This is a genomic window from Halopelagius inordinatus (assembly GCF_900113245.1).
Lineage (GTDB): Archaea > Halobacteriota > Halobacteria > Halobacteriales > Haloferacaceae > Halopelagius > Halopelagius inordinatus.
The window spans coordinates 1,111,138-1,331,822 of the sequence record NZ_FOOQ01000001.1; the positions used below are offsets into that span (position 1 = coordinate 1,111,138).

Sequence of the window (220,685 nt, forward strand, 5' to 3'; positions counted from 1 at the left end):
TCGTCGAATCGTTCACCGCCCCGAATCTGTTCTCTACGTCCCCGACGGAGGGAGTTCCGAGGACTCCGACGGCGACGCCGCCGCCCGCGACGACGCCGAGTGCGAGTACCACGACACCGACGGTTCGGAGTTTGCTCCCGACCAAAAGCGCTGCGATGTGCCCGGACATACTCCCGTCGAGACGCTTCTATCGTATATGACGTTTGGTGAATGGAGACTGTATCTCTACCTGATTTATTTCGGTGTTCTCCGTCGTGACGGCCTCTCCGGCCGTGTGAACCCGTGTCGAATGAACTAAGTGGGCAGACTCGAAGCCAGAGATATGGAAACCGGTGTCAGTTCTGACAAGGGAATCGGGTTCGCCGTCCTCTTTTCGGTGGTAACGCTTTTCGCCGTCGCCGTGATGCTCGCCGTCGACGACCAACTCACGACGGCCATCGGGTTCGCCGCCGCGATGGTCGCCGCCTGTCTCGCCGTCGCCGGAACGCACATCTACGGGTGACGGTCGCGCACCGACCCGGTCGCGCATCTCGCGCGGCCGCCGCCGTCGAACGTCGGCCGTCGGACGAGAAACCGTTAAGACGCGAAATCCCCTAGGAGGGGTGAAGATGTCCGAGTACACCGAGGAAGAACAGCGGATCGTCGCCTACCTCCGCGAGAGTGTCTCCCGCGGGGAGCGATACTTCCGGGCGAAGAACATCGCCGAAGCGATCGGTCTCTCCTCGAAACAGGTCGGCTCTCGCCTCCCGCGTCTCGCAGAGAAGTCAGACGACGTCGATATCGAAAAGTGGGGACGCGCGCGGTCGACGACGTGGCGCGTCACTCCCAGTTAGTCGGGTGTCTTTTTTACTCCCGCCCCGTACAGCGATACCATGACGGTCCGCGTTCGCCGGGCGTTCGAGTTCGATGCACCGCCGGAGCGAATCTGGAATTTCATCTCCGACCCGGGAAAGCGGGCCGACGCCATAAGCGTCGTCGAGAGTTACGAGGTCGCGGAGGGGTCGAACCGGGCGACGTGGGAGGTCAGCCTCCCGATTCCGTTCTTGAACTCCACCGCGTCGGTCGAAACCGAAGACGTCGAGTTTGACCCGCCGCGGCACGTCAAGTTCGTCGGCAAATCGAAGGTGATGCGGGTCACCGGCGAACACACCGTAGAGGAGATAGACGGCGGCACGAGACTACTGAACGAGTTCGTCGTCGACGGCCGGGTTCCCGGCGTCGAGCGATTCTTCAAGCGCAACCTCGACCAAGAACTCGACAACCTCGAAGCCGCACTCCGCCGAGAGACCGAACGCCCGGCGTAAATCGGACGGTTTCGGCGGGCTTAGTGATACGTTATGTCCGTGGTCTGTCGCGAAACGCCCGGAGGGTTTATTGGTACCCGTCGTTTAAGCTGAATTGCCGACGCCCGACGCTTTTCTCGTCGAGAGTCGGCACAACCCGCCGCACCACGCCGTAGTGCACGGGGTCCACTACGGCACGCGACGACGCCACGGCGTCACCCGCCGTCTCCGACCCGGCGGAGGCGGTTTCCACCTCCCTTCGCCTCTCGCCCGGCAGGGCTACGCCAGCCTACTGCCGACTCGCGCGCCGCCCCCATCCGGTGGCGGCGCGCGACCCTTTCACACGTCCTTCCTTCGAGCGACGACCGCCAACGTCGGCTTAGTCACTCGATTCTCGTACCGCGCCCCCTTCCTCGATTGACGCGGTAACACGAGAGTATTCGGCCGCGAAAAACGAGCGGCGAGCAGTTAGAACGGGCTATCGCTGGCCGAAATTTCGTAGTGGTCAACCTCGCTTGCATCGCCGGGATACATCGCGTCGAACTTCCACTTCCCGCCGCCTTTCAGGTCTTGGGTATTGTCGAGACCGTCTTCGAGTTTCACGTCGTCGGCGTCGTAGAACGCTACCTCGACTGCGACGTAGCTAATCGTCTCGTCCGTCGTGTTTTCGACGATTCCGGTTACGCCAGCGCTGAAATCCTCCTCGTAGAATTCGTCCTCGTTGATTTTCAGTGCAGACTCGGGTTCAGGCGTCGCCGTCTCCGTCGGGGTCGGTTCCGTCGTCGGTTCGGATGTCGATCCCTCGGTAGGTTCGGGCGTCGATTCGTCGGCGTCGCCCGAACTCGAATCGTCCGGTTCGCTCGAACCGGAACAGCCAGCAAGACCTGTTACCGACGCAGCACCTACGCATGCAATGAATTTCCGTCTATCCACACAGCGACTGTGTACTCATTGATATATACTCTCTGAGGTAATTTCAGTCGTTGCGGAGTCGTGAGGGAATCTGCGTCGAATAAGGAGACGTAGAGAGAAAATAAGGACGCCAACTCGCGGCGTCTTCGGAGGTGTTAGTTCGTTTCTGCTCTCCGTCCGAACGGCACGGCGGCGACCGGTTCAGTCGTCCTGCGTCTTGATGTCCGCAGAGAGACCCTGCGCCATCTGGATGTCCTTCGAGTTGTTGAGCGTCCACGCGGTTCGCTCTGTGACCGCTTCGATGACCTCGCGGGCCGAGGGGTAGCCGTTTCCGGACTTCTTGACGCCGCCGAACGGGAGGTGGACCTCCGCGCCGATGCACGGGAGGTTCCCGTAGGCGAGTCCGACCTCCGCGTGGTCGCGGAAGTAGTTTATCTGCCGGTAGTCCTCGGAGATGATGGCTCCGGCGAGTCCGTAGTCGGTGTCGTTGTGAATCTCGACTGCGTCCTCGATGTCGCCGGAGTACTTCAAGAGGGCGACGTGCGGACCGAACACTTCCTCGTGGGTGCACCGCAGGTCCTCGTGGGGGTCGGCCTCGTAGACGAACGGACCGACCCAGTGGCCGTCTTCGTGCCCCGCCGGAATCTCGTCGTCGTCGAGTTCCGTCCGGTCGACGAGGACGTTCACGTCCTCGCGTTCGGCGAGTTCGTTGTACTCCGTGACCTTCTCTTTGTGGCCGTCCTCGATGAGGGGCCCCATGAACGTATCAGAGTCGAGAGGGTCGCCGACGGAGACGTTCCGCGCCGTCTCGACGAACCGCTGTTTGAACTCGTCGTAGACGTCCTCGTGGACGACGAGTCGTTCCGAGGAGACGCAGCGTTGTCCGGTGGTCTTGAACGACGACATGACGGCCGAGTGGACGGCGACGTCTAAGTCCGCCTTCTCGGTGACGACGATGTTGTTCTTCCCGCCCATCTCGCAGGCGGCGAGTTTGCCCGGTTCGCCGCCGACTTTCGAGGCGATTTCGTGGCCGACTTCCGCCGACCCGGTGAAAAGAACCGTGTCGACGCGGGAGTCCTCGACGACGGCGGACCCGGCGTCGCCGAAGCCCTGCACCATGTTGAACACGCCGTCGGGAATGCCCGACTCCTCGAACATCTCCGCGATGATCTGACCGCACCACGGCGTCTGTTCTGCGGGTTTCCAGACGACGACGTTCCCCTCGACGAGGGCGACGGCCATGTGCCAAAACGGGATGGCGACGGGGAAGTTCCACGGGGTGATGCAGCCGACGACGCCGCGCGGTTTCCGGCGCATGTACGCGTCCTTCGCCGGGATTTCGGAGGGGACCACGTCGCCTTTCGGGTGGCGGGCGTCGCCCGCGGCCCACTCGACCATGTGCCACGCCTCGGTGACGTCGGCTTTGCCTTCGCTTATCTCCTTGCCGCACTCTTTGGTGACGACTTCGCCGAGTTCCTCGTGGCGTTCTTTCAGTTCGTGGTAGATATCCCAGAGATACTCCGCGCGGTCGATGTGCGAGAGGTCGCGCCACTCCTCGAAGGCGTCTTCCGCGGCCGCGAGAGCCTCGTCCACGTCGGATTCTGTGCCGCGGCGGAACTCGCCGAGCGATTCGCCCGTCGCGGGGTTCTCGCTCTCGAACGTCTCGTCTCCGGACCCGTCCGTCCACTCGCCGTCTATGTAGTGGTTGTAGACTTCGTCACTCACCATGATGACTGTGTCTAGGAGACGCCGTAATAACCCACATCCCGTCCATGGACGGGAGGGCCGGTCCGACGTCTTGCTGATAGTCAACCATATACGTGATAGAGGTCTACGGAAGGGTAATGAGTGCCCGAACGGCCACCGCGACAGGGACTCGGCTGACGCTCGATCTGTGGCATCCGAACTGCTGGGCTATCGAGGCGACGGACCGCCTCCCGGGCGGCATCCTCGCGCACGCCATCTACACCGCGCCGGAGACGCTCGGAGAGGGCGAGACGGTGAACGGACTGTTCACGGCCTACGGGGAGTCTGCCGAGGAAGTCGAACGGCTGTTAGACGCCATCGAGGAATCCGACCGCGCCGGCGAGGTCCGAGAACTGCAAGAGCGGTTCGGTCGAAGCGCCGCCCGCGTCGCTCCCGGCCGAGTCGCCCGCGAGTTCTTCTTGGAGTACGACCCCGGCGACATGATCTGTCCGGTGTTGCTCAGACACGGATTCGTCCACAGTGCGCCCTCGCGCATCGAGGGGGGACGAGAGTACTGGAAGGTGTGTTTCGCCGGCGAACGCGGCGAGATAGAGGCCAACCTCGAGGCGGTCCGAGACGAGAGCGGCGCGGAGATATCCGTCGCGCGCATCGCCTCCTCGGAGACGGTCGAACCCGAACGCGAACGGCGACTCGGGACGCTGACGTCGACGCAGAAAGAGGTGTTCGAACTCGCCCGCGACCGAGGCTACTACCAGTGGCCCCGCGGCATCTCCACGCGCGACTTGGCCGAGGAGTTCGACATCTCGAAGACGACGCTTTTGGAACATCTCCGAAAGGCGGAGGCGAAACTGCTCGACCCCGAGTCGAACTGAGCGCGGTCGTCAGGAGAGCACCGCACGGAGCGCGAACAGCGCGTTCTCCTTCCGTTCGCGAACCCGCCGGGAGAAGTACGACATCCACTTGTCGCCGTACGGGATGTACTGGTAGACCGGTATCTTCCCGACGAGTTCGTCTTGGACGTCCTCGCGGACGCCCATCAGCATCTGCACCTCGAACGGGGTCCGATGCTCGCGGTAGAGGTCCGCGGCGTGGTTCACCATCGCCAGGTCGTGACTTCCGACGGCGACGCCGTCGTCGAACTCGCGGAACATGAACGCCAGATGCTCGCGGTACTTCTCGTCTACGACCGACTTGTCTTTGTAGGCGATGGATTTCGGTTCGTCGTACGCGCCCTTGACGAGTCTGACCTTCCCCGGGACGTCGGCGAGGCGTTCCAAATCGTCGCCCGTCCGCTTGAGGTTCGCCTGCACGCAGAGGCCGACGTTGCCGTCGGACCGGCGGGCGTTCTCCTCGAACGCGTCGAGTGTCGCGTCGGTGGTGTCCGCGTCCTCCATGTCGACCCAGACGAACACGTCTCGGTCCGTCGCGTGGTCGACGATGCGCTCTAAGTTCTCCTCGAACGCGCGTTCGCCGACGCCGAGTCCGATCTGAGACGGCTTCACCGAGACGGTACAGTCGAGGTTTCGGTCGTCGATTCGGTCGACGAGTTCGACGTACTGTCGGGCGTCCTCGTCTGCGGGTTCTCGCGCGTCGTAGTGCTCGCCGAGGAGGTTCACTATCCCCCGAATCCCGCGTTCGTTCGTCTCCGAGACGTACGAGAGCGCGGTCTCGGCGTCCTCGCCCGCCACAAAGTTGTTCGCCACCGGTGGTATCATCTTTCGCCACTGTCCGCCCTATCGGCTTAGTGTGAGACCCTACCATACAATTCTTGGTGATTCGAGACGAAATTAACTTAATATCGGACGGTTGAAGTCGTTCTACCCCCGGATTCGACTCCCGAACCCGACCATGGTCGGATGTACCCTTATTCATCAATACCTGTGAGACTACCCTGTCATGGAATCTAATGGCACGGACGGGAAACTCGACCGTCGTACGCTGTTGAAGCTCTCTGGGGCCGGTTTGGTGGGGGCCACGGCCGGATGTCTCGAAGACTCCGAAGGGTCCGGAACCGAAGGTGAAGGGACCGACTCCGGCGGGGAGAACACCGACGAGAACACCGACTCCAGCGGCGGCGGCCAAGAGTCGTACACCATCGGGATGGTGGACGCGCTCACGGGTTCGCTCGCGCCGTACGGCAAGCGGAACCAACGGGGCAAGGACCTCGCACTCGCGGCGATAAACGACGTGGGAATCGGCTCCGACGGGGCTTCGCTCGAAATCGCCGTCGAGGACTCCGAGTCGTCGAACCAGTCCGGCGTCTCCGCCGCGCAGAAACTCGTCGAACAGAACGGCGTCCCGCTTTTCATCGGCGCCGTCGGCTCCGGCGTCTCCATCGCCATGTACGACTCCGTCACGAAGGGTGCCGGCGTCGTCCAGATTTCACAGAACTCCACCAGCCCCGAACTCACCAACGTTCCGGGACTGCTCCGAACGAGTCCCTCCGGGTCGGCCAAAGGTGAGGCTCTCGCGAAGTTCATCGCCGAGGACCACGACAAAGTCGCCGTCACGTGGGTCAACAACGACTACGGGACCGGCCTGTCGAACGTCTTCGCGGATACGTTCGAGGGGGACGTCGTCTACAACGAACCGCACGACCAAGGGCAGTCGTCGTACAGCGGAACGCTCACCGAGATGGCAAACACCGACGCGTCGGCGTGGTTGTTCCTCACCTACGCCAACGAGATGACCGTGATGGCCAACGAGTCGTTCGACCAAGGCTACAACACGCAGGTCGACTACTACGGCGCGGAATCGACCGTCGCCGACGAGATTCTGGAGAACACGCCGGAGGGGAGCTTAGACGGCATGCAGGGCATCACGGAGTCCGCCCCCGGCGACCAGGAGAACTTCAAGAACTTCGCTTCGACGTTCAAGTCCGAGTACGACGCCGAACCGACCGTCTGGGCGGCGTTCACCTACGACGCGGTCCACATCGCGGCGCTGGCCATCGAGGCGGCCGACGAGTTCACGGGCGAGGCCCTGAACGAAGTCGTCCGCGACGTGACCCGCCCGGAGGGCCAAGAGGCGTTCACCTTCGAGGAGGCGGCCGGGATGCTCCGCGACGGCGGGTCGCCGAGCGACGTGGACTATCAGGGCGTCAGCGGCCTCGTCGACTTAGACGAGAACGGCGACCCGCCGGGCACCTATCAGGTGTACAGCGTCCAAGAGCACGCCTACGAGTACGGCGAGTACATCACGAGCTAAGATGAACGAGTCGGGTGGACAGACGGGGTCCGGACCCCCGGGGAGAGTCGGATGATTCTCCTCCAGGGTCTGAACCCGTTTCAGTTCGTCGTCAACGGAATCGTGTTCAGCAGCATCATCGTGCTCGCGTCTATCGGCCTGTCTCTGGTCTACAGCATCGCCGACTTCGCGAACTTCGCCCACGGGGACACCCTGACGGTCGGCGCGTTCGGCGCGTTAGCGGTCGTTCCAGTCGTCGCGCCCGCGATGGAGGGCATCCTCCTCTTCGGACTGCCCGTCTGGCTGTTCGTCGTGCTTCTCGTCGGGATGGCGGTGGCCGCCGTCGTCGTCGTCCTGACGGAGTTCGTAGTCTACAGACCGCTCGATGCGGGCTCTATCGAACTGCTCATCACGAGCATCGGGGTGGCGCTCTCGTACCGGGCCGTCGTCTTCCTCGCGTTCGGAACGAGTCCGCAACGGTACGGCGTCCCGCGGGCGGGGCCCATCCCCGAGATTCGCGAGACGTTCAACCTCGCGGTGACGCCCCGACAGGTCGCCGTCGTCCTCTCTGCGGTGGTTCTCGTGGGCATCCTCCACTTCGTCCTCCAGTACACCACGCTGGGGCGGAAGATGCGCGCCACCGCCGACGACCCGAACCTCGCGCGGGTCAGCGGGATTCGCACCCGCGAGGTCATCGTCGCCATGTGGGTCATCGGCGGCGTCCTGGCGGCGGCGGGCGGCGTCTTCCTCGGACTGGAGACGCTCGTCCGCCCGCGGATGGGGTTCGACATCCTGCTCATCGTCTTCGCCGCGGTCATCTTGGGCGGTATCGGCTCCGTCTACGGCGCGATGCTCGGCGGACTCGTCATCGGGATGCTGTACGAACTGACGCCGATGTTCTCTATGGTCGGCATCCCCATCGGCTCGGAGTACGCCGAGGCAGTCGCGTTCGTCATCATGGTCGCGATACTGCTCGTTCGACCGAGCGGAATCATGGGTGAGACGACGTGAGCGACGCAGGCGGTCTCTCGGGAATCGCAAACTCCGTCGCCCGGACCGACGGCGAGCGAACCGTGCTCGTCGGCGTGGCGGGGATAGTTCTGGCCCTGCTGGTGGCGACGGCGCTCGGGGTCGTGAAGCTCCCGTTCCTCCTGTCGCTGCTCTCTTTGGCCGGGATGTACGTCCTCTTGACGTTGGGACTGAACGTCCAGTGGGGCTACACCGGCCTCATCAACTTCTCCGTCGCGGCGTTCTGGGGCATCGGGGCCTACTGCGCGGCGCTTTTGAGCGCGCCGAGTTCGCCGTTGGAACTCGGGTTGAGCCCGATTGTCGGGTTCCTCGCGGCCGTCGTCGTCAGCGCCGTCGTCGCCGTCTTCATCGCCATTCCGACGCTCCGCCTGCGCGAGGACTACCTCGCCATCGCGTCGCTCGGACTGGCCGAGGTCATCCGCCGACTCATCCTCAACGAGGAGCAGTGGACGGCCGGATCCAGCGGTATCTCCGGCATCCCGCGACTACTGCCGGACCTGCCGCTGACGCAGAACGCGACGAACTTCGCCGTCGTGGTGGTTCTCATCGCCCTCGTCTACGGCTTCCTGTGGCGGGTTCACCGCTCGCCGTGGGGCCGCGTCCTCCGGACGATTCGCTCCGACGAGGACTTAGCGAAGGCGCTGGGGAAGAACACCTACGCGTTCAAGATGCAGTCGTTCGTTCTCGGGTCGGTCATCATGGCCATCGCGGGGGCGTTCTACGTCCACGTGAACCTCTACATCGACCCGACGGACCTCATCCCGCTGACGACGTTTTACATCTGGATCGCGGTCATCCTCGGCGGGACGGGGAGCAACCGCGGCGCGGTTCTCGGGGCGGCGACGATAATCGCCATCCGCGAGGGGACGCGCTTTCTCAACGACGTCGCGGCGTTCACCAGTCTCGGCATCGACCTCGCGCCGATTCGACTGCTGTTGGTCGGACTGCTCATCATCCTCGTCGTGCGGGTTCGCCCGGAGGGACTGCTCCCGCCGCGCGACGAACTCGTCTGGCCCGCCTCGCGCGGGCGGGAGGAGGACGCATGAGCCGACAGAACGGGACTGAGATGACCTACGAGGGAGCCAACCTCGACAAGCCGAACCAGATTCTCCGGACGGACGACCTCCGGAAGGCGTTCGGCGGACTCGTCGCGACCGACGGCGCGTCCATCGCCGTCGAGGAAGGCACCATCACCGGAATGATAGGGCCGAACGGCGCGGGCAAGTCCACGCTGTTCAACCTCATCTCGGGGTTCTACGACCCCGACGACGGCCGGGTCTGGGTCAACGACACCGACGTGACCGACAAGAAGCCGCACGAGACGGCGCGGGCCGGACTCGTGCGCACCTTCCAGACGCCGCGGCGACTGGAGGACATGACCGTCCGCGAGGCGATGCTCGTCGGCGCGCGCCCCCAGACGGGCGAGTCGATACTGCCGCTTTGGCTGAGTCCCTCGACCGTGACCAGAGAAGAGAGAGCCAACATCGAACGCGCCGAGGAACTCCTCGAACGCTTCGAGATAGCGCACCTCATCGACGAACCGTCGGCGGAACTCTCCGGCGGGCAGTTGAAACTCGTCGAACTCGCGCGCGCCATCACGACGAGTCCGGACATCCTCCTCTTGGACGAACCGGTGGCGGGCGTCAACCCGACGCTCGCGAACGACATAAAGCGGTTCGTGCGCGAACTCAACGACGAGGGCCAGACGTTCCTGATCATCGAACACGACATGCCCTTCATCATGGACCTCGCGGACCCGGTCATCGTCTTAGACCAGGGGAAGGTGCTGATGGAGGGGACGCCGGAGGAAGTCCGGTCGGACCGACGCGTCATCGACGCCTACCTCGGAGGTGCCTGAGATGAGTACCGACACACCACGACAGACGGAGAGCGCCGACGACGTCGCACTCGCAGTCGAGGGGGTGGACTCGGGGTACGGCGAGGCGCAGGTCCTCGACGACCTGAGTCTCCACCTCGACAGAGACGAAATCGTCTGCATCATCGGTCCGAACGGCGCGGGCAAATCCACCGTACTGAAGACGGTGTTCGGCCTGTTGAAGCCGTGGAACGGGACCGTCAGACTCGGCGGCGAGGATATCACGGGGACCGAACCCGAAGATTTGGTCCGCAAAGGCGTCGGCTACGTCCCGCAGGTGGACAACGTCTTTTCGTCTCTGACCATCGAGGAGAACCTCCGGATGGGCGGCGTCGCCCGCAAATCCGGACTCGACGAGGTAATCGGGCGGTTGTACGACCGCTTCCCCCTCTTAGACGAGAAAAGAGAGGCGAAAGCGCGGACGCTGTCGGGCGGGCAACGGCAGGTGCTGGCGTTCTCCAGAGCGCTGGTGATGGAGCCCGACGTGTTGCTCATCGACGAACCGTCGGCCGGACTCGCGCCGAGCATCGTCGAAGACGTGTTCGCGAACGTCCGGACGGTCAACGAACTGGGGACGGCCATCCTGATGGTCGAACAGAACGCCCGCGAGGGACTCGCCATCTCGGACCGCGGGTACGTCCTCGACCAGGGAACCGTCGCCTACGAGGACGACGCGGACGGACTCCTCGACAACCCCGAGGTATCGCAGTTGTACCTCGGCGGCGCGGACTACGAGTGAGTCCGTCCCGCGTCTAACTGGCGCATTTCTCTATCTCGCCTTTCAGTCCCGTGGCGTCGAAGTCGTGGTCGGGGCGGATGTTGACGAAGTCGAGGAATTCGAGCGCCGAGAGCAGTTCGTCGGTGTCGTACGAGGTTCTCGCGGCGGCGACCGTCTCTTTCGCGCCGATGAGCGGTTCGAAGGCCGCCAACGCGCACGCGAGGTCGTACGACCGGGCGTCGTCCGCCGCGCCTTCGCTGACGCTCGTCGCGTCGATGAAGAACACCTCGCCGTCGACGATGAGGACGTTCTCCGCGCGGAGGTCACCGTGGGCGAGTCCGTCGTCGTGCATCCGTCGGAGAGACTCGAAGACGTCGGGCGCGATATCGACCTCTCGCCTCCGGTCCAACTCGTCGAGGGGGCGGAAGTTCGGAAGATACTCCAACACGAGGACGCCGAGTTCGCCCACTTCGAACGCCTCGACGGGTTCGGGTGCGTTGACGCCTATCTCGCGCATCCGACGGGTCGCCTCCAGTTCGTGTTCGGCCATCTGGTAGGGCGTGCCGAAATGCTCGAAAAAGCCCTCGCGCCCCGAGGAGAACGCGCCGAGGTTGCGAGTCGTCGTGAAGACGGCGTGGACGAGCGAGTTCTGCCGGGAGACGACCTTCACGAACCACTCGTCGTCGACGACCATCGGCGTCGAGAGCCAGTTGTCCGCCTCCAGAAAGCGGATGTGTAGTTCCTCCCGGTCGTAGCGCGTCTGTAACTCGCGAGCGACTGCTTCGAGTCGCGGCCAGTCCACGCGCCCCCGAACGAGGCGGCGGAGTTCCATACGGGGTGTAAGGATGGGGGTGCGTATAACTCTCCGGGCGGGGCCGTCCCGCGTCTCGATTCAGTCGTCGCCTCGAACCGCCAACACGGGAGTGTCGCCGCGTCTGAGGACTCGTTCGGTGACGCTTCCGAGGAGATATCGTTCGACGCTGGTCCGGCCGTGCGTCCCCATCACGACGAGGTCACAGTCCTCCTCGTCGGCGTACGACCGTATCTCGTCGGACGGCGAACCGTTTCTGACGGCGGTGACCACGTCCACGTCCTCGACCGCCGCACGGTCGCGCACTCGGGCCGTCGCCGTCTCCGATCGCTCTTCGATCGCTGCTTGTACCTCCTCGGGGGTGACCGCGGGGGCTCCGACCCCGACGTGTCGGGCGTCCACGACGGAGAGCGCGTGCAGTTCCGCGCCGTGTTGCCGCGCCAGGTCGATAGCGTGGTCGACGGCGTTATTGGCGGGGTCGCTTCCGTCCGTCGGAACGAGTATCCTGTCGTACATAGATGCAGATTCGCGCCCCGGAAAGAAGGAACCGCGTGAAGAATCCCACTTTTTTGGAAACCCCCTCCCGCCGCGAGTTCGTTCGGGACGGTGGAGTTCCGAGCGCGGACCGGGACGGCCGCGGCACCTCTCCGAGCGACCCACGCCGACCGTTCAGTGCTCGGCTCTCACGGTCATGACGCTGATGGAACACTCGCGGAGGCACCGTCCGACGACGCCCCCGACGCGGTACGATTCGTCGCAGAACCCCCCGCGGTCCGGGAGCAACACCAAGTCCTCGGACTCGTCGGCGTACTCCCGTATCGTCTCGACCGGCGGCCCGCACCGGACGGCGCTGACGACGTTCACGCCGCCCGCGACCGCGCGCTCCCCGACTCGGTTCGATATCTCGGGACGTTTCTCGCGGGCGTCTCGCGCGCCGTCCGGGTCCGTCTCGGGCGTCTCTACGCTCGCCCGTTCGGGGTCCGAGACGCGGAGGACGTGGAGTTCGGCGTCGTACCGTTGCGCCACGTCGAGGGCGCAGTTGATCGTCCGTTCGGCGTCGTCGCCGACGCCGGTGGGGACGAGAACCCGGTCGTACATCGACGTCCAGTAGCCGCGCCGAACGCAAATGCCTATTGTCCGTCGGAGCCGACAGTTGCGGCGGAACCGGAGGTCTGTCACGGACGTTCGATTGGTTTAATGCGTTCACGTCGGAACGTCACGTCATGGACTTCGAGTTACCCTCCGAACACCGGATGATGCGAGACACCGTCCGAGAGTTCTGCGAGGCGGAGATTTCACCCATCGCACAGGAGATAGAGACGGACCACCGCTTCCCCGAGGAGGTGTTCGACCAACTCGCCGACCTCGACATGCTCGGCGTCCCCGTCTCCGAGGAGTACGGCGGACTCGGCGGCGACCAACTGATGTACGCCCTCGTGACGGAGGAACTCGGCCGCGTCTCCGGCGGCGTCGGACTCTCTTACGCCGCCCACGTCAGCCTCGCCTCGAAACCCATCGAGATGTTCGGCACCGACGAGCAGAAAGAACGGTGGCTCCGCCCCCTCGCGGAGGGCGAGTATCTCGGCGGATGGGCCCTCACCGAACCCGGGTCGGGGTCCGACGCCAGCGACATGGACACCACCGCCGAGAGAGACGGCGACGGGTACGTCCTCGACGGGACGAAGCAGTTCATCACGAACGCAAACGTCGCCGGGTCGATAGTCGTGAAAGCCGTCACCGACCCCGGTGCGGGCTACGACGGCATCTCGACGTTCATCGTGGACCCGCGGAACGACGACGGGTTCGAGGTGACGACGGTGTGGGACAAGATGGGGTTAAACTCCTCGCCGACCTGCGAGATTCGGTTCGACGACCTGTACCTCCCCGAGGACCGCCTGCTGGGCGAAGAAGGCGAGGGGTGGACGCAGACCAAAAAGACGCTGGACGGCGGCCGCATCTCCATCGCAGCGCTCTCTACGGGCCTCGCGCAGGGCGCGTTCGAGGCTGCGAAGTCCTACGCTCTCGAACGCGAACAGTTCGGCAAGTCCATCTCGGAGTTCGACGCCATCCGCGACAAACTCGTCGATATGCACCGCAAGACCGAACGGGCGCGCCTCCTCACCCACCGCGCGGCGACGACGTACGACGCGGGCGACCCGGTGACCAGAGAGTCCGCACTCGCGAAACTCGACGCCAGCGAGGCGGCCCGCGAAGTCGCCGAAGACGCGGTGCAGGTTCTCGGCGGGTACGGTTACACCGAGGACTTCGCGCCGCAGCGATTCTACCGCGACGCCAAACTGATGGAGATAGGCGAGGGGACGAGCGAGATACAACACCTCGTCATCGGTCGCGAACTCGGTCTGTGACGGCGAACTCGGTGTCCGAGAGGAGCACGTTCACCACTTTCTGCGGACGTTCCGAGGGCGCGACGCGGCGCGCGTACCACCTGAGGGCGTCGGCGAACACCGCCCCGATATCGTCGCCCGCGACCACCGTCTCGTCTTCGGCCACGTCGGTCCGAGCGCCGAGTTCGAGGTAGTAGCGGTCCGAATCGGACGATTCGTCGTCGGTCGACGCCCTCTCTTCGACCGCCCGTCGCCCGGGTTCGGCCGCCGCCTCGGGACGGCCGCCGTCTCCGTCGACTGCGACGACGTACCGGTCGTCTCCCAACTCGCGGACGCTGTCGTCTTCGGTGAAATCCAGTTCGTCGGGCGTGACGTACGTCCGGTCGGTCATACCAGACGAGAGACGGCAGTCGGACTTGGTTATGGGTTCGGTGACGGCCCGTTCGGCGGACTAAACCGCCGAGTAATCCGCGTTCGCTCCGTCCGTAGGCGTTTCCTACCGACGCGAGCGACGGCCGAATCGGCCAGTAGAACTATCATCTTTGATACCAGGAACAAACTGTTTAAGTAACAGGTTACCTTTCGTGTGGGTAACACGGACCGACGCGACATCGGGTTCGGGACAGAGAGGTTGAGACGGTGACCGAGATGATATGAGGCACCCAACCAGATGGTACTGACGACGCGGCTCGCGGTACTTCCACTCTTAGCGGGCACGTTGTGCGGCATCGTTACGGTCGTCGTTCTCGTTCAGTTTCGGCTCTACTCTCGGCGCGTCCGTATCCCGTTCTCGCTTCTGATGCTCGCCGCGGGTATCTGGGCGACCGGCTACGGGCTTCAACTCGCCTCGGGGTCGCTGGCGGCGAAAGCGGTGTGGAACCAGATCGGCTGGGTCGGCGCCATCTCCGTCCCCACGTTGTGGTTCGCATTCTCGCTCGCGTACGCCGGTGAGAACCGCGTTTTGACTCGCCGAGGCGTCGCCGCACTCGCGGTCGAACCCGCGCTCGTGGCGGTTCTTCTCTTCGCGGGAAGCGGCGGTCCCTTGGTCAGTGACTACACGCTCTTGTCGATTCCGACGGGCGCGGTCCTCGGTTCGTCGTACGGGCCGTTGTTCGACGCCCACATACTCTACTCGGCGGCTCTCTGTCTCGTCGGCGCGTTCGTGTTCGGTCGGCTCTTGGTCCGCGACGACGGCGCGTACAGTCACGGAGTGCTCGTCATGCTCCTCGGCGCGAGCGCCCCCTTCCTCTCGTTCAGTGTCCGCCTTCTCGGCCTCTGGCCGCACTGGTTCGAGTGGACGCCGACGTCGTTCGGCGTCTCCGCCGCCGTGGCTCTCGTCGCCCTCCGAAGCGACGAACTGTTCGACGTGACGCCCGTCGCCCGGAACGCCGTCTTCTCGCGGATGCGAGACGGTATCGTCGTCCTCGACGACAGGAACCGCGTCGTCGAGGCGAACCCCGCGGCCGGAGCGGTGCTGAGCGTCGAACGGAGCGAGGCCATCGGGTCGTTCGTCGCGGACGTCTGTTACAACCCGCTCGGGATGCAGGCGCTTCTCGCCGACGAACGGAACGTGCTCGAACTGACCGTCGACACGACCGACGGCAGACGGCACTACGAGGCGACGGCGACCAGACTCGGCGGCGACAACGGTCACGAACGCGGGCGGACGCTTCTCTTTCGCGACGTGACCGACTACCGACAGACCGAAGAGCAGTTCCGCGCGCTCATCGAGAACTCCCGCGACCTCATCGCTATCGTCGACTGCGACGGGACGCTCGAGTACGTCAGCCCGTCCGCGTCGCACGTCATCGGCGTCGAGGCCGACGAACTACGCCGCGGAAACGCCTTCGACAGACTCCATCCCGACGACGAGACCGAGGCGCGACGGGTCTTAGAGGAGGTCATCGACACGGAGGAAGTGATACGGACGCAGTTGCGGACGCGCCACGCGGACGGCACGTGGCGGACTCTCGACATCGTCTGCATGAATCTGATCGAAGACCCGGCCGTCGGCGGTATCGTCGTCAACGCGCGCGACGTCACAGACCGCACGAACTACCAACAGCGTCTCCGCGTCCTCAATCGCGTGCTCAGACACGACCTGCGCAACGACATGAACGTCATCCTCGGGCACGCCGACCTGCTCTTAGACGAGTCCGGCGAGGAGTCGTCTCGCCGCCACGCCCGGACGATTCGCCGAAAGGGAGAGTCGCTCGTCGAACTCGGCGAACGCGCCCGCCAGATAGACCAGACGATAGACGTCACGACGCAGGAGCGAACCCCCGTCGAACTGATAGACCCCATCGAAGCCGAGTTGGACGCTCTCGCCGAGAACCACCCCGGCGTCGTCGTCGACCGCTACCTCCCCGAGGAGGCGTGGGTGATGGCGACGACGGACGTGACGATGGCCCTCTCGAACGTCGTCGAGAACGCCGTCGAACACAACGACCGGGCGCTTCCCCGCGTCGGCGTCGCCGTCTCTCGGCCGCGGGCGGACGTCGTCGAGGTTCGCGTCGTGGACAACGGCCCGGGCATCCCGGAGTCAGAACTCGACGCCTTAGAATCCGGTCGGGAGACGCAACTTCGGCACGTCAGCGGACTCGGACTGTGGCTGGTCAAGTGGGTTCTCTCGGGGGCGGACGCGGACATCTCGTTCGAGAACCACGACCCCCGCGGAACCGCCGCAGTGATGCGGTTCGTCGCCGCGGACCCGCCGCAGAGCGAACCGGACCTGACGAACGCCGCCGGTTCCGTGCGAACCGAGAGCGCCACCACGGAACGCGGGTCGGCGAACGGGCGACCCGCGCCCGAAGACGCTGTCGCGGCCGAGGACGACGACTGAGTCAGGGGCGCACCAAAACGAGCGGAAGCCGACCGTCGTCGGGAACCGAGTCGGGGCCGAGCGTCGCCGCCAGTTGGTTCTCGTGGAGCGCTCTGAGAGCGTCGAAGTCCGTCTCCGACAGCGAGAGCGCGTCGCCGTACTCGCCCCAGATGGTCGCGTCGACGGCGAGATAGTAGGCCTCGGTTCGGCGTTCGAGGAGCGGGTTCTTCGGGAGCGCTCGCCGCCACTCGTAGACGATGTCATCGACGCCGGGGAGTTCTCGAACCATCTGTTGGTGACTCTGTGCGACGTCTCTGAGGCGCTCCGCATCGACGCTCGTCTGGTCGACGGTCCGTGAAACGACGTCCTCGTCGAAAGCGACCAACTGGTCTCGCCCGTCGTGCGACATCATAGCACGGCAAATGCGCTCCGGCGGCTTGAACGCAGGGGGTTCCGGACGGCGGGCGCGTCGCCCGCGTCACAACCACGCCTTTCACGCCCGCGGACGAACGCTCCCCATGGTCGGAGACGCGCGAACGGGGTTCGTCACGCAACTCGGAATGGACCGTCGGGAAGCCGTCTCGTTCGGGGGCGAGGCGGGCTTCGACTTCGTGGAACTGATGATGGACGGAGAGAGCCACAGAGACCGACTCCGCGGACGGGCCTCGGACCTGCGGGCGGCGGCCGACGACGCCGGTCTCTCGCTTCTCGTCCATCTCCCGTTCGGCGGCATCGACATCGGTAGCCCGCACGAACACGTCCGAGAGGGTGCGCGCAGGGAGATGGCCGCCGCCCTCGACGCCGCGGCGGAGTTCGGCGCGGAGAAGGCCGTCCTCCACGCGAGTACGGACGCGTGGGGGCCCGCGTGGGACGAGGCGACGCTTCACGGGCATCTGTTGGAGTCGGTCCGCGAACTCGACGACCGCGCCCGAGAGCGAGGCGTCGAACTCTGCGTCGAGAACATCCCCCGCGGCGCGTTCGACACGAACGACTTCCCGACGCTGTTCGATGAGACGGAGGCGTCGATGACGCTCGATACGGGCCACGCGCGCATGGACGGACGCGACGACGGGGGTATCGCGGCGCTCTGTCGCGACTACGGTCACCGCATCTCGCACGTCCACCTCAACGACACGCGCGTCGCGAGCGACGAACACCTCCCGTTCGGCGCGGGGACGATCGGTTTCGAGACGATGTTCGACGCTCTCGGCGACGAGTGGGCGGGGACGCTCTCGCTCGAAGTGTTCACCGACGACTACCGCTACCTGCGGACGAGCAAGGACCGACTCGACGAGTTACTGTGACCCGGCCGTCCGGTGACCTCCCGACTCGGGGGGTCACGTGGTTTCAACTACTCCGTATCCGTACGGAGTTTCATGACCGACGAACCCCGGACCGAACCGGACGGCGGGTCCCCGCGCGTCGTCGTCGCGGGCGAGACGCTCATCGACTTCCTCCCGGACCGAGAGGGACCGCTCTCGGGCGTCGAATCGTTCTCTCGCCGCGCGGGCGGCGCGCCCGCCAACGTCGCCGTCGCCCTCGCGCATCTCGACGAGACGCCGCGCTTTTGGACCCGAGTCGGCGACGACCCGTTCGGCGACTTCCTCGAAGACACCCTTCGAAAGCGAGGGGTGCCGACGGAGTACGTGGAGAGAGACCCGGTGGCCAAGACGTCTCTGGCCTTCGTCGCCCACGGCGAAAAAGCCGAACGGGGGTTCTCCTTCTACCGCGACGAAACCGCGGACACGCGGATGGAACCCGGCGGCCTCCCCGACTCCGCACTCGAGGGAGTAGAGTGGGTCCACGTCGGCGGCGTCGCACTCGCGGACGAACCGTCGCGCGAGGCGACGTTCGACCTGATGCGCCGCGCGCGCGAGGCGGGCGCGACGGTGTCGTTCGACCCGAACGCGCGACCGGAACTGTGGGAGGCGTTCGACTACGTCGGGTCGATGCGCGAGGCGTTCGGACTCGCCGACGTGGTGAAGGCGACGCCCGAAGACATGGCCGCCTTCGACGTGCGCGGTGACCCCTCCGAACTCGCGCACGCGATTCTCGACGAGGGGCCGCACACGGCGCTTCTCACACTCGGCGGCGAGGGGTCGGTGGCGGTCACCTCCGACGGGTCGCCGTGGACGGCAGACCTCTCGGTCGTCGCCCACGACGGGTACGAGGTGACACCCGTCGATACGACGGGTGCGGGCGACGCCTTCACCGCGGGCGTCATCGCCGCACTCGTCGGGAACGAACCGCTCTCTGAGGTACTCGCCTTTGCGAACGCCGTCGCCGCGGTGACGACCACCGGGGCCGGCGCGATGACGACGCTTCCGGACCGCGAGGCGGTCCGCGCGTTCAGAGACGAACGGGCCTGATTACTCGGTCAGCCGTTCGGCGATTCGCCGCGCGCCCTCGGCGGGCGCGATGTCGGGCTGGTCGGCGGCGACGCACTCCACGTCGCGGTTGAGTTCTTCGCTCAGTCGCTCTTCGAACTCCGCTACGATGCCCGGGATACAGGCCATCCCGCCCGTCAGGACGATGGGCTTGCTCAAGGCGAGTTGGTACGGTTTCATGTGGTCGTTCGCCAGTTGCGAGAGGAAGTTGTTCGCCACCTCGTCGACGGCGTCGTCGAGGTAGTCGTCGAGTGGTTCCATCACCGACCGTTCGATGGTGAACTCGTGGGACCCGCCGCCGGGTTGCTGGATGACGTCCGTGAACGGTTCGAAGCCGTCGAAGTCGGCGTGCGTCTCCTTGTACTCTCGGGCCGTCGTCAGGTCGATGTTGACGCGCCCCTGCGTCTCCTCCTCGACTGCGTTTGCGATGCGGCGGTCCACCTCGTTGCCGGTGACGGCCCCCGAGACGAACGGCGACAGTTGCTCGCCGTGGCGGTACGCCGAGGCTTCGAGGTTGGTCGACCCCATGTTGACCGCGGCGAAGACGCTCTCTATCGCTTCGAGTTCGTCGCCCAGCGCCGGAATCGACCCGGTGAGCGACTCGGGGAAACTGCGGACGAGTGCGCCGCCGACGGGGCTGTCCTCTATCACCTCGTTGAGACTCGCCAACCCGGGTTCGTTGTCTATCGTCGGAATCGCGTATACGATGGCGCTGTCGTCGTCGAGTCCGTGCGCCGAGACGAGTTCCGCGAAGAACTTCTTGGCCAGTTCCGTCCCCTCGCCGCCCTCGGGGAGTCCCGACCGGAGCATGTACTCCACTCTGTCGGGGTACTCCTGTGCGGCCTGTTCGCCGAAGAGGACCCGTTCCTCGCCGGTCAACGGGTCGTCGTACGTCGCGAGGCAAGTCAGCGTTCGGACCGTCTCTACCTCCCCCTCCCCGTCGCGGAACTGCAGTACGGTGCGCGTACTCCCCAGTTTCACTCCGACTGCGGTCGGTCCCGCGGTGCGTTCGTCGTTCGTCGATTCGTCTTCGCTGCGTCCATCCTCCGCCATACTCGGACCGATACGTAACTAGTAGAAAATCCTGTTGGTAATAGATTTTACATAAATCCGTCAGAGAGTCCGCATCTATAACACCGTCTGAAGCGGCTCTATTGCGCGTTTTCGAGGTGAGGGGCCGCCGAGAACGAAGTTCTGCGACCGTTTACGTCATCGAGGTGAGGCGAGCGACGTAGAGGAGACTGAGGTGGTGGTCGTCGACGTCGAACTCCGTCGTGTCGGCGACGTTGCCGGAGAATCCGATGAGGTAGTCGTGCAGTTCCGTCTCGACGTCCTCTGTGATCCAATCGACGGTGAGGTAGTAGCGGAGTGCGTCCATCGTCCGCTTGAACCCGCCTTTCAGCACGAGGAACTCCAGCCAATCGAAGACGACGCGTTCGGCGGCGTACTCGTTCGGCAGGGTCCGGAGATAGGGTTTTTCGAGCGAGTCGCCCGCGGCGGCGGTTTCGTGAACCAGTAGCTGTTCGAGTTGGTTCTGTCGGAGAGTCTCTCCCGCCCGGCCGCGGGGGCGTTCGTGGACCTCCTTGTCGAACCGGAATCGCCCCACGTCCTCCGGGTGGTCGTCGCTCCGCCGGTCGTACCCGGCGTCGCGTCCGGACCTCCCGTCGCCCCCCCGGCCCTCGTCGTACGCCGAGTAGCCGAGTTCGTCGTAGTCGTCGTACCCGGAGTCGTCGTGTCGCCGTCCGTCGCGGGCGTCAGCCTCTCGGCGGTTTTCGGACCGGTCTCGGCCGTTCTTGCTCCGACTTCGGCCGTTCTCGGACCGGACGCGTCCATCGCGTCCGCCGCGCGCACCGTCGCCGAACGGGCGGCCGAGTCCGAGTTCGCTCGCGAGTCGGTCCGCTCTCACGACTTCGTCTTGGGCCTCGCCGTGGTCGGAGTACCCCTCGCGGGGACGACTGAGTCTCTCGGACCGTCCGTCTCGGCGACGGGCCTCGTCGCGGTTCCGGCGTCGGTCGTCGTCCCCCCCGGGGCCGTCTCGACGGCCGTTGCCCTGCCGGTGTCGGTCCCGGCCGTCGCGGGTCCGGCGGGCGTCGTTCCGACCGCTTCGGTTCGGCGGGCCTTCGCGGCGCGGGCGACGCCCGCCGCTCTCGCGTTCGGCCTCTTCGGACGTCTCGTCGGACTCGGACGGTCGTCCGCGTCGGTCTGCCCGTCGTTCGTCGGCGATACGGCGGAGTTCTCGGAGGTCGTAGTTTTCGGGATCTATCTTCATCGGCCTCACCTCGCTCACGACGGTTCGGCGGTCGAACGCGTCGCGGCCCGGGCGCCGCCCGTCGAGTCGGGAGACGCCGTCGTGTTGTGAGTTCCAACCCGCGGGACCGGGATAAACCTGCCCCCGTGAATATCAGAAAAGATAACGAGTCTGCGGACCGAGTCGGAGGCCAGTCAGTCGTCGCCGGTCGGACGGCCGCCGTCCGCCGTCGGGCGCGGCGTCTCTCGGCCGCCCTCGGAGTCGATGTCGTCGGGTGCGGGGCCGTCGGACGCCGGTTCGGGTTCCGCCTCCGCGTTCGCTCTGTCGGCGTCCGAATCGGTCGTCGCGTCCCGCTCTCCCGTCTTCTCGTCTTCCACCTCGAAGCGGTCGAGCATCGTCACGAGGCGGTCGGTGTCCGCAGAGAGCGACTGCATCCGCTCGTTGACGTCGTCCACCGTCTCCGTCTGGGCCTCCGCTGCCTCGGAGACGGCACCGGCCTCGGCGGTCATCTCCGCTGCGATACTCGCGATGTCGTCGGCCATCGACAGCACCTCTTGGGACGAGGAGGCCTGTCCGCCCGTCGCGTCGGTTATCTCCAGTACGCTGTCGTTGGTCTCTTCGACCCGAACGACGATGTCGTCGAGCGAATCTAACGCGCCTTCGACGTCTTCGGCCCCCGTCTGGACGCCCTCGCGCATCCGTTCGACGCGGTCGACGACGCGCCGTCGCTGGTCTTCGATATCCTCGACGAGGGTGGATATCTCCGCGGCCGACTCCTGTGTCTCCTCTGCGAGGGATTTCACCTCGTGAGAGACGACGGCGAACCCCTCGCCCGCCTCGCCCGCCCGCGCCGCCTCTATCTCGGCGTTCAACGCGAGGATGTTCGTCTGCTCTGCGATGTCGGAGATGACCTCGACGATGGCCTCTATCTCGCCGAGGCGGCCGTCGAGTTCCTCTATCTCTTCGACCGTCCGTTCGGTCTCCGTCCGGATGTCGTCCATCCCGTCGAGGGCGTCCGCGGCGGCGTCGGCCCCGCCGTGTGCGCGTTCGGCCGTCTCTTCGGAGAGCGTCGCCAGTTCGTCCGCGGCGGAGGCTATCTGCTGGATGGACGCCGAGAGGTCGTCCATCTCTTCGGATACCTGTTCGATGCCCGAGGACTGCTCTGCGGCCCCCGCGGATATCTGCTCTATGGACTCGCTCACCTCGCGACTGCGCTCGCTGACCTCGTCCGTGCTCGTCGCGACTTCCTGCCCGAGTTTCGCGACGTCTTCGCCGAACTGCGAGACCCTGCGCACCGTCTCGGACAGTTCGTCCATCATGCCGTTGAACGCCTCCGCGATGGTCGCCATCTCCCGGGAGCGACTCTCTTCGTCCATCCGCGCGGTCAGGTCGCCGTCGGCGGTACGCTCCATCACCGCGCGGTACGATTCCGCGTCCGCCCGTTGGTCCCGCAGGTCGTCGCGCATCTGTGCGACCCCCGCGAACACGTCGCCGAACTCGTCTTCGCGGTCCGACGCCACGTCCGCGTCGAGTTCTCCCGCGCGCAGTCGGTCGACCGTCGAGTCGAGTCGCTTCAGCGGTAGCGCCGTATTCCGACGGAGGACGGCCCCGACGCCGGCCAGAGAGACGACGGCGAGTCCCACGATGAGAAAGACGTGCGTGCCGACGGTGTGTTGGAGGCCGTACGCCGCCCGCGTCGGCGCGTACACGAGGACGACCGACCCCTCGCCCGACGGCGCGTACGCCAAGAGGTGTTTCTCGCCCATCGACTCGTCTCCGGACCGTTCGACCACGCCGCTCTGTCCGCTCTCGGCGCGGTCGAAGAGTTCGCCCTCGGAGACGGCGGCGGCCGAGTCCGAACCGCTTCCGTCGAACATCAGGTCGCCGTCCGTCGAGACGACGCGGACGAACGAGCCTTCGACGGAGGTGTCGAGTCTGTTCTCTAACGCCGATACGTCGGCGGTGACTACGACGGCGCGGGCTGGTTGCGTCTGGATGCGGGAGGCGAACGCGATGACGCGGTCGCCCGACCGAGCGGTGTACGGCGCCGACCGAACGACGTTGTCTGCGAACGACGACCCCGTAGCGGAGACGAGGTCCGAGCCCTCCCACGGCTTCGTTCCGACGGCCGACTCGGCGGAGCTGGCGACGACCACCCCGGAGTTCGTGTCCACGTAGTGGATGCCCCGATAGCCGAGCGGAAGCTTCCCGATTTCGCGGCTCAGCCGTTCGCTGACGAGCGACTCGTGTTGGTCGTAGATGCCGTACGCAGAGAGCATCCGGGTCGTCTCGCGTCTCTGTCCCATCCACTCTCCGAGTTGCGTCGCCTGCAGTTCGGCGGTCTGTTCGAGTTCTTCTTGCTCGTTCGTTTGGACTTCCTGGGCGACGGCTTGGTACTCGATAGCCGCAAAGCCGGCGAACAAGACGACGACGACGAGAAATATCGCAGCCAACTTCCGAGCGTAGCTCTGCCGGACCCGTTCGGGCGCGAGAGACCCGACTCGGTCGGCGACCTCTCCGAGTCGGCGGCCGACGCCGCCGACTGCCACACGCAGATTGTTCATGAGAGAGGTGTCTCGTTAGTCGGGGTATAAATCCGCTGACGGGGATATCAGATTCGATAATTCGCGGCGGCGGCGGCCGATTTCGCGTTCTCAGAGGACGCTTTCGCCGGCGTTCGCGCTTCGGATTCGGAGCTCGAACGTACGGACGGAGAACCGAAGCGAGCGTCCGTGGTCACCGCCGACGTCCTCTGCGACGAGCGGTATGTCGAGCGTGTCGAGCACTTCGCGCACCGCGAGGACGTTCCTGTCGCCGATACTCCCGTCGGCGGAGGTGAACTCGAACATCGTCGCGCCGCCCGCGAGTTTCGCTCGGAGGTTGTCCGAGTCGGCACCCGCCCGTTTCATCTCTTCGACGAGTTCCGGGACGACGGTGTCGACGTACTTCGCCTCGTCGTCGTCGCCGTCCGCGTACGGTAACATCGCGTGTGCGAGTCCGCCGACGGACCGCTCGGAGTCGAACACCGCGATGCCGACGCAGGAGCCGAGTCCACTCGTCACGAGCGTCGTCTCGTCGGCTCCGACGGCGAAGTCCGCGATGCCGACTTTGATTCGCTCCTGCGGTTGGTGCGTGGGTTCCCGCTCGCTCGTGTAGACTTTCATGGTGGTCTGTCGAACGTCACGGCTCGATTTCCCGACGGTGAGCCGGTGGTCCGCCCCTGTCGCGCATTACGCTTCGGCCGCGAGGCGATTGAGCGCCTCGCGGAGTTCCGCTTCGTTCGGGAGCGCGTAGATGTCGCAGGTGAACTCGTCGTCGTCGGTGACGATGGTCGAGTCGATGAGGAACGCGTGTTCCTGCGACTGCGCCAACTCGGTCGCGAGCGGATCGATTATCGCCGACCCGAGGTCTTCGACGTACGTCGGCGGCGATATCTCGATGGTCGTCTCGAGCGCGTTCGCCCACCCGTCGATGAACCCCGACGTGGTGATGTTGCCTATCTCTTGAATCGCGCTCTGTCGCATCGCCGCGTCCGCCTCCATCCCCGGCATGAGTACATCGGCGAGGTTGTCCGCCGACGCTTCGTCGAACAGAATCGCGATGTAGCCCGAGGGGAGCCCTTCGAACTCCAAGACGACGCCGAGACGCGTGGCTTCGGTGAGTTCCATCGGGACGGCTTCGATGGGGACGAAACTGAGGCGACTGACTTCGACCTCCGTCTCGGTTCCGGTCATCGCCGTCAGGTCCTCGGACGCCTGCTCTGCGCCGTCGGTTATCATCTCCGAAAAGGAGGTGAACGACTCGACGGGAACCGTCTCCCCGTCGGAGCCCGCGACCGTGGATATCGTCTCGATGGAATCGTGGGTCGGAAGCATGTAGATGTAGAAGTTGACCTCCTCGTCGGTCGTCTTCAACTGGTTCCGGAAGGCGAGCACGTGGTCCTCGCCGGTGTCCATCTCGAACCCCGAGTCGCCGGTGATGTCGTCGAGCGCGCCCCGGTGCTCCACGTCGACGAACGTCGGGGTGGTGATCTCTATCGACGTGTCGAGGAAGTCCGCCCAGCCGTCGATGAAGCCGCCGAGCATGATGTTGCCGAGTTCTTTCAGTCCGCTCGTCGCCATCTCGCCGCCGGGTTGGTCCGCCGCGCCCGGAACGAGAACGTCGACGAGTTCGACGGCCTTGTCGCGGTCGAACGCGAGGACGGTCCGTCCGTCGATGCCGCCGTTGAACCCGATGTGGACGCTCACGAGGTCCTGTTCGACGAACTCTCGCTCCACGTCCCCGCGCGTGCTGACTTCGACTTTGGTGACGTCGACTGTCGTCTCGACGCCGGTCAGTTGCGTGAGAGACCCCGCCGCCCGCTCTGCACCCGAGTGAGCGAGTCGGCTGAACGTCCGCAACGACTGGACGTCGAGATTCATGCCTCGACGCTCACCACGTCGTCGATGGCTTGGAGGACGTTGGGCTTTTGGAACGGTTTCGTGATGTACCCGTCCGCGCCCGCTTCGACCGCCTCGCGCATCTTCTCTTCTTGCCCGACCGACGTGCACATGATGACCGACGCCGAGTCGTCCATCGATTTGATTTCGGTCGTCGCTTCGATTCCGTTTCTGATGGGCATCACGACGTCCATCGTCACGACGTCGGGCCCGAGTTCTCGGTAGAGTTCGACGGCTTCGACGCCGTTTTCGGCCTCACCAACTACCTCGTGCTCTCCGTCGAGCAACTGCTTCAGCAGATTCCGCATGAACGCCGAGTCGTCCACGACCAGTACGGTGCTTGCCATGCAGAGACTGTTCCGAGAAACGGTCTATAAACCCTTCCTCCCTATTATCATCGCTGATACGGCCCGGGCTGTGGTCGCCGACTCGGATACTGCTGTCGACCGAAGTCTCAGCGTCCCTCGGGCGGAATACGAAGTCCGTCTCCGCTCAGCGCCTCGACCAAGTCGCCGATGGAGTCGTCCGTCGTGAGACCGTGAGCGCGCAAAACCGGGCCGAGAACCTTCGTCGGAAACGCGACGTCGGTGTCGGACGCCAAAAGCAGGATTCCCAACACCTCCTCGGGGGGTGCGTCCGCGTCGACTTGGTCTGCGTACCACTGAACCACGTCGCCGAACGACGTCGCGATGTCGTCCGAAAACCGGTCGCGTTGGGCGACGCGTCCGTCGAACGAGGCGGTGACGGCGATGCCGTGTTTTGCGCCCTTGTCCGAGAGATACCGTGCCATCTGCTGTTTCGCGAAGTTCCCGCGCTCTTCGAGCGAGCGTTCCTCTTCTGCCTCTCTGTCGGGCGGGCTATCTCCGTCGACCTGCGGCTTTCCGTCCTCGTCCGTGGCGACGACGTACCGTCCGTCCCGAATCTGGGCGACGCGTTCGTCGTCCGAGTAGTCGAGTTCGTTCGGACCGACGATGCCCTCCTCCCCCCGTCGGCGGCGGCTTCTGTCCTCGGGCGGACTTCCGGGAGCCATGAGACATCCTCCCAGCGGGGGAATATTAATACCACCGACGACTGACTCGGCGACGGCGTCCGAGTGTGGTCTCCAACGCGGTAGATATCTTCGGTGACGGGTCGTCTCCGTGTCATATCGGTAACCAACACATTCACATGGACTCAAGACAGACGTACCCTCATCGATGGAGTCTGACAGGACCCTTGCAGCGTTGGGCAACGAATACAACCCGGATATCTTACGCGCCGCGGACGAACCGCACTCGGCGCAGGAGTTCAGCGAGATGCTCGACATCCCCATCGCGACGTGTTATCGTCGCATCGAAGAACTCACCGCGGCGGGTCTTCTCGAACTTCACGACAGGGTCCTGTCGGACGAACACCGTCGGACGAACGTCTACCGCCGCGAGGTGGATAAAGTGGTGATCCAGTTCGACGAGAACGACTACAACGTCGCCGTGACCGAACGCCCCGAAGTGAAGAACAAACTGGACGACGTCTGGCGACAGATCGCACACGACTGATTCTCTCCGAGGACTCGACTCCGCTTTGCGCCTGCCGAGACTCTTCGCCCGCATGCCACGCTGTGGCAGTCGTTCTCAGGGTATTTGATTCGCGCCGCACGCGCGTAGCGTCTACGGACGAACCGGCCGTACCGGAGGCCCATTATCAGCTTCGAAAAACGGGGCAGTACCGTTATGTAGGAAACCGTGATTGTCAAGGACGAAGGTCTTCGCCTCCGGCGAGGGGGTGGGGGACCGATTTGGAGATAACTAACCAATGTTCGAAGAAAACAACACCGACCGCGGTCAGGTCGGTATCGGTACTCTCATCGTGTTCATCGCGATGGTCCTCGTCGCGGCGATCGCGGCGGGCGTCCTCGTGAACACGGCCGGCTTCCTCCAGGCGACTGCGCAGGACGCTGGACAGGAAAGTGTGAATAAGGTAACTAACCGCGTCGACGTCGTGAGCCAACACGGGATCGTGAACGAGACGAGTAGCGGTGATCTGGCTGTCGACAGTCTCAATCTGACTGTCCGTCTGGCCGCCGGGTCCGGGAGTGTCTCACTCGAGGACACGACGATAAAGTACGTGAGCAGTTCGAAGGCCGAGAACCTCGTGTTCAACAACACGACGGTCGACGGGAAGACGATCACCAACGACAACGTTTCGAGGCTCGGCAGCGGCGGTAACCTCTCCGACAACGAGTTCACCGCGTACGCCCTCGACGACGACGACGACGCGTCGTACCCCGTCTTGAACAGCCAAGCCGACCGGTACGAGATGATCATCAACACGTCCCTCATCGAGGACAATGACGGCGTCTTGACGGGCGACTCCGTCAAGCTCGAAATCACGAGCCGCTCCGGTGGCTCCACGCAGGTCATCCTGACGATGCCCCAGCAGCTGGCCGGTCAGAACGACAACGATCCGGTCCCCCTCTAAGGAGTAAACGACATGAAAAACATATTCAACGAAGAAGACCGCGGTCAGGTCGGTATCGGTACGCTCATCGTGTTCATCGCGATGGTCCTCGTCGCGGCGATCGCGGCGGGCGTCCTCGTGAACACGGCCGGATTCCTCCAGGCGACTGCCGAGGACGCAGGCGAAGAGAGCGTCAACAAGGTCACGAACCGCGTCGAGGTTCTGAACACGCACGGAATGGTCGGTGGACAATCCGACATCGACAACGTCACCATGACCGTCCGCCTCGCGGCCGGATCCAGCAGCGTCGACATGGACCAGACGTCGATCAAATACCTGAGCAGCGGAAACGTCACCACGCTGACGAACGACTCCGACGCTGGTACGGACTACGGCTCGGGCGTCCAAGGTGACGAGTCGCAGTTCGCACTCAGCGAGGTGACCGACGACGACTCGTCGTTCGGCGTCCTCAACAGCGCGAACGACCGCTACGAAGTCACGATCAACACGTCCGCTATCGAAGGTGACGCAAGCTCCCTCACTGGCGGTCTCAACACGGGCGAGCAGGTCCGTCTCGAAATCACCAGCCGAACGGGCGGGACGACGCAGGTCATCCTGACGATGCCCCAGCAGCTCGCGGGCAAGCAACAGGGCGAACCGGTCGAACTCTAAGTTCGGACCACCCTTCGGTATCGCTGACGACTATCGGCTCTTTCATTTTCGCGAACTCGACCGCAGAGCGGACGCTCTCGCGGTGGCGGCGAGAGACGACCCGACCCGCCCGATGGCCTCGGTTGTATCGGGCACCGTTATGGGACCGACGCGAAAAACAGAACGCGACCGTTCCTACTCGAGTCCGTCTTCCTCGCCGAACCACGGCGGGGACTCGCCGACCATCGAGAACCCGGCGGCCTGTTCGTAGATCTGGATGCCGCCTTGGTTGATTTCGAGCGGGAACATGGAGTTTTTGATCGACTGTTTGCGCATCTTCGCGACCCAGACGTACCGGTTGCTCGTCGCGCCCGCCGGACTCTGGATGAGGTAGATGTTTCCGTCCGTCAGGAAGTTCTCCAGTCCGATCTCCGTCTCGGGGAAGATGGCCGACTGCTCTGTCGTCAGAAGCGAGGTGAGACCGCTGTCTTTCAGTATATCGATGAACTTCAGGAGATACTGTCGCTGTTCTTTCTCGTCTTCGAAGAACAGTTGGAACATCGTCAGCGAGTCGAGGACGAGTCTGTCGTAGTCCGTGTCCTGTAAGTCGCCGATGATCCGGTCGAGTGTCGCCGAGAAGTCTCCGTCGCGCAAGAGTGTCCGCTTGTCGTACACCTTGATTCGGCCGCTCTCGACGTACTCGCCCCACTCCTCGAAGCCGATAGACTCCGCCGCCTGCTTGATGTCTTCTTCGGACTCCTCGAAGGTGAGATATATTCCGCCCTGGTCGTACTTGTCGACGCCGTTGTAGAGGTACTGCAGTCCGAGGATACTCTTACCAGTACCCGGGTTCCCGCTGATGAGTACCGCGGCGTTCTTGACGATGCCGCCGTTGAGGATGGAGTCGAGTCCTTCGACCCCTGTCTTGACGAACTCTGGCATGATTGGGTGACTTCCGTGGAAGGTTATCGGTACGAGGGTCGGTTCCCCACCCGGTTAATTCTTCTTACACCCGTCCGTCGGCCGATTCGACGGCGCCGTTCGGCCACCCGGTCTCTCGAAACCGCGATATCAGCGTCGATAATTTGGAGCGAACATTCTTGTATTGCTGTAAGTACAGTAGGACTAATGCTACCTGCACCCCCGAGTCCGGAGGCCCGGTCCGGTCGGGAGTCGGCGCGTCACCGCCGCGGTGGTTCGGTGGCGTCACCGGAACGTTTCGCGGTCCGGTTACCCACCGAGCGAGTCTCGGCGACGCCGTCGAGGAGGACCCACCGCGGTTCGACCGGCCGTCGCCCGGTTCCCATCGGCCGCCACCGCAGACGGAGGCGAGGCCGATGGGGATGATGGACTGGATGGACGGATACGACGAAGAGGAGTCCCCGGACGGTACCACGAACACCGTCGCGACCGACGGACTCGGATTCGACGAGGACTTAGACGACCTCTCCGACGACTTCGACGATTTCGGCGACGGTGACGACTTCGGAGACGGCGGCGACTTCGGCGACGGCGACGACTTCGGAGACGGCGACGACTTCGGCGGCGGGGGCGGCGGTGGCTCCGTCGACGAGAGCGTGGTCGCCGAACTCGAAGACCGAATCTCCGACCTCGAAAACGAGCTCAGCGCCGTCTCGTCGGGGATGAACACCGTCCGAGAGGAAAACAAACAGATCGGTGAGACCGTCGAAGAACTCGACGACACCATCAGAAAGCTGCTCGACATCTACGAGATGGTCACTCGCGGTATCAACCCGTTCGTCGACGACGCACGGGAGATGGGCGGACTCGAGGGCGGCGGTTCGTTCGGCATCTTCGAGGGCGAAGAAGAGGAAGACGAGAATCTCGACCCGGACGTCGCAAACGCGGAGGCCGAGAGCTTCTTCGACGAAGACTTCGGCGAACTCGATGCCGAGGCGGGCGAAGCGGAGGCCGAGTTGGCCGCGGAGGACGAACTCAGCGGGGAGGAACGCGAGAGCCCCGCCGACGCGCTCGACGACGAGTCAAAAGAGGAGTCTTCGGGCGGCGGGTCCGGCGGGTCGAGCTTCGACGACCTGAAATCCGAGTACGAGGAGAAAGACGGGTGGGACGACGAACTCGACGGAGACGACGAGGACGGAGACGACGAGGACGCGGAGGCCGAAGAGTCCGACGCCGTCGACGACTCGCCCCTCGACGAGGCGGACGTCGCCACCGACGACGGCGACGTTCCGACGACGGAGGAGTTGGTCGGAGACGCGCCCTCGAACGAGGAGACGGAGACGGACGAGGGGTCCGAGACGTTCTTCGAGGACGACGCGGAGTCGGACTCCGACCCCGACACCGGGGCGGACGACCAGTCGGACGCGTTCGAGTTCGACCACGACGCCGCGACGGAGACCCCAGAGCAGAGCGACCCCGACCGGTCGCAGTCCCAGCCCCGCCCGCAGTCCGAACCGCAGACCGGACGCGGCCCGGACGCAGACGCGAGCGACGGACCGGAGTATCTCACCACGCTGCCCGCGAGTTACATCGCGGAGTCGGTGGCGCTCGAGTGGACCCGGTTTCTCGTCTCCGTCGGCGGTGCAATCGGCGCCGCGCGCGCACTCCGGCAGTACCGAGAGCAAGAGTGGATATCGAGGCACGTCGAGCGGAAGATGAACGCACACGTCCGCAACGCCGCGTCGGCGACTGCGACGGAGGAACCGCGCGACCTGCGGGTCGAACACCACAAAGAGAGCCTCACGTACATCAGCAGGCTCGCGGGCGACGTCGCGGAGTCCCGTCTGCTGGACGAGCTCTCGGCGCACGGAAGAAGAGGGGGTCGCCGTGGGCTTCGGCGTTAGTGGCTCGACTGCCATCATCTTCCTCGGCGTGCTCGTCTGCACGGGCACGCTCTACACCGCGGCGGCGGGAAGCGCAGAGCGCCTCACGGACGCCGAAGGCGAGAACCACGAGCGTCTCCTCGACAGGCGGAACACGGAGATAGCCATCGCTAACGCGACGTACGACACGAGCGACACGGGAGGACTCGTGATTCGCGCGAACAACACCGGCACGACGACGCTCTCGGTTCGGGACACGACCCTGCTTCTCGACAACGGCTACAAGAGCGTCCCTCAGAGCAACTCCTTCGTCGAGAACGACGAGACGACGGACCTCTGGATACCGGGCGAGACGCTCAGAATCGAGTTGTCGACGAACGCCTCCCGCGTGAAACTCGTCACCGAGACGGGCGTCTCCGACAGCGAACCCGTGACGGTGGTGAACTGAGATGGCGGACGTCTCCGCACCCAGCCTCATCCTCTTTATCGCCAGTCTCGTCATCGCGGCGGGCGTCGCGGGCGTCCTCATCGACACGGTCAGCGGAATCAGCAACGCGCTCGACGAACGCGGCGGCGACGTGGCAGACAACATCGAAACCGACATCGAGATCATAAGCGACGGCGAGGCTGGCGTCTACGACAACGGCAGCAACACGTTGACGCTGTTAGTGAAAAACACCGGGCTCAGGACGCTCCCGGCGACGGGCGGGACGTTCGACGTCATCGTCGACTCGGAGTACCAGACGAACGTGAGCGTCACCGTCGTCGACGGGAACGCCGACTGGCAGCCGCACGGAGTCGTCGAAGTCGAGATATCGAACGTCTCGCTCGACGGCGGGGACCACCGCGCGAAGGTGGTCATAAGCGGCGACGAAGAGATACTCAGATTTAGGACCAACCAATGAACGCGAATCACTTTCCTCTCGGACTGGCACAGCACGACCGCTTAGAGAAGGAACTCGGCGGCGGACTCCCCAGAGGAGCCATCGTCCTCATCGAAGGGGACTACGGGGCCGGAAAGAGCGTCCTCTCACAGCGGTTTACCTACGGATTCTGCCAAGAGGACGTCGTTACGACGCTCATCTCCACCGAGTTGGGCGTCCGCGGCTTCCTCGACCAGATGCACTCTCTGACCTACGACGTGGTCAAGCCCCTCCTGAACGAGGAGATACTGTTCCTCCAGGCGGAGATAGACGCCTCGGGAGCGCTGACCGGCGGGAGCGCGGAGAAAGAGAGAAAGCAACTGCTCCGACGACTGATGGACGCGGACACCGTCTGGGACGCCGATGTCATCATCATCGACACGTTCGACGCCATCCTGCGGAACGACCCGCAGTTCGAGGCGCTCGTCCGCCAAAACGAGGAGCGACAGGCGGCCCTCGAAATCATCTCGTTCTTCCGCGATCTGACGACGAAGGGCAAGACCATCGTGCTCACCGTCGACCCCTCCACCGTCGACGACGAGGCCATCGGTCCGTTCCGCTCTATCGCCGACGTGTTCCTCGAACTGGAGATGGTCGAAGTCGGAAACGACGTCCGCCGGAACATCTTCGTAAAGCGGTTCGCGGGGATGGGCGAACAGGTCGGTGACCGAGTCGGGTTCTCCGTTCGGTCCGGAATCGGAATCGTCATCGAAAGCAGGAGTGTCGCATAATGCCGACGGACCACGGCTCGTCCCAGATTTCGGACGAACTGAAACAGCACGCGATGCGGTGGTCCCATCTGCGCGAACATCTCAAGCGGTTCAAGCAGATCACCGGCGAGTTTCCGATGCTCATCGACGAACCGACCGGCGACCACGAGACGCGTCGACCGAACGTCGTCTATCACCTCGGCGGACCGATATACGCGCAGGTGTACGGGAACTTCGGCGAGACGACGAAGTACTACACCATCGAACCCGAACTCGACGAGGGCGAACACGACATCTTCGACCAGGTGAAGGACAAACTCCTCGAACGCTCCGTCTCGAAACCGGCGCCCGAGGAGGACGTCGAGTACGAAGAGCGGATCCAGGAACTCCTCGAAGAGATAGTCAGCATCGAGGGGAGCCAGGACGGCCGCCTCCAGGAGTTGGTTCAGCGACTCGACCTCGGTCCCCTCCAGGTGACAGAAGAGACGTACGAGAAGATTCAGTACCGGTTGGTGCGCGACATCGTCGGTCTCGGACCGCTCGAACCGATCATGCGCGACCCGGCCAACGAGGACATTCACGTCATCGGGCCGAGTCAGGTCGACGTCGACCACGGCGTCTACGGACTGCTCGAGACGACGGTCGAGTTCGACTCGACCGACCAGTTCGACAACTGGCTCAGAAACATGGGCGAGCGAATCGGAGACCCCGTCTCCGACGCCCACCCCATCGTCGACTCGACGCTTCCGGACGGGTCGCGTATCAACATCATCTACTCCGACGACGTGTCGCTGAAGGGGTCGAGCCTCACCATCCGTCAGGGCGACGACGTTCCGCTGTCGGCGTTCCAGATATCGAAGTGGGGGACGCTGTCGCCGGAACTCTGTGCGTATCTCTGGATAGCGTTGGAGAACGAGCGGACGGTGTTCGTGGTCGGCGAGACGGCGTCCGGGAAGACGACGACGCTGAACGCCATCACGTCGTTCATCCCGCAGGACTCGAAGATATACACCGCAGAGGACACCGCCGAGGTGCTTCCGCCGCACGACACGTGGCAGCAACTTCTCACCCGCGAGGGTCGTGGCGGCGGGTCCGAGGTTGACATGTTCGACCTCGTGGCCGCCGCTCTGCGTTCTCGCCCCGACTACATCATCGTCGGGGAGGTTCGTGGCGAGGAGGGTCGGATGGCGTTCCAGGCGGCCCAGACCGGTCACCCGGTGATGCTCACGTTCCACGCGTCCGACATCGTCTCTATGATCCAGCGGTTCACGGGTGACCCGATCAACGTCCCCGAGACGTTCATGTCGAACTGCGACATCGCGCTGTTCCAAAACCGCGTCAAGCGCGGTAACGACATCCTCAGACGGGTGACGAGCGTCCAAGAGATCGAGGGGTACTCGAAGGAGATGGGCGGCGTCGTCACCCGCGAGGCGTTCTACTGGGACCCCGTCGAAGACGAGATCGTGTTCCAGGGCCGGAACAACTCCTTCATCATGGAAGAGAAGATCGCGACCCTGCTCGGTTACTCCGACACGCGGCAGATATACGAGGACATCGAGTTCCGCGCCGAAATCGTCCGCCGCGCCCAACAGGAGAACATCGTCGGCTACCACGAGACGAACGAACTCATCGAAGACTACCAACGGGACGGCGTCGAGGGACTGCCGTTCGACATGGCGAGGGTGTGATCATGTCGGGAGCAGGTGCCGCGGGCGACGGGGGGATGACGACGCAGGCCCAACAGGCCCGAGACTTCCTCGATTCGGTGCTCGACTCGTACGAGCGGATGCCGATGGAGACGACGAAGTACGGACTCGTGGTGCTCCTCCCGGCCGTCGTCACGTTCCTCGCGTCCATCCTCGGGACGCTACTGCTTCCGCTACCGGTACTGGTCCGTCTCCCCATCTTCCTTTTGGGTGCGCTCGTGCTGTTCGCGGCGCTTCTGTACCCGCGTCTCCTCGTCGAACAACAGCGCCGAGGACTGGAGAACCAACTCCACCTCGTCATCACGCACATGACCGTGCTCTCTACGACCAACATCGACCGGGTGCAGGTGTTCCGCGTGCTCGGGCGCGAAGAGGAGTACGGCGAACTCGCGGTCGAGATGCGCCGAATCACGCAGTTGGTGGACACGTGGAACCAGTCGCTCGACGACGCGTGCCGCCGTCGGGCCAGACAGGTCCCCTCGAAACCGCTGGCGGACTTCCTCGACCGCCTCGCGTACGCGCTCAACGCCGGTCAGAGCATCGACGACTTCCTCCTCGGGGAGCAGAGCGCGATGGTCCAAAAGTACATCACCGTCTACGAGAGCGCACTCGGCAACCTCGAAGTGATGAAGGACCTCTATCTGTCGATGATTCTGTCGATGACGTTCGCCATCATCAACGCCATCGTCCTTCCGATACTGACGGGGACGGACGCGACGATGACCATCGCGGCGGTCATCGTGCTTTTCGTCTTCGTCCAACTCGGGTTCTACTACGTCATCCGGACGATGTCGCCGCACGACCCGCTTTGGTATCACCAAAGCGAGTTCCGAACGAAAGCCGACCGCCAGATAGACATCACCCTCTACGGGGCCGTCGCGCTCTCGTTCGTGTTCATCGTGGCCCTCGCTGTCGGAACGGCGGGCGTGACGCCAATCGGGAAGACGATACAGGGAGTCATGCTCGATACGCCCGTTCCGTTGCTTTTGGCGACGCCGCTTACTCCGCTCGCCGTCCCGGGCATCATCGCTCGCCGACACGAGAATCGAATCAAGGAACGCGACGAGGAGTATCCGGGGTTCATCCGCGCACTCGGCGCGTCCGAGAGCGCGAAACAGAGCACGACCACGGACGTGCTGAAGACGCTGCGGAACAAGGACTTCGGCGTCCTCACGCGCGAGATAAACCGGCTTTTCACTCGGTTGAAGATGCGAATCGGCCCGACTCGGTCGTGGTTCTTCTTCACGGCGGAGTCGAGTTCGTACCTCATTCAGAAGTTCAGCGAGATGTACAACGTCGGCCGACAGATGGGGGGGACCCCGAAACAGCTCGGCGAACTCATCAGCAACAACATGAACGAGGTCCTCAAACTCCGTCGTCAGCGCGAACAGTCGACCATCACGCTCATCGGCGTGCTGTACGGCATCACCGCCTCTGCGTCCTTTGCGTTCTTCATCGGGCTGGAAGTCGTCGAGATTCTGGCGACCTTCTCCACGCAGTTGAACCTCGCGCAACTGGAGTTCGGCCAACTCATCTACGCGGGCGTCTACGACATCCCGTTCATCGAGTACCTCCTGACGCTCATCATCCTGTTTAACGCCCTGCTGTCGTCGCTCATGATCCGGATGGTCGACGGCGGGCACAAAGCCAACGCGTACCTCCACTTCGTGATTCTCGTCTGGATCGGCTGTGCGAGCGCAGTCGCGACGTCGTCGCTCGCAGGAGCGCTGATCAGCGTATGACGGAGCAAACAGAGGCTGGCGGCGAGGACCTGCTCGAAGCCTACCGGCAGAAGAAAGAGGAACCGGAATCGACCGAAGCCGAGCGCGAACGCTCCGAGCGTCGGAAGAAACGGACCGAAAGCGGCGAATCCATCGTCGTGGACTTCGTCGCGAACTTCGTCGCGGGGGGGAACGCTTCGTTCGACCCGGTGAAGGGGCGAGTCCTGATGAGCAGTCGGCGACTCATACTCGCCACCTCCCGGTCGAAGACGGTCATCCCCATCACGTCGGTGTTCGACATCGCCGTCGGACAGGTGCCGCCGGAGGTGGACGAATTCTTCGATTTCACGGTGATGGTGGGATACATCGTCGACAACCGGCGGCAAACGACGGTCATCGGCGGGGACAGAGACACCATCGAGAAGTTCTCGCTGCTCCTGTTTCGCGCCGCACTCAACGGGTCCGAGACGGTGGTGAAACACCCCGCGAAGGTCGGCGGCCGCGTCATGGACTCGCGAAAGCGAACCACCGGACTCCACCTCGACTACGAGTCCGTCACGTTCCCCGGGAACGCCGAACTCGGCGAGGCGGACGAACCGTTCACCATAGACCTCGCTTCGGTCATCTTCTTCGAGGTCATAGAGCGGACCGTAGAGGGAGAGAAACGGCTCGTGCTCTCGGTCCAACACGTCGAGAACGGACAGACGGTCACGACCGAGATATCGCTGCCGTCGCGACGGAAGATGAACGTCCTCGGTCGATATCTGCGGCTCATCTACCACTGGATAAAGAGCGACGTGCGCGACGTCGAGGTGACAGAGGAGGGTCTCGAGGTGCTCGTCGGACTGTACTCGACCGGTCCCGGCATCGACCTCGCGTCGCTCTTGGAACTCGACGAGAACGAACTGGAGGCGAAACTCGAAGACCTGTTCGAAGACGACCTCATCACCGACGACACGGCGCCGTGCGAACTCACGCCGCAGGGTCGATTCGTCGTCAACGAGGAGATAGAGGACGTCAACGTCTGAACCCAGCTTTTACGCTGCGCTCGCTTTGCTCGCTCGGTAAAAGCTGGACCAAAAGCGCTCCTCCCTCGCTTTGGGCGGCTTCGCCGCCCACCGCTCGGTCGTCGGCCCGCTCGCTCACTTCGTTCGCTCGCGGTGAATGGCTCTTCTGTACATACCGGTCGACGGATTCGCTCTCTGTCTCAGGGGAAGTACGGATAGACCAACTGGGATGCACCACGTTTCTCGAAGGTGTAGCCGTCGAGAGACACCGGCTCGCACTGCGAGGCTCGGGCTCCGCCCTCGCTCGCGGAAACTTTTTGGTCCAGCTTTTTGCAACGAGCGGTGCGCCTTCGGCGCACCCGAGTCAGCAAAAAGCTGGGTTTACATCGAGCCTTGGTCGTCTATCGCGTCCGAGGCGATGCTTCGGCCGCGCGCGTTGAGTTCGACTTCGTGGCGGACGCGCACCTCGTCTAAGACGTCGTGGTCGATGAGTCGGACGAACAACTCCTCGACTTCGTCGACGTCGATGCCGAGAAACGCCGGGATGTCGAACGGTGAGACGCCCGAGTAAAGCGCCATCAAGACCTGTTTGTCGGTCTTGCTCAGGTCCAGCGCCGTCTCGCTTTGCTCTTCGCCGATTCGGAGAAGCGACTTGAGGATGCCGACGGGTTGTTCCGGACCGGAGACGTACGTCTGAACGCTCGTCCCGTCGTCGTAGGAGTGTTCGACTTCGATGACTTCCCGGGACTCCTCGCGGACGGTCCGGCGGCCCATGTCTATGTCGCCGATGTCGTCCAATCGGACTTCGACGAACGACCCGGTGACGGTGGCGATGCTGACCGCTTCCTCTTCGACTTTCATGCGCGCGCCGACCCACTCCGTGTTCTGGACGACGCCGCCCTCGACGGCCGGATGCCGGACGAGGAACTTCGTCGAGTTCAGCAACGCGCCGTAGAGGTCGAGTTCGAACTCGTCGAAGTCTTTGGGCGCGACGAGGACGACTTCTTCGCCGTCGTCGTAGTGAAGCGCGAGGTAGTCGGAGACGGTTGCGACTCGCTGGTTGACGTCGAACCGGCCGCCGACGTGCTCTATCGAGGAGAGCGGGAAGGTGCGCTTCCCGCCCGTCCCCGCGAGGACGAGTCGCTGGTTCGAAAGCAGGATGCGGCCGTTCGCCCAGTTCGCGTCGTTCAGTTCGCGGCCGTTTCGTATCGCCTGTAGGAACCGGCCGTTCGTGTCGCTAACTTTCTGTTCTCCGGGTCTCATCCACTGACCTCACGAGTTCGATTCGCCGACGTCGTTTCGATAGATTCGGAGCCGTTTTTCGACCGGTTCGAACCGCTCGCGGCAGGAGGGCGGTATCGTCTCGGTCATGCCGATGGTGAGGAAGCCGTCGGGGACGAGGGCGGAGCCGAGCGTCTCGAAGATGGCTCGTTTGGCGTCCGAGTTGATGTAGATGAACAGGTTCCGACAGAGGACCAGGTCGAACGTCTGCGGCGGCGTCTCTTGGACCAAGTCGTGGTTCCGAAACGAGACCAACTCGCGAACCTCGTCTGTCACTTGGACCTTCTTGCCGTCCCGTTCGATGTATCGCTCGTAGTCGTCGAGCGGGGACAACTGCTCCGTCAGGTCGTTCGTCTCCGAGGACCGGTACTCGCCGTGTCGGGCCGCGCGGAGTATCTTCGGTTTGATGTCCGTTCCGAGGATTTCGACGTTCGCGGGGTCGATTCGGTCGTCGTCGTGGGCGAGCATCGCAAGCGAATACGCCTCGCGGCCGTCGGAACACGCCGCACTCCACACGCGGGTGTGGCCGGACGCGGTCAACTCCGCGAGAACGTCTCGGAGCGACTCCCACACCTTCGGGTTGCGGAAGAAGCTCGTGACGTTCACGCTCAGCGAGTCCAAAAGCGCGTTCTGTTCGTCCGTGTCGTCGCGCAACAGCGCCTCGTAGCTCTCGTAGTCGTCGATGCGACACCGCCGCATCCGAGCCGAGATGCGCCTGTCGAGGTAGGCGTTGTTGTACGAACTCGTGGCGAACGACAGCGACTCCTCGATGAGTTCCAGAAGGTCCGTGAACCCCTCGTTCGACGAGAGTTCTGAGTGCCCCATCAGTCGGCCGCCTCCTCGGCGTCGGTCGGAGCGTCGTTTTCGGTGGACGGCGGCGTCCACTCTCGCATCGCCTGCTTGCCGTCCTCGGGGAGTTCGAGCGTGCTCACGTCGAGGATGGGGATGACGTTCCCGTCGCCGATGACCGCGGTTCCGGAGAGCCCCTCGGTCCCGCTGAGCGGTCCCTGAAGCGGTGTCACGACGACTTCCTCCTGTCGAGTGACGCGGTCACAGTGGAGCGCGACCTGTCTGTCCTCGGGACGGATGCGCACTATCATGCCGCGTTCGGACTCGTCGATGTCGACGTCGAGCGCGTTCCGCAGGCGGATGAGCGGGAATATCCGGTCTTCGTGGACGACGACTTCGGCCGCGTTTATCGTCTCGACGCGCTGGCGGCGCGATATCTCGTCGATGTACTTGATGGGGACGCCGAACTCCCGGTCGCCGACGCTGACGAAGAGGACCTTGATGATGGCGACGGAGACGGGGAGCCGAATCGTGAACTTCGACCCCTCGCCTTCGGTGCTCGTGACGTCGACGGACCCGTCGAGCGATTCGACGGTCGTCTTGACGACGTCCATCCCGACGCCGCGTCCGCTCACGTCGGTAATCTCGTCGTTCGTCGAGAACCCGGGGTGGAAGACGTAGTCGTATATCTCCTCGTCGGGGAGTTCGTTCAGTTCGTCGCGCGTCGCGAGTCCCTTCGAGACGGCCTTGTCGCGCACCGCGTCGGCGTCGATGCCGCCGCCGTCGTCTTCGACGGTGACGATGACGGTGTCGTGTTGCCTGCGGGCGCTGAGTTCGATGGTCCCCGTGCGGGATTTGCCCGCCGACTCGCGTTCGTCCGGCATCTCGATGCCGTGGTCGACGGCGTTCCGGAGGACGTGCATCAGCGGGTCGGATATCTCGTCTAAGATGGTCCGGTCGAGTTCGATGTCCTCGCCTTCCACCTTGAACCGGACGCGTTTGTCCTGTTCGCGCGCGATGTCTCGGACCATGCGCGGGAACTTGTCGAACACCTTTTTCAGCGGGATGAGCCGCATGTCCATGACGGTGTTTTGGAGGTTCGTCGATATCTTGTCTAACTCGTCTAAGGTGTCGATTCCGGCGTCGCCGCCGGTTCCCTCTCCCTCCATCGCCTGCCGGAGTTTGATTCGGCTGGTGACGAGTTGCTCGACGAGTTCGTGGAGTTGGTCGAGTTGGTCGACGTCCACGCGGACCGACTTCACCGCCGAGATGGAACGACCCTTCTCCTCTTCGTCGTCCGCGTCTCCGTCGTCCGCCCCTCCATCGGATTCGTCGTCGGACCCTCCGTCGTCGCCTCCCGTCCCGTCGTCGGCGTCCGCGGACGACGACTCGGAGTCGGGGGACGCCGGGGCGTCCGCGGAGGCGTCGGCCGCCGCGTTCGCCGGTTCGTCGGCGTCAGCGGCGGGTTCGGTGTCGGCGTCGGCGCTTTCGTCCGCCTCGGAGGAGGCGACGTCGGCCGACTCGTCCGCGGCGGACCCGTCGCCCGAGTACGCGGCGGCGACGGCTTCGACCGCCGCCTCCGCTTCAGAGGGGTCCACGTCCGCCTGCGGGTCCGCGACGACGCTCTCTCCGTCGTCGTCCGCCGCAGATTTCTCGATGTCGGGCGTCGGTTCGGCGGACTCTCCGCTCGCGTCCTCGTCCGCGTCCGTCTCGGTGGCGTCGGACGCCGAGTCGGCCGCGTCGTCCGAGTTCGGGCCATCGAAGGCGTCCGACACGTCGGTACAGTCGACGGACTCGACCTTCCAGAGGTCGGACAGCGTCGCGTCGAGTTCCTCGCCCGGCACGTCTGCGACGAAAAGCGAGAACGTCTCGTCGAACTCGCCGCGTTCGATGCTGTCGACGTTCGGGTCCGCGCCGACGATATCGACAGTCTCGGGGACGTTCCCCAAGAACAGACCGGCGTCGACGCCTTTCATATCGCCGGTGTCGAGTTCCACGTCGACGTGGAACAGATGCTCGGCGTCGGCGGCGATAGAGTCGTCGAGAACCTCGCGAGTCACCGCCGCGACGTCGGGGCCGTCGTCGGCGGCGGCCGACCTGTCACCGGCCGCCGCGTCCGAGTTTCCCGCCGTCGCCTCCGCGTCGTCGCCCTCGGCGGCGGCGCGAATCTCCTCGACCAGTTCCGTGGGGTCGGTCCGAGATTCGCCGTGCTCCTCTATCTCGTGGAGGATTTCGAGAATCTCGTCCATCCCATCGAAGACGAGGTCCATCCGTCCCGGCGTGACTTCGAGGCGGCCGTGCCGCACCTCGTCTAACAGGTCCTCGACGGCGTGGGCGACGGTGGCCGCGTTGTCGAATCCCATCGCGCCGAAGTTCCCCTTCAGGGTGTGAGCCTGCCGGAAAATCTCGTCGATGGCGTCGTCGTCGTCGGGGTTCGCCTCCAGTTCGAGCAGCGAGTTGTTCAGTTGGGTGATGCTCTCTTCGCTCTCGGTGATGAATGCTTGGTAGAGTTCCTCGTCCATCGTTAGTCCTCCTGTAGCCCGCGTAAGACGCCGTCCGCGACGGCCTCAGCGGGTGCGATTTCTTCGACGCAGCCGGTTTCTATGGCTCGCTTCGGCATGCCGAAGATGGCCGACGTCTCTTCGTCCTGTGCGACCGTGTGCCCGCCCGCCTCGTGGATGCGCCCCATCCCGTCGACGCCGTCGCGCCCCATCCCGGTCAGGAGGACGCCCGTCAACGGTCCGTCGACGGATTCGACGACGGACGCCATCGTCAGGTCGATTGCGGGTTTGACTCCGTGAACCGGTTGCGTGTCCGTGAGGTCGAGGGTGAGTCGCCCGCCTCGGTCCCGGGTGACGAGGAGGTGCGACCCGCCGGGGGCGATGCGCGCCTCGCCGACGCCTATCTGTTCTCCGTCCGTCGCCTCGCTGACCTCGTACTCGGACCGGCCGTCGAGTCGGTCCGCGAAGCGTTCGGTGAACCCCTCGGGCATGTGTTGGACCACGAGAACCCGGAGGTTCGCCTCCGCCGGCAGGTCCGCGAGGACTCGTTCGACGACGTTGGGACCGCCCGTCGATGCTCCGATAACGAGCGTCGAGACGTCGGGGTACGACCCGCCTTCCGTCGATTTCGAGGGAGACGACGGTTCGCCGGAGCGCCGCCCGTCGGACGGGCGCTTCGTCTCGGTTCGGTCGTCGGTCAGTTCGTCGGACTCCCGGGTCGTCTCGATGCGCGTCTTGCGCGCGGCCGAGAGGTCCACCGCCGCGGCGGACCTGACCTTCTCGACTAACTCTCGTTTGACCCGCGGCATCGAGGAGGTGACTTCGCCGCCGGGTTTCGTGACGAAGTCGACTGCGCCCTTGTCGAGGGCCTCGAACGTCACGTCGGCCCCGTCGTCGGCGTGCGCGGACAACATCAATACCGGCGTGGGACACTCGGACATGATGGTCTCGACCGCTTCGAGGCCGTTCATCTCCGGCATCTCGATATCCATGGTGACGACGTCCGGTTCGCAGTCGGCGACGACGTCGACGGCGGCCGCGCCGTCCGCCGCCTCCGCCACGACGTCGATGCCACCGTCCTCCAACAGCGTGCGGATCAGTGTCCGCATGAAGCGCGAGTCGTCGACGACGACGGCGCGAGTCGGTGCGTCACCGTCGTCGGGTTCGGTGACTGCGCTCATGGACGCGGCCCCACTGCGTTCGCGAGAACGCCGCGGCGTGCGCGGTCCGCGCTGCCGGCCGGAACCGTTCGTACTCTGTTCTGTCCGCTCATCTATGAACGACATTCCGAATTGGGAACCTTAAACGCTCCCCGGCAAGAATCACGTCTGATAATCGAGTACGTACATTTATTGGCGACTTCACGCCAGATACGAGCAAGCCCGGCGTCGCCTCGGCGACGTCGGAGGAACACAACATGTCGCAGAACACACAGGCCGCGAGTGCCGGAGCGACCACCGGGGCGGCGGCAGACGACACAGAAGAGGAGTCCGCCCGAGAGGTACAGGTACTCGAGTTCAAACTCGGGTCGGAGACGTACTGCGTCGATATCGACTACGTCTCGGAGATCGTCGACAAAGGCTCGCTCACCGCGGTTCCGAACGCTCCCCACTACGTCGAGGGCGTGATGGACCTCCGCGGCCGGACCACCTCGATAGTCAACCCCAAGTCGCTTCTCAACGTGGATGCGAGCGAAGACGAGTCGAAGCGAATCGTCATCTTCGACCCCGGGAAGTTCGAAGACGAGGCGGCCATCGGATGGTTGGTCGACGAGGTGTACCAAGTCGTCCGCGTCGGCATGGACGACGTGGAGGAACCGCCCTTAGAGAAAGACGACGCCATAGAGGGTGTCATAAAGCGCGACGGCGAACTCGTCATCTGGATATCGCCCGTCGACGCCGTCGCGTCGAACTGAACCGGCCGTCCCGTCTCTTCTCGGTTCTCCGTCTCCGCTCAGTCCGACGCGAGAGCGTCCGTCGGTACCCCCTCGGAGGAACCGGCGACGACGAGTCCGACGGCGGCGGTGACGCAGACTGCCGCGGCGCCGAACGCCGCGCCGTAGCCGAGTCCGTCGGCCACCGCCCCGCCGAGGATGCTCCCGACGCCGCCGCCGAGACTTCCGAGTGCGGTGTACGCACCTAGCGCCTCGCCGCGGACCGAGTCCGGTGCCAGCGACGTGACCAATCCCGTCGCCGTGATGCTGATAACGGCCCACGTCACGCCGATGGCGAAAAAGAGGACGCCCGCGGCGACGACTCCCGTCGGGGGTGCGAGGACGCCGACGAACGCGACGAGAGGGAACGCGACGACGCGCGAGAGGAGCGCACCGGTCTGGAGTCGCCACGGGTCGAGTCGCGCGGCGAGACTGCCGACGCGGGTGTACGACACCGCCGAGGCGGCCGAGGACGCGACGAACAGGCCGAACACCTGGTCCGTCGAGTAACCCGCCTCGGTGAGATACGCCGGAAGCGGGCCGAAGAACACGGCGAAGCCGGTGAAAAACACCGTCGCGGCGAGGAGATACCGCGTCAGTGGCCGGGGGAACCGACTGCGAAGTTTCCCCCTGCCGCCGCGGATGTCCCGAAGCGCCCAGTAGACGCGTTGGGGCCCGAACGGGACGGCCCGAACCGACCGACCGAGCATCCCGTTGCCCGTGAACTGCTCTGCGAGTCGAACGAATCGGCGCTCGGAGATTGTCGGCTTCTCGGGGTACCACAGGTAGACGACGAACAGGCCGGCGAGTGCGGCGACGCCGCCCGCGACGAAGAAGAGCCGCTTCGCGCGGAGCGGTTCGAATCCGACCGGACCGGCGACGGCGGACCACACCGCGCCGACGACGAGTCCGCCGAGCCAGCCGTACCCCTGGTAGTGGTTGAGAAGTCCGAACCGTTCGCTCCACGCCGACGTCTCGTACCCTTCGACGACGATGATGTTGAGCACCGGCGCGGCGGCGGCGACGACGAACCAGAGGGCGGCGTTGGCGACGAGGACGGTCCACGGCGACTCGTAGAACGGCATCGTCACGAGGACGGCGGCGGTCAACGCGAGAGCGACGAGGACGAACGGGCGGCGGCGCTTCGTCGTCGCGACGAGTCGCCCCCAGAGTATCGCGCCGGGGACGCCCGCGAACGCCGCCGTCGCGGCGACGAGACTGACCAAGAGCGCTCCCGCGCCCAGGTCGATGGCGTACAACGGGACCAAAAGCGAGGCCGCGCCGACGGACGCGTAGCCGAGACCCCACCCCAAAAGCCAGGCGTCGTCGCCGCGCGCCGCCGGTTCTGTACCGAGCATATCGGGTTGACGGACCGTGCGTTCAAATCAGTTGCTTCGCTTACCAGTCTGTGTCCACCGCCGTCGGTCGCGTCGAGGTTCGACCGCGTCCGCCGGCCCAGAGCGTCGGATATATGTGGGTCGATACGAACCCGAACGACAGACATGGACGGGGATGACAGATGAGTCGCGGGGACGACTCGTCGTTCGTCGAATTCGGTATCGAAGACAAACCACCGCTCGGAACCTCGCTCTTTCTCGGCGTCCAACACTACCTCACGATGGTCGGCGCGAACATCGCCGTCCCCCTCATCCTCGCGGGCGCACTCGGTATGCCCGCGGATATCGTCCCGCGGTTCGTCGGGACGTTCTTCGTCGTCTCCGGCGTGGCGACGCTGGCACAGACGACGTTCGGGAACCGCTACCCCATCGTGCAGGGCGCGCCGTTCTCGATGCTCGCGCCCGCACTCGCCGTCGTCGGCGTCGTGACGGCGACGGACCCCGCCGGTCCGGCGTGGCAGACGGCGCTGCTCCAACTGCAGGGAGCCATCATCGCGGCCGCAGTCGTCGAGATTGCCGTGGGCTACTTCGGACTGCTCGGGAAACTCCGGTCGTATCTCTCGCCCGTCGTCATCGCGCCGACGATCGCGCTCATCGGTCTCTCGCTTTTCGACACGCCGCAGGTGACGTCCGCCGGAGGCAACGTCTGGCTCCTCGCGTTCACCCTGCTTCTCATCGTCCTGTTCTCGCAGTACTTCGACACCTCCCACCGCGTGTTCCAACTGTTTCCGGTGCTTCTCGGCATCGTCGCCGCGTACGTCCTCGCGGCCGTCCTCTCGGCCACCGGGGTCTACGCGCCCGGAACGGCGGGGTACGTGGACTTCGAGATGGTGCTTTCGGCACCGGCGTTCGTCCCCATCTACCCGTTCCAGTGGGGCTTCGCCGGGGGACCGAACACGATGACCGTGGGGCTTCCGGTCGTCGGGTCCGTCGCGTTCGGCGTCCCGCAGTTCACCGCCTCCTTTTTCGTCGGAATGCTCGCGGGCGTCGCCGCCTCCATGATAGAGTCGCTCGGCGACTACCACGCCGTCGCGCGCCTCTCGGGCGTCGGCGCGCCATCCGAGAAGCGCATCAACCACGGCATCGGCATGGAGGGACTGATGAACGTGTTCTCCGGCGTCATGGGCGGGAGCGGTTCCACGTCCTACTCCGAGAACATCGGCGCGATAGGGCTGACCGGCGTCGCCTCGCGCTACGTCGTCCAAATCGGCGCGGCGGTGATGCTCGTCGTCGGGTTCGTCGGCTACTTCGGCCAACTCGTCGCCACCATCCCGGACCCCATCGTCGGCGGCCTCTACATCGCCATGTTCGGACAGATAGTCGCCGTCGGCCTCTCGAATCTGAAGTACGTCGATCTGGACTCCTCGCGGAACGTCTTCATCGTCGGCGTCGCCCTGTTCGTCGGACTCGCCGTCCCCTCGTATATGGGCAACGTCGGGTCCGCACAGGCGTTCCAAGAGGGAATGCGCGGCGTCTGGCTGTTCGGCCCGGTCATCGGGAGTCAGGTCGTCTCTCACACCGTCTTCGTCATCGGTTCGACCGGGATGGCCGTCGGCGGCCTGTTCGCGTTCGTCCTCGACAACACCGTCGAGGGCACCCGCGAGGAACGCGGCTTAGAGGAGTGGGAGGAGTCCGCAGAGGCCGACGAGGACTTCGCTTCGGCGTACGACCGCTTCGTCCGGAGCGCGGAGGACCCGCGGAACGCGGACTGACGACCCGGCGATACTTCGGGTCAGCCCGACCCTGCTACCGCGTCCCCCGCGAGGCCGCCGGGATGGAGGGGACGGTAGTAGCGGAGTGACGCGCCCGCCGTCTCGACTCTCCCCCAGTTCTTTGACCTGCCGCGCCGTCCCGTACGACGTGACAGCCTTCGATTTACCCGACATCGGATTCGGTACCTCCGGCAACGACGACCTAGAGGAGTGCACAGAGAGCGTCGCGGCGGCGCTGAACCGCGGTTACCGCCACGTCGACACCGCCCAGATGTACGACAACGAGGCGGCCGTCGGCGAGGGCGTCCGGCGGAGCGACGTCGACCGTTCCGAGGTGGTCATCGCGACGAAAATCCACCCGGACAACCTCGCGCCCGAAGACGTCCGGCGGACGGCAGAGGAGAGTCTCGACCGTCTCGGCGTCGACTCCGTCGAGATGCTCTACGTCCACTGGCCGACCTCGGCGTACGACGCGGAGACGACGCTCCCGGCGTTCGACGAACTCGCAGACAGGGGCCTCGTCGACCACGTCTGCGTGAGCAACTTCACGCCGGAACTCCTCGCGGAGGCGCGGGAGGTTCTCGACTCGCCCGTCGCCGCACACCAAGTCGAGTGCCATCCCCTCCTCAGGCAGGACGAACTCCGCGCGGACGCCAGAGACCACGGCTACTCGCTCGTCTCGTACGCCCCCCTCGGCCGGGGGGAGTTCTTCGACGACCCGACGCTGGTCGATATCGCGGAGAAACACGACGCGACGCCCGCGCAGGTGTGTCTCGCGTGGGCGATGGCCCAAGAGTCGGTCGTCCCGATTCCGAAGGCGACGGGCGACCACATCGCGGAGAACTTCGCGGCGCGCGACGTGGAACTCGACGAGGAGGATATCGACCGCATCGCGGACATCGACCGCGAGAAACGCATCATCGACCCCGACGACGCGCCGTGGAACCGGTAGAGGCGGAGACGGGCGGCGTCTCCGACTCGCCCGGTTCGGTCGCTGCCGTCCGCCGAGAGCTATCCGAGCGGGTCGTCGGTGACGACGAGGTCACCCCTGTCCTCCGCCGCGTCGATTCCGCCGGGCGAGAGGTCGAACTCGAAGGCCCCTTTCGGAATCGCGAGCGTCGAACACGCGTTGGGGACGTCGACCACGCCGCTTTGCCGCCCCTCGATGGGGACGGTCCCGAGGATGTGAAGCGCCTGCTGGCCGGTGTAGCCGAACTTCTTCAGGTAGTCGATGGCCTGCAGACACGCCCGGCGGTACGCGACGTGCGAGTCGATGTAGTGTTGCTCGCCGTCTTCGGTGACGGAGTACCCACAGAAGGTGACGTAGTCCTCGAAGTTGGGGCCGCGGTTCCCCGGTTCGAAGATGGGGTGGCTGACGCCCAACTCGTCCATCCCGCCTTTCACGAGGTCGAACGAGAGGTCGATGTACGCGGCCATCTCGATGGCCCCGCAGAACGTCACCTCGCCGTCGCCTTGGGAGGCGTGGAAGTCGCCGACGCCGAACTTCCCGCCCTCTACGTACACCGGGAAGTACACCGTCGACCCGATAGAGAGGTCCTTGATGTCGTGGTTGCCGCCGTGTTCTCGCGGGGGGACGGTCCGAGCCGCCTCCTCGGCCGCGTTCTCCGCCTCCTCGGGGTCCATCTCGCCCATCAACGCCCCCTCGGTCGTCGGCGGGTTCGCGACGGGAGGTTCCACTTCGCCGGTCGGGTGGTTGTGAATCGATTCGGGGTCCGCTTCGTGTTTGTCGATGAGTTCCTGTTCTCTCTCGTTCCACTCTTCGAGGAGTTCTTGGCTCGGGGCGCATCCGGCGAGGCCGGGATGGATCTTCCCCTGGTAGCGAACGTCGGGAACGTGGCGGGACGACACCTCGTAGCCGTCTAAGTCCCAGATGGACTTGGCCGCGTCCGAGAAGTGGTCCGTGAGGAAGCCGCCGCCGTTCTGCTGGGAGAACGTGCCGGTGAATCCGAACTCCGAGCGTCCGTTGAGCGGTCCCATGTCGTGGAAATCGACCTTTAACAGGTCTCCGGGTTCCGCGCCGTTGACGTGGACCGGACCCGCGAGATAGTGCACCTGACTGAGGTCCACGTCGCGAACCTCGTTCGGGTTGTCGTTGTCCTGAATCTGCCCCCCCGTCCAGTCGAGCGCTTCGAGTCGAACCGTCTCGCCGGGGTCTACCTCGACGACCGCCGGAATGTCGGGGTGCCACCTGTTGAACGGATTCGGCCCGGGTTGCTCGTCCGGAGGGCTGTCTACGTCGACTTCGAATTTTACTTCGGGCATTGGTAACGTGGGGCGTGAGTCCCAGTATAGATACAGCTCTACCTGATTTAAAATTTATTTAAGAATAAACGAATGTATGTTACGGCCACGGCCAGAATCCGGCGGCCATCAGATACCCCGCGACGGCCGTCAGAACGCCGACGGCGGCGGTAAACCACCCGACTGGCCCGGTGTACTCGGCGCGTTCCAGTCCGAGGAGGACGAAGAAGGCGGCCCAAAGCACCGCCCACACCCACCAGAGGATAGCGAGTCCCAGGTCACCGGTGAGCAAGACGAGATACCCCGTCGGAATCGCGGTCAACGCGACGAACGCGCAGTACCACCCGAAGGAGCGTTGGTCTTCGACGCCGCGATACGCGTTCGCCCCTATCCAGAGGTAGGTGAACGAAAACAGCATCGTCCCCGCGGCGTTGAACGGCGTCCCCTCCGAGGCGTCCCCGCCGAACCCCCACCAAAGCACGATGAGGAAGGTGATAAGCCCGGTGAGGAAGTTGAAGACGGCCACGTCTTCGTCCGCCCCGTTTCCGAGCAACCAGAGTCCGTTGACGAACAGGACGCCGCCGACGAACAGCAGTCCCATCCCGAGTACGCTGTACAGTGGCACGTTGTCTCACCCCCGCACCTTCGAACGCCGATACGGAGTCGTGTTATACTCAATTCGGTGACATATATATCTTTTTCAGGACAAACGATACGACCGTTGTCGAAGGAATCGAGGCCGAAATCCCGCAGTCTACGGGCGGACGAAGCAGGCGAGAGTTTTTACGCCGGCCGAGCCACACCGAGTGGTATGACATCACGCATCGAACCGGTGTCCGAGGAGACGGCGACGGAAGAGTGGGTGGTGGACCTACTGGAGGAGGCGCGGGAGGGGTGGTACGGCGATTCGGCGTTCTTCGGCGCCATGGCACACCAGCCGGAACTGTGTCGGGGACTCGTCGACGTTCTGGGTCAGTTCCCGCAGAGCGAGTCGCTCTCGCCCGAACTGTTGGAACTCGTCCGTCTGAAGGTCGCAGACGCCCACCGGTGTGCGTACTGCGCGACGGTTCGGACGCGGGCTGTCGAAGACGACGTCGCGCCGAAAGAGGAGGCCGTCTTCGGCGACGTGGACACGGAACGACTCGACGAACGCGAACGGCAAGCGGTCGAACTGGCCGAACTGCTCTCTGGGGACCCCCACCGGCTCACCGACGACCGGTTCGACTCCCTGCGGGAGACGTTCGGCGAGTCCGCAGTCGTCGAACTGCTGTTGTTCGTGAGTCTCGAAGTCGCCCTGGACCGGTTCTGTATCGCGCTCACGCTCGATACGACCGACGAGAGCCCCTACCCGACGGGGCTCAGCTACCCGTTCGAGGGGGCGGAGTAACGGGCGTCGAGTCGTCGGGAGAGCGGTCGCGACTGAGAAACGGTCAAAACGGAGCGACGAGACGGTACGTGCATGAGTCAGACGGCATCGACGCGGCTTCGGACGGCGGAGATCGTTCTCCTCATCGCCATCGGCGGGTTCGCGGGTGCGAATCTCAGACAGTTTCTCGCAGTCTCCCTGCCGGGACTGGCCGGGACGTTCGCGGCGAACGTTCTCGGCTGTCTCGCCCTCGGCTTCTTCGCGTACGAAGCCGAACTCGTCGGCGTCATCGCAGAGGAGACGGGGTACGTCGCCTCGACGGGCTTTCTCTCTTCGTTTACCACGTACAGCACGTTCGCGTTGGAGACCGTACAGGCGACGCCGCTCTTGGGCGTCCTCAACGTCGTCGCGAACTACGGCGTCGGGTTCGTCGCCGTCCTCGTCGGGCGAGAAATCGCCCGCAAGGTAGCGGCGACGGGGAGCGAATCGTGACGAACCCCGCCTACCTCGTCGGCGCGGGCGCGGCCGTCGGGGCCCTCCTGCGGTACGGAACGAACCAGTACGTCGGCGACGCCGTCGGCGACCGGCAGTTTCCGTACGGGACGTTCGCGGTGAACGTCGTCGGGAGTTTCGTCCTCGGGTTCGTGACGTTTCTCGGCGCGGGAGACGCCGTCCTCTACGCCGTCGGGACCGGAGCGTGCGGGTCGTACACGACGTTCTCGTCGTTCTCCGTCGAGACGGTCGGGCTGTGGGAGAGCGGTGACCGCCTCCTCGCGGGGTGGTACGCGACTGCGAACCTTCTCGGGGCCCTCGCGGCCATCGCGTTGGCTCTCGGACTCGCGCGCCTCCTCGGGTGATTCGGCCCCGTCCGCGCGTCACGTCACGGACGGGCTACTCCCCGCCCGACTCGTCCGGCAGGTAGTCGAGATAGAGCCGAAAGACGAGTTCGTCGTCGTCCGTCGCCCCGGTCACCACGTTCGACCCGGCTTTCTCCCACTCGCGGTGCTTCTCGGTCAACCGGTCTCCGACTCGTTGGGCGGCGTCGGCGTTCGTCCCGGGCGTGGCGACGACGACGCCCCGGTGGTCGCTCCCCTCGGCGGCGGACGCCACTCGCCGAACGCCCGAGGTGACCGCCTCGTCGGCGCCGAGTTCGACCACCGCGTACGACTCGTCGTCCCGCGAGAGCGTCGGGTCGCCGTCTCCGTCGGTCGAATCCCCTCCGAGCGAGGAGCGAACGAGTCGTCGAACGGCCTCCGTCCGAAGCGACGCCGACTCCGGCATCTCCGCCGCGACGTCGTCGGGTCGGACCGCGACCCGAAATCCGTCGGGTCGGGTTTCGAGCAATCCGAACTCGACCAGTCGAGAGAGAACCGCCCGCAGGTCGGCGTCCGCCGCGACGCGCCGGTGGCCGTCGCGTTCGAGGAGCGTTCGACCCAGTTCCTCGCGACCGAACGTCCGGGTCCGAAACAGGTCCCAGACGGTCGTGTAGAGGTCGATGCACGTCCGAACGTCCGTCTCCTCGGATTCGTTCATGTCTCTCGACAACAAACGACTCGGTCGGGCTTAAAACCGAGCCGCCCTCCTCGCCGAGAGCGGACACGCCGCAGCGAGTAAATGTCAATTGAGATAGTAGATCACTACCTATATGTCATTCCGTGATGTTTGTTATCACGGACTATGCCAGAGACCGTCTTCGAGGTGGACACGGACGCCCCGGTGGAAGAACAGCCAGATCCGATAGTCAATCGGTGGCATCCGGACACGCCGCCGGCGTCGAGCGTCGAACCGGGCGAGAAGTTCCGCGTCGAGTGTCTCGACTGGACAGGCGGGCAGGTCGAAAACGACGACAGCGCAAACGACATCCGCGACATGGACCTGACCCCGAACCACCATCTGAGCGGACCCATCGAAGTCGAGGGCGCCGAACCCGGCGACATCCTCGTGGTCGATATCTTGGACATCGGCGCGTTCCCGGACCACGAGTGGGGATTCACCGGCATCTTCGACTTGGACAACGGCGGCGGCTTTCTCACGGATCACTTCTCGGACGCCCGCAAGGCGATTTGGGAACTCGACGGCGTCTACACGCACTCGCGTCACATCCCGGGCGTCGACTTCGCGGGGATGACACACCCCGGCATCCTCGGCACCGCACCGTCGCACGAACTCCTCGAAACGTGGAACGAGAGAGAACAGGCGCTCATCGACAGGGGCCCCGAGGCGGACACGGCGGTCAACCACGAGACGCACGAGGAGGAACCGCCTCTGGCACTCCCGCCGGAACCGGAGAACGTCCTGCTCGGGGACATGGACGACGAGGACGTAGAGGAGGCAAAAAAGGAGGCCGCCCGCACCATCCCGCCGCGCGAGAACGCGGGCAACTGCGACATCAAGAACCTCAGTCGCGGGTCGAGAGTCTACCTCCCGGTGTTCGTCGAGGGTGCGAACTTCATCACCGGCGACCTCCACTTCTCGCAGGGCGACGGCGAGATAACGTTCTGCGGGGCCATCGAGATGGCCGGGTGGATAGATTTCAAAGTCGACGTGATAAAGAACGGGATGGAACAGTTCGGCGTCGACCATCCCATCTTCAAACCCGGGAACGTCGAACCGAACTTCACCGACTACCTCACGTTCGAGGGCTACTCCGTCGCCGAAGACGGCACTCAGCACTACAAGAACGCGAACATCGGCATGCGCCGGGCGTGTCTCGACGCGATAGACTACCTGACCAACTTCGGGTACACGTCCGAACAGGCGTACCTCTCTCTCAGCACGATTCCCGTCGAGAGCAGAATCGCGGGCATCGTCGACCTTCCGAACACCTGCGTGACGGTGTCGGTTCCGCAGGAGGCGTTCGATTTCGATATCGACCCGGACAACCTCGGCGACGTCGAGAGCAAGTCCCGTGGGACGGCCGCGACGCCCGACTGACCGGCGACCCCGTTTCGACCCCCTTTTTCAATGCCCGATCGCCCACGGGTAGCCGTGCGGGTCGCTTCGGAGTCCGCCGCCCGCGTGACTGTGGTCGTGGTCGTGACCCTCCTCGGAACCGTGGCTGCTGGGCGATTTGTTCGTCTGGATGATCTCGTCGATACGGAGGAGGAACCCGGCGGCGTCCGTCGCGTTGGCGACGACGCGGTCTTTCAGTCGGAGCGGTTCGGACACCCCCCGCGCGGTTACGTCGTCGATGGTACCGTCATCGGCGGCGACGCCGACGCCGCCGTCGCCGCCGTCGTGCCGACGCCGGAGTTCCAACAGCGCGTCGATAGGGTCCATACCGGCGTTCTGAGCCAGCGTGAACGGTATCCGTTCGAGGGCGTCGGCGAACGCCTCGACGGCGAACTGCTCTCGCCCGGCGACCGTCGGCGCGTACGACCGCAGGTCGCGCGCGAGTGCTATCTCCGTCGCCCCGCCGCCGGGAACGAGTCGCGGACGGTCCTCGAACGTCGCGAGAAGCGAGACGGCGTCGACGACGATTCGCTCCGTCTCGTCGACGACGTGGTCGGTGCCGCCGCGGAGCAAGAGAGACACCTGCGAGGACGACGCCTCTCGGACCGTCACGAACTCCGTCCCGGCGAGTTCCGTTCGCACGACGGCGTCGGCCCTCCCGACCGACTCCGCAGAGAGGTCCTCGAGGCGCATGACCGCCGAGGCACCCGTCGCGCGTTCGAGTTTGCGAACCTCGTCCTGTCGGGTCCGCTCGAAGACGAGAATACCCTCTCTGGCGAGTCGCGCACGCAGTCGTTCGTCGACCGACTTCTGACAGAACAGGACGTCGACGCCGCGCGTGGTGAGTGCCCGTTCGTACCGCCGGTACTCGTCCGTCTCGAACTCCTGTGCCCGTCGGAGGTCCTCGGCGTCCTCGAACGTGTACCCCGACGTGGCGTCCGGTTCCCGGACGGTGAGTTGGTCGTCGACGATTGCGACGCGGGCATCCGTCACCCGACGGGGCGCGGGTTCCGGCACGTCGGACAGGGACGTCGACGACCGGTCGGTATCGACGACCAGACCGTCGAGGAGTTCCGAATCGGTCGTCGCCGCACCCGGGACGCCGTGGACGGTGACGTTGCCGAGGCGCGGACCGTCGTCGCCTCGAACCGCGAGGTACGCCCGCGCCGAGAGGTCGGCGAGGAACGTCGAACGCTCCTCATCCCAGCGTCCGGTTATCGTCGCCGCCGCCACGTCCCGGAGCACCGACCGGTCCTCGGGGTCCGCCACCGACGCCACGTCGGCGAGCGTATCGCGCGCGCGTCTCGACGCCGTCCGGTAGCCGGTGACGACCGTAGTCGGGTGGAACCCCTCTTCGAGGAGGCTCTCTGCCTCCTTCAGCAACGCCCCCGCGAGGACGATTGCGGACGTCGACCCGTCGCCGACTTCGCCGCCCTGCGACCGAGCGACGCCCGCGACGACGTTCGCCGCCGGCGATTCGACGTCTATCCGATCGACGATGCTCGCGCCGTCGTTGGTCAGAACGACCGTCCCGTCCCCGACGAGCATCTTGTCTCGTCCCTTCGGTCCGAGCGTCGTCCGCAACACCTCCGAGAGAGCGACCCCCGCGGCGATGTTTCGACTCACCGCGTCGTCGGTCTGGCGCGTGATGTCCGCGATAGAGTCCGGCCCGTGCATGATAATGACTCGTACATCCGAACAGCGGGTTCGAACATAAACGTTCGGTTCAAATACTATTCTACGTTCACACGTTCCGACGGATCTTCGGGGGTCGCGGCCCCGTTCTCGCGTCGGGAGATGCGACGTCTGACACGTCCGCGTCGAGGCGGCGGCAGGACGCCGAGACGGGGCGTTAGGCGTCCTCGGAGCGGTCGCTGTCGTCTTCGTCGGTCGTCGGGTCGCTGGCGGCGGCACCGGGTTCGTCCACCAGGCGCTCTGCGTTCTCCCCCGAGGCGTCGTCTTCGACGCCCGCGCGCCCGATAGTCAGCAAAAACAGGTAGCCGACGACTCCCGCCGCGAACAACGCGACCGGGACGACGAACGGGCCGAACGTGTTGATGACGGCGTCTATCGCTTCTGCGACGCCCGACTGCATCGGCGCGACCATACGACCGTTCGGGCCTCAGCGACGTTACCGTTTGTGGAGTCCCTCGCCGGCGGAGTCACCGTCCGCGACGACGTTCGTCTCGACGCCGTCGCCGTTCGCGGCGGAGGCGGGGACGCCGTCGCCGATATCTTCCCGCCGGACCGTCACGTCGCGCTTGGGATACGGAATCTCGATATCCGCATCGAGGAGTGCCTCGTAGAGCGCTCGGTTGAGTTCGTGTTGGGCGCGGCGGCGGCGCGTCGGGCCGTTGACCCAACAGAGCAGTTCGTACTCCAACGCGGAGTCGCCGAACCGGCGGAATCGCATGCGCGGTTTCGGCGAGTCGAGGACGACGTCCGCCGCGAGGGCGACGGAGATGCCGAGTTCCTCGAAGGCGTCCACGTTCGTCCCGTAGGCCACGCCTATCGGGACGCGAATCCGGCGCCGACGCTTCGGGGCGGACTCGTTCGTTATCTTCGCGGCGTTGAGGACGGAGTTCGGCACCGTCACCAGCAGTTCGTCGCGCGTGAGAAGCGTCGTCGAGCGGATTCCCACCTTGACGACGGTTCCGGCGGTGCCGTCGTCGAGGACGATGTAGTCGCCTATCTTGTACGTGTCGTCGAAGTAGAGCGCTATCCCCCCGAAGAAGTTCGCGACGGTGTCCTTGGCGGCGAACCCGACGGCGATACCGGCGACGCCCGCCGCGCCGAGAAGCGGCGTAATCTCGACGTTCCAAAGCCAAAGGAGCGTCGCGGCGGCACCGCCGACGACGAGAAGCGTCCAGACGTTCGAGAACACCGGCGCGAAGTCGTACCGGCCGCCCGCCTTCGAGACGGAGTCGACGATTCGATTGACGATTCGGTTCGCGGCGACTGCCCAGACGACGACGATGAGAGAAAGCGAGGGGAGGCCGAAGAAACGCTCTACGAGGGCGGGGTCGACCACCACGGCGGTTCGGACCGACGGCACCTGCGTCAGGACGAACACGCCGGCGAGTGCCGCCGTGAGGACGACCGGAACCCGGAGTTCCGCGAGGACGATGTTGTCGTACTCGGTGTCCGTGTGCGTCACGTATCGACGGGCGGCGCGGATGACGACGAACTCCAGTGCGAGGGCCGCACCGAACGAGACACAGAGGACGAGAGCGGTGGTCTCCCACGCGCCGAGGCCGTCGAGAGACCGGACCAAGGGGTCGAACATAGCCGACTCAGACGCCCGCGAGAGATAACCGTTTCCAGTACGGTCTCCGCGTCAGACCGGTCGCTTTTTCCGGCCGCCTCGCAGACGGGGGGTATGTACCAACTGGGACACTACGGCGTCTCTCTCGTGGTGTTCTCGCCCTTCGGGTTCGCCTTCCTCCGCCTCGGACGACCGGAGTTGGCGTTCGTCACGGGCGCGGCGATGCTCGGGTTGTCGATGCTACCGGACGTCGACCACCGGGTGCCGTTCGTCTCCCACCGCGGCCCGACGCACTCGCTTCTGTTCGCCGCCGCCGTCGGCGGCGCGTTCGCCGGCGCGGGTCACCTCCTCGCCGATGCGGGGTCCGACCTCGGCGTCTCCGTCGCTCCCGGGGTCTTCGGTCTCAGTCTCCCGGCGTTCGGGTTTTCGGTCGGCGCTCTCACCGTCGTCGCGCACCTCCTCGGGGACGTCATCACACCCATGGGCGTGAACTTCCTGTGGCCGTTCACGAGGTCGCGCTACTCGCTGTCGCTTTGGCCCGCGAAGAGTCGCGCGGCGAACTACGGCCTCTTCGCGTCGGGTATCTTCGTCGCGTCGAGCGCGCTGTTTCTCGCGGTCAAACTGTAACCGCGTCCGGCGAACGGAGGCTACTCGTCCGACCCGGAGACGAACCGGAGCGTGTACGTGACGTAGCTATCGTCGTACGCGAGGAATCGCCGTTCGAGGCCCGATTCGACGCCAGCGTCCTTCTCGACGTCGCCGTCGAGGTAGGCCCAGTGGCCGAGTTTCTTCAGCACCGACTCGAAGGCGGCCGAGTAGGGGTGCGACTCCCGATACCCCTCCCGTCGCCTCGCTTCGATGAGAACGTCCCGTTCCTCCGACGACAGGTCGTCGCGGGCGAGGCGGGCGTCGAGGAGTTCCGCTCGCAGTATCGTCTCCATCTCCGAGTCGGACGTCGCGACCGCATCCACGTCCGGCCGGTAGACCGTTTCGTGAAACGTCTCCCGCGCGACGTCGACTTCGTAGACGGTCCGGCGGTGTTCGACGTACGAGGGACCGGACGGAGAGAGGAGTTCGCTCTCCGACGCCGCCGCCTCGTCTCGGTAGACGTACCCGTCGCGTTCGACGAGTCCGCGCGGGACGCCCCCGGCGTTCCCCCGCGCCCGCGCCGCGAAGTGCGCGATTTGGACCGCCCGTTCGTCGACTCGCGGGAGCGACCCGAGCGAGACGGGTTCGGGGGCGTCCTCGTCTCGTTCCGCCGACTCGACTTCGTACAATCGGAGGACGGGGTGAGCGACCGTCTCCTCGCCGACGACGAGCGAATCGAGGTGGTAGTAGGTCCCGTTCCGGCGGGCGTACGTCGGGTCGTCGTCTCCCCGCGCGAGAAACGGCGTGTGATGGCGGGTGGTAAACTCCTCTCCGTCGAGTGCCGCGTCGAACGCCGCCTCGTCCCACGCCGGTTCCGTCTCGGTCAGGTCCGCGACGTAGCGTTCGCGGAGAGAGCCGTCGAGTCGAGACAGCGACAGAGCGAGTTGCCGGGAAGTGCCGCCGTCGTCGCCGTCCGTTCGGCGATTCAGCGAACACCCGGCCAGAGAGGCGACTAATCCGAGTCCGCCGGCGGCCACCACCCGCCGACGAGTGGGGTTACTGGAGGGCATACCGGCATCTGCGTGCGCGCTCTCATAGTCGTTCTCCTTCGTTGACCAGTTCGGCGGCCCCGAAACAGTAATCCTGTGACAGACCGACGGTTCGAATATGGGCGACAGCGACCCGGACCAGAACAACCCGCTCTCGCCGTACTTCCCCTCCGAGACGCCGACCGTCCCGGGAAACGGCCGCCGGTGGGTCGCGATTCTCTTGGCCGCGACGATTCTCGGCGGGGCACTCTACGGGTTCCTCTCGGCGCTTCTCCCGTTGTGACCCGGCGGGCGAATCCTTAAGGGTCGACCCGGAAGAACACGCGTATGGTCGAGTTCGAATCCGACGCGATGCGACGCTTTCCGGTCCCCGAGTACGACGAACTCCCCTCGGACCTCCGCGAACGAATCGACGAGGAGACCGAGCGTGCGGGCTTTACGCCGAACGTCTTTGCGGGGTTCGCCTACAAACCGAGTCACTTCCGGGCGTTCTTCGACTACCACGACGCCCTCGTGGAGGACACCGCCTTAGACAGAGAGGAGGTGGAGATGATTATCGTCGCCGTCTCGGGCGTCAACCACTGCTATTACTGTAACGTCGCCCACGGCGCACTCGCCCGCATCTACGCCGAGGACCCGACGCTGGCGGACCAACTCGTCGCGAACTACCGGACGGCGGACGTCTCCGACGAACGCCTCGTGATGTTGGACGTGGCGGTGAAACTCACGGAACGGCCGACCGAGGTGAGTGAAGCGGACTTCGAACACCTCCGCGAGGCGGGATACTCGGAGGAGGCCATCTGGGACATCGGCGCGGTGACGGCCTTTTTCAACCTCTCGAACCGGATGGCGATGTTCGCCGACATGCGTCCGAACGACGAGTTCCACACGCTGGGCCGAGAACCGCGCGAGTGAGCGTCAGAAGACGCCGAAGACGAACCCCAACCCCATTCCGATGAGCACGAGAGCCGAAATCGTCGGAAAGTACGGAGCGACGGCCGCCACGCGTTCTTCGTACCGGTAGTACCCCGCCACGAGGAGTAAGGTGAGGCCGACGATGCCGACGACGACGGTGAGAGCGTAGGCGGTCATCAGTTCGAGGCAGTAGTTCGACCCCGAACAGAGGAGGATGATCTCGAACTCCTCTTCGTGGGCGAACCCGAGGACGAACGCGAAGGAGGCGAGACTGGCGAGCGTCGTCTCCGAGGGGTCGTCCGGTTCCGAGTGGTCGTGGCCGTGGCCGCCGGACGGGAGGAACGCGCGGAGGCGGGTGAACAAGCCGTCGTCGTGAGTGTGGTCGTCGGAGTGGTCGTCGTGTGTGTGACCGTCGGAGTGGTCGTGCGACGCGTCGCCGTGGACGTGGCCGTGACTGTCCTCGTGGTCGTGGCCGCGTCCGCCGCCGCGGAGTTCGTTCAGACCGAGGAGAATCAAGAGGACGCCCGCTACCGTCGGAAGCCACGACGCCTCACCGAGGTCGAAGTACGACTTCGCGGCGAAGAACGCGACGACCATCGCGAGACTGCTGACGAGGTGGCCGACGCCGAGGACGATACCCGCGAGAGCGCCGTGGACCCACTTTCTCCGCTTTTCCATCGCGTACGCCGCCGCGACGGGCCATCCGTGTCCGGGTTCGACGCCGTGGACGACGCCGAGACTCACCGCACCGACGAACAGCCCCGTCAGTTCACTCGCCATGAGGAGATATCCGAGCAGGTGGCGTAAAACGGCTGTTAAGACGGGTTCGGAGGTTTCGTAATAACGCCGTTCCCGCACGTCGGCGGTGGAAGATACGTAGCGACGGAAACAGGTAAGATTCGCTTACATCGACGTTTTATCCCCCCACCGATTGATAAGAGTAATGGCCACCGACGCGGAAGTCGACCCTATCGAAATTCTGCTCGTCGAGCCGAGCCCGGGAGATACGCGACTGTTCACAGAGCAGTTCAAGGACGCGAAGATTCTGAACAGCCTGAACGCGGTGACCGACGGCGAGTCAGCCCTCGATTACGTCCACCGACGCGGCGACTACGCGGACGCGCCGCGTCCTGACCTCATCCTGTTGGAACTGCAACTGCCCGGAAAGAGCGGCGTCAAGGTCCTCTCCGAACTGGAAGACGACCCCGAGGTGAGCGACATCCCCGTCGTCGTCCTGACGAGTTCCGACCTCGGCGAGGAGATGGTCCGGTCGCACGGGCTGGAGGCGGACACGTACATCCAGAAACCGGTCGAACCCGACGAGTTCGTGGAGTTCGTCCAGTCGGTCGAGGACTTCTGGCTCGCCATCGTCCAACGGAATCCGGCCGCGGACTAGCGCCGACAGAGAGCGAGCCGTCCGCACCACTCTCTTTCTTGGTCCTCCGCCGCCGACCGTCGGTCATGCGAACCAGTCTGAACGTGCCCGACGACGTGCTCTCTTCGTTCGACGCCGTCTGGCAGGCGGAGGGCATCGACTCTCGGTCGCGCGCAATCCGCGAGGCGATGTTAGAGTACGTCGAGTCGCACAGTCGCCTCGAAGACGCCGACGGAGACATCGCCGCCGTCGTCGTCTTCGACTACGAACACGAGGCGGTCATCGGCGAGTTGCACGTCGTCCAACACGAGTTCGAGTCGGTCATCGACGCGACGAGTCACACCCACCACGGCGAGTGGTGTCTCGAAGTGGCGTTCTGCGAGGGACCGGCAGAGCGGGTCCGAAACCTCGTCTACCGCCTCCGCGACTTCGATGCCGTCCGCCGCGTCTCGGTGCTCTCTTTGACGACCGACTCCGCGGACGGGCGAGTGTCTGACTGACGAAGCCCGCGCCGGAATCCTTATCACTCTCCTCCGCGATATACCGTGCGTAATGGCGAAAGGTACGGTTGCGTTCTTTAACGACACGGGCGGTTACGGTTTCATCGAAAGCGACGATGCGGACGAAGACGTGTTCTTCCACATGGAAGACGTCGGCGGCCCCGACCTCGAAGAGGGTCAGGAAGTCGAATTCGAGATCGAGCAGGCCGACAAAGGCCCGCGAGCGAAGAACCTCGAACGCCTGTAAGACGCGACACGACAGCGGTACTGCGGTCGGCGATTCACGTCGACTCTCACCACGTTCTGCCGTTTTTCACGCCGTCGAGTTCCGACTCCGCCCGGCGCGGTTCGCCCCGGGTGCGACGTCGTTTCACACCACACTATTGGTCGTGCCCGCCCGACGTACCGACGATGTATCTCGGAGACGAAACGTGGCCTGACCTCGGCGAGTACTTCGAGGACGAATCGCTCGCGTTGGTTCCGACCGGGTCCACCGAACAGCACGGCCCGCATCTCCCGGAGGCGACGGACCACCTCATCGCCGAAGCGTTCGCCAGAGAGGCGGCCGACCGGACGGGCTATCTCTGCACGCCGACCGTGAACGTCGGCGTCAGCGGTCACCACCGGCAGTTCCACGGGACGATGTGGGTCGAACCGCAGGTGTTCCGAGAGTACATGGAGTCTCTGACGCGGAACCTCACGGAACACGGCATCGACCGGGTCGTCTACGTGAACGCCCACGGCGGGAACGTCCCCCACCTCCGGGAGGTCGGTGCCCGCCTCCGGGAGGACGAGACGGCGTTCGCGGTCGAGTGGATGTGGAACGAGAGCATCCCAGACCTGGTGGACGACCTCTTCGAACAGAACGGGCCGCACGGCGGGCCGAAGGAGACGGCGATGATCCAGTATCTCCGCTCCGAGTTGGTCCGCGAGGACCGCCTCGAAGAGGCGAGAGACGGCGGCGTTCCGAGCGTCGACGCCGCGGAGACGGTGAAACACGGGTCGCGGACGTTCTACGACGCGGCCGACAACACGGAAAACGGCGTCCTCGGCGACCAGACCGACGCCACGGCCGAGAAAGGCGAAAGACTGTTCGAGGCGGCCACGGAGCAACTCGTAGAACTCTGCGAGTGGATGGCCGCACGGGAGTACGAGGACCTGATGCCGAGAGACCACGTCTGAGGACGGGACTCGAACGGACGGGGGTCCGGACTGCGGCTTACCGTCCGAACGTCTCTTCTTCCTGCTTTCGGAGTTCGATGCGGCGTATCTTTCCGCTCGACGTCTTCGGGAGTTCCTCGACGAACTCCACCCGGCGGGGGTATTTGTAGGGGGCCGTCTCCGCTTTCATGAACTCCTGAAGTTCGGTCACCAGTTCGTCCGACGCCTCGCGTTCCTCCGTGAGGACGACGTACGCTTTCACCACGTCGCCGCGTTCCTCGTGCGGCGAGGCGACGGCGGCCGCCTCCGCGACGGCGGGGTGCGAAACGAGGGCGTCTTCCACCTCGAACGGGCCGATGCGGTAGCCCGCGGAGATTATGATGTCGTCCGCCCGTCCCTCGAAGAAGAAGTAGCCGTCCTCGTCGCGAGAGGCGAGGTCACCCGTGCGGTAGTAGTCGCCCGCGAACGTCTCGCGGTCCAGGCCCTCGCGTTCGAAGTAGCCGTCGAAGATACCCGGACAGTCGACGGGGACGGCGATTTCTCCGATGTCGCCCGCGCCGACTTCCGCCTCGTCGTCGTCGATTATCGTCGTCCCGAGGCCGGGCGTCGGTTTGCCCATGCTTCCGGGCTTTACGTCGATTCCGGGGTAGTTCGAGACCAGAGCGACCGTCTCGGTCTGTCCGTACCCGTCGCGGGGCGTGACGCCGAACGCGGATTCGAGAGCCTCTATCGGCTCTCGGTTCAGCGGTTCGCCCGCGGAGAGGGCCGCTCTGAGGGAGATATCGTACGCCGAAAGGTCCGCCTGCGCGAACATGCGGTACTGCGTCGGGACGGCACAGAGGCGGGTCACCTCCTCCGTTTCCATCACCGAGAGGAACGTCTCGGGGTCGAACTCGCCCTCGTAGAGCAACTGCGTCGCGCCCGTGGTGAGTCCGACGCCAACGGGACTCCAGAACCACTTTGCCCACCCGGTTCCGGTCGTCGCCCACAGCAGTTCGTCTTCGAGGTTCGGCACCTCGGACTCCTCGAACCCCGGCGCGACGACGCCGTCCGCGGTGACGCCCCACCAGTAGGGCGCGTTCACGAGTTCGAAACACCGCATCCACCGGTGGCGGTGCATCACCGGTTTCGGTTGCCCAGTCGTCCCCGAGGTGTAGTTTATCGACATCGGGTCCTCGGCGCGGAGTTCGGGTCCGTCGTGCGTCTCCGCGCGTCCGTCGGTCACCTCGCGGAACGACTCCCACCCCTCTCGGTCGCCGTCTAAACAGACGAACGTAGAGAGGGGCGTCTCCTCGCGGACGGCGTCTACCATCCCGACGAGAGACTCGTGAGCGACGACGGCCGCCGCGTCGCAGTCCGACGCCCGATAGGCGATGTCTTTCGGCTTGAGCATCGACGAACAGGGGACGAGAACCGCGCCGCGTTTCAGCGCGCCGAGTTGAATCGCGAACACGTCCGGATGTCGCGGGAGGAGATGTAACACCCGGTCGCCCGCCTCGACGCCTTCCGCCTCCAACCCGTTGGCAAAGCGGTTCATCTCCCGGCGCAGGTCGGCGTACGTCCTCTCCTCGCGGACGCCCTCGGAGTCCCGGAAACGGAGGGCGACTCGGTCGCCGAACGAATCGGCGTGAGATTCGATGACCGCGGGGAGGTTGTACTGCTCGGGAACGTCCCACTCGAACGAGTTCACCGCGGCTTCGTAATCCATTGTCATGGTATCACATCCGCCAGTATCCTAATAATTGTTCGTGTATGTGGACGTTCCGCGTCGGAAAAACGAGCGGGGTCAGACCGGCTGGGACCCCTCGGTCGGGGGTTCCTCTCGTACGGTCGCGTCTCCTCCCTCGTCGTCGTCCGGCATCCGGTCGCGGAGTGCCAGCGCGAACGCCCCGAGACCCACGACGAGGGCGGCGAACTGGACGACGCCGCCGAACGGGAGTAGTCCCGCGAGAGAGACCAGGAAGACGCCCACGAAGAGGGCGACCCACCGCTGGTCGTAGTCCGCGAGCGACAGGAGCCAGGTCCCGAGGACGAGAGCCCCGTAGACGGCCGCGGCCCACAGGACCAGCCCGAAGGCGGCGAACCCGGCCACGGAGAGGGGGATGCCCACGACGGTCACCACGAGCAAGACGAGGACGACGGGCACACCGACGAGTGCTAGCAGTCCGACGCCCGCGCTCTTTGCCGCCTCGGTCGTCGCGACGTCGGTGACGCGGCGCGCGAACCCGGGAGCGACGGCGAGCAGGAGTGCGCCGAGGACGAGGTTCGCGAAGAACCCGTAGAGGGCTACGAGAGCCGTAGAGACTGCGCTCGTGGCACCGCTCCGTCCGTCGAAGACGGGCGCGGTCTGGCCGAGCGTGTCGTCTCGGGTGACGGTGCCGCCGACGGTGGCCTCCTCGGAGACGGTGACGGTTCCGGCGTCGTACACTACGTCGCCGCCGATATCGGCTCCGGGGCCGACGACGAACGTGTCCGCTCCGACCGTCACGTCGCCCGCGACGGTCCCGTCGATTCGGGCGTCTGCGGCTCCCGCTTCGAGCGAACCGCCGACGACGGCGGCGTCGCCGACGACGAGCGAGGCGGTTCCGACGGAGACGTCGCCGTCGACTGCGCCGTCGATAGTGACCGAGCCCGCGGCCGCAGCGACGTCTCCGGTGACGCGGCCGGTGTCGGTCACGACGACGCGTCCGGCGGCGACTTGGAGACTCCCGTCTACCGTTCCGGCGACGACGACGGACCCGCCGGCGACTCGGAGGTCACCCTCGTGTGTTTCGCCCGCTTCGACGGTGATAGCGCCGCCGAACGGGGTGTCTGTCTGAGCGCTCACGACGCCCGTGGTGCCGACGAGGAGGACGAACACCGCGAGTATCGCGAGGAGTTTTCGCGTGAGGGCAGTAGTGGTCATGGCTGTGCTCCGAACGGACCGAGTGTCGGTTCGTTCTCACCGGAGAGTACGCTCCGTCGGTCGATAAAGCGGACGTACGGCTCTCACCCCCCGAGAACCGTCCGAAACGGCGGATTCACCGGCCGTCCGGGCCGCCTCCCGTGGCTTCTTTGTCGCGGCGCGGGATGGTACCTTCGCGCATGGAGTATACGACGCTCGGAGACACCGGCATGGAGGTATCGCGAATCTGCCTCGGATGTATGAGTTTCGGCACCAGCGACTGGCGCGAGTGGGTGTTAGACGAAGAGGAGGGGAAGGAACTCGTCGACAGGGCCATCGAACTCGGAATCAACTTCTTCGACACCGCGAACATGTACTCGGAGGGCGAGTCAGAACGCGTCCTCGGAGAGGCGTTGGAGGGCCGCCGCGACGAAGCCGTCGTCGCGACGAAAGTGTACTTCCCGATGGACGAGGAGAACCCGAACTCCGGCGGTCTGTCGCGGAAAGCCATCGAACAGGAACTGGACAACTCCCTCGACAGACTCGGGATGGACGCGGTGGACCTCCTGCAGATTCACCGATACGACCACGACACGCCCATCGAGACGACGCTTCGCGCGTTGGACGACGCCGTCCGCCGCGGGAAGGCGCGGTACGTCGGCGCGTCGTCGATGTGGGCACACCAGTTCGCCGACGCCCTCCACACCGCGGACAGCCTCGGACTCGAACGGTTCGCGACGATGCAGAACCACTACAACCTCCTCTACCGCGAGGAGGAACGCGAGATGCTACCGCTCTGTGAGAAAGAGAACGTCGGCGTCATCCCGTGGTCGCCGCTGGCGCGCGGGTGGGTCGCACGCCCCCACGAGGAGGCAAAGTCCACTACGCGCGGCGAGACTGACGAACTCGCGCACGGCCACCCGTACCTCGAAGGCGGCGGCCGCGAGGTGAACGAACGCGTCGAGGAACTCGCCGCGGAGAAGGGCGTGAAGATGGCCCAGATAGGGCTGGCGTGGCTATTCCACAAAGAGTGGGTGGACGCGCCCATCGTCGGTACGACGAGCATCGAACACCTCGAAGACGCCGTCGAAGCTCTCGATATCGACCTCTCCGATTCAGATATGGAGTATCTCGAAGAGCCCTACGAACCCGTCCGCGTCTCCGGACACGACTGAGGCGGAGTGCGGGCCGTGAGGGGGCAGACAGCGCGTGAGACGCGCGGGGTCGCCGTTCAGCCGAGTTCGGCCAGCGCCGAATCGACGAGAGCGGCGTCGTAGGTCCAGACGCCGTAGAACGTCCCCTCCGTCCGTTGTTCGGCGACGAGCGCGTTCTTTCTGTCGTCGTCGCCCCCGCCGTCGAAGACGAGAAACCAGTATCGCCCCACGCCGTCCCGGGAGACTGGGTGAAGCGTCACCTCGCAGTCCGAAAACTCGTCAGTCGCGCCGTCGAAGTCGCAGTAGACGTGGATGTCGAGGTCGGTCTCCGCGGCCATCTGACGGTAGAGCGGCGCCTGCGCGCGGAACGCCGAGAGCGACTGGAAGCCGACGTGGAACGCTCCGCGGCCCGTGCGCCAGGCGCGGTCCTCGAACTCCCGAGAGGTGGCGAGAAGTTGCCGCCGCGTCAGCGAAGCGAACACCGTGTCGTCCAGCAACTCGAAAAGAGCCCGGTACTCCGGGGAGAGTTCCGTCACGTCGTACGGGTGGGTAATCGGCGGCCAGAGAAACGTCTCGAGGTTTTCGAGGGTTATCGCGCCGCGAAACTGCCCGTCTTCGAGAATCGTCAGAAACGGCTCGGGGCCCCCGTTCGGAATCTTCCTGAACTCGACGTCGACGTTCCGCACGTCGAACTGCTCTCTGAAGTCACCCGGCTCTGGAGCGTGGTAGACCACCGTCTTCCGGCGGTTCTCGGCTTCTTCGAGTATCGATGCGAGAGTCATGGTTCGTGCCAGCGCTGAACCGTCGTCGCCGAAACGCCGTCGCTACGGGGCCCCCGTCACCTGTTCGTATCGGTAGCCGAGTCGAATCAGGTCGCGGACCGGTTCGGAGAGCGCAGACAGTCGTATCTCGCCGTCGTCGGAGTCGAACCGAACGAGGCCGCTGTCTTCGAGTATCGGCAGGTGGACGTGAAACAGCGCCGTCGCGACTCGCTCTCGGTCCTCGGGGGCGACGACGGCGTTCTCTGTGGCCCACCACCCGACCAGCGTGTCCGCCAACTCCGATACCGTCGTCCGGGGGTCGTCCAAGAGCAACCACAGCGTCCGTCGTCTCGTAGTGTTTGCGAGCACTTTGAACAACTGGTCGGTCGGCGGCGCGTCGTCAGTGACGGTGTCTCCCCACCGTTCGACGTTCACGGGTGCTCCGTCTGAGTCGTTCGTCCCTGTCATAGATTCCTCCGCGGTCGGGGCGATTACCCCAGTACTGTATCGAACGTCACCGTATTGATGTTTCGGGTGGGCGGGAGAGACGTGTACGAACGGATATTTTGACATCCCCCATCCGAACAAACCGCCCGTTCGGCCACAGCTATGGCGAACGAAGCGGTCAGTCGTCCGCCGAGAGCGACTGCCCGCCGGTCCGCGAGGGTGCGAGTCGACTGACCGCCCGCGCGGCGACGAGGGCGATGGCGACTTCGGAGAGCCCGACGGCGAGAAACGCCGCGAGGTAGCCCGCCGTGCTGGTGGCGACGCCCCCGACGACGAACCCGGCGAGAAAGCCGAGACTGCCGAAGACGTTGAAGCCGCCGAGCGCCGCCCCGCGTTCCTCGGGGGCGGCCACGTCGGTGACGAGCGCCATCGTCGCCGGGGCGACGAGTGCGCCGAACCCGCCGACGACGACCATCGCGGCCACGGCGAGTCCGAGCGTCGGCGCGAGTCCGACGGCGACGATGGAGAGCCCGAAACAGACGGAGCCGACGACGACGGGCGTGAACCGACCGATGCGGTCCGAGAGGATACCGGACGGATACTGTAGGAGTGCGAAGGGTAGGAAGAACGCCGCGAGTGCGAGGCCCGCCCCGAACGCGTCGAGTCCGAACGTCTCGCGGAAGTAGTAGACGCCGACGAGCGCGAAGAATCCGGCCGTCATGCGGTCGATGAACCCGAACGCGTAGGGGACAGCGAGCACTGGCTTCTCGCTCAGTCGGGACAGCGCGGGACCGAGCCGAATCCGGACGCCGTCGGGCGTCCGGTCGGGGGCCGTCGCGACCACCACCGCGGTGGCAAAGAGGAGAAACGTCGCGCCGTACAGCGGATAAAACGGGTCTACGTCGGCGAGTAGCCCACCGACGACGGACCCGAGCGCCGCCCCGAGACCGATGGCGATGCCCGCCGCGCCCATGTTGCGGCCGTTGCCGCCCGAGAGGTCCGCGAGCGCGGTCATAGACAGCGAGAACGCGCCGATAGTCATCGCTCCGCCGAGGGCGCGAATCAGGAGTATCGCGGAAAACGGGAGTCCGAGAGCGGAGGCGGCGACGAGGAGGAGATAGCCGCCCGCCCCGCCGAGTGCGCCGAGGACGACGAGCGGTTTACGCCGTCCGAGAGCGTCGCTCGCGGCCCCCCAGACGCCGGCGAAGACGACGAACGCCGCGAACTCCGCCACGAGAAACCACATCCCCGCGTTCACGTCACCCGACCCGCCGAGGGCGACGACGAGGTCAGAGACGCCGGGGTAGACGAGCACCTGCGAGACCAACACCGCCCACACGGCGAGGGCAAGACGCACGCGTTCGCTCCGTCGTCCGTCCATACGGACACGTCGGCGTCACCGACCAAAAACCGGTCGTTCGCGGGTCGCACCAGAACCCCTTTTTCTCGCAGTTCCCTACGCTGGGTATGTTCGACGGAGGCGGGACGTCCAGACGCGAGTTCGTGAAGGCAGCCGTCGCCGTCGGCGGCGCGACGGCGCTGTCGGCCTGTACGAGCCGCCTCGACGACCGAGAGCCGATTCCGCGAGGGACGACCGACTCCGACTCGCTCCCGAGCAGACAGCACGCGTGGAACGACGTCGTCCGCCGAGACGACGACGGCAACGTGGAACTGCCGCGCCATCAGGTGTTTCTGTATCTGACGCTCCCGGGCGACGGGCCGCCGAGCGACGAGGACCGACGCACCGTCGAGTCCGCCTTCCGAACGCTCGACGAGGCGTACGAACGGAGCAACGAAGGCGTCGTCTACTCCGTCGCTTACTCGCCGCGGTACTTCTCGCGGTTCGACGCTCCCCTTCCGGAGGGCATCGACCTGCCCGAACCGCGGTCGCTATCGTCGTTCGAGACGCCCGAGTTCGACCGACAGGACGCCCTCGTCCACCTCGCCTCGGACCGCGCGGACGCCGTCCTCGAAGCCGAGCAAGCCCTCCGCGGGGAGTCCGAGACGGCCAACGGAATCGAGGTCGAATCGACGTTGACCGACGTGTTCGACGTCGATTCGCGCCGGACGGGGTTCGTCGGGCCGGGGATGCCCGCCGAGAGACAGGACGGGCTGAAGGGGATTCCGGACACCAACCCGGTGCCCGAGGAGTCGCCGCTGTTCATGGGGTTCAAAGCCGGGTTCGCGAAGACGCAGGCGACAGAAGACTACGTCACGATAGGCGAGGGGCCGTTCGCCGGCGGGACGACGAAGCACGTCTCGAACGTCCGCCAACGCCTGCAGGACTGGTACGTCGAACAGGACTTCGACGACCGGGTGTCCGAGATGTTCTCGCCCGTCCACGCGTCGGAGGGACTCGTCGAGGGCGTCGGCGAGAACCTCGGTGACGACAGCGGAGTGACCGACGAGATGGTGGACGACATCCGAGACCACGCGATGGAGTTCGGACGCGTCGGCCACGCGCAGAAGGCCGCGCGAGCGAACCGCGACGAGGAGGGGAACGTCCGCATCCTGCGCCGCCACGTCGAGTCCACGGACGACGACACGGCGAGTCTTCACTTCCCGACGCTCCAACGGCGTATCTCCGACTTCGAGGAGGTCCGAGCGGCGATGAACGGCGACGACCTGACGGACGTGCCCACCATCCGCCAGCGAGTGAACAACGGTATCTTGGAGTATATCTTCGTGAAACACCGCGGGAACTTCCTCGTCCCGCCGCGAGAACTCAGGGCGCTTCCGACGCCGACGGGCGACGTTCCGGGACTGGACGGCTGAACCGCGACCCGCGAGAGCAGCCGGTGGTCTCGAAACCGTCCTCGGAGCGACTCAGCGTCGAGTGAGCGAATCGACTGCCGTCCGCGACGCTACCGGGCGTCTGTTTCGGCCGGCGGCCGAGTGTACCAGAGCGCCCACAGAATCAACACGCCCTGGAGCGGAAGCCGTCCCCACCGAACGAGGCCGGATGGGTCGCCGCCGCCCGGCATTCCCTCTACGACGACTCCGTGGGTCGCCATGTAGACGTTCGCCGGGAAGACTGCGACGAGCAACGCGACCGTTCCCCACGCCGCGTACCGTCGGGTCCGGGGAATCAACAGCCCGATTCCGACGGCTATCTCCGCGAGGCCGGACAGATACACGAGTGCGAGTGCGGCCGGAAAGACCGGCGGGACTATCTGGACGTACAACTCCGGGACGACGAAATGCAGTACGCCCGCGACGACGTACGCCGGAGCCATCAGGTAGAGCAACGGCCGCTTGAGACGGCGTAGAATATCGCCGAGTTCCATCGAAATCTCCCCCGCTTACAGCTTGCGTTCGATGGCCGACGAGATGGCGTCGTAGCTGTAGGCGTCCAACGCCTCGCCGCCGACGACGACGGTGGGCGTCGAACTGTAGCCGTTCTCGGTGGCGCGGGTTCGACCCGCCTCGACGACCGGTCGGTACGTGTCCTGTTCGACGGCGGCCATGACCTGACAGCCGTCCACGTCGTGGTCCTCCGCGGCGTCGTGGACGAGTTGGTGGCCCGAACTCGTGAGTTGGTCCTGCTCTTCGAACAGCGACTCGGCGTACTCGAAGAACGTCTCCGAGTCGGTCCGGTCTTGGACGGCCCGCGCGGCGACGGCACCGCCCCACGACCACTGCTCGTTCACTGGAAGCGGGAAGTCGAAAAAGCGGTACTGGACGTCGCCCGAGGCGACGTAGTCTTCGCGTATCTGCGGGAAGATGTCGGTGCTGTACGTCGCGCAGTGCGGGCACGCGAAGTCCTCGTAGGCGTCCACCGTCACGGGCGCGTCGTCGGGTCCGAGCGTCGGGTGCGGGAGTTCCTGCACCGTCTCTTGCTCTCCGACGTCGCAGGAGGGCTTTGCGCCGCCCGACGAACCGGGGAGGCTTCCGAGGCAACCGGCCGTGGCAGCGAGTGCGCCACCCGTCGCGGCGAGGAGGGCGCGTCGACTCGTTCGCATACCCGACAGGAAGGAGTCCCGCTATTTAGGCCCACCGAGGCGTCGCGAGACACGCCTTTACGCCCGGCGCGCGTACTCGAATATATGCCAGTCATTGACTATCGAGGTACGGAGATAGAGTGCGAGCGGGGAGAGGTCCTCCGGGATGCCCTGTTAGCGGCCGGTGAGACGCCGCACAACGGGGGGTCGAAGCTGCTCAACTGCCGCGGCCACGCGACGTGCGGGACGTGCGCCGTCTCGGTCGAAGGCGAGGTGTCGGACCCCGACTCCCGCGAACGGAGGCGTCTGTCCGCGCCGCCGCACGACGCCGACTCGGGGGTGCGACTCGCCTGTCAGACGCGCGTTCTCGGCGACGTGACGGTCACGAAGCACCCCGGCTTCTGGGGTCAACACGTGGACGACGCGGAGACGGCGGCGGGCGGAGACCAAAGCCCGGAGTGAGTCGGAGTCGCGTCACGTCCGCGCGCGTTCGCGCCACGCGAGGATGTCGTCTCGGTCGCGGGTGCCGTCGGGCAGGTCGGAGAGAGGGAACCACTCGGCCGCCGAAATCTCGCCGTCGGGGTCGCGAACCGACAGGTCGAGTTGGGTCGCCGCGGCCTCGAAGACGGGAAGGACGCCCCACGTCGAGTGGTCCTCGCAGGCGATGTCGATTCGGTTCGCCATAGCGAGTCCGCGGTAGTCCGCCGAGACGCCCGCCTCCTCTTCGAGTTCGCGTTCCGCCGCCTCGCGGTAGGTCTCTCCCCGCCGCAGTTCGCCGCCAGGTAACACCCACATGCCGGCGCCCTCGTGTCTGACGAGGAGTACCTCCCCGGTGTCGCGGTGGACGATGGTCTGTGCGCCGTAGGGTGTCCCGGTGGATTTCACTCGCCGCGCGAGCGTTCGAAACCGACGCCTGCCGACGCGGCGGGTGTGCGTCCGCCGGAGAAAGTCCGAATGCCGCTGTCTGAGTCTGTGGTACGCCTGTTCCGCGCTCTGTGTCGCCTCGTCGGCGAGAAACCAGAGGCCGTCGACCGTCATCTATCGGCGGCGAACCGAACGCGGTTCGCCGGCGGGACTGCGTCTCGCTCCGTCGGAGGGACGACTCTGTCGAACGTCCGTGGTCTGCATGGGCGCGATTCGACCCGGTCGATAAAGGAGGCTTCGTTCGGGACGCCCGGCGGGTCGGCGGCAGTCTCGGCGACGCAGTCGTCGTCCACGTCGGGAAGCCAACGGCGGGCAGTCGTCGAATCAGTCCATTTTTGACCGTTCGGAGCGACCGTTTGGCCATGTCCTTCGAAAAAGAAGACACCGTCGTCCTGCACGACAAACACAGCGAGTTCGACGGCGAAGTCGGAACCATCACGCAGGTCGTAGAGACGATGTTCGGCGACCCGACGTACACCGTGAGCTTCGACGACGGACAGGAAGTCGGCATCTCCGAGGACCAACTCGACGCGGCCGACGAAGACGAAGAATAAGCGGGCTTTTCCGCGCGCGGTGCGAACCCACAACGAAGAATGCCGCGCGTCCCGTTCCACTACGTAGACCTTCGCACGTTCTGCTACGCGACCGAAGACGAGAAGCGCGTCGAAGACGCGCTTCGAGCCTTTCTCCCCGAGGAGTTCGAGGTCGAACGCACCGTCAGCACCGGCCACCACGGTGACCGAATCGTGGTCCTCTCGGCGCGCGTCGAGAACGCCACCGACGTTCGCCACGTCCTCGCGCGACTCTCGGACCTGCCCGACTTCGAGGGGCTTCTCGACGAACTCGACGACCGAGTCACCGAGAACTGCGAACTGTTCATGCGGTTGGACAAACAGGCCGCGTTCAAAGGCGACGTCCGCCGCGGCGGCGGACTCACGCTCCGCGCGAAAGTCGAAGCCTACCCGGCGAAAAAAGAGACTGCCGTCGAGAGCGCCCGCGAGGCCCTCGAACAGGCTTCGGAGTTGGACTCGGACGACTGATCACTCGTCGCGCCACTTGATCGAACAGCCCTGCGAGGGCGTCTCCTCTACGGGTATCTCCTCGTCTCTCAGCACCGCTTCGACGGCGGTTCGCATCTCGTACTCCGTCGGTTCCTCGTCGGGGGACATCGCGTCGTCGATGCGCGAGTGAAAGACGAGTTCGAAGCCCTCGTCGGTGCGTTCGAAGAGGAACGGGTCGGGCGTACAGACCGCACCGTACTCTCGGGCGACGGTTTGGGACTCGTCGCGGAGGTAGGCGGTGAATCGAACCTCGCCCTCCTCGACGCGTTCGCGCATCGCCTCGTAGGAGTCGTCCGGGTACTCCTCGGCGTCGTTCGGGTTGATGCCGACGACGGCGAGTCCGTCGTAGGAGTCCGCGAGGTGGTTCAACTCCTCGCGTTTCGCCTCCGCGTACGGGCAGTGGTTGCAGGTGAACACGACGAGCAACGCCTCCGCGTCGGCGAAGGAGTCGAGCGAGTACGTCCGCCCGTCCGCGCCCGGAAGCGAGAAGAACGGCGCGTCGTCGCCGCGGGACAGTTCGGAGTCTGACCGTTTCAAGACCATACCCGCGGGTTGGCGCGCCGGACAAAAAGTCGTTGCCGCTACTCGACGCTGACGAGGTAGACGGCGACGAGAGCGAGACCGATTCCGAGCATCTTGCGGGCGGTGAGCGACTCGTTCAGGAAGACGATTCCGATGACGGAACTGAGAACGAGGAACATCCCGAAGACGGGCGAGACGATACTCACGGGCCCCATCGAGAGGGCGCGGTAGTACGCGAGTATGCCGACGGTGAGGCAGATGCCCGCAAAGAGGACGTACTTCGCTTTCGGATGTGAGAGATACGAGACGGCGTCGCTGTCGTTGTAGACGACGACGCCGACGGTGGCGGCGACGAGAACGGTGTTCGCCATCAACGCGGCGACGTTGCTCGGTATCTTCGGCGACCCCGTCGTAGCGATGCTCATCAGGGGCGCGACGAGTGAGTAGGCGACGAGAGCGAGAACCGCCCACAGCATATAGTTCATCGACCGGGTCGTTCGGACCCTCGGGGGTTGACCGTTTCGAACCGCTCTGCGGACCAGACGCGGACGTACGTATATATACATGCAGATATTCTACGAGAATCTAACGGATTATGCCGAATAGTGGCCTACACTTATACCAAAAGAACGCGTATATGTGTGTATGTCCGAGTCAGAAACTCCCTCGGTGGTGGCGTACAGTTGGGACGACCCGAGCGTCTGTCCGTTCTGTCGGACCGAGTTGGACGACCCCGGAGAGGGGTTCGTGACTCACATCGGAGAGAGCCCCGTCTGCCGGGAGGGGTTCGACCAGTGGCGAAGTTCCGTCTCGAACGACATCGGCGGCGAGTGGTCCGGATAGCGCGTTTCTGGCGGTCCGCCGGACTCCCGAACCGCGCGCTCCGACGAGCCCTCACGGGTCAGGTCCCTCGCCGGTTCGAGTCACGTCGCCCTCAGTCGTCGCCCGCGGGCGCGGCGGCGGTGACGGTCGCGGGCGCGGTTCGGAGCGTCAAGCGGACGACGACGATGGAGACGAGCGCGATACCGGAGACGACGCCGAACGCGGCGGCGACTCCCGAGAGGTCGATGAGATAGCCGAACGCGGGGGGCGCGACGGTGCCGCCGAGCGAGATGCCGATGGTGACGAGCGCGAAGTTCTTCCCCAAATCGCTCCGCGCGGAGAAGCGGTCCGCGAGCGTCGAGCGCGCGGGGCGAGAGAGGCTGATGGTGCCGCTGAACGGCAGTACCAGCGCGAGCGCAGCGAGCGGAAGTGAGAGCGTCGCGAGCGTCGCCGCGATGACCGCGAGCGCCGCGTACCCCCCGTAGACCACCGTCGGCGGCCCCACCCGGTCGGTGAGCGACCCGCCGAAGATGATGAGTCCCGCGCCGACGACGAGCATCGCGGAGACGAGGAGGTTCGCCGTCCCGCCGTCGACGCCGTACCCCGCCGTCAGCAGTTCCGGCGTGTACGTCCGGATGCACCACGCCGCCGCCGAGGTGAGAAAGGCGAGAACGGTCAGTCCGAGGATGCCCCGCGAACTGACGAGCGCGCGACAGACGCCCGCGACGCGCCCCGGAACCGACCGGAGCGTGGGTCGCTCCGTCTCTCTGTCCTCCGGCGCGGGGCGCGTTATCTCGTCGCCGACGCCGCGAAAGAGCGCGAGCGAGACGACGGTGTAGAGCGCTCCGACGGCGGCGACGACGCCGACGGCGACGCGCCACGACAGCGAGAGCGCGGAGGTGGCCGCGACGACGGCGTACGGCGCAGCGAAGCCGACGGACCCGCCGAACGCGTGCGCGCTGTACGCTCTCCCCCGCGTGGCGTCCGAGGAGGCGACGGCCAAGAGCGGGTAGTGCGCGGGGTGGTGTCCCGCGATGCCGACGCCGAGAAGCACCTGCGCCGCGAGGAGCCACTCGTAGGAGGGCGCCAGCGCCGTCGCCGCGACGCCGGCCGTCCCGACGACGAGCGAGATAGCGAGGACGAGCGTCCGACTGCGCGTGTCCGAGACGTAGCCGAACGGAAGCTGAAGCGAGAGGACCACCGCGTTCTGGACGCCGATGGCGAGACCGATCGCGCCGATGCCCACGCCGAACTCCGACGCGAGAACGCCCACGAGCGGAGCCAACACCACGAGGTACGCGTGGTTGACGAAGTGCGACCCCGAGACGAGAGCGACGACGCGGCGGCCCTGGTCGTGTGACACGCTCCACCGTCGCACGCCGAGACCCAAATAGTCGCGGGATGCGGTCAGCTCCGTCCGGAACTCATCTCACCGCCGCCTCGGCGAACGCGCGCAACTCCGCGGCGGTTCCGGTGCCGCCCGTCGCGACGCGGTAGGTGGCGCAGAGATTTCCGAGCGCGAGGGCCTCCGCCGTCGGCCACCCCGCCGCCAGCGCGCGTCCCAGTCCCGCGGAGAACCGGTCGCCCGCGCCCGTCGTCGTCACGACGCGGTCCGCCTCCGCGTTCGGAACCGCCGTCACCGTCTCGGCGCTTTCGCCGTTCGTCTCGTCTCCGCCGCTCACAGCGACGGCCCGAGACGGGTCGTGCAGGACGGCGAGACGGAGGGCGGCGGCGCGACTGACGGCGGCGAGTCCGGCGGTGTCGTCGTCCGCTTCCTCGTCGAGGTGGTCCACGAGGGCGGAGAGTTCCCGTCCGTTGAGGCTCAAAACGACCTCGTTCGCCGACGAGAGCGACCGAAGCGCCGAAAGCAGGCCCTCGACGCGTTCGCCGGACAGATCGGAGACGGGGCCGGGGTCGACGACGACGAGCGTCTCCGTCACCTCCTCGGCCAACGCGTCGAACGCCGCTTCGAGTCCCGGAACCGACGCCCAGTTGCCGACGCAGACGGCGTCGGCGTCGCGAAGTGCCGCGAGCGGTCGGTCCTCTCGGAGGGCCGACCCGGACCACGACTCCAGTTCGCTCGACTCCGCGACGAGCATCAGGTCGCTCTCCTCGAAGCGAAGCACGTCCACCGCGGAGGGCGCACCGAACGACAGCGTCTCTATCGACGGGTCGAGACGCTCGAACGCGTCGTGGTCGAGGTGGCCGAAGAGAGTCACCTCGTCGCCGAGTGCGGCGGCCTGTCGGGCGGCGTTGACCGCCTGTCCGCCCGGTTCTCGGGCGACGCGTCGCCGGGGGAGAGACCCCCTCCCGTTCGCGACGGCCCGGGCGAACGCCCGCCGCGAGGCGACTCGCCCCCCGTCGGGGCCCAGTTCGTAGTGGTCGTCTACGCTCCCGTCGGGGAGACAGCAGACGGAGACGGGGTCGAGGTCCGCGAGGTTCGCCGCGACGCTCTCGTACGGTCGTCTCACGCCGGAGACGTCGGCCGCGGCGGACAAAAGCGCGCGGGCGGCCGACGGGTCACCCGACCCACACCGACGTGAACGCCTCGAAGTAGTCCTCGCCCGTATCGAGCAGTGCGTAGTCCGCCCGAAGGTCTCTGGCTCGTTCGGCCACGTCGTCGGTGTGTCTCTCCAACCGGCTTCGGTACTGTCGCGCCAGCGACCCCCCGAAGTACGACCGGCGCGTGTCGTGCGATTCGGGGTCTTCGAAGATGGTGTCGCCCGTCACGCCGGGGTCGAGTTCGTCCGGCGCGAGGACGTGGACGAGGAGGACATCGTTGTCGCCGAGGGCGGCCACCGCCTCCGCCACCTCCTCTGGGTCCACGAGGAAGTCGCTGACGAGGACGACGAGCGACCGAGAGCGGATGGTCTCTTCGTACTCCTCCACCGCGGCGGCGAGTTCCGCCTCGCCGTCCAGCGTCGTCTCGTTCAACCGGTCTATCACCGAGAGGAGTTCGCCGCGGTTCGACCGGCCGGTGTCGAGGCGGTACGGTCTGTCGCGGACGGTCGAAAACCGGAAGTCGTTGTTCTCCTCGGCGGTGAGGTACGCGAATCCGAGCCCTATCTTCGCGCCGAACTCGAACTTGTGAGCGTCGCCCTCGCCGTAGTCCATCGACGCCGACGAGTCCACGAGGACGTGGACGGTGAGGTTTCGTTCGGCCTCGAACTGTTTGACGAAGTACTCCTCGGTCCGCGCGTAGACGCGCCAGTCGATGAGACGGGTGTCGTCACCGGGGGCGTACCGTCGGTAGTCGCTGAACGTCAACCCCTCGCCGACGCTGTCCGAGTCCTGTTGGCCCTGCAACGGGGAGTCGGACTGCCGTTTCAGCGACGCGTCGAGATGGGCGAGTTCGTCGAGGAAGTTGGGGTCGATAGTCATCGTCAGACGTCCGCGAGCAGCGTTTCGACCGCTTCGTCGGGGGTGACGCCCTCTCGTTCGGCGCGGAAGTCGAGGATGATTCGGTGCCGGATGACGGGCGGGGCCATCTCTCGGACGTCCTCCCAACTCACGTGTGACCGACCGGCGAGGAACGCCCGCGCCTTCGCCGTCGAGACGAGAGCCATGCTCGCTCTGGGACTCGCGCCGTACTCGATGGTGTCGGCCGTCCGCGTCGCGCGGACGAGTTCGACGGCTCTGTCGCGGATATCGTCGGCGATGGGCATCTGTCGCGTCAGGGCCTGCGCCCGCGTGAGTTCGCCGCGACTCAGGATGCGTTCGACGTCCGGCGTCGCCGCGCCCATCGCGTAGCGGTTGACTATCTCGCGTTCCTCGTCGAACGAGGGGTAGTCGACGACTATCTTCATCAGAAAGCGGTCCGTCTGCGCCTCCGGGAGGGGGTACGTCCCGCCTTGGTCGATGGGGTTCTGCGTCGCGAGGATGAAGAAGGGCCGTGGCAGGTCGTACGTCTCGCCCGCGGCGGTCACCTGCTTTTCCTGCATCGCTTCGAGTAGGGCCGCTTGCGTCTTCGGCGTCGCGCGGTTTATCTCGTCCGCGAGGACGATGTTTGCGAACACCGGTCCCTTCTCGAAGACGAACTCCCGTCCCGCCTCGGACTCGCGGATTATCTCGGTGCCCGTGATGTCAGACGGCATCAGGTCCGGGGTGTTCTGGATGCGCGAAAACGAGAGGTCTGTCACCTCGGCGACGGTGCGCACGAGCGTCGTCTTCCCGAGGCCGGGGTTCGACTCCAAGAGGGCGTTGCCGTCCGCGAGGACGCAGACGAGGAGGCGTTCGACCACGTCGGATTGGCCGACCATGCGCTTGCCGATTTCGCCGCGGACGCGGGAGAGTTTCGCCTGCAGTCTGTCGATGTCGTCAGGATTCATTGTCTTCGTCGTCTCTGTCGTCTCGTATCTGTAGGTTGTACTCGCGAATCAGGTCGGCGTCTTCGAGTTGCTCGTCGGGCGCAAAGCCCGCCTGTTGGCTCTCGACCGCATCGCCGGAGAACCCGCCGCTATCGTAGGAGGCTGGCGACCCCGAACCGCCGCCGGACCCGACTCCGCCGCCGGTGCCTTCGAGCGTCGCGTTCATCACCTCGTCGCCCGCCGAAACGTCCTCCGCGTCGCCGAGAATCTGGGCGCCGTCCTGCAGGTCGGACGGGTCGTCCGCCTCGCGCGGGTCGTCGGTCCGCGGGTCGTCCTCGACGTCGCCGCCGCCGAGGCTTCCGACGGCGTCCGTGAGGTCCAAATCGACGACGGCGACGTGGATGCTCGCGACGCTGACGAGGACGACGAGGAGCGTCGTCGTCACGACGCGCCGCGTCCGCAGGAGTTCGACGCTCGACGTCTCGCGGAGGCGGTCCAACACGTCGTCGTACAGGCAGCGGGCCATCTCCGTGTTCGCCCCGTCGTCTGCGGCGTCGCCGGACCGCGTCCGACTGCTCGTCACGCGTCGTTCGACGGTGTCTCTCGCGGTCCGAAGCGCCTCCGTCACCGCGGGGTTCGCCGCCTCGAACTGCTCGACGAGGGGCCGTCGCGTCCGGAGGGCGTACTCGGCGCAGAACGCGACGATACCGAGGACGGCGCCCGCAAGCGAGGGGAACGCGAGCGACCCGGGGACGACGCCGCCCGCGCCCGCGACGGCGGACGGAAGCGCCACCGCCTCCGGGAGTGCGGCGGGGCGGTAGACGCGAAAGAGGAGGTTCGTCAACAGGGCGAGAAGCGCCGCGTCGACTGCGGCGTAGACGACGGCCGCCTTCCGCGCCTCGCCGCGAACCTCCGCGAGGGCGGCGCGCATCTTCGCGGCGGCGTCGTCGCTCCCGTCGTCGGTCGTCCCGAACCCGGAGTCAGCGTCGAACTCGCGGTTCGCGCCCGAATCCTCTGTCATCCGGGGCACTCCTCGGGTTTGGGTCCCTGCTCTGCCTCGTCCCACTGGTTGCAGACGCGGCGGAGGTCAGACTGTAGCTCGCTGTTCTCGTCTTCGAGCGTCGTCACCTGCGTCTCTAACTCGCCCACCGTCTCGTCCAGTTCGCGGTTGTCGCGTTGCAGGTCGTCCACCTCGTCTTCGAGTTCGGCGTTCTCAGATTCGAGCGTCTCTACCTCCTCTTCCAGTTCGGAGATTCGCTCGCGGGCGTCCGCGAGGTTCGTCTGCGCCTCGTCGAGTTGCTCCTCTGTCGTCTGCAGTTCCGATTCGGTGTTCGCGAGTTCGGTCTCAGTCGCGTTGAGGAGTTCTTCGGTCCGTTCGAGGCTGTTCGACACCTGCCCGACGTCGCCGCGCGTCTGCGAGAGGCTCCGGTTCAACTCTCTGACCCGCGTTCGGAGGGCGCTGACGTTCTCTCTGGCCGCCGATAGGTCGGTTCGCAACTCCTCGTTCCGTTCGCGCAACTGTTCGTTCTGCCGTTCGAGACCCCCCGCCGACGACTGGTAGAACATCGTCGCTCCGACCGTCCCCGTCAGAAGCAAGCAGACGACGGCGACGAGAGCGACGTTCAGCGGGCGACCGATGAAACTCATGTCAGTCCTCCTTCAGCAGTCGTACCGCTGCGACGGACTTTAACCCGCCGGTAGACGACTTCGGCGGTGAAGACGAGGGCGGCCAAGAGGAGTGCGAGCCACGTCCACTCGTCTCTGACCGGACGGACGCGAGTGGACTGCTCGCGGGCGAACTCGGCTATCTGCCCGCCCTCCGAGGGGCGGAACACCCGCCCGCCGGTTCCGGTGGCCAGCGACTCCAACTCGGGGTCCGGGCCGAATCCGGCGTACTCGGCGCGGTAGTTGGCGGCGTAGGACGCCGAGAGAACGTCGTGATAGCCCGCTTCGTCGGGCGTGACGCTCGCTTCGTATCGCCCCTCGCCGACCTGTCTGAACTGCGCGCCCTCGGCGGTCGGTCGCTCCTCGCCGCGGACCGTCACCGTCGTCGGCGACCCGACGCGGGTATCGGAGACGGCGGTGACGCCCGTCGCCTTTCGCTCCGGGTCGCCGATGACGTAGTTCGTCGATTTCGTCAAGAGCAGCGAGTCCGGGCGGGTCAACAGACCGTCGAGCGTTCCGTCCGACCCGTAGGCGGTGATAGTCCCGACGCGTCCGAGACCGTACCGCCACGTCGCGACGGCGGGCGTCCCGTCGTCGGCGGCGACGAGAAAGTCCGCGCCGCGGCGCATCGACACGTCGTTCACCTCGCCGGGGTTCGACGTGAGTTCGACGCCCGAGGTGACAAAGGAGTCGGAGTCCACGACGGTGAGTCCGGAGCCCTCGTACCGCTTTCCCCCGCCGAACAGGAGGCCGAGGCGGTTCGTCTCCGTCGCGCGGAAGTAGCTTCCGCCGCCGGAGCGAGCGATGGTCCGGAGTTTCCCCTCGTTCGGGTTCTTCCCCGCGCCGACGGTGATGACTTGGACGCCGCGGGCGCGGAGTCGTTGGGCGACGGCCGAGGGCGGCCCGACCGTGTCGTGGCCGTCGCTGACGAGGACGACCGTTCCGGGGTCGTCGCCGAGCATCTCGCCCGCGCCGCGCAGACCGCCCGCGATGTCCGTCGCGCCGCCGCTTTCGAGTCGCCGCACCCTGTCTTCGAGCGACCCCCTGTTTTTCCCGAGCGACTGGATGGGTGCCACCGCGTACGCGTTGTGGTTGAAGCCGACGAGTCCGACGCGGTTCTCGTCGCCGAGTTGGTCGAGAGCCGAGAGCGTGACCGCCTTCTGGACGCGCATCCCGTCTTGGGAACTCCCGGAGACGTCGATGGCGAAGACGAGGTTCGTGCTCCGACTCGTCCCCTCGCCCATCGAGACGGGCAGCATCGACGCGAGCGACGACCCTTCGTACCCGCCGCGTTCGAAGGAGTTGCGCCCGCCGACGACGAGGAGGCCGTTCCCGTCGATGACGAACTCTTGGAGGGCGTCCGTGTCGCCGACGCTCCCCGCGGCCACGTCCTGCAGGACGACGGCGTGATACGGCGAGAGGTCCGCGGGCACCGACGACGCGGTGTCTACGTCGTACACCTCGCCGAGGTACTCGCGGAACGGGTAGTCGCCGGGCGAGACGTAGAGTATCGTCGGCTTCTCCACCACCCGAACCGTCTTGTAGAACACGTCGTTCCGCGAGTAGACGTCGTCCGCGCCCTCGATTCGCGCGGTGACGCGGTGCGTGCCGGTGTCCTCGAACGTGTGAGAGAACTCGAACGCGCCGGTTCCGTCCCGTATGGTCCGCTCCGTCACCCGTTCGCCGTCCACGGAGACCGTTACCGTCGTCGCCGCGTCGCCGACGCGAACGCCGTCTATGCTCGCGAGGAATCGGTTGTCGACGCCGACGCTCGTCTTCGAGGGGCCGTTCAGCGAGACGTACTGCTCTCTGTCGGTCGGCGACGGCGAGACGACGGAGACGCTGGCGTTCAGCGAACGCGCCAGTTCCGCCACCTCGGCGAGACTGCGGCCCTCGGTCACCCGGCCGTCGCTGACGAGGACGACGCTCCCGTTCTCGCGGAGGTTGGCCGCGACGGCGTCGCCGACGGGCGAGGAGTCGCCGCTTCCGATGGTCGTCGTCGTCACCGGGACGCCCGCGCCCTCGATGCCGTTCGTCAGTCGGTCCGTCACTCGCGACGAGACGGCGGTGCTGTCGGACCGGTCCGCGAGCAGCGTCACCCGCGGGTCGCCGGCCGTCTCCCGCGAGGCGACGGTGTACGGCCCCGCGGCGGCGAGAACGACGAGAGCGACGACGAGGAGGCGCGCCGCGAAGAACCACCGCCTGCTTCGCTCGGAGGCGGTTCCGGTCGCGCCGCGCCAGACGAGTCCCCAAAGCAGGAGGACGCCCACCGGGAGTGCGAGGAGGGCGAGCGGTCGTTCCAGTCCCGCAGAGAGCCCCGTCGGAAGGTCGAACGAGACCTGCAGGGCGGTCGAAAGCGAGGCGAAGACCGCTGGTGCGGCCCCGAACGCGGGAGGCATCAGAGGTCACCCCGCCTGCGGAGGTAGGCGACTTCTCCGAGCACCCCGACGAGTGCGGCCAGCGCCGCCCAGTGCGTCAGCGGTTTCGGGACGGTTCGGGACTCCTCGCGGGCGACGACGCCGCCCTCCTCGGAGGACTCGATGTCGTCGGCGACGACGGCGGATTCGGATTCGCTGAGAAGCGACGCGCTGTATCGGGTCCCGTCGGCGCGGTAGAACCCGGCGTCGTCCAGGCGAACCGACGACGCCGTCACCGCGCCGTCGGGCGTCTCCACCGTCGTCTCGCCGCCGAACTGGAGTCTCCCGCCGGTTTCGGCGTTCAGTTGGCTCAACGGGGGCCGACCCGCGAGGTGGTAGACGGCGCGCTTCCAAAACACCGGGTACTGGTAGTCGTACTTGAACGCCGAGCGCTGTTCGATGTAGCCGTAGTAGAGCAATCGCCCCTCGCCGCGGCGGGCCGTCGCGAGGATGGGCGTCCCCTCGGTGGTCGAAACCAGCGCTCTGCCGTCGCGGAGCGTTCCGTTGACGTACGCCTCCGGCGGCGGGAACCCGATGCCGCGCGTGAGCGTGTCGTCCGCGGGTCGGTCGAGCGTCGGGTTCGACCGGACGCCGTCGGGGTTCACGAGGAGCAGGTCGCCGTAGGTGCCGGGCATCGACTCTTGGGCCTGAATCGCGACGCCGCCGCCGTCCGCGAGGAGTGCGCGCCCCGCCTCGATGTTTCCGGCCAGCAGTCTGTCGCCCTCGACGTTGCTGTAGACGATGACGTCGTAGTCGCCCTCGACGGTCGTCGGCGGGTTGTCCACCGTGAGTTTGACGGCGTCGACGACCGAGAGCGCGGTCGTGAGATACGTGTTCTCGTCGTTCGTCAGCACCAACACGTCGACGCTGGCGTCGTCCGGCGCGGCGACGTACGAGGTATCGTCCGCGGGAAAGGAGTCGCCCGGCGAGAGTTCGAGTTCGCCGCCGCCCGCGGGGACGGGGAGCGTGACCGAGCGAACGTCTCCGCCCGAGAGCGTGACCGACCGCCGTTCGCCGCCGAGAGAGACGGTCCGCGTCGCTTCGCTGTCGCCGTAGTTCTTCACCGAGACGGTCACCTCGGCGCCGGAGAACGACCGGCCGACGACCCCGACGTTGTCGTCGCCGCCCGCGGCGAACTGCCGGAGGTCGACCGTCAATCCGCGACTCCGGGCGACGCGGACGGCGTCGCGCCACGGGCCGTCGTCGGCGAAGTCGCTCGCGACGACGATTCGCGCGTCCGACCCGGCGACTGCGGTGGCCGTCGAGATGGCCGACCGGAGGTCGCCGGGCGACTCCGTGACAGACAGGTCCGTCACGGTCGTTCGCGCCTCGCCTGGGTCGCCCCGACGGAGGGCGACGGTGCTCTGGCCGTCGGCGACGACGACGGACGTGGTGCCGGTCACCTCCTCGCGGGCGGCGTCGACGGCGCGAGCGAAGCGAGTGGTCCCGTCGGACTGGACGCCCATGCTGGCGCTCGCGTCCACGACGAGGACCGTCTCCTCGACGGTCGAACTCTCGGAGACGGGGACGTACGGCGTCGCGAGCGCCGTCGCAAAGAGGAGGACCGCGAGCAGTTGCAGGAGCAACAGGACGCTCCGTTGGAGTCGCTCGAAGAGGGGGTTCGATGCGTCTTCGCGCCGGTCCTCCGCGAGAAAGCGAAACGTCGGGAGTTTCACCTTGCGGGGGTCCGGGCGGACGAGGTACAGGACGACGATTGGGACCGCGAGAAGGAGGGCCGCGAGTCCAAGCGGGGTGAGAAAGACGTCGGAGAGGGCCATCGACCGTGTACGCGTCGCCCCACCTAATGGGTCTTTTCCAACCTCGCGTCTCGCAGATAGTGGCACCGAAGCGGTCGGACGTTCGGGAACCGCGAGGACGGGTCCGGGACCGCGGGCGAGAGCGAGAATCGGACCTGCGGCCGAAAACTAGTTCTCCCGCCGGACCGTACACTAGTTGACCGCGCTATCGCCGGTGAGGTGCGACGAACCGCGTCCGGTAATCCCCTCCTAACGCACATTATGGACTCAAGGACTATACACCACACAATGGTAATAAAGCACCAATGAACTATCGGAGTGTCTCGCAACTCAACGAGGACATCCGACAGCTAGCACAGGAACTGCCCTCGGACATAGACGTGGTCGCCGCGATTCCGAGAAGCGGACTGTTGGCGGCGGAACTGCTCTGCCTCCGCCTTGACGTTCCGATGACGGACATCAACGGTCTCTGCGAAGGGACGGTCTACGAGACGGGCAATCGACACGACGGATCGCTGGCACTCGACGACGCCGACACGGTCCTCGTCATCGACGACTCGGTCAACTCGGGGACACAGATGAGAGAAACGCAACAGCGTCTCGACGAGGCCGACCTGCCGTTCGATATCCGGTACGCGGCGGCGTACATCTCCGCTCACGGGCACGAATACGTCGATTACTGGAGCGAGGTGATCGAACCGCCGCGAGTGTTCGAGTGGAACCTGATGCACCATCCGATTCTCGAAAACGCCTGCGTCGACATCGACGGCATCCTCTGTCGCGACCCGACGCGAGAGGAGAACGACGACGGAGAGCGGTACCAGGAGTTCCTCTCGCGGGTAGAACCGAGGACGATTCCGAACCAGAAGGTCGGATGGCTCGTCACCTGCCGGTTAGAGAAGTATCGCGAAGAGACGGAAGCGTGGTTAGCGAAACACGGCGTCGAGTACGACCGACTCGTGATGATGGACCTCCCGGACAAAGAGACGCGACAGGAACTGGGCAACCACGCCGCGTACAAAACCAAGGTGTACGAATCGACCGGTGCCGAACTGTTCATCGAGAGCTCAGAACGGCAGGCCGCGAAGATATGCGACGAGACGAGCAAGGCGGTGTTCTGCTACGACACGAACGAGATGATGCAACCGGGCCGACTCAACTACACGTACCGCAAGGGTAGCGACTACCTCTCGCGACTCGCGGAGAACCCGGCCGGGTTCACGGCCAGGGCGGGAAAGTACGTTCTGACGCGCGGATACCACGGACTCAAGCGGTAACGCGCAGTCGCCTGACGCCCCCTCGGCGTCGGGCGAGTCGTCCGGGCAGAGACGGCGACGCGGGTCGGCGGAGGCGGTCCGAACCGCGCTTCGCCGACGAGAACGCTATCCTCGCGGGCGACGTACGGCACTCGTGAGAGACGAATCGACGCCCCGGAGTTCAACCCGCGACAGACCGGAGACAGAGGCGGGGTACGGCATCCCGACGACGGGTGAGGGGTTGCTCCCGCGGTCGTCCGTCGAACGGCGACTGACCGACGACCGGACGTTCTGGGTGGTGACGACGCGCCCCGACGGCGCGCCGCGCGCCCGGCCCGTCTGGGGCGTCTTCGTGGACGGAACGTTCCACTGCGGGGGCGGCGAGCGAACCCGGTGGGTCCGGAACCTCGGCGACGACCCGCGCGTGACGGTCCACGGCGAAAGCGGCGAGGACGCCGCCGACAGACTGGACCGCGTCGACGACGCCTAGGAGGAGAAGTACGGCGTGAGACACGGGACGCCGGTGTTCGCCGTCCGTCAGAGTCGGGTGTTGGCGTGGTCCGACTATCCGACCGACGCGACTCGGTGGACGTTCGAGACGCCGACCGAGGCGTAGAGATATGCCCCCGCGGGCCTATGGGAGAGGCAGTGGTGCAGATTTCGATACACGGGTTCTCGGTCGAACTCGACGAGTCGTACGTGGGGGCGTCCCGCGCCAGCGTCGAGTCGCAGGTGCGCGAGTACGAACGCGGCGAGAGGACGCGGTTCGACGTCGCCGTCGCCTACCCCGAGTCGTTCGACGGGCGGGTCATGCGCGCGATGGCGGCCATCCCGTACGGAGAGACGCGCACGTACGGTGACCTCGCGTCGGAACTGGACACGAGTCCCGTCGCCGTCGGTGGGGCCTGCGGCCGCAACCCGATTCCTCTCGTGGTCCCCTGTCACCGCGTCGTCGGCGCGGACTCACTCGGCGGGTTCTCCGCCGACGGCGGCGTCGGACTGAAACGGCGACTGCTGGCCGCGGAAGGAGCGACCGCGGGCGGCCGACAGACCGACCTCGCGGCGTTCGACTGAGAGCGGTCCGCGACCGCTACCGGAACTGTCGGACGCCGCGCCGGACGCCGCCGACGACGCGCCGACGGTGAGAGACGAGTTCCGCGACGGCCCAGGGCAGTCCGACGACGAGAGCCACGGAGACGAACACGAGCGTCCACGGAGCCATCCACACCGGCTTGACCCACTGCGAGAGGCTCTTCCACGTGTCCGCGAGGTCGGTCGCGGGTCCTCCGACCGGCGTCTCGCCGAACGTCGCGGTCAGCCACTCGGGGAACGTCCGTTCGTCGCCCGTGCCGGGCGTCTCGCCCGCACTTCCGGAGAGTTCGTACGACCCCGAGACGTTCTGCTCTTGCATCGTCGGGCCGCCCGGTTCGTTGCCGTATTCGCCGCGTTCGGCGTCGAACGGCGCCCACGGCGTGTACGCTTCCCAGACGATTTCGCCCTCCGGCGTCACCTCGATGACGCGGTGATTCATCGAGTCGACGATGAGCGTGTTGCCGTTCGGGAGTCTGTCGGCGTCGCGCGGCCAGTTGAGTTGGTCCTCGCCGACGGTCCACACTCGCTCCCAGTCGCACTCCCCGCCAGACCGGTCGGTGCAGGCGTACTCGACGACTCTGTCGTTCTCGCTGTCGGCGACGAGTATCGTCGGCGTCCCGTTCTCGGACTCCAGATACTGCGGGTTGTGCTGTTCGTTCATCACGTCGTAGTCGTCGTCTTCGCCGAGTCGCATCGTGATGTTGCCCGTCGACCGGTTGACGACGGCGACTTGGTCGAAGTTCCGCGGCGAGATGAGGTACTCGCCGTCGCCTATCTTGTCCACGTCGTTGACGTGCGACCAGTCATCTGAGCTAATTCCGTTGTCGGTGTCGTTCGGGTAGTGGTCCTTGAAGTGCCACTCCCAGACTATCTCGTCCTCGCCGAGGTCGTAGACGAAGATGCGGTCGTTGCTCGTCCCGTTCTCGGTGTTTCGCATGTTCGCGACGAGCAGTTGGTCGTCGTTTATCAGGTCCACGTCGTGGGTGTCTTCGATGCTGAAGTTCTGCTGCCAGACGCGTTCTCTCGTGTCGGGGTCGAGTTCGTACACCATCGTCTCGCCGGGCGCGGTGTTGACAACGAGGAGGTTCCCGTTCTCCAACGGGTCGACGCTGTAGAACCAACTCGCGCCGTACTTCGACCCGTTGTATATCCACTCGGGTTGGGCGTTGGGGCCGGCCGCGACGAGGCGCGCCGGTTTCTTCCCCGCGTCCTCGCCTTGGAAGTGGAACCCTTGGACGGCGACGTACGTCGTCCCGTTGGCCTGCTTTTCGACCGTTCCGGACTGTATCTCCGGCGGTTCGTACGCGGCGGTGAGTGCGGCACCGGCCACCAGCGAACCGACGACGACGAGTGCGAGAACCGCGCGCAGAATCCACCGTGGTGTAAGAGAGAGCCGAGGCATGTGAGAGAGGAGTTGGCCGCGCGTGTAAAGTGTATTCTGTTCGCCGACGCCGAGTGTTCGCTCGCGCGAAACTCTCGCGGACGCGTTCGACTCTCGGCGACGCGTCCGAACCGCGTCACTCCGTTTTCGGCGCGCCTAATAATCGAAACGGTTTTGTGTATTTAGGTGAGCCTAAATCTCATGGAACGCGGTTCCCCGGAAGACGAGACACCGACGCGGCGCGAGTACGTGAGGTACGCCGGCGCAGTCGCCGGAGGCGGGTTACTCGCGGGCTGTACCGGCGGTAGCGGCTCCGAGTCGACGCCGAACGCGACCGAGACAGAGGCCGACGACGCGACGGGGACCGAGGCGGGCGACCCCACCGAAACCGCGCCGGACGCGTCGCACTCGGTTGCGATGGAACCCGTCGGAACCGTCGAGTTCGACGGCGTCCCCGAAACGTGGGTCCCCTACACGGGAGATTACGCGGACATGGGCGTCGCACTCGGACGGGCCGACGGCCTCGCGGCTATCGGCGTCCGGGCCCGGTTCGGGTCGCACCTGTACGAGGAACTGCCCGGCGTCGCAGTCGAGAAAGACGACCTCACGCAGTTGTGGCAGGACGGCACCGGCAAAGAGGTGTACTACGAACTCGACGCCGACGTCCACGTCACCGACCCGAACTTCGTGGAGAACCGCCTCGGTTGGAGTCGAGCGGACGTCGAGGAAGTCGGAGCGAACGTCGGGCCGTTCTTCGGAAACACGGTGTTCTCGCGGGCCTACGACTGGCACGACTACCGCTACTACACGCTGTACGAGGCGTTCGAGAAGGTCGCAGAGATGTTTCAGGAACGGGAGCGTTACGAGGCGTTTTCGGACCTTCACGACGAAGTTCTCGACGACGTCGAGTCGCGTCTCCCGAGCGAGACGCCCGATATCGCGGTTCTCTACCCCGCCGACGTTCCGCCTGAGTCGTTCTATCCGTATCTCGTCGACGAGGGGACCCAGTCCAAACACTGGAACGACCTGAACGTCGGCGACGCTCTCGCCCGAAACGGCGTCACGGACGCGCAGGCGGGCGGCGGCACCATCGACTACGAGACCCTCTTGGAGATAGACCCCGACGCCGTCGCGATACGGCTCCAAGGCGAGATTACGCCGGAGTACTTCGAGGAGAACATCGTCTCGCACCTCAGAGACCACGACGTCGCGAGCGAACTCACGGCGGTACAGAACGGCCGCGTCGTCTACGGCGGCCTGACGTACCAAGGGCCGATACTCCATCTCTTCCAACTCGAACGAGCGGCACAGGGCCTCTATCCCGAGGAGTTCGGCGACGAGCGGTTGTTCGACAGAGAGCGCGTCGCGGGCATCGTAAACGGGGAGTTCTGACCGTGAGTTCCGAACCCACCTCCCGAGGAGAGGGCGCGTTCGACTACGACGTCGCCGTCGTCGGCGGCGGTCCCGCGGGATGCTCCGCGGCCGTCTTCACCGCCCGCTACGGGCTGGAGACGGCCGTGTTCGACCGCGGCCGGTCGTCGCTTCGGCGGTGCGCGTATCTGGAGAACTACCTCGGATTCCCGGCGGGCATCGACGTCGAGACGCTGTACGGGTTGTTGCACGACCACGCCGAGGAAGCGGGCTGTGAGGTGGTCTCCGACCTCGTCGAGTCCGTCGAGGTGACGGACGACCCGGAGGGGTTCGCCGTCGAAACCCAAGAGAGCGGCCGCGTCACCGCCCGACGCGTCGTCGCCGCCACGCGCTACGACGGCGAGTACATGCGCGGACTCGACGACGACGCGGAGATGTTCGTGACCCACGACCACGGCGGCGAGGAACACGAACACTTCGACAGGGAGTACTCCGAACGCGACGGAACCACGCCGGTCGACGGTCTCTACGTCGCGTCGCCCGCAGAGGAGGCGGACCACCAAGCGATACTGGCCGCGGGCCGCGGCGCGCGAGTCGGTCTAACGGTCGTCGCAGACGCTCGCCGGGGCGACGGCTACCCCGACGCGGTTGCGAGACACTACGACTGGGTGCGCCGGGAGGCCGAACTCGACGACGAGTGGCGTTCCCGGGACCGGTGGCGCGAGTGGTTCGACGACCGCCTCCCCGACGAAATCGACCGCGGAGCCGAGCGACTGGACGAACTCCGCGAACGGGAGATAGACCGCAGACTCGACGCGTACCTCTCGGAGGAGGAGCGAAACCGACGCACCGAACGCGGCCAGCGCCGACTGCTCGAACATCTCGACGACGAACTCGTCCTCGAAGCGGCGCGCGAAATCGAATCCGAGCGAGGGTCGACCGACTGAACGAGGAGGAGACGCGCATACGTTTTAGGGTCGCCTAAAAATCGGTGCAGTTATATCGTTTTAGGCTAGCCTAAAACCATGCCGAGAGAGAACGCGGTTCGCGAGTCTCAGTCGCGACGCGACTACGTCAAGTACGCTGGTGTGGTAGTCGGCGGCGGACTACTGGCGGGGTGTACCGGGGGCGCAGACGACAGTGGGAACCAGTCGCCGACCCGAACGACCGAATCGACGACCGGAGCAGAGTCGTACACCGTCTCGATGGAACCGGTCGGCGAGGTGACGTTCGACTCCGCGCCCGAACGGTGGGTGCCGTACGACGGCGGGTACGCCGACATGGGCGTCGCACTCGGACGGGCCGACGGATTGGCGGGTATCGGCGGCGCGGACCGCTACTACACCGACGTGTACGACGAACTACCGGGCGTGACCGTCGACCACGACCGAATCGAGGAGAACCCGGAGGTTCGAACGAAAGAACACTTCTACGAACTCGACGCCGACGTCCATCTGTACGACCCGAAGATGCTCGAACACTGGTTCGACTGGGGACAGTCCGACGTAGACGAGATAGCCGACAACGTCGCGCCGTTCGTCGGCAACCTCATCTTCCGGCGGTCCGACGAGTGGCACGACTACCGCTACTACACGCTGTACGAGGCGTTCGAGAAGATGGCCGAGGTGTTCGACGAACGGGACCGCTACGAGGCGTTCGCGGACCTTCACGACGAGTTCGTCGCGGACATCCAGCGTCGACTGCCGCCGGAGGACCAGCGACCGAACGTGTTTCTCACCTTCGAGGGGACGGACGAACCGGAGACGTTCTCGCCGTACCGCCTCCACGACGAGGGGACGAGCAAGAAACAGTGGCGCGACTTGGGCGTTCACGACGCCCTCTCTGGGACCGACATCGAGAACCTCAGCACCGCGAACCGCGGCGAACTCGACTACGAGACGCTCCTCGAAGTCGACCCCGAGGTGATTCTCGTCCGCGGACACGAGCGAAAGTCCGCCGCCGAGTTCCGCGAGACGGTTCTCGGCTACATGCGTGACCACCCCGTCGGCAGCGAACTCGCCGCCGTACGGAACGGGCGCGTCTACCGCGGCGGCTATCTCCACCAGGGACCCATCCACAACCTGTTTTTGACCGAACGCGCGGCACAGCAGATGTTCCCCGATATCTTCGGAGACGTGACCGGCGACGAACGACTGTTCGACCGACAGCGAGTCGCCGACATCGTCGCCGGAGAGTTCTGATTCGGTGACCGGCGAGGGGTCGCCGCACCGGCGGTAACATCCCCGAAAAGGGTCTTTGCGTCGGTCCGAGAATTTAGTTCAGACATAGATACATTCGGTATCGTCGCATGCGATTTACCCGCGGGTGAGTATCCGTCGCGCGGTTGGGTAAACCCTATCACCGGGGACCGCAACCAGTGGCGTATGGACGAGAAGCGGGAACTACTCGACCTGTTGCTTCGCAACGCTCGCGAGAGCGTCGACGACCTCGCGCGACAGACCGGTCTCGAAGCGGCGGAGGTCGAAGCACTCGTCGAGGAGTTAGAAGACGAGGGCGTCATCCGGGGCTATCAGGCCATCGTCGATTGGGACCGAGTCGACGAGGAGTACGTGCAAGCTGAGGTGGAACTGAACGTCGAACTCGACCGAGAGACGGGGTACGAGGAGATCGCCCGTCGAATCGGCAAGTTCCCCGAAGTGGCGTCGCTCCGTCTGGTCTCCGGCAACTACGACTTTGCGGTCGACGTGGTCGGCGACTCGATGCAGGACGTCTCTAACTTCGTCTCCGAGCAGATTGCGCCCGTCCCGGAGGTCACCCAGACGGTGACGCACTTCGTCATGGAGACGTACAAAGAACGGGGCGTCGAACTCGGCGACGGCGACGAAGACGACCGATTGACGTTCTCGCCATGACGGACCGCATCGCCGCGCGGGTTCGGGAGACGCCACCGTCGGGTATCCGCCGCTTTTTCGAGTTGGCCGAGGAGATGGACGACGTCATCTCGTTGGGCGTCGGCGAACCGGACTTTTCGGCCCCGTGGGCCGCCCGAACCGCCGCCATCGACTCGCTGGAACGCGGTCGGACCTCGTACACCGCCAACCGAGGGATGCGCGAACTCCGCGAGGCCATCGCCGACCGTGTGACGAGGTACGACCTCGAATACGACCCGGACGAGGAGATACTCGTCACCGCGGGCGCGAGCGAAGCCGTGGACTTGGCGATGCGCGCGTTGGTGGACCCCGGCGACACCGTCGCCGTCCCCCAACCGTCGTACATCTCGTACGTCCCGACGGTCACGTTCGCCGGCGGCGACGCTCTCCCCGTTCAGACCTCGGTGGAGAACGACTTCGCTCTCACGCCCGCGGACTTGGAACGGGCGGGGGCGGAAGACGCCGACGTGTTGGTCCTCTGTTACCCGAACAACCCGACCGGTGCGGTGATGAACGAACGGCAACTCCGAGACGTCGCGGCGTTCGCTCGCGAACACGACCTGTTCGTGCTCTCAGACGAGATTTACGCCGCCCTCCGCTACGAGGACGACCACGTCTCCATCGCGACGTTTCCGGAGATGAGAGAGCGAACCGTGGTGTTCAACGGGTTCTCGAAGGCGTACGCCATGACCGGCCTGCGTCTGGGGTACGCACTCGGACCGGCGGACGTCGTCGGCGCGATGAACCGCATCCACCAGTACACGATGCTCTCGGCGCCGACGACGGCGCAGTACGCCGCCCTCGAAGCCCTCGACTCCTGTGAGGACGACGTAGAGGAGATGCGCCGCGCCTACGACAGACGGAGACGGTACGTCATCTCGCGGTTCAACGACATCGGGATGGACTGCTTCGAGGCGAAAGGCGCGTTCTACGTCTTCCCCGAGTGTCCGCCCGGGTGGGAGGACGACGAGGTGTTCGCCGAGGAACTCCTCCACGCTCAGAACGTCGCTCTCGTCCCCGGAAGCGCGTTCGGTGACGGCGGGAGCGGACATCTCCGCGTCTCCTACGCCACCGGGATGTCGGAACTGAAAGAAGCACTCTCGCGAATCGAGACGTTCGTCGAGAACGCCGGCGAGCGGTAAACCGCCGTTTGCGATATCGATTCGGCCGCCGTTCGAACGTCACTCGTTTTCGCCCGCCTTCGAGAACGGGTCGAGAAACGACCGACGAGTAGCGACCGACTCTTCGACCTGCGTCCAGACGAGAACCGCACCGACCACCGCGAGGGCGGACCCGAAGGCGAAGGGGACGGCGAAGCCGAACGCGACGAGAAAGCCCGAGGCCAACGGACCGAGAGCGACGCCGAAGCCGAAGGCCATCGTCAACACAGACAGCGTGCTCCCCGACTGCCCCGCGGGCGCGAGGTCACCCGCGAGAGCGAGTGCCGGCGCGAACACCATCGCCCCGGCGATACCCTGTGCGAACCGGGCTCCGAACATCAGCCACGAGTCGAGGACGAACCCCTGGACGAACGTCGTCGGGACGAGAAGCACCATCCCGAGGACGATGAACGGCTTGCGACCGAAGAAGTCCGTCGCCCGCCCGATGGGCGCTTGCAGGAAAATCTGCGCGAGGACGAACGCCGCAAACTGGAGGCCGAACATCGTCGCGTCCTGGGCGAGACGTTCGTTGACTATCTCGCCGAGAGTCGCGAACAGCGCGATACCGACGGCCATGAAGAAACTCGCGAGTCCGAGCGTGAACACGGGGTCGAGGACGTGCCCGGACGACCGGTCGCGAACCGAGAGGCTCCCGAGAAGCGCGTCGCCCGCGTCGGCTTCGGGAACCTCGGGGTCACGGACGAACGCCGAGACGAGGCCGAAACTGAGGGTGGCGGTCAACGTCGCGATGTAGAAGGCGGCGTCGAAGCCGTTGATACGCAGCGCGACCGTCCCGACGTCGAACGCGAAGGGACCGCTGGCGACGACGGCGCCCGCGGCGATGGGGCCGACGCCGAACCCGAGGAGCCGAAAGGTGTTGTACGTCCCCATGTTCCCCCCGCGATTCGACTCGGAAGCCAGGTCGTTGACGAGGGCGACGGTGGTCGGGATGATCAACGCGCCCGCGATACCCTGAACGACGCGAAGTCCGAGCAGGTGCCAGTACGTAGAGGCGAACGAGTACGAGAAACTGGCGACGCCGATGAGGACCAGTCCGACGAGGACGAACACCTTCCGACGGCGGGCGCGGTCGGAGAGTCGGCCGGTGAACGGCTGTAACGGGCTGTTGACCAAGCCGAAAAGCGAGAGGATGATGCCCGTCACCGCCACCTCCGTCAACCCGAACGTCGCTCCGGTGATGTACTGGCTTCCGATGAAAAGCGGGAGGACGACGACGAGAAACGAGTTGCCGACGGACTCGGTCATCCGCGCCACCGCGAGTGCGAGCACCTGCGGGTCGACGCCGAAGCGGTCCGCCATCAGCCGTAACTCACCCGTGAGAGGACCATTAATCACGCGACGGACGCGCCGTCCAATACAGTTGCGAAACCCCGCGTCCGTTGCGGACTCTCGGCGGAGAGACCCGAGCGTGGGCGTCCCCGGAGACCACCCGCGTCCCGGTTCCGAACGGGGTGAGGTCCGCCTCCGACGGTGAACTCATCAGATACACAAAGTATTATTTAACGCGGTGTCGTGTCTCAAACAGAATGGTTCAGGGAGGCGAAACGGGCCCCGCGGGCTCCGACGGCGCGACGGATTTCGCGCGCGCACTCAACGAACTCAAGGGACGCGGGAGCACGTTGCTCGTCGTCGGGTCCGTGCCCGAGGAGATGTACGCGAGGATATCCGCGAAGATGCTCGGAGACGGCGACGCGTCGAACCGCCGCCGTCTCGTCGTGACTCCAGCGGGCGCCTCCCGCAGAGACACGAGATTGGAGGGCGTCTCCCGTCGGACGCCCGAGTGGGCGCGCATCGTCGAATACGAGACGCGCGCTCGAAGTCCCGCGGCGGCCGTAGAAAGCGGAACGTCCGCCGTCTCGTCGCCCGCCTCCCCGACGAACGGCGACGGAACCGCGGACGCGGGCGTTCGCGACCCCCTCGCGAACGTCGTCGACGGGGAGATAACCGAACTCGGCGTGGAGATAGCAAAGACGATAGCGCAGTTCGACGGTATCGCCTCGGGTCTCGCCCCGGCGGAACTCCGCGTGGCGTTCGACTGTCTCCCCTCGTTGCTCTCGGAGTACGACCGCCGGACGGTGTTTCGGTTCCTCCACGTCCTCGGAAACAACGTTCGGTCGGTCGGCGGGATGGGCCACTTTTGGCTCCCGCAAGACCGAGAGACGGAGGTAGTGCGACTCTTCGAACCGCTGTTCGACGCCACGGTCGAACTCCGACTCGACGGCCACGAACTCGCACAACGGTGGCATTTCCGCGACGCGGAGATATCCTCTGAGTGGCTCTCGGTCGGGTGAGCGTCGTCCCGGCGGGCGTTCACCCATACGCTTTTAGTCGAGAACGAAGACTGGTGAGATAATGGACCAGTTCGGCGGTCGGACCGAGACGGGGGCGTCGAACGAGCACCTCCAACTCTCGTTTCGGACGACCGACGAGGGGACTGGACTCCTCGCGGCGGACCCGATAGAGCGACACCAGTTTCGGCTCTCGACGCCGAATCCCGTCTCGCCGACCGCTTCCGACCCCTCGGAGTTTTCGTTTCCCGCCGACGCCGCCGTCCGTATCCGAACCGATAGAATCGACCTGCAGACGGTCGTTTCCGTCTGCGTCAGAGACGACGCCGGAGAGATGCTGGCCCGGACCGAACACTTCGCCGAGGAGTCGTTCGGCCCGGGGACGTACAGCGTCGAACTGTTCGCGCCGATAAAGCTGTATCTGCGGGTCACCGGGCCGTTCTCCGTCTCCTCTGACGCCGACCGGACGACCATCGACTTCGGCGAGGAGACGGCGGTTCTCGTCGGCGGCCGGTCGAACCACGAGCGACCGGCGGCGACGATTACGACGCCCGACGACCCGCGGGCGGTGATGGACGCGATGTCGTATCTCGGCTCCGCGCTCAAAACGACCACCGTAGAGCGGTCGTACCCCACGCTCCGGGGACACCCGCCGCTTATCGAACGCGGCGACCGTTTCGAGGTTCCGGACGGACTGGAAGCGCCCGACACCGGCGTGACCGTGGAACTCCCCGCCGAGTACAGCTATCTCTACGTCGCAGCGCCGTTGGTGTACTATCTCGGTGCGACGGTGAAGGAGGGCCAGACGCCGCGAATCGTCACGGACGAGGGGTTCGTCTACGACCTCGACACCCCCGCGGGATTCGAAGTCGAGGTCGAACGAGTGCTGAAACGGGCGTTCTTCCTCGACTGCCTGACGCGGACGGAGGGGTACTACGAGGTGGACCTCCACGAACGCCGGGCCGTCGAGGACGAACTCGACGTGGAGTTCGCCGAGTTGTACGACCGGTCGCTCCCCGCGCAGTTGGAGACGTATCTCGGCGTCTCCCACGGCGTCGTCGCGGACCACGTCCCCGAGTGGAAGTTGACGGCTCACATCGCCCCGACCGCCGAAAACGTCGAAGTCGTCCCGTTCGCGGCCAACGACCTCGCGGTAGTCCGGACGCCGCGTTCGACCCCGACGACGAGTCCGGCGGCGCAGGCGTCGGCGGTCGACGAGTTCCTGCGCACTGCCGGACCCACCGGCGGACGAGCGAGTCCGGTCGGCGACTTCACTCGGAGCGCGACTCCCCCCGGTGCCGCGCCCGACAGAGAGTACGTCCGGCCCGAACGGACCGACTCCATAGAGCAGGCGTGGATAGGCGAGGGGACGCCCGTCGGGGCGAGCAAGGCGTCGCTGCAGGCGTACCGAAACCGCCTCGACCGCGAACCGAACGAGGGCGACATCGGCATCACCGTCGTCTGCAACGACCCGAAGATGGCCGAGGAACGCGACGTCGTCGAAGGCGTCTACGGCTCTCGCGAGGAACTCCCGTTCGACGTGCGGATGCACTACGACCTGTCGGTGGCGGAACTCCGCGACGTACTCGCGGCCGACACGGAGTTTCTCCACTACATCGGCCACATCGACGACGGCGGGTTCCAGTGTGCCGACGGCGCGTTAGACGTCTCCGCGGTGGACGACGTCGGCACCGACGCGTTCCTCCTCAACGCCTGTCAGTCGTACGAACAGGGTACCCACCTCGTCGACGCGGGCGCGATAGCGGGCATCGTGACGCTCAACGACGTGGTGAACGGCGGAGCGGTGAAGATCGGACAGAACCTCTGTCGACTGCTCAACTCCGGCTTTCCGGTCCGGAGCGCGCTCGAAATCGCGCGAGACGATAGCGTGATCGGAAACGACTACATCGTCGTCGGCGACGGCAGTTTTTCCGTGACGCAAGTTCAGGCCGCGTTCCCCAACTCCTGTACGATCACGCGGCGCGCAGAGAACAGAGTCGCCGTTGACTATCGAATATATCCCGGTTCGGCCAACGGGATGGGAGCACTCGTCAAACCGTTTCTGCCGGGGAACGAACAGCACTACATCGCGTCCGGGAGCGTCGACGTGTTCGAGTTGACGGAGTCGGAACTGGCCGAGTTCCTCTCTTTAGAGAACGTGCCGATTATCTCTGACGGAGGTCTGCGGTGGAGTTCGACCACCTCGGTCGAGGATATCTGATCAGGGGCCGTAGATACCGGTGTGGTTCCCCGCCGCCACCGCGCCCGCCTGCGACAGCAAGACGAGAGCGGAGAACAGGACGCCCATCATGCGCGGGTGTTCGGAGAGGTACTGTGCGACCGCATTGTTGTCGTCTTCGGACATCACAAATATAACAACACTCGCCGATGAAATAAATATTTCCGAGTATATCTGATACGTAGACAGATCAATTAATTCGCCCTACAGGTTAACAAAACTATAAATTCTACCGACAGGTATCCTACGGAGACGTAACGCCGCGAGAGACGGTGTGCGAACGTATCCGTCGATAGCGCGTGTGACGAGTCGGTGAGAACGGAGAGACGCCGCGACCTACGTTTCGTCGAACTCTTCGAACTCCACGTCGGCCCCGAGATCGCGATAGACGGCCTCGATGTCGTCGTCGTCGTCGAGATTCTGGAGCGTCTCGTCGAGTTCGGCTCTGAGTTCTTCGAGGCGTCCGTCGAGTTCGGTGTACTCCTCGCTGCTTTCGAGCGACGTCGCGTCTTTCTCCGATTCGAGAAGCGCCTTCTTCGAGGCGAGCGAGAACAGTTCCTTCACGCCGTCGTCGTAGGAGTTGCGCAAGAGGAGATTCGATACCGTCTCTTCCAGTGAATCCTTCGAGACGGGCTTTACGAGGTAGTCGTCGAAGCCCATGGCGACGATGTCGAAGTCCGGTTCGACTGCGGTCACCATCGCCACGCGGCACTCGAAGCCGCGATTCCGAATCTCGGTCAACGCTTCGTCGCCCGAGAGATCGGGCATCCGACGGTCCAAGAGCACCACATCTACGGCTTCGTCGAGTGCCTCGAGCGCCTCGCGGCCGCCGTAGGCGACGCGGACTCGATACTCGTCCTTGAGCCATGTTGCGTACAGGTCGGCGAGGTCCGGCTCATCTTCGACGATGAGCACGAGCGGCTGGTCAGCACTCATATGTATGTTTGTGGTGTTCCGAGAACACTCACGTCACGGAATGTTTCGCGGGGGCATATGAATATACCCCTTAGTCCGGGGCTGGTGAGCGGTTCGGAGGGCGGGCGGTTTCTCACCACTATCTGTCAAAGAGCGCCGCCAGTTGGTATAGGTTCCGGCATCGGACGGCGACGGAGAACCGACGCGTTCGTCACCGAGCGTAGTCGAGGACGGTGATTCGGGTCGCTTCGACGTCTTCGAGGATCGCTCCCCAACCGCCGACGGTGTACCGCTCTCGGGCGCCGTCCGTCTCGACGGTCAGACAGACCTGTCCGGCGAGTTGCGATAGCGGCGGCGAACCGTCCGTCTCGCCCGCCCCGGCGTAGTTCACGTCGACGATTTCTCCGACCAGTTCGGCGGTGTCGCCCGTCTGCGTGTCGAACCCCTCGATGCGAGCGCGGACTCCGACGCCCTCCGCGAGACACGGTTCGACGTCTCGGACGCACCGCCTGAGGTCCGCGTAGACGAACGGCGGGTCCGTCGGGCGGACGCTGTACACCTCGTCCCACACCTCCCACAGGCAGGTCTGGAAGTACCAGTGAAACACGTACGTGAGAGAGTAGTCGTCGGCGAGAACGCCGTACTGGTTGAGCGAGTGCGAGTGCGGCGCGAAACAGGTTCCGGTGCGGTCGACGAGGGCGAGGAACGGCGTCGGCAGCGTTCGGTGTCGTGCCTCCGTGACGACGCCGTCGAACTCCACGTCGTCTACGGCCGCGTCCGGGTCGGTGTGGAGCGTCGCCTTCACGACCGCGCCGTTCGAGAGCGCTTCGCTGAGCGCCGGTTTCAGCGTCTCGTACTGCTCCGGGGTCGCGGCGAGTTGGACCTCGGTTTCGGCGTCGCGGACGAGCGACGCGGCGCGTTGCAGCACCGTCTCGAAGCGCTTGACGATGCTCAGTTTGTGCTGGTCGACCTCCGGTTCGTTCCACCGATGTTCTATCTCGTCTGCGGCGTCTTCGAGCATCGACGCTCGCCCCCTGAGGTCGTCGAGGACGACGGCGGGGTCGCACGCGCGGGCTTTGAGACTCTCCTGTTCGTACGTCTCGATGTAGCCTTTCGTCTCCAAGTCTCGGAGCACGTCGTAGATGCGCGCCGACGGCACGGCACACGAGTCGGCCAGTTCGGTCGCACTCGCCGTCCCGAGTCGGAGGAGCGTGTTGTACGCCTCCGCTTGGTACTGCGAGAGACCGGCGTCTTCGAGTGCGTCGCGCAACTCCGTGGAATCCATCGTACGACCCGATATCCAGCCCAATTAATCAATAACCTTTGGGACCGGACGGCTCTCGGAGCGGTCTCTCGGCTCCGACGCGTCGAAGAAGGAAGGAAAGCGGGTCGTTACTCGCTTTGGGGGCTGTAGTTCGGCGCTTCGTCGGTGATCATCACGTCGTGGGGGTGACCCTCGGTCTGTCCCGCACTGGAGACGCGGACGAACCGCGCCTCGCGCTTGAACTCCGGAAGCGTCTCCGACCCGACGTAGCCCATGCCGGAGCGCATCCCGCCGACGAGTTGGTGCAGTTCGGAGGCGAGCGTTCCCTTGAACGGCGTCGCCGCCTCGACGCCCTCGGGGACGAACTCCTCTTCTTGGTCCTCGTCTACGTCCTTCAGATAGCGGTCGCCGCCGCCGGATTTCATCGCGCCGACCGACCCCATGCCGCGGTACTGCTTGTACTTCTTGCCGTTCATCGTGATGACGCGGCCGGGCGCTTCCTCCGTGCCCGCGAAGTACGACCCGAGCATGACGGCGTCCGCGCCCGCGGCGATGGCCTTGATGGCGTCGCCGGAGTAGCGGATGCCGCCGTCTGCGATGACGGGGACGCCCTGTTCTGCGGCGACGTCAGCGACTTGTGCGACGGCCGTGATCTGAGGCATGCCCGCGCCGGTGACGACGCGCGTGGTGCAGATGGAACCGGGGCCGATGCCGACTTTCAGTCCGTCCGCGAAGTCGACGCAGGCCTCCGCCGCCTCGCGCGTCCCGATGTTGCCGACGACGACGTCCGCGTCGACGGACTCCTTTATCTCGCGGGCGCTTTCGAGGACGTTGAGGTTGTGCGCGTGAGCGCAGTCGATAAAGAGCACGTCGGCACCGGCTTCGTCCGCGGCGGTGGCGCGGTCCATCTCGAACGGGCCGACGGCGACGCCGGCGCGGAGGCGTCCATCCTCGTCGCGCGCGGCGTTCTCGTGTTCGCGGCGTTGGAGGATACCCTGCATCGTCACGAGTCCGACGAGACGCTTGTCGTCGTCGACGATGGGGACGCGCTCTATCTTGTGGTCGTACATGAGTTCGAGGGCGTCGCGCGCGGTGACGTCGCGCGGGGCGGTGATGACTTCGTCGGTCATCGCCTCGCGGACTTCGTCGGACTCGCCGACTTCGAGGTACGGGCGGATGTCCGTCCCGGAGATGATGCCGAGGACGGTGTCGTCTTCGTCGACGACGGGCGCGCCGGAGACGCCGCGGCGTTCCATCATCTCGTCTACGTCGTTTATCGTCTGGCCGGGGCGCGCGGTTACGACGTTGTCGCGCCGGATGACGAGTTCGTCGGCTCGCTTCACGCGCTCTATCTCGGTGACCATCCGCTCTACGTCCATGTTGCGGTGGAGGACGCCGAGTCCCCCCTCGCGGGCCATCCCGATGGCCATGCCGCTCTCCGTGACGGTGTCCATCGCCGCCGAGAGAACCGGGACGTTGAGTTCGACGTTCTTCGAGACGCGCGTAGACACGTCCGCGTCGTCGGGTTCGACGCGGCTCTCGGCCGGTCTGAGCAGCACGTCGTCGAACGTCAGCGCTTCTGGCACCTGCAGTTTCTCCGAGAAAGACTCTCGCTCGGGAACGTCGTTCGCCATGTAAATCGTCCATAGTCCTTCGACAAAAGGGTTCCGAGATGGCACGCCTGTGCAGAACGTTGCCACGTAGTCGCGCCGATATATACACAATTATGTGTATCGTTGGCGAGTTACTCTCTCGAACGGACGTATTCGGCGGTGACGGTCCGACAGCGACACTCCGCAAACGCTATTCGGGCGAAGGCGCTACTGACTGGCATGCGCGTTCCCGATATCCCCGACCGCCTCGTCGTCGTACTCATCGGGGTCTCAGTCCTCTTCTTACCGCTGGTGTTACTCGGACTCACGCTCGGGTTCCTCGCGTTCGTCGGGGAGCTAGTTCCCGGTCGTCTGAGTCTCGTCGAACTGCTGGAACTGTACGTCATCGAGTTACTCGTGCTTACGGTGTTCTCGTACGGTCTGTACCGCCTGGTTCGGATACTGGTCGTCCACAAACTTCCGGAGTCGCTCGACTCTCTGGACGAGGACGACTCGACGGAGAGATAGCGGGCGCGAACCGTTCGACCGTTACTCCTCGTCGTGGTGCTGTATCGGCACGTACGACCGACCGGCGCGTTCGCCGAGCAACCACTCTCTGTCCGTCAGTTTCCGATCGGAGCCGTCCTTGCGCGCGATGTCGAGGCGTTCCTCCGTCGTCTGGAAGTAGTTGACGACGGTCACGAGGAGGACGCCTCCGAGCGTGTTACCGAGGAGGACGGGCAACACGAACCCGTACAGTCCCTGCAGGAGGACCCCGTGTCCGGTGAAAACGAGATACATCAACTCCGTGAACGAGACGACGGAGTGAAACAGGTTCCCGAACGGAATCGCGAGAAACGCGAGATAGACCACGAGCAATCGAGTGAGGCTGTCGGTGACGGCGTAGACGAGCCAGACGACGCCCGCGACGATGAGGCCCGCGAAGGCCGCCTTGTAGAAGAGACTCCAGAACGGGGTTTCGATGCCTTTCGTGGCGAGATACGTCGCGGCTTCGGCTTCCGCCGGAGAGAGCATCCCGGAGCGAGCGAGTACGAACGCCCCGAACCCGCCGCCGGTGAAGTTACCGAGGATGACCACAGACCAGATGACGAGCAGACGGGGGAGACTCATCAACCGCTCTAACAGTAAGACCACGGGCGGGAGCGTGTTCTCGGTGTACAGTTGGTAGCCGCCGAGGATGATGAAGATGAATCCGAGCGGGTAGAGTATCGCGCTGAGTATCGGGTCGCTATCGGTGGCCGCGGTCATCGTCGCGTACAGCAGATACGTGACCGTGATGGCGAATCCGGCGGCGAGAGAGCTGAAGAACAGTTCCCGCGTCCCAAGCGTCGCCTCCTCGTCGGCGGCGGCGACGATGCGCTGGAACACCTCGTGGGTCTCGAACTGGTCGCGGACGACGGACCCAACGGCGGGTGCGCCGCGTTGTGACCGCTCTATCGCCTCGCGAACCGTCTCGTCGTCGGGCGTCTGGTCCATCACCACCGTATAGATATTCGGGAGACAAAATGCCTCTCGTTCGCGAGTCCGTCGGCCACCCGGTCACAGACGAGCGCACGGCCCGACAGCACCGAGTGGACGACCGTGCAATATTCGCCCGATACGCTACTCCTGATCGACGATTCGTCGATTTATCTCCCGTTCACCGAAGACATGTAGCCACTTTTTAAGTAGTGACGGTGAAGATACTCTGTACCGTGTTGTCCTTTCCCACACAACGTTTAATAGTTTCGTGGGTTTGATTTCAGGTATGGACTCCGAGTGTCCCGCCGCATCGCGCATCGCCGGTCAGGAAATCGTCGACTCCGGCAGCCTCTTTATTACAGCGATGTGGCGAACATTTAAATTCGGGACCAAACTCCTCCCGAATCTCGACCTCCTCGGAGTGCGCGAACTCACCGGATGCGACGACGCCTCGTCCGGCTTGCGTTCGTATCGCCAGTTGGCCGATGGTGACGGCCGCTAGATCCGAATGAGTGTCTCTCGACATCCGGTCGCCCTCCGGTTAGAACAGCATGTGGGCGGAGCCACGCGCCTGTTGGCGACGGTGATGGCTCTGCCCCTCGTAGACGGTATCTTCCCCGCACTCATCATCGCGGGGGCGTTGAGCAGTCCCGCCAGCATCCTGGAGACGGGGCTTCTCATCTTCGGGGGGTCCGCCACGGTGGCGGTCATCCTCGCCGAGATGGAGGGCACTCGCCGCGAACAGATCACCTCCGTGCTCCTCATCGGAGCGTTCATCATCCCCATCGCCGGCATCGAAGCGGTGTTCGCGGAGACGTTGCAGACGCTGTTGGCGTTCGAGGTGTTCCACCGCTTCGCCGGGTTGGTCATCCTCGCCGTCGCCGCGAAGACGGCGTCCTCGAAGGTGGGCGAGTATCTCCCCTCCCCGAGCATCATCGTCGGACTCGGCCTCGTGGCGAGTTTCGACCCGTCGGGTGCCCGCCTCATCGTCGACCCCAACGTGACGACGATACTGCACGCCGCCGCGGCGGCCGGGACGGGCGTCGGATTCGCCCTCCTGGTCGCTCTCTTCGCGCCGCGTCTCCGCGGCGCGGTGGACATAGACCGCTTCCGCTTCGGGAGTTCGGTCGCCCTCGGCATGCTCGCGATAGACGTGTTGGGTCTTCTCCCGACGGACCGACCCATCGCCCTCGGCGTCTTGGCCGTCACGGCCCTGTTCGCCTTCGACCCGAACGCCGGCGACGCGGACGCCGAAACCGCCGTCGGAGAACCGGACGCGTCCAGTGCGGCACTCGCGGACGGCGGCGACTCCGACTCCGTGTCGGAGCCGGCGAACGCCGCCGACGCCGACGCCGACTCGGACGCCGGGTACGGCTACCCCGGCGAGGACGAGTCGCGCGCGCCGTGGCTCTGACCCCCGCGGACGCCGTCTCGACTGCTCACCGCTGACGCACTCTTTTGCCGGTTCCCCTCGTTCGTTCGACCATGGGAGACGCCCGATTCCGCGTCGAGACGGACGCTCGCCTCGACGTCGTCGACGTGACGGACCGAGTCGAAGACGCGCTTGCCGACGGCGCCGGACCCGACGACGACGCCGTCTGTACGGTGTTCGTCCGGCACACGACGGCGGGACTCGTCTGCAACGAGAACGAACGCCGACTGCTCTCGGACGTCGAGGAACTGCTCTCGTCTGCAGTCCCGGACGAGGGGTGGGCGCACGACGAACTGGACGGAAACGCCGACTCGCACCTCCGAGCGATGCTTCTCGGCAACGGCGTCACCGTCCCACTCGCGGACGGGGAGTTGGACCTCGGGACGTGGCAGTCGCTTCTCCTCGTCGAGTGCGACGGCCCGCGGACGCGAACCGTCTCGGTGGTGACGCACTGACGCGGTGGCGGCCCGTCGGACGACGACGGAGGACTTACGCCGCTTCGTATCCACGACCGACCATGAGCAATCGCGTCGTGCAAGGTCGGATGGTGACGCCCGAAACGCTCGCGGAACTCGTCGAGGGGGAACGCCCGATGGAGGCCGAAGATATAGAGGACGCGGACAGAGACTGTCCCGACTGCGGGGGCGACGTCCTCTCTGTCGGATACATGCCGAGCGTCACCGAGTTCGTGACGGCCTACAAATGCCAAGACTGCGATTGGGGCGAGACGGACCGCTGACCGACCGCCGTCAATCGAAATTCCTTTAAGTTGTATCGACTAACGCCTGAGTGCACACACAGGGGCCGTGGCCAAGCCCGGCATGGCGACTGACTCCAGAGGCTTGGCGCCCGGTGACGACACTCCAGACTGATATACCGAGCGACCGACTGATCATCGGTCGTGTTGACGACCCTCTGGAGTACCGAGGCGCGTACCGGAGATATCAGTCGATCGGGGGTTCAAATCCCTCCGGCCCCACTTTCTCTCAGAACTCACCACCGAGCGAGCGCTCCGTCGCTCGCGAACAGCGTGAGTTCCGCGCGTAGTGAACGCTGGAGGGATTTGAATCGGGGAGCGAACGGAGTGAGCGACCGAGGTTCGAATCCCTCCGCCCCACTTTCTCTCAGAACTACCGCTCAGAGCAGACGCTCCGTCGCTCGCGGGCGGACGTCCTCTTTCCGACGCGTTCCGAGGGCGTGCAGTACACCGATTAGAACCCGTCGGCGCCACCCATCGGGCACCACGTTTAGCCCCTCCGCCTGCGTACCATTCGTCGAATGACATCCTCCCCACCACGACGATGGGAGTATCGGACGCTGAAACCGCCGCGCGAGGCCACCCAAAAGGAGGCGCGGGACCCGACCGAAGAGTTGAACGAACTCGGTCGGGAGGGGTGGGAACTGGTCGATACCATCGACTTCACCGGCGGCGGGACGAAACTGCTCGTCCTGAAGCGACCCCGAGACGAGGGGGACGGAGATGAGTAACGAAGGAACCGACAACATCGGGACGGCGAACACGATGCGGAGACGGGCGGGCGACAGTCGGGTGAAGCTCTGGTTCCTCTTGGACGCGAACCGTTTTGCCGTCGTCGCCGCCCTGGCACTCGGCGTCTTCACGTCTCTCATCGTGGCCAGCATGGTGCTGCATCCGTCGCTCCAAGCGAGGATACAGAGGACGGACACCATCGAGACTATCTTCTCGGCTATGATCGGCGTCGTCGTCACCGGGACGACGCTCGTCGTCACCATCAACCAACTCGTGCTCTCCCAAGAGACGGGTCCGCTGGGCGACCAACGCAAGCGGATGAGCGACGCGATGGACTTTCGGACGTACGCGGCGGAACTGTTCACAGACACCCCGCCCGCGTACCCCTCGCTTTTCCTCCAGCAGATAGTCGAGACGAGCGAGCAACGGGCGAATGCCCTCGACAGAATCGTCGCCGACAACGACGACGATGAACTCCGCAGACAGGTCGAGGAGTTCGTCGATAGTCTCCGCGGGAACGCGGACGAAGTCACCGACGAACTCGAGAACGCGACGTTCGGGGAGTTCGACGTGATGAGCGCCGCGTTGGACTTCAACTACTCGTGGAAGGTGTATCAGATAGAGCGGATGACCGAGACGTTCGGAGGGAGTCTGAGCGACGACGAACGGGAGGCGTTCGATAGACTGCAGAAGGCGCTTTCGATGTTCGGCCCGGCGCGCGAACACATCAAGACGCTCTACTTCCAGTGGGCGTTGGTCGACCTCTCGCAGTACATCCTCTACATGGCGGTTCCGGCCATCGTCGTCTCGGGAATCATGCTCACCTTCGTGGGGGCGGGGACGTTCCCGGGGTCGACGTTCACCATCGACAACATCGTCTGGGTCACCGCCGGGGCGTTCACCGTCACGGTTCTGCCGTTCCTCCTGTTTACCTCCTACATCCTCCGCGTCGCGACGGCGGCGAAGCGAACGCTCGCCGTCGGTCCCCTCATCCTTCGGGAACCCAAGGAGTGAGGAACGGACGACTCCGACCCGCGCCCGTAACGCCATCTCGCGGGCGGACGTACGCACCGGGCGAGCAGCATGGACCCACCGACGGAGGGCGACGCGTACGAGTTCGAGCGAACGTTCACCGTCGCGGAGGTGCGGCAGTTCGCGTCGCTTTCGGCGACGCTGACACAGAGCGGTCACGCGGCGTCGGACGGGTCGTCGGCGTTCGCCGCTCTCAGAGACGAGGAGCGACGACCCTCAGACGAGCGTCGCGAGGAAATCTCGGACGCGCGCGGCCGTCTCGTCCCACGTCGGATGTGAGCGGTGCGTCTCCCGCGCGGCGACGCCCATCGCGGCCAGTCGCGTGCGGTTCCGCGCGAGAACCGAGATGGCGTCGGTCACGTCGCTCGGTTCCGCGGGGTCCACGAGAAAGCCGTCTCGTCCGTCTGTGACGAGTTCCGACGCGCCCCCGGCCTGGGAGGCGACGACGGGGAGGCCGAACCCCATCGCCTCCGCGTAGACGATACCGAACCCCTCGTACGTGGAGGGAAGCGCGAACACGTGACTTCGCTCGAAAACCGACGCGAGTTCGGCGTCGGCGAGTCGTCCGGCGAACCGGACGCGGTCGGACGTGCCCGTCTCGGCGACGAGGCGTCGGAGGCGAGCGACGTGTCCGGGAGCGACAGAGAGGTCACCGACGACTGTCAGTTCCCACGGCGACGAGACGCGCGAGAGGCCGCGGACGAGCGTTTCGACGTTCTTCCGCGGCGTCACGGAGCCGACGGCGACGACCCGAAGCGGGTCGGCGGACGCTCGCGCCCGGACGCGCCCGGGAGTCACGTCCGCGTCGAACCGGTCACCCGCGGGGTACGCGACGACGGACGGGTTCGGGTCCGTGAGTTCCGAGATGGTTCGGCGAGTCGCCTCGCTACTGCAGACGAACGCGTCGACGCCCCGCAGATACCGCGCCTCTACGGTTCGGTAGAGATTCGTCCGCAACCCGTGGTGCGGTTCCGCAGAGCGGAGGTGGTGGACGAGGGAGACGACGGGGTAGTCGAAGTCGACGCGGCGGTTCGTCCACAGGAGCGAGGGGTGACAGAGTTCGTCCTGTACGAGGACGTCGAAGTCGGCGGCGGCGAGACGGCGGCGAAGCGTCCGCGAGGCGTTGTCCGCGAAACGCCGGGCGTACGAGCGTTCGGGGAGCGACACCACCTCGACGGCGTCGCCGTCCGCCCGAAGGCGCGTTGCGAGTTCCAAGTCGTAGCGGTAGCCCCCCGACCGGCCGTCGAGCGGTCCGTATATCAGGAGGCCGACGCGCATCAGTTCAGAGCGCAGATTCGTAGGACGCCCACGCCTCGTCGTCCTCCCAGAGAGTGAGTTCGACCCGTTCTGCGGTGCCGGTGTCGCACTCGTCTACGAACGCTCGACAGAAGGCGCGCGCGAACCGTTCGACGCTCGGATTCTGTCCTTCGAACTCCGGGAGGTCGTTGAGCGTCGCGTCGCGGAAGTAGTCGAGGCAGGCGTCGATACCGGATTTCACCTCGTCGATATCGACGAGGTAGCCGTACTCGCCGAGTTCGGAGCCCGAGAGCGAGACTTCCAACTCGAAGGCGTGAGAGTGTAGTTCCCCCTCCGGGCCGGGGTCGGGAACCGTCAGGTAGTGTTGCGCGACGAACGACCGCGTGACGGCGACGGAGTACATGACACCACGTTGCGCACGTCGCGACAATAGCGTTCCGCCGCCCTCAGTACTCGAAGAGCACCTGCACGACGCCGTCGGACCGGTCAGACAGCAGTTCGTACGCGTCGGGCGCGTCCGAGATATCGACGCGGTGCGTGAGAAACTGCGCCGTGTCGACCGACGAAAGCAGGTCCCACGCCGTATCGAGACGACGCTGTTTGTCCCACCGCCCGCGGAGCGACGGGTCGACGGTACTGACCTGACTGCTCTGCAGTTCGATTCGGCTCCGGTGATAGCGCCCGCCGAGTTCCAAGGGGGCGCGTTTCGTTCCGTACCACGACCCGACGACGACTCGCGAGTCGTACCCCGCGACGCCGACGGCGTCGTCTAAGGCCTCCGGGTCGCCCGACACCTCGACCGAGAGGTCGACTCCCTCGCCCGTCGCCGTGGCCGGTCCCGTCGGAGCGAGTTCGGCGCGCGCGTCCGCCGGCGCGTACGCCTCGTCGGCCCCGAGTTCGAGGGCGCGTTCGCGGCGCTTCCGGTCGGGTTCGACCGCCGCGAGCGACGCGAGGGGAAACCGCGACAGCACCGCCGTCGTCGCGAGTCCGACCGGTCCCTGCCCGAAGACGGCGACGCGTTCGCCGAGACGGGGTCGGCCGTCCATGACGAGATTCGCCGCCGTCTCGACGGTCGGAAGCAGCGTCGCTTGGGCGGGCGAACAGCCGTCGGGGACGACGTGCAACTCCTCGGGACGGGCGAGGAACCGACTCTCGTGGGGGTGAAACACGAACACCGTCCGCCCGACCCAGTCGTCGTCGACGTCGGCGCCCGTCTCAGTCACCTCGCCGACGCAGGCGTAGCCGTACGTCATCGGGTAGGAAAACGAGCCGTCGAGCGCGGGAATCGTCTCGTCTACCGCCATCTCCTCGGGCACCTCGTCCCGGTAGACGAGGAGTTCGGTGCCCGGACTGACCGCAGAGAACAGCGTGTCGACCAGAACTTCGTCGGCGTCGGGCCCCGGAACCGGTCGCTCGCGGAGTTCGACCCGTTCGGGTCCCACGAAGAAAAGCGAGCGAGCAGCCATCGTACTCAGTCCTCTGCGAGTTCGACGTCCGGACGCGGCGTCTCTATCTCGACGACCGTCCCGCGGTGGCGGCATTCTTCGAGGGCGTGTTTCGCGACCATTCCGGCCTCTTGGACGTCGTCTGCCACGCCGACGCCGACTTTGAGTTCGACGCCGACGTCGCCCTCGACGTGGTCGATAGCCGACCGGTAGGCTTCCTCTCGCATCTCCGGGCAGACCGAGATGATGTTGTCGCCGCCGACGAAAAACGAGAGCGCGCCGTGTTCCTCGCGGAGGTGGCGCATCAGCGAGGCGTACCCCTGCTCTATGTGGATGAACGAGTCGAACTCGTTGAGTTGGTCCGTGTACTTACCAGTCGCGTCGTTGACGTCGAAGTGGGCTATCTGGAGGTCCGTCGGCGTGCGTTCCCGTTCTGCGAGCGTCGTTCCGGCGAGCACTTCTCTCCTGTCGCCGTCTTGGGCGCTTCCGGCGCGTTGCAGACCCGTCGTTGCCGTCTCCAGTGCGTCGACGGGCGACGGATCGACGCCGATACCGAGACTGATGCTCACGGGGTATCGGTTGCCGATGGACTCTTGCATGAGTTCGTGGTCGCTCTCGTCTAACCCGTTCGTGACGGCGACCATGTTGTCGAACCGCGTAAAGAAGACGTACCCATCCCGACTTCCGACGAACTGCGCGAGGTCCGCGAACAGCCGCGATTGGAGCGTCTGCAGGTCCATCTCCCGTCGCGGTTCCGGGGTGACCGTCCACGGACCGTAGTTGTCTATCTGGATGAGCGAAAGCTGCGTGTTCGTCACACCCGCTCAAAAGGGAGACTCGCATATCGTTCTTTGGTTCTTGTACGTCGCGGGGGATGCGGGAGCGTCGGCTAAGCGGCCGCCTGCTGATTGAGCCAGATGAGCGCCGCGTCGAACACCAACCAGAGGACGACCCACGTCACGATGCCGACGAACGCGATAGCCGTCGTAGAGAGGAGGGGAACGAGGCTCGCGACGGCCACCAACACGGAGTACGCGAGAAACATCGCCAACAGGGCGGCACCCAACCCCAACACGCCGCAGGCGTAGTGACCCCTCCCGAGAGTCGCGTCCCGCATCGCCGTATCCGGCGTTCTCCCTCTCGGCCCCGCACCGCCGGAGTGGATGAGGAACAGCATATATGGACATATGGTACCGTGTGACATAATTCTTCGCCTCGGCGGCATCGGATTCAACACCGCACCGTCCGAACGAGTCACCGATGAACTACCGCGGAGCCATCTTGGACGTAGACGGGACGGTGGTGCGGGGCGACGAACCGATAGCCGGTGCGGGCGACGGACTCAGCGCCATCGAGTCGGCGGGACTCGGGCGCGTCTTCGTCTCGAACAACCCGACTAAACGGCCGACGGCGTACGAAGAACGGTTCGCGCGTGCGGGCTTCGAGGTGGACGAGACGGAAGTCGTCACCGCCGGAACCGTGACGGCGCGGTACTTCGCCGAGGAACGCCCCGACGCGGCGGTGTACGTCGTCGGCGAGGGCGGACTCGTAGAGATACTCGACGAGGCGGGCGTCTCCGTCGTCGAGGACGCCGACGACGCCGACGTCTATCTCGTCTCCATCGACCGGTCGTTCGACTACGACACCCTCTGTGACGCCCTCGACATCCTCGCGGACGACGGCGTCGCGTTCGTCGGTACCGACCCCGACATGGTCATCCCGGGGGCGGAACGCGACGTGCCGGGGTCCGGAGCGGTCATCAACGCCGTCGCGGGCGTCTCCGAGAGGGAACCCGACGCCGTGTTGGGAAAGCCCTCCGAGACGGCGCGGACGATGGCTCTCGAACGATTGGGAACCGACCCCGAGGAGACAGTCGTCGTCGGGGACAGACTCGACACCGACATCGCCCTCGGCGAACGCTTCGGGATGACCACCGTCCTCGTCAGAACCGGAATCACGGACGAGGAGACGCTCTCTCGGTCGTCTATCGAACCCGACTACGTCCTCGACTCGTTGGGCGATATCGGCCGCGTCCTCGACGGGTCGGCGAACTGACAGCACGCAATCGTTATCCGCTCTCGCCGAGACCGGACGGTGGGTGATACCGATGAGCAAGCGAATCCTGATGATAGTCGGCGACTTCGGCGAAGACTACGAGATAATGGTGCCGTACCAGGCGCTGACGATGGTCGGACACGAGGTAGACACCGTCTGCCCGGAGAAGGAGGCGGGTGAAACGGTGAAGACGGCGATTCACGACTTCCGCGGGGACCAGACGTACGTGGAGTCCCGCGGGCACGACTTCGAGTTGAACGCGACGCTCGACGACGTCGACCCGTCCGAGTACGACGCACTCGTCGTTCCCGGCGGGCGCGCGCCCGAGTACCTCCGGACGCACGAGGAGGTTCTCGACGCCGTCCGGCATTTCTTCGACGAGGAGAAACCGGTGGCGTCGCTCTGTCACGGCCCGCAGATTCTCGCCGCCGCGGGCGTCTTAGACGGGTACGAGATGACCGCCTACCCCGCCGTGCGCGCCGAGGTGGAGGCTGCGGGCTGTTCGTGGGTGGACGAGGTGACGGTGGACCGCAACCTCGTCACCGGACAGGCGTGGCCCGACCACCCCGAGTGGTTGGCGGCGTTCTTGGACCTCCTCGGCACCGACGTCTCCGAGACGGAACCCGCCGCCGCGGACGACTGACTCGCCGACAGTACGTTTCTTTCGAACCGAGCGTGCGTGGGACTGTCTGACAAAGATTTATATCGTGGAGTGTGCTACCAGTGGGTATGCAAGGACAGCCGAACAGCCCGTACGTCTTCGACGAAGACGTGCAAGAACTCCACGGTCCGCGCCTGTCGAACGACGAGATAGAAGAATTCACCCTCCACGACCCCGAGGAACGGGAGGTCGTCATCGTAGACGGAGAGGCGATGAGTTACCGGGCGTACCATCGCCGCTGAGGCGGACCACCGTCGGTCGCCTCGTCCGCGCGGGGCGTTCGACTCTCCGTACCGGAGACTCTCCGAAAGCGGACGCGGCCGAACTCGTCTCCGAAAAAATCGGGGTGTACGACTCGTCGTCCTCAGAACGCGCCGCCGTGCACTTCGATGTCGGCGTGGAGACCCTCGCGGAGGGCCGCGTGGACGTGGCAGATGCCCTCTGCGCGTTCGACGATCTCGTCGAACTCGTCGTCCTCTAAGTCGGCCTCCACGTGGATGGCGAAGCTAATGCGTTCGAGGTCGTCGTCGTCGTCGATGTCGGCGTCGGCGTCGATCTGAACCTTACCGAGGTCGTCGTGGCCCGTCTGTTGGCCGCCGACGCGGAACGCGGGCAGGAAACAAGACGCGTAATCCGCGACGAGTACCTCGTTCGGGTTCGGACCCTCCTCGTTCGTGGCGTCGATTGTGAGTTCGAAGTCGCCGACTTGACTCGTGGACGCGAAACCTTCTTCGCTGACGGTGGACGTTTGGATGTCGCTCATTGCGTTCGTACACTGGGGTCCCGCCGTCCTAAAGGTTGCTCAAACTCGCGGTCGAAAGTCACCTCCGTCGCTCGATTCGGAGTTCGACGCGCCGAAGAAATACTGCCAGAGGAGATTGTCTAGCGACGCGGCTCGTGTCGCCGCCGGTCGGGCGGCGCGTTACTCCAGCGTGAACGTCTCGTCGCCGTCGAGGACGTGTACGTCGGCGTCCGACCCCGTCGCCTTCACCTCGTTGACGAAGTCTTCGACGTCGATTTCGACGGGCGGGAACGTGTCGTAATGCATCGGGAACACGTGGTCGACGCCCAACCAGTCGGCGGCGACGGCGGCCTGCCACGGACCCATCGTGAAGTGGTCGCCGCACGGCAACGCGGCGGCGTCGGGTTCGAGGAACGGTGCGATGACGTCTATCATCTCCGACATGAGCGCCGTGTCCCCGGCGTGGTAGAACGCCGTCGCGTCCTGGTCCGAGGCCTGCGTCGGTTTCTGGTCGCTGATGACGAACCCGGCGGGCATCCCGATGTCGTGTTCGTACCCCGTGTTGAGGCCGTTCGTGTGGTCCGCGCGGTGCATCGTCACGAACGCGTCGCCGCATTCGACGGTGCCGCCGAGGTTCATGCCGATGGCGTCGTCGAAGCCGTGTTCGTCCTGCATGAACGCCGTCATCTCGGGGACGGCGACGAGTGTCGCGTCCGTGAACGCGCCGGCGTCGGCGATGTGGTCGGCGTGGCCGTGCGTCAACAGCAGGTAGTCGGGCGTCTCCACGTCGTCGGGTTCGAGGTCGGTGAAGGGGTTGTCGAAGAACGGGTCGATGAGGAACGTCGTTCCGTCGACGTCGACGTGCCACGTGGAGTGGCCGTGCCAAGTGAGTTCCATCGTCATGAGTCGGGGAGAACTACTCACGACAGCGCCATAAAAGATGCCGACCGACGGCGTCCTCGCGGACGACAGACATATGCTCCGAACGTCCGTTCCGGGGGATATGTCGCCCTCCCTCCCGTTCGGTGGCGGAATCAGTCGCTACCGCGCAGTCGTCGCGGCCGTCTTCACCGCCTTGGTCGTACTCTGGGTCGCGTTCGTCCCGCTTTCGCCGGTCGCCGTCGCGTTGGCGGCCGTTTCGGTGGTGTACTTCGTCGCGAACGCGTTCGATAGCGTCCGTTCGCACCCGTTGTACGACCTCGCGTCGGCGGCGTTCGTCGCTCTGTTGTTCGCGCTCTGGTATTCGATTTCCGACGCCGACAGCGCGTTCCTCGCGGCGTTGACGGTTCTCGCCGCCCTCGGCGTCGTCGTCGAGGCGTACAACTACCGACACGGCACGTCGCATCTCCGATTCGACTTCTGAGCCGCCGCGGAGACGGAGTCGTTCTCGTCTGCGCGACGTTCCCTCCGAGGCGTAGTGACACTCTTTCTCCGACGCGCCGACGGGTGGATATGGAGTACGACATCACTCACCGTCCGTCCGACTCGCTTCTGACCGTCTCTCTCGACGCGGGCGAGGAGATACGGGCCGAGGGCGGCGCGATGGTCTCTCACGACGCCAGCGTCGAGATGGAGACGAACGCCACGGGCGGCTTTCTGAAGTCGATTCGTCGGTCGTTCGGCGGCGAGAGCTTCTATCAGAACACGTTTCGCGCGACGGAGGCGGGCGGCGTCTCCTTCGCGCCGCCCCTCCCCGGCGACGTGACGCACGTCGAACTGACAGACGAGACGGTGTACGTCCAGTCGGGGTCGTACCTCGCGGGCGACACCGCCCTCGACGTGGACACGAAGTTCGGCGGGTCCCGTTCGTTCTTCGGCGGGGAGGGACTGTTCCTCTTGAAAATCGCGGGCACGGGACCAACGTTCCTGTCGAGTTACGGAGCGATAGAGGAGGTGGACGTGGGCGCGGCGGACCCGTTCGTCGTCGATACGGGCCACATCGTCGCGTTCGAGGAGTCCGTCGATTTCACCGTGCGGCGCGTCGGCGGCCTGAAATCGACGGTTCTCAGCGGTGAGGGACTCGTCTGCGAGTTCCGCGGCGACGGGAAGGTGTGGCTGCAGACGCGGAGCGCCGACGCGTTCCTCTCGTGGCTGATACCCAAGCTACCGGCGCGGCCGCCGTCGTCGGGACCGTAGCGGGATTTCCGCGAGGGAAAGAACGAAGCCGAGGGACCGAGACGGACCGGTCATGCATCAGGTACGGTTTCGGGACCCTGCGGGGTCCGTCCGGCGCGGCGAGTGGCACGACGACGTTGACGAGACGCATCGCATCTCGTTCGGCGGCGAGACGTACGCGGTAGACGAGGTGGACGTGCTTCCGCCGGCCGAACCGACGAAGATAGTCTGCGTCGGGCGCAACTACGCGAAACACGCAGCAGAGCGAAACGAGGACGTGCCGGACCGACCGCTCCTGTTTCTCAAACCGCCGAACGCGCTGGCCGCCCACGGTGATACCGTGACGCTCCCCGCCGGTAAAGAACGGGTCGAGTGGGAGGCGGAACTGGCCGTCGTCGTCGGCGAGCAGTGCCGAAACGTCACGGAGGACGAGGCGATGGACTACGTCGCCGGCGTCACCTGCATGAACGACATCTCGAACCGAGACGACCAAGCAAGAGAGCAAAACTGGGTCCGCGGGAAGGCGTTCGACAACAGCGCTCCCCTCGGCCCGGTTCTCGCGACGCCCGACGAGGTACCCGACGACGCGAGCGTCGAACTGCGCGTGAACGGCGAGACGAAGCAGTCCTCCTCCATCGACGCGTTCATCTTCTCGATTCCGGAGTTGATAGCGGAGATTACGGAGTACGTGACGCTCGAACCCGGCGACGTCATCTCGACGGGGACGCCCGAGGGCGTCGGCCCTCTCTCGGACGGCGACAGGGTCGAAGTCGAAGTCGAAGGCGTCGGCGTCCTCGAACACGACGTGCGCGTTCCGTAACGCGAGACAGTACCGTCACAGAACTCATCTGTCCGCGCGGCGTACGCCGACTATGACCCCCCGCCAGTACGACGCCCTCAGCGTCGCCGTCCTCGCCGCCAGCGCGGTTCTCGGCGTCGTCCTCCTCTCTTCGCTTCCGGACCGGTTCGCCATCCACTTCGGCACCTCCGGCGCGCCCGACAGTTTCACCTCGCCTCTCGTCGGCGTCTTCCTCCTCCCTGTCGTCGGAGCCGGAACGCTCGTGTTCGTCCGCGGCGTCTCCTCCGTCGCGGGAACCGAAGACGTTCCGCCGGCGTTCGGCCTCCTCCTCTCGTCGTTTCTCGCCTACGTCCAAGTCGTCGTCCTCGCGTGGAACCTCGGCTATCCCGTGGACGTCGGCGTCGCCGTCCTCCCGGGCGTCCTCGTCCTTCTCGTGGCGGGTCTGGCGATAGACCGACTGTACTGACCGCCCGTCCGGACGTAACCGACGTCGGTTACTACACTCCCGTATCGAAACCAAATACACTTGTCCTCTCCGTCGCACCTCGTCGTATGCGACGACGCCGGTATCTCGAAACGCTCGGAGCGTCCGGAGTCGTCTCGGCGGCGGGATGTCTCGGTGACGACGGCGGAAGCCGGTCGAACGACCTCTCGGGCGGGTCGAAGACGGACGAGAGCGCGGAGGCGCGCACGCTGACGCTGACGCTGGCGACGGCGACGACGGCGTACGATACGGGCCTCTTGGACGCCCTCCACCCGACGCTCCGAGAGCGGTTCGGTCTCCGGGTGAAAGTGCTCTCTCTCGGGACGGGGGCCGCCCTTCGGCGGGGGCGCGACGGCGACGCGGACGTGGTTCTGGCCCACGCCAGAGGGGCCGAAGACGACTTTCTCCGGGCGGGCCACGGCGTCAACCGCCGGTCTCTGATGCACAACGACTTTCTCGTCGTCGGTCCCGCGGCGGACCCCGCCGGTCTCTCCGGAGTCGAGGGCCCCGTCGCCGCGTTCGAGCGAATCGCCCGCACGGAGTCGCTGTTTCTCTCTCGGGGCGACGAGTCGGGAACCCACCGGCGAGAGAGGAGCATCTGGGACCGGAGCGACGCCGCGCCGGGCGGACAGTGGCACCAAGCGACGGGCGACGGGATGGGCGACACCCTCAGGCAGGCCGGACGGCGCGGCGCGTACACGCTGACCGACCGGGGGACGTACCGCGTCTTTCGGGAGGACACCGGCCTCGACGCGTTCGTGGAGGGGCCACTCGGCGGCGGGGCGGAACTCCTCAGAAACGAGTACGGCGTCGTCCCGGTCAACCCCGCGGAACACGACGCTCGGTACGAACTCGCCATGCTGTACGTCGGCTTTCTCACCGGCCCGACCGGACAGCGACTGATCGGCGAGTTCCGACCCGGCGGCGACCCGCTTTTCGTTCCCGACTCCCTCTCGTCTGCCCCGCAGTTCGGCCAGTACGTCCCCGCGTCGTACCGCGAGGAGTAGCACCGCGCGTCCGGTGTAAGCATCCTTAAGAACCGCCGGAAGTATCGTTCGACCATATGATGCCGAGGGACCTCTCCGCGCACGAGGCGTACGTCCCCGGGCGCGGGGCCGAGGAGGTGGCCCGCGAACTCGGGATGGACGCGGCGGAGTTGACGAAACTATCGTCGAACGAGAACCCGCGGGGGCCGTCGCCCGCCGCGGTGGCCGCAGTCGAGGACGCCGCCCCCGCCGTGAACGTCTACCCGAAGACGTCGCACACCGACCTCACGGACCGACTGGCGGCGACGTGGGACGTCACGCCGGAACAGGTGTGGGTGAGTCCGGGCGCGGACGGCGCACTCGACTACCTATCGCGGGCGTTTCTCGAACCGAACGACCGCGTCCTGACGCCGACGCCCGGGTTCGCGTACTACGCGATGTCGGCGCGGTACCACCACGGCGACGTCGCCGAGTACACAGTCTCGAAGGCCGACGACTTCGCTCAGACAGCCGCCGCCGTTCTCGACGCCTACGACGGCGAACGAATCGTCTACGTGACGACGCCGCACAACCCGACGGGGTCCGTACTGCCCCGCGAGGAACTGGTCGAACTGCTCGACTCCGTCGCGGACCACACCCTCGTCGTCGCGGACGAGGCGTACGGCGAGTACGCCGAAGAACCGTCGTCGATAGACCTCCTCTCGGAGTTCGACAACCTCGCGGTCACGCGCACGTTCTCGAAGGCGTACGGCCTCGCGGGACTGCGAATCGGCTACGCCGTCGTCCCGGAGGCGTGGGCCGACGCCTACGCGCGGGTGAACACCCCCTTCGCGGCGAACGAACTGGCCTGCCGCGCCGCCCTCGCGGCCCTCGACGACGACGAACACGTCGAGAAGACGGTCGAGACGGCGGCGTGGGCGCGGGAGTACTACCGCGAGGAACTCGACGCGCCGACGTGGCCCTCCGGCGGGAACTTCGTCCTCGCGGACGTCGGCGACGGGACGGCCGTCGCGGAGGCGGCGAAACGCCGCGGCGTCATCGTCCGCGACACCACCAGTTTCGGACTCCCCGACTGCGTCCGCGTCTCCTGCGGCACGCGCGAGGAGACGAGGCGGGCCGTCGACGTGCTGAACGACGTAATCGAGGACGTTACCGCGGGGGAGACGCGGGCGTGACCCGCGTCGCACTCACCGGCACGCCCGGAACCGGGAAGACGACGGTCGGCGAGATAGTCGCCGAACGGACCGGGGTCGACGTGATTCACCTCAACGACGCCATCCGCGAGGAGGAACTGTACACCGAACGCGACGCGGAACGGGATTCGCTCGTCACCGACCTAGACGCCGTCGAAGAGTGGTTGGGCGAGTGGGACGGCGTCCTCGAATCGCACCTCGCACACCATTTCGACGCCGATATCGCAGTCGTCCTGCGCTGTCATCCGGAGGAACTCGAACGCCGACTCCGAGAACGCGGCGAGAGCGAGGCGAAAGCCCGAGAAAATGCGGAGAGCGAAGCGCTCGACGTTGTCCTCGCGGAGACGGTCGAACGGTTCGGCGGGGACACGATCTACGAGATAGACACGACCGACAGAGACCCCGAGGACGTCGCGACGGACGTCGTCGCCGCAATCGAGGGCGAGTCCGAACCGCGCGTCGGCGTCGTCGACTTCATCGAGTACCTATGACGCTCGACCAGTACCGCTCGGTCGCGGACCGACTGCTCGACCCGTTCGTCACCGCCGCGGACCGACTCGGTCTCTCGCCGGACGGCGTGAGCGTCGTCGCGTTCGGGTTCGCCGTCGCCGCGGGGGGCGCGTTCGCCGTCGCGGAACCGCTTTGGTACGCCCTCGGCGGCGTGTTCGTCTTTCTCAACGGCTGGCTTGACCTCGTGGACGGCGCACTCGCGCGAGCACAGGGCGTCGATAGCAAAGGCGGTGACCTCTTGGACCACGTCCTCGACCGATACGCCGACATCGCCATGCTCGTCGGCCTCGCCGCCGGTATCGGAACGTGGGCCCTCGGACTCGCCGCCGTCACGGGCGTCCTGATGACCTCCTATCTCGGGACGCAGATACAGGCGGTCGGACTCGGCCGGGAGTACGGCGGACTCGTCGGACGCGCCGACCGCTTGGCTCTCATCGGCATCGCCGGGTTCGTCGCCGCGGCGGTCCAAAGCGTCGGCGGCGTTCACGTCGTCGAACTGCTGTTGGGCTTTTTCGCGATCATCGGCCACTTTACCGCGCTCCAGCGTTTTTGGGGCGCGATGAGCGACCTCTGAGACCGCAGGTCGGAACGTCCCGCGTCGTGCCTTTTATATCGCGCCCTCGGCTATGAGAGGGTATGCCCCAATGCGAGATGTGCGGCAAGGAGCGACCGTCGCTGAAGACGGTCAAGGTAGAAGGGGCCGAACTCGAACTCTGTGACGACTGCGCCGAGTTCGGTACTGAGGTCCGCACTGAGTCGAGTTCGTCCTCGGCGTCGACGAAGTACTCCACGTCGAGTTCGTCGTCCACCTCGTCCGGTTCCTCAGGCGGAACCGCGAGCAGTTCCGGCGGGTCGAACCGCCGCCGCCGGGACATGTTCGACGACATGGACGAAATCGCGGCGGATTACGACGACAGAATCCGGGAGGCCCGCGAGGGACGCGGCCAAAGTCAAGAGGAACTCGCGAGTTCGCTCAACGAGAAGGCGAGTCTCATCCGCAAACTCGAACGCGGCGACATCCTCCCTCCGGACTCCGTCCGAAAGAAACTCGAACAGAAACTCGGAATCTCTCTGGTCGAGGGCTCCGACGACGACGAAGAAGAGTGGTCCGGCGGGTCCTCGACGACGACGACGCTCGGCGACGTGGTCAAACGCAAGGACTGACGCGGCGGTTCGGCGTCGGTGTCTTCTTTCGGTACTCGACTCCTCGGAGAGCGACGTCGACGTCGCCGGCGCGAACGAGGCGGGCGGAGTGGCCGGACCGCGTGTGTTGATTCTGCGGGTAAACGCCGCCGATGAAGTGCGTGGCGCAGGAGTGTTCCGCCAGATGGATGTCCGATGACCTACGTGGTTACTTGCTCCGAGTGTAGTGTCAGATGGAAGATGGAGGAGATAGAGGACGTCCTCGATTACCAAGAAAAGCACCAGGCGGCGAACGACGAACGGCACCTCATCGAATTCGAACTGATCCGGTAGCGAGGTGACGCGGCGGCGGACGGCCGACATCTCGGCCGCGAGTCCGGCGGCGAAGCTTAACCTATTTCTCGGCGGAGACGGGACTAGCGTACGTGTTCATCCTCGTCAATCTCAAGGCGTACCCGTGTGACCCCGTCGAAGTAGCCACCGCGGCCCGCGAAGTGTCCGAGGAGTCCGGCGTCCGCATCGCCGTCTCCCCGCAGGCAGCGGATATCGCGCGCGTCGCCGAGACGGGCGTCGAGACGTGGGCCCAACACGTCGACCCGAACGACTACGGAAGCCACACCGGAAGCACCCTCTCGGAGGCAGTCGCGGAAGCCGGTGCGGAGGGAACGCTCGTCAACCACTCCGAGAAGCGTCTGAAACTCGCCGACATCGACGGCTCCGTCCGCGCCGCCGAACGCGCGGGACTCGAAACCTGCGTCTGTGCGAACAACCCGGCGCAGATAGGTGCCGCCGCGGCCCTCGGCCCCGACGCCGTCGCCGTCGAACCGCCGGAACTCATCGGCGGCGACGTCTCCGTCTCCTCTGCGGACCCGGACATCGTCGAGGACGCCGTCGCCGCGGCCGGACACGTCGACGAAGACGTCGAGGTGTTCTGCGGCGCGGGCATCTCCTCCGGCGACGACGTGGACGCCGCCGGTGACCTCGGTGCGACCGGTATCCTACTCGCCTCGGGCGTCGCGAAGGCCGACGACCCACGCGCGGCCCTCGAAGACCTGGTCGAACCGCTGTAGACGGACATCGACCGCTCTCGGTCTCTCCGCCCCGTTTCGGAGCGAACGGAGATTCCGGTGCGGTGCGACGCGAATTATACAACGGATACAACACGAGAACAGAACGTCTGACGTAGCCTTATATCCCGATAGATGTACTGGCTGTAGTATGTCAACAGTCGACAGTTCGTCGACATCCGCGGCCGATGGAGAGACATCGGTGAGTTTCGCAGTCGTCGAGGCGGTCAGCGCCGCGGTCGAAACGCCACCGCTCGAACTTCCGCCGTTGGCCCGTGCGATCGACCCCGACGCTCTGAACGCGCTCTTTACGGACTCTCGACCGGGTAGTCAGGTAGAGTTCCGGTACGCGGGATGCGTCGTGACCGTCCGATCGGACCGGACGGTTACCGTCTCGGCCGACGACTGAACGACCGAATGGCCGCGGTCAGTCGTCCGCCTCGGCGTCGGCGGCGTCGCTCTCCTCGCCGTCCTCCGCCGCGGCGACGAACGACCGTTCGACGGCGGTGACGACGTCGCGGAGTTCCTCGTCGTCCAACCGGTCGGCGAACTCCTCTCGGACGAGGTCCGGAAGCGCGTAGGCGTAGCGTCCGCGACCGACGTGTTCGACGAACCCGGCGCGTCGGAGGGGACCGTTCCGACCGTACGCGAGGTGTTTGTTGCCCACCTGCCCGGCGGCGACGTGGGCGTCCACCGGGTCGCAGGCGTCGGCCTCTCGGTAGAACGCGAGCATCCGGCGGGAGACGGGATGCATCGAACGCACGACGCTTCGGAGACGGTCGATAACGTCCTGTCGGCCGGTCAGGCCCGCGAGGTTCTCGTGGGCTCGTTCGGGGTCGACGTCGCCGGAGGCGGTCTGGCGGGCCGACGAACGCGGTTCGTCGCCGCCGAACTCGGTCTCGGAGTCGCCGCCCGCCGTCGCGTCGAGTCCGGGATAGGCACCGGCGGCCGCGGACGCGACGACGTCGTCTTCGACCGCCTCGGCGTCCGAGGCGTCCGGTTCTTCGTCTACCGACTCCGCATCCGTCGCCTCCGTCGAGTCGTCCGATCCCTCGTACTCACCGAGTGCGGCCTGGTGGTCCGTCGGTCGGTTCAGATTCCGACCCTCGCCGCCGCGGTACGGCGCTTCCGCCTTCTGGAACATCGCCTGCGCGAACTGGTCGGCCATGTTCGAGAGGTCCCGGGCCTCTTCGAGTTCCCGTTCGAGTTCGCGAATCCTCGCTTCCTTCTTCTCTATCTCTTTTTCGAGGTCCGCGAGTCTGCTCTCTCGGCGCGCCTTCTCGTCCGAGATGTGTTCGAGTTCCGAGACGAGGTCGCCGTCGACGGACTTCAGGTCGGGTCGTTCGAAGTCGTCGAGTCCGGGCGTCGCCCCGGCGTCGAACGTCCGCTTTTTCCGGAACTGGACGCGGCGGATGGTCTCGGACCAGTCCGTCACGAGAAAACCCTCGCCGTTGCCCATCTCCTCTATCGCGTCGGCGTACTCCGAGCCCAAGATTCGCCCGACGACTTTCGTGTCGTTTTGCCACGTCAGTCGGTGCCACACGAGCCAGTCGCACTGGGTGATAAAGTCCTTCTTGACGTCGGCGGGCCGTTGACTGATTCCGACGATGCCGAGGCCGTGTTTGCGGCCCCGCTTGCCTATCTTGATGAGCATCTTCCCCGCTTCGTCCATCCCTCCGCCCTCGGGGATGTACTCGTGGCACTCCTCTACGAGCATCAAGAACGGCTTTTTCAGCTTCTTCTCTTTCGCAAAGAGGTTCTTCGCAACCTCGGTGACGAGTTCCTTGCCGTCGCTCTCGTCGAGGTAGCCCGACACGTCGAGGATGATAGGGACGTTCTGTTCGAGCGCCAACGCCGCTATCTTCTCGGCGTGTTCGGCGCTCACTTGGATGTCGCACTCGTCGTCCGCGCCGGCGTGGAGCAACTCGAACTGCTCTTTGAGACCGTAGTACTCCCCGTCCGTGTCCACGATGAGCACGGGGAAGTTGTTCGACAGCAGTTTCTCTATCATCACCGACGCGGTGTTCGACTTCCCGGACCCGGACTTTCCGGTCACGAACCCGCGGCCCGTGAGGATGTCCACGACCGGGAGATCGACCTCGGTTCCCGGTTCGGCGTCCCCCTTGCCGCCGGGGCCCTCGCTTATGTCCGCGACGGTGATGGTCTCGGTATCCTCCGTCATCTACCGACGCGTCACCGTCGCGCCTCATAGTTCCTCCCTTCCCGTCTGCCGCCCGTCAGACGCGCCGGGGCGCTACTCGAACCGACCCAACGACGCCTGTCCGTCGCGCGAGTCCGCCTCCGCCGCGCCGTCTGCGTCCTCGCCCCCGTCCGCGTTCGCGTCGCCGTCCGCCTCGGCGTCGAAGTCGGTCAGCGTCGGCGGCGATTCGGCCGAGTCGTCGAACTCCGTTCGGTCTTTCTCCGTGCCGGTCGAACGTTCGCCGTCCGACGCCGACTCCGCCGCGGCAGACTCCCACCCGTCGAGACTCGACTGGTCCGCGTCGGTAAACGAGAGGTTCGAGACGCGGACGCCCACTTTCCGCGCGGCGTCGTCTTCGAACTCCGAGAGCAAGTCGAACGCGACGTCCTCGACGAGTGCCGGTTCGTCCACCGGCCCCGAGAGCGACCGTTCGCGCGTGTTCACGTCGTACGGCGGGACGATTACCTTGATGCCGATGGTGCGGTACATCGCGCCGCGGTTCCGGGCGCGTTCGGCCACGTCCGCCGCGAGAGCCGACACCACCTCGCGTTTCTTCTCGTCGTCCGCCGTCGCCTCGGCGAACGCGGACTCCCGCGAGAGACTCTTCGGCCGCCCCGCGGGCGTCACCTCCCTGTCGTCGACGCCGCGGGCGCGACTGTGGAGTTCCCTGCCGCGGGCCCCGAACGTCGACGCTATCTCCTCTGGGTCCGCCGCCGCGAGGTCACCGGCCGTCTCGACGCCCATCTCGTCGAGTGCGCGGGCCGTCACCGGGCCGACGCCGTGTACCTCCTCGACGGACAGGGGGTCGAGAAACGAGCGGACGTCGCCGGGTTCGACGACGACGAGTCCGTCGGGTTTGTCGTGGTCGCTCGCCACCTTCGCGGCGGACATGTTCGGCGCGACGCCGACGCTCGCGGTGACGCCCACCTCTCGCCCGATTCGCTGTTTCACGTGTCGGGCAAAGCCCTCCGCCAGCGTCCGGTCGCCGTCGGGCGTCGTCTGCCACGACGTTCTGTCGGTCACGTCGAGGTACGCCTCGTCGACGCTCACCTCCCGAACCACGTCCGCGCAGTCGTGGAGAATCTCCTTTACCTCCGCCGCGACGGACTCGTAGTAGTCGATGTCGACGGGGCGGTAGTAGCCCGCTTCCGCCGGGTTCGACGCCGCCTCGACGCGCGGCAGTCGGTCGAGAGCCTGAGAGATGGGTTGGGCGCTCTCGACGCCGTACTCGCGGGCCTCGTAACTCGCCGTCGCCACCGCGCCGAACGTCTCGCCGGACTCGTACCCCATCCCGACGACGAGGGGTTCCCCGCGGAGTTCGGGTTCCCGGAGGCGTTCGCAGGCGGCGTAGAAACAGTCCATATCCACGTGGAGGACGACGCGCGGGTCCTCGCGCGCGCGGCCGTCGTCCACACCGGGAAGCGTCTCGCCCGCCATTATCTGCCGGTCCGTCCCGGAGGGTACTGAGCGTTCCCAAAGCGGAGTGAAAGTGGTCGCTCGGAACTCGGCTGCGTCGTCGCGGGCGAACGCGGGGTCTGCGTCGGGGTCAAGCGAGACGGCGCGGACGTCGGCCCGTCATTTCAGACGTTCTTGCAGGAACGACGGATGGGCGGCGGTGACGCCATCTATATCGAGTATCGACTCCGAAATCACGTCGCCGAGGGCGTCGCCGTCCGCCGCGCGGACTTCGGCCATCAGCATGTGGTCGCCAGACGAGGTGTAGAGAGCGTCTACGGACTCTAACTCCTTCAGTTCGCGCGTCGCTTCGACGTAACTGTCCGAGGAGACGTCGATGCCGACGATGGCGATAGACTGCCCGGAGAGTTTCTTCGGGTCCACGTCGGCGGAGTAGCCGACGATGACGCCCTCGTCTTCGAGTTGCTGGATGTACTTTCGCACCGTCGGTTTCGAGACGTCCGCCCTGTCGGCTATCTCGGCGTACGACGCCTGGGCGTCGTCCTCCAAGACGGAGAGAATTCGCCCCTGCGTAGATGTGGCTTCCATGCCATCGAATTTCGCGCCACGTAAAAAATATCTTGCGAATGCGAAAGCGGTTCTGCATCCGACGGAAAACGGTTCTCCGAGGGCGGCGACGCCCCGAACCGCGCCGTTACTTGTGCTTGTCGAGGAACATGTCGTGGGAACGTTCCCACTCGTAGTCCTCGTCGAAGTAGCGCTCTGCGAGCGGTTCTTCGGGCATCTCGCCGATGCGACGTTTCTCCTGTTGGTAGGAGGGTCGGTCTTCGTCGACGTAGTACCGACCGGTGAGGACGGTACCCTCGTTGAGCGCGTTCTCCGTCTCGTACATCATCTCGGAGGCGGACTGCCGGTCGTTGACGTCGATGTCGTAGTCCTCGGACTCGTTGATGTCGATGTACGGGACGTACTGCTTTGCGTCCTTGTTCCACGTCGGACACTGCGTCAGGAAGTCGATGTGGCTGAAGCCGTCGTGTTCGATAGCTTCGACGATGATGTCCTTGGCCTGGTTCGGGTTGACCGCGGCGGTGCGGGCGATGTAGGACGAACCCGCGTTCAGGGACATAGAGAGCGGTCGGATGGGGTCCTTCGCCGAGCCGTGAGGCTGGGTTTTGGACTTGTGACCCTTCGGCGACGTGGGGGACGTCTGCCCCTTCGTCAGGCCGAAAATCTCGTTGTTGAACACGATGTGGGTCATGTCGTGGTTCTCACGAGCGGTGTGCATGAAGTGGTTCCCACCGATGCCGTAGTTGTCGCCGTCCCCGCCCGCGGCGACGACGGTCAGACCGTCGTTTGCCAGTTTGGCGGCGCGGGCGATGGGGAGTTCGCGTCCGTGGATGGTGTGGAACCCGTAGCTCTCGAAGTAGCTGTTCAACTTACCCGAGCAGCCGATGCCCGTCGCGACGAGCATCTCCTCGGGCGAGAGGCCGAGTTCCGCCGCGGCACCCTTCAGGGCCTTCAGGACCCCGAAGTCGCCGCAGCCCGGACACCACGTGGGTTGCGGTTCCACGCCGGGCGTGTACTCGTTTCGGTCTCTCTCGGTTTCCTCTCCGATGGCGCTGAATGCACTCATTGTTTAGTCACTCGCTGCGGGGACGAACTTGGTTTCGTGGCCGGAGAGCTCTCCGCCCTCGACGATACTCGTGACGAACCCGCCGACGATGTCTTCGGGTTCGAAGGGGTTGCCGTTGTACTTCAGGAGACTCGACATCTTCTCGCCGAAGCGTCCGGTCTCCTTTTGCGTCAGACCGCGGAACTGCGCCGAGGCGTTCATCTCGACGACGAGACACTCGTCGACGCTCTCTAAGAACTCGCTGACCTGATCGACCGGATACGGAGCCATCTCGGAGACGCCGAGCGCCTTCACCGAGTGACCTCGTTCGTTGAGTCGGTCGACGGCCTCCTCGACGGTTCCCTGCTGGGAGCCGAACGTCATGATACCGTACTCGGCCTCGTCGGGGCCGTAGTAGGTGTTCGCGCTCCACTCGTCGTCGTCGAGTTCGGCGCGGATGTGGTCGAGTTTCTCCATCCGGCGACCCATCTGGTAGACGCGGTTGTCCGGGTCCTCGGAGATGTGTCCGGCGGGCATGTGCTCGTTGCCCGTCGCGAGGTATCGACCGCCCTTCTGTCCGGGGATGGAACGGGGGCTGACCCCGCTTTCGCCCTCGTGTTGGAACCGGTTGTACTTGCCCGAGGGGTCGTGGGGAGCGTCCGCGAGTTCCGCTTCCGTCAGGACCGACCCGAGGTCCGGGTTCGGCTCCTCGTCGAAGACGCTGGCGGAGACGTTCCGCAGTTCGCCGCCGTTCTTCTGGTCGTAGAGGACGATGGACGGAATCTGGTACTCGTAGGCGATTTGGAACGCGCGCCGCGTCTGTCGGTACGCCTCTTCTGCGTCTGCGGGCGCGAAGACGACGCGGTGGGAGTCGCCCTGCGACGTGTACAGGACGTGTTCGAGGTCGCCCTGTTCGGGCTTCGTCGGCATCCCCGTCGAGGGACCGGCCCGCATCGCCTCTACGAGGACGACCGGCGTCTCGGTCATCTCAGCGAGGCCGAGCGGTTCCGACATCAGCGCGAACCCGCCGCCGGACGACCCGGACATCGCCTTGACGCCCGCGTGGGACGCGCCGATGGCGAGTGCCGCCGCGGCGATCTCGTCTTCGACCTGTTCGGAGATGCCGCCGACCTCGGGGAGGTTCTGCGACATGATCGTGAACACTTCGGTCCACGGTGTCATCGGGTAGCCCGCGATGAAGCGACACCCTTCGTCGAGTGCGCCGTACGCGATGGCGTCGGAACCCGAAAGCAGGACCTGCTCTTCGTCGTGTTCGCCGTCCGGAACCGAGATGTCCGGCGCGTCGACGTCGTACTCCTCTTGAACGAGTTCGTACGCGTCGTCGAAGACGGTCATGTTCGGTTCGAGAATCTTGTCGGGCATCGCGTCCGCCATCAGGTCCTTGATGACGTGCGGTTCGATGTCCGCGATAGCGCACGTGACCGCGACACCGGCCGTGTTACGCATGACCTCGCGCCCGTGTTCGCGCGCGATGGTCCGCAGGTCGATGTCGTAGACGTGCCAGTCGTTCTCCTCGACTCGTTCGTCGAAGTCCTCTATCTCCGAGGTGTCGAGGAGTCCGGAGTCGTAGATGATGACGCCGCCCTCTCGGAGTTCGTCGAGGTTCTCCGAGAGCGGTTTGACCTCCTCGTTGCCGTAGTAGGCGTTCTCCTGGGGGTTCCGAGCGAACGAGTCGCCCAGAGCGAGGAGGAAGTTGTAGCCGTCGCCGCGCGACCGGACGGGTTCGTCCGATACCCGTACCTCGGTGTACGTGTGGCCACCGCGGATGCGCGACGGGTAGTGGCGGTGCGTGAATACGTGGAGCCCCGACCGCATCAGGGCTTTCGCGAAGTTCTGGCTGGTCGAGGCGATGCCGTCCCCAGAACCGCCTGCGATGCGCCAGATGAGTTCGTGGTCAGTCATATGTTGAGCTCACGGCCCGCGAGGGCCACTACCGAAAGTTTTCGCTACGAGGCGATTAAAGCCTTTGCTATGGATTGACAAGGAAAGATAATGAAAGACCTAATATGTCTACGTGAGACGCCCAGTTTGCCTCGAAAAGTAGACGTTCGTCTTCCCTCGTGTTACGAGTCCGAATTCGCTACTCGAAACCGAGTAACTATCTCGTGACGTTCGGGTCCGTTACTCGTCTCGCGGACTACTCGGGTGATAGTCGGTGTCGTATTCGCCGGGTCGGGCGTCCGTCCGGTCGGGGTTGATGCGCCCCGAGAGGAGCATGAAGTCGACGATTGTGAGGTTCAGCATCGCCTCTACGACCGGGACGGCCCGCGGCGGCAAGACCGGGTCGTGACGGCCGACGACTTGGATCTCTTTCTCCTCGCCCGTCTCCCAGTCGACCGTCGTCTGCTCTTTCGGGATGGACGTGGGGGCGTGGAACGACACCTCGCCGTAGACGGGTTGTCCGGTCGTGATTCCGCCCTGGAGGCCACCGTGTTTGTTGCCGACCGGCGTCGGGTCGCTCTCCTCGTCGAACTCCCAGTCTTCGTTTCTGTCCTTGCCGGTCCACTCGCGGGCCTCGCGGCCGAGTCCGTACTCGACGCCCGTCGTCGCCGGGACCGCGAACATCGCCTGTCCGAGGCGCGCGGGGAACGAGTCGAACCGCGGCGACCCGAGTCCGCGAGGGACGCCTCGGGCCTCGAAGTAGACGGACCCGCCGATGGAGTCGCCCGCCTTCTGGTACTCCTCTATCTTCTCTAACATCCGGTCTGCGGTCTCCGGGTGCGCGCAGCGAACGTCGTTTTCCTCGGCGTGTTCGAGCATCTCCTCGAACGTGACCGGCGGCGCTTCGATGTCGCCTATCTGGTTGACGTGCGCTTTGACCTCGATATCGTGTTCGGCGAGAATCTTCTGCGCTATCGCGCCCGCGGCGACCCAGTTCACCGTCTCGCGGGCGGAGGACCGACCGCCGCCGCCCCAGTTTCGCGTCCCGAACTTCGCGGAGTAGGTGAAGTCGCCGTGACTCGGGCGCGGCGCGGTGACGTACGGTTCGTACTTGCCGGACCGCGCGTCCTTGTTCTCGATGACCATCCCGATTGGCGTCCCCGTCGTGTACCCGTCCTGCGTCCCCGAGTTGATGACGACGGCGTCGGGTTCCCCCCGCGAGGTGGTTATCATCGACTGGCCGGGTTTGCGCCGGTCCAGTTCCGCCTGTACGTCGTCCTCGTCGAGTTCCAGACCGGCCGGACAGCCCGAGACGGTCACTCCCATGGCGTCGCCGTGACTCTCGCCGTAGGTGGTGACCTGGAAGAGTCGGCCGAATCGATTGCCGTTCATTACCTCGTCGGTCGGTGACCCGGGCATTTAGGTTTTGCAGAAAGGCGCAATCCTGGGGCGACCGGCGGCGGAGTTCTTTGCCCCGGGGAGCGTACCGAGAGGTATGGACGACGAAAACGACGCACAAGGGCTTCGGAGCGGCCTCGAAGACGCGTTCTGGGCGCGGCACGCGAACCCGCTGAGTTCCGGTACGCGCATCCTCGCGTTTCCGTTCGCGATGTGGGCGCTCTACCGCCGGGACCGGAGGCTACTCGCGGCGGCAGTCGCCTTCATCGCGGTCAACCCGGTGCTGTTTCCGCGTCCCGCGCGGACCGACTCGTACCTGAGTCGCATCGTCCTCGCCGAACGCGAGTGGATAGCCGAGGGACGCGGGACGATGGGAGTCGACTACCCGAACGTCCTCAACCTCCTCAACGTTCCCGTGACGCTGTACGCCCTCGCCTCGGCGGTCCGACGCGACCCGGTCGGAACCGCGGTCGGAACGCTCTGCGTGATGGTCCTGAAACTCTGGTGGACCGACGCGATTCTCCGCGAGACGGGCGTCACCGGCGAGGGACCGGCGGACGGGGCCTCCGACGCCGACGGCGGCGTCTCACTCTCGCCGTAGTTCGACGCCGAGAGACTCGATCGCGTCGAAAAAGTCCGGAAACGACACGTCGACGTGTTCCGCGCCCGCTATCGTCGTCTCGCCGTCGGCGACGAGGCCCGCGACGGCGAGAGACATCACGACGCGGTGGTCGGCCCGGCCGTCCACGCGCGCGCCGACGAGGTCGGTCTCGTCGCCGTGAATCGTGAGACGGTCCTCTCTTTCGGTCACCGACGCGCCCATCTTCCCGAGTTCCTCGGCCATCGCGCTGACTCGATCCGTCTCTTTGTATCGGACGTGTTCGCAGTTCTCGATGACGGTGTCGCCCGCGGCGACCGCTCCGAGCGTCGCGATGGTCGGAAGCAGGTCCGGCGTGTCGCCCACGTCTACGGTCGTCCCGGTCAGGTCGGCCCGCGGAACCGTAATCTCGCCCGCCTCGCGGTCCCACGCCACGTCAGCGCCCATCGAGTCGAGAACGTCGAGGATGGCGCTGTCGCCCTGTGCGCTCGGACGCGCGCCTTCGACGACGACGGACGCGCCGTCTTCGGCGGCGACCGCGCCGGCGGCGAGCAGGTACGACATCGAAGAGAAGTCGCCCGGAACGGCGTACTCGCCGCCCTCGGGGGCGTACGACTGGCCGCCGGAGACGGCGAACCCCTCGTCGGTTCGCTCGACTTCGACGCCGAAGTCCTCCAGCACCTCGACGGTGATGTCGACGTACGGCGCGGACTTCAGTTCGGTCTCCAGTTCGACTTCGATACCCTCGTCGGTGACCGCACCGGCCATCAAGAGCGCGGTGATGTACTGCGAGGAGACGTCGCCGGGAATCGAGACGCGTCCGCCCGGCGTCGAACCGCCGACGACGAGGGGTGCCTGCCCGTTTCCGCGCGTGGACTCGCCCCGTCCGCCGAGTTCCTCGACGGCCGAGAGGAGGGGCCCCTGCGGGCGCGAACGGAGCGAGTCGTCGCCCGTCAGGACGACCAGTCCGTCCGCGAGTGCGCCGCAGGCGGTGACGAGACGCATCGTCGTCCCCGAGTTCTCGCAGTTCACCACGTCGTCGGGGACGCCGGGGCGGCCCCCGAACCCCTCCACGACGAGGCGAGCGTTCCCGTCCTCGGCGCGTTCGACCGACCCGCCGAAGGCGTCCACGGCGCGCATCGTCGCCTTCGTGTCCGCGCTGACGAGTGGGTCGGTGACGGTGGCTTCGTCTCCGTACCCGGCGGCGAGGATGGCCCGGTGCGTGTAACTCTTCGAGGGCGGCGCTCGCGTCCGTCCGCGGACCCGAGAGGTCGAGATGGTGACGTCCATGCGCAGGGATGGCGCGGGACGGGGCATGAGGGTACCGAAAGGGGCTACGTTTCGACGTTTCCGAAGGTTCGGTTTCACTCCGCGACGGGGGACCGAGCGTACGGACTCGGGATATTTGCCGGTCGGCTTCTCCGTCGTTTTACCGTAACGCCACTGCTCAACGGAAGCGACGGTACAGCGCCGATGGAACTCCGAGACCGATTTCGGCGAGAACCATCAAACTAATCGTGAGTGTCGTGGCGAGTGCGTAATCCAGCGGGATTACACCCGACCAGAAGAGACCGAACACTGTCACTAGAACGAGCATAAACCGAAGAATTGTATTTCTTACCGAGCGAATCCTTTGCATTCCATTACTATCGTGCTCCGAATCTAATTGATTCATCGTATATTGGTGTTGTATTTTACATATATAAATATACCGCCATTTTGAGATTCTACGACGCCACGATGGTTCGTCCCGGGTTCCGCGATGCGTGAGGATTTAACGGACGAGAGCCAATCGCGTGCCATGGAACCGGACCTCTCGCTTCTCGACGAGTACCTCGCGGACCACGGACACGACGGCTACCTCGTCGACGCCGCGAGCACGGATTCGACGCAGCGGTACATCTCGGGGTTCGACGCGCCCGACCCGTTCGTCACGCTCTACACGCCCGACCGAACCGCCCTCCTCGTCTCCTCGCTCGAGTACGGCCGCGCGAAAACGGAGTCGCGAGCCGAGAGGGTCGTTCGCCTCGCGGACTACGACTACCGCGAACTCGTGGCCGACCACGGCGCGACGGAGGCTACCGCCCGCGTCGTCGCCGCCTTTCTCGACGACGAGGGCGTCGAATCGGTCGCCGCGCCCGAGCGGTTTCCGCTCGGTTCGGCGGACACCCTCAGAGAACGGGGCGTGACGGTCGAACCCGAGAGGACGGACGTGGTGACGACGATTCGCGCGACGAAGACCGAGGAGGAAGTCGCGAACGTTCGCGAGGCACAGGCGGCAAACGAGGAGGCGATGCGCGCGGCGGAGACTCTCCTCGCGGACGCTACCGTGGAGGATGGAACGCTCGTCTACGAGGGCGAACCGCTCACCGCCGAACGGGTCAAAGAGGAGATAGAGGTGACGCTCCTCAGAAACGGCTGTGCGCTGGACGAGACTATCGTCGCCTGCGGCGCGGACGCCGCGGACCCGCACAACCGCGGGAGCGGACCCATCCGAGCGAACGAACCCGTCATCGTGGACATCTTCCCGCGGTCGAAGGCGACGAAGTACCACGCGGACATGACGCGGACGTTCGCGAAGGGCGACGCCTCCGAGACGGTCCGCGAGTGGTTCGAGACGACCGACGAGGCGCGGCGGGCCGCCTTGGACGCCGTCGAACCCGGCGCGACCGGAGCGGAGGTTCACGCCGCGGTCTGTGACGTGTACGAGGCGGCGGGCCATCCGACGCTTCGGTCGGACCCGACGACCGAAACGGGCTTTATCCACTCGACGGGCCACGGCGTCGGACTCGACGTGCACGAACGTCCGCGCGTCTCACTCGACGGCGAGGAACTGGAACCGGGACACGTGATAACGATAGAGCCCGGACTGTACGACCCCGACGTCGGCGGCGTCCGCATCGAGGACATCGTCGTCGTCACCGAAGACGGGTACGAGAACCTCACGTCGTATCCGGTCGAACTCGTCGTCTGAAAACGGGCGCGAGGGGTCGAATTCGCCGTCAGTCGTCGGAATCGGCCGTCTCGCCGCCGAGTTCCGACCACCGCGACTGCGCGTGGGACCACTCCGCGAGGAGTCCTTCGAGCGCTTCTGCTGTCTTCGGCGTCAGGACGCCCGCCGCCTGCCGAACCACCTCGCCGTCCTCGACGAGAAAAGCGTAGATGGTCTGTTCGCCGAGGAGGCCGAGACGGCGGCGGAACGCGCCCTTGTCCACGGGGACGAGAACCGTCCGGTCGTGGAGTTTCCGCCGGGCGTTCGCGGGCGAGAGACCGCCCGTCGCCGTCGGGGGAAGCATTCCGCTTCGGCTACCCGAGACGAACAGTTCGTAGTACGAAAAGTGGTCGTACTCGTCCTCTAAGTCGGTGGCGAACCCGCGCCACGAGTCGACGAGACTCTGTTGTCGCGCGTGGAAACTGATGACGACGAGCGTTTGGTCCCCCTCGAAGTCGGCCGGGAGTTTCACTCGCTGGCCGTCGGTGTCTCGCCCCGGGACCGAAGGGAATCTCATCGGTTGAGGTGATGTGTCTGCTCCCGTATAAAACTACGTACCTGTCAGAGCTGGTTTATACGTCTGACGCGCGGATGATGGTTTCGGCGAGCGATATCTGGAGAGGAGAGATAGAATTCGCTGGCTCGCGTTTGTGCCTGGAATCTGATACATGTCGGTGCATTCCCCCGCAGACGCCCGCATCCGACGCCACGTTCGTACCGACGCCAACTGTTGCGATGGCCGTGTTCCCTTTAACGCTATCCGTCCGAATATCTATCGTGATATTTTGAAGAACGGGTTACGCCGGTCGCTCGAAATCCGGGTCGAACAGGCGGGCGGACATCGGTCCGGGGTCGGCGTCCTCGACGACGTTGTACCGTGAGAAATCCTCGACGCCCTCCGCTCTGAGAATCTCTTCGTCGTAGAAGGCGTTGCCCGTGCAGTCCGACGGGTCGCGGCGCAGAACCGCCTCGACGGCGTCGCAGACGATTTCGGGTCGTCGCCAGTCTTTCTCCGTACCCATACCGAAGTGCCGCGTCGCTTCGCTCTCGACGGCCGAGACGGGCCACAGGGCGTTCGCGGCGACGCCGTCGTCGTCGAGTTCACCCGCCAGAGACTGCATCGTCACGGTCATCCCGTACTTCGAGACGGCGTAGGCCGCCATCCCCGGACGGCCGGGGTCGGTGACCGGCGGCGAGAACGAGAGGACGTGCGCGTGGTCGCTCTCTTTGAGGTGCGGGAGGGCGGCGTACGTCGTCGCGTACGCGCCCCGGGCGTTCACGCCGGTGAGAAGGTCGAATCGTTCCGGCGGCGTCTCCTCGAACGGGGCCATGTGAATCGCTCCGGCGTTGTTGACGACGAAGTCGATACCGCCGAACTCCTCGACGGTGTCCTCGATGGCGGCCTCGACCGACTCCTCGTCGCGCACGTCGATCTGCCGCCAGATGGAGTCGCCGCCTCTCTCCCGTATCTCCTCTGTCGTCTCGGCGATGGTCCCCGGCAGGTCGTCTCTCGGTTCGACCGTCTTCCCCGTCGAGACCACTTTGACCCCCGCGTCGGCGAGGTGGACCGCGAGTGCCCGCCCGATGCCTCGACTGGTCCCGGTGATAAACGCTACACGCCCGTCGAGTTTATTCGATGGCATGACTCCACCTACCGGGGCCGGGTACTTCACGTTACCTCGCGTCCGACCGACCGAACCCGCCGCAGGTCGGGCCGCGCACCGAACCCCTTTTGACGCGCCCGGTGCGTAGTCGGCGGCAATGGAGGTACTCGTCGTCGGCGCGGGGGCGATGGGCCGGTGGGTCGGAGAGACGGTAGCCGCCGCGTTCGACGTGGCGTACGCCGACCGGGACCCGGAAGCGGCCGAAACCGCGGCCGCCGACTCGGAAGCGCGGGCGGTCGCTCTCGATACCGGAGAGTCGTTCGACGCCGTCTGTCTGGCCGTCCCCATCTCGGCCGTCGGAGAGGCCGTCGAGACTCACGCGTCGAAAGCCGAACGCGCCGTCGTCGACGTCACCGGCGTGATGGACGGCCCCATCGCGTCGATGCGGGCGGCGGCGCCCGACCGAGAGCGAGTCAGTCTCCACCCGTTGTTCGCGCCCGAGAACGCCCCGGGAAACGTCGCCGTCGTCGCCGACGCCCCCGGGCCCGTCTCGGACGCGATTCTCGGCGCGGTGGCCGACGCTGACAATCACGTGTTCGAGACGACCGCCGGAGAACACGACGCGGCCATGGAGACGGTTCAGTCGGGCGCGCACGCGGCCATCCTCGCGTACGCACTCGCCGCGGAGGACGTGCGCGAGGAGTTCGCCACCCCGATATCCGCCGGACTGGACGAACTCGTCTCGGCGGTGACGGCGGGGACACCCCGCGTCTACCGCGAGATTCAGCAGTCGTTCCCCGGCGCGGACCGAGTGGCCGACGCCGCCCGACGAGTCGCGGAGGCCGAAGGCGAGGCGTTCGACGACCTGTACGAGGAAGCGAAAGCAGGTGACGGCGCGTTCGGGACGGGAAGTGAGAACCGATGACGGACCGCGAGGCGGTTCGGTCGAACGCGAAGTATCTGCGGAACGTCCGACCGATAGACCCCGCAGAGATATGCGAGTACATAGAGGGCACCCCGCACCCGGCGGTGGTCAAACAGATTCTCCGCGAGGAGGCGTACGACCTCCGGTTGGTCGAACGCGACGACGGAACGTTCGCCCCGGCGGACGACGACCCCGCGCCGCGCGCGTCGTGGACCCCGACTGCGTTCCCCGACTCGTACGCCTTCGCGTTCGAGGACGTTCTCGTCGAACGCCACGGCGTGAACTGGCACCGCGGCGACTCCGGCGACGCCCTCCGGGAGTCGATACGTCGCCTCAAAGAGGACTACTTCCGGCAGAACGCGGTCGAGTACGACGAGACGGCGGCGCTCGGATACGGTCTCTACCACCTCCCGGACTACTACGCCGCCGTGGGCTACGTCCTCGACGACTTGGCGGAGACGGGACGCCTCCCGCGGGTCTGTCGCGTCCTCGACGTCGGCGCGGGCACCGGCGGCCCCGCGTTGGGTCTGCACGACTACCTGCCGGACGACGCACTCGTGGACTACCACGCCGTCGAACCGTCGGCGTCCGCCGACGTCCTCGAACGGATGCTCGAAGAGACGGGGCCGAACTTCCGAACGACCGTCCACCGCGAGACGGCGGAGGCGTTCGACGCCCGCGGCGTGGTCGGCGACGGCGACGACTCCGACCGGTTCGATATCGTCCTCTTTGCGAACGTCCTGAGCGAACTCGACGACCCCGAATCGGTCGTCCGACGGTACCTCGACGTGGTCGCCGAGGACGGGTCCGTCGTCGCTCTCGCCCCCGCGGACCTGAACACGAGCGTCGGCCTCCGAGAGGTCGAACGCGCCGTCGCCTCGCCGGAGAGCGAGGTGACAGTCTACTCGCCGACGCTCAGACTCTGGCCGGGCGCGGCACCGACCGACCGCGGGTGGTCGTTCGACCGGCGCGACGACGTAGACGCGCCGTCGTTCCAGACCCGACTGGACGAGGCGGGGGAAGGCGACGGGACGTTCGTCAACGAGACGGTGCAGTTTTCCTACTCGATTCTCCGGACCGACGGCGTCCGCCGTCGCGACGTGACGGCGTCCGCGAACCGGTTCGCGAAGATGGCCGAGATGGACCGCCACGTCACGGAGCGAATCGACCTGTTGGCGGTGAAACTGAGTCGGAACCTCGCGGACGACGAGAGGGCAAACCCCCTGTTTAAGGTGAGCGACGGCAGCGAATCCACCGACCACTACGCGGTGTTGACCCACCGCGACGGACTCAACGAGGAACTCGCCCGCGCCGACTACGGCGACGTGCTCGCCTTCGAGAACGTGCTCTCTCTGTGGAACGACGACGAGGAGGCGTACAACCTCGTCGTCGACGGCGAAGCGGTGGTCGAGAGAGTCGCCTGAGAGGCGGCCGAGTCGCCGACGGTGCGTTCCGCCGCGGTGTCGGACCGGGCGATGTAGACCGGAGACGCCTCGGCGACCGTCAGCGCTCTCTCGGAGTCGAGTGCGTCGATAGAATCGGCGCTCGGTACACCTACTCGTCGGTTCTCGATTCGAGCCACGCGGCTTTGCAGTCGTCGTCACAGAACGAGTAAAATAGAGGCCCCCCGTCCTCGGTTCGCACCGTCACGACGGGGTATCGGACCCCCCTCTCGAACTCGCTTCCGCAGTGCGCACAGACCTCGAAGTTCGTGACTCGGTTAGCGGCCATCGAATCCAGTGACCGTGAGGTCGCCCGTACCGACCAACTCGACCTGAACGCCGGCGTACTCGAATTCGAGACGCCACTGGTACTCGGAGTCCGATTCGGCGACCGAGTCGAGAACGCCGGTGTCCATCGCGGAGTGCAGGGGTTCGAGTTCGAACGGGTCGGTGTTCGTGGCCTCTGCCACCGCCTTCACGACCGCGACGGCCACGCCCTCCTCCGTATCCCATCTCGCCCGGTGTTCTTCGATCTGATCCATCGGTATCGATTCCCTAGACGTCTTCGCCCGAGATGCCAGTATCCTGTATATGCGAAGACGAACCGAGACCCGTCTCTATGTATCTAGATACTTCACGCCGCCGGTCTTACTCAGCGTGAGAGAGAGCAGTCGCTTGAACGCCCTCCGGAGGTGGTAGTTGAACGTGGGTTGGGTGATTCCGAGCAGTTCGGCTATCTCTTCGCCCGTGTTCGAGCGGGGCGATTCGAAGTACCCGCCGTGGTACGCCGCGGTGAGTACCTCGAACTGTCGGTCGGTTAGACACGCCGTCAGCGACCGGTACAGCTCCTCTCGCGTCTGTATCGGTCGGTCCAACTCTCGCCGCGCGATCAGTTCGACGTCCGGGTAGCGCGCCTGAAGCACCTCGACGAACGTTCGGATGTCGGTCGTCGTCGGAACTTCGACCGTCATCTCCATCGTTTCGCCGTCGGTCGTAATCCGGCGGGGAACCGCTCCCTGTTCGGCTAACGTCAGCGCGACCGGCGTCTCGAAGACGGTCGCTTGGAACGTGGCCCGTTCGTCGTCCGCAGAGAGAACGCGAACGTCTTCGACGGACGGAGACGACGCGGCGGCGGTTCTCAGCGCATCCGCGGCGTCGGCCGGCGTCGTAAAGAAGACGCGGTACCGGTCGTCGGACTCGGGAAGCACCGTTTCGACCGTGAGCGAACAGTCGGCGTCGCTCGCGAGTCGATGGAGAGCCTCGTTCGTCGCGTACGCTCGGAGTTCCAGTTCGACGACCTGGTCCGCGACGAGGCCCTGCTTCGTCTCGACGTTGTTGACGGTGTTGGCGATCGCTTCTCCGAGTTCCTCGAAGACCGTTCGCGCCAACGGGTCGAAGGCGTCCGTCCCGGCGGCGTACACCGTTAGCACGCCGTACGGAATCGCCTCGTGCAGGAGCGGGACGCTGAACACGGACTGGTAGCCCCTCGAAAGCGCTTCGCGCCGCCACTCCTGTTTTTGCACCCCCTCTGCGACGTTCGAGACGAGCGTGGGTTCGCACGCGCGGGCTGTTCGGTGTGCGGGTTCGGAAACGGTCGCCTCGTCGGTAGAGAGCGCCCGTATCTCGTCGAGGTACCCCCGGTCGGTCCCGGCCCACGACCGCGGGGCGACCGTCTGCGTTCGCGTGTCGTACTCGCCGATCCACGCGAACGCGTACCGGTCGCTCGCCACGAGTTTCTCGCAGACCGCCGCTTCGAGGTCGTCGCGGGACTCCGCTTGAACGAGTCGCCTGTCGATGCCGCGGATGAGTTCGTTGAGCTGATTCAGCCGCTCGAGTTGAGTCGTCTTCTGTTCGAGTTCCCGCTGTCTTTCCTGTAACTCTCGTTCGCGGGTCAGCCGGTCGAACGCGGCCCGAACTGTCGTTCCGAGAAGCTCCGTCACCGTCCGCGTGTGGGCGTCGAACTCTCCGCAGACGGGGTCGCCGGCGGCTAAGACGCCGTGTTCTCCGAGCGGAATCACCAGCGCTTTCCGAATCGGCGTCTGCGCATCGTAGAGATACGGCGAGTCGCGGACGTCGTTCAGTTCGAGCGTCTCGTCTCCGAAGAACGCCCGTCCGACCAGACTTCGGTCGCTCCCGTGAATCACGGGCGGCACCCCGTCGGACGACTCGAAGTCGAGAGAGTGCGCGAGCGGGACGAACCTGTTCTCGTCGCTGTCGAACCGATAGAGGACTATCTGCGGCAGTTCGAGCAGGTCCACCGCCGCCTCGACTGTGATCTGTGCGACGTCCTCGTCGGCCGTGGCGGCCAGTAATCGATGCGCCGCGTCGTAGAGCGACGAAAACGTTCGCTCGGACCGTTTCCGCTCGGTGATGTCCGCCATCGCGCCGCGATATCTGACTATCGCCCCGTCTTCTACCACCGGGACACCGCGTCCGTGCACCCACCGAACGTCGCCGTCGATGGTCACGATTCGTCGCTCGATGTCGAACGGTTTTCCGTCCACGAGCAGTCCTTCGACCGCCTCCTCGACTTTCTCGCGGTCGTCGGGGTGGACGAACTCCATCCCTCGCTCTGTGGGGAACTCCTCGCCCGGCGAGATGCCGTGCAGTCGGTGCAGACCGTCGGTCTGTATCCCGTCGAACGGCGGTCCGCCCTCGGCGTCGAGTTCCCACCCGCCGACGTTCGCTATCTGCTCTGTGTTGTCCAGCAGGCTCTTTGTCCTCTCCAGTTCCACCTCGCGCTGTTTTCGCTCCGTGATATCCTGAATCGCCCCGCGAACGGCGACGACGTCGCCGTCCTCCCGAATCGGCTCGCCGATGGTCCGAACCCACCGCTCGTCGCCGTTGGCGGTGGTGAGTTGCGCCTCGTAGTCGTAGCTCTCTCCCTCGCGAACGGCGCGGTCGACGCCCGCTCTGACGCGGATTTCGTCCTCCGGGTGGTAGTATCCGAACGCCTGTTGGATGTCGACGTCCGTCTCCGGCGAGAGCCCGTGGATTCGGTACGCCTCGTCCGTCGCGGTCAGTCCCGTCAGCGCGCCGTCTTCGACTTGGATCTCCCAAGCGCCGACGTTCGCGAGTCGCTGGGACTGTTCGAGGAGGCGCTGAGTCCGCTCTAACTCTCTCTCGTACTCGACCTGTTCCGTGATGTCGATGACGACGCCTTCGAGGGCCTCGACCGATCCGTCGGCGGCGAAGACGCCGCGGCCCTGTTCTCGGACCCAGCGTCGGTCCCCCGATTCGGTTTCGAGGGGATAGGTGACGTCGAACGGTTCCTCGGCGTCGAGGGCCGCCTGCACCTGTCTCCATATCCGATCGTTCCCCTCGAGGACGAGTTCCTCCCCCAACGACACGTCGCCGCGTTCCAGCGTTTCGGGGTCGTACCCGGTTATCTCTCTCGCGCCGTCGCTGACGAACTCCACCGGCCAGTCGGGAGCGTTCCGAACGCGGTAGACGAACCCCGGAACGTTACTGATCAGCCGCGAGAGCTGGTGCTCCTTCTCGACGCGTCTGCTGACGTTCCGGCCGATTCCGGCCGCGACGGTGTCGCCCGTCGGCTCTTCGACTTCGGTCGCCACGAACTCGTAGGGGATGCGCGCTCCTCGTTCGGTGAGGAGTTCGGACTCGATTTGGGCGCGGCCCGTCTCGAACACCTCCCGCAGAGCCTCGTCGATACGGTCGCTCTCCCCTTCGTCGAAGAACTCCTGTATCCGCATCTCGGCTATCTCCTCGTCGGTGTAGCCCGTCTCTCTCGGGAGGCTCTCGTTCCACCGCTTGAGGACGCCGTCGTCGTCCAACACGTAGAACACGTCGTCGAGAGAGTCGAGGACGGTCCCGATGTACTCTCTGTACCCGCGTAGCTCCCGTTCGCGCTCTCTCCGGTCGGTTATCTCTCGCGTGACGCCGACCAGTTGCGTGACCTCGCCTGCAGAGATGACCGGAGCTAACTCCGTCCGGAACACCCGCGTCTCTCCGGCGAGTCGATACGCGTTCTCGCTCGTGGTCGGCGCTCGTCTCTCGAGACAGCGTCGGTACTCCGCGACCGCCTCGTCTGCGACGTCTTCGTCGTACAGGTCGTACAGCGTCTTCCCTCGGGGGTCCTCCGCGGAGCATCCGAGAAAGCCATCCTCTGCGGCGTTCACCCGCGCGATTCTGAAGGTATCTCCGTCCTCGACGTCGAGGAGGAATACCTCGTCTCGGAGGGTCTCGAACACCGTTCGGTACTCGTCGAGACTCCGCCGACTCCGTTCGGCCGCGAGCGAACCATCGACTCCCGACTTCTCGCCGGTCGCGGTGGCGATTTCGAGTCGTCGCTCCAAGATTCGGTGGTGGGCCGGCGTCGGACCTTTCTCGACGTAGTCCGTCGCACCGGCCCGAAACGCCTCTTCGACGAGGTCGGACGCCGGATGGGAGGTGTAGAAGACGAACGGGATATTCGGGTCACCGTCTCGGACTACCTCGAGCAAGTCGAGTCCGGTCGCGTCCGGCAGCGCGTACTCGCTGACGACGCACGCGATATCGCCCCGTTCGAGCCGAGAGCGCGCTTCTTCGAGCGTCGATGCCTCCACTACCGAGAGCCCCGACCGTCGGCCGGTGAGAGACTCTGCGACCTCCTCGCGGTCGTCCGAGTCGGGGTCGACGTAGAGGACGAGAGAGGAGGACGTCTGCACCATAGCCCTCCGTAGAGGGCAGAAGCTGTTAACGATTTCTCAATCTTCGGAGCCCCTATCCGTCTCTTTCGGCCGTCAGTTCTGTCGTCCGCGCCGGTCCCGTCTCGGCGGAGGCGTTCGAAGACCGAGAGACGCGAGGCCCGAACCCGCGCCAAGCGGTACATCTTTGCACTCGCCCTCGGAGTGTGAACCATGAGCGAGTCGCTCTCTATCCTTCTCACCAACGACGACGGCATCGACAGCGTGGGCTTTCGCGCACTGTACGACGCCTTCGAGGAGTTCGCGGACGTGACGGCCGTCGCACCCGCAGAAGACCAAAGCGCCGTGGGTCGAAAGATGTCGCAGGACGTGGACGTGACGAGACACGAACTCGGGTTCGCCATCCACGGCACGCCCGCGGACTGTACGGTCGTCGGGTTAGAAGCGCTCTGTCCCGACGTGGACCTGGTCGTGGCCGGATGCAACAAGGGGGCGAACCTCGGCGCGTACGTCCTCGGCCGGTCGGGGACGGTAAGCGCCGCAGTCGAGGCGGCGTTCTTCGACGTTCCGGCCATCGCCGTCTCGTTGTACGTCCCCGGCGGCGACGACGTGCCGTGGGAGGAGAAAGCGACCGACACCGAGGACTTCCGGAACGCGACGAACGCGGCGACGTACCTCGCGAAGCACGGACTCGGCGCGGGCGTCTTCGAGCAGGCGGAGTATCTCAACGTCAACGCGCCGATGCTCGCCGACGACGGGTCTCTCGCGCCCTTGGAGGTGACGACACCCTCGACGCTGTACGACATGACTGCCAGCCGAGACACAGAAAACGGCCGATTCACCCTCCACGACGGCGTCTGGGACCGGATGCGTAGCGGCGACCTCCCGGACCCGGAGGGGACGGACCGCCGCGCCGTCGTCGAGGGGCGCGTCTCGGTGTCGCCGCTGACAGCGCCGCACAGTACGGAACACCACGAATCGCTCGACGCACTCGCACAGACGTACCTCGACTCAGTCTGAGCGGCCGGAGTATCCGGGCGACGGAACCCCGAAGCGGACGATAGCGGCGGGAACGACGGCGAGAATGACCCACGACGCCATCGTCGCCACGTCGATGCCGCCGGACGCGAACGTCGAAGAGACCCCGGCGAGAGAGACGCGGTCGAACGCGGGGAGTCGAACGTCACCGTCCGTATGGGAACGCTCGCAGACGGGTTCTACGTCGAGGACAGCGGTCCGGGTATCCCACCGGACGAACGCGAACAGGTGTTCGAGTTCGGTTTCTCGCAGTCCGACGACGGGACGGGACATGGGCTGAGCATCGTCGAACAGATTGCGGAGGCGCACGGGTGGTCGGTGCGCGTCGTCGAGGGGCCCTCCGGCGGCGCGCGCTTCGAGTTCACGGGTATCCGGTGACGGCCCCCCCGCGACCGAAAAGGTAACTATGTGGAACATACAACGTAGGGCGAGTGATGTCGAAATCGGTAGAGAGGCGGGGACACCAGTGAACGGGGCGCTCTCGGTTCTTCACGTGGACGACGACGAGGCTCTCGGGGAGATGGTGACGCTGTTCCTCGAACGCGACGATAGCGGACTGGACTGTCGAGTGACCCACGAGGCGTCTCCCGCCGCCGCCCTCGACCGAATCCGGTCGCCGGAGACAGCGTTCGACTGCGTCGTCAGCGACTACAGCATGCCGGAGATGAACGGCATCGAGTTTCTCGAACGCGTCCGCGAGACGCACCCGGAACTTCCGCTCTTGTTGTTCTCCGGCGAGGAGACGACGGACCTGGCGGCGGAGATAATCCGCGCCGGTCTCACCGACTACCTCAAAAAGGGGTTCGGCACCGGCCAATACACTCTCCTCGTCCGGCGAGTCGAACACGCGGTCGACTCCGACGGCGAGTTCGACTCCGACGTCGAGACGGAACTCGACGGAGTCGGCGTCGTCGGACGCAACGAACGGTTCGAGAGGGTGGACCCGGCGTACGCCTCGTTCTACGACTACGAACCCGAGGAGATAGAGGGGAAACACTGGTCGGAACTGCATCCCGACGCGGAGGTAGACCACATCCGAACGCACGTCCTCCCGGTCGTCGAAGAGGGCGGAAAGTGGACCGGCCGGAGCGAGGGCCTCCGCGCGGACGGGAGTAGATTCACCGAGTCGAAACTCGTGACCTCCCTCGACGATGGCCGCCTCCTCATCGCCGTCTCGGAACTCGACGAGACGCCGCGCGCGACGGGGGACTGAGGCGCGGACGCCGGAACGACTCCGTAAGGTCGCTCTGACGCTCTGCGGGCCACCGGTAGTTTCGTTACGCGCCGCCCACGAGTTGGCTACCCGAACGATGGTGAGCCTTCCACTACAGGGCGCGATTTTCTTCGGGACGGTGCTCGGTCTCTGGGTCGGTGCGCGGTTACTCGTCGATTCGGCCGTTCGACTCGCCCGGTCCGTCGGGCTCTCGGAACTCACCATCGGACTGACAATCGTCGCGTTGGGTACGTCCATGCCGGAACTGGTCGTGACCACGGACGCGGCGCTCAACGGCTTGGGCGACATCGCGGTCGGAAACATCGTCGGGTCGAACATCTACAACTTGGCGTTCGTCCTCGGCGTCGTCTCCGCGGTTCGGTTCGTCCCGGTCGAACGGTCTCTCGTCCGCCGTGACGGCGTCGCCCTCCTCCTCGCGACTCTGCTGGGTGTCGCGACGTTGCTCGACCTGACCGTGACTCGCGTCGAAGGTGCCGTACTCGTCGGCTCTCTCGTCGTCTACACCGCCGTCCTGTTTCGCACGAGCGAGGACGCGGCGTCCGAACCGTCCGAAGAACGGGCGACGGCGGACGCGAGCGACGCGCCCGCGTTCCGAAAGCAGGACGGAGCGATGCTCGCGGCCGGTCTGGCCGTCGTGCTCGTGAGCGGGCATTTCTTGGTCGAGTCGGCGTCGGCGATAGCGCGAGTCGTTGGACTCTCCGAGTGGGTCATCGGCGAGACGATAGTCGCGGCGGGCACCTCGACGCCGGAGTTCGCCGTCTCCATCGTCGCGATACGGCGCGGAAGCGTCGGCGTCTCCGTCGGCAACGTCGTCGGGAGCGACATCTTCAACCTGCTCGGCGCGATGGGGCTCGGCGCGTTGATTCGCCCGTTGACCGTCTCCGCCACCGCAGTAGAGAGCACGGCGTGGTTGGTCGCCGTCGTCGTCGTCGTCGTCGCCGCGATGTGGTCCGGACGGAAGGTATCGCGACTCGAAGGCGTCCTCCTCGCCGTTTCGGAAGTCGTCAGGTGGGGGCTGAGCCTCTTCGACGTGTTCGGGTGACGGCCGACTCCACCGACACTATACGTCGTCGCGAAGATGGCTCGCCCGCCATGGTCGTGATTACGCTCGGGCAACGGTTGGTCGGCGAGACGGCGCATCCGCACCTCCGGCGGCGCGTGGACCTCGGAATCGAACTGTTCCGAGCGGAGGACGCACCCTATCTCGTCTTCACCGGCGGGGCGACGAATCCGGCGGTTCCGAACGCGGAGTGCGAAGCGATGCGCGACTACGCGGTGTCGCGCGGCGTCCCCCGAGAGAAGATACTGTTAGAGTCGAACGCCCGCGACACGAGGGAGAACGGCTTTTTCACCCGCCTCCTCGTCGAGGAACTCGACTGGGATGGAGACGCCGTCCGCGTCGTCAGTTCCTGTCTGCACCTGCAACGGGCGAGATACATCTTCGAGCAGTGTTTCGGCGACGGGTACGAGATACGGACGGACCGGTGCGTCGAACCCAGAGAGTCGATAGACCCCGAGATGCGGTTCACCGAGGCGGAGATTCGACGGCACCGACGACGTGACGGGGAGTTCTTCGAGGGGACGACCGCCGGAGACGTGGCGGAACTGCGGGCCCTGTTCGACCGGTCGGACGCCGAGTAGCCCGCGGCGGCCGAGATATCTTTTCGCCTCGACGCCGTACGCGCACGCGATGGCTGCGGAATCGAAATCCGAACGGCCGAGAGAGAAGTGGAGAGAGTGGCTTCTGCTCGACGCCGACAGGACACTCGTCGCGGGAGTGACCGCGTTCGCCCTCTTTGCGTTCGTCGCGTCCGTCAGTCTCTCCGGACTCGCCCCCTTCGTCGAGCGGCAGCCGGTCTTCTACGTCTACGGCGGGCTTTTGAGCGGGAACCTCACGGTCATCACCGTCGTCGTCTCCATCAGCCAACTCCTGCTCTCCCGGCAGTTGAACACGCCCTCCGAACTCCGATCGCAGATGGAGGGAGTCATCGACTACCGGAAGGACGTCGAGGACGCCGCCGGGCGGGTCGCCCCCGTAGAGCCGTTGGGTTTTCTCCGCCTCCTCGTCGAGAACACGCGAAAGAGGTCGCAAGAACTCGGCGGACTCACCATCGCGGAGACGAACGACGAGGTGTACGCGGAGGTAGACGCCGCCGTCTCCAGAGTCACCCGGCAGGTCGATACGGTGGACGGTCTCCTGCAGGAGTCGGACGCCTCGACGTTCCACGTGCTCTCTGCGACGCTCACGACGAACTACGCGAGAGACATCAACCACCTCCGGCGAATCAAATCCGAGTACGAGGAGAGCGTCCCGGCGCACGTCGAGGAGTCGATAGACCTCCTCATCGACCGCCTCCAGCAGATAGACGTCGCCAGACAGTACTTCAAATCGGTCTACCTCGAACAGCAACTCGCGGAACTGTCGAGGATGCTGTTCTACGCCGGTCTCCCGTCGGTCGCAGTCGTCGCGGTCAGCCTGCTTCTCTTCACCGCGGCGGGCGGCACGTCCGTCTCGCCTCCGTACGAACGCCTCCTGATACCGGCGACGGTCACGGTCGGTCTCGTCCCCCTCTCAGTTCTCTTCGCGTACATCCTCCGCATCGCGACGGTCACGCAACGGACGGCGGCGACGGTGCCGTTCACGACGCCCGAACAGGAGCGGTAGTTTCGGAGTCGCCCGCGGGCCGTCTCCGGACCGGACGCGGAGGGACGGTCCCGAGACGGCTCACTCGGTCGATTCGGCCTCTTCACCCGCCGTCGTCGGTCGGGAGAGACCGCCGACCACCCTCTCGAACAGGCGCAGCACGTTCGTGTGCGTCTCGACGAGGATAGCCGTGCTCGCGACGATTATCGCGACTTCGACGGGTTCCGAGAGCAGTCCGAGCGAGACGATGAGCGTCGTCGCGCAGGCCGGCGGATGCTTCATGTCGGTCGCTATCATTCCCCAACTCGTGAGGACGAGAGAGAGAACCCCGCTGGCGGCGAGTCGGAGACCCTCCGCGGAGAGGTCCGGCGAGGCGGCGGCGAACGCGACGCCCGGGGCGAGCAGTTCGTGCGCGAGTAGCCCGGCGACTCCGCCGACGAGGTGCGCTCCGACCATCCGATAGGTCCGGTTCCGGCCGCCGTGACGTTCGAAGGCGAGGACGAACGCCGAGGGTCCGAGACTGGGGAAGATGAAGGGTTGGCCGCTTATCCACGCGACGAAGCCGAGGACGCCGAACAGAAAACCCGCGTACAGGCTCGTCCCCACCCGTCGTCTGTCCATGGGCTTGGTCTTCTCTCGGCGGTTGAAAACCCTGCTGACCGACTTCGGCGCGTTCGCCGACGCGGCTACGGGGCGGCCCTCGGGCGTCTCCGCGACACCGGAACGGGGAACGTATTTCACTCCGTGCGAACACTACTCGCTCGTGAACGCTCTCTTGGGCTATCTCCTGCTGGCCGTCGCGTCGACCGGAGTCATCTGGAAGGGGAGCGAACTCCTCGAACGCGCCGCGGAACGCCTCAGCAAACACTACGGCCTCCCGGTGGCCGTCCACGGCGCAGTCGTCGTCGCCATCGGATCGAGTTTCCCCGAACTCAGTTCGGTCGTCCTCAGCACCCTGATCCACGGGGAGTTCTCCCTCGGCGTCGGAGCCATCGTCGGCAGCGCCATCTTCAACCTCCTCGTCATCCCGGCCGCCGCCGCACTCGCGAGCGAGCAGTTGGAGACGACGCGCGACATCGTCCACAAGGACGCGCAGTTCTACATCATAAGCGTCCTCGTCCTGTTCATCACGTTCGCTCTCGGCGCGACGTACGTCCCCGGCGGGACGAACGCGGAGGCCATCCTCACCCCGACGCTCGTGTTGATGCCTCTGGCCACCTACGCCATCTACGTCTTCCTCCAGTATCAGGACACCCGCGACCACGCGGCGAAACCCATCGAGGTGAACGTCCCCCGCGAACTGGGGACGCTCGCCGTCTCGCTTCTTCTCATCACCATCGGCGTCGAGGGAATCGTCCGCGCCGCCCTCGGCTTCGGCGAGATATTCGGCACGCCCAGTTTCCTGTGGGGGTTGACCGTCATCGCCGCCGCGACGAGTCTCCCCGACGCGTTCGTCAGCGTGCGCGCGGCGCGAGTCGACGACAGCGTCACCAGCCTCACGAACGTTCTCGGGAGCAACACGTTCAACCTCCTCGTGGCCATCCCCGTCGGCGTCCTCATCTCGGGGCCGACGACGGTCAGTTTCCTCGCCGCCGTCCCGATGATGGGCTTTCTCGCGTTCGCGACGCTCGTGTTCGTCATCGTCACCCGCACGCATCTCGAACTCACGGACCCCGAAGCCTACGGCCTGCTCGCCCTGTATCTGCTGTTTCTCGCGTGGATGACGCTCGAAACGTTCGGCGTCGTCGAGACGGTGCGAGGGATTTGACGGGCGACACTCCCGTCTTTCGGCCCGGTGAGAACGGACGCGACGTTCGGACTCGAACGCCCCGGCCCCCGACCGAAAAAACGGCTCGCCACACGACTTAGGGACGTCGCGCCGCAACTTCGACCCGAGACAATGTCCGAAGCACTCGACGACACGAACGTGGCGATACTTCTCGCGCCGGAAGGGACAGAAGAGGTCGAGTTCACCCGGCCGCGACAGGCAGTCGAGGACGCCGGAGCGAACGTGGACGCGGTCGGTCCGGAGACGGGCGAGGTCCAGACCGTCGAGAGCGACCTCAACGAGGCTGGGACGTACGAGGTAGAGAAGGCCGTCTCGGAGGTGTCGGCCGACGACTACGACGCCGTTCTCGTCCCGGGCGGGACCGTCGGAGCGGACACACTCCGCGGCGACGAGGAGACGGTATCGTTCGTCCGCGAGTTCTTCGACGCGGAGAAACCCGTCGGTGCCATCTGTCACGGCCCGTGGGTACTCGTCGAAGCGGACGCCGACGACCGGACCGGTTCCGGTGACGCCGTAGAGGGCCGAACCCTGACCTCCTACCCGACTCTCCGGACCGACATCCGCAACGCGGGCGGCGAGTGGGTGGACGAGGAAGTCGTCACCGACGACGGGGTGGTGACGAGTCGAAACCCCGACGACCTCGACGCGTACTGCGAACGGGTCGTCGAGGTGTTCGGCGGCGACGCGGAGTAGACCTCAGACCCCGAGTTCGTCGGCGAACTCGACGAACGACTCGACGGTGAGGTGAGGGTCGGTCTCGTACGGCCCCCAGAGTGCGTCCTGACGGTTCACCCAGACGCCCTGCATCCCGGCGTGAATCGCACCCGGAACGTCCCACCACCCCGCGGCGACGAAACAGATCTCTTCTATCGGCGTTCCGACTCTGTCGGCGGCGTGTTCGTACAGTCCCGCGTCAGGTTTGAACTGCTCAATCTCGTCTGCGCTGACCGTCGCTTCGATGACGTCGCCGAGGTCGGCGTGTTCGACCATCGAGTCGAGCATCTCCTCGCTGCCGTTCGAGACCACGTAGAGGTCGTACCCCGCCTCCCGCAACCGTTCCATCCCCTCGTGGACGTCGTCGAACACCGGCAGGTCCTGATACGTCGAGAGGATCTCTTCGCGTTCGTCCTCCGAGAGGTCGATGCCCTGCGTCCGGAGGGCGTACCGTAGCGCGTGCCGGTTCATCTCGTAGAACGAGTCGTACTCCTCGATTGCGTTGCCGACCATCGCGTACAGAAGCGACCGATTCCGCCAGAGTTTCGAGACCGCTTCGGGCGAGTCGACGTACTCCGAGAGCGGTTCCTCTACGGCCGTCACGTCGACGATGGTGCCGTACGAATCGAACGCGATAGTCTCGACTGCGTCGGGGTCGAAAGACATCGTGAGGAGTCTCGGCCCAGACGACGAAGTAGCTTGGGACAGTCTGGCACGGCCGTACCGCCGCCGGAGTCACTCCGGCGCGGCCGAGTCCCGCCTGCGTCGGACGACGATGACCGGTCCGAGCGACCGGGCGGCGACTTGGTCGGATATCTCGCCGAAGAGAAATGACCGCAGAGACGGTTCGCTCTCGCCCATGACGACGACGTCGTGGTCGTCGGCCGCGTCCGCGATGGCTCTGACCGGCGTCTTGGAGACGACGACTTCCGTCCGGACTGCGTCGGAGGCGAGTCCGTTCTCGCGCAGTCGCGCCGCCGCGTCCTCGACTATCGACCGACCCGCGGGTTCGGCCTCCTCGTCGTCGGCGACGTGATAGAGCGTCAGTTCGACGTCGCGGCCGTCGGCCATCGCGGCCACGAACGCCGCGACGCGGGCGACGTTCACGTCGTCTCCGACCGGGACGAGCACTCGTTCGACCCGAGTCGTCGGGTTCGGGACGAGAATCGCCGTACACCCCGCCTCGTCGGCCACCCGGTCCAGCGTCTGTTCCTCGTCGTGCGTGAAGACGAGACGGGTCTCACAGGACCCACCCGTCTCGCGGAACTCGGCGGCCAACTCGTCGAGGAGCGACTGCGCTTTCTCTTCGAACTGTATCCGCGCTTGTCCCGGCGCGGTCTGTTCTGGGAGAATGTGGTAGCCGAGGAGGACCACGGAGAACGGGGACAGCAACTCGACGACGGTGTCGGGAATCGTCTGGCCTTCGAGCACTTCCAGCGGCACGAGAACCGTCCAATCGCGTTCGGTCATTAGAGCACCCCTTTGAGTTTCACGTCGCGAGCGTAATAGAGGTACCAGCCCGCGGAGACGAGCATGATGGCGAGACCGATGAGTTGGGAGGTGCGTTGCATGAATCCGATCAGCGCGAAACTCGCGAGCGCGCCCAACACCGGAACGACGGGGTAGCCCGGGACGCGGAAGTCGGGGTCGTACCACTCCGGTTCGTCCCGGCGGAGTGCGATCAGCGCGACGCACATCAGCCCGTACATCACGAGGTGGAGAAACGAGGCGACTTCCGCGAGCACGTCCACCTCACCCAACAGGACGAGCGCGAGAATCGGACCGCCGGCCATCCCGAGTGCGACGTGCGGGGTGCCGTACGTCAGGTTTATTCGACTCGCAGCGCGCGGCAAGAGCGCGTCTTTACTCACCGCGTATATCGCCCGCGAGGTGCTGAGAATCGACGCGTTCGCGCTCGACACCGTCGCGAGTAGCCCGCCGATGAGGATGAGAAACGCACCGAGCGGCCCCATGAAGCTCTCAGCGACAGTCACCATCGCCGTCTCACCGAGCGAAGCGAGTCGCTCGCTGCCGAACGCGCTCGTCGCCACGAAAATCGTCGCCACGTAGAGCACGCCGACGATGAGCACCGACCCGACCATCGCGAGGGGGAGATTCTTCCCCGGCTGTTTGATTTCGCCGGCGACGGTGGCCACCTGCGCGAAGCCCAGATACGACGTGAACACCAACGCGGCGGTGGTCAACACCGAGACGACACCCTGCGACAGGAACGGTTCGCCGATGGGTTCGGGGTCGCCGACGACTCCGAGCGCAGAGAGACCGCCGAAGGTGAGAAAGCCGACGATGATAGCCAGGAGAATCGCGACCACGCCGTTTTGAAGTTTCGCCGCGTTCTCCGTCCCGGTGACGTTCAGCGCTGTCAAGAAGACGCCGAAGAGAAGCGCCAACGGCACGACGACGTCGAACCCGCCGAACGAGACGCCCGCCCGCGCCAGGACGGCCTCCGCGTAGAAGCCGAACCCGACGAGGTAGAACGCCGAGGCGAACACCAACCCGAACCAAAGCGAGAGGCCGACGATAGCGCCGAAGAGCGACCCTATCCCCCGCGAGATGAAGTAGTATCCGCCGCCGCTTCGGGGCATCGCCGTCGCCAGTTCGGACGCCGGTAAGGCGACGAGAAGCGCGATGACGGCTCCGATGGCGAACGACCCCGCCGCGGCGGGTCCGGCCTGCCCCGCCGCGATGCCGGGGAACACGAAGATGCCCGCTCCGACCATCGTCCCGACGCCGATGGCGATGCCGCCGGTCACGCCGATGGTCCGTTCGAGTTCCGTCCCCTCATCGTGGACGGTCGCCTCGTCGGCCGTCTCCGGTCGCTCTACGACCGGTGTTTCGCCGTCGCGGTTCGCGGTCTGGTCCGAACCGCCGCCCGTCTCGTCGGAGACACCGGCCATGTGGGCGATACCGGGCGAAGAGCCATTATACCTGCGGCAGATGGCGTCGAGAGGCGGAGAAACGTCGGCGAAAGCGTCGTCACCCGCCGCCGCGGGTCACGTGTCCGTACTTCAGGATACCGACGAACACGCCGCCGCCGATGGCGTTCCCGAGGGTCGCCAACACGAGGAACTTCGCGTAGTCGAATACCGACACCTCGGGCGAGAGGAACACCCCGAACAGCACCTCGATGTTGCCCGCGATAGAGTGCGGGAGGTGGAGCAGTCCGATGGAGGCCGTGACGAGCCAGATTATCAGTAATCGGCTCGTCGTCTCTTGGGCGGCGGCGAGCAACCACGCCAACAGTCCCATGAGCCAGCCCGCGAGGATGCCGGCGACGAACAACCACGTGAGGTCGTGGTCGACGAGTTTGTGCGCGATGGTCCCGAACGCTTCCGGGGTGGCGACCCCGAGGTTGGGCATCAAGGTGACGATGAACGCGGTGAACACCGCGCCGCCGACGATGTTGCTCGCCCAGACCAACCCCCAGAGACGCATCAGTTTCCGGAACGACGCTCGACCGTCGAGCACCGGCATCACGGCGAGGGCCGTGTGTTCGGTGAACAGTTCCGAGCGCGCGATGATGACGAAGATGAATCCGACGGCGTAGGCGCTCGCCAACAGTAGTTCGGTTCCGAGGTCACCGTACCCGCCTTCGGTGAGCGTGAGTAGAACCGCCATCAACAGCGGACCGAATCCGATGTCGAGACCGGCCGAGAACCCCGACAGCAACAGCCCGGTCCGCTCGCGCTCTATCTCGTGGAGCCCGGATTCGATGAGCGATTCGAGGATATCCGGGGCGGGAGTCTGCTCTACGGTGGTCGCCGGGTCGGCGTCCCCCACGTCACCCGCCCCCCGTATCGGCGTCGCTGGGTCCGTGCGCCTCGAATCCCATAACGAAGGCCAGTAGAGAGCGAACACGGAAGAAAGATATGGCGGTGCGAACGGCTCTTCGAGCCCTCGCGTTACGGAGTTTGACGCGCGTCACCTCCCTCGGCGAGAAACGACAACCCGACGGGGGCGCCGTCGTCGCCGCTCTCGGTCGCCGATTCGGACGTGCGCGCTATGCGCCGAGAGGGGATGCAGGGTCAGGCGAACGCGAACGCGCCGACCCCGCAGCGTCGTTCGCCAGCGGAAGTTCGACGGTGAACACGCTCCCGTCGGGCCCGGTATCCGATAACCGAACTATCCCGTCGTACCGTTCGACCAACGTTCGGACGAGATAGAGGCCGAGTCCGTGGCTTCCGCAACTGCCGTCTGTCCGTTCGAACAGCGTATCGCGGACGTCGTCCGGAACTCCGGGACCGTTGTCCGCGATGGACACCGTCGCCGTCGTGTCACCCACGTCGACGGTTACGTCCACCCGAGGCGTCTCGCTTTCGTTGTGCTGAACGGCGTTAGCAAAGAGGTTCACGAACACGCGGGGAAGAAGCTCGCCGGCCATCACGTACACGTCGTCGGGCATCGACGCGGTAATCTCGACGTTCTCTCTGTCGCTTCGGGGGTTCTCCAGTACGGTCGTGAGCGTCTCGGTCAGGTTCACCGCTTCCCGGTCGGCGTCTCCTTGGCTGGCCCGCATCAGCACTTGAATGTCGCGAATGACCTCGGTCATCTCTTGACCCTGTCGGTGGATCCGTTCGAGATTGCGCCGGAGTTCCTCGTCGATGTCGTCGTCGTCGAGATGGACGGACGCGTATCCCGTGATGACGTTTGCGGTGTTCAGGACTTCGTGCCGAAGGAGGCTGTTCAGGTAATCGAACCATCGGCGCTGCGCTTCGGCCTCGTCGGCGCGGATGGCCGCTCGTTCCGCGGTGAGTTCGCGTTGGATGGCGCGCGCCTCGACGATTCCGAAGACGAGACCACCCACTCCCCCCATCGCGGCCGACGTTCTGGCCCACCCGACGACGCTCTGGAGGGTTCCTGGATACCAGACGACCATCATCGGCGCGTTGACTCCGAGGAAAACCGCGATTCCGCCGACGAACCACGTCGCGATGCGCGGGTAACGTTTCGGAGAGAGACCAGTCCTCGCGATGCGGGAGCCACCGTAAACGATGCCGCCCGAGAAGACGGCGGTCAAGAGGAGATTGAGGAGGAAGTTGCCCGTCAAGAGCGGTTCCACGCGGAGACCGTAGAACACCACCCATTCGACGACGAACGCGGCAAACAGAAGGATACCGGCTCTCGATATCAACGTCGGTATCTCGTCGGGGGGAAAGACGGACGACAGCCGAGACGCCAGATCCATGATTCGAATATGCCAATTGAGAGTAAATAAGTTGGGCAGTATTATCAAATATGATACTAAAACTGAGACGGGAGAGATCCGGATTACAGCGCATCTAGCTGGTACCGTGCCGAAATTCGCCTGACAACTCCGAGAAAATATACGTGGTGATAGCGACGGTCCGGTGCTTCGGCGACACCGCGCGTCCCCCCGAGGCGGATTCGCTGCTCAGCTTCGAGACCGGTGGTCGCCTCGGCGACCGAGGGAAATTTTCGAACCGCCTGCAAACCGGCTCAGACGAAGAAAGGAAAGCAGACGACCGCGATTAGGCCGGGCGCGCCGTCTCAGCGGCTATCTCCGCTTCGATGATGTCCTTGGTGTTCTGGAGGTGGTTCTTGAACTGTCGGTTGTTGTAGCGACTGGCCACAGGTTCGAGCAGGCGGTCGCGGAGCGAATCCCCGAACTCGTAGTCGGCCTGATGCGTGATCCGGGTCCCGGAGGCGGTCTCCGCGAAGTAGTTGTGTACTTCGCCCTTCATGCCGGACCCCTCCATCGCGACCGTCATGTGTTCGTTCGGTTCGACGACGCTCAACGCCAGTTCGACATCTAGCGAGATGCCGAGCAGTTTGTACGTGGCGCGCATGCGCGCCCCATCGTCGGTCTCTTCGACGATTTCGAGGTCTCGGAGGCTGGCCATCGTTCGGGACCAGTTCTCGGGGTTGGAATCGAACGCGAAGACGCGTTCGATGGGCGCTGCGATCTCGACGGTGTGCTCGAAGCTGGGCATTAGTTTCAACTCTCTCGTCAAACCCCTCACGCGCTCCCCTCCGCCACAGAAACTCGGGCAGCTACGACGGCTGACTACACGAAGTAGGGTCCCTGAGGCAATAAGGAGACCGTACGCCGTACTGACACGTCCGGTGGGTCCAGAGAACCGAGATGCGATCAGGACCGGTTCAGGACAGCGCGAAGGGCAAGCTTGCGGAGAGTGAAACGTACAGCAGGAAGCGTCAGGTCGGATGGATGTTTGTCGGTCTATGTTCGCTCGCGGGCCTCGTCGGCGCTCGTGGTGCGCCCCTCGCGGATGCCTTCTTCCGCTTGGAGGAGTGCCACGAGTTCGTCGCGGTCGAACACCGAGAACTCGGTCGCGTCCCGAAGCGTGTACCGAATGAACTCGCTCCGGCTGTTGAAGCCGCGTCCCTGCCACGTGTCGTCTATCTCGTCGAGGAACGACTGCGTGACTTTGAAGTTCACCGTGACGATTTCGTCGTCGCCGTCGTTTCCCGTGGCCGCTTCGGACATACGCACGTGTTACTATCTACCAAGTCTGTTTCGCCGGGCGGGACAGACCTTTCGTGAGCGTTACGAACAGTAGAACGACGCTGAGCCCCTCTGCCGCGATTGCGGGAAGGACGCGCCAGAACGGTCCGTAATTGAGGCCCGACGAAGGAGACAGTACCGCGTCTACGTAGCCAAACCGAAGGAGTGTGAACAAGAGGAGTGCGACTACTCCGAGCAACGCGACGAGAGTACCGAGCGTGGATATTCCTCTCAGAGGGCTACCCCGCCTTCGGAGAAACCACAGCGTCGCCGCGGCGAGAGCAGTTCCCGAGAGAGCAAAGTCGGGTAGCGTGGAGGGCGGGAGCATATATCGACCGAATACGGGCGTCGTTGTCTACTTTCTGGAGTACAGAGATAGATGAAGGAATCGCCCACCGATGGACTAACTGAACAACAGCCGGAAGTTCTCGATCCGTAAACGCCCGAATCAGGGCTCGAAACGTCCGTTTTCGACTACCGCTTGCTCCGTTGCTCCACCTTGTTCAGGTGGCTGAAATCCATGATGGATTCTCGTGAAAATAGTGTCTAAGCACGCGCCCAACACCACAGAAATCGGAATATAGAGGACGTGAGTTGGTGTCCTATGTAAATGGATCTCCGCTGCTTTAGGCCGTTCCAATCGGCTAACGTGTGTCGAACGAGTCGATCACGTCGCTCGTCGAATACGTCTCGACGAGAGGCTGTTCGTCGAAATCAGTAACGTCGCTCCAGACTGCCGCGTCCTCTGCCAGGGCGCACGCGACATAGAGCACGTCGCCGGGGTCTGTGTCACCGATCGCTGCTTCGGCCTCTTCGATGTGCGGATAGAACTCCTGGACGGGAACGACCTCGATGTACTGAAACAGGAGGTCGATAAACTGGGCGACTCGCTCCGGACTCATGCCGGACTTCTCGACGATCAACTCTGTGTAGTTCCCAATCTCGTCGTAGACGAATTCGGGTGTCAGGAGGTCGGGTTCAAGTGTGACGATGAGTTCACGGGTTTTCGAGTCAGCGATGAGTGCGGAGATGACGACGTTGGCATCGACGACCAACTTCATTCGTCGAGGCTACTCCGACTCCTCTTCGACGCGTTCGCGTGCGCTCCCGTTGATTTTATCGGCGATCTCCGCGACATCGCTCTCGGTGAGTTCGCTTCCGGACGTGAGTTCGTCCATCACGTCGAGCGTCTCGATTTTCTCCTGAATAGCCTGTCGGGTGACCTCGCTCCAGTTGATCTCTGGATGTTGCTCCATTCGGTCTTTGAGATCGTCATCAACGTTGACGGTGATACTGGGCATACAGGAAACTATGCGTACACAGGATGTTGTGTCTTTGGGTTGGGACACAGTAAGAACTGACCGCTAGATTCGCGGTGTTCCTCTTATCCGGACTGAGCGGGGCGTTATTGGAACGTATTCGATACGGGTGAGTATCCGGTCTTCCGGCTGCTCACCGACTCTCTCTTTGCTCCACCTTGTTCAGCTCGATGAGCAGCCGGAAGACGGCTTTCACCAGGTTCGAGTCCACGTCGAACCGTTCGGCGTTCTGACCGGCGCGTCGCATCACCTGTTCTTCCTGCCCCTCGTCGGTCGTCGGCAGGTCCCGTTCGTCTTTCACCTGTGCGACGGTCTCTGCGACGTAGGTCCGTCGGGCGATGAGTTCGACGATTTCGCGGTCGATATCCTCTATCTCCGCTCGCAGTTCGTCGAGCGTCATCTCGTCGGGTCGCCGTTCGTCGGTGTCTGGAGTGTCTCGTGTCATAGTGTGTGTGCTCCGTCGGTCCGCGTCGTCGTCAGTCGCGTCCGGCCGTCGCGTCGGTCCCACAGGTCCCGCACCCGTTCGAGGTCGGTCCGGTCGCCCACGTCGCCAGAACGCTCCGCGTTCTGGCTGGCGGACGAGACGCAACGCGTCTCGTCAACGTCGCCAGACTGCCTCTGGCGGGCCGCAGAGCTCTGCTCTGCGACGGCGACGACGCTCGGTCCGGTCCCGGACAGAGAGACGCCGGTGGCGTGCGGCATCGCCTCGACTGCGGGGTCCGCGGGGAATCCGAGGGCGGCGGAGAACGCCAGCCCGTTCACCGTCATCGCCTCGGCGTACCGGCCGTCGAGTGCGAGGTCGGCCACCAACTCCGCCATCGGCGCGACGTTCGCACAGCGTTCGACGTCGGCGTCGGCGCTGTAGGCGCGTTCTTCGGGCGTCCAGACGAGAACGTCCCACTCCACCTCGTCGCGGGCGAGGAGTTCGTCGTCTCCGTTGTCGGTCACGGTGACGCCGCCGAGCATCGACGCGGAGGCGTCGTCGAACGCTCCGGTGACGGCGACGCCGGTTTCGCGGGCGGCGCGCACGCCGAGTCGGCAGGCCTCCTCTCTGTCGGGGTCGACGCCGAGGGCGGCGGCGGTTGCTAACACCGACGCGTTCGCGGCGGCGCTGGAACTCTTCAACCCCGCGGCCATCGGTACGTCGCTCTCCGTGCGGACGAATCCGCCGTAGTCCTCGCCGTCGCCGTAGCGTTCGACGGCGAGTTCGACGCATCGCTCTATCAGGCGCGTGTCCGCGGCGGCGTCTTCGGCCACCTCGCCGGTGACGGCGTTGGAGTCGTCGAGTTCCACCGTCGCCGTCGTCTCGGCGTCGATGGCGAAGGCGGACCCGACGCCCGTCGCGAGGGCGTTCAGCACCGTCCCGGCACCGAGGGCTACTGCGCGGCCGTGCATACCAGTAGGGGCGCGAGCGAACGGAAAGGTGTAGCGGTGGGCGCGGATTTGGCCGTCTCCGCGGGAGCGACTCCGCCGTCCGACCGACCGGACGCGTGCCATCGCGCACCTTTTCACCGGCCCGCGCCAACGCGGGAGTATGAGCGCGCGCAACGACGTTGCACCGAGTACGCTCGGCGTCGAACTCCTCGAACACGGGGTGCAGGTCGAGTACACGGACGGCCGGACGACGCTCTACCGAGGCGTCCCCGAGAAAGTCGAGGGGACCCTCACGACGGGGCCCGGAAAACAGACGCACATTCTCGTCACCGACCCGACGGAGACGGAGGGCGTGATGGTGTACGTGAACGACCTCAAGACGCACGACGACATCCTCGAATCGACGGGCGTCGGGCGCGTCATCTTAGAGCAAGGCGACGAAGAGGAGATATTCCCCGGCGTCACGGCCCGCCGCGTCGGCGGGATGCGGACCGAGGTGGAGGCCGACCCCGAGGAGGCGCGCGGGCGCGTCTTCGCGTTCGCCGAAGACGACTGGGGCGAAGAGTCCTACGAGTTCGTCACGGAGGAGTGATGTCGCTCCGAAAGCGCTGGCGACCGCTGACGCGTTCGACCGTCGGAGAGACGCCGGACGCGTACGGCGTCGTCGAGTTCGGCGACGAAGACGGTGCGGTAATCGAAGCGACTGCGGGACTCCTCCCCGACGTTCTCAGAGAGGAACTCTCCTACGGCGACGCCGCGAAAGTCCGCTGGAAGCGCGCGCAGTCGAAGTCGCACGCGGACCGTCTGCTCGACGACCTGTAACGCTCGCGGCGGGGGTCCGGTCGGCGTTCGGCGCAGTCTCCGCGAGGCGACGGCGCTACTGGAGGTACGAGGGACTGTCCGTGTCGCAGTTGCCCTCGTGTTGCTCTGCTTCCTCCTCTGAGTCGAACAGCAACCCGCAACCCTCACACTGGTACCACGTCATGTTGTCGCGTTCGGTCGTAGATACCATACCGACTGTTGGCTATCACCCCATAAAAATTCGTCCAGAAAGTCGGTCGAGCGGATAGGTTCTGCGAATTTCTCGCCTCGGTCGCTCTCCCGCGGAAGGATAAAGAAAGGCCCCACCCAAGGGTCGGTATGACCGACGAGGAGGGTCTCACTCTGACCGTCCGCGGCGCGGAGAAACGGGACGCCGGGCGGGGAATCGCTCGGCTTCCGGAAGCGACGCGGCGGACACTCGGCGTTCTCAGCGGCGACACCGTCGTCGTGGAGGGAACGCGAGAGACGGTGGCGAAGGTGTGGCCCGCGGGGGCCGGTGTCCCCGAGGGCGTCGTCCTCATCGACGCCGACACGCGCGCGAACGCGGGAGCGAAGATAGACGAGTCCGTTCGCGTCTCGAAGGTGGACGTAGACGACGCTCGTTCCGTCACGCTGGCGATGCCGGACGGCGTCGCCTTCGAGAACGAAGAGCGGGCGGTGGACCTGATAAAGACCAGCCTGCAGGACCGACCGATACAGGCGGGCGGACAGATTCACTTCGAACGGCTCAGCGACGACCCGTTCGTCGTCAGCGAGACGAACCCCGACGGGATGGTCCGAATCACCCAGTCCACGAGGCTCGAACTCGTCAGGCGCGGACGCGTCGAACGCGTCGTCGCCTCCGTCGGCCCCACGGCGGAGCAAGAGGACAACTCGACGGGCGTCACCTACGAGGACATCGGCGGGTTAGACGAGGAACTCGACTTGGTGCGAGAGATGATAGAACTCCCCCTCTCGGAACCGGAGGTGTTCGCCCACCTCGGCATCGACCCCCCGAAGGGCGTCCTCCTCCACGGGCCGCCGGGGACGGGCAAGACCCTCATCGCGAAAGCCGTCGCGAACGAGGTGGACGCCACCTTCCTGACCATCTCGGGACCCGAGATAATGTCGAAGTACAAAGGCGAGTCCGAGGAGAAACTCCGCGAACGGTTCGAGGAGGCCAGAGAGAACGCCCCGGCCATCGTCTTCTTCGACGAGATAGACTCCATCGCGGGGAAACGAGAGGACGGCGGCGACGTCGAGAACCGCATCGTCGGCCAACTGCTCTCTCTGATGGACGGGTTGGACGCCCGCGGCGACGTCATAGTCATCGGCGCGACGAACCGCGTCGATACGCTCGACCCGGCCCTCCGCCGCGGGGGACGGTTCGACCGCGAGATAGAGATCGGCGTGCCGAACGAACGCGGCCGCCGCGAGATTCTCGACGTCCACACCCGCCGGATGCCCCTCGCGGAGGACGTCGATTTAGAACGCCTCGCCGCGCGGACCCACGGGTTCGTCGGCGCCGATCTCGAATCGCTCGGGAAGGAGGCGGCGATGACGGCGCTCAGACGCTCTCGGCGCGCGAAGACGGGCGGAGAGAGGAAGTCTCTGACCGAGTTGCAGGTCACCGCCGCAGACTTCGAGTCGGCGATGGCGGCGGTCGAACCCTCCGCGATGCGGGAGTTCGTCGCCGAGTCGCCGACGACGACGTTCGACGAAGTCGGCGGCTTAGAGGAGGCGAAGGGAACGCTCGAACGCGCCGTGACGTGGCCGCTGACGTACGCGCCCCTGTTCGAGGCGGCCAACACGGACGCGCCCTCCGGCGTCTTGCTCCACGGGCCGCCGGGGACGGGCAAGACGCTCTTGGCCCGCGCCATCGCGGGCGAAAGCGGCGTCAACTTCATCCACGTCCGCGGCCCGGAACTTCTCGACCGCTACGTCGGCGAATCCGAGAAGTCGGTCCGCGAGGTGTTCGAACGGGCGCGACAGGCGGCCCCGGCCATCGTCTTCTTCGACGAGATAGACGCCATCGCGACGAACCGCGACTCGATGGGCGGCGACTCCGGCGTCACCGAACGCGTCGTCTCGCAACTCCTGACGGAACTGGACCGACTGGCGGACAACCCGAACCTCGTCGTCCTCGCGGCGACGAACCGAAAGGACGCGCTCGACCCTGCGCTCCTCAGACCGGGCCGCCTCGAATCGCACGTCGAAGTTCCCGCGCCCGACGCGGACGCCCGGCGGGCCATCCTCGACGTCCACGTCCGCGGCAAACCGCTGGCGGACGATATCGACCTCGACGCGTTGGCGTCGCGGATGGAGGGCTACTCCGGGGCGGACGTGGCCGCGGTCTGTCGCGAGGCGGCGATGCGCGCGATAGAGGAGGTGGCCTCGGCGTACGAGGGCGAGGCGGCGAACGACCACGCGGCGGAGATACTGGTTCGACCGGAACATTTCGACGCCGCCCTCGACTCCGTTCTCCCGTCCGGCGCGGACGCGTAGACGGCGGCGGGCGACGCCGCTCTCGTTTCGGCGTCAGTCGTCGTTCGGCGGCGGGTCCGAGCCGATAGATTCGGCGGCGGTGACGTACGGCGTCACCGGTTGACCGTGGATCAACTCGCTGAACACCAGCCGAACGACCTGCACCGAGAGAACGACGATGAACGGGCCGAGAAACAGGCCGTACCAGCCGAACAGCATCGGCCCGCCGATGTATCCGAACAGGACGAGTCCGGTGTGCGTGCTCCGAGCGGCCAGTTTCGGGAGGACGAACGTGAGGGGAACGAAGTCCAAAAGGAGGAACGCGACGACCAAGAGCGCGAGCGGATAGACGAGAAGCGACCCGTCCGCCTGGAGGGCCGAAACGGAGAGGTAGCCGACCAACGGCAGGTAGACCACTTTCCCGACGACCAGCGGAATCAGACTCGCCATCCCCGTCGCGATAGCGACGGCGGTGGGAATCGGCACCGCGACGGCCTGCGGCGCGAGGAAGTTGTAGCCGTGGTAGACGAAGAGAGCGACGACGGCGACGACGAACACGAGAAGCGTCGTGCTGAAGTAGACGGTTTCGAGGTCGGTGTCCACGGCCGAGACGTAGGCGTACCCCGCAGAGCCTCTCTCGGCCACCTCCGAGCGGAACCACCCGGAGATGTCTCGCTCCTCGCGGAGGAGGTAGAAGGCGATGAGAAGCGCAAAGAACGTGTGCATCACCGCCGTCGTCGCCGCGCCGAGCACCCCGAGAACGGCCGTGGCCGCCGACCCGGCCCGCCCCCCGCCGTCCGAGTCTCGAAACGCCGACCGAACCGTCTCGACCGGACTCGACTGCAACGCCTCCACGTTCACGTACGGTTGTAGGATCTGTTGGTACTGCTCTGCGAACGTGCTGAGTTCGCTGAGACCCATCGCGGCGAGGTACGCGACGAACGCGAGGACCGGAACCGCGAGGAGAAACACCGTCGCGGAGGCGGCGTGTTCGTCCGACCCGACGTGGGGTCGAACGCGGTGGTACACCGGTCGAGTACCGTAGTAAACGAAGATAGCGAGCACCACGGTTCCGACGAACCGGTAGGTGGCGAAGACGAGAAACGAAGCGAGAACGGCGGTCAGTCCCCACCACGCGATGCGCGAACGCTCGGACGGTAGACGCGTCATGGCGTCCGCTACAGTCGGCGGTGCGAAAAGCGTGGTTGCGTGACGACACGAACCCGCGTCCGTAGTCGGGCGTCGGCGACAGAACGGTCGCGGGTCAGTCCCAGAACGACTGCGTCCGCGCGTACTGTCGCTCCTGTGCGAGGATATCGCGGTAGAAGTCCGCTTCGTCCTCTCGGAGTTTGGCGATGATTCGCGCGGCGTTCTGCGGGCCGACGCCGCGGGCGGCGAGGGCGATTACGGCCTGCTTGCCGTGACTCTGGACGAGACTCGCGGACCGGTAGGCGCGTCGCGTCAGTCGCTCCTGTTCGTCGTCTTTCTCCGTCGCGCGAACCGCTTTCACCGTCTCCTCGTCCCACGGGTTGAGACAGGCGATGCGCGTCGCGCCGCAGTCGGGACACTCCGGTTCGTCGGGGACGCGCCGCACTTTCGTCTTCCGCGTCCACTCCGTGCAGTGGAGACACATCAGGATGACCCGGTCGTTTCTGATTCTGTCTCTGATGGCGTCGATGACGCTCGCGTCGGCGTTCTCGGGCACGAGGAAGTCCCGACCGCTCGAACTCCCGGAGACGCCGATGGGCGTCCGTTCGCGGGCGGTGGTGAGTTCCACGTCTCCCCCGTGTGTTCGGCGGAGGAGGGCCGTCGTCTCGGGGACGGCCAAATCGACGTGGAACACCTCCCTGACCGCCTCGTCGTAGACGGGGGTGTCTTCGAGGGCGGCCACGAGTCGGTCCGCACCGAATCGCTTGTTCCCCCGGTAGCGCTTGAGAGCGCCGAACTTCGCGGCGACCTGTGCGAGGGTGAACTTCAGCGAGTCCGAGTGTTTCAACGCGAGTTCGAGCAGTCCCTCGACGTGGTCGGGGTCCGTCGCCTCTAGAACCTCGACGAACTCGTGGACCGACACCTTCGGCGGCACCTCGAAGGAGACGCGATAGGGGTCCACTTCGATTCCGACGGAGGACCCGGTTCGCTGGCCGACGAGGGCCGCGAGCAAGCGTCCGAGCGTCTCGTTGACGCGGTGGCCGTGACAGGAGTTCAGGACGACGCGACGCGCCTGCCCTTCGAGGACGAGGCGGTCGGCCGTCGGAATCGGGTGACCCGCCTCGACCTGTCGTTCGACCGGCTTCAACGCCTCCGAGACGGTGTGTTCGTCCGTCGGATAGCGGGTCAACACGTCGCGGGCGACGGCAGACCGGTCCGCGCCCGCCTCGAACTGCCGGGCGGCGATCTCGCGAATCTCGCCCACCTCGCCCGCGACGGGTTCGGGGACGGGAATCTCGGACCCCGTCCACGACGGCACCTCTCCGGTTGGGTCTTCGATGGGCGCGACGTTCACGCGCGCCTCCTCGTCGTCGATGTCGTTTATGCGCCACATCTCGCCGCGTTGGACGAACGACGCGCCGGGTTCCGCGAAGTTGACGACGAATCGCTCGTCGAGGGTGCCTATCTGCCGCCGCGAGGACATGTCGTGGACGTCGTACGTCTCCTCGTCGGGAATCATCGACAGGTTGGCGTAGAAGTACTGCCACGTCCCGCCGGACTTCTCTAAGAGGTCTTTTTCCTCGTCTAACCACAGCAGGCGGTTGCTGTGGAGTTGGCGGACCACCTGGCGGAACTGGGACTCCGAGAGGTCACGGAACGGATAGGCGGCCGTCACGAGTTCGTACGCTTTCCGCGCCGACGCCTCGCCGGTGTCCATGACGACGCCGACGATCTGGTTCGCGACGGTGTCGAGACTGCCGTGGTGGATGTGGGCGGGTTCGACGTCGCCCGCCTCGGCGCGCCGGGCGATGGCGAGGGCTTCGAGGGTGTCGTCGGGGTCGGAGGTGACGACGGTGCCGCGAGACGTCTGGTCGCGGCGGTGGCCCGCCCGCCCGACCCGTTGGAGCAGACGCGACACCTCGCGCGGACTGCCGTACTGGACGACGTGGTCTACCCGCCCCACGTCGATGCCGAGTTCCATAGAGGACGTACAGACCAACGCGTCGAGTTCGCCCGCCTTGAACCGGTCTTCCACGTCGATTCGCACGTCCTTCGAGAGCGACCCGTGGTGGACTTCTATCGGCGCGCCGAGTTTCTTCACCCGCGACCCGAGAGCCTCCGCTGTCTGTCGGGTGTTCACGAACACCAGCGTTGACTCGTGTTCTCTCACCACGTCGCGGACGACGCGGACGTGACTGGCTATCTCGGCGTCGGTGGCGAGTTCGCCCGAGAGCGTCTCGTCCTCGGCGGTCACCTCCGGATGGACGACGGTGAAATCCACCTTGCTCGTGACGTCCACCTCGACTATCTCGAACTCCCTGTCGCCGGTGAGGAACTTCCCCACCTCTTCGGGCGACCCGACGGTGGCCGAGAGGCCGATTCGCTGGAACGGTCCGGAGAGTTCGCGCAGGCGTTCGAGTCCGATGGTCAACTGCGCGCCGCGCTTGGCGGAGGCGAGTTCGTGCACCTCGTCGACGACGACGTGTCGAACGTCCGAGAGCGCCGTTCGGAGTTTCTTCCCGGTCAGCATCGCCTGTAGCGTCTCGGGCGTCGTCACCAACACGTCCGGGGGGTCGTTGGCCTGCTTCTGTCTTTGGTACTGCGTGGTGTCGCCGTGGCGGACGTCTATCTCGACGTCTAACTCCTCGCCCCACCAGTCCAGTCGCTCTCGCATGTCGCGGTTCAGGGCTCGAAGCGGCGTGATGTAGAGCGCCGAGAGGCCCTCTCGGTCCTCGGGCGGCGACTCCACTATCGAGTTCAAGACGGGGAGCATCGCCGTCTCCGTCTTCCCGGTCCCGGTGGGGGCGATGACGAGGGCGTTTCTCCCCTCGGCGAGGGGCGGAATCGCGCGACGCTGTGGCTCCGTCGGTGTGGTGAACCCCCGCTTCGAGAGCGCGTCGCGAACGGTTTCGCCCAAGAGCGTGAACGCGTCCATACCCTGCGCGGACGACCCGTTTTGCATCGTCTTCGGTAGTGGTGCGAGCGGATTAAGCGCACCGCTCTCGGCGTCCGAAACCGGATGGACGTCGAGTGATTACTTCCCCAGCAGTCGCAAGGCGATGCCGCCGAGGAGGACGATACCGCCGCCGACGAACGTGCCGGGTACGGGGAGGACGAACAGCGCTACGCCGAGAACCGCGACTATCGTAGAGAGCTTCATACCGTCTCACACTCCCGGCGGACGGAAATGTCGTATTGCCGCCGAAACAGAGAGTGTCTCTCGAACTAACGTCGGCGTCGCCCCCGCACCCTCACAGGGAGTCGTACGCGCCGAGGCGCGTCCCGTCGAGGAGATACGCGTCCGCAGAGCGGAGGGCGTCGGGGAGGAACGGCGATAGAAAGCCCTGCCCGTCGACGTTGACCCACGTCCCGCCGGACCGGTCGTTGAACGCCGGGAAGACGACGAGTTCGGGCGACTTCCAGTCGAGTTCGGCGGTATCGGCAGGCTTCGCCCGTCGGTCCGACGGACCGCGCCCGCCGACGTCGAGTCCGAGGTGGTCGGCGAACGGTTCGGGGCGGAGAGGGCCGCGAAGCCACGCCCGTTCTTTGCGTCCGCCGCCGACCGAGTCTTCCAGTCTGACGGCGGGGTGTTCGTGCGCCGAACAGACGATGTCGGCTTCGAGCACCTCTCGCTTCGGCCACCGGTGTCCGTGGACGAACCCCACGTCGCCGAGACGGACGCCCGCCCCGTCGGTGACGACGAACCGGTCGCCGAACTCGGGGGCGAGTTGCTCTTCGATGCCGCCGTCGTGGTTGCCGCGGACGAGAGTGACGGGCACCCGGTCGGTGACCATCTCCGCGAACGCGGCGAGTTCGCCCTCCTCGTCGCCCTTCGGATTCCCGATTTGGTGACCCAAGTCGCCGAGGACGACCAGTCTGTCCGGGTCCGTCCGGTCGAGGAGACTCCGAATCCGGGCGCGTCGGACCTCCGCGTGGCTATCGAGTTCGACGCCGCGTTCGTACCGCAGGCCCGCCTCGATTCCGGCGTGGTAGTCGGCGACGACTAACGCACGCTCTCGGCCGACGTCGGCGACGGCCGCCGGTTCGCCGGAGACGGGTTCGACCAACGGGCGCGAATCTGTCATCGTCTCTCAGATGGACTTCAGCGTCCCTTCCGCGGGTTCGTAGCATTTCCCGCCCATCAGCGCGTCCTCGATTGCGTCCTCGACGTCGCTTTCGTCCGCGCCGTACTGGTCCACGACGGCGGCGACGACCGCCTCTCGGTCCGCACCGTCGCCGTCGTCTAACTCCGACATCACGTCGACCGCGGCGTCTTCGAGGTTCACGTCCGCCGCGGGTTCGGATTCGTCGGCGTCCGAATCGGCTTCGACCGTCTCCGACTCGTCGGCCGCCGCAGTCTCGACCGATTCGGACTCGGTCGTCGCCGTCTCGGCGTCCACCCCTCCCGACGCCGGGCCGGACTCCCCGGCTACCTCGTCGGCATCGGCAACGTCGTCAGGCGAGGCCCGATCGCTTGCCGAGGTTCCCTCGGCAACGTCGATGTCGGCCTCGCCGGGCGCTTCGACCTCAGTACCGGTGGAGAACTCGGTGCCGAACTCCTCTTCGACTTCGCGGCGTTCCTCCTCGTCCATCTCGTACATCTCGTCCGTCGAGGGCGCGGCGGCCGCTTCGTCGGTCGAGTCGGAGTCCGCGTCGGCCCCGTTGGCGGTCAGTTCGTCGGACTCGGCGGTCGGCGACTCGTCGGTCGCGAAGTCGCCGAGTTCGTCCGACGAGGCGGGAGCGTCCTCGTCTGCGGGTTCGTCGCCGCCGAAGTCGCCCAACTCCTCGGTCGCGTCGGCGTCGTCTCCGGTCGCGTCCGCACCGGCCGACGCTCCCGGTTCGGGGTCGGTCGGCGCGTCGTCGGATTCGACGACCGACGACGCGTCTCCGGCGGGTTCCGGCGTCTCCTCGACGCCCTCGGCCGCCGTCTCGCCCGCGTCCGGAACCGGTTCCGGCGTCGTCGTCGCGTCCTCGGGGTCGGACGCCGCCGTCTCCGCCGCGGGGGAGTCGGTCGCCCTCGACTCCGCGCCCGTCTCGTCTGCATCCGTCGTTTCGGCGTCGCCGTCGGCCGTCTGTACGTCGGCCGCCGCGTCGTCGGCCACCGCGACGTCCGCTTCGGAGACGGCGTCTTCGCCCGCCAGTCCGTCTGCGTCTTCGACGGTGGATTCGACCGTCTCCGCCGCGGTCAGTTCGTCTTCGAGTGCGTCCTCGTCGGTCGCCTCGGCCGCCGGTTCGACCGGCGAGTAGTCGCCGAGGTCGAGTTCCGGAAGTGACCCCAGCGTGTCCGGCCCGTCGTCACCGGGCGCGACGTCGAGTGAACTCACGGACTCGCGGTCACCGGAGACGAGGTCCAACGCCTCGACGGCGAGGCGTCGGACCGCTTCGAGGTAGTGTTCGGTCGTCCCGTAGTGGTCGATGGCCATCGGGATGCCCGTCGCGAGCGACTCGTCCACGCCGCGGGCTTCGAGTGCGCGGCGCAAGTCGTCGCCGCGTTCGTCCATCTCCAACGCCGCCGCGAACGTCGCCACGCGTTCGAGGGTGGCCTCCGCCGCGGAGACGACCCACCGGTCGCGCGTGTCGGCGTCCACGTCGTTGATGCTCTCGGGGCGAACCGAGGTGAACACGCGGTCGGAATCCTCGGGTTGGTACGTCCGCGCCTTCCCCGTCAGAGAGACGAACGCGGGCGGCGTCGCCCGGTCCAAGAACGCCATCGCCTCGGGTTGGTACTGTCCGGCGTAGGTGACGAACGCGCCGGAGGGGTCGACGATGCGGCCCCGGAGCACCTCCTCGTTTACGTTCTCTATCTCCGTGAGGACGCCGACGGCGAACAGGCGGTTCACCCGCGCGCCGGTGGGCGTCACGACGTAGTTCGGCGCGCGTTCCTCGTCGCCCTCCGAGTACGAGAGGGAGGCGTCGTCGAACTCGGCGGCGAACATGCGGTAGGCCACCTCGCGGCGGTTCTCGACGACGCTCATGCGCCCACCTCCTCGCGGAGGGCGGCGGCGCGTTCGGCCGGGTCGTCCGCCGTCTCCTCGAACTCGTTGGCTTCGAGGTTCGCGCCGTAGTCGTCCACAGAGAGGTTGCCGCGGATGCGGAACTCGCGCCCGACGACGGTGTCTCGGATATCGTCGGCGACGACTTCCTTGTCCATCGCCTCGCGAGCCTGTTCCATCGCCTCGTCCATCGTCCCGCCGTACAGCGTCTCCGTCAGGTCGCGGTCCAAGACGACGGTGACCGTCCCGGTGCCGTCGTCGAGGATGGCCTTCACGCGCATGTCGTCTTCGCCCGCCACGTCGCCGTGGGAGCGACACTGGCCGTTCTGCAGGACGCGCCCGCAGTCGGGGCAGCGTTCGATGAGGCCGGAGCCGTCGCGGACTTCGAGCAGGTTGCCCGTCACCTCGACGTCGAACATCCCGCCGGAGCCGACCGCTTCGCCGATTCCCATCCGCGGGGCCGATTCGTTGACCGTCACCTCCCGACCCACGGGCGTGACCGTGGTGAACTCCGAGAGGTTTATCTGAGGGACGCCGCGGAACTCGCGGGCGTACACGTCCTCGAACCGGAGGTCAGCGCTCTCCCGAAGGTCGGAGCGCGCCCCCCAGTCGGTGAAGGGGAGGCGGCCCGTCTCGTCGGCGACGACGCCCGACCGGATGAGCGTCTCGCCGTTGCGACCGTCTATGGTGCGTTCCTCGGATTCGAGGACGCGGACTTCGACCGTCCGGCCGCGGTCACCCGCGCGGACGTTCACGAGGTCGGTCTCCCCGCCCACGTCGTACGGCGTCTCGACGGGCGTCGTCTCGACGGCGACGGTGGAACTGGACCCGAGGTTCAGTTCCGGTTCGCCGTCCCACTCGCGGACGCCCGCGTTGCCGACGGTGACGGAGTCTCCGGGTTCGAAGCCGAAGTCCTCCCACGCGGTGTAGGATATCTTTCCCGTCTCGTCCGCGAGTTCGCCCTCTCGGATGGTCTGTTCTTCGCCCTGATAGCGAATCGAGCGTCGGCCGACGGTCAACACGCGCGCGGTGACGGTGACGTTTCCGTCCTCGGTGGTGATGTCCGCGATATCGCGCGAGGTGGGGGACCCCCCGCTACCTCCGGAGTCGCCGCCGTGCTTGCGTCGGATGCTCTGTTTCGCCTCGTCTATCGGGACGCTGTACTCCAAGAGGTTCTGTAGGTCGGATTTGACCTCCGCTTTGTCTACGCCGAGGGTGGAGGCGAGTTCCTCGGCATGGTCGTCTACGTCCATCGCCTGAAGATTCGCTCTCGTACCGTAAAAAGGGTTTCCGGCGCAGGGTCGCGGTCACCGCTCACCCCCTCGCGAACCCGTCGCGAGGTGGGCCACGAGTCGCCGAGAGCACGAACTGCTAAGTGACGGGGCGACGGTTGGCAACGTATGGCAGCGTCACCAGACGAAAACGACGAAGAGGAGGACGCGGAGTCCGTCACCTTCAGCTTCGAGGTGAAAGACGGGAAGACGGAACTGACGATGCGCGGTGACCGAGATACGGCGGTCATCGTCCGGTCCGAGTCCGGGGAGCGAATCTACCTCCCGCCCGAAGATTTCGACCGGGACGCGAAACAGAGAGACGACAGCCCCTATCAGTCCCCCAGTTCCGACAGCCCGTACCAGTCTGCGGAGGCCGACAGCCCCTATCAGTCCCCCAGTTCCGACAGTCCCTATCAGTCTGCGGACACCGACAGCCCGTACCAACCCGCGCGGCAGAGTCTCCCGAAGGAGGGCCTCGTGCCGACGGCGGACGGCTATCGCATCCGCCACCCCGAACCCGTGACGGACGTTCGCGTCCTGCGGTGAGGCGGCGGGGAGACCGGTCGAAGATGCGAGCGTCGCTTTTTCCGTCCGTTCAGGCGATTCGGTCGTAGAACTCGAGGGTCTGGTCGACGACTTCGTCCCACGTCAGCGGTTCGTACTCCGGCGGCCCTTCGAGCGAGAGACCGTACTCGATACCGTCGGCGATGGAGTGCGAATCGGGTTCGACTTCGATGACGCAGTCTTCGGGTAACACCTCCGCGGCACCGCTTTCGGTGGCGACGACGCGCGTCCCCACAGAGAGCGCTTCGACGATGGTGATGCCGAACGGTTCCGACAACGACGGCGAGACGAACAGGTCGGCGGAGGCGTAGTAGTCGCCGAGTTCCTCCTCGGGGACGTATCCGACCCACTCGATTCGGTCCTCCACGCCGAGCAGTTCCGCGAAGCGCTTCAGTTGGCCCGTCAGGTGGCCGGACCCGCCCATCACCAACGTCACGTCGTCGCGGTCGAGTTTCTCGAGGGCGTAGACGAGATGCGAGATTCCTTTCTGGTCTGTGTGTCTTCCGACGAAAAAGATCATCTCGCCGTCGATGCCGAGTTCCGCCTTCAGGTCGCGTCCGGTCGTATCGACGGTGGAAAAGCCGTTGTAGATGACGTCGGGCGTCTTCCCGTACTCGTCGTTGACCTTGTTCGCGAGGAGTTCGCTCACCGCCAGCAGGTGGTCGCAGCGTTCGACGACGCGGCGTTCCGTCTCTTTCTCCCGTTTGGGTGGGTCGATGTTCCGGTCCGACGACAGCGAGTGGAACGTCGTCACCCACTCGACGTCGGCGTCGTCGTTCGACTTCGCCCGCGACCCGGGACCGTACCCGAACCAGTCGTGCGTGTGAACGATGTCCGCGTCTTCGGCGCGTTCCGCGAAGGTCGAACTGAGCCGACCGATACGGGTGATGATGTCGCCGTCGCCGGTGGGGACGCCGATGATATCTTCGCGTCCCTCCGGGGCGTACTCGGCCGGAAGCACCAACTCGATGTCGGCTCCCTTCGCTTGCATTCCATCGAACAACTCGCCGACGTGCGTGTCGAGTCCACCGCTCACGTTGGGAGGGAACCCCCAGCCGAGCATCAGGATCTTTGGCGACATATGTGCGCCACAATACCACGATAGCGTATATAATTGCTGTCCGTCCGGTCGCGGGACCGAAACTCGGATACGCCGATGCACACCTGATAGAACTATGCACGTCGTCGTCAACGCCGCGACGAGCGTCGACGGGAAACTGTCGAACCGCCGCCGCGAACAGGTCCGAATAAGCGGCGAGGAGGACTTCGCCAGAGTCCACCGGGTCCGCGCGGCGAACGACGCCGTCCTCGTCGGCGTCGGCACCGTCTTGGCCGACGACCCGCATCTCACGGTAGACGACGAGTCGCTTCGAGCGAACAGGCGGGCGGACGGTCGGCCGCCGAACCCGGCCCGCGTCGTCGCGGACTCCCGCGGGCGGACACCGACGGACGCGCGGATTCTGGACGACGCGGCGGCGACGTACGTTCTCGTCTCGGACGCCGCGCCCGAACGCAGAATCGACGCGCTCGAATCGGCGGGCGCGACAGTCGTCGTCGCGGGCGACGAACGCGTCTCCCTTCCCGAAGCGTTCCGGTCGCTCGAATCTCGCGGCGTGGCGTCGGTGATGGTCGAAGGCGGCGGGGAAGTCATCTTCTCGCTGTTCGAGGCGGGGATGGTGGACGAACTGAGCGTCTACGTCGGATCGCTCGTCCTCGGCGGACGCGACGCGCCGACGTTGGCCGACGGCGAGGGGTTCACAGACGACGGTACGGCCCTCTCGCTTCGGGAGGTAGAGCGTCTGGACGACGGCGTCCTTCTATCGTACGACGTAGTGCGAGAGTGACTCGGGGTGACGCGAGGGCGAGTCTCGGACGGTCGTGCGGAGAGCGGACAGAGACGCTCAATAGTTAAGGCAGTCCCGACTGTACGTCTCTCTATGAGTACACCCGAATCAACCGGCAGTCCCGTCCACGTCGAGAGCGCAGCACAGTTAGAGGAACTGGTCGCCGAGAACGACGTCGTCCTCGTCGACTACCACGCGGACTGGTGCGGACCGTGCAAGATGCTCGAACCGACGGTCGAAGAGATAGCCGCGGAGACGGACGCCGTCGTCCTGAAGGTGGACATAGACGAACTGCAGGAACTCGCCCAAGAGCAGGGAATCCGCTCCGTGCCGACGCTTCAGTTCTACGCCGACGGCGAACAGGCAAAGCAGGTCATCGGCGTGCAGGACAAAGACGACTTAGTCGCGATTATCGACCAACTGTCGAACTGAACGGCTTTTCGAGAGGCCCTCAGAGGCGTCCGACGGTCACGTCGTGACCCGTCTTCTCGTCGTGCCGAGTCGCCGCGTCGCGCGCCTCGTCCGCGTCCGTCTCCAGCGACTCTACCCGACAGTCGTGACAGACGACGTGGTAGTATCCGGGGGCCGCTTCTCCGTTCGACTCGTTCTCCGGTCTGCGGTGACTCCGTGACATTTTGTTCCCGGACGACAAGTCATACTGACTGAATATAAGTAAACGCAGCATATTTCGGGCGTCGCCCGACCGCATCGGTCGGTAGTCACCACCTACGGTGTCGAATGCGGTGCCTAGAACGGGGCGTCCGACCGACTCCGCTCGAAGGGGTCGCTCTCCGCGTCCGCCTCGTAGTCGAACGCCCCGCCGGTCGAAACGTGGACGTCCGACACCGCCTCGAACTCCGCGACCATCCGCGACTTCAGCGCTTGGACGGTCATCGGCGAGATGCCGCACCCCGAACACGCGCCGGTGAGCGAAATCCAGACCGTTCCCGTCTCCTCGTCCACGGCGTCGATTCCGGCGGCCCCGCCGTGCATCTGTATCTGCGGGAAGTTCCGCCGCACGAACAGGTCGATTCGCTCTTCGAGGCTCTCCTCTGCCCCGTCGGGCGTCGATTCGATACTCATACCGACGCGGAGGACGCCGGGCGATATAGCGCTTCGCACCCCGGTCACGGCGGATTCGACGCGTCGGTAGTCGCCGCCCGAGGGCGCGACGTGTCGGTATCGCGGACGACGCCCCGTCGGTCCAGTCGGGGAGGGCTTTTTAATTCGGGACGAGTATCTACCCGTATGATTTCACTCGACGAGGCGGTCACCGCCCGACTCGAATCGCACGGCGAACGGTTCGAGGTTCTCGTAGACCCCGACGCGGCACTGGATATAAAGCGCGGCGAGTTCGACGGCGAGTTAGAGGACGTCATCGCCGCAGAGGACGTGTTTGAGGACGCCTCTCGGGGCGACAGACCGGCCGAGACGGACTTAGAGGAGGTGTTCGGAACGACCGACCCGATGGAGATAATCCCCGAGGTGGTCAGACGCGGGGAGATACAGATCACGGCCGAGCAACGCCGCGAGATGCAAGAACAGAAGCGAAAACAGCTCATAAACCGCATCGCGCGCAACGCGGTCAACCCGCAGATGGACAACGCGCCGCACCCGCCCGAACGCATCGAACGCGCGTTGGAGGAAGCCGGGTTCAAAGTCGACCCGATGGAGAAGGTCGAATCGCAGGTCGACGACGCTCTCGACGCCCTCAGACCGGTCATCCCCATCCGATTCGACGAGGTGACGATAGCCGTCCAGATTCCCGCGCAGTACGCCGGGAAGACGCAGGCGCAGGTCCGCGAGTACGGGAGTCTCGAACGCGAGGAGTGGCAAAACGACGGGTCGTGGGTCGGCGTCGTCACGTTCCCCGCCGGGATGCAGAACGACTTCTACGACATGATAAACGACATGACATCGGGCGAGGCGGAGACGCGAATCGTCAAGGACAAAGACGACCTGAAGACGCGGTGACCGTCGGACCGCGGGCGTAATCGCCGTCCGGAGTCGAAGCCGAACGCGGACTATCCCTTCTTGAAGCCGACGAGGAATCCGCCGGTAAAGCCCGCCGAAACCGAGAGCGTAGAGAGGAAACTGCTCAGCCAATCGGGCGGCGCGCCCGTCGCGGCGTCCTGCGACTTCGTGACGAGTCCCGCAGAGAGGCGTTCCCAGTCCACGGTGAGGATGCCCCGCGATTCGAGGAACTTGAACACGGCGAGTTCGACGCCGACGATGACGGCGACGAGTTTCGCGACTTTCTTCGCCGCGAAACCGATGACCCCGCCGATGACGGCACCGCTCCCGAAGTCGATTCCGAGAGCGGTCGGGTCGAGTGATAGTTGCAACGGGTCGGACATACGACGTTCTCACTCGTCACGGTATAAGATGTTTGTGGTGACTGACCAGTCAGAAGGTAGATATTTAATCGAGAGCGCGTGGTAGCGGGGAACATACAAGGCGTTCGGCATCCAAACGGGGATATGGTCGTTACCGCACAGAACGCCGCGTCTCGAACGGGGGTGCCGAAGTAACATCTCCTCTCTACGTCGGTCCGGCGGCGTCCGAGGAGGGTTCAAGTGCGTCGAACCCTTCAGTTCGAACCGAACCGTGAAGGCAATATTTGCGACCGCGACCGGTCCGACGCGGACGGGCCGGGTGGTCAGATGAATCACGGAACGAGAGCGGTCGTCGCAAAGCGAGTCGACGAGGGGACGGCCGACCTCTCGGAGATAACCGACCTCGCGCGCGCCGCCGGATACGACGTCGTCGGTGAACTCACACAGAGTCGCGACGAGGACGCCGCGTTCCACTTCGGCGAGGGCAAAGTAGAGGAGTTAGCGACGCTCATGGCCGACGTCGACGCCGCGGCGGTCATCGTCGACAACCGACTCGGCCCCTACCAGACGTTCAACATCGGGGCGAAACTCCCCGACGGGACGGAGGTGATCGACCGCTTTACGCTCATCTTGGAGATATTCGGCCAGCGAGCGAACACGCGGAAGGCGCAACTGCAGGTCGAACTCGCGGAACTCCGGTACGAACTGCCGCGCGCGGAGGCGAAGGCGTCTCTCGCGACGCGCGACGAACGGCCGGGGTTCATGGGTCTCGGCGAGTACGACCAGTCGCGCGAACAGGACATCAAAGCCCAGATATCCCGCATCAAGCGCGAACTCGACTCCATCGCCGACAAAGAGGAGACGCGCCGAGAGGAACGTCGCGAGTCGGGGTTCGACCTGGTCGCTCTCGCGGGCTACACGAACGCCGGGAAGTCCACGCTGATGCAACGACTCGCCGAGGACCTCGAAGTCGGGCAGAACGAGGACTTGCACCCCGACTTGGAGACGACCGCCGAGTCCGAGGACCGACTGTTCACGACGCTCGGGACGACGACGCGCCGCGCCGACACCGGGACCCGAAACGTCCTCTTGACCGACACCGTCGGGTTCATCTCGGACCTCCCGCACTGGTTGGTCGAGTCGTTCAAGTCCACGCTCGACTCCGTCTACCGCGCTGACCTTGTCCTCCTCGTCGTGGACGCCTCGGAACCCGTCGACGAGATGCGCGAGAAACTCGTCACCTGCCACGACACGCTGTACGAGCGAAACGAAGCGCCCATCGTGACGGTGCTGAACAAGTGCGACAAACTCGACGAGGGCGAACTCGAAGAGAAGACGGACGCTCTCAGCGCACTCGCGCCGAACCCGGTGGTCGTCTCGGGCCTCACCGGCGAGAACGTCGCGGAACTCTGCGACCGAATCGAACACGAACTGCCGCCGTGGGAGAGAGAGCGACTGCTCCTCCCGATGAACGACGACGCGATGAGTCTCGTCTCGTGGGTCCACGACCACGGACACGTCGAGAGCGAAGAGTACGAGGGCGACCAGGTGTTCTTGGAGTTCGAGGCCCAACCGGCCATCGTGGAGAAAGTCCGCTCGAAGGCGGCGAACCTCCGACAGGCGGAGACCGACGGCGTCGTCGATTCGCCGTAATCGCCCGCGACTCGTTTTTCAGTTCCGACGGCGACGGAGCATCGCCGCGACTGGGAGAGCGACCGCCGCGGGTAGCGCGCCGAACCCGGGTGCCTCGCTCTCGGTCGTTCCGTCCGCAGTCGTCGTCTCCGCCCCGAAGGTCACCGTCTCACCTTCGGACGGTCCGGCGGTCGATGCCGTCGTCGTCTCCGCGGACGCGTCGGTCGCCGACTCGTTCGTTCCGACGGCGAAGACGGAGAATCCGGGCGTCTCCGCCTCGAATCGGCCGTCGCCGAGGTGCGTCGTGTTCAGTTCGCGCCACGACCCGTCGTGGAAGCGATAGAGGCGCACGTCCTCGGGCGAGACGTTCCGAGCGGCGAGTTTCGACTCCGACACCTCGAAGCCGACCGTCGCGTTCGCTATCTCCTCGTCGGCGGCGCCGGAGACGTCGATGGAGAGATATCCGACCGCTCCGTCGGACGCGCCGTCGTCGCCGCCGGCGTCGAGTTCGGGCGTCCCGTTCGGCACCGTCTCCTGCGGGGCGACGTCGACGCCCATCGAGTCGGTGTCGTTCGAGAGCGAGATTCCGAGTTCCGTCACGCTGGCGGTGTCGGAGTCGTTCTCCCCGAAGCGGACGCGAACCGTCTCGTTCGCGGAGGCGTTCTCGACCGTCGCCGACGCCGACCCGTCGGCGTTCGTCGTCGCTTCGACGACGCCGTCGTCCGTCCCGTTCGCGGCCGGCGCGTCGTCCGCCGACTCGTCTGCGTCGTCGGAACCGTCGTCGGTCGAACCGCTGGACTCCGACGAGGACGACGAGGTGGTGTCGTCCTGCGGACGCAGCGACACCCGTCCGCTGGAGTAGTGGACGTCCATCGCCACGTCGAGGCTGCCGTCGGGGTTCGTCGTCGTCGAGAGCGTCTTTGACTCCCCTCGGTACGTCCCGGCGAGTTCGTCCGCGCTCTCGACGCCCCACTGCGAGAGCATCGCCGACGGAATCGTCGCCTGATAACTGCCGTCGTTGGTGTCGCCGTCGACCGTGTAGTGCGGTGCCGCGAGGTCGATTTCGACCGTGCCCTCTCCGGCGTCGTACCGCGGCGCGCCGAACGTCTGCGCGTCGGTCGCGATGGTCATGTTCGTCATGTTCGCATTGTGAAGCGACCGCTCGTCGACGAACGAGATGGAGTACCACAGCAGTTCGTCGGTCGCTCGGTCCTCGGAGTCGTCGAGGGAGTCCCAGTTGTCCAGCGACGGCGCGTCGCGCATGAACTGCGATTCGAGCGGTTGGGCCGTGACGGTGACGACGTAGTGCTCGGTCGTGTTCTCGACGGTCCACGAGACGTTCCGGGCGTTCGCGACGAGGAGTCCGGGGTCGAACGAGTGGTTCACGTGGAGGACCACCTCGAACACCGACGACTCGGTGACGCCCGTCCCCGCGAGGTCCTGTTCCGTCCCGTTTCGGAGGTCGACGCCGAGCATCCCGCCGGTGGTTATCTCCGAGGAGAGGGCGGTGGCGTTCTCGGGTCCGGAGACGTGGGTGACCGATTCGACCGTCGCGGCGGGGGAGACGACCGTCGTCCCGTGACTCTCGTTACCGAGGTAGGTCGTCCGCGTTCCCTCGGCGTACGCCGCGGAGACGTTGTACGTCTCCTCCGTCCCCGCGGGGACGAAGACCCACTCCGTCCCGACCGAGTACGTGCTCGTCGCGTCGTCGTACACGCGCAGTCGGTACGATTCGTCGACCGGTCCGGTGTTGTTCAGCGTCACCGTGACGTTCGTCCCCGCCGAGGCGACGGCGGCGTCGGGCACCGTCACGGACTCGACCGAGACGTTCCCCGCGACGGTGACGTTGGCCGCCGTCTCGGCGAGGAAGGAGTCCGCCGTCGCGTTCCGGACGACGACTTCGAGCCTATTGGCCCCGGCGACCGACCGCGCCGGAACGGTCAGGTTCACCGTGCCGTTGTCGACGAGAGACGCGTTCGAGTCGAGCGTTGCACTGTGGTTCCGCAGTTTCACCACCGCGTCCGCAGGCGTCACGTCGTCGGCGAGGTCGTACGAGACGGAGACGTTCCCCGACTCGTTCAGCGGAATCGACGTGTTCGCCGCCGAGACGGACGTGTACGTGACATCGGTAGACCCGCCACCCGACCCGACGGTCACCTCGGTCGGCGCCTCGTCGTTGACGGTCAGGTTCGCCGTCACCTCTCGGTCGTAGGTCACGTTCAGTTCGACGTGCCGCCGTTCGTCTCCGGCGAGGGTCACCGTCGCGTTGTCGGCGTCGGAGACAACTCGGTCGGACTTGTAGACGCGGACCGTGAAGTTCTGCTCCGTGCTCGCCGTGTTGTTCAGCGTGGCGTTCACGGTGACGCTCTCACCGACCGCGGGCGAGGTGTCGGAGACGGTGTACGACTCGATGTCGACCGGCGACGCGGTGGGAACGACGGTCGTCGCCGACGCGTTCGCGGCGCTCGTAGTGTTGTTGATCACGTACGTCACGACGCGTTCCGCCCCGCCCGAACTGCGCGGACCGAGCGTGAGGTTGAGCGTTCCGTTGACCGTCCCCGGCGCCGCGGAGGACTGGGTTCCGCTCCCGTTGCTCAGAAGTAGTTCGACGTGGCTCGCGTCCACCTCGTCGGAGACGTTGTATCCGACGGAGACGTTCGTACTGTTTCCGACGGACTGCGTCTCCGCGGCGGCGGTCACCGTCGGCGACGTCGACGGTTCGGAGACCGACTCGGTCGCGGTTGCGACGCCTATCGCGCCGAGAGACAGTCCCGAGAGGACGACCATCGCGGCGAGAGCGATACCGAGGAGAGATTCATACTTTGAATACATATAGGAACGTAAACTAATTCGGGCACATATATATTGGCAATCGAATATCAACTCCGAAAACGCCTGTGGTGGGTTCTACACGGCTCAAAAAGAGATCATACACCGAGAGCTGGAGCCGGGAGCTACATCGTCTCCTTCTCTTTCTTCACGACGCGCACGCCGTCGATTCGGGTGTCCGGATACTGTCCGTCGCCGTCTTTCTCCGCGGCCTTCACCATATCCCAGACGACGTTCAGTCCCGTCGTGACGCCCTGAAGCGCCTCCATCTCGCATCCGGTCTTCCCCGTCGTCTCGACGGCGACGGTGAGCGTAATCTCCGTCGCCGCCGCGTCGAACGTCGTCTCGACGTTCGTGACCGGTATCTGGTGGCACATCGGAATCGTCTCCCACGTGTGTTTCACCGCTTGAATCGCGCCGATTCGCGCCGTCGCCAGCACGTCGCCCTTCCCGATGTCGTCGTCTCGGACGGCTTCGACGGTAGACTCGGTGAGAGAGAGAGTGCCTTTCGCGACGGCCCGCCGCCGCGTGTCGGGCTTTGTTCCCACGTCGACCATCTGGGCGTTCCCCTCCTCGTCTACGTGCGTCAGGTCGCCGCTCTCGGCGTCCGGTTCGGGGGTCGCACCGACTCTCTCGTCGTCGCTCACGACCGCTCACCCCACAGCGTTCGCGGGATGGCGTCCAACAGATCCGACGCGAGGAGGCCGTCGCCGCGTTCCGCGTCGAGACGCTCGGCCGCGCGGCCGTTGACGAACGGGGCGGCGCACGCCGCGTCGAAGGCGTCCTGCGTTCCGAAGAGTCCGGCTATCACCCCCGCGAGAGTGTCGCCGGTGCCGCCGACGGTCATCGCCGGCGTCCCCGCGCGCACGATTCGCGTTCGCTCGCCGTCCGTGACGATATCCTCGGCCGCCTTCGCCACCACGACGTGGCCGAGGTCGGCCGCGAACGACTCGATGTCGTCGAGCGCGTCCCGAAGCGGTCCGTCGACGTCGGGACCGCCCATCTTCGCCAGTTCCCTGCGGTTCGGCGTGCAGACGAGGGTGGCGTCGGTGTCCACCTCCGGCACGGCGGGGAGGGCGTCGGCGTCCACTACCGCGTCGCCCTCGAACGCTTCGAGGAACCGCCGCGCAGCCGTCAACGTCTCGTCGTCGTCGCCGAGTCCCGGGCCCAAGACCACCACGTCGTCGTAGTCGTGGGCCGTCTGCACGAGGCCGTCCACCTGGTCGGGCGTGAGGTGGTCGCCCGGGTAGTCCTGTACGATGAGGTCCTCCGCGTATCCCTGTATCTGCGGGGCGACCGTCTCCGGGGCGGCGACGAACGTGAGGTCGGCCCCCGCGCGGAGGGCGGCCTGCCCGGCGAGGGCGGGCGCGCCGGTGTACGGCCCGCCGCCGACGACGAACACGCGCGAGTCGCCGCCGCGCACGCCTCGACGGACCGAGCGCAGGTCGCCCGGTCCGACGAACAGTTCCGCCGCCGCCGGGATGCCGATGTCCGCGACGGTCACGTCGGCGTCGAGGTCAGAGAGGCCGGGTTTCCGGTCGTGGAAGGTGACGACGTGGTCCGCGGAGACGGCGGCGTCGGCCGTCTCGCCCGTGTCCGCGTCGAGACCGGACGGAACGTCCACGGAGAGCACCGTCGCGTCGAGGGCATCGATGGCGTCCGCGGCGGTCGCTTCGGGTTCGCGGAGTTCGCCCGTGACGCCGGTTCCGAGCATCCCGTCGACGACGATATCGGGGTCGCCGAGTTCGAGCGACTTCGAGTCGGTTACCGTCCGCGCGTCGTACTCCGCGACGACGAGAGCGTCCCAGTTCTCGCGCGCGATATCCGTGGAGACGGTCTCCCGGCGGCCGAGGAGGTGGACCGTCGGGTCGTAGTCGTCCAAGAACCGCGCCGCGACGAGGGCGTCGCCGCCGTTGTTGCCGCGTCCCGCGACGATAGCCACCGCCGACTCGGGCTCTGCGAGGCGGCGAACCGCCCGCGCGACGGCGTTCCCGCTCGACTCCATGAGCTGTTTCCGCGGGACGCCGAGAGCCTCGGCGTTCTCGTCTACCGCGGCCATCCGCTCGCTCGATATCATATCGCGGGGTTCGGTCGGCGGCGTGGTAAAAGGGGGTGGCCGGGGCTGTCGCGTCGCCGTTCGGTCGCCGAAGACCGAACGGTCAGAACGACACCTGCGTCGGTCCGGTCTCGCCGGGCGACGGCGCGTCCCGGTCGCTGTAGTACCGCCGACCGACGGCCTCGTGGCCGAGTCCGCAAAGCACCGCGTCGTGGACGTCTCGGGGGCCGTCGTACACCTCCGCGCCCATCCGACCGAGAACGTCGCCGACCGTCTCCGACCCGTTCGCGAGTTCGATTCGCTCGTCTCCGAACGCGTCGATTATCTCCGCGCTCGTCGCCGGGAACTCGTATCCGCTCACCGCGTCTTCGATTCTGTTCGTCCTCATCACGATAGCTCCGTGGTCGAGATGATACATGAACATTTCCCATAAATATGAATAACAAGTACACACAAACTAGGTCCATAATATCTCTACTCGGAATAATAGGTCGAGGGGGTGGCGACGGCCGCCACATCTAACGCCGAGTCGCCCCTCTCGACGACCATGTCCGACGAAACCGAGGCGGACGTCACGGACCGCGACCCCGAGATAGAAGACGAGGAGGGACACGGTATCTCGGTCGAAGGCGGCGGCGACGCCGGAGCGTCGTCCCCCGAGGAGTCAGACGAGGTAGACGCCGACCGAGAGACGGACGACCCGGACGAAGAAGACGAGATGCGCGAGGAAGAGGCCGAAGAACAAGAGAACGTCGACAACCACCGCGACGAAGAGCCGTTCCAGTCGTAAACCGCCCGGAACCCCGTACGGGTCGCCGCCGGGCGCCTTTTTATAACGAACTATAACGTACCATCAGGAGATGGCGCAACAGATACAGCAGGAACTGGAGGTAGACCAGTACACGTTGGGGCTCGTCGGTCCGGACCAAGAGTGGGCCGGAACCGTAGCCGACGGCGGCACCGTCCGGACGCACACGCCCCCCGCGTGTTGGGGACCGATGATAACCCCCGAGTTCCGCGGGGGCCACGAGGTGACGCGACCGATTCGCGTCGAGAACGCCGAACCCGGTGACGCGCTCGTCGTCCGAATCAAGGACGTGGAGGTGACGAGCGTCGCCACCAGCACCGGGAGCATGGCCGAACGCGACGGGGCGTTCGGCGACGACCCGTTCATCGACCACCGCTGTCCGGAGTGCGGCACCGAGTGGCCGGAGACGGTCGTCGAGGGGACGGGCGAGGACGCCGTTCGCTGTGCGGACTGCGGGGCGAACGCCTCTTCGTTCGGGTTCGAGTACGGCTACACCGTCGTCTTCGACGACGACCGCTCGGTCGGACTCACCGTCGGACCCGAGGGTGCCGCCGACCTCGCGGCGAACGCCGAAGAGAACATGGCGCTGCCGGAGAACTCGCGACAACACCCAATTCTCCTGTACGAACCCGACGAGATTCCGGGGACGCTCGGCCACCTCCGACCGTTCGTCGGCAACATCGGGACGACTCCGACGGTCGAACTCCCCGACTCGCACAACGCCGGCGACTTCGGACAGTTCCTCATCGGCGCCGGTCACGACTGGGGCATCGAAGACGAGAGCGAACTCGAAGCGAGAACCGACGGCCACCTCGACTCGAACGACGTCCGTCCGGGCGCGACGCTCGTCTGTCCGGTCGAGATAGACGGCGCGGGACTCTACGTCGGCGACCTGCACGCCAATCAGGGCGACGGCGAACTCTCGCTTCACACGACGGACGTCAGCGGGACGACGGAACTCGAAGTCGAAGTGGTCAAAGACGTCAACCTCGACGGACCGCTCCTCCTGCCGAACGAATCCGACCTCCCCGACATCGCGAGACCCTACACCGACGCGGAACGAGAGACCGGCGAGAAACTCGCGGCGGAGTACGGCGTAGACGAGGTGCGCGACGCGCTGCCGGTCCAGTTCATCGGTTCGGGGGCCACCATCAACGACGCAACCGAGAACGCGTTCGACCGCGCATCGTCGCTCTTCGACGTCTCGGAGGGCGAAGTCCGGGCGCGGTGTACCTTCACCGGCGGCGTCGAAATCGCCCGACTGCCGGGCGTCGTCCAACTGTCGATGCTGGCACCCGTCGAACTGCTCGAAGACGCCGGCCTCGCGGACGCGGTTCGCGCCCACTACGAGGTCTGAACCCCCGCGTCGCGCTCTACCCCTCCGGCCGACGGCCGCCGCGCACCGCCGGAACGATTCCGACGTCTGCGGTCGCCGGACAGGTCGCGTCCAGTTCCGCCGTCTCGCCGTCGAGCAACACGCGAACGCTCCCTCGAACCGTCCCGTCGTCTGCGAACAGGTGCGGTTCGGTCCGGGGATGAGCGTCGGCGAGGCAGTCGAGCACCTCCCGAACCGTCGGGTCGCCGTCGAACCCCGAGATAGAGAGCGTCTTCGACCCCGTCACACCGCGGAGAGGGCCGTGTACGGTCACGTCCATACTCCGGACCGTGTGACCGCGCGACCAAGGCTGTTGCGTCCGTCGGCGCGTCGGCGCTACCGCTTCCGCAACTTTACTCACGGCGTTGGACGAACCGCGAGTCGTGACGCGACCACTGTTCGGGACGCTCTGCGGGTTGGTCTTTCTCGTGAACCTCGGTCGGACGGCCTTCGCGCCGTTGGTCGAGACGTTCCAAGCGCAGTTCGGCGTCGGTCCCGCGGCCGTCGGGATAGTGACGACGCTCGTCTGGACGGGGACGGCGTTGCCGCGCATCCCCGTCGGATATCTCCTGACGCGCGTGTCGCGGCACCGCATCGTCCTCGCCACCGGGGTGCTTTTGGCCGCCGCCGCGGCGTTCACCGCCTCCGCGACGTCGATTCTGATGCTCCAAATCGGGGCGTTCGCCATCGGCGTCGCCTCCGGCGCGTACTTCGTCGCCGCCGTCCCCCTCGTCGGCGAACTCTACCCCGACGCCGTCGGACGGAGCATCGGCATCCACGGCACCGCCTCCCAACTGGCCGCCGTCGCCGCCGCGCCGATGGCCGTCTACTTTCTCGCGACGGCGTCGTGGCGGGGGACGTTCTGGGTGCTCGCCGTCGCCGCCGTCGTCTCGACGGGCCTCTTCTACGCGATAGTCCGCCGGATGGACGGCACACCCGGAACCGGCGCGGACCGCGATTTCGCGGGAGCGCTCCGACACTGGCGACTCATCCTCACCGGGATGTTCGTCATCGCAACCGCCGGGTTCGTCTGGCAGGGGCTTTTCAACTTCTACGTCTCCTATCTCGTCACCGCGAAGGCGTTCTCGCAAAACGCCGCGAGCACGATGCTCACCGTCGTCTTCGCCGCGGGCGTCCCCGCCTTTTGGCTCTCGGGAACGCTCGCCGACCGACTCCCCCGGATTCCGTATCTCATCTGCGTTCTCGCCGCCTACGTCGCGTCGCTTTTCGCTTTGACCGCGGTTCAGGGGTTCGTCCCGGTGCTCGTCGTCACCGCCGTCGTCGGCTACACCGTCCACAGCCTCTTTCCGGCGCTCGACGCGTGGCTTCTCGGCACGCTCCCCGAGGACGTTCGCGGGAGCGCCTACGCCGTCTTCAGCGGCGCGTCGCTTCTCCTCGAAGCCAACGGGAGCGGTGCCGTCGGCTTTCTCACCGAGGCGGGCTACGGGTTCGACACCGTGTTTCGGACGTTCGCGGGATGTCTCGTCGTCGTCGTCGTCTCGCTGACGGTGCTGTATCTCACCGGGCGGCTTCCGGGTACCGGCGACTCGCCGCGCGCGAACGGTACGTGACCGGGTATCTCACGCGAAACTGAACCCGAGGCGAGCGAGAATCGGCAGACGCGGCCGTTTCGGCGACCGATTCGCTCCGAAATGTTTACGGTACGGAGATGTGAACTGGCCGATATGTCGACCCTCCTCCCGTCGGACGCCGACGTCTCGAGCGCCGAGGGTGACCTCCGCGTCCTCTGGCTCGACGACGACGAGGCAGACCGACTCATCGGCTGTCTCTCCTCGGAGACGGCTCGTTCGACGCTCGCCGCCCTCCAACGGACCCCCGCGACGGCGTCCGAACTCGCCGACGCGGTGGACACCTCCCTCCAGAACGTCCGCCACCACCTCGAAAACCTCCGGGACGCGAATCTCGTCCGCGTCGCGGACACCTGCTACTCGGTGAAAGGCCGCGAGATGAAGGTGTACGCGCCGACCGACGGCGCGTTCGTCGTCTGCGTCGGCGGAACCGACGACAGGTCGGCGGTTCTCGACGAACTCGACCGGTTCGCCGACTCTCTCGGCTACCCCGCCGACGCAGACGACGCGGAATCCCGACCCGAGGAGTAACCCGCGCCCCTCCGCGCCGAACGTTGAAGTGCGGAGACGGGACCAGTCACCGACACCGATATGAATACGGGGGCGCGAGGGGCGAACGTGAGTTGGCAGGCGGTCTTCGGCCATCGGGAAGCGTACGAAGAGCAAGCCGACGGTATCGAGGCCGCCGCCGAGGCGGCAGACGACGACGGATTTCTCGTGGTCGAGGGCGCCTGCGGAACCGGAAAGACGATGCTCGCTTTGACCGCGGGCATCGACAGGGTTCGCGACCCGGAGTCGAAGTACGAACGCGTCGTCGTCCTGACGAGCGTCAAACAGCAACTGCGCCAGTTCGAGGCCGACCTGCGGACGATAAACGAGAATCTACCCGACGACTGGCGGCCCGTCTCGGGTCTGACGATGGTCGGGAAGGCGGACGTCTGTCCGTACAGCAGAGAGACCGTCGCCGGAATCGACGACGAGACGGTGTACGACCGGTGCGAGGGCCTCCGCGAGCGAACGCGAAACCTCGTCGGCGACGGAGGCGTCACCTCCACGTCGTCGCTCGTTCGCGAGGCGCAGGCGGCCCAGACGGGGTTGCTGGACTCGGGGAGCGAAGGGGGACCGACCTATCTGGAGACGGCGGGCGAACCGACGCCGTATCTCCCCGAGACGGGCGAGTACGAGGACACGGAGTTCTGCCCGTTCTACGCGACGTTCCTCGACGATCTGCCGGAGGACGGCGACCCGATAGAGGCGGTGCCGTTCGACGTGACCGAACTCGGATTGGTCGACACGGAGGAACTCGTCCGCCTCTCGGCGGGATACGGTACGTGCCCCCATTCTGTGATGGGTGCGGTCCTCCCGCACGTCGAAGTCGTCGTCGGCAACTACTACCACGCGTTCGACGCCACCACCGTCGGGTCGTTCACGGGCGCGTTGGTGGACGATTCGACGTTCGTCGTCTGCGACGAGGCGCACATGCTCGAACCGCGAGTTCGCGAACTCGTCAGCGACGGAGTGGGCGACGCGACACTCCGCGACGCAGAGAGCGAACTGACGCGCGTGATTCAGCCGCTGACGTTCGACGACGACGGCAAGGGCGTCGAGGACGCCGAACTCGTCCGCGGCGAACTCGAAGACGCCGACGTGACGCTTCGGGAACTGGAGGAGGTGCGCGACTTCATCCGCGAGTTGCGCGAGGAGATAGACCGTCGGGTGACGGCCCACCTCGACCGGACGACGCCGGACTGGCGCGCGGACCTCACTCGACTCGACGACGACGAGATTCCGCTCAGAGACCCCGAGACCCCCGAGGTAGACGAGATAACCGAGTGGGCGGAGGAGGCGGGCTACGACGAGGGGACGTGGCTTCGCGCGGAGGCCGTCGGGGCGGTGGTGGCCCGAGTCCTGAACGAAGTCGAAGCGGAAGATAGGCGGCGGGCGTCGCTCCCCGCGGGCCGGACGCTCGCAAACTGGGCGCGGGAGGACCACGAGACGTTCTTCCGGGAGATAACTCTCGACCGGACGTGGGACGAGACGGAGCGACCCCAGTCGTGGCGGCGGGCGTACAACGCCCACTTGGCGCTTCACAACTGCGTCCCCGGCGACGCCATCGCCGAGAGACTCGACGAGTTCGGCGGCGGCGTGTTGATGTCGGCGACGCTGGCTCCCTTGGACGTGTTCAGGGAGGTGACGGGGCTGAACGCCCTCGAAGCGTCGGACCGACCGGTCGTCGAACGGACGTACGGGCTCTCGTTTCCCGAGGAGAACCGCGCGTCGTTCGCCGTCGACGCGCCGAAGTTCACCTACGAGAACCGCGGCCCGCCCGGCGAGGACAACGAGACGCGGCGGGCGTACGTCGACGCCGTCGAGGATATCGCGCTCTCGCCCGGAAACGTCCTCGTCGGGATGCCGAGTTACGCGGAGGCCGAGTGGATGGCCGGCGCGTTGGAGTCGCGTCTGCAAAAGCCCGTCCTCGTGGACGAAGCCAGCGACGACGGCGCGACGGAGGCGCTGAAGGCCGACTTCTTCGGCGGCGACGAGAAGGTGCTCGTGACGAGTCTCCGCGGGACGCTCACCGAGGGCGTCGACTACCGCGGTGACCGCCTCGCGGCGGCCGTCGTCTGCGGCGTTCCCATCATCAACACGTCGAGTCCGCGGACGCGAGCGGTGAAGACGGCCTACGACAGGACGTTCGGTGACGGTCACGCGAGCGACGCGAGCGGGGGCCCGAAGGGCGCGTCAGCGTCCTTCGATGGGTTCGAAGCCGCGCTGACCGTCCCGGCGGTCAGGAAGGCGCGGCAGGCCATCGGACGCGTCATCCGCGGCCCCGAGGAGACGGGCATCCGCGCGTTCGTGGACGCGCGCTACGCCCGGGAGTCGTGGAACGGCGTCCGCGACTACTTCCCGCCGGGCGAACGAGAGGAGTTCCGGCCGGTGAGTCCCGACATGCTCCGCTTCGGCGTCGAGCGGTTCTGGTCCGAAGCGGAGTGAGCCGCGGTTACGCGGACTGCTCGTCGTAGGCCGCCCGGCAGTCGTCCGAGCAGAAATGTCGGTGTCGCGCCGCTCCGTCTTCGACCCACGTGACGACTCGGTGCGTCGGCGACCGAACTATCATCTCTCCGCAGTGTTCGCACTCGGGCGCGTTGCTCTCGTCTACGTCCTCGCCGAGGTCTGATGTGGGGTCCACCATCGCTCTCGGGGGAGAGCGTTCGCGAGCACTTGACTCCGTCTCAGGCGGCGGTACTTGCCCCTCGTTCGTCCTTCGCGGTTCGTCGTCCGCCGTTCGCCGTTCGTCGCCCGGACGCGGACGAACCGCTCGGTGCCCCCGGTTGTCGTCGGGAGGCTCCGGGCGTCTCAATATCCGTGGTAGTGTCTATAGAGTTGACTTAGCAGAGGTTATGTACTCTCGGAGGTGGTGGTTCGAACGAGGACCCCGTGATGTCCGATTCACCCGCACACCCCACGTGGACGCCCGAACCGCGGTCGTCCGGCGACGCCGTCGGCGACCGAGCGATCGACGGGCGCGAGTACGCCCTACATAGCGTCGTCGTCGAGTACGACGGCCGGCCCGACCGCTGTACGATCTACCCGCGCCGAGAGAGCTGTCGAGACCGGATGTCGTCGTGGCTGAGCGCGGACCAAAGCGCGTTCGTCGGCCTCGAAGAGTACCGCTGACGCCGCCCTCCGGTCACGATTCGGTCCACTCCACGTCCGAGAGCGTCTGTTGGACGGCCTCCTCGCCGACGGCGGCCGCCAGCGCCTCGAACCCCATCCGCTCGGACTGATCGCGCGCGTTGGCGACGAGACGAGAGACGATGAACTCCGGCGTCGATTTGCCGACGGTGCCGAACCGCGGTTGGTAATCGACGCGAAGCGCCAACTCCTCCGTTAGCCCCTCGGCGAAGATGCCGTCGATGCGCGCCTCCGGCGGAAGCGGGTCTAAGTCGTCCGCGAGGTGGGTGACGTAGACGCCGAGTGCGTCCTGCCGGACGGTGAGGTCCACCAACCCGTTGAGCAGGTCCGCGGCCCGTCCCGGTTCCGTGATGGCCTCGAACTCGTCGACGAGCATGAGCGTCTTGTCCCCGGACGAGAGGGGCGGGACGATGGATTTCAGCGTCGATTCGAGGACGCCCGCGTTGAAACTGGCGTGGCGGCGGTGAAAGACGACGCTGTCGAAGGAGCCGACCTCGGCGCGTTCGGCGGGGACGGGCATCCCCATCATCGCCAACAGCGCCACCTGACACAGCGTTTCGAGGAGCGTCGTCTTCCCACCGCTGTTGGCCCCGGTGAGGACGGCCACCCGGTCGCCCGACGGCGGACGCGGGCCGTCGTCGGTCTCTCCGTCCCCGCCGAGACTGTGCGTCCCGACGCCGTAGGTGACCGACTGCACGTCGCCGGAGAGAGCGAGGTTGCGCGCGCCGGAGACGGCGAGTCCGTCTTCGACGAGCGTCGGGCGGTGCAGGTCGTGTTCGGCGGCGAACCGGCCCAAAGAGAGCTCGAACGCGATGTCCGAGACGGCTTCGACGGCCGCGTCCACGTCCTCGCGTGCGGTTTCGACGTCCTCGCGGAGGTCGGCGGCGACTTCGGCCTCTCGTTTTTCGACCTCGGATTCGAGTTCCTCGACGAGCGTTCGGAGCGACGTGCTCGCGAAGTCCGCCTCGTCGTAGGCGTCCTCGGCGGCGGCAGACTGGATTCGCCCGCGCCGGAGGTCGGTCTCTCGGGCGACGTACTCGACGAACGCGGAGCGGAACTCGTCTAAGCTCTGGACGCCGCGCGACCGGACGGATTCGAGCACGTCCAACGCACCGCTCTCCAGCGACCGGACGGATTCGAGCGTCTCGCGGAGTGCGTCGAGTTCGTCGTCCGCGCCCGCCGCGACGGTGCCGTCCGCGTTCACGTAACCGAGCGCGCCCGACGCGTCGCGGAGTGCCTCGTCGTCGACGCCGTCGAGGGTGGCGAACGTCTGCCCGCGGAGGCCCGCCGCTCTGAGCGTGAGCGCCGTCTCGACCGCCGCGCGGTCGGTTCCGCCCGCCTCGTCGTACTCGGCGAAGGCGTCGAGCACCGACGCGCGAGCGTCGTCGTCGAGCGACGCCCACGCGTCCCGGGCCGCGAGGATTCCGTCGAGTCGGTCCTCGCGCGCCGCGGGGTCTTCGAGCGGTGTCGTGACGCGGATGCGGTCGGCCGCGTGTTCGGTGACCGCGTACTGACTCGCGAGCGTCAACAGTTCGTCGTACACGTCGCGGGCGTCGCGCGTCCCGAGAGCGTCCATCCCCGCCGCCCCGTTGGCGCGCCGGAGGATGCGAACCGCCCGCCCGCGCGGGACGCCCGCCTCCGAGAGAGCGCGGATATCGGCCCCTTCGATGGCTTCGACGGCGCGTTCGACGCCGAGTGTCTCCGTGAGATGTTCGCTCGTCTTCGGACCGACCCCCCAGTAGTCCTCAAGTCGCATACCGAGAACTACTCCGGGTGGCTCTTGTAGGTTGCCCGTCCGCGGCGAAACTGGTCGCGGCGGGCGGCGTCACCACTCCGAGGGGAATCGGCGAGAGAGAGAAGAGGGTTACCAAGTGGTGAGAGCGTGCTCGTCGGTAGACGGCGATTCGCCCGCGGTGGGTTCCTCAGAGGCGCGTTCTTCGGCTTCGCGTCCGGCGGCGACGGAGAGAATCTCCGACAGAAGCAGGACGGCCTCTTCGTGTTGGTCGCGCGACGCTCGGAGTGCCACGGGTGAAATGCCGAGTTCCTCGTACTCTGCGAACTCCTCTCGGGTCACGATACCTCGCTCGACGAAGTCCGTCGAGACCTGCTTGAGCAGGGCGTGATAATGTACCAGTTCGTTCTTCTTCATCGAACCGTACCTACGTTCTCAACGCACCTAAGAGACCCGCTTCGTGGAATAAAAAGCGAAATTAGAGACTATGGACGGGTTACTGTACGGCTCGCGACGCGTGGAAGGAAGGGGAACCGAAAGACGGGCGAATCTCCGAACCGCCGTCGGTCAGTGCCGCGTCACGTGACTCGCTTCGACCGCGCCTCGCGGACTTCGGACCCGTCGCGCATCATGTCCTCGCAGTGCGGACAGACGCGCGGGTCGTCGTTGTCTTGGGGCGTGAACACTCTGACGTAGTTCTGCGTGACGAACGACCCGCAGTTTTGGCACTCAGGCACGGGGAGGCACCTCCCCGAACGTCGTGGCCTTCGGTCGTGCGGCCGATGCGTCGTCGAGGGTCGGTCTAACGAGCATACTCGCATCTACCGACGAGAGAAGACCGCCTAAGTCGGCTGCCTATTTTGTTAGGCGCTCGCCCGGCGGGGGAAAGCGGTATATGGCTCTGCGTTCGACTCTCGAAGAACGAACGGTGCGCGTTCCGTCCGCACGTCCGAAGACCCATGGAGAACACTCGCGACGGTCCCGACGGCCACCTCGGTACGGACGTTCGAGAACACCTCGACCGTATCTCCGAGGCCGTCTTCGCCCTCGACACGGAGTTTCGGTTCACCTTCCTGAACGAGAAGGCCGAACTGCTGCTCGAACGCGACGAGGAGGAACTCCTCGGCTGTGTCCTGTGGAACGAGTTTCCGGAGGCGGCGGAGACGGAGTTCCAGCGAGGGTACGAACGCGCGCTTCGAGAGATGGAGGACGTCACGTTCACCCAGTATTACGATCCGTCAGATGCGTGGTTCGAGGTGAGCGCGTTCCCCTCGGAGACGGGGTTGACCGTCCACTTCCGGGACGTGACGGACCGACGCGAAAGAGAGAGACGGATAGAGATTCAACGCGACAGGCTCGACCTCTTGGAGACGTTCACGCACGTCGTCGCCGACGTCAGTAACGCCACCGAGGAGGCGGTCTCTCGGACCCACATAGAGCAGATGGTGTGTCGCCGCCTCGTCGAGACGACGTCGATGCGGTTCGTCTGGGCGGGGCGCGTCGAACGGGGGAGCGACGAAATCGTCCCCTCGGCGTGGGCCGGACACGAGGACGGCTACCTCGACGAGGTGACCATCACCGCCGACGGTGACAGCGAGACCGGTCGGGGACCGGCCGGACGCGCCGTGACGACCGGCGACGTACAGATTACGCAGTCCACGGCCGCGGCACCGGAGTTCGCCCCGTGGCGCGAGGCCGCACTCGACCGGGGGTATCGCTCCTGCGCCAGTCTTCCGTTACAGTACGACGGAGAGGACTACGGCGTCATCGGCCTGTACGCCGGTCGCGAGAAGGCGTTCGGCGAATCCACCGACGCGGAGGGACCACTCGACAGACTCGCGGACACCGTGGCTCACGCCATAGACACCGTAGAGCGCAGAGAAAGAGAGCGCGAACTGCGGCGTCGGCGCGAGGAGTTCTCCGCGTTGGTCGAGGACGTAGAGGAGTACGCCATCTTCCGCCTGGACGCGGAGGGGTACATCACGAGTTGGAACCGCGGCGCAGAGGAGATAAAAGGCTACGAGGAACACGAGATACTCGGCAGACACTTTTCGACGTTCTACACCGAGTCGGACGCCGACGACGGACTCCCGGCGGAACTCCTCGAACGCGCCGCGACGGATGGACAGGTCGAACACGAGGGGTGGCGCGTCCGGAAAGACGGGTCGAGGTTCTGGGCGTCCGTCGCCATCACGGCGCTTACGGACGACGACGGAAACCTCCGCGGGTACATCAAAGTCGTCCGCGACATGACAGAGAGGAAGCGCCGCGAACGCCGCTTGGAGGCGGTGTTCGACAAGACGTTCCAGTTCATGGGCCTGTTGGAACCCGACGGCACGGTGGTGAAGGTAAACGACGCGGCGGTGGAGTTCGCAGGAGAGAGCCGAGACGAACTGCTCGGCCGGCCGTTCTGGGAGGTGCCGTGGTGGGACGCGGGCGGCGACGTGGCGGGCCTGCGCGACGCCATCGAGTGGGCCGCCGCGGGCGAGTTCGTCCGGTACGAAGAGAACGCGAAAGCGGCCGACTGCGAGGGCGACGTGACAGTCGACGTCTCCCTGACGCCCGTGACCAACGAGTCCGGCGAGGTGGTGCTTCTCGTCCTCGAAGGACGCGACATCACGGAACGAAAGCGGCGCGAACACGAACTGCGGCGCGAACGCGAGCGACTGGAGTTCATGAACCGCGTCCTCCGGCACAACCTCCTCAACGGACTGAACGTCGTAAGCGCCCGCGCTGACATCCTCGCGGACTTCGTCACGGACGACGGCGAGACGCACCTCGAAACCCTCCGCGGACGCGTCGGGGAGATGGCCGACACCGTCGAGACGATGCGGTCGTTCACGAGAGCCATCGGCGACGACTCTCACAACCTCGAACCGGTCGAACTCGGGCCGACACTCGAACGCGAACTGGAGGCGTTGGACGACGCTCACGACGGCGCCGTCGTCGACGCTGAGGGGTCGATTCCCGACGTGGAGGTGATGGCCGACGAACTGCTCTCGAACGTCTTCGAGCAGATTCTCACGAACGCGGTCCAACACAGCGACAGCCCCGAACCCCGGGTGGTGGTGTCCGTCGAACCGGACGCAGAGAGCGTCGCGGTTCGAGTGGCGGACAACGGCCCGGGCGTCTCGGACGAGGCAAAAGAGCGGATAGTCGAAAAGAGCGTCGAGCGGTTATCGACGCCCGGCGACGGGTTCGGTCTGTTCCTCGTGAAGGAACTCGTCGATAGTTACGGCGGGACGATAGCCGTCGAAGACAACGACCCCGAAGGAACCGTGTTCACGGTGTCGATTCCGCGCGCTTGACTCTCGCTGGCGTCCGGCGACCGAGCGGTCATCGACGGTTAAGCGTACGGTATCGCCCGCGGTAGAACGGAGTATACACACACTAATTTTGAACAGTATGTCCTGTTGATGGCCAGATATATACTGGTGGATGGAGTGGCTACCGTATCCGATGTCCACGAAGCGTTCGCCGAGCCGAGAGCGAGAGGACAAATCGGCGGCGCCGGTCGTTCTCGTCGTAGACGACGACGAGGATTTAGCGGACACCTGCGAGTACTGGTTGCGTGACGACTACGACGTCCGCGTCGCGTACGGCGGACAGGAGGCCCTCGACGCGGCGGACGAAACCGTCGACGTCGTCCTCCTCGACAGGCGGATGCCGACCGTCTCGGGGGACGACGTCCTCGAACGCCTCGAGAAACGCGGCTTGGACTGCCGTATCGCGATGATGACCGCCGTCGAACCCGACACCGACATCGTCGAGATGGAGTTCGACGACTACCTCGTAAAGCCCGTCACCAAGACGGACGTCCGCGAGACGGTCGAAGAACTGCTCGTCCGGTCCGACTTCGAAGAGGAAGTCCAGCGCTTTTTCGCCTTGGAGTCGGCCGAATCCGTCCTCGAAAGCCGTGACCGCGAGGAACTCAGAGACCCCGACACGCTCGAATCGCTCCACGCGCACGTCGAATCGCTCCGGAGCGAACGCGAAGACGAGATAGAACTGCGCCAGCGCCAACTCGACCACCTCCACCACGTCAACAACTTACTGAGAGAGGTCGACCGGGCGATAGTCGACGCGACGACGCGCGAGGAGATAGCCGAGACGGTCTGTCTCTCCGTGGCGAACGAGGAGTCGTATCTGGGCGCGTGGATAGCGCGCTACAACCGGGCTATCGACGACGTGGACGCCCGCGCCACCGCCGGCGTCGATGCCGCCCGCCTGAGCGACCGGTCGGACGCGGTGCGGTCGTTGATACGCGACGCCGTCGAGTCCGAGGAGGTCAGAATCGTCGAACGACTCGCGGACGACCACCGCGACGCCGCGTTTCCGATGCGGGACCCAGGGGAGGCGGCGACGGCCGTCGCCGCCATCGTCGTCCCGTTGGTGTACCGAGAGACGACGTACGGTGCCCTCGTCGTCTACGCCGACGGCCCCTCGGAGTTCTTCGAAGAGCGCGTCGAGGTGTTCGAACAACTCGGGCGGAGCATCGGCAACGGCATCAGCGCCGCCGAGTCGAAGCGCCTGCTCTACAGCGATACCGCGGTCGAACTGGAGTTCGAACACACCGACGACGGCGACCTGTTCGTCGAACTGTCGAGGCGACTCGGCGGAACGCTGACGCTGAAGGGGTTCGCTCCCGAGGCGAACGGGAGCGTCTCGTGTTACGTCGCCGCCGCGGGCGTAGACGGCGAGACGGTGTTAGAGGAGGCGACGAAGCACGCCGCGGTCGAACGGGCCCGAATCGTCTCTCAGAGCGACGACGAGACGCTGTTGGAGTGGGAGCTAACCGGGTCGACGCTGCTCGCGACGTTCGTCGAGTTCGGAGCCGACGTGAAGACGCTCTCGGTCACGGACGGCGAGGGAACCGTCGTCACCACCGTCTCGCCCGACGCGGACCTCAGAGCGCTCATCGACTCCGTCGAGCGGTCGTTCGGCGACGTCTCCGTCGTCGCAAAGCGAGAGGTAGAGCGGTCGGTCCAGTCGACGGAGTCGTTCCGCCGCGAACTGGAGAACAGGCTCACCGACCGCCAACGCGACGTGTTGGAGACGGCGTTCGTGTCGGACTACTTCGAGTGGCCCAGAGGAAGCACCGCAGAGGAGGTGGCGGCGTCGCTCGGCATCTCCGCGCCGACGTTCCACGAGCATCTGCGCTCGGGCGAGCGAAAACTCATCGAGGCGTTCTTCGAGGAGACGAATCTCGAAACCGGCGACGGACGCACGCAGAGTCGAGCGGAGAACGACTGACCGGCGGTTCGGAGACCGGCGGTCCGACTCGTCTGCGTCTCAGTCGTCGGCAGAAGAAACGTCGCGGGGGGTCGTTCGACCGTCGCGGGCAGTTCGTCTTTCGGGGTCGGTGTCGTCGAACGGGGGGTTCGACGACGTCGGGTCAGATTGGGGGTCCGTCACCGCGAGTGCCGACGCGTTTGGGGGGATGCGTCGGGTCGGCGGAGAGGCGACGGTGCCGGTCGGGGTCGGGGGTCGCACCGTCGCGGGTGGGGTCATCTCGGCCCGCGTTCGGTGATCGTTCGATGAATCGGATTCAGGCGTCGTTCATCCGCTGGAGCGTCTCTTCGCCGCAGTGGGCGCACTTGGTGGCCCGGTACGGCTCTCGCGAGAACTCGCGGTTGACCTGTTTTGCGCTCTCGGTCTTGAGGGTGATCGAGACTTCGTGGGGAGTACGGGCGTCGCACCCGTCGCAGTACTCGGTCAGTTCGGTGAGCCCCGATTTGCTTTTGGACATGGTTGATCTCTCGATTACAGTATACAAGCTATCGGAGGATAGGTGGACAGCCTAAGCCGTTAGGGGACCCGTAGGGAGACGTGAAAGAGTGAGTGGTTCACTCGATAGGAGGCGTCTCGACGCCCTCTCGCCCCTCGTCGCCGAGAGACGCGGACTCGGGTCGGTGTGGCTCTCACTCGGCGCCCGCAGACAGGTTCCAGCCGTCGCAGAACGACTCGAACCGGTGTTTGTCGTGCCCGTAGAGCACGTCCGCGTCGGTTCGCCGCTCTATCTCCTTGAGCGTCTGGAGACTCTCGTACCAGTCGCGGTCGGACCACGAGAGACCGGGCCCGAGCGGTATCTCTTCTGTGTAATTTTCGTCCACGTAACACTCGTCGCCCGCGATGAGCACCGTCTCCTCGGGTAGGTCGATTCTCGCGCCGAGCACGCCCGGCGTGTGTCCCGGTAAGTGGAGCAACTCGAAATCCGCCGCGAGGGTGTGGCGGCGTCGGTGGACGACGTTCCAGTTCAGGTCGCGGTCGAAGTCCGACGCGAGGTAGGCGATAGAGCCTTGGTCCGTCTTCGCGGAGTAGTACGCGAACTTCAACTCCTCCTCGTGGACGTATATCGGCACGTCGGTGCCTTCGAACGCCGAGAGGCCGCCCGCGTGGTCCAGATGCAGGTGGCTCATCACGACGGCGTCGATGTCGGAGACGGCGTAGCCCGCGGCGGCCAAGTCGTCCGAGAGGGCGTGTTCGTCCGCGTCGACGTGTTCGAACGCCGCGTACAACGGGTCGGGCCAGTAGCCCTCTCCGGCGCGCGGGTCCGACCCCGTGTCCCAGAGGAACGTCCCCTCCGGGTGGTCCACCACGGCGTTCCAGACGACGAACTCCCGCATCTCGTGGGCGGGGTTCGGGTCCGCCGCGGTGCCCATCGTGTAACCGTCGAGGACGAACCCCGCGTCCGCGACGACGCGGCCTCTGTCCAGGAGTCTGACGCTCGCGTCAACCATGGCGGTAGTTAGGCGTCTCGACGGATAACTGTTGGTCGGCGACGGCGTCTCGGTTCAGAGGACGCTCTGGAGGATACCGCCGTCCACCGCGAGTGCCCGTCCGGTGACGTTGGGATTGGTCGCGTAGAAGACGGCCAGACGACCCATGTCCTCCGGCGACTGGTCGCGTCCGAGGGGGATGGCGCGTTCGATGGTGTCCTCGTAGTCCTCTCCGAGCGTCGGGGTCAACACCGGATTCCACATCGGCGCGTCCACGATGCCGGGGCAGATGGCGTTGACCGTCACGTCGTCCTCGGCGAGTTCGACATGGACCATTCTTCGACGTCGGATATACGTCTCCGAGAGAGACAGTTCGAGAATCGGGTATGGGAGACGCCGTCTCAGACCGACGTCAGGTCCACTGCCGGTAGATGAGGTTGCGCTGAATCTCGTTTGCGCCCTCGTAGATGACCGGGATGCGGACGTCGCGGTAGACGCGGGCGATGCGGCGTTCCGTCAGGATGGACCGGCCGCCGTGGAGTTGCATCCCCCGTTCGGCGCAGTCCGTCGCCGTCTCGGTGGACTTGGTCTTACAGATGGCCGCCCAGAACCCGGCGTCCTCGCCCTCGTGGACCTTCTCTGCGGCCCGCCAGTTGACTGCGCGCGCGGACTCGAACTCCATGCGCATCTCCGCGAGGGTGTGTTGGGTCGCTTGGAAATCGGCGATGTTGCGTCCGAACGACTCCCTGTCGTGGACGAAGTCGTACGCCTCCTCGATGGCCGCCGCGGCGAGTCCGAGTCCGTGGCCGCCGACGACGACACGCCCGTGGTTGAAGAACTCCGCGAGCATGTAGAAGCCGCCGCCCTCGGTTCCGACGAGGTTCTCCTCGGGAATCTCGCAGTCGTCGAAGACGATGTGGCCCTGCTTCGAGGCGCGCATGCCCATCTTCTCCGGGATGTGTTCTGCCTCGTAGCCGTCGGCGTCCGTCGGGACGATGAACATGGAGTAGTTCGAGTAGCGGTCCTCGCTGTCGCCCGTCTTCGCGTAGACGGTGAGCCAGTCGGCTTCGACGGCGTTTCCGACCCAGTACTTCTCGCCGTTGAGAACGTAGCCGTCGTCCGTCTTCTCGGCTTCCGTCGTCATCCCCGCCATGTCCGACCCGGTCTGGGGTTCGGAGACGGCGAGCCCCGAAATCTGGTCGTTGGCGGCCACGGGTCGGAGATACTCGTCTTTCTGCTCTTCTGAGCCGTACTGCTCGACTATCTCGCACCCGAACGACGCGAGCATGAGAGTCAGGGCGATACCGGCGTCGGCGCGGTAGAACTCCTCGTTGATGGCGAGAATCTGCTCTAAGTCGAAGCCGCGTCCGCCGTACTCCTCGCTGATGTCTTGGGCGACCAACCCCGCGTCCATCCCCGCCTCCAGAATCTCCCAGGGGTACTCTCCGCTCTCGAAGTACTCCTGTGCGTTCGGTGCGATGTGTTCGTCTGCGAACTCCCGCGCTTCCTGTTTCACGTCTCGGGCGTGTTCCGGCACGACGGTGTCGTCGAGAAGGTCCATGGGGTACGGTAGATTCCTAACGTAAAATAATCCATGGAACTTGAGAAACGAGAAAACGAGTTTACCGTTTGTTCGGCGGGAACGGGCGCGCCCGCCTCCCTCCGTGGTCAGTCGTTGGATTCCGGTGCGGCGTCGTCGGGCGTCTTCCCGGCGATGAGCGACTCGTCGTCGTACTCCTCGCGAAGCACCTTCTTGTCGAACTTCCCGGTGGCCGTCTTCGGAACCTCCTCTATGAACAACACGTCGTCGGGAACCCACCACTTCGGGAACTCCGACGCGACCATCTCGGTGAGGTCGGACTGCAACGCCTCGCGGTCTGCGCCCTCTCGCGGGACGACGAACGCGACGGGGCGTTCCTGCCAGCGTTCGTGCGGGACGCCGACGACGGTGGCCTCCGAGACGTCGTCGTGCGCCATCAGGGAGTTCTCCAGTTCCACGCTCGATATCCACTCGCCGCCGGATTTGATGACGTCTTTCGCTCGATCCACTATCTGGACGTATCCCTCCTCGTCTACGGTCACCACGTCGCCCGTCTTCAGCCAGTTCCCCTCGAAGTCCTCCTCGTTCGCCTCCGGGCGTTCGTAGTACTCCGTCGTCACCCACGGGCCGCGGACCCACAGTTCGCCGAAGTCCTCGCCGTTCCACTCGATTTCCTCGCCGCCGTCGCCGACGACGCGCATCTCCAGTCCGGAGGCGATGAGGCCCTGTTTGGCCCGTTTGTCGTATTTATCCTCCTCGTCCCACGACTCCATCCCCGGCTTGAGGTGCGCGACGGTTCCGATGGGTGACAGTTCCGTCATCCCCCACGCGTGGAGGACGTCGACGTCGTACTCCTCGTCGAACCGCCGGATGACGGATTTCGGGGCCCCCGCCCCGCCGATGACGATGCGTTCGAGCGAGGAGATGTCGGCGTCGTTCTCGTCGAGGTACTCCAAGAGTCCGAGCCACACCGTCGGGACGCCCGCGGTGAGGGTGACGCCTTCCTCCTCTATGAGAGTCGCGAGGTCCTCCGGCGAGGGGGACGGGCCGGGGTAGACGTGCTTTGCGCCCGCGGCGGTGGTCGAGAACGGGAGTCCCCACGCGTTGACGTGGAACATCGGCACGACGGGCATCACCACGTCCGACGACCGGAGGTCGAGTCCGGACTCCGGAAGCGTCGCCATCGTGTGCCCCCACAGCATCTGTTGGGTGTACTCGACGCCTTTCGGCTTCCCCGTGGTCCCCGAGGTGTAACACATCCCTGCGGGTTGCTCTTCGGGCAGGTCGGGCCAGTCGTACTCCGCGTCTCGGTCGGCGACGAACGACTCGTAGTCGGTCACCGGCGACAGCGACGTCTCCGGTACCTCGCTTCCCGTCACCACGTACTGTTCGACGGACGCGAACGCCTCCTCGTCGTAGGCGTCTTCTAGTTTCTCGATCAGCGAGGGGTCGACGAAGAGCAGTTCGTCGGCCGCGTTCTCGACGATATACTGGATGTGGTGGTCCGGCAACAGCGGATTGACGGTGTGCAGTTGCCCGCCCATCGACGGAGCGGCGAAGTACATCTCGAAGTGTCTGTGGTGGTTCCAACAGAACGTCCCGACCCTGTCGCCGCGCGAGACGCCGGCCGCTTCGAGGGCGTTGGCCAACTGGGCCACGCGCTCTTGGTACTCGCCGTAAGTGTACCGTTCGATGCCGTCGTGCGTCCGCGAGACGACCTCTCTGTCGGGGTAGAGTTTACTCGCGCGCCACAGGAACGGCCGCAACGTCTGATCGGTTGCTCCGGGCATGCCTCAGACCAACGTGACGGTGGGTAATTATCGTTTGTGTATAATGTCGGAGCGTTCGCCGCGTCCGTGGCCGCGACTCACTCCGGCGAGTCGGCGGGGGCGTCGTCGTTCTCTGATTCGACGCCTTCGTCGTTCTCTGATTCGACGCCTTCGTCGCCCTCCGATTCGACGCTCTCCTCGTTCCCCGGTTCGACGTCTTCGTCGCCTCCGTCGTCACTCCCGTCCACCGTTTCGCTCTCTGTGGGTTCCGCTTCTGTCTCCTCGCCGACCGCTTCGAGGCGTTCGCGGACGGCGTCTCGCTTCACCGTCCCCGAGACGGTTCGGGGCAGTTCGTCGGCGAACGCGACGATTCGCGGGAGTTTGAAGCCCGCGAGTCGCTCTCGGGCGTACTCCTCGACGACGTCGCGCGTCACCGCCTCGGAGGCGCGAACGACGAGTGCGCCGACGCGTTCGCCCCACTCGTCGTCGGGGACACCGACGACGGCGGCGTCTCGAATGTCCGGGTGCGACCGGAGCACGTCGACGACTTCGCCGGGTTCGACGTTCTCGCCGCCGGTGATGATTCGGTCGTCCACTCGGTTGAGGACGTACAGCCTGCCCGCCGAATCGACGTACCCCGCGTCGCCCGTCCGCAGACCGTACTCGCAGAACGCCTCGGCCGTCGCCTCGTCGTCGCCGTAGTAGCCCGGCGTGACCGTCGGCCCCGAAACGACCAGTTCGCCCGTCTCGTCGCCGTCGACCGGCGTCCCCGTCTCGTCGAGGACGGTCACCTCCGTCCAGTAGAGCGGTCGGCCGACGGTGCCGACGTTCCGGAACGCCTCTTTCGGGCGTGCGGTCGCTATCTGAGAGGCCGTCTCCGTCATCCCGTACGTCGGGTAGACGGGGACCGAGTAGTTTCGACACCGCTCTATCAGTTCCGTCGACGCGGGCGCGCCGCCGAGGAGGACGACCCTCAGCGACTCCGAGAGCGTCCCGCGCTTTTTGAGCATCCGGCGGAGCATCGTCGGGACGAGAGAGACTGCCGTCACGTCGTAGCGTTCGATGTCGTCGGCCGTCGCCCCCGCCCGGAACTCCGATCTGAGGACGACTGTCATCCCGTACAGCGGCATCCGGAGCACGGGCGCGATGCCGCCCATGTGGTGCAAAGAGAGGGCGACGAGCCACTTGTCCGCGGGGTCGAAGCCGAGTCTGAACGCGGAGGCGACGGCGCTCGAAAGCAGGTTCCGCATCCGGAGCCTGACCGCCTTCGGGTCGCCCGTCGTCCCGGAGGTAAAGAGGAGCAGTTGCGTGTCGTCGAGGTCCCACGAGGCGGGGGCGACGGTCTCGGGAGAGACGTCCGAGAGCGAACTCGCCGCGTCCGTCGTCGGCGAGTCGACGCTGACGACCGGTACCGACTCGGTGGCATCGACCGCTCTCCGTTCGGTTTCGGCCCCGCAGACGAGGGCGGTCAGATCCGCCGTCTCCGCTTGCGCCCGGAGTTCGGTCTCGGTCAGCCCGTCGCCCAACGGGACGAGTACCGTCCCGAGACGCATCGCGGCGTGGAGGAGACGGACGTAGGCGACGCGCGTCTCCATGACGACGCCGAGGTGGTCGCCCGACTCGATTCCGAGGGCGGCGAGATGCCCCGCCGTCTCCGCTACCATCTCGTCGAGTTCGGCGAACGTCCACGAATCCCCGGTGGAGGCGAGCAAAAGCGCCGTCGCGTCGGGCGTCACCCGAACCCGGTGAGAGAGCCAATCGCGCATCGTCCGCTACTCGCGTCGGGGGCTGAATAGAGTACCGTCTGCGGCGCGTCGGTCAGTGCGAGACGAACTCCACGAGGACGCCGCCCGTCGATTTCGGATGGAGGAACGCCACCTCGTGACCCCACGCGCCCTGTCTCGGGTTCTCGTCTATCAGTTCGACGCCCACCTCTCGGGCCGTGTCGAGTGCGTCCGCGACGCTGTCCGTCCGGACGGCGACGTGGTGGATACCGGGGCCGTACTCGTCGAGATACCGCCCTATCGCCCCCTCCTCGTGGGGTTCGAGCAACTCGAAGTAGCTTCCGCCCAGTTCGAGAAACAGCACCGACATCCCGTCGAACTCCTCCTCGTGGACGAGGGGCGCGTCGAACAGTTCTTCGAACATCGCTGCTAGCCCGGCGGCGTCGGCGGACGCGACGCCCACGTGGTCCAGTTCCATGGATATCGGCACCAACTACCTCGACGCTGATAATTCTACGCCGCAGAGCGGAGGCGAGTCAGGAGGGTCGTGGTACCGCGACCCTCGGAAGGGTTATCCCTCCGTCGGCTCTCTGTTTATTCGTAATGGCAAACGGTAAGGTTGACTTCTTCAACGACACAGGCGGCTACGGTTTCATCTCGACTGACGACGGCGACCTCGACGACGACGAAGACGTGTTCTTCCACATGGAAGACGTCGGCGGCGAAGACCTCACGGAAGGGACGGAAGTGGAGTTCGACATCGAATCCTCGCCGAAGGGCCCGCGCGCGGCGAACGTCGTCCGGCAGTAATACCGAGACACGACTGTCGCCGACGGCGACAGAACGACACTCTCGATTTTTCAGACGGTTACGCGCCCCGAGCGAACGCTATCTTCAGACTCGTTTCCGACCCGCGGGGTGTCGGAGAGTCGATGGTTCGGCGGTGAGACGTCCCTCTCAGGCGTGACTCGGGTGGTACTCGCCGAACTCCTCGCGGAGGACGTTCGACACCTCACCGACGGTCGCGTACGCCTTCACCGCGTCCACGATGTAGGGGACGAGGTTGTCGTCGCTGTCGACCGCCGCCCGGAGGGCGTCAAGGGCCGCCGCCACCGACTCGTCGTCGCGTTCGGCTCTCACCGCTTCGAGCGTGTCGAGTTGCCGGTTTTCCTCCTCCTCGGCCACCTCTTGGACGTCCGGGTCCGGTTCCTCGTCGACGCGGAACTCGTTGACGCCGACGATGATTCGCTCCCCCTCCTCTATCTCGCGTTGGCGTTCGTAGGCGACGTCCTGAATCTGCCGTTGGACCCACTGGGACTTCACCGCGTCGAGCATGCCGCCGCGGTCGTCCACCTCCTCTAGAATCTCGAACGCCTCCTCTTCGACTTCGTCCGTGAGCGCTTCGACGTAGTAACTCCCGGCGAGTGGGTCGATGGTGTCCGCGACGCCCGACTCGTGGGCGAGAATCTGCTGGGTGCGGAGCGCGGTGCGGACGCTCTGTTCTGTCGGGAGCGAGAGCGCCTCGTCTTTCCCGTTGGTGTGGAGGCTCTGGGTGCCGCCGAGGACGGCGGCCATCGCTTGGTACGCCACGCGGACGACGTTGTTCTCGACCTGTTGGGCCGTCAGCGTCGAACCGCCGGTCTGGGTGTGGAACTTCAGTTGCTTGGATTTGGGGTTCTCCGCGCCGAATCGCTCCTCCATTATCTTCGCCCACATGCGGCGGGCGGCGCGGAACTTCGCCACCTCCTCTAAGACGTTGTTGTGCGCGTTGAAGAAAAACGACAGTTGCGGCGCGAAATCGTCGACGTCGAGTCCGGCGTCGAGGGCCGCCTGTACGTACTCGATGCCGTTTCCGAGCGTGAACGCTATCTCTTGGGCGGCGGTCGACCCCGCCTCGCGGATGTGATACCCCGAGATGGAGATGGTGTTGAAGCCCGGCGTCTCCGCCGTGCAGAACTCGAAGACGTCCGTGATGAGCCGCATCGACTGCTCCGGCGGGTAGATGTAGAGGTTCCGCGCGATGTACTCTTTCATGATGTCGTTTTGGATGGTCCCGCGGAGTTCCTCTCGGGGGACGCCCTGTTGGTCGCCGACGGCGACGTACATCGCCAAGAGCACCGCCGCGGGCGCGTTGATGGTCATCGAGGTAGACACCTCGTCTAAGGGGATGCCGTCGAACAGCGTCTCCATGTCCCGAAGCGAGTCGATGGCCACGCCCGACTTTCCCACCTCTCCTGCGGCCATCTCGGCGTCGGAGTCGTAGCCCATCTGCGTCGGCAGGTCGAACGCCACCGAGAGCCCCGTCTGTCCGTTGTCGATGAGGTAGTGGTAGCGCTCGTTCGTCTCCGCTGCGGTGCCGAATCCGGCGTACTGCCGCATCGTCCACAGGCGGCCGCGGTGCATCGTCGGGTAGACGCCGCGGGTGTACGGTTCCTCGCCGGGGAATCCGATATCGTCCTCGTAGTCGTGGCCCGAGACGTCGTCGGGCGTGTACAGTCGCTTCACCGACTGGCCCTGCGTGTCGGTGGTGAACTCGTCTTCTCGTTCCCCGAAGCGGTCCAGCGTCGGCGAGAGCGTCTCCTCTTCCCACTCCGCTTTCGCGTCGCGTATGCGCTCTAACTCGTCCGGGTCGAACATGGTCGAAGATGCGAGTCGGGCCACCTTAACGATGTGCGGCCGCGCGCCGGTACCTCCGCGGGACACCGATTTTCCGGTGAGATGGGCGGCTCGCGGCCGGTTCGGACGGAAGCGCCGGCGGATGCCGCCCGAAGTCGAATCCGCGCTCCCGTCTGCGGGCCGTACGCTTACGTTCTCGCCGGTCGAAGCCCGCCCCATGAGCGACGACGCCGAGACGATTCGACGGTTCGTCCGGGGACTGGCCCCGGAACACGACGATATACACGCCGAGATGGCCGCGTACGCCGACGAACACGGCTTCCCCATCGTCGGCCGGGAGGCGGGCGGGACGCTCAGACTCCTCGCGCGCCTCACGGACGCCGACCGAGTGTTCGAGTTCGGGTCCGGGTTCGGCTACTCGGCGTACTGGTTCGCCAAAGGCGCCGCCCCGGACGCGCGGTTCGTCCTCACCGAGTACGACGGCGACGAACTCGACATGGCGCGGGAGTTCTTCGAACGCGCGGGCCTGACCGACCGAACGGAGTTCCACGAGGGCGACGCCCTCGCGGCCGTAGAACAGTACCCCGGACCGTTCGACGTCGTCCTCGTCGACCACGAGAAATCCCGGTACGCCGATGCGTTCCGAGCCGTCCGCTCGAAAGTCGCCCGCGGCGGCGTCGTCGTCGCCGACAACGTGACTCACGGTCCGGCGGACGTGTCGGCTCTCACCCGGTACGTCGAGGGGGAACCGCTCGACGCCCCCGACGAGTCGACGGAAGGGATCGCGTCGTATCTCGACGCCGTGCGGGCCGACCCGGAGTTCGAGACGGTTCTGCTTCCGGTCGGCAACGGACTCGCGGTCAGCGTCCGAACCGGCCACACCGCCACGGAGTCGTAAGCCGAGCGACGATACCGGCGTTCGACGCCTCCCCATCGGCCGACGGGACCGACCCGCCGAGCGGTGTTCGCCACGCTTTTGCTATCGGACCCCGACGCTTCGGGTATGTTTGGCGGAGGCGGCATGAACCCACGGAAGATGAAACAGATGATGAAACAGATGGGCATCGACGTCACGGAACTCGATGCGGAGGAGGTCGTCATCAAGACGGCCGACGAGGAACTCGTCTTCTCGGACGCGCAGGTGACGCGGATGGACGCCCAAGGCCAAGAGACCTACCAGATAGTCGGCCAACCCGAGTCGCGCGAACTCGGCTCCGGCGGCGACGATACGGTCGCAGTCGAGTCCGGCGCGGGCGGCGCGGCGGAGGCAGACGAGTCCGCCTCCGAGGGCGACGCCGAGATTCCAGACTCCGACATCGAAATCGTCGCTCAGCGCGCGGGCGTCGGCAAGAGCGAGGCGAGAGACGCACTCGAAGCCGAGAACGGCGACCTCGCGGCCGCTATCTCGCGACTCGAATAAGTGTACCTGCTCGTCCACGGGGACCGAGAGTACCTCCGCGGACCGGGAGAGGAACTCCAGACCGACCTCGGCGTCCTCGACGTCCCCGAAGACGTCGAACCCGGCGAGACGTTGGAGACGCATCTCGGCGAGGAGTTCCTCGTTCGCGGTCTGCGCGGCCCCGACCTGTTCAACCACCTCGAACGCACCGGCGCGCCGATGATGCCGCGCGACATCGGCCTCGTCGTCGGCCACACGGGCGCGGCCGCGGGTGACCGCGTCTTAGACGCCGGAACCGGTACGGGCGTCCTCTCGGCGTATCTCGGCCGGATGGGCGCGGAGGTGACGACGTACGAACGAGACGCCGAGTTCGCCGACGTGGCCCGACAGAACATGGAGATGGCCGGCGTCGCAGAGACCGTCGACGTTCGCACGGGCGACCTGACGGCGGAACTCGACGAACTCGACGGCGGGTTCGACCTCCTGACCCTCGACACCGGCGACGCCGCGGACGTCGTCCGGCGCGCGCCCGACCTCCTCGTCAGCGGAGGCTACGTCGCCGTCTACTCGCCGTTCGTCGAACAGAGCCGCGAGGCCGCTCTCGTCGCGCGGGAGGTCGGCCTCTCGGACGTGGAGACGGTCGAAACCATCCAACGCGAGATGGACTTCGGCGAACGCGGCTCTCGCCCGTCCACCGCGGGAGTCGGTCACACGGGCTATCTCACGTTCGCGCGAAACGAGTAGCCTCCCGACTACCGCGTCGCGCGTATCATCTCGAACAGTTCTTCTCTGAACCGTTCCGGTTCGAAACAGGCCGCAACCGCGTCGGGTCCGGACGCGACGGCCCGCGGGTACGCGCCCCCGGCCGCGAGAAAGTCGCTCCCGTCGGACCACACCGCGAAGTACGCCTCGACATCGACGCACACGTCGCCGACGGCGACGCGCGCCTCGTATCTCGTCAGGTCGGCCGTCTCCTCTCGAACCGACCACCGGCGGGAGTCGGCGGCGCGGACGGCGTCGAACCCCCTCTCGCGGAGGGTATCGGCGAACCCGGCGTTCGCTCGGTTCGCGACGATTCTCGTCATCGCCCGCGAGGGCGGCGCGGCGGGGGCGAGGCGGAGGCGACTCGCGAAGAAAAAGCGCCACGTGGCGTCCGCATCCGCGTCCGCGTTCGCTTCGACCCTCTCTTCGACCCGTTCTCGGAGTGCGTCGTCGGCGAGGACTACCGTGTGCGCGCGGACGGAGACGACGCGAACGTCGAACGGCGTCGTCAGTTCGTCGGAGGCGACGCGCCATCCCTCGGGCACGGGCACCGTCGGCGACGGGAGGTCCGACGAAGGCATACCCACCGCTACGGGCGACGCGAACTTAATTCGACGTCCGAACCGGAGCGTCGCGGGGTCGTCAGTGGTCGTCTTCGCGCCACTTGTGACTGCACTCGACGCAGGTGAAAAAGCGCGTCTCCGATTCGTCGGCGGAGCGAATCTGCTTCATCTCGTAGCGGGCTTTGTCGTGTCCGCACTTCGGGCAGATGACGGTGGTCGTCGGGCCGATATCGGCGTCGTCCACTTCGGACATGTCGACGACTTCGCTGTCTTCGCGCGCCGCGGTGGAGGTCATGTGCGACTCGTCGGCCTTGTCGCGCAGTTTCTCGTAGCCGCAACTGCCGCAGACCCACTCGTCACCGTCCGTCTTCATCATCGAACCGCATTCGTCGCAGAACTCCATTCTTACAAGAGAAAGTCGCTTCTCGGACTTAAACGTCCGGAAAACGCCGCGGCGAAGAGTCCGCGACGCGGGCGATGTCAGGCGTCTCCGTCCGACTGTCCGGGTTCGCCAAGCGCCTCGATCGGCAGGGCGTTCTGTACCTCCTCGTACAGTTCGTTCGGCCCGTCGAACGATTCGCTGCCGGTGTCCGCTATGACGGCACCGAGGTTCGCCTCGCCGTCGGCCAGTTGCAACTCCACGTCCGAACACTCCGCCGCCGCCTCCGACCGCGAGATGGGGTAAGAGAGTTCTCGCAGTCTCGATTCGACGCGGCTCAGTTTGACGTCTTCGGTCATACACGGTGTTCGGCGCCCGACGGCTTATCGCTGTGGTACGTCACCGTTCCGTGAACGTCGTCGTTCCGAGTACTCGCAGCCGGTAGAATCATAGTTGATAACTCGAATGTGGGCTTTATAACGCTGATTCACACAGAGGTGAGCATGAACCTCGGTCTACTCACTCGGTGGTTGCAAAGCGGCGACGAGACGCGGGAGAAACGGACAGACGGGGGCGTCGTCGCGAACGACGTCGCGACGGGAACGGACCCGAACCCGGTCCGGGAGACGCCCGACCGCGCGGGCGGGTTAGACCCGGCTATCGACGCGGCCGACGAGACGGAACGCCTGCAGAAGGAACGCGACTACTGGCGCGGCCTCTTCGAGCAACTCGTTGAGTCGCACCCCGAACCCGGATTCGTCATCAGTAGCGACGACACGGTGGCGTACTTCAACGAAACCGCGGAATCGGCGTACGGGATAGACAGAGACGAGATGGTCGGAGCGAGCCTCGAAGAGGCGTTCGAAAAGGAGAAGAAAAACGAGGAGACGTTCGCCGAGGAGACGCTCAAGCGCGGTGAGGCGGCCCAAGAAGACGAGTTCCGGCAGATTCAGACGCCCGCGGGGACGGAGTGGGTTCGTTCGACCGCCGTCCCCCTCTCCGACACCGAGGGGAACGTCGTCGCCGCGTTCGAGACGACGTCCTCGGTGACGGAGTTCGTGGAGCAACGCGAGGCGATAGTCGAGGCACAGACCGGCGTCGAAGAGACGCTTCGGTCCGCCGTGAACGAAGCGACCGAGGCGACAGACCGGGTCGACGACTCACTCGGTGAGGCGGCGTCGCTCGCGGGCGAACAAGCCGAGAACATGGACGAGGTGTCGGGTGAAGTCGGGTCGCTGTCGGCCACCGTCGAGGAGATAGCCGCCTCCGCAGAGGAGATAAACCAACGCTCCGAGGAGGCAGAACGCCTCGCAGAGGAGAGTACGGAGTCCGGCGAGGACGCCGTCGAGGCGATGGAAGACGTCGCAGAGAGCGGGGACGAAGCGGCCGAACAGACCCGCCAACTCGCAGAACAGGTCGCCGAAATCGACGACATCGTCGAAGTGATAAACGAAATTGCCGACCAGACGAACATCCTCGCTCTCAACGCCAACATCGAGGCGGCGCGGGCGGGCGAGGCGGGCGAAGGCTTCGCCGTCGTCGCAAACGAGGTGAAGTCGCTGGCGAACGAGGTCCAAAACGAGTCCGAGCGAATCGAAGAGATAATCCAAGAGACGCGAGGTGACGCCAGCGAGACGGTCGAGAGCATCGAATCCGTCACCGAGGAAGTGCGCTCGAACGCCGACGCCGTCCGCGAGATGGTCGAGAACCAAAACGCCATCGCCGAGGAGGTGCGCGCCACCTCGACGGGGATGGACGACATCGCCGCCGCGACGGACGACCAAGCGGTGCGGACAGAAGAGGTAGCGAGCATGGTCGACACCGCCGCCTCCCGGTCGAAGTCGGTGCGTTCGGAGGTGAAAGACGCCGCGGCGGCCAACGACGACCAGATGGCGGTCGTCGAGGACATCGAGTCGTCGGCGCGCGAACTCGAATCCGTGATGTCGGCCATCGACGCCGCGGACGGAAGCGACATCGTCGATACGGCGTAACGCTACTCGAACACCGGGTCTCGCTTTTCGAGGAACGCGTCCATCCCTTCTTTTTGATCGTCCGTACCGAACAGTCCGCTCCACGCCCGCGCCTCGTGTTCGAGGGCGGCCGAGCGAGGCGCGTCGTGACCGGCGTTTATCGCCTCCTTGGCCGCGTGAAGAGCGACTCGGGGTTTCTCTGCGAGTTCGGCGGCCATCTCCGCGACGCTGTCTCGAAGTTGGTCGTGTGCGACCACCTCGCCGACGAGTCCGCGTTCGTAGGCGTCGGTGGCGTCGATGCGTTCGCCGAAGTAGATCATTCGACGCGCCGTCTCGTCGCCGACGAGTGCGGGGAGTCGTTGCGTGCCGCCCCACCCGGGGATGATTCCGAGATCTATCTCGGTCTGCCCGAGGATGGCCCGTTCGGAGGCGACGCGCATGTCGCAGGCCAACGCGAGTTCGCACCCGCCGCCGAACGCGTATCCGTTGATTGCGGCGATGGTCGGTGCGGGAAGCGACTCTATCGCGGACGCGATGCGGTGGCCCTGTTCGGCGTACGCCTGTGCCTCGGCCGTTCCGAGGTCCTTCATGTGTGCGATGTCCGCGCCGGCGACGAACGCCTCGTCGCCCGCACCCGTCACGACGAGAACCCGCGCGCCCTCCTCGCGGACTTCGGTGACCGCCTCCTCGACGGCGTCCATCGTCTCGGCGTTCAGCGCGTTCATCCGGTCGGGACGGTCGACGACGAGTGTCGCAACCTCGTCGTCCCACTCTAGTCTGACGGTATCCCAAGCCATGCAGGGCGCGACGCGCGGCGCGGGGGTAAGCGTTCCCCCGCCGTCGATGGCACCGTCGCGGCTGTCTGCGAGAGCGTCGAGAAAACAGGTCTATATCCCCGGATGCAAATTTTCACGCAATGGCACTCTCGGACGAAGAGAAAGAACGACTCGCAGACGTCGTTCGTCTCCAACCGACGAAGAACAAAGAGTTACAGGAACGGTGGGGACTCGACTCCGGGAGCGACGTGCATCGCTACCTGGAGGACAGCCTCAAGGAGTACTACTACCGCGACGACAACAGTCTCATCCGCGCCACCGCGGAGGCGGCGGAACTCGTCGACGTGGAACCGGGCGTCGAAACCGACGACGCCGAAGCGGAGGTGCCCTCCGTCATCCGCGTCCCCCGCCTCGAATCGCGGGTGTTCAGCGTCGTGGCCGGACCGGACGAACGCTCCGAAAGCGTCGTCAGCGTCCTCAACAAGGTCCGCGACCGGTTCGACGCCGACCCGGACGTCGAGGACGTCCGCCGCGCCCTGCAGAGTCTCCGCCGGAAGGGCGTCGTCGAAGTCGTCTACCGAACCGTCCCGACGTTCCGCCTCGCCGTCGAACGCGACGAGGTGGACGTGGAAGTGACAGACTAGTCCGACCGGGCCTCTCTCCGGCGGACGCGTTCTCGCCGGTCTCCGAGCAACCGCCGAATCGCCGCCCCGGGACCCCCTTCTATCGGCCACCCTTTCGTCCGCCACGCGGGCGGTTCCGGTTCGAAGTCGGGGCAGGACCCCGCGCACTCGGCGGCGGTCTGTGACCGCCCTTTCGCCGCGCAGTGGGGGACGAGGGCCTCGCCGAACCGCCGGAGTTCGAAGTGACGGCAGTCGGGCCGCATCGTCTCGTGGAACGACCGCCAGCCCGTTCCGTAGGCGCGTTCGGCGAGTTCGAGGCGGGTCGTTTCCCGTTCGTCGTCTCCCTCCGCTCTCGCGGGCACCACGTCGCTCGGGTGCCACTCGACGTTCGCGGTGGCCCACTCCGAGAGGTCCGAGTCGAACGACATCGTGAGGATACCCACCTCGACGGGCACGTCTTCCAAAAGCGCGGGTTCGACGCGCCGCCCCGTCGTAGCGGTGGCGACCCACACCTCGTCTGCGAGTCCCGTCTCCACGTCGCGTTCGAGTTGGTCCGAGAGGGCGCGGGCCGCGGAGGCGTCCAAGTCGGGTTTGTTCTCGACGGCGACGATGCGGCGGACCCAATCGGGGTACGGTGCGATGCGGCGAATCTCGATTCGGTTCCCCCGGCGGCGCGTCTCCACGACGCCGCGGTCCGCGGCGCGGTGGACGGCCGCGCGGACGTACCGCCACGGGTAGCCCGGATGAGGGAGGGCGTCGCGGTACCACGCCCACTCTTCGGGCGCGTTGCGGACGACGTGCAGGAGGTCCGAGTCGAGCGTTCGGTCGCCGAACTCGGCTCTCGCCGCGAGTCCCGCCGGGTCGCACTCGACGACGACGGTGTCCCACCGCCGGCGCTTCGTCCCGAGTTGCCGCGCGACGAGGACGGCGGAGTCTCTCCGTCCGCCGGGCGGCCACGACTCTTCGGCCCACCGACAGACGAGTAACTCGAACCCGAACTCGGCGTCTGCGGGGTACACGTCGGGTAGTGGTCCGTCGGGCGACGAAACCGTTTCGGGTCGGCGGCGCAGTCGCTACGGACGGGCCGACCGGGCGTGTCCCGGTCGAGCGACGGAGTCGCCGATCAGGCGATGTAGCGCCGGTTCTCCTCGTCGTTCTCCGCGAGGATGTCGTCGAGGAACGTGTGGGCCCGCTCTAAGATGTCGCGCGGGCCGTCCTGCGTGATGGTGTTTATCGCCTGCTCGTAGTCGCGCCACTGCAGGTCGCGGTGCTCCCGGGAGAGTTCCGCACTCGCCTCGAAGGAGCGTGCGATAAACAGGTGCACCGTCTTGTGAATCGTCTTGCCGTTCGCCTCGAACACGTAGTCGTAATCCTCGCGGAACCCGTCGATGAGACGGAAATCTTCGATTCCCGCCTCCTCTTTGATCTCGCGAATGGCCGTCTGCTGGAGCTCCTCGTTTCCTTCGACCCCGCCTTTGGGGAACTCCCAGTCCCCCGGTCGGCTCTTCAGGAGTAAGTACTCCCGTCGGCCGCGGGTGTCGCGGAAGAGGATGGCTCCAGCGCTCACCGCTTCCACTGTCATTGGTGAATGTATATATACGGGGATTTAAGAGGGTATCGGAGAGTCGGTCGTGTTTGCCTTTCGAAAGATGAGAGACACGTCGCCCGCCGTGTCCGTCAGGCTCACTCACAGATGGCGCGTGTAGGTGTGTTTTTACCGCTCGATACACTCTTCGACTGTAACGGCCACCACTCAGCCATGACTTTCGTAACCAAACTCACCTTCCAAAGCGGGAACCGCTACGAACTCGAAGACCACGTGTCAGAGATACAAGACATCGTCGAGCGAAAGGGCGCCGAGTGCAAAGGCCCGCACGCGGAACCGCCGGAGAACGTCCGCGTCCCCCAGTACCGGAATCTCGCGCCGGGCGACGAGTTCTCGCCGTGGGACTACACGGTCTACTCCCGGAAACTCGAGATTCACGGCAACGACCACATCGCGCGCGAGATCGGCCACATGGCGTTCCCAGACAGCATTCACATCGAGATAGAGGTCGAACAGAAGAAACCGCTCGGCCACAGGCGGGAGTGACTCCCGCCCGGGACCCCACTGCGCTCTGTCTCTGCGTCTCTTCTCTCTGCGTCTCTTCTCTCTGCGTCTATCCTCTGTCTTCGAGGACGTCGACGAGGCGTCCGCGCCCGCGACTCGACTCCGCGTCGAACGCCTCGACTTCGAATCGGACGCGCGTTTCGACGGGGACGCCCTCTGCGCCTTCGAGTTCGAGGACGGTGTCACCGACTCTGACGAGGGCGACGTCGCCCCGCCTGCCGGTGACGAACGCGGTCACCATCTGACCGACTTCGAAAGCGGGCTTCGACGACCGGAAGGCGGATTCGGCGAACAGTCTGTCGAAGAAGCTCATACGCGACTCACCTCCCCGGACTCGCGGTCGGAAACGTACTCGCGTCCGTATCCGGTCCACGCCGCGAGCAGGAACACCGCGACGAGGAACCAGCCGTGGAACACGTACGGCCAGACGCTCGCGGGGTTGACGACCATCGACTGCGTGAACCACTCGTACTGTTCGGGGAGGCGCTGCATCGCGGAGTAGCCCGCCAGCAGGCCGCCGCCCCACGGGAAGATATACCCGAGTGCGGAGGTGTTCGCGTCGAGGATGTTCGCGCGCCGGTAGCCGTTGATGTTGAACCGGCGACCGAGCGTCGAGATGTACGGCGCGATGGCGATTTCGGCGGCGGTGTTTATCGTTATCATTCCGTTCACGAGTGCGGTTCCGAGAACCATCGTCGTCTCGGCGCGGCGAACCGTGGTGGCCACGCGTTCGAGGAGGAACTCCTGTATCGCCTCGAACGCGCCGCCGACCTGCATCACCTCCGCGCCCGCGACGATGAGCAAGACGAGAACGATGAGCGGGAAAAAGCCCGCCGCACCGGCGTAGAGACTCCCGCCGACCGCGGCGTTACCGGGGTCGACCGGGACGATGAACGCGCCGACGACGGGAATCGCGTCCATCGCCTGGACGAGTCCCGAGGTCCGCGGCGCGTTGAACGCGACCATGTCCGCCGGCGCGGCGAGTCCGAGGACGACGTTCAACACCGCGGAGGTGACGAGTCCCCACGAGACGGCCTCGACGATGTGTCGGCCGCGAATCGCCGTCACGATGACGAGGCCGATAGAGACGAGGTGGACGAGTCCGAGCGCCGTCGAGGGACCGCCGACGTTGTCCACGTCGATAGGCTGTCCCGCCATCGCGCTTCCGGCGAGGAGGTACGCGGCGAAGGCGAAGACGGCGGCGACGAGCGCGTACTTCAGGCGCGAGAGGACGACGCCGCCGATGTCGGCGTTCTGCGTCACCGCGCTGACGATGGTGGTGTCGCTGACGGGAGCGAGGTTGTCGCCGAACACCGCGCCCGAGAGGATGGCACCGAAAAGCAGCACCGGATTCGCGCCGAGGACGACGCCCGCCGGGAAGACGAGCGCCGTGAACGCGATTGCCGTCCCGTACCCCGTCCCGATACCGGTCGCGAGCAGGGCGGCCAAGAGGAACGTTATCGCCGGGAACAGCGCCGCACCGACGCTGACAGCGTCCGCGGCCCAGACGAGTCCGTCGACGAAGCCGCCGACCTGAATCGTCTCGGCGAACATGCCCGCCCACAGCCACGCGACGATGGCCGTCGCGGCCACCCGCTGGGTCATGCCGTCGAAGAGGACGTCAGCGTACGCCTTCCAGTCGCCGACGACGAGGAACATCCCGAGGATGAGTCCGAGTAACATCCCGACGATGAGTCCCGTCGTGTCGCCGATACCCAGTATCCCGCTCTGTACGATGGCCCACGCGACGAAGAACGCTATCGGAACTGCGCTCGCGAGGCGTCCGCCTCGGAACCGCAGGTCCGGAGTCCCGTCTGTATCGGTCATTCTACTCACTGGTGCATCATGATTCCTCATAAACGGCCCGACATAGACCAGAGGCCGGGCGTCGCCCGGGCGGTCGAACGGTCGCCTGTCGGCAATCCCGACGCAGTCGGCGAGGTTTATCACCGTTCCCCGCCACCGACCGACAATGACGACGTCTGACCTCGTCACGCTTCGACGCGACTTGCACCGACATCCGGAACCCGCGTGGCGCGAGTTCTACACGACAGCACGTCTCGTGGACGAACTGGAGACGCGGGATTTAGACGCCCTCTACGTCGGGCGCGAGGTGTTGTCGGAGGACGAACGCATGGCCGTCCCCGAGGAGTCGGAACTCGACGAGTGGTACGAACGCGCTCTCGCCGCGGGTGCCCGCGAGGACGTCCTCGAAGCCCTCCGCGGCGGCTACACCGGCGCGGTGGCCGTCGCAGAACGGGGCGACGGGCCGACTGTGGCCCTGCGTGTGGACATCGACGGACTCCCGATTACGGAGTCCGAGAGCGACGACCACGTCCCGGCGGCGACGGGCTTTCGTTCCGAACACGAGGGGTTCATGCACGCCTGCGGGCACGACGCCCACGCGGCAATCGGACTCGGCGTCCTCGATTCGGTTCTCGCGAGCGACTTCGAGGGGACGCTGAAGGTGTTTTTCCAACCCGGAGAGGAACTCGTCGCCGGCGGGCGAGCGATGTCGAAGTCCGGCCACTTAGACGACGTCGATTATCTCTACGGCGTCCACGTCGGCCTCGACCACCCGTCGGGCGAGATAGTCGCGGGTATCGACGGTTTCCTCGCCGTCTCCCACTTTCGCGCGGAGTTCACGGGCACGCCGTCTCACGCGGGCGCGCGACCCGAAGCGGGAGACAACGCGGTGCAGGCGATGGCGGCGGCGGTCCAGAACCTCTACGGCATCCCGCGGCACGCGGACGGCGCGACGCGCGTCAACGCCGGGATGGTCGGCGGCGGTACCGCGACGAACATCGTCCCCGAGGAGGCGTTCATCGAGGGCGAAGTCCGAGGCGAGACGACGGAACTGATGGAGTACATGGAGGAGAAATCCCGTCGCGTCCTCCGGTCCGCCGCGGAGATGCACGGCTGTGAGGTGGAGACGTTCACCGAGGGCAAAGCGCCCTCCGCGCGGAGCGACGACGAACTCGTCTCCGTCGTGAGCGACGTCGCCCGGGAGAACGCGAACGTCACCTCACTCGTCGAACGCGACGCTCTCGGCGGGAGCGAAGACGCCACCTACCTCATGCGGGAGGTACAGGAGAACGGCGGCAAAGCCGCCTACATCGGCGTCGGAACCGACCACCCCGGCGGCCACCACACCGGCACGTTCGACGTGGACGAAGACAGCATCGGACTCGGTATCGACGTCCTCTCGTCGGCCATCCGAGAACTATCGACGCGACGGCCCTGAGCGTCCGTCACCCGTCGGATTACGTATCGCCACGATTACACGCGAAGGTAAAGCAGAGACACCCCGATTTCGGTCCAGACGAGCGGCTAACATTCTCCACGGCGTGAATTTTTGTAATTTGAGTTACATCTTTTATGGGGACAGGATGACAGTTGTACACTGCATGACACGTAGACGAACGGTCACCGTTGCGGTTGCACTTCTAGTCGCCGTGGCAATGCCGGCCGCGATGTTCGTCGGCCCGGTTGCCGCACAGACAGACTCAGAAGTTATCGACTCGTGCACAGTCATCACCGAACCCGGAGCGTACGTCGTCGGTGAGAACTTCTCCGCGGAGAACGCGACACAGGCGGTAGCCGACCCGGGCGTAGACGCTAACGTCTCCGCCTGTATCGTCGTCGAGAGCGACGACGTGACTCTCGACGGAGAGAACGTCCGGATGGACGGCCCGGTGTCGGACGAGATGGACACAAACGAGACGGACACAAACGAGACGGCAAACGAATCGCTCGTCACCGGTATCGCCGTCACCGGTGACAACGTCTCCGTCGAATCCACGCACGTCAGAGACTTCGACGTGGGAGTGCTCTTTGCCGGTGCGTCCAACTCCTCTTTGACCGAGTTCGAGGCGGACGATACCGAGCGTGCGGGCGTTGCCTTCGTGAACGCGTCCAACAACTCCGTCGAGGACGTCAACGCGGATGACGTCACCGAGGGTGTGTCGGGCATCGACGACACGGAGAGCGACTCGACGAACGACACCGCCGAAAACGAGAGCGAGGAGATGTTCGCCGGTGCGTTCGTCTTCGTGGACGCGAGCAACAACACCGTTCAGAACGCCACCGTCGACGGGACGACGGGGTGGACGGTCTACAGCGAGAAGACGGCCGAAAACGAGACGACTGAAAACGAGACAGTGGAGAACGAAACGGCCGAAAACGAAACCGTCGAGAACGAGACGGTCGAGAACGAAGCGACCGCGGACGCGAACAACTCCGTCGAGAACATCAGCGTGAACGGCATGCCGTTCTCCGCGGAGTTCCAAAACGCGAACATCGGTCTGGCTTCGGAGTACCCGGACGCGCCCGACGACACAGTCGTCGTCAACGGACCTCTCCAGACCGAGGTGGCTTCCGACAACGATAGCATCCAACTATCGTTCCTCTACGACGACGCCGGACTGGAAGACGCGGGGACCACCGAACTCACCTTGAACATCTACCAAGTCAGCGGCGACACGTGGACCGAAGTCGACGGTGCGGTCATCGACGTGAGCGACGATAGCGCGAACGCGATGGTCGACAACGGCACCTACGCTCTCGTCGGCGAGGTAACCGAAGACGAGATGCCGGAAGACGAGACGGAGACCGAAACGCCGGTCGAGAACGAGACCGAAACGCCGGTCGACGACACCGTCGAAAACGACACCGAAACGCCAGCTGACGACACCGAAACGCCGGTCGACGTCACCGTCGAAAACGACACCGAAACGCCGGTCGACAACGAGACGACCGAAACCGAGACTGAGACTGAGACAGCAACGGAAACCGAAACGGAAACCGAGACAGCAACGGAAACCGAGACTGAGACCGACACCCCGACGCCGGTCGACATCGCTATCGACAACGAGACGACCGAAACCGAGACGGTCAGCGACGACACGATGACGACCGAGAACGACACGGGGACAGAATCGACCGATACCGCGACGGCAGAAGCGTAAGAAAACGAATCTCGAACCGCTCGCGCCTTCTTTTTCAGTACTTCGGGTCCGCGCCCGTGACCTCGTATATGTTCTCCATCAGACGGTCACGTTCTGCCTGCCATCCGGCGAGTGCGCCGGGACGGCCGGGATAGCGGTTGTAATGGCTCATAAGTTCGTCCGCGAGGTTCTTCGTCTTGTAGAACTTGTAGATAAGCTCCCAGTAGCCGTAACTCTCCTTTGCGGTCTTGAGAGCGAGTTTCGGGCCGAACGACGTGGTCCCCGAGTAGAGCGCTTCGGCGAGTTTCTCGCCCGGAAGCGCGGCCAAGAGACTCATCAGTTCGTCGACGTTGATGGCCGTCGAGAGGATGTTGTAGACGTCGAGTCCGGCGTACCGCGCCCCGAAGTGCGACATGACGCGTTCGTTGTAGTGCCAGAGCATCTCCTCGGAGACGTCGTCGTTCTCGACGGCTTTTATCGCCTGGTCG

232 protein-coding genes, 1 tRNA gene and 3 pseudogenes (2 of these 236 only partly in view) are annotated in these 220,685 nt (G+C 65.5%); 113 read left to right on the forward strand and 123 right to left on the reverse strand.

Annotated elements, in window-relative coordinates:
- Positions 1-169: the 5' portion of an LEA/WHy family protein gene (locus tag BM167_RS05765; protein ID WP_092890030.1), read on the reverse strand. It extends 1,043 nt beyond the left edge of the window; the window shows 169 of its 1,212 coding nt (coding positions 1-169); the start codon lies at positions 167-169; its stop codon lies off the left edge, out of view.
- 153 nt (positions 170-322) lie between these two features.
- Here BM167_RS05765 and BM167_RS05770 point away from each other — a divergent pair, with 153 nt between their 5' ends.
- The 3 genes from BM167_RS05770 to BM167_RS05780 all read left to right on the forward strand — a co-directional run bounded on the left by BM167_RS05770 (position 323) and on the right by BM167_RS05780 (position 1,304).
- Positions 323-502, forward strand: a complete 180-nt coding sequence (locus tag BM167_RS05770) for a DUF7525 family protein (protein WP_092890033.1) — start codon at positions 323-325, stop codon at positions 500-502.
- A 106-nt stretch (positions 503-608) separates the two neighbouring features.
- A complete protein-coding gene (locus BM167_RS05775; RefSeq protein ID WP_092890036.1) occupies positions 609-833 on the forward strand; it encodes a DUF7123 family protein in 225 nt (74 codons plus the stop codon).
- A gap of 39 nt (positions 834-872) precedes the next feature.
- The gene (locus BM167_RS05780; protein ID WP_092890039.1) at positions 873-1,304 is read left to right on the forward strand and encodes an SRPBCC family protein; all 432 of its coding nucleotides are present in this window, start codon (positions 873-875) and stop codon (positions 1,302-1,304) included.
- Between the two features lie 447 nt (positions 1,305-1,751).
- On the opposite strand, the gene BM167_RS05785 is transcribed toward BM167_RS05780, so the two are convergent.
- On the reverse strand, positions 1,752-2,216 hold the full coding sequence (locus BM167_RS05785) for an FxLYD domain-containing protein (protein WP_092890043.1): 465 nt from the start codon (positions 2,214-2,216) through the stop codon (positions 1,752-1,754).
- Positions 2,217-2,396: 180 nt separating this feature from the next.
- Positions 2,397-3,923 carry an aldehyde dehydrogenase family protein gene (locus tag BM167_RS05790; protein WP_092890047.1) on the reverse strand — a complete coding sequence of 509 codons (1,527 nt, stop codon included), beginning with the start codon at positions 3,921-3,923 and terminating at the stop codon, positions 2,397-2,399.
- Positions 3,924-4,039: 116 nt separating this feature from the next.
- Here BM167_RS05790 and BM167_RS05795 point away from each other — a divergent pair, with 116 nt between their 5' ends.
- Positions 4,040-4,774, forward strand: a complete 735-nt coding sequence (locus BM167_RS05795; RefSeq protein ID WP_092890050.1) for a helix-turn-helix domain-containing protein — start codon at positions 4,040-4,042, stop codon at positions 4,772-4,774.
- Positions 4,775-4,783: 9 nt separating this feature from the next.
- Here the strand turns inward: BM167_RS05795 and BM167_RS05800 are convergent, their stop codons facing one another.
- Positions 4,784-5,617: a proline dehydrogenase family protein gene (locus BM167_RS05800; RefSeq protein ID WP_092890053.1), complete on the reverse strand. Its 834-nt coding sequence runs from the start codon at positions 5,615-5,617 to the stop codon at positions 4,784-4,786.
- A 181-nt stretch (positions 5,618-5,798) separates the two neighbouring features.
- On the opposite strand from BM167_RS05800, the gene BM167_RS05805 reads away from it, so the two are divergent.
- The 5 genes from BM167_RS05805 to BM167_RS05825 all read left to right on the forward strand — a co-directional run bounded on the left by BM167_RS05805 (position 5,799) and on the right by BM167_RS05825 (position 10,732).
- Positions 5,799-7,109: an ABC transporter substrate-binding protein gene (locus BM167_RS05805; protein ID WP_092890056.1), complete on the forward strand. Its 1,311-nt coding sequence runs from the start codon at positions 5,799-5,801 to the stop codon at positions 7,107-7,109.
- A gap of 51 nt (positions 7,110-7,160) precedes the next feature.
- Positions 7,161-8,099, forward strand: coding sequence for a branched-chain amino acid ABC transporter permease (locus tag BM167_RS05810; RefSeq protein ID WP_092890058.1), 939 nt, complete (start codon positions 7,161-7,163; stop codon positions 8,097-8,099).
- 74 nt (positions 8,100-8,173) lie between these two features.
- Positions 8,174-9,163 (forward strand): branched-chain amino acid ABC transporter permease, encoded by a 990-nt coding sequence (locus tag BM167_RS05815; protein ID WP_245781328.1) that lies wholly within the window; start codon positions 8,174-8,176, stop codon positions 9,161-9,163.
- Complete coding sequence (locus tag BM167_RS05820) at positions 9,160-9,975, forward strand: ABC transporter ATP-binding protein (protein ID WP_092890064.1); 816 nt, start codon at positions 9,160-9,162, stop codon at positions 9,973-9,975. The genes BM167_RS05815 and BM167_RS05820 overlap by 4 nt, the downstream gene beginning before the upstream one ends.
- A gap of 1 nt (position 9,976) precedes the next feature.
- Complete coding sequence (locus BM167_RS05825) at positions 9,977-10,732, forward strand: ABC transporter ATP-binding protein (protein ID WP_092890067.1); 756 nt, start codon at positions 9,977-9,979, stop codon at positions 10,730-10,732.
- A 13-nt stretch (positions 10,733-10,745) separates the two neighbouring features.
- Here the strand turns inward: BM167_RS05825 and BM167_RS05830 are convergent, their stop codons facing one another.
- From BM167_RS05830 to BM167_RS05840, 3 genes are all read right to left on the reverse strand, one after another.
- A complete protein-coding gene (locus BM167_RS05830; protein ID WP_092890070.1) occupies positions 10,746-11,543 on the reverse strand; it encodes an RIO1 family regulatory kinase/ATPase domain-containing protein in 798 nt (265 codons plus the stop codon).
- 60 nt (positions 11,544-11,603) lie between these two features.
- On the reverse strand, positions 11,604-12,038 hold the full coding sequence (locus BM167_RS05835; protein WP_092890073.1) for a universal stress protein: 435 nt from the start codon (positions 12,036-12,038) through the stop codon (positions 11,604-11,606).
- A 153-nt stretch (positions 12,039-12,191) separates the two neighbouring features.
- On the reverse strand, positions 12,192-12,620 hold the full coding sequence (locus BM167_RS05840) for a universal stress protein (RefSeq protein ID WP_092890075.1): 429 nt from the start codon (positions 12,618-12,620) through the stop codon (positions 12,192-12,194).
- Positions 12,621-12,745: 125 nt separating this feature from the next.
- On the opposite strand from BM167_RS05840, the gene BM167_RS05845 reads away from it, so the two are divergent.
- The gene (locus BM167_RS05845) at positions 12,746-13,888 is read left to right on the forward strand and encodes an acyl-CoA dehydrogenase family protein (protein ID WP_092890078.1); all 1,143 of its coding nucleotides are present in this window, start codon (positions 12,746-12,748) and stop codon (positions 13,886-13,888) included.
- Here the strand turns inward: BM167_RS05845 and BM167_RS05850 are convergent.
- Positions 13,863-14,258, reverse strand: coding sequence for a DUF7500 family protein (locus tag BM167_RS05850; protein WP_092890081.1), 396 nt, complete (start codon positions 14,256-14,258; stop codon positions 13,863-13,865). The genes BM167_RS05845 and BM167_RS05850 overlap by 26 nt on opposite strands.
- 279 nt (positions 14,259-14,537) lie before the next feature.
- Here BM167_RS05850 and BM167_RS05855 point away from each other — a divergent pair, with 279 nt between their 5' ends.
- Positions 14,538-16,709: a histidine kinase N-terminal 7TM domain-containing protein gene (locus BM167_RS05855; RefSeq protein WP_092890084.1), complete on the forward strand. Its 2,172-nt coding sequence runs from the start codon at positions 14,538-14,540 to the stop codon at positions 16,707-16,709.
- A gap of 1 nt (position 16,710) precedes the next feature.
- On the opposite strand, the gene BM167_RS05860 is transcribed toward BM167_RS05855, so the two are convergent.
- Positions 16,711-17,100: a DUF8048 family protein gene (locus BM167_RS05860; protein ID WP_092890087.1), complete on the reverse strand. Its 390-nt coding sequence runs from the start codon at positions 17,098-17,100 to the stop codon at positions 16,711-16,713.
- Positions 17,101-17,206: 106 nt separating this feature from the next.
- Between BM167_RS05860 and BM167_RS05865 the strand changes: the two genes are divergently transcribed.
- Positions 17,207-17,992, forward strand: coding sequence for a sugar phosphate isomerase/epimerase family protein (locus BM167_RS05865; protein ID WP_092890090.1), 786 nt, complete (start codon positions 17,207-17,209; stop codon positions 17,990-17,992).
- 72 nt (positions 17,993-18,064) lie between these two features.
- Entirely contained in the window at positions 18,065-19,057 is a 993-nt protein-coding gene (locus BM167_RS05870; protein ID WP_092890092.1) for a carbohydrate kinase family protein, read from the forward strand.
- Here the strand turns inward: BM167_RS05870 and BM167_RS05875 are convergent, their stop codons facing one another.
- The 7 genes from BM167_RS05875 to BM167_RS05905 form a co-directional block, all read right to left on the reverse strand.
- Positions 19,058-20,128: an actin-like salactin gene (locus tag BM167_RS05875; RefSeq protein WP_092890095.1), complete on the reverse strand. Its 1,071-nt coding sequence runs from the start codon at positions 20,126-20,128 to the stop codon at positions 19,058-19,060.
- Between the two features lie 151 nt (positions 20,129-20,279).
- Positions 20,280-21,344, reverse strand: a complete 1,065-nt coding sequence (locus BM167_RS18940) for a FlaD/FlaE family flagellar protein (RefSeq protein ID WP_092890098.1) — start codon at positions 21,342-21,344, stop codon at positions 20,280-20,282.
- A 173-nt stretch (positions 21,345-21,517) separates the two neighbouring features.
- Positions 21,518-23,887 (reverse strand): methyl-accepting chemotaxis protein, encoded by a 2,370-nt coding sequence (locus tag BM167_RS05885; protein WP_092890100.1) that lies wholly within the window; start codon positions 23,885-23,887, stop codon positions 21,518-21,520.
- A gap of 90 nt (positions 23,888-23,977) precedes the next feature.
- Complete coding sequence (locus tag BM167_RS05890; RefSeq protein WP_092890103.1) at positions 23,978-24,487, reverse strand: chemotaxis protein CheD; 510 nt, start codon at positions 24,485-24,487, stop codon at positions 23,978-23,980.
- A 66-nt stretch (positions 24,488-24,553) separates the two neighbouring features.
- Positions 24,554-25,744 carry a chemotaxis protein CheC gene (locus BM167_RS05895; RefSeq protein WP_092890106.1) on the reverse strand — a complete coding sequence of 397 codons (1,191 nt, stop codon included), beginning with the start codon at positions 25,742-25,744 and terminating at the stop codon, positions 24,554-24,556.
- Positions 25,741-26,109 (reverse strand): chemotaxis protein CheY, encoded by a 369-nt coding sequence (gene cheY, locus BM167_RS05900; protein ID WP_092890109.1) that lies wholly within the window; start codon positions 26,107-26,109, stop codon positions 25,741-25,743. The genes BM167_RS05895 and cheY overlap by 4 nt, the downstream gene beginning before the upstream one ends.
- Before the next feature lie 107 nt (positions 26,110-26,216).
- Entirely contained in the window at positions 26,217-26,792 is a 576-nt protein-coding gene (locus tag BM167_RS05905; protein WP_092890112.1) for a DUF7500 family protein, read from the reverse strand.
- Positions 26,793-26,958: 166 nt separating this feature from the next.
- On the opposite strand from BM167_RS05905, the gene BM167_RS05910 reads away from it, so the two are divergent.
- The 3 genes from BM167_RS05910 (at position 26,959) to BM167_RS05920 (ending at position 28,870) form a co-directional block, all read left to right on the forward strand.
- Positions 26,959-27,297 (forward strand): ArsR/SmtB family transcription factor, encoded by a 339-nt coding sequence (locus BM167_RS05910; RefSeq protein WP_092890115.1) that lies wholly within the window; start codon positions 26,959-26,961, stop codon positions 27,295-27,297.
- 256 nt (positions 27,298-27,553) lie between these two features.
- Positions 27,554-28,219, forward strand: coding sequence for an archaellin/type IV pilin N-terminal domain-containing protein (locus BM167_RS05915; RefSeq protein ID WP_092890118.1), 666 nt, complete (start codon positions 27,554-27,556; stop codon positions 28,217-28,219).
- A 12-nt stretch (positions 28,220-28,231) separates the two neighbouring features.
- Positions 28,232-28,870, forward strand: a complete 639-nt coding sequence (locus BM167_RS05920) for an archaellin/type IV pilin N-terminal domain-containing protein (protein WP_092890121.1) — start codon at positions 28,232-28,234, stop codon at positions 28,868-28,870.
- A gap of 174 nt (positions 28,871-29,044) precedes the next feature.
- Here the strand turns inward: BM167_RS05920 and BM167_RS05925 are convergent, their stop codons facing one another.
- Positions 29,045-29,791, reverse strand: coding sequence for an RAD55 family ATPase (locus tag BM167_RS05925; protein WP_092890124.1), 747 nt, complete (start codon positions 29,789-29,791; stop codon positions 29,045-29,047).
- 395 nt (positions 29,792-30,186) lie between these two features.
- On the opposite strand from BM167_RS05925, the gene BM167_RS05930 reads away from it, so the two are divergent.
- Genes BM167_RS05930 through BM167_RS05960 form a run of 7 tightly spaced genes read left to right on the forward strand, consistent with a single transcriptional unit; the run spans position 30,187 to position 37,741 of the window.
- Positions 30,187-31,674 carry a flagella accessory protein C gene (locus BM167_RS05930; protein ID WP_092890127.1) on the forward strand — a complete coding sequence of 496 codons (1,488 nt, stop codon included), beginning with the start codon at positions 30,187-30,189 and terminating at the stop codon, positions 31,672-31,674.
- Positions 31,658-32,101, forward strand: coding sequence for an archaellum stator protein ArlF (locus BM167_RS05935; protein ID WP_092890130.1), 444 nt, complete (start codon positions 31,658-31,660; stop codon positions 32,099-32,101). Before BM167_RS05930 ends, BM167_RS05935 begins: the two co-directional genes overlap by 17 nt.
- Before the next feature lies 1 nt (position 32,102).
- Positions 32,103-32,558 (forward strand): archaellum stator protein ArlG, encoded by a 456-nt coding sequence (locus BM167_RS05940; RefSeq protein ID WP_092890133.1) that lies wholly within the window; start codon positions 32,103-32,105, stop codon positions 32,556-32,558.
- A complete protein-coding gene (locus BM167_RS05945; protein ID WP_092890136.1) occupies positions 32,555-33,307 on the forward strand; it encodes an archaellum protein ArlH in 753 nt (250 codons plus the stop codon). The genes BM167_RS05940 and BM167_RS05945 overlap by 4 nt, the downstream gene beginning before the upstream one ends.
- Positions 33,307-34,974 carry a type II/IV secretion system ATPase subunit gene (locus tag BM167_RS05950; protein ID WP_092890139.1) on the forward strand — a complete coding sequence of 556 codons (1,668 nt, stop codon included), beginning with the start codon at positions 33,307-33,309 and terminating at the stop codon, positions 34,972-34,974. The genes BM167_RS05945 and BM167_RS05950 overlap by 1 nt, the downstream gene beginning before the upstream one ends.
- Positions 34,975-34,976: 2 nt before the next feature.
- Positions 34,977-36,734 carry an archaellar assembly protein FlaJ gene (gene flaJ / locus BM167_RS05955; RefSeq protein WP_092890142.1) on the forward strand — a complete coding sequence of 586 codons (1,758 nt, stop codon included), beginning with the start codon at positions 34,977-34,979 and terminating at the stop codon, positions 36,732-36,734.
- Entirely contained in the window at positions 36,731-37,741 is a 1,011-nt protein-coding gene (locus BM167_RS05960; protein WP_092890145.1) for a CheF family chemotaxis protein, read from the forward strand. The genes flaJ and BM167_RS05960 overlap by 4 nt, the downstream gene beginning before the upstream one ends.
- Before the next feature lie 360 nt (positions 37,742-38,101).
- On the opposite strand, the gene BM167_RS05965 is transcribed toward BM167_RS05960, so the two are convergent.
- The 4 genes from BM167_RS05965 to cheB are packed head-to-tail and all read right to left on the reverse strand — an operon-like array spanning position 38,102 to position 43,472.
- Positions 38,102-38,983: a CheF family chemotaxis protein gene (locus tag BM167_RS05965; protein ID WP_092890147.1), complete on the reverse strand. Its 882-nt coding sequence runs from the start codon at positions 38,981-38,983 to the stop codon at positions 38,102-38,104.
- Positions 38,984-38,992: 9 nt separating this feature from the next.
- The gene (locus BM167_RS05970) at positions 38,993-39,826 is read right to left on the reverse strand and encodes a CheR family methyltransferase (RefSeq protein WP_092891123.1); all 834 of its coding nucleotides are present in this window, start codon (positions 39,824-39,826) and stop codon (positions 38,993-38,995) included.
- Positions 39,826-42,312, reverse strand: coding sequence for an ATP-binding protein (locus BM167_RS05975; RefSeq protein WP_092890150.1), 2,487 nt, complete (start codon positions 42,310-42,312; stop codon positions 39,826-39,828). Before BM167_RS05975 ends, BM167_RS05970 begins: the two co-directional genes overlap by 1 nt.
- A 2-nt stretch (positions 42,313-42,314) precedes the next feature.
- Positions 42,315-43,472, reverse strand: coding sequence for a chemotaxis-specific protein-glutamate methyltransferase CheB (gene cheB, locus BM167_RS05980; RefSeq protein WP_092890153.1), 1,158 nt, complete (start codon positions 43,470-43,472; stop codon positions 42,315-42,317).
- Between the two features lie 236 nt (positions 43,473-43,708).
- Here cheB and BM167_RS05985 point away from each other — a divergent pair, with 236 nt between their 5' ends.
- The gene (locus BM167_RS05985; protein WP_092890156.1) at positions 43,709-44,206 is read left to right on the forward strand and encodes a chemotaxis protein CheW; all 498 of its coding nucleotides are present in this window, start codon (positions 43,709-43,711) and stop codon (positions 44,204-44,206) included.
- A gap of 38 nt (positions 44,207-44,244) precedes the next feature.
- On the opposite strand, the gene BM167_RS05990 is transcribed toward BM167_RS05985, so the two are convergent.
- Positions 44,245-45,582, reverse strand: a complete 1,338-nt coding sequence (locus BM167_RS05990; RefSeq protein ID WP_092890159.1) for an MFS transporter — start codon at positions 45,580-45,582, stop codon at positions 44,245-44,247.
- Positions 45,583-45,743: 161 nt separating this feature from the next.
- Here BM167_RS05990 and BM167_RS05995 point away from each other — a divergent pair, with 161 nt between their 5' ends.
- Both BM167_RS05995 and BM167_RS06000 read left to right on the forward strand, forming a co-directional pair.
- Positions 45,744-47,333 (forward strand): uracil-xanthine permease family protein, encoded by a 1,590-nt coding sequence (locus tag BM167_RS05995; protein WP_092890162.1) that lies wholly within the window; start codon positions 45,744-45,746, stop codon positions 47,331-47,333.
- Between the two features lie 148 nt (positions 47,334-47,481).
- The gene (locus BM167_RS06000) at positions 47,482-48,285 is read left to right on the forward strand and encodes an aldo/keto reductase (protein ID WP_092890165.1); all 804 of its coding nucleotides are present in this window, start codon (positions 47,482-47,484) and stop codon (positions 48,283-48,285) included.
- Between the two features lie 59 nt (positions 48,286-48,344).
- On the opposite strand, the gene fmdA (BM167_RS06005) is transcribed toward BM167_RS06000, so the two are convergent.
- Entirely contained in the window at positions 48,345-49,616 is a 1,272-nt protein-coding gene (fmdA, locus tag BM167_RS06005; RefSeq protein ID WP_092890169.1) for a formamidase, read from the reverse strand.
- A gap of 79 nt (positions 49,617-49,695) precedes the next feature.
- Positions 49,696-50,220 carry an AmiS/UreI family transporter gene (locus tag BM167_RS06010; protein ID WP_218153766.1) on the reverse strand — a complete coding sequence of 175 codons (525 nt, stop codon included), beginning with the start codon at positions 50,218-50,220 and terminating at the stop codon, positions 49,696-49,698.
- Between the two features lie 186 nt (positions 50,221-50,406).
- Between BM167_RS06010 and BM167_RS06015 the strand changes: the two genes are divergently transcribed.
- The 3 genes from BM167_RS06015 (at position 50,407) to BM167_RS06025 (ending at position 51,818) form a co-directional block, all read left to right on the forward strand.
- Complete coding sequence (locus BM167_RS06015; RefSeq protein WP_092890174.1) at positions 50,407-50,982, forward strand: carboxymuconolactone decarboxylase family protein; 576 nt, start codon at positions 50,407-50,409, stop codon at positions 50,980-50,982.
- 72 nt (positions 50,983-51,054) lie between these two features.
- Complete coding sequence (locus BM167_RS06020) at positions 51,055-51,453, forward strand: fluoride efflux transporter FluC (RefSeq protein WP_092890176.1); 399 nt, start codon at positions 51,055-51,057, stop codon at positions 51,451-51,453.
- Positions 51,450-51,818 carry a fluoride efflux transporter FluC gene (locus BM167_RS06025; protein WP_092890179.1) on the forward strand — a complete coding sequence of 123 codons (369 nt, stop codon included), beginning with the start codon at positions 51,450-51,452 and terminating at the stop codon, positions 51,816-51,818. The genes BM167_RS06020 and BM167_RS06025 overlap by 4 nt, the downstream gene beginning before the upstream one ends.
- Positions 51,819-51,852: 34 nt before the next feature.
- Here the strand turns inward: BM167_RS06025 and BM167_RS06030 are convergent, their stop codons facing one another.
- On the reverse strand, positions 51,853-52,494 hold the full coding sequence (locus BM167_RS06030; protein WP_092890182.1) for a hypothetical protein: 642 nt from the start codon (positions 52,492-52,494) through the stop codon (positions 51,853-51,855).
- Positions 52,495-52,638: 144 nt separating this feature from the next.
- On the opposite strand from BM167_RS06030, the gene fmdA (BM167_RS06035) reads away from it, so the two are divergent.
- Positions 52,639-53,895 carry a formamidase gene (fmdA, locus tag BM167_RS06035; RefSeq protein WP_092890185.1) on the forward strand — a complete coding sequence of 419 codons (1,257 nt, stop codon included), beginning with the start codon at positions 52,639-52,641 and terminating at the stop codon, positions 53,893-53,895.
- 27 nt (positions 53,896-53,922) lie between these two features.
- Here the strand turns inward: fmdA (BM167_RS06035) and thsA are convergent, their stop codons facing one another.
- The 3 genes from thsA to BM167_RS06050 form a co-directional block, all read right to left on the reverse strand.
- Positions 53,923-55,590: a thermosome subunit alpha gene (thsA, locus tag BM167_RS06040; protein ID WP_092890188.1), complete on the reverse strand. Its 1,668-nt coding sequence runs from the start codon at positions 55,588-55,590 to the stop codon at positions 53,923-53,925.
- Positions 55,591-55,765: 175 nt separating this feature from the next.
- Positions 55,766-56,020 (reverse strand): hypothetical protein, encoded by a 255-nt coding sequence (locus BM167_RS06045; RefSeq protein ID WP_092890191.1) that lies wholly within the window; start codon positions 56,018-56,020, stop codon positions 55,766-55,768.
- 24 nt (positions 56,021-56,044) lie between these two features.
- Positions 56,045-57,199, reverse strand: a complete 1,155-nt coding sequence (locus tag BM167_RS06050; RefSeq protein WP_092890194.1) for a mechanosensitive ion channel family protein — start codon at positions 57,197-57,199, stop codon at positions 56,045-56,047.
- A gap of 93 nt (positions 57,200-57,292) precedes the next feature.
- Between BM167_RS06050 and BM167_RS06055 the strand changes: the two genes are divergently transcribed.
- On the forward strand, positions 57,293-57,805 hold the full coding sequence (locus BM167_RS06055; protein WP_092890197.1) for a metal-dependent hydrolase: 513 nt from the start codon (positions 57,293-57,295) through the stop codon (positions 57,803-57,805).
- Positions 57,806-57,825: 20 nt separating this feature from the next.
- Here the strand turns inward: BM167_RS06055 and BM167_RS06060 are convergent, their stop codons facing one another.
- Entirely contained in the window at positions 57,826-58,836 is a 1,011-nt protein-coding gene (locus BM167_RS06060; protein ID WP_177213288.1) for a hypothetical protein, read from the reverse strand.
- A gap of 97 nt (positions 58,837-58,933) precedes the next feature.
- Between BM167_RS06060 and BM167_RS18345 the strand changes: the two genes are divergently transcribed.
- Complete coding sequence (locus tag BM167_RS18345) at positions 58,934-59,098, forward strand: hypothetical protein (protein WP_177213289.1); 165 nt, start codon at positions 58,934-58,936, stop codon at positions 59,096-59,098.
- A gap of 44 nt (positions 59,099-59,142) precedes the next feature.
- Positions 59,143-59,730: a peroxidase-related enzyme gene (locus tag BM167_RS06065; RefSeq protein WP_092890200.1), complete on the forward strand. Its 588-nt coding sequence runs from the start codon at positions 59,143-59,145 to the stop codon at positions 59,728-59,730.
- A 3-nt stretch (positions 59,731-59,733) separates the two neighbouring features.
- Here BM167_RS06065 and BM167_RS06070 read toward each other — a convergent pair whose 3' ends face one another.
- On the reverse strand, positions 59,734-60,510 hold the full coding sequence (locus tag BM167_RS06070; protein ID WP_092890203.1) for a hypothetical protein: 777 nt from the start codon (positions 60,508-60,510) through the stop codon (positions 59,734-59,736).
- 163 nt (positions 60,511-60,673) lie between these two features.
- On the opposite strand from BM167_RS06070, the gene BM167_RS06075 reads away from it, so the two are divergent.
- The 4 genes from BM167_RS06075 (at position 60,674) to BM167_RS06090 (ending at position 62,787) form a co-directional block, all read left to right on the forward strand.
- Positions 60,674-61,126 carry a response regulator gene (locus BM167_RS06075; RefSeq protein WP_092890206.1) on the forward strand — a complete coding sequence of 151 codons (453 nt, stop codon included), beginning with the start codon at positions 60,674-60,676 and terminating at the stop codon, positions 61,124-61,126.
- Positions 61,127-61,191: 65 nt separating this feature from the next.
- Positions 61,192-61,605, forward strand: a complete 414-nt coding sequence (locus tag BM167_RS06080) for a CopG family ribbon-helix-helix protein (protein WP_092890209.1) — start codon at positions 61,192-61,194, stop codon at positions 61,603-61,605.
- 52 nt (positions 61,606-61,657) lie between these two features.
- Positions 61,658-61,852 carry a cold-shock protein gene (locus tag BM167_RS06085; protein ID WP_092890212.1) on the forward strand — a complete coding sequence of 65 codons (195 nt, stop codon included), beginning with the start codon at positions 61,658-61,660 and terminating at the stop codon, positions 61,850-61,852.
- A 164-nt stretch (positions 61,853-62,016) separates the two neighbouring features.
- Positions 62,017-62,787, forward strand: coding sequence for a creatininase family protein (locus tag BM167_RS06090; RefSeq protein WP_092890215.1), 771 nt, complete (start codon positions 62,017-62,019; stop codon positions 62,785-62,787).
- Positions 62,788-62,824: 37 nt separating this feature from the next.
- Here BM167_RS06090 and BM167_RS06095 read toward each other — a convergent pair whose 3' ends face one another.
- Together BM167_RS06095 and BM167_RS06100 are read right to left on the reverse strand one after the other, a co-directional pair.
- Positions 62,825-64,480, reverse strand: coding sequence for an acetate--CoA ligase (locus BM167_RS06095; RefSeq protein ID WP_092890219.1), 1,656 nt, complete (start codon positions 64,478-64,480; stop codon positions 62,825-62,827).
- Positions 64,481-64,552: 72 nt separating this feature from the next.
- Positions 64,553-65,671, reverse strand: a complete 1,119-nt coding sequence (locus BM167_RS06100; RefSeq protein WP_092890222.1) for a DUF8173 domain-containing protein — start codon at positions 65,669-65,671, stop codon at positions 64,553-64,555.
- A 179-nt stretch (positions 65,672-65,850) separates the two neighbouring features.
- Between BM167_RS06100 and BM167_RS06105 the strand changes: the two genes are divergently transcribed.
- On the forward strand, positions 65,851-66,825 hold the full coding sequence (locus BM167_RS06105) for an aldo/keto reductase (RefSeq protein ID WP_092890225.1): 975 nt from the start codon (positions 65,851-65,853) through the stop codon (positions 66,823-66,825).
- A 56-nt stretch (positions 66,826-66,881) separates the two neighbouring features.
- Here BM167_RS06105 and BM167_RS06110 read toward each other — a convergent pair whose 3' ends face one another.
- The 3 genes from BM167_RS06110 to BM167_RS06120 all read right to left on the reverse strand — a co-directional run bounded on the left by BM167_RS06110 (position 66,882) and on the right by BM167_RS06120 (position 69,393).
- Positions 66,882-67,586 (reverse strand): DICT sensory domain-containing protein, encoded by a 705-nt coding sequence (locus BM167_RS06110; RefSeq protein WP_092890228.1) that lies wholly within the window; start codon positions 67,584-67,586, stop codon positions 66,882-66,884.
- A gap of 42 nt (positions 67,587-67,628) precedes the next feature.
- Positions 67,629-68,033 (reverse strand): ArsR/SmtB family transcription factor, encoded by a 405-nt coding sequence (locus BM167_RS06115; RefSeq protein ID WP_092890231.1) that lies wholly within the window; start codon positions 68,031-68,033, stop codon positions 67,629-67,631.
- A 157-nt stretch (positions 68,034-68,190) separates the two neighbouring features.
- Positions 68,191-69,393, reverse strand: coding sequence for an MFS transporter (locus BM167_RS06120; protein ID WP_092890234.1), 1,203 nt, complete (start codon positions 69,391-69,393; stop codon positions 68,191-68,193).
- An 86-nt stretch (positions 69,394-69,479) separates the two neighbouring features.
- On the opposite strand from BM167_RS06120, the gene BM167_RS06125 reads away from it, so the two are divergent.
- Complete coding sequence (locus BM167_RS06125) at positions 69,480-70,787, forward strand: DUF7405 family protein (RefSeq protein WP_092890237.1); 1,308 nt, start codon at positions 69,480-69,482, stop codon at positions 70,785-70,787.
- A gap of 89 nt (positions 70,788-70,876) precedes the next feature.
- Here the strand turns inward: BM167_RS06125 and BM167_RS06130 are convergent, their stop codons facing one another.
- Both BM167_RS06130 and BM167_RS06135 read right to left on the reverse strand, forming a co-directional pair.
- Positions 70,877-71,299, reverse strand: a complete 423-nt coding sequence (locus BM167_RS06130; protein ID WP_092890240.1) for a DoxX family protein — start codon at positions 71,297-71,299, stop codon at positions 70,877-70,879.
- A 15-nt stretch (positions 71,300-71,314) separates the two neighbouring features.
- Complete coding sequence (locus tag BM167_RS06135; RefSeq protein WP_092890244.1) at positions 71,315-71,974, reverse strand: thioredoxin domain-containing protein; 660 nt, start codon at positions 71,972-71,974, stop codon at positions 71,315-71,317.
- 84 nt (positions 71,975-72,058) lie between these two features.
- Here BM167_RS06135 and BM167_RS06140 point away from each other — a divergent pair, with 84 nt between their 5' ends.
- The gene (locus tag BM167_RS06140) at positions 72,059-72,415 is read left to right on the forward strand and encodes a 2Fe-2S iron-sulfur cluster-binding protein (RefSeq protein ID WP_092890247.1); all 357 of its coding nucleotides are present in this window, start codon (positions 72,059-72,061) and stop codon (positions 72,413-72,415) included.
- Between the two features lie 12 nt (positions 72,416-72,427).
- On the opposite strand, the gene BM167_RS06145 is transcribed toward BM167_RS06140, so the two are convergent.
- Complete coding sequence (locus tag BM167_RS06145; protein WP_092890250.1) at positions 72,428-72,991, reverse strand: NUDIX domain-containing protein; 564 nt, start codon at positions 72,989-72,991, stop codon at positions 72,428-72,430.
- Positions 72,992-73,239: 248 nt separating this feature from the next.
- On the opposite strand from BM167_RS06145, the gene BM167_RS06155 reads away from it, so the two are divergent.
- Positions 73,240-73,431 carry a DUF1918 domain-containing protein gene (locus tag BM167_RS06155; protein WP_092890256.1) on the forward strand — a complete coding sequence of 64 codons (192 nt, stop codon included), beginning with the start codon at positions 73,240-73,242 and terminating at the stop codon, positions 73,429-73,431.
- A gap of 39 nt (positions 73,432-73,470) precedes the next feature.
- Complete coding sequence (locus BM167_RS06160; protein WP_092890259.1) at positions 73,471-73,917, forward strand: RNA-binding protein; 447 nt, start codon at positions 73,471-73,473, stop codon at positions 73,915-73,917.
- Here the strand turns inward: BM167_RS06160 and BM167_RS06165 are convergent, their stop codons facing one another.
- Positions 73,918-74,481: a thioredoxin family protein gene (locus BM167_RS06165; protein ID WP_092890262.1), complete on the reverse strand. Its 564-nt coding sequence runs from the start codon at positions 74,479-74,481 to the stop codon at positions 73,918-73,920.
- 38 nt (positions 74,482-74,519) lie between these two features.
- Complete coding sequence (locus BM167_RS06170; RefSeq protein ID WP_092890265.1) at positions 74,520-74,945, reverse strand: EamA family transporter; 426 nt, start codon at positions 74,943-74,945, stop codon at positions 74,520-74,522.
- Between the two features lie 160 nt (positions 74,946-75,105).
- Between BM167_RS06170 and BM167_RS06175 the strand changes: the two genes are divergently transcribed.
- Positions 75,106-75,303 (forward strand): DUF7501 family protein, encoded by a 198-nt coding sequence (locus BM167_RS06175; protein ID WP_092890268.1) that lies wholly within the window; start codon positions 75,106-75,108, stop codon positions 75,301-75,303.
- A 91-nt stretch (positions 75,304-75,394) separates the two neighbouring features.
- Here the strand turns inward: BM167_RS06175 and BM167_RS06180 are convergent, their stop codons facing one another.
- From BM167_RS06180 to BM167_RS06215, 8 genes are all read right to left on the reverse strand, one after another.
- Positions 75,395-76,645 carry an MFS transporter gene (locus BM167_RS06180; RefSeq protein WP_092890271.1) on the reverse strand — a complete coding sequence of 417 codons (1,251 nt, stop codon included), beginning with the start codon at positions 76,643-76,645 and terminating at the stop codon, positions 75,395-75,397.
- 61 nt (positions 76,646-76,706) lie between these two features.
- The gene (locus tag BM167_RS06185; RefSeq protein ID WP_092890274.1) at positions 76,707-77,753 is read right to left on the reverse strand and encodes a PfkB family carbohydrate kinase; all 1,047 of its coding nucleotides are present in this window, start codon (positions 77,751-77,753) and stop codon (positions 76,707-76,709) included.
- Positions 77,754-77,802: 49 nt separating this feature from the next.
- Positions 77,803-78,663 carry a DUF58 domain-containing protein gene (locus BM167_RS06190; protein WP_092890277.1) on the reverse strand — a complete coding sequence of 287 codons (861 nt, stop codon included), beginning with the start codon at positions 78,661-78,663 and terminating at the stop codon, positions 77,803-77,805.
- A gap of 2 nt (positions 78,664-78,665) precedes the next feature.
- The gene (locus tag BM167_RS06195) at positions 78,666-79,610 is read right to left on the reverse strand and encodes an AAA family ATPase (protein WP_092890280.1); all 945 of its coding nucleotides are present in this window, start codon (positions 79,608-79,610) and stop codon (positions 78,666-78,668) included.
- Positions 79,600-80,610, reverse strand: a complete 1,011-nt coding sequence (locus BM167_RS06200) for a DUF7502 family protein (protein WP_092891126.1) — start codon at positions 80,608-80,610, stop codon at positions 79,600-79,602. The genes BM167_RS06195 and BM167_RS06200 overlap by 11 nt, the downstream gene beginning before the upstream one ends.
- On the reverse strand, positions 80,607-81,236 hold the full coding sequence (locus BM167_RS06205; RefSeq protein WP_092890283.1) for a hypothetical protein: 630 nt from the start codon (positions 81,234-81,236) through the stop codon (positions 80,607-80,609). Before BM167_RS06205 ends, BM167_RS06200 begins: the two co-directional genes overlap by 4 nt.
- On the reverse strand, positions 81,233-83,653 hold the full coding sequence (locus BM167_RS06210; RefSeq protein WP_092890286.1) for a VWA domain-containing protein: 2,421 nt from the start codon (positions 83,651-83,653) through the stop codon (positions 81,233-81,235). Before BM167_RS06210 ends, BM167_RS06205 begins: the two co-directional genes overlap by 4 nt.
- Positions 83,653-85,449, reverse strand: coding sequence for a vWA domain-containing protein (locus BM167_RS06215; protein ID WP_092890289.1), 1,797 nt, complete (start codon positions 85,447-85,449; stop codon positions 83,653-83,655). Before BM167_RS06215 ends, BM167_RS06210 begins: the two co-directional genes overlap by 1 nt.
- A gap of 284 nt (positions 85,450-85,733) precedes the next feature.
- Here BM167_RS06215 and BM167_RS06220 point away from each other — a divergent pair, with 284 nt between their 5' ends.
- The 3 genes and pseudogenes from BM167_RS06220 to BM167_RS06230 all read left to right on the forward strand — a co-directional run bounded on the left by BM167_RS06220 (position 85,734) and on the right by BM167_RS06230 (position 87,758).
- On the forward strand, positions 85,734-86,705 hold the full coding sequence (locus BM167_RS06220; RefSeq protein ID WP_092890292.1) for a phosphoribosyltransferase family protein: 972 nt from the start codon (positions 85,734-85,736) through the stop codon (positions 86,703-86,705).
- A 133-nt stretch (positions 86,706-86,838) separates the two neighbouring features.
- A pseudogene (locus BM167_RS06225) lies at positions 86,839-87,300 on the forward strand (pyridoxamine 5'-phosphate oxidase family protein).
- Between the two features lie 35 nt (positions 87,301-87,335).
- Complete coding sequence (locus BM167_RS06230) at positions 87,336-87,758, forward strand: methylated-DNA--[protein]-cysteine S-methyltransferase (protein WP_092891128.1); 423 nt, start codon at positions 87,336-87,338, stop codon at positions 87,756-87,758.
- A 16-nt stretch (positions 87,759-87,774) separates the two neighbouring features.
- Here BM167_RS06230 and BM167_RS06235 read toward each other — a convergent pair whose 3' ends face one another.
- Positions 87,775-89,178, reverse strand: a complete 1,404-nt coding sequence (locus BM167_RS06235) for an aryl-sulfate sulfotransferase (protein WP_092890295.1) — start codon at positions 89,176-89,178, stop codon at positions 87,775-87,777.
- Positions 89,179-89,358: 180 nt separating this feature from the next.
- Here BM167_RS06235 and BM167_RS06240 point away from each other — a divergent pair, with 180 nt between their 5' ends.
- The 5 genes from BM167_RS06240 to BM167_RS06260 all read left to right on the forward strand — a co-directional run bounded on the left by BM167_RS06240 (position 89,359) and on the right by BM167_RS06260 (position 94,561).
- Positions 89,359-90,549, forward strand: coding sequence for an ABC transporter substrate-binding protein (locus BM167_RS06240; RefSeq protein ID WP_092890297.1), 1,191 nt, complete (start codon positions 89,359-89,361; stop codon positions 90,547-90,549).
- A 2-nt stretch (positions 90,550-90,551) separates the two neighbouring features.
- On the forward strand, positions 90,552-91,475 hold the full coding sequence (locus tag BM167_RS06245; RefSeq protein WP_092890300.1) for an NAD(P)/FAD-dependent oxidoreductase: 924 nt from the start codon (positions 90,552-90,554) through the stop codon (positions 91,473-91,475).
- A 78-nt stretch (positions 91,476-91,553) separates the two neighbouring features.
- Positions 91,554-92,729 (forward strand): ABC transporter substrate-binding protein, encoded by a 1,176-nt coding sequence (locus tag BM167_RS06250; RefSeq protein WP_092890303.1) that lies wholly within the window; start codon positions 91,554-91,556, stop codon positions 92,727-92,729.
- 183 nt (positions 92,730-92,912) lie between these two features.
- Positions 92,913-93,401: an Lrp/AsnC family transcriptional regulator gene (locus BM167_RS06255; RefSeq protein WP_092890306.1), complete on the forward strand. Its 489-nt coding sequence runs from the start codon at positions 92,913-92,915 to the stop codon at positions 93,399-93,401.
- Positions 93,398-94,561 carry a pyridoxal phosphate-dependent aminotransferase gene (locus BM167_RS06260; RefSeq protein ID WP_092890309.1) on the forward strand — a complete coding sequence of 388 codons (1,164 nt, stop codon included), beginning with the start codon at positions 93,398-93,400 and terminating at the stop codon, positions 94,559-94,561. The genes BM167_RS06255 and BM167_RS06260 overlap by 4 nt, the downstream gene beginning before the upstream one ends.
- A 39-nt stretch (positions 94,562-94,600) precedes the next feature.
- Here the strand turns inward: BM167_RS06260 and BM167_RS06265 are convergent, their stop codons facing one another.
- Positions 94,601-95,899, reverse strand: coding sequence for an MFS transporter (locus tag BM167_RS06265; protein WP_092890312.1), 1,299 nt, complete (start codon positions 95,897-95,899; stop codon positions 94,601-94,603).
- A gap of 227 nt (positions 95,900-96,126) precedes the next feature.
- Between BM167_RS06265 and BM167_RS06270 the strand changes: the two genes are divergently transcribed.
- Positions 96,127-96,891 (forward strand): DUF7504 family protein, encoded by a 765-nt coding sequence (locus BM167_RS06270; protein ID WP_092890315.1) that lies wholly within the window; start codon positions 96,127-96,129, stop codon positions 96,889-96,891.
- Between the two features lie 61 nt (positions 96,892-96,952).
- On the forward strand, positions 96,953-99,109 hold the full coding sequence (locus tag BM167_RS06275) for a caspase family protein (protein ID WP_092890318.1): 2,157 nt from the start codon (positions 96,953-96,955) through the stop codon (positions 99,107-99,109).
- Here BM167_RS06275 and BM167_RS18350 read toward each other — a convergent pair whose 3' ends face one another.
- From BM167_RS18350 to guaB, 4 genes are all read right to left on the reverse strand, one after another.
- On the reverse strand, positions 99,110-99,253 hold the full coding sequence (locus BM167_RS18350; protein ID WP_177213290.1) for a DUF7503 family protein: 144 nt from the start codon (positions 99,251-99,253) through the stop codon (positions 99,110-99,112). It abuts the gene before it with no gap.
- Between the two features lie 210 nt (positions 99,254-99,463).
- Positions 99,464-100,063: a HalX domain-containing protein gene (locus tag BM167_RS06280; protein ID WP_092890320.1), complete on the reverse strand. Its 600-nt coding sequence runs from the start codon at positions 100,061-100,063 to the stop codon at positions 99,464-99,466.
- 190 nt (positions 100,064-100,253) lie between these two features.
- The gene (locus tag BM167_RS06285) at positions 100,254-101,327 is read right to left on the reverse strand and encodes a TrmB family transcriptional regulator (RefSeq protein WP_092890323.1); all 1,074 of its coding nucleotides are present in this window, start codon (positions 101,325-101,327) and stop codon (positions 100,254-100,256) included.
- Between the two features lie 107 nt (positions 101,328-101,434).
- Complete coding sequence (gene guaB, locus BM167_RS06290) at positions 101,435-102,940, reverse strand: IMP dehydrogenase (protein WP_092890326.1); 1,506 nt, start codon at positions 102,938-102,940, stop codon at positions 101,435-101,437.
- A 198-nt stretch (positions 102,941-103,138) separates the two neighbouring features.
- Between guaB and BM167_RS06295 the strand changes: the two genes are divergently transcribed.
- Entirely contained in the window at positions 103,139-103,426 is a 288-nt protein-coding gene (locus BM167_RS06295; RefSeq protein WP_092890329.1) for a hypothetical protein, read from the forward strand.
- A 42-nt stretch (positions 103,427-103,468) separates the two neighbouring features.
- Here BM167_RS06295 and BM167_RS06300 read toward each other — a convergent pair.
- Positions 103,469-104,395: pseudogene (locus BM167_RS06300) on the reverse strand (formate/nitrite transporter family protein); the annotation flags it as partial.
- A 271-nt stretch (positions 104,396-104,666) separates the two neighbouring features.
- Between BM167_RS06300 and BM167_RS06305 the strand changes: the two are divergent.
- From BM167_RS06305 to BM167_RS06340, 8 genes are all read left to right on the forward strand, one after another.
- Positions 104,667-104,882, forward strand: coding sequence for a DUF8099 family protein (locus BM167_RS06305; protein ID WP_092890335.1), 216 nt, complete (start codon positions 104,667-104,669; stop codon positions 104,880-104,882).
- 6 nt (positions 104,883-104,888) lie between these two features.
- A complete protein-coding gene (locus tag BM167_RS06310; RefSeq protein WP_092890338.1) occupies positions 104,889-105,794 on the forward strand; it encodes a DUF5794 domain-containing protein in 906 nt (301 codons plus the stop codon).
- Between the two features lie 71 nt (positions 105,795-105,865).
- Positions 105,866-106,267 carry a secondary thiamine-phosphate synthase enzyme YjbQ gene (locus tag BM167_RS06315; RefSeq protein WP_092890341.1) on the forward strand — a complete coding sequence of 134 codons (402 nt, stop codon included), beginning with the start codon at positions 105,866-105,868 and terminating at the stop codon, positions 106,265-106,267.
- Between the two features lie 62 nt (positions 106,268-106,329).
- Complete coding sequence (locus tag BM167_RS06320; RefSeq protein WP_092890344.1) at positions 106,330-106,551, forward strand: DUF5795 family protein; 222 nt, start codon at positions 106,330-106,332, stop codon at positions 106,549-106,551.
- A 61-nt stretch (positions 106,552-106,612) separates the two neighbouring features.
- Positions 106,613-106,791: transfer RNA gene (locus BM167_RS18355), tRNA-Trp, on the forward strand.
- A 299-nt stretch (positions 106,792-107,090) separates the two neighbouring features.
- On the forward strand, positions 107,091-107,300 hold the full coding sequence (locus BM167_RS06330; RefSeq protein ID WP_092890347.1) for a Sp36 family protein: 210 nt from the start codon (positions 107,091-107,093) through the stop codon (positions 107,298-107,300).
- Positions 107,293-108,315, forward strand: coding sequence for a DUF7972 family membrane protein (locus BM167_RS06335; RefSeq protein WP_092890350.1), 1,023 nt, complete (start codon positions 107,293-107,295; stop codon positions 108,313-108,315). Before BM167_RS06330 ends, BM167_RS06335 begins: the two co-directional genes overlap by 8 nt.
- A 69-nt stretch (positions 108,316-108,384) precedes the next feature.
- A complete protein-coding gene (locus tag BM167_RS06340) occupies positions 108,385-108,612 on the forward strand; it encodes a hypothetical protein (RefSeq protein WP_092890353.1) in 228 nt (75 codons plus the stop codon).
- Here the strand turns inward: BM167_RS06340 and BM167_RS06345 are convergent.
- From BM167_RS06345 to BM167_RS06365, 5 genes are all read right to left on the reverse strand, one after another.
- Entirely contained in the window at positions 108,550-109,611 is a 1,062-nt protein-coding gene (locus BM167_RS06345) for a glycosyltransferase family 4 protein (RefSeq protein WP_092890356.1), read from the reverse strand. The genes BM167_RS06340 and BM167_RS06345 overlap by 63 nt on opposite strands.
- 4 nt (positions 109,612-109,615) lie before the next feature.
- A complete protein-coding gene (locus tag BM167_RS06350) occupies positions 109,616-109,993 on the reverse strand; it encodes a 6-pyruvoyl trahydropterin synthase family protein (RefSeq protein ID WP_092890359.1) in 378 nt (125 codons plus the stop codon).
- Between the two features lie 43 nt (positions 109,994-110,036).
- Positions 110,037-111,056 carry a zinc-dependent alcohol dehydrogenase gene (locus BM167_RS06355; protein ID WP_092890362.1) on the reverse strand — a complete coding sequence of 340 codons (1,020 nt, stop codon included), beginning with the start codon at positions 111,054-111,056 and terminating at the stop codon, positions 110,037-110,039.
- 5 nt (positions 111,057-111,061) lie between these two features.
- Positions 111,062-111,853: a GTP cyclohydrolase III gene (locus tag BM167_RS06360; protein WP_092890365.1), complete on the reverse strand. Its 792-nt coding sequence runs from the start codon at positions 111,851-111,853 to the stop codon at positions 111,062-111,064.
- 71 nt (positions 111,854-111,924) lie between these two features.
- Entirely contained in the window at positions 111,925-112,212 is a 288-nt protein-coding gene (locus tag BM167_RS06365) for a hypothetical protein (protein WP_092890368.1), read from the reverse strand.
- Positions 112,213-112,295: 83 nt separating this feature from the next.
- On the opposite strand from BM167_RS06365, the gene BM167_RS06370 reads away from it, so the two are divergent.
- The 3 genes from BM167_RS06370 (at position 112,296) to BM167_RS18360 (ending at position 113,993) form a co-directional block, all read left to right on the forward strand.
- The gene (locus BM167_RS06370) at positions 112,296-113,090 is read left to right on the forward strand and encodes an HAD-IIA family hydrolase (protein WP_092890371.1); all 795 of its coding nucleotides are present in this window, start codon (positions 112,296-112,298) and stop codon (positions 113,088-113,090) included.
- 52 nt (positions 113,091-113,142) lie between these two features.
- Positions 113,143-113,733, forward strand: a complete 591-nt coding sequence (locus BM167_RS06375) for a DJ-1/PfpI family protein (RefSeq protein ID WP_092890374.1) — start codon at positions 113,143-113,145, stop codon at positions 113,731-113,733.
- An 86-nt stretch (positions 113,734-113,819) separates the two neighbouring features.
- Positions 113,820-113,993 (forward strand): hypothetical protein, encoded by a 174-nt coding sequence (locus BM167_RS18360; protein ID WP_177213251.1) that lies wholly within the window; start codon positions 113,820-113,822, stop codon positions 113,991-113,993.
- Between the two features lie 122 nt (positions 113,994-114,115).
- On the opposite strand, the gene BM167_RS06380 is transcribed toward BM167_RS18360, so the two are convergent.
- Both BM167_RS06380 and BM167_RS06385 read right to left on the reverse strand, forming a co-directional pair.
- Positions 114,116-114,514, reverse strand: coding sequence for an OsmC family protein (locus BM167_RS06380; RefSeq protein WP_092890377.1), 399 nt, complete (start codon positions 114,512-114,514; stop codon positions 114,116-114,118).
- Positions 114,515-114,673: 159 nt separating this feature from the next.
- A complete protein-coding gene (locus BM167_RS06385; RefSeq protein ID WP_092891130.1) occupies positions 114,674-115,390 on the reverse strand; it encodes a metal-dependent hydrolase in 717 nt (238 codons plus the stop codon).
- A 106-nt stretch (positions 115,391-115,496) separates the two neighbouring features.
- On the opposite strand from BM167_RS06385, the gene BM167_RS06390 reads away from it, so the two are divergent.
- The 11 genes from BM167_RS06390 to BM167_RS06440 all read left to right on the forward strand — a co-directional run bounded on the left by BM167_RS06390 (position 115,497) and on the right by BM167_RS06440 (position 123,199).
- On the forward strand, positions 115,497-115,856 hold the full coding sequence (locus BM167_RS06390; RefSeq protein WP_245781311.1) for a DUF8064 family membrane protein: 360 nt from the start codon (positions 115,497-115,499) through the stop codon (positions 115,854-115,856).
- Between the two features lie 89 nt (positions 115,857-115,945).
- On the forward strand, positions 115,946-116,629 hold the full coding sequence (locus tag BM167_RS06395) for a TIGR00266 family protein (RefSeq protein WP_092890380.1): 684 nt from the start codon (positions 115,946-115,948) through the stop codon (positions 116,627-116,629).
- A 52-nt stretch (positions 116,630-116,681) separates the two neighbouring features.
- A complete protein-coding gene (locus tag BM167_RS06400) occupies positions 116,682-117,428 on the forward strand; it encodes a fumarylacetoacetate hydrolase family protein (RefSeq protein WP_092890383.1) in 747 nt (248 codons plus the stop codon).
- Positions 117,429-117,480: 52 nt separating this feature from the next.
- Complete coding sequence (locus tag BM167_RS06405) at positions 117,481-117,873, forward strand: DUF1648 domain-containing protein (RefSeq protein WP_092890386.1); 393 nt, start codon at positions 117,481-117,483, stop codon at positions 117,871-117,873.
- Positions 117,874-117,959: 86 nt separating this feature from the next.
- Positions 117,960-118,898 (forward strand): ABC transporter substrate-binding protein, encoded by a 939-nt coding sequence (locus BM167_RS06410; protein WP_092890389.1) that lies wholly within the window; start codon positions 117,960-117,962, stop codon positions 118,896-118,898.
- 56 nt (positions 118,899-118,954) lie between these two features.
- On the forward strand, positions 118,955-120,052 hold the full coding sequence (hisC, locus tag BM167_RS06415) for a histidinol-phosphate transaminase (RefSeq protein ID WP_092890392.1): 1,098 nt from the start codon (positions 118,955-118,957) through the stop codon (positions 120,050-120,052).
- Positions 120,049-120,561 (forward strand): adenylate kinase family protein, encoded by a 513-nt coding sequence (locus BM167_RS06420; protein ID WP_092890395.1) that lies wholly within the window; start codon positions 120,049-120,051, stop codon positions 120,559-120,561. Before hisC ends, BM167_RS06420 begins: the two co-directional genes overlap by 4 nt.
- Positions 120,558-121,154, forward strand: a complete 597-nt coding sequence (locus BM167_RS06425) for a CDP-alcohol phosphatidyltransferase family protein (RefSeq protein WP_092890399.1) — start codon at positions 120,558-120,560, stop codon at positions 121,152-121,154. The genes BM167_RS06420 and BM167_RS06425 overlap by 4 nt, the downstream gene beginning before the upstream one ends.
- 62 nt (positions 121,155-121,216) lie before the next feature.
- Positions 121,217-121,744 (forward strand): multiprotein bridging factor aMBF1, encoded by a 528-nt coding sequence (locus BM167_RS06430; protein WP_092890402.1) that lies wholly within the window; start codon positions 121,217-121,219, stop codon positions 121,742-121,744.
- A gap of 404 nt (positions 121,745-122,148) precedes the next feature.
- Entirely contained in the window at positions 122,149-122,793 is a 645-nt protein-coding gene (tpiA, locus tag BM167_RS06435; RefSeq protein WP_092890405.1) for a triose-phosphate isomerase, read from the forward strand.
- A gap of 148 nt (positions 122,794-122,941) precedes the next feature.
- Entirely contained in the window at positions 122,942-123,199 is a 258-nt protein-coding gene (locus BM167_RS06440) for a DdfA family disk-determining factor (protein ID WP_092890408.1), read from the forward strand.
- An 18-nt stretch (positions 123,200-123,217) separates the two neighbouring features.
- On the opposite strand, the gene BM167_RS06445 is transcribed toward BM167_RS06440, so the two are convergent.
- The 6 genes from BM167_RS06445 to aroC all read right to left on the reverse strand — a co-directional run bounded on the left by BM167_RS06445 (position 123,218) and on the right by aroC (position 131,312).
- Positions 123,218-124,972 carry an ATP-binding protein gene (locus tag BM167_RS06445; protein ID WP_092890411.1) on the reverse strand — a complete coding sequence of 585 codons (1,755 nt, stop codon included), beginning with the start codon at positions 124,970-124,972 and terminating at the stop codon, positions 123,218-123,220.
- A gap of 72 nt (positions 124,973-125,044) precedes the next feature.
- Positions 125,045-126,427 (reverse strand): DNA polymerase IV, encoded by a 1,383-nt coding sequence (gene dinB, locus BM167_RS06450; protein ID WP_092890414.1) that lies wholly within the window; start codon positions 126,425-126,427, stop codon positions 125,045-125,047.
- Positions 126,428-126,565: 138 nt separating this feature from the next.
- Complete coding sequence (gene lrpA1 / locus BM167_RS06455; RefSeq protein ID WP_092890417.1) at positions 126,566-126,994, reverse strand: HTH-type transcriptional regulator LrpA1; 429 nt, start codon at positions 126,992-126,994, stop codon at positions 126,566-126,568.
- A 106-nt stretch (positions 126,995-127,100) separates the two neighbouring features.
- Complete coding sequence (locus BM167_RS06460; protein ID WP_092890420.1) at positions 127,101-128,039, reverse strand: thiamine pyrophosphate-dependent enzyme; 939 nt, start codon at positions 128,037-128,039, stop codon at positions 127,101-127,103.
- 3 nt (positions 128,040-128,042) lie between these two features.
- Positions 128,043-129,941 carry a 2-oxoacid:acceptor oxidoreductase subunit alpha gene (locus tag BM167_RS06465; protein WP_092890423.1) on the reverse strand — a complete coding sequence of 633 codons (1,899 nt, stop codon included), beginning with the start codon at positions 129,939-129,941 and terminating at the stop codon, positions 128,043-128,045.
- Positions 129,942-130,160: 219 nt separating this feature from the next.
- Positions 130,161-131,312, reverse strand: a complete 1,152-nt coding sequence (aroC, locus tag BM167_RS06470) for a chorismate synthase (protein ID WP_092891134.1) — start codon at positions 131,310-131,312, stop codon at positions 130,161-130,163.
- 103 nt (positions 131,313-131,415) lie between these two features.
- On the opposite strand from aroC, the gene BM167_RS06475 reads away from it, so the two are divergent.
- Positions 131,416-131,919, forward strand: coding sequence for a DUF6653 family protein (locus tag BM167_RS06475; protein WP_092890426.1), 504 nt, complete (start codon positions 131,416-131,418; stop codon positions 131,917-131,919).
- On the opposite strand, the gene aroA is transcribed toward BM167_RS06475, so the two are convergent.
- Positions 131,905-133,206 (reverse strand): 3-phosphoshikimate 1-carboxyvinyltransferase, encoded by a 1,302-nt coding sequence (aroA, locus tag BM167_RS06480; RefSeq protein WP_092890429.1) that lies wholly within the window; start codon positions 133,204-133,206, stop codon positions 131,905-131,907. The two genes, BM167_RS06475 and aroA, sit on opposite strands and share 15 nt — an antisense overlap.
- A 511-nt stretch (positions 133,207-133,717) precedes the next feature.
- On the opposite strand from aroA, the gene BM167_RS06485 reads away from it, so the two are divergent.
- Positions 133,718-134,890, forward strand: coding sequence for a M24 family metallopeptidase (locus BM167_RS06485; protein WP_092890432.1), 1,173 nt, complete (start codon positions 133,718-133,720; stop codon positions 134,888-134,890).
- Between the two features lie 28 nt (positions 134,891-134,918).
- On the opposite strand, the gene BM167_RS06490 is transcribed toward BM167_RS06485, so the two are convergent.
- Both BM167_RS06490 and BM167_RS06495 read right to left on the reverse strand, forming a co-directional pair.
- Entirely contained in the window at positions 134,919-135,425 is a 507-nt protein-coding gene (locus tag BM167_RS06490) for a hypothetical protein (RefSeq protein WP_092890435.1), read from the reverse strand.
- Between the two features lie 280 nt (positions 135,426-135,705).
- Positions 135,706-136,551, reverse strand: coding sequence for an SDR family oxidoreductase (locus BM167_RS06495; protein ID WP_092890438.1), 846 nt, complete (start codon positions 136,549-136,551; stop codon positions 135,706-135,708).
- A gap of 118 nt (positions 136,552-136,669) precedes the next feature.
- On the opposite strand from BM167_RS06495, the gene BM167_RS06500 reads away from it, so the two are divergent.
- Both BM167_RS06500 and BM167_RS06505 read left to right on the forward strand, forming a co-directional pair.
- A complete protein-coding gene (locus BM167_RS06500; RefSeq protein WP_092890441.1) occupies positions 136,670-137,437 on the forward strand; it encodes a prephenate dehydrogenase/arogenate dehydrogenase family protein in 768 nt (255 codons plus the stop codon).
- The gene (locus BM167_RS06505) at positions 137,434-138,861 is read left to right on the forward strand and encodes a small ribosomal subunit Rsm22 family protein (protein WP_092890444.1); all 1,428 of its coding nucleotides are present in this window, start codon (positions 137,434-137,436) and stop codon (positions 138,859-138,861) included. The genes BM167_RS06500 and BM167_RS06505 overlap by 4 nt, the downstream gene beginning before the upstream one ends.
- 130 nt (positions 138,862-138,991) lie before the next feature.
- On the opposite strand, the gene BM167_RS18365 is transcribed toward BM167_RS06505, so the two are convergent.
- From BM167_RS18365 to BM167_RS06515, 3 genes are all read right to left on the reverse strand, one after another.
- A complete protein-coding gene (locus tag BM167_RS18365; protein WP_177213291.1) occupies positions 138,992-139,168 on the reverse strand; it encodes a DUF7576 family protein in 177 nt (58 codons plus the stop codon).
- Positions 139,158-139,421: a HalOD1 output domain-containing protein gene (locus BM167_RS06510; protein WP_092890447.1), complete on the reverse strand. Its 264-nt coding sequence runs from the start codon at positions 139,419-139,421 to the stop codon at positions 139,158-139,160. The genes BM167_RS18365 and BM167_RS06510 overlap by 11 nt, the downstream gene beginning before the upstream one ends.
- A gap of 75 nt (positions 139,422-139,496) precedes the next feature.
- Positions 139,497-143,549: a PAS domain S-box protein gene (locus tag BM167_RS06515; RefSeq protein ID WP_092890450.1), complete on the reverse strand. Its 4,053-nt coding sequence runs from the start codon at positions 143,547-143,549 to the stop codon at positions 139,497-139,499.
- A 189-nt stretch (positions 143,550-143,738) separates the two neighbouring features.
- Here BM167_RS06515 and surE point away from each other — a divergent pair, with 189 nt between their 5' ends.
- The 6 genes and pseudogenes from surE (at position 143,739) to BM167_RS06545 (ending at position 148,462) form a co-directional block, all read left to right on the forward strand.
- Positions 143,739-144,545 (forward strand): 5'/3'-nucleotidase SurE, encoded by an 807-nt coding sequence (gene surE, locus BM167_RS06520; RefSeq protein WP_092890453.1) that lies wholly within the window; start codon positions 143,739-143,741, stop codon positions 144,543-144,545.
- A gap of 135 nt (positions 144,546-144,680) precedes the next feature.
- Positions 144,681-144,941, forward strand: a pseudogene (locus BM167_RS06525) (sensor histidine kinase); the annotation flags it as partial.
- Between the two features lie 115 nt (positions 144,942-145,056).
- Positions 145,057-145,776 (forward strand): response regulator, encoded by a 720-nt coding sequence (locus BM167_RS06530; protein WP_245781312.1) that lies wholly within the window; start codon positions 145,057-145,059, stop codon positions 145,774-145,776.
- Between the two features lie 97 nt (positions 145,777-145,873).
- Positions 145,874-146,839 (forward strand): calcium/sodium antiporter, encoded by a 966-nt coding sequence (locus tag BM167_RS06535; RefSeq protein ID WP_092890462.1) that lies wholly within the window; start codon positions 145,874-145,876, stop codon positions 146,837-146,839.
- A 50-nt stretch (positions 146,840-146,889) separates the two neighbouring features.
- Positions 146,890-147,438, forward strand: coding sequence for a YdcF family protein (locus BM167_RS06540; protein WP_092890465.1), 549 nt, complete (start codon positions 146,890-146,892; stop codon positions 147,436-147,438).
- A gap of 49 nt (positions 147,439-147,487) precedes the next feature.
- Positions 147,488-148,462: a DUF7972 family membrane protein gene (locus BM167_RS06545; protein WP_092890468.1), complete on the forward strand. Its 975-nt coding sequence runs from the start codon at positions 147,488-147,490 to the stop codon at positions 148,460-148,462.
- 60 nt (positions 148,463-148,522) lie between these two features.
- Here BM167_RS06545 and BM167_RS06550 read toward each other — a convergent pair whose 3' ends face one another.
- Positions 148,523-149,062, reverse strand: coding sequence for an HPP family protein (locus BM167_RS06550; protein ID WP_092890471.1), 540 nt, complete (start codon positions 149,060-149,062; stop codon positions 148,523-148,525).
- 142 nt (positions 149,063-149,204) lie between these two features.
- On the opposite strand from BM167_RS06550, the gene BM167_RS06555 reads away from it, so the two are divergent.
- On the forward strand, positions 149,205-150,209 hold the full coding sequence (locus BM167_RS06555; protein ID WP_092891136.1) for a sodium:calcium antiporter: 1,005 nt from the start codon (positions 149,205-149,207) through the stop codon (positions 150,207-150,209).
- A gap of 132 nt (positions 150,210-150,341) precedes the next feature.
- Complete coding sequence (locus BM167_RS06560) at positions 150,342-150,923, forward strand: type 1 glutamine amidotransferase domain-containing protein (RefSeq protein WP_092891138.1); 582 nt, start codon at positions 150,342-150,344, stop codon at positions 150,921-150,923.
- Between the two features lie 3 nt (positions 150,924-150,926).
- On the opposite strand, the gene BM167_RS06565 is transcribed toward BM167_RS06560, so the two are convergent.
- From BM167_RS06565 to BM167_RS06615, 11 genes are all read right to left on the reverse strand, one after another.
- Complete coding sequence (locus BM167_RS06565; RefSeq protein ID WP_092890474.1) at positions 150,927-151,610, reverse strand: haloacid dehalogenase type II; 684 nt, start codon at positions 151,608-151,610, stop codon at positions 150,927-150,929.
- 69 nt (positions 151,611-151,679) lie between these two features.
- The gene (locus BM167_RS06570; RefSeq protein ID WP_092890477.1) at positions 151,680-152,414 is read right to left on the reverse strand and encodes a universal stress protein; all 735 of its coding nucleotides are present in this window, start codon (positions 152,412-152,414) and stop codon (positions 151,680-151,682) included.
- A complete protein-coding gene (locus BM167_RS06575; RefSeq protein WP_092890480.1) occupies positions 152,414-153,859 on the reverse strand; it encodes an APC family permease in 1,446 nt (481 codons plus the stop codon). Before BM167_RS06575 ends, BM167_RS06570 begins: the two co-directional genes overlap by 1 nt.
- Before the next feature lie 79 nt (positions 153,860-153,938).
- A complete protein-coding gene (locus BM167_RS06580) occupies positions 153,939-154,742 on the reverse strand; it encodes a formate/nitrite transporter family protein (protein WP_092890483.1) in 804 nt (267 codons plus the stop codon).
- Between the two features lie 220 nt (positions 154,743-154,962).
- A complete protein-coding gene (locus BM167_RS06585) occupies positions 154,963-156,147 on the reverse strand; it encodes an ATP-binding protein (RefSeq protein ID WP_092890486.1) in 1,185 nt (394 codons plus the stop codon).
- Between the two features lie 304 nt (positions 156,148-156,451).
- A complete protein-coding gene (locus BM167_RS06590; protein WP_092890489.1) occupies positions 156,452-156,913 on the reverse strand; it encodes an SRPBCC family protein in 462 nt (153 codons plus the stop codon).
- Positions 156,914-157,161: 248 nt separating this feature from the next.
- On the reverse strand, positions 157,162-157,428 hold the full coding sequence (locus BM167_RS06595) for a ribbon-helix-helix domain-containing protein (protein ID WP_092890492.1): 267 nt from the start codon (positions 157,426-157,428) through the stop codon (positions 157,162-157,164).
- 662 nt (positions 157,429-158,090) lie between these two features.
- Complete coding sequence (locus BM167_RS06600) at positions 158,091-158,507, reverse strand: PIN domain-containing protein (RefSeq protein WP_092890495.1); 417 nt, start codon at positions 158,505-158,507, stop codon at positions 158,091-158,093.
- A 9-nt stretch (positions 158,508-158,516) separates the two neighbouring features.
- Complete coding sequence (locus BM167_RS06605) at positions 158,517-158,747, reverse strand: hypothetical protein (RefSeq protein WP_092890498.1); 231 nt, start codon at positions 158,745-158,747, stop codon at positions 158,517-158,519.
- Between the two features lie 151 nt (positions 158,748-158,898).
- A complete protein-coding gene (locus BM167_RS06610; RefSeq protein WP_092890501.1) occupies positions 158,899-159,210 on the reverse strand; it encodes a chorismate mutase in 312 nt (103 codons plus the stop codon).
- Positions 159,207-160,160 carry a shikimate kinase gene (locus BM167_RS06615; protein WP_092890504.1) on the reverse strand — a complete coding sequence of 318 codons (954 nt, stop codon included), beginning with the start codon at positions 160,158-160,160 and terminating at the stop codon, positions 159,207-159,209. The genes BM167_RS06610 and BM167_RS06615 overlap by 4 nt, the downstream gene beginning before the upstream one ends.
- 139 nt (positions 160,161-160,299) lie before the next feature.
- Here BM167_RS06615 and BM167_RS06620 point away from each other — a divergent pair, with 139 nt between their 5' ends.
- Together BM167_RS06620 and BM167_RS06625 are read left to right on the forward strand one after the other, a co-directional pair.
- Positions 160,300-160,731, forward strand: a complete 432-nt coding sequence (locus BM167_RS06620; protein ID WP_092890507.1) for a DUF5796 family protein — start codon at positions 160,300-160,302, stop codon at positions 160,729-160,731.
- Entirely contained in the window at positions 160,731-160,961 is a 231-nt protein-coding gene (locus BM167_RS06625) for a DUF7508 domain-containing protein (RefSeq protein ID WP_092890510.1), read from the forward strand. The genes BM167_RS06620 and BM167_RS06625 overlap by 1 nt, the downstream gene beginning before the upstream one ends.
- 55 nt (positions 160,962-161,016) lie before the next feature.
- Here the strand turns inward: BM167_RS06625 and BM167_RS18860 are convergent, their stop codons facing one another.
- Positions 161,017-161,151 (reverse strand): DUF7128 family protein, encoded by a 135-nt coding sequence (locus BM167_RS18860; RefSeq protein ID WP_281244621.1) that lies wholly within the window; start codon positions 161,149-161,151, stop codon positions 161,017-161,019.
- 128 nt (positions 161,152-161,279) lie between these two features.
- On the opposite strand from BM167_RS18860, the gene BM167_RS06630 reads away from it, so the two are divergent.
- The gene (locus BM167_RS06630; RefSeq protein WP_092890513.1) at positions 161,280-163,445 is read left to right on the forward strand and encodes a CDC48 family AAA ATPase; all 2,166 of its coding nucleotides are present in this window, start codon (positions 161,280-161,282) and stop codon (positions 163,443-163,445) included.
- Positions 163,446-163,478: 33 nt separating this feature from the next.
- Here BM167_RS06630 and BM167_RS06635 read toward each other — a convergent pair whose 3' ends face one another.
- The 6 genes from BM167_RS06635 to BM167_RS06655 form a co-directional block, all read right to left on the reverse strand.
- On the reverse strand, positions 163,479-164,594 hold the full coding sequence (locus BM167_RS06635) for an AI-2E family transporter (RefSeq protein WP_092890516.1): 1,116 nt from the start codon (positions 164,592-164,594) through the stop codon (positions 163,479-163,481).
- 94 nt (positions 164,595-164,688) lie between these two features.
- Positions 164,689-167,535 carry a DEAD/DEAH box helicase gene (locus BM167_RS06640; RefSeq protein WP_092890519.1) on the reverse strand — a complete coding sequence of 949 codons (2,847 nt, stop codon included), beginning with the start codon at positions 167,533-167,535 and terminating at the stop codon, positions 164,689-164,691.
- Positions 167,536-167,607: 72 nt separating this feature from the next.
- Entirely contained in the window at positions 167,608-167,733 is a 126-nt protein-coding gene (locus BM167_RS18865; protein WP_281244622.1) for a hypothetical protein, read from the reverse strand.
- A 91-nt stretch (positions 167,734-167,824) separates the two neighbouring features.
- Positions 167,825-168,658, reverse strand: a complete 834-nt coding sequence (locus tag BM167_RS06645) for a metallophosphoesterase (RefSeq protein ID WP_092890522.1) — start codon at positions 168,656-168,658, stop codon at positions 167,825-167,827.
- A 6-nt stretch (positions 168,659-168,664) separates the two neighbouring features.
- On the reverse strand, positions 168,665-170,548 hold the full coding sequence (locus BM167_RS06650; protein ID WP_092890525.1) for a hypothetical protein: 1,884 nt from the start codon (positions 170,546-170,548) through the stop codon (positions 168,665-168,667).
- On the reverse strand, positions 170,545-171,819 hold the full coding sequence (locus BM167_RS06655) for a Single-stranded DNA binding protein (protein ID WP_092890528.1): 1,275 nt from the start codon (positions 171,817-171,819) through the stop codon (positions 170,545-170,547). The genes BM167_RS06650 and BM167_RS06655 overlap by 4 nt, the downstream gene beginning before the upstream one ends.
- A gap of 147 nt (positions 171,820-171,966) precedes the next feature.
- Between BM167_RS06655 and BM167_RS06660 the strand changes: the two genes are divergently transcribed.
- Entirely contained in the window at positions 171,967-172,386 is a 420-nt protein-coding gene (locus tag BM167_RS06660) for a DUF7510 family protein (RefSeq protein ID WP_092890531.1), read from the forward strand.
- A gap of 49 nt (positions 172,387-172,435) precedes the next feature.
- On the opposite strand, the gene BM167_RS06665 is transcribed toward BM167_RS06660, so the two are convergent.
- Positions 172,436-173,467 carry a glycosyltransferase family 4 protein gene (locus tag BM167_RS06665; protein ID WP_092891140.1) on the reverse strand — a complete coding sequence of 344 codons (1,032 nt, stop codon included), beginning with the start codon at positions 173,465-173,467 and terminating at the stop codon, positions 172,436-172,438.
- 112 nt (positions 173,468-173,579) lie between these two features.
- On the opposite strand from BM167_RS06665, the gene BM167_RS06670 reads away from it, so the two are divergent.
- Positions 173,580-174,248, forward strand: a complete 669-nt coding sequence (locus tag BM167_RS06670) for a 2,5-diamino-6-(ribosylamino)-4(3H)-pyrimidinone 5'-phosphate reductase (RefSeq protein WP_092890534.1) — start codon at positions 173,580-173,582, stop codon at positions 174,246-174,248.
- Between the two features lie 93 nt (positions 174,249-174,341).
- Positions 174,342-174,680, forward strand: coding sequence for a thioredoxin (trxA, locus tag BM167_RS06675; protein ID WP_092890537.1), 339 nt, complete (start codon positions 174,342-174,344; stop codon positions 174,678-174,680).
- Positions 174,681-174,699: 19 nt separating this feature from the next.
- Here trxA and BM167_RS06680 read toward each other — a convergent pair whose 3' ends face one another.
- Positions 174,700-174,882: a hypothetical protein gene (locus tag BM167_RS06680; RefSeq protein ID WP_092890540.1), complete on the reverse strand. Its 183-nt coding sequence runs from the start codon at positions 174,880-174,882 to the stop codon at positions 174,700-174,702.
- 113 nt (positions 174,883-174,995) lie between these two features.
- Positions 174,996-175,331 carry a NifU family protein gene (locus tag BM167_RS06685; protein ID WP_092890543.1) on the reverse strand — a complete coding sequence of 112 codons (336 nt, stop codon included), beginning with the start codon at positions 175,329-175,331 and terminating at the stop codon, positions 174,996-174,998.
- Between the two features lie 165 nt (positions 175,332-175,496).
- Here BM167_RS06685 and BM167_RS06690 point away from each other — a divergent pair, with 165 nt between their 5' ends.
- Positions 175,497-176,222 carry a ribosome assembly factor SBDS gene (locus BM167_RS06690; protein WP_092890546.1) on the forward strand — a complete coding sequence of 242 codons (726 nt, stop codon included), beginning with the start codon at positions 175,497-175,499 and terminating at the stop codon, positions 176,220-176,222.
- Positions 176,223-176,272: 50 nt separating this feature from the next.
- On the opposite strand, the gene BM167_RS06695 is transcribed toward BM167_RS06690, so the two are convergent.
- A complete protein-coding gene (locus BM167_RS06695) occupies positions 176,273-176,605 on the reverse strand; it encodes an FUN14 domain-containing protein (protein WP_092890549.1) in 333 nt (110 codons plus the stop codon).
- A gap of 306 nt (positions 176,606-176,911) precedes the next feature.
- On the opposite strand from BM167_RS06695, the gene hflX reads away from it, so the two are divergent.
- Positions 176,912-178,237 (forward strand): GTPase HflX, encoded by a 1,326-nt coding sequence (gene hflX, locus BM167_RS06700; RefSeq protein ID WP_092891142.1) that lies wholly within the window; start codon positions 176,912-176,914, stop codon positions 178,235-178,237.
- A gap of 18 nt (positions 178,238-178,255) precedes the next feature.
- Here hflX and BM167_RS06705 read toward each other — a convergent pair whose 3' ends face one another.
- The 4 genes from BM167_RS06705 to BM167_RS06720 all read right to left on the reverse strand — a co-directional run bounded on the left by BM167_RS06705 (position 178,256) and on the right by BM167_RS06720 (position 183,489).
- Positions 178,256-181,048 (reverse strand): PGF-pre-PGF domain-containing protein, encoded by a 2,793-nt coding sequence (locus tag BM167_RS06705; protein ID WP_245781313.1) that lies wholly within the window; start codon positions 181,046-181,048, stop codon positions 178,256-178,258.
- A 122-nt stretch (positions 181,049-181,170) separates the two neighbouring features.
- Positions 181,171-181,692, reverse strand: coding sequence for a cyclic pyranopterin monophosphate synthase MoaC (gene moaC / locus BM167_RS06710; RefSeq protein WP_092890552.1), 522 nt, complete (start codon positions 181,690-181,692; stop codon positions 181,171-181,173).
- Positions 181,689-183,122 (reverse strand): NAD(P)H-hydrate dehydratase, encoded by a 1,434-nt coding sequence (locus tag BM167_RS06715; RefSeq protein WP_092890555.1) that lies wholly within the window; start codon positions 183,120-183,122, stop codon positions 181,689-181,691. Before BM167_RS06715 ends, moaC begins: the two co-directional genes overlap by 4 nt.
- 82 nt (positions 183,123-183,204) lie before the next feature.
- Entirely contained in the window at positions 183,205-183,489 is a 285-nt protein-coding gene (locus BM167_RS06720) for a DUF5789 family protein (protein WP_092891146.1), read from the reverse strand.
- A gap of 159 nt (positions 183,490-183,648) precedes the next feature.
- Between BM167_RS06720 and BM167_RS06725 the strand changes: the two genes are divergently transcribed.
- Entirely contained in the window at positions 183,649-183,891 is a 243-nt protein-coding gene (locus BM167_RS06725) for a hypothetical protein (RefSeq protein WP_092891148.1), read from the forward strand.
- Positions 183,892-183,961: 70 nt separating this feature from the next.
- Positions 183,962-185,266, forward strand: coding sequence for an acetamidase/formamidase family protein (locus tag BM167_RS06730; protein WP_092890558.1), 1,305 nt, complete (start codon positions 183,962-183,964; stop codon positions 185,264-185,266).
- Positions 185,267-185,282: 16 nt separating this feature from the next.
- Here BM167_RS06730 and BM167_RS06735 read toward each other — a convergent pair whose 3' ends face one another.
- The gene (locus BM167_RS06735) at positions 185,283-185,564 is read right to left on the reverse strand and encodes a ubiquitin-like small modifier protein 1 (RefSeq protein ID WP_092890561.1); all 282 of its coding nucleotides are present in this window, start codon (positions 185,562-185,564) and stop codon (positions 185,283-185,285) included.
- A 103-nt stretch (positions 185,565-185,667) separates the two neighbouring features.
- On the opposite strand from BM167_RS06735, the gene BM167_RS06740 reads away from it, so the two are divergent.
- From BM167_RS06740 to BM167_RS06750, 3 genes are all read left to right on the forward strand, one after another.
- Positions 185,668-186,855: an MFS transporter gene (locus BM167_RS06740; RefSeq protein WP_092890564.1), complete on the forward strand. Its 1,188-nt coding sequence runs from the start codon at positions 185,668-185,670 to the stop codon at positions 186,853-186,855.
- 114 nt (positions 186,856-186,969) lie between these two features.
- On the forward strand, positions 186,970-187,404 hold the full coding sequence (locus tag BM167_RS06745; protein WP_092890567.1) for an ArsR/SmtB family transcription factor: 435 nt from the start codon (positions 186,970-186,972) through the stop codon (positions 187,402-187,404).
- A 60-nt stretch (positions 187,405-187,464) separates the two neighbouring features.
- On the forward strand, positions 187,465-189,867 hold the full coding sequence (locus BM167_RS06750; RefSeq protein WP_092890570.1) for an ATP-dependent DNA helicase: 2,403 nt from the start codon (positions 187,465-187,467) through the stop codon (positions 189,865-189,867).
- A gap of 7 nt (positions 189,868-189,874) precedes the next feature.
- Here the strand turns inward: BM167_RS06750 and BM167_RS06755 are convergent, their stop codons facing one another.
- Entirely contained in the window at positions 189,875-190,066 is a 192-nt protein-coding gene (locus BM167_RS06755) for a DUF7576 family protein (protein WP_092890573.1), read from the reverse strand.
- Positions 190,067-190,314: 248 nt separating this feature from the next.
- Between BM167_RS06755 and BM167_RS06760 the strand changes: the two genes are divergently transcribed.
- The gene (locus BM167_RS06760; RefSeq protein ID WP_092891150.1) at positions 190,315-190,551 is read left to right on the forward strand and encodes a DUF7511 domain-containing protein; all 237 of its coding nucleotides are present in this window, start codon (positions 190,315-190,317) and stop codon (positions 190,549-190,551) included.
- Between the two features lie 13 nt (positions 190,552-190,564).
- Here BM167_RS06760 and BM167_RS06765 read toward each other — a convergent pair whose 3' ends face one another.
- The 3 genes from BM167_RS06765 to BM167_RS18370 all read right to left on the reverse strand — a co-directional run bounded on the left by BM167_RS06765 (position 190,565) and on the right by BM167_RS18370 (position 193,038).
- Entirely contained in the window at positions 190,565-192,325 is a 1,761-nt protein-coding gene (locus tag BM167_RS06765; protein WP_092890576.1) for a MutS-related protein, read from the reverse strand.
- A 108-nt stretch (positions 192,326-192,433) separates the two neighbouring features.
- The gene (locus BM167_RS06770) at positions 192,434-192,718 is read right to left on the reverse strand and encodes a UPF0058 family protein (protein WP_092890579.1); all 285 of its coding nucleotides are present in this window, start codon (positions 192,716-192,718) and stop codon (positions 192,434-192,436) included.
- 161 nt (positions 192,719-192,879) lie between these two features.
- Positions 192,880-193,038: a DUF7563 family protein gene (locus BM167_RS18370; RefSeq protein WP_177213292.1), complete on the reverse strand. Its 159-nt coding sequence runs from the start codon at positions 193,036-193,038 to the stop codon at positions 192,880-192,882.
- Positions 193,039-193,260: 222 nt separating this feature from the next.
- Between BM167_RS18370 and BM167_RS06775 the strand changes: the two genes are divergently transcribed.
- Positions 193,261-195,609 (forward strand): PAS domain-containing protein, encoded by a 2,349-nt coding sequence (locus BM167_RS06775; RefSeq protein WP_092890582.1) that lies wholly within the window; start codon positions 193,261-193,263, stop codon positions 195,607-195,609.
- A 151-nt stretch (positions 195,610-195,760) separates the two neighbouring features.
- On the forward strand, positions 195,761-197,554 hold the full coding sequence (locus BM167_RS06780; protein WP_092890585.1) for a bacterio-opsin activator domain-containing protein: 1,794 nt from the start codon (positions 195,761-195,763) through the stop codon (positions 197,552-197,554).
- Positions 197,555-197,849: 295 nt separating this feature from the next.
- Here BM167_RS06780 and BM167_RS06790 read toward each other — a convergent pair whose 3' ends face one another.
- From BM167_RS06790 to mce, 7 genes are all read right to left on the reverse strand, one after another.
- Positions 197,850-198,050 carry a DUF7835 family putative zinc beta-ribbon protein gene (locus BM167_RS06790; RefSeq protein WP_092890591.1) on the reverse strand — a complete coding sequence of 67 codons (201 nt, stop codon included), beginning with the start codon at positions 198,048-198,050 and terminating at the stop codon, positions 197,850-197,852.
- 172 nt (positions 198,051-198,222) lie between these two features.
- Positions 198,223-199,041 (reverse strand): N-acyl homoserine lactonase family protein, encoded by an 819-nt coding sequence (locus tag BM167_RS06795; RefSeq protein ID WP_092890594.1) that lies wholly within the window; start codon positions 199,039-199,041, stop codon positions 198,223-198,225.
- 54 nt (positions 199,042-199,095) lie between these two features.
- Complete coding sequence (locus BM167_RS06800; RefSeq protein ID WP_245781314.1) at positions 199,096-199,356, reverse strand: SDR family oxidoreductase; 261 nt, start codon at positions 199,354-199,356, stop codon at positions 199,096-199,098.
- Positions 199,357-199,432: 76 nt separating this feature from the next.
- Entirely contained in the window at positions 199,433-200,581 is a 1,149-nt protein-coding gene (locus tag BM167_RS06805; protein WP_092890597.1) for an acyl-CoA dehydrogenase family protein, read from the reverse strand.
- A gap of 107 nt (positions 200,582-200,688) precedes the next feature.
- Positions 200,689-202,350: a long-chain fatty acid--CoA ligase gene (locus BM167_RS06810; protein WP_092890599.1), complete on the reverse strand. Its 1,662-nt coding sequence runs from the start codon at positions 202,348-202,350 to the stop codon at positions 200,689-200,691.
- Positions 202,351-202,427: 77 nt separating this feature from the next.
- Positions 202,428-204,095, reverse strand: coding sequence for an o-succinylbenzoate--CoA ligase (menE, locus tag BM167_RS06815; RefSeq protein WP_092890602.1), 1,668 nt, complete (start codon positions 204,093-204,095; stop codon positions 202,428-202,430).
- Positions 204,096-204,147: 52 nt separating this feature from the next.
- A complete protein-coding gene (mce, locus tag BM167_RS06820; protein WP_092890605.1) occupies positions 204,148-204,531 on the reverse strand; it encodes a methylmalonyl-CoA epimerase in 384 nt (127 codons plus the stop codon).
- Positions 204,532-204,656: 125 nt separating this feature from the next.
- Between mce and BM167_RS06825 the strand changes: the two genes are divergently transcribed.
- Complete coding sequence (locus tag BM167_RS06825) at positions 204,657-204,863, forward strand: cold-shock protein (RefSeq protein WP_008418277.1); 207 nt, start codon at positions 204,657-204,659, stop codon at positions 204,861-204,863.
- 147 nt (positions 204,864-205,010) lie between these two features.
- Here the strand turns inward: BM167_RS06825 and BM167_RS06830 are convergent, their stop codons facing one another.
- On the reverse strand, positions 205,011-206,690 hold the full coding sequence (locus tag BM167_RS06830; protein WP_092890609.1) for an acyl-CoA mutase large subunit family protein: 1,680 nt from the start codon (positions 206,688-206,690) through the stop codon (positions 205,011-205,013).
- A gap of 196 nt (positions 206,691-206,886) precedes the next feature.
- Between BM167_RS06830 and BM167_RS06835 the strand changes: the two genes are divergently transcribed.
- The 3 genes from BM167_RS06835 to BM167_RS06845 all read left to right on the forward strand — a co-directional run bounded on the left by BM167_RS06835 (position 206,887) and on the right by BM167_RS06845 (position 208,812).
- A complete protein-coding gene (locus BM167_RS06835; protein WP_092890612.1) occupies positions 206,887-207,567 on the forward strand; it encodes an O-methyltransferase in 681 nt (226 codons plus the stop codon).
- 105 nt (positions 207,568-207,672) lie between these two features.
- Positions 207,673-208,089, forward strand: a complete 417-nt coding sequence (locus tag BM167_RS06840; RefSeq protein ID WP_092890615.1) for a nascent polypeptide-associated complex protein — start codon at positions 207,673-207,675, stop codon at positions 208,087-208,089.
- On the forward strand, positions 208,090-208,812 hold the full coding sequence (locus BM167_RS06845; RefSeq protein WP_092890618.1) for a methyltransferase domain-containing protein: 723 nt from the start codon (positions 208,090-208,092) through the stop codon (positions 208,810-208,812). It abuts the gene before it with no gap.
- An 8-nt stretch (positions 208,813-208,820) separates the two neighbouring features.
- Here the strand turns inward: BM167_RS06845 and BM167_RS06850 are convergent, their stop codons facing one another.
- The 3 genes from BM167_RS06850 to BM167_RS06860 form a co-directional block, all read right to left on the reverse strand.
- Entirely contained in the window at positions 208,821-209,411 is a 591-nt protein-coding gene (locus BM167_RS06850; protein WP_092890621.1) for a DUF6517 family protein, read from the reverse strand.
- Positions 209,412-209,472: 61 nt separating this feature from the next.
- Entirely contained in the window at positions 209,473-209,796 is a 324-nt protein-coding gene (locus tag BM167_RS06855; RefSeq protein ID WP_092890624.1) for a transcription factor S, read from the reverse strand.
- A gap of 77 nt (positions 209,797-209,873) precedes the next feature.
- On the reverse strand, positions 209,874-210,131 hold the full coding sequence (locus BM167_RS06860; protein ID WP_092890627.1) for a DUF5789 family protein: 258 nt from the start codon (positions 210,129-210,131) through the stop codon (positions 209,874-209,876).
- Positions 210,132-210,275: 144 nt separating this feature from the next.
- Here BM167_RS06860 and BM167_RS06865 point away from each other — a divergent pair, with 144 nt between their 5' ends.
- Complete coding sequence (locus tag BM167_RS06865) at positions 210,276-211,763, forward strand: methyl-accepting chemotaxis protein (RefSeq protein WP_092890630.1); 1,488 nt, start codon at positions 210,276-210,278, stop codon at positions 211,761-211,763.
- A gap of 2 nt (positions 211,764-211,765) precedes the next feature.
- On the opposite strand, the gene BM167_RS06870 is transcribed toward BM167_RS06865, so the two are convergent.
- On the reverse strand, positions 211,766-212,539 hold the full coding sequence (locus tag BM167_RS06870) for an enoyl-CoA hydratase/isomerase family protein (protein ID WP_092890633.1): 774 nt from the start codon (positions 212,537-212,539) through the stop codon (positions 211,766-211,768).
- 119 nt (positions 212,540-212,658) lie between these two features.
- Between BM167_RS06870 and BM167_RS06875 the strand changes: the two genes are divergently transcribed.
- Positions 212,659-213,162, forward strand: a complete 504-nt coding sequence (locus BM167_RS06875) for a DUF5797 family protein (RefSeq protein ID WP_092890636.1) — start codon at positions 212,659-212,661, stop codon at positions 213,160-213,162.
- On the opposite strand, the gene BM167_RS06880 is transcribed toward BM167_RS06875, so the two are convergent.
- Together BM167_RS06880 and BM167_RS06885 are read right to left on the reverse strand one after the other, a co-directional pair.
- On the reverse strand, positions 213,159-214,160 hold the full coding sequence (locus tag BM167_RS06880; protein ID WP_092890639.1) for a DUF5787 family protein: 1,002 nt from the start codon (positions 214,158-214,160) through the stop codon (positions 213,159-213,161). The two genes, BM167_RS06875 and BM167_RS06880, sit on opposite strands and share 4 nt — an antisense overlap.
- 104 nt (positions 214,161-214,264) lie before the next feature.
- A complete protein-coding gene (locus BM167_RS06885) occupies positions 214,265-214,723 on the reverse strand; it encodes a bis(5'-nucleosyl)-tetraphosphatase (RefSeq protein ID WP_092890642.1) in 459 nt (152 codons plus the stop codon).
- Positions 214,724-214,900: 177 nt separating this feature from the next.
- On the opposite strand from BM167_RS06885, the gene BM167_RS06890 reads away from it, so the two are divergent.
- A complete protein-coding gene (locus tag BM167_RS06890; protein ID WP_092890644.1) occupies positions 214,901-215,233 on the forward strand; it encodes an uS10/mL48 family ribosomal protein in 333 nt (110 codons plus the stop codon).
- A gap of 67 nt (positions 215,234-215,300) precedes the next feature.
- On the opposite strand, the gene BM167_RS06895 is transcribed toward BM167_RS06890, so the two are convergent.
- Positions 215,301-215,564, reverse strand: a complete 264-nt coding sequence (locus BM167_RS06895; protein WP_092890647.1) for a DUF7513 family protein — start codon at positions 215,562-215,564, stop codon at positions 215,301-215,303.
- Complete coding sequence (locus BM167_RS06900) at positions 215,561-217,078, reverse strand: Na+/H+ antiporter NhaC family protein (RefSeq protein ID WP_092890650.1); 1,518 nt, start codon at positions 217,076-217,078, stop codon at positions 215,561-215,563. The genes BM167_RS06895 and BM167_RS06900 overlap by 4 nt, the downstream gene beginning before the upstream one ends.
- Before the next feature lie 145 nt (positions 217,079-217,223).
- Here BM167_RS06900 and BM167_RS06905 point away from each other — a divergent pair, with 145 nt between their 5' ends.
- Positions 217,224-218,495 (forward strand): amidohydrolase, encoded by a 1,272-nt coding sequence (locus BM167_RS06905; RefSeq protein WP_092890653.1) that lies wholly within the window; start codon positions 217,224-217,226, stop codon positions 218,493-218,495.
- Positions 218,496-218,712: 217 nt separating this feature from the next.
- Complete coding sequence (locus tag BM167_RS06910; RefSeq protein WP_092890656.1) at positions 218,713-220,218, forward strand: right-handed parallel beta-helix repeat-containing protein; 1,506 nt, start codon at positions 218,713-218,715, stop codon at positions 220,216-220,218.
- 34 nt (positions 220,219-220,252) lie between these two features.
- Here BM167_RS06910 and BM167_RS06915 read toward each other — a convergent pair whose 3' ends face one another.
- Positions 220,253-220,685, reverse strand: the end of a protein-coding gene (locus BM167_RS06915) for a geranylgeranyl reductase family protein (RefSeq protein ID WP_092890659.1). 941 nt of this gene lie beyond the right edge of the window; the window shows 433 of its 1,374 coding nt (coding positions 942-1,374); its start codon lies off the right edge, out of view — the gene reads right to left on this strand; it ends in the stop codon at positions 220,253-220,255.

What these genes read in the sequence shown, in the direction of transcription:
- BM167_RS05770 (WP_092890033.1), top strand. Translation starts at nt 323, where the DNA reads ATGGAAACCGGTGTCAGTTCTGACAAGGGAATCGGGTTCGCCGTCCTC.
- BM167_RS05775 (WP_092890036.1), top strand. Translation starts at nt 609, where the DNA reads ATGTCCGAGTACACCGAGGAAGAACAGCGGATCGTCGCCTACCTCCGC.
- BM167_RS05780 (WP_092890039.1), top strand. Translation starts at nt 873, where the DNA reads ATGACGGTCCGCGTTCGCCGGGCGTTCGAGTTCGATGCACCGCCGGAG.
- BM167_RS05790 (WP_092890047.1), bottom strand. Translation starts at nt 3,923, where the DNA reads ATGGTGAGTGACGAAGTCTACAACCACTACATAGACGGCGAGTGGACG.
- BM167_RS05795 (WP_092890050.1), top strand. Translation starts at nt 4,040, where the DNA reads ATGAGTGCCCGAACGGCCACCGCGACAGGGACTCGGCTGACGCTCGAT.
- BM167_RS05800 (WP_092890053.1), bottom strand. Translation starts at nt 5,617, where the DNA reads ATGATACCACCGGTGGCGAACAACTTTGTGGCGGGCGAGGACGCCGAG.
- BM167_RS05805 (WP_092890056.1), top strand. Translation starts at nt 5,799, where the DNA reads ATGGAATCTAATGGCACGGACGGGAAACTCGACCGTCGTACGCTGTTG.
- BM167_RS05810 (WP_092890058.1), top strand. Translation starts at nt 7,161, where the DNA reads ATGATTCTCCTCCAGGGTCTGAACCCGTTTCAGTTCGTCGTCAACGGA.
- BM167_RS05820 (WP_092890064.1), top strand. Translation starts at nt 9,160, where the DNA reads ATGAGCCGACAGAACGGGACTGAGATGACCTACGAGGGAGCCAACCTC.
- BM167_RS05825 (WP_092890067.1), top strand. Translation starts at nt 9,977, where the DNA reads ATGAGTACCGACACACCACGACAGACGGAGAGCGCCGACGACGTCGCA.
- BM167_RS05830 (WP_092890070.1), bottom strand. Translation starts at nt 11,543, where the DNA reads ATGGAACTCCGCCGCCTCGTTCGGGGGCGCGTGGACTGGCCGCGACTC.
- BM167_RS05835 (WP_092890073.1), bottom strand. Translation starts at nt 12,038, where the DNA reads ATGTACGACAGGATACTCGTTCCGACGGACGGAAGCGACCCCGCCAAT.
- BM167_RS05840 (WP_092890075.1), bottom strand. Translation starts at nt 12,620, where the DNA reads ATGTACGACCGGGTTCTCGTCCCCACCGGCGTCGGCGACGACGCCGAA.
- BM167_RS05845 (WP_092890078.1), top strand. Translation starts at nt 12,746, where the DNA reads ATGGACTTCGAGTTACCCTCCGAACACCGGATGATGCGAGACACCGTC.
- BM167_RS05850 (WP_092890081.1), bottom strand. Translation starts at nt 14,258, where the DNA reads ATGACCGACCGGACGTACGTCACGCCCGACGAACTGGATTTCACCGAA.
- BM167_RS05855 (WP_092890084.1), top strand. Translation starts at nt 14,538, where the DNA reads ATGGTACTGACGACGCGGCTCGCGGTACTTCCACTCTTAGCGGGCACG.
- BM167_RS05860 (WP_092890087.1), bottom strand. Translation starts at nt 17,100, where the DNA reads ATGATGTCGCACGACGGGCGAGACCAGTTGGTCGCTTTCGACGAGGAC.
- BM167_RS05865 (WP_092890090.1), top strand. Translation starts at nt 17,207, where the DNA reads ATGGTCGGAGACGCGCGAACGGGGTTCGTCACGCAACTCGGAATGGAC.
- BM167_RS05870 (WP_092890092.1), top strand. Translation starts at nt 18,065, where the DNA reads ATGACCGACGAACCCCGGACCGAACCGGACGGCGGGTCCCCGCGCGTC.
- BM167_RS05875 (WP_092890095.1), bottom strand. Translation starts at nt 20,128, where the DNA reads ATGGCGGAGGATGGACGCAGCGAAGACGAATCGACGAACGACGAACGC.
- BM167_RS18940 (WP_092890098.1), bottom strand. Translation starts at nt 21,344, where the DNA reads ATGAAGATAGATCCCGAAAACTACGACCTCCGAGAACTCCGCCGTATC.
- BM167_RS05885 (WP_092890100.1), bottom strand. Translation starts at nt 23,887, where the DNA reads ATGAACAATCTGCGTGTGGCAGTCGGCGGCGTCGGCCGCCGACTCGGA.
- BM167_RS05890 (WP_092890103.1), bottom strand. Translation starts at nt 24,487, where the DNA reads ATGAAAGTCTACACGAGCGAGCGGGAACCCACGCACCAACCGCAGGAG.
- BM167_RS05895 (WP_092890106.1), bottom strand. Translation starts at nt 25,744, where the DNA reads ATGAATCTCGACGTCCAGTCGTTGCGGACGTTCAGCCGACTCGCTCAC.
- cheY (WP_092890109.1), bottom strand. Translation starts at nt 26,109, where the DNA reads ATGGCAAGCACCGTACTGGTCGTGGACGACTCGGCGTTCATGCGGAAT.
- BM167_RS05905 (WP_092890112.1), bottom strand. Translation starts at nt 26,792, where the DNA reads ATGGCTCCCGGAAGTCCGCCCGAGGACAGAAGCCGCCGCCGACGGGGG.
- BM167_RS05910 (WP_092890115.1), top strand. Translation starts at nt 26,959, where the DNA reads ATGGAGTCTGACAGGACCCTTGCAGCGTTGGGCAACGAATACAACCCG.
- BM167_RS05915 (WP_092890118.1), top strand. Translation starts at nt 27,554, where the DNA reads ATGTTCGAAGAAAACAACACCGACCGCGGTCAGGTCGGTATCGGTACT.
- BM167_RS05920 (WP_092890121.1), top strand. Translation starts at nt 28,232, where the DNA reads ATGAAAAACATATTCAACGAAGAAGACCGCGGTCAGGTCGGTATCGGT.
- BM167_RS05925 (WP_092890124.1), bottom strand. Translation starts at nt 29,791, where the DNA reads ATGCCAGAGTTCGTCAAGACAGGGGTCGAAGGACTCGACTCCATCCTC.
- BM167_RS05930 (WP_092890127.1), top strand. Translation starts at nt 30,187, where the DNA reads ATGGGGATGATGGACTGGATGGACGGATACGACGAAGAGGAGTCCCCG.
- BM167_RS05940 (WP_092890133.1), top strand. Translation starts at nt 32,103, where the DNA reads ATGGCGGACGTCTCCGCACCCAGCCTCATCCTCTTTATCGCCAGTCTC.
- BM167_RS05945 (WP_092890136.1), top strand. Translation starts at nt 32,555, where the DNA reads ATGAACGCGAATCACTTTCCTCTCGGACTGGCACAGCACGACCGCTTA.
- BM167_RS05950 (WP_092890139.1), top strand. Translation starts at nt 33,307, where the DNA reads ATGCCGACGGACCACGGCTCGTCCCAGATTTCGGACGAACTGAAACAG.
- flaJ (WP_092890142.1), top strand. Translation starts at nt 34,977, where the DNA reads ATGTCGGGAGCAGGTGCCGCGGGCGACGGGGGGATGACGACGCAGGCC.
- BM167_RS05960 (WP_092890145.1), top strand. Translation starts at nt 36,731, where the DNA reads ATGACGGAGCAAACAGAGGCTGGCGGCGAGGACCTGCTCGAAGCCTAC.
- BM167_RS05965 (WP_092890147.1), bottom strand. Translation starts at nt 38,983, where the DNA reads ATGAGACCCGGAGAACAGAAAGTTAGCGACACGAACGGCCGGTTCCTA.
- BM167_RS05970 (WP_092891123.1), bottom strand. Translation starts at nt 39,826, where the DNA reads ATGGGGCACTCAGAACTCTCGTCGAACGAGGGGTTCACGGACCTTCTG.
- BM167_RS05975 (WP_092890150.1), bottom strand. Translation starts at nt 42,312, where the DNA reads ATGGACGAGGAACTCTACCAAGCATTCATCACCGAGAGCGAAGAGAGC.
- cheB (WP_092890153.1), bottom strand. Translation starts at nt 43,472, where the DNA reads ATGAGCGCAGTCACCGAACCCGACGACGGTGACGCACCGACTCGCGCC.
- BM167_RS05985 (WP_092890156.1), top strand. Translation starts at nt 43,709, where the DNA reads ATGTCGCAGAACACACAGGCCGCGAGTGCCGGAGCGACCACCGGGGCG.
- BM167_RS05990 (WP_092890159.1), bottom strand. Translation starts at nt 45,582, where the DNA reads ATGCTCGGTACAGAACCGGCGGCGCGCGGCGACGACGCCTGGCTTTTG.
- BM167_RS05995 (WP_092890162.1), top strand. Translation starts at nt 45,744, where the DNA reads ATGAGTCGCGGGGACGACTCGTCGTTCGTCGAATTCGGTATCGAAGAC.
- fmdA (WP_092890169.1), bottom strand. Translation starts at nt 49,616, where the DNA reads ATGCCCGAAGTAAAATTCGAAGTCGACGTAGACAGCCCTCCGGACGAG.
- BM167_RS06015 (WP_092890174.1), top strand. Translation starts at nt 50,407, where the DNA reads ATGACATCACGCATCGAACCGGTGTCCGAGGAGACGGCGACGGAAGAG.
- BM167_RS06020 (WP_092890176.1), top strand. Translation starts at nt 51,055, where the DNA reads ATGAGTCAGACGGCATCGACGCGGCTTCGGACGGCGGAGATCGTTCTC.
- BM167_RS06030 (WP_092890182.1), bottom strand. Translation starts at nt 52,494, where the DNA reads ATGAACGAATCCGAGGAGACGGACGTTCGGACGTGCATCGACCTCTAC.
- fmdA (WP_092890185.1), top strand. Translation starts at nt 52,639, where the DNA reads ATGCCAGAGACCGTCTTCGAGGTGGACACGGACGCCCCGGTGGAAGAA.
- thsA (WP_092890188.1), bottom strand. Translation starts at nt 55,590, where the DNA reads ATGCACGGGCCGGACTCTATCGCGGACATCACGCGCCAGACCGACGAC.
- BM167_RS06045 (WP_092890191.1), bottom strand. Translation starts at nt 56,020, where the DNA reads ATGGTCGCGCCGATGCAGTCGGGCGTCGCAGAAGCGATAGACGCCGTC.
- BM167_RS06050 (WP_092890194.1), bottom strand. Translation starts at nt 57,199, where the DNA reads ATGTTCGACCCCTTGGTCCGGTCTCTCGACGGCCTCGGCGCGTGGGAG.
- BM167_RS06055 (WP_092890197.1), top strand. Translation starts at nt 57,293, where the DNA reads ATGTACCAACTGGGACACTACGGCGTCTCTCTCGTGGTGTTCTCGCCC.
- BM167_RS06060 (WP_177213288.1), bottom strand. Translation starts at nt 58,836, where the DNA reads ATGCCCTCCAGTAACCCCACTCGTCGGCGGGTGGTGGCCGCCGGCGGA.
- BM167_RS18345 (WP_177213289.1), top strand. Translation starts at nt 58,934, where the DNA reads ATGGGCGACAGCGACCCGGACCAGAACAACCCGCTCTCGCCGTACTTC.
- BM167_RS06065 (WP_092890200.1), top strand. Translation starts at nt 59,143, where the DNA reads ATGGTCGAGTTCGAATCCGACGCGATGCGACGCTTTCCGGTCCCCGAG.
- BM167_RS06070 (WP_092890203.1), bottom strand. Translation starts at nt 60,510, where the DNA reads ATGGCGAGTGAACTGACGGGGCTGTTCGTCGGTGCGGTGAGTCTCGGC.
- BM167_RS06075 (WP_092890206.1), top strand. Translation starts at nt 60,674, where the DNA reads ATGGCCACCGACGCGGAAGTCGACCCTATCGAAATTCTGCTCGTCGAG.
- BM167_RS06080 (WP_092890209.1), top strand. Translation starts at nt 61,192, where the DNA reads ATGCGAACCAGTCTGAACGTGCCCGACGACGTGCTCTCTTCGTTCGAC.
- BM167_RS06085 (WP_092890212.1), top strand. Translation starts at nt 61,658, where the DNA reads ATGGCGAAAGGTACGGTTGCGTTCTTTAACGACACGGGCGGTTACGGT.
- BM167_RS06090 (WP_092890215.1), top strand. Translation starts at nt 62,017, where the DNA reads ATGTATCTCGGAGACGAAACGTGGCCTGACCTCGGCGAGTACTTCGAG.
- BM167_RS06095 (WP_092890219.1), bottom strand. Translation starts at nt 64,480, where the DNA reads ATGACAATGGATTACGAAGCCGCGGTGAACTCGTTCGAGTGGGACGTT.
- BM167_RS06100 (WP_092890222.1), bottom strand. Translation starts at nt 65,671, where the DNA reads ATGACCACTACTGCCCTCACGCGAAAACTCCTCGCGATACTCGCGGTG.
- BM167_RS06105 (WP_092890225.1), top strand. Translation starts at nt 65,851, where the DNA reads ATGGAGTATACGACGCTCGGAGACACCGGCATGGAGGTATCGCGAATC.
- BM167_RS06110 (WP_092890228.1), bottom strand. Translation starts at nt 67,586, where the DNA reads ATGACTCTCGCATCGATACTCGAAGAAGCCGAGAACCGCCGGAAGACG.
- BM167_RS06115 (WP_092890231.1), bottom strand. Translation starts at nt 68,033, where the DNA reads ATGACAGGGACGAACGACTCAGACGGAGCACCCGTGAACGTCGAACGG.
- BM167_RS06120 (WP_092890234.1), bottom strand. Translation starts at nt 69,393, where the DNA reads ATGGACGGACGACGGAGCGAACGCGTGCGTCTTGCCCTCGCCGTGTGG.
- BM167_RS06125 (WP_092890237.1), top strand. Translation starts at nt 69,480, where the DNA reads ATGTTCGACGGAGGCGGGACGTCCAGACGCGAGTTCGTGAAGGCAGCC.
- BM167_RS06130 (WP_092890240.1), bottom strand. Translation starts at nt 71,299, where the DNA reads ATGGAACTCGGCGATATTCTACGCCGTCTCAAGCGGCCGTTGCTCTAC.
- BM167_RS06135 (WP_092890244.1), bottom strand. Translation starts at nt 71,974, where the DNA reads ATGCGAACGAGTCGACGCGCCCTCCTCGCCGCGACGGGTGGCGCACTC.
- BM167_RS06140 (WP_092890247.1), top strand. Translation starts at nt 72,059, where the DNA reads ATGCCAGTCATTGACTATCGAGGTACGGAGATAGAGTGCGAGCGGGGA.
- BM167_RS06145 (WP_092890250.1), bottom strand. Translation starts at nt 72,991, where the DNA reads ATGACGGTCGACGGCCTCTGGTTTCTCGCCGACGAGGCGACACAGAGC.
- BM167_RS06155 (WP_092890256.1), top strand. Translation starts at nt 73,240, where the DNA reads ATGTCCTTCGAAAAAGAAGACACCGTCGTCCTGCACGACAAACACAGC.
- BM167_RS06160 (WP_092890259.1), top strand. Translation starts at nt 73,471, where the DNA reads ATGCCGCGCGTCCCGTTCCACTACGTAGACCTTCGCACGTTCTGCTAC.
- BM167_RS06165 (WP_092890262.1), bottom strand. Translation starts at nt 74,481, where the DNA reads ATGGTCTTGAAACGGTCAGACTCCGAACTGTCCCGCGGCGACGACGCG.
- BM167_RS06170 (WP_092890265.1), bottom strand. Translation starts at nt 74,945, where the DNA reads ATGAACTATATGCTGTGGGCGGTTCTCGCTCTCGTCGCCTACTCACTC.
- BM167_RS06175 (WP_092890268.1), top strand. Translation starts at nt 75,106, where the DNA reads ATGTCCGAGTCAGAAACTCCCTCGGTGGTGGCGTACAGTTGGGACGAC.
- BM167_RS06190 (WP_092890277.1), bottom strand. Translation starts at nt 78,663, where the DNA reads ATGACTATCGACCCCAACTTCCTCGACGAACTCGCCCATCTCGACGCG.
- BM167_RS06195 (WP_092890280.1), bottom strand. Translation starts at nt 79,610, where the DNA reads ATGAATCCTGACGACATCGACAGACTGCAGGCGAAACTCTCCCGCGTC.
- BM167_RS06200 (WP_092891126.1), bottom strand. Translation starts at nt 80,610, where the DNA reads ATGACAGAGGATTCGGGCGCGAACCGCGAGTTCGACGCTGACTCCGGG.
- BM167_RS06205 (WP_092890283.1), bottom strand. Translation starts at nt 81,236, where the DNA reads ATGAGTTTCATCGGTCGCCCGCTGAACGTCGCTCTCGTCGCCGTCGTC.
- BM167_RS06210 (WP_092890286.1), bottom strand. Translation starts at nt 83,653, where the DNA reads ATGCCTCCCGCGTTCGGGGCCGCACCAGCGGTCTTCGCCTCGCTTTCG.
- BM167_RS06215 (WP_092890289.1), bottom strand. Translation starts at nt 85,449, where the DNA reads ATGGCCCTCTCCGACGTCTTTCTCACCCCGCTTGGACTCGCGGCCCTC.
- BM167_RS06220 (WP_092890292.1), top strand. Translation starts at nt 85,734, where the DNA reads ATGAACTATCGGAGTGTCTCGCAACTCAACGAGGACATCCGACAGCTA.
- BM167_RS06235 (WP_092890295.1), bottom strand. Translation starts at nt 89,178, where the DNA reads ATGCCTCGGCTCTCTCTTACACCACGGTGGATTCTGCGCGCGGTTCTC.
- BM167_RS06240 (WP_092890297.1), top strand. Translation starts at nt 89,359, where the DNA reads ATGGAACGCGGTTCCCCGGAAGACGAGACACCGACGCGGCGCGAGTAC.
- BM167_RS06250 (WP_092890303.1), top strand. Translation starts at nt 91,554, where the DNA reads ATGCCGAGAGAGAACGCGGTTCGCGAGTCTCAGTCGCGACGCGACTAC.
- BM167_RS06255 (WP_092890306.1), top strand. Translation starts at nt 92,913, where the DNA reads ATGGACGAGAAGCGGGAACTACTCGACCTGTTGCTTCGCAACGCTCGC.
- BM167_RS06260 (WP_092890309.1), top strand. Translation starts at nt 93,398, where the DNA reads ATGACGGACCGCATCGCCGCGCGGGTTCGGGAGACGCCACCGTCGGGT.
- BM167_RS06265 (WP_092890312.1), bottom strand. Translation starts at nt 95,899, where the DNA reads ATGGCGGACCGCTTCGGCGTCGACCCGCAGGTGCTCGCACTCGCGGTG.
- BM167_RS06270 (WP_092890315.1), top strand. Translation starts at nt 96,127, where the DNA reads ATGGTTCAGGGAGGCGAAACGGGCCCCGCGGGCTCCGACGGCGCGACG.
- BM167_RS06275 (WP_092890318.1), top strand. Translation starts at nt 96,953, where the DNA reads ATGGACCAGTTCGGCGGTCGGACCGAGACGGGGGCGTCGAACGAGCAC.
- BM167_RS18350 (WP_177213290.1), bottom strand. Translation starts at nt 99,253, where the DNA reads ATGTCCGAAGACGACAACAATGCGGTCGCACAGTACCTCTCCGAACAC.
- BM167_RS06280 (WP_092890320.1), bottom strand. Translation starts at nt 100,063, where the DNA reads ATGAGTGCTGACCAGCCGCTCGTGCTCATCGTCGAAGATGAGCCGGAC.
- BM167_RS06285 (WP_092890323.1), bottom strand. Translation starts at nt 101,327, where the DNA reads ATGGATTCCACGGAGTTGCGCGACGCACTCGAAGACGCCGGTCTCTCG.
- guaB (WP_092890326.1), bottom strand. Translation starts at nt 102,940, where the DNA reads ATGGCGAACGACGTTCCCGAGCGAGAGTCTTTCTCGGAGAAACTGCAG.
- BM167_RS06295 (WP_092890329.1), top strand. Translation starts at nt 103,139, where the DNA reads ATGCGCGTTCCCGATATCCCCGACCGCCTCGTCGTCGTACTCATCGGG.
- BM167_RS06305 (WP_092890335.1), top strand. Translation starts at nt 104,667, where the DNA reads ATGGACTCCGAGTGTCCCGCCGCATCGCGCATCGCCGGTCAGGAAATC.
- BM167_RS06310 (WP_092890338.1), top strand. Translation starts at nt 104,889, where the DNA reads ATGAGTGTCTCTCGACATCCGGTCGCCCTCCGGTTAGAACAGCATGTG.
- BM167_RS06315 (WP_092890341.1), top strand. Translation starts at nt 105,866, where the DNA reads ATGGGAGACGCCCGATTCCGCGTCGAGACGGACGCTCGCCTCGACGTC.
- BM167_RS06320 (WP_092890344.1), top strand. Translation starts at nt 106,330, where the DNA reads ATGAGCAATCGCGTCGTGCAAGGTCGGATGGTGACGCCCGAAACGCTC.
- BM167_RS06330 (WP_092890347.1), top strand. Translation starts at nt 107,091, where the DNA reads ATGACATCCTCCCCACCACGACGATGGGAGTATCGGACGCTGAAACCG.
- BM167_RS06335 (WP_092890350.1), top strand. Translation starts at nt 107,293, where the DNA reads ATGAGTAACGAAGGAACCGACAACATCGGGACGGCGAACACGATGCGG.
- BM167_RS06340 (WP_092890353.1), top strand. Translation starts at nt 108,385, where the DNA reads ATGGACCCACCGACGGAGGGCGACGCGTACGAGTTCGAGCGAACGTTC.
- BM167_RS06345 (WP_092890356.1), bottom strand. Translation starts at nt 109,611, where the DNA reads ATGCGCGTCGGCCTCCTGATATACGGACCGCTCGACGGCCGGTCGGGG.
- BM167_RS06350 (WP_092890359.1), bottom strand. Translation starts at nt 109,993, where the DNA reads ATGTACTCCGTCGCCGTCACGCGGTCGTTCGTCGCGCAACACTACCTG.
- BM167_RS06355 (WP_092890362.1), bottom strand. Translation starts at nt 111,056, where the DNA reads ATGGCTGCTCGCTCGCTTTTCTTCGTGGGACCCGAACGGGTCGAACTC.
- BM167_RS06365 (WP_092890368.1), bottom strand. Translation starts at nt 112,212, where the DNA reads ATGCTGTTCCTCATCCACTCCGGCGGTGCGGGGCCGAGAGGGAGAACG.
- BM167_RS06370 (WP_092890371.1), top strand. Translation starts at nt 112,296, where the DNA reads ATGAACTACCGCGGAGCCATCTTGGACGTAGACGGGACGGTGGTGCGG.
- BM167_RS06375 (WP_092890374.1), top strand. Translation starts at nt 113,143, where the DNA reads ATGAGCAAGCGAATCCTGATGATAGTCGGCGACTTCGGCGAAGACTAC.
- BM167_RS18360 (WP_177213251.1), top strand. Translation starts at nt 113,820, where the DNA reads ATGCAAGGACAGCCGAACAGCCCGTACGTCTTCGACGAAGACGTGCAA.
- BM167_RS06380 (WP_092890377.1), bottom strand. Translation starts at nt 114,514, where the DNA reads ATGAGCGACATCCAAACGTCCACCGTCAGCGAAGAAGGTTTCGCGTCC.
- BM167_RS06385 (WP_092891130.1), bottom strand. Translation starts at nt 115,390, where the DNA reads ATGGAACTCACTTGGCACGGCCACTCCACGTGGCACGTCGACGTCGAC.
- BM167_RS06390 (WP_245781311.1), top strand. Translation starts at nt 115,497, where the DNA reads ATGTCGCCCTCCCTCCCGTTCGGTGGCGGAATCAGTCGCTACCGCGCA.
- BM167_RS06395 (WP_092890380.1), top strand. Translation starts at nt 115,946, where the DNA reads ATGGAGTACGACATCACTCACCGTCCGTCCGACTCGCTTCTGACCGTC.
- BM167_RS06400 (WP_092890383.1), top strand. Translation starts at nt 116,682, where the DNA reads ATGCATCAGGTACGGTTTCGGGACCCTGCGGGGTCCGTCCGGCGCGGC.
- BM167_RS06405 (WP_092890386.1), top strand. Translation starts at nt 117,481, where the DNA reads ATGACCCCCCGCCAGTACGACGCCCTCAGCGTCGCCGTCCTCGCCGCC.
- BM167_RS06410 (WP_092890389.1), top strand. Translation starts at nt 117,960, where the DNA reads ATGCGACGACGCCGGTATCTCGAAACGCTCGGAGCGTCCGGAGTCGTC.
- hisC (WP_092890392.1), top strand. Translation starts at nt 118,955, where the DNA reads ATGATGCCGAGGGACCTCTCCGCGCACGAGGCGTACGTCCCCGGGCGC.
- BM167_RS06425 (WP_092890399.1), top strand. Translation starts at nt 120,558, where the DNA reads ATGACGCTCGACCAGTACCGCTCGGTCGCGGACCGACTGCTCGACCCG.
- BM167_RS06430 (WP_092890402.1), top strand. Translation starts at nt 121,217, where the DNA reads ATGCCCCAATGCGAGATGTGCGGCAAGGAGCGACCGTCGCTGAAGACG.
- BM167_RS06440 (WP_092890408.1), top strand. Translation starts at nt 122,942, where the DNA reads ATGTCAACAGTCGACAGTTCGTCGACATCCGCGGCCGATGGAGAGACA.
- BM167_RS06445 (WP_092890411.1), bottom strand. Translation starts at nt 124,972, where the DNA reads ATGACGGAGGATACCGAGACCATCACCGTCGCGGACATAAGCGAGGGC.
- dinB (WP_092890414.1), bottom strand. Translation starts at nt 126,427, where the DNA reads ATGGCGGGCGAGACGCTTCCCGGTGTGGACGACGGCCGCGCGCGCGAG.
- lrpA1 (WP_092890417.1), bottom strand. Translation starts at nt 126,994, where the DNA reads ATGGAAGCCACATCTACGCAGGGGCGAATTCTCTCCGTCTTGGAGGAC.
- BM167_RS06460 (WP_092890420.1), bottom strand. Translation starts at nt 128,039, where the DNA reads ATGAGTGCATTCAGCGCCATCGGAGAGGAAACCGAGAGAGACCGAAAC.
- BM167_RS06465 (WP_092890423.1), bottom strand. Translation starts at nt 129,941, where the DNA reads ATGACTGACCACGAACTCATCTGGCGCATCGCAGGCGGTTCTGGGGAC.
- aroC (WP_092891134.1), bottom strand. Translation starts at nt 131,312, where the DNA reads ATGAACGGCAATCGATTCGGCCGACTCTTCCAGGTCACCACCTACGGC.
- BM167_RS06475 (WP_092890426.1), top strand. Translation starts at nt 131,416, where the DNA reads ATGGACGACGAAAACGACGCACAAGGGCTTCGGAGCGGCCTCGAAGAC.
- aroA (WP_092890429.1), bottom strand. Translation starts at nt 133,206, where the DNA reads ATGGACGTCACCATCTCGACCTCTCGGGTCCGCGGACGGACGCGAGCG.
- BM167_RS06485 (WP_092890432.1), top strand. Translation starts at nt 133,718, where the DNA reads ATGGAACCGGACCTCTCGCTTCTCGACGAGTACCTCGCGGACCACGGA.
- BM167_RS06490 (WP_092890435.1), bottom strand. Translation starts at nt 135,425, where the DNA reads ATGAGATTCCCTTCGGTCCCGGGGCGAGACACCGACGGCCAGCGAGTG.
- BM167_RS06495 (WP_092890438.1), bottom strand. Translation starts at nt 136,551, where the DNA reads ATGCCATCGAATAAACTCGACGGGCGTGTAGCGTTTATCACCGGGACC.
- BM167_RS06500 (WP_092890441.1), top strand. Translation starts at nt 136,670, where the DNA reads ATGGAGGTACTCGTCGTCGGCGCGGGGGCGATGGGCCGGTGGGTCGGA.
- BM167_RS06505 (WP_092890444.1), top strand. Translation starts at nt 137,434, where the DNA reads ATGACGGACCGCGAGGCGGTTCGGTCGAACGCGAAGTATCTGCGGAAC.
- BM167_RS18365 (WP_177213291.1), bottom strand. Translation starts at nt 139,168, where the DNA reads ATGGCCGCTAACCGAGTCACGAACTTCGAGGTCTGTGCGCACTGCGGA.
- BM167_RS06510 (WP_092890447.1), bottom strand. Translation starts at nt 139,421, where the DNA reads ATGGATCAGATCGAAGAACACCGGGCGAGATGGGATACGGAGGAGGGC.
- BM167_RS06515 (WP_092890450.1), bottom strand. Translation starts at nt 143,549, where the DNA reads ATGGTGCAGACGTCCTCCTCTCTCGTCCTCTACGTCGACCCCGACTCG.
- surE (WP_092890453.1), top strand. Translation starts at nt 143,739, where the DNA reads ATGAGCGAGTCGCTCTCTATCCTTCTCACCAACGACGACGGCATCGAC.
- BM167_RS06535 (WP_092890462.1), top strand. Translation starts at nt 145,874, where the DNA reads ATGGTGAGCCTTCCACTACAGGGCGCGATTTTCTTCGGGACGGTGCTC.
- BM167_RS06540 (WP_092890465.1), top strand. Translation starts at nt 146,890, where the DNA reads ATGGTCGTGATTACGCTCGGGCAACGGTTGGTCGGCGAGACGGCGCAT.
- BM167_RS06545 (WP_092890468.1), top strand. Translation starts at nt 147,488, where the DNA reads ATGGCTGCGGAATCGAAATCCGAACGGCCGAGAGAGAAGTGGAGAGAG.
- BM167_RS06550 (WP_092890471.1), bottom strand. Translation starts at nt 149,062, where the DNA reads ATGGACAGACGACGGGTGGGGACGAGCCTGTACGCGGGTTTTCTGTTC.
- BM167_RS06560 (WP_092891138.1), top strand. Translation starts at nt 150,342, where the DNA reads ATGTCCGAAGCACTCGACGACACGAACGTGGCGATACTTCTCGCGCCG.
- BM167_RS06565 (WP_092890474.1), bottom strand. Translation starts at nt 151,610, where the DNA reads ATGTCTTTCGACCCCGACGCAGTCGAGACTATCGCGTTCGATTCGTAC.
- BM167_RS06570 (WP_092890477.1), bottom strand. Translation starts at nt 152,414, where the DNA reads ATGACCGAACGCGATTGGACGGTTCTCGTGCCGCTGGAAGTGCTCGAA.
- BM167_RS06575 (WP_092890480.1), bottom strand. Translation starts at nt 153,859, where the DNA reads ATGGCCGGTGTCTCCGACGAGACGGGCGGCGGTTCGGACCAGACCGCG.
- BM167_RS06585 (WP_092890486.1), bottom strand. Translation starts at nt 156,147, where the DNA reads ATGGATCTGGCGTCTCGGCTGTCGTCCGTCTTTCCCCCCGACGAGATA.
- BM167_RS06590 (WP_092890489.1), bottom strand. Translation starts at nt 156,913, where the DNA reads ATGCCCAGCTTCGAGCACACCGTCGAGATCGCAGCGCCCATCGAACGC.
- BM167_RS06595 (WP_092890492.1), bottom strand. Translation starts at nt 157,428, where the DNA reads ATGTCCGAAGCGGCCACGGGAAACGACGGCGACGACGAAATCGTCACG.
- BM167_RS06600 (WP_092890495.1), bottom strand. Translation starts at nt 158,507, where the DNA reads ATGAAGTTGGTCGTCGATGCCAACGTCGTCATCTCCGCACTCATCGCT.
- BM167_RS06605 (WP_092890498.1), bottom strand. Translation starts at nt 158,747, where the DNA reads ATGCCCAGTATCACCGTCAACGTTGATGACGATCTCAAAGACCGAATG.
- BM167_RS06610 (WP_092890501.1), bottom strand. Translation starts at nt 159,210, where the DNA reads ATGACACGAGACACTCCAGACACCGACGAACGGCGACCCGACGAGATG.
- BM167_RS06615 (WP_092890504.1), bottom strand. Translation starts at nt 160,160, where the DNA reads ATGCACGGCCGCGCAGTAGCCCTCGGTGCCGGGACGGTGCTGAACGCC.
- BM167_RS06620 (WP_092890507.1), top strand. Translation starts at nt 160,300, where the DNA reads ATGAGCGCGCGCAACGACGTTGCACCGAGTACGCTCGGCGTCGAACTC.
- BM167_RS06625 (WP_092890510.1), top strand. Translation starts at nt 160,731, where the DNA reads ATGTCGCTCCGAAAGCGCTGGCGACCGCTGACGCGTTCGACCGTCGGA.
- BM167_RS18860 (WP_281244621.1), bottom strand. Translation starts at nt 161,151, where the DNA reads ATGGTATCTACGACCGAACGCGACAACATGACGTGGTACCAGTGTGAG.
- BM167_RS06630 (WP_092890513.1), top strand. Translation starts at nt 161,280, where the DNA reads ATGACCGACGAGGAGGGTCTCACTCTGACCGTCCGCGGCGCGGAGAAA.
- BM167_RS06635 (WP_092890516.1), bottom strand. Translation starts at nt 164,594, where the DNA reads ATGACGCGTCTACCGTCCGAGCGTTCGCGCATCGCGTGGTGGGGACTG.
- BM167_RS06640 (WP_092890519.1), bottom strand. Translation starts at nt 167,535, where the DNA reads ATGCAAAACGGGTCGTCCGCGCAGGGTATGGACGCGTTCACGCTCTTG.
- BM167_RS18865 (WP_281244622.1), bottom strand. Translation starts at nt 167,733, where the DNA reads ATGAAGCTCTCTACGATAGTCGCGGTTCTCGGCGTAGCGCTGTTCGTC.
- BM167_RS06645 (WP_092890522.1), bottom strand. Translation starts at nt 168,658, where the DNA reads ATGACAGATTCGCGCCCGTTGGTCGAACCCGTCTCCGGCGAACCGGCG.
- BM167_RS06650 (WP_092890525.1), bottom strand. Translation starts at nt 170,548, where the DNA reads ATGAGCGTCGTCGAGAACCGCCGCGAGGTGGCCTACCGCATGTTCGCC.
- BM167_RS06655 (WP_092890528.1), bottom strand. Translation starts at nt 171,819, where the DNA reads ATGGACGTAGACGACCATGCCGAGGAACTCGCCTCCACCCTCGGCGTA.
- BM167_RS06660 (WP_092890531.1), top strand. Translation starts at nt 171,967, where the DNA reads ATGGCAGCGTCACCAGACGAAAACGACGAAGAGGAGGACGCGGAGTCC.
- BM167_RS06665 (WP_092891140.1), bottom strand. Translation starts at nt 173,467, where the DNA reads ATGCTCGGCTGGGGGTTCCCTCCCAACGTGAGCGGTGGACTCGACACG.
- BM167_RS06670 (WP_092890534.1), top strand. Translation starts at nt 173,580, where the DNA reads ATGCACGTCGTCGTCAACGCCGCGACGAGCGTCGACGGGAAACTGTCG.
- trxA (WP_092890537.1), top strand. Translation starts at nt 174,342, where the DNA reads ATGAGTACACCCGAATCAACCGGCAGTCCCGTCCACGTCGAGAGCGCA.
- BM167_RS06680 (WP_092890540.1), bottom strand. Translation starts at nt 174,882, where the DNA reads ATGTCACGGAGTCACCGCAGACCGGAGAACGAGTCGAACGGAGAAGCG.
- BM167_RS06685 (WP_092890543.1), bottom strand. Translation starts at nt 175,331, where the DNA reads ATGAGTATCGAATCGACGCCCGACGGGGCAGAGGAGAGCCTCGAAGAG.
- BM167_RS06690 (WP_092890546.1), top strand. Translation starts at nt 175,497, where the DNA reads ATGATTTCACTCGACGAGGCGGTCACCGCCCGACTCGAATCGCACGGC.
- BM167_RS06695 (WP_092890549.1), bottom strand. Translation starts at nt 176,605, where the DNA reads ATGTCCGACCCGTTGCAACTATCACTCGACCCGACCGCTCTCGGAATC.
- hflX (WP_092891142.1), top strand. Translation starts at nt 176,912, where the DNA reads ATGAATCACGGAACGAGAGCGGTCGTCGCAAAGCGAGTCGACGAGGGG.
- BM167_RS06705 (WP_245781313.1), bottom strand. Translation starts at nt 181,048, where the DNA reads ATGTATTCAAAGTATGAATCTCTCCTCGGTATCGCTCTCGCCGCGATG.
- BM167_RS06715 (WP_092890555.1), bottom strand. Translation starts at nt 183,122, where the DNA reads ATGATATCGAGCGAGCGGATGGCCGCGGTAGACGAGAACGCCGAGGCT.
- BM167_RS06720 (WP_092891146.1), bottom strand. Translation starts at nt 183,489, where the DNA reads ATGAGGACGAACAGAATCGAAGACGCGGTGAGCGGATACGAGTTCCCG.
- BM167_RS06725 (WP_092891148.1), top strand. Translation starts at nt 183,649, where the DNA reads ATGTCCGACGAAACCGAGGCGGACGTCACGGACCGCGACCCCGAGATA.
- BM167_RS06730 (WP_092890558.1), top strand. Translation starts at nt 183,962, where the DNA reads ATGGCGCAACAGATACAGCAGGAACTGGAGGTAGACCAGTACACGTTG.
- BM167_RS06735 (WP_092890561.1), bottom strand. Translation starts at nt 185,564, where the DNA reads ATGGACGTGACCGTACACGGCCCTCTCCGCGGTGTGACGGGGTCGAAG.
- BM167_RS06745 (WP_092890567.1), top strand. Translation starts at nt 186,970, where the DNA reads ATGTCGACCCTCCTCCCGTCGGACGCCGACGTCTCGAGCGCCGAGGGT.
- BM167_RS06750 (WP_092890570.1), top strand. Translation starts at nt 187,465, where the DNA reads ATGAATACGGGGGCGCGAGGGGCGAACGTGAGTTGGCAGGCGGTCTTC.
- BM167_RS06755 (WP_092890573.1), bottom strand. Translation starts at nt 190,066, where the DNA reads ATGGTGGACCCCACATCAGACCTCGGCGAGGACGTAGACGAGAGCAAC.
- BM167_RS06760 (WP_092891150.1), top strand. Translation starts at nt 190,315, where the DNA reads ATGTCCGATTCACCCGCACACCCCACGTGGACGCCCGAACCGCGGTCG.
- BM167_RS06765 (WP_092890576.1), bottom strand. Translation starts at nt 192,325, where the DNA reads ATGCGACTTGAGGACTACTGGGGGGTCGGTCCGAAGACGAGCGAACAT.
- BM167_RS06770 (WP_092890579.1), bottom strand. Translation starts at nt 192,718, where the DNA reads ATGAAGAAGAACGAACTGGTACATTATCACGCCCTGCTCAAGCAGGTC.
- BM167_RS06775 (WP_092890582.1), top strand. Translation starts at nt 193,261, where the DNA reads ATGGAGAACACTCGCGACGGTCCCGACGGCCACCTCGGTACGGACGTT.
- BM167_RS06780 (WP_092890585.1), top strand. Translation starts at nt 195,761, where the DNA reads ATGTCCACGAAGCGTTCGCCGAGCCGAGAGCGAGAGGACAAATCGGCG.
- BM167_RS06790 (WP_092890591.1), bottom strand. Translation starts at nt 198,050, where the DNA reads ATGTCCAAAAGCAAATCGGGGCTCACCGAACTGACCGAGTACTGCGAC.
- BM167_RS06795 (WP_092890594.1), bottom strand. Translation starts at nt 199,041, where the DNA reads ATGGTTGACGCGAGCGTCAGACTCCTGGACAGAGGCCGCGTCGTCGCG.
- BM167_RS06800 (WP_245781314.1), bottom strand. Translation starts at nt 199,356, where the DNA reads ATGGTCCATGTCGAACTCGCCGAGGACGACGTGACGGTCAACGCCATC.
- BM167_RS06805 (WP_092890597.1), bottom strand. Translation starts at nt 200,581, where the DNA reads ATGGACCTTCTCGACGACACCGTCGTGCCGGAACACGCCCGAGACGTG.
- BM167_RS06810 (WP_092890599.1), bottom strand. Translation starts at nt 202,350, where the DNA reads ATGCCCGGAGCAACCGATCAGACGTTGCGGCCGTTCCTGTGGCGCGCG.
- menE (WP_092890602.1), bottom strand. Translation starts at nt 204,095, where the DNA reads ATGCGCGATTGGCTCTCTCACCGGGTTCGGGTGACGCCCGACGCGACG.
- mce (WP_092890605.1), bottom strand. Translation starts at nt 204,531, where the DNA reads ATGGAACTGGACCACGTGGGCGTCGCGTCCGCCGACGCCGCCGGGCTA.
- BM167_RS06825 (WP_008418277.1), top strand. Translation starts at nt 204,657, where the DNA reads ATGGCAAACGGTAAGGTTGACTTCTTCAACGACACAGGCGGCTACGGT.
- BM167_RS06830 (WP_092890609.1), bottom strand. Translation starts at nt 206,690, where the DNA reads ATGTTCGACCCGGACGAGTTAGAGCGCATACGCGACGCGAAAGCGGAG.
- BM167_RS06835 (WP_092890612.1), top strand. Translation starts at nt 206,887, where the DNA reads ATGAGCGACGACGCCGAGACGATTCGACGGTTCGTCCGGGGACTGGCC.
- BM167_RS06840 (WP_092890615.1), top strand. Translation starts at nt 207,673, where the DNA reads ATGTTTGGCGGAGGCGGCATGAACCCACGGAAGATGAAACAGATGATG.
- BM167_RS06850 (WP_092890621.1), bottom strand. Translation starts at nt 209,411, where the DNA reads ATGCCTTCGTCGGACCTCCCGTCGCCGACGGTGCCCGTGCCCGAGGGA.
- BM167_RS06855 (WP_092890624.1), bottom strand. Translation starts at nt 209,796, where the DNA reads ATGGAGTTCTGCGACGAATGCGGTTCGATGATGAAGACGGACGGTGAC.
- BM167_RS06860 (WP_092890627.1), bottom strand. Translation starts at nt 210,131, where the DNA reads ATGACCGAAGACGTCAAACTGAGCCGCGTCGAATCGAGACTGCGAGAA.
- BM167_RS06865 (WP_092890630.1), top strand. Translation starts at nt 210,276, where the DNA reads ATGAACCTCGGTCTACTCACTCGGTGGTTGCAAAGCGGCGACGAGACG.
- BM167_RS06870 (WP_092890633.1), bottom strand. Translation starts at nt 212,539, where the DNA reads ATGGCTTGGGATACCGTCAGACTAGAGTGGGACGACGAGGTTGCGACA.
- BM167_RS06875 (WP_092890636.1), top strand. Translation starts at nt 212,659, where the DNA reads ATGGCACTCTCGGACGAAGAGAAAGAACGACTCGCAGACGTCGTTCGT.
- BM167_RS06885 (WP_092890642.1), bottom strand. Translation starts at nt 214,723, where the DNA reads ATGACAGTGGAAGCGGTGAGCGCTGGAGCCATCCTCTTCCGCGACACC.
- BM167_RS06890 (WP_092890644.1), top strand. Translation starts at nt 214,901, where the DNA reads ATGACTTTCGTAACCAAACTCACCTTCCAAAGCGGGAACCGCTACGAA.
- BM167_RS06895 (WP_092890647.1), bottom strand. Translation starts at nt 215,564, where the DNA reads ATGAGCTTCTTCGACAGACTGTTCGCCGAATCCGCCTTCCGGTCGTCG.
- BM167_RS06900 (WP_092890650.1), bottom strand. Translation starts at nt 217,078, where the DNA reads ATGACCGATACAGACGGGACTCCGGACCTGCGGTTCCGAGGCGGACGC.
- BM167_RS06905 (WP_092890653.1), top strand. Translation starts at nt 217,224, where the DNA reads ATGACGACGTCTGACCTCGTCACGCTTCGACGCGACTTGCACCGACAT.
- BM167_RS06910 (WP_092890656.1), top strand. Translation starts at nt 218,713, where the DNA reads ATGCCGGCCGCGATGTTCGTCGGCCCGGTTGCCGCACAGACAGACTCA.